The 180,401-nt window shown below is 67.9% G+C and carries 179 protein-coding genes, 1 other RNA gene and 1 riboswitch; of the genes, 97 read left to right on the top strand and 83 right to left on the bottom strand.

What is annotated here, in order from left to right; genetic code table 11:
- The first annotated feature begins 332 nt into the window (after positions 1-332).
- The 3 genes from ACQKLX_RS06860 to ACQKLX_RS06850 all read left to right on the top strand — a co-directional run bounded on the left by ACQKLX_RS06860 (position 333) and on the right by ACQKLX_RS06850 (position 4,450).
- Positions 333-1,301, top strand: a complete 969-nt coding sequence (locus ACQKLX_RS06860) for an ornithine cyclodeaminase family protein (RefSeq protein ID WP_427360670.1) — start codon at positions 333-335, stop codon at positions 1,299-1,301.
- 84 nt (positions 1,302-1,385) lie between these two features.
- A complete protein-coding gene (locus ACQKLX_RS06855; RefSeq protein WP_427360668.1) occupies positions 1,386-3,041 on the top strand; it encodes an acetolactate synthase large subunit in 1,656 nt (551 codons plus the stop codon).
- A gap of 26 nt (positions 3,042-3,067) precedes the next feature.
- Positions 3,068-4,450 (top strand): aldehyde dehydrogenase family protein, encoded by a 1,383-nt coding sequence (locus ACQKLX_RS06850; RefSeq protein ID WP_427360667.1) that lies wholly within the window; start codon positions 3,068-3,070, stop codon positions 4,448-4,450.
- A gap of 8 nt (positions 4,451-4,458) precedes the next feature.
- Here ACQKLX_RS06850 and ACQKLX_RS06845 read toward each other — a convergent pair whose 3' ends face one another.
- The 5 genes from ACQKLX_RS06845 to ACQKLX_RS06825 all read right to left on the bottom strand — a co-directional run bounded on the left by ACQKLX_RS06845 (position 4,459) and on the right by ACQKLX_RS06825 (position 8,335).
- Entirely contained in the window at positions 4,459-5,082 is a 624-nt protein-coding gene (locus ACQKLX_RS06845) for an SCO family protein (RefSeq protein WP_427360665.1), read from the bottom strand.
- Between the two features lie 32 nt (positions 5,083-5,114).
- Complete coding sequence (locus tag ACQKLX_RS06840; RefSeq protein ID WP_427360663.1) at positions 5,115-6,176, bottom strand: L,D-transpeptidase family protein; 1,062 nt, start codon at positions 6,174-6,176, stop codon at positions 5,115-5,117.
- A gap of 133 nt (positions 6,177-6,309) precedes the next feature.
- Complete coding sequence (locus tag ACQKLX_RS06835) at positions 6,310-7,224, bottom strand: cation diffusion facilitator family transporter (RefSeq protein WP_427360661.1); 915 nt, start codon at positions 7,222-7,224, stop codon at positions 6,310-6,312.
- Positions 7,224-7,730 (bottom strand): signal peptidase II, encoded by a 507-nt coding sequence (gene lspA / locus ACQKLX_RS06830; protein WP_427360659.1) that lies wholly within the window; start codon positions 7,728-7,730, stop codon positions 7,224-7,226. Before lspA ends, ACQKLX_RS06835 begins: the two co-directional genes overlap by 1 nt.
- Positions 7,727-8,335 (bottom strand): methyltransferase family protein, encoded by a 609-nt coding sequence (locus ACQKLX_RS06825; RefSeq protein ID WP_427360688.1) that lies wholly within the window; start codon positions 8,333-8,335, stop codon positions 7,727-7,729. Before ACQKLX_RS06825 ends, lspA begins: the two co-directional genes overlap by 4 nt.
- A gap of 202 nt (positions 8,336-8,537) precedes the next feature.
- Here ACQKLX_RS06825 and ACQKLX_RS06820 point away from each other — a divergent pair, with 202 nt between their 5' ends.
- The 16 genes from ACQKLX_RS06820 to ACQKLX_RS06745 all read left to right on the top strand — a co-directional run bounded on the left by ACQKLX_RS06820 (position 8,538) and on the right by ACQKLX_RS06745 (position 24,228).
- Positions 8,538-8,957 (top strand): MerR family transcriptional regulator, encoded by a 420-nt coding sequence (locus ACQKLX_RS06820; protein ID WP_427360686.1) that lies wholly within the window; start codon positions 8,538-8,540, stop codon positions 8,955-8,957.
- 88 nt (positions 8,958-9,045) lie between these two features.
- Positions 9,046-9,411, top strand: coding sequence for a hypothetical protein (locus tag ACQKLX_RS06815; protein ID WP_427360657.1), 366 nt, complete (start codon positions 9,046-9,048; stop codon positions 9,409-9,411).
- Between the two features lie 183 nt (positions 9,412-9,594).
- A complete protein-coding gene (locus ACQKLX_RS06810; protein WP_427360655.1) occupies positions 9,595-10,089 on the top strand; it encodes a copper chaperone PCu(A)C in 495 nt (164 codons plus the stop codon).
- 172 nt (positions 10,090-10,261) lie between these two features.
- Complete coding sequence (locus tag ACQKLX_RS06805; protein ID WP_427360684.1) at positions 10,262-11,176, top strand: dihydrodipicolinate synthase family protein; 915 nt, start codon at positions 10,262-10,264, stop codon at positions 11,174-11,176.
- Positions 11,176-12,345, top strand: coding sequence for a mandelate racemase/muconate lactonizing enzyme family protein (locus tag ACQKLX_RS06800; protein WP_427360653.1), 1,170 nt, complete (start codon positions 11,176-11,178; stop codon positions 12,343-12,345). Before ACQKLX_RS06805 ends, ACQKLX_RS06800 begins: the two co-directional genes overlap by 1 nt.
- A 27-nt stretch (positions 12,346-12,372) precedes the next feature.
- The gene (locus tag ACQKLX_RS06795) at positions 12,373-13,644 is read left to right on the top strand and encodes an ABC transporter substrate-binding protein (protein WP_427360651.1); all 1,272 of its coding nucleotides are present in this window, start codon (positions 12,373-12,375) and stop codon (positions 13,642-13,644) included.
- 189 nt (positions 13,645-13,833) lie between these two features.
- Entirely contained in the window at positions 13,834-14,739 is a 906-nt protein-coding gene (locus ACQKLX_RS06790; protein WP_427360649.1) for a carbohydrate ABC transporter permease, read from the top strand.
- Positions 14,740-14,749: 10 nt separating this feature from the next.
- The gene (locus ACQKLX_RS06785; protein WP_427360647.1) at positions 14,750-15,580 is read left to right on the top strand and encodes a carbohydrate ABC transporter permease; all 831 of its coding nucleotides are present in this window, start codon (positions 14,750-14,752) and stop codon (positions 15,578-15,580) included.
- 10 nt (positions 15,581-15,590) lie between these two features.
- A complete protein-coding gene (locus ACQKLX_RS06780) occupies positions 15,591-16,712 on the top strand; it encodes an ABC transporter ATP-binding protein (RefSeq protein WP_427360645.1) in 1,122 nt (373 codons plus the stop codon).
- Positions 16,709-17,692, top strand: coding sequence for an NAD-dependent epimerase/dehydratase family protein (locus ACQKLX_RS06775; RefSeq protein WP_427360644.1), 984 nt, complete (start codon positions 16,709-16,711; stop codon positions 17,690-17,692). The genes ACQKLX_RS06780 and ACQKLX_RS06775 overlap by 4 nt, the downstream gene beginning before the upstream one ends.
- Entirely contained in the window at positions 17,632-19,371 is a 1,740-nt protein-coding gene (locus tag ACQKLX_RS06770) for an SMP-30/gluconolactonase/LRE family protein (protein ID WP_427360642.1), read from the top strand. The genes ACQKLX_RS06775 and ACQKLX_RS06770 overlap by 61 nt, the downstream gene beginning before the upstream one ends.
- Positions 19,368-20,132 (top strand): SDR family NAD(P)-dependent oxidoreductase, encoded by a 765-nt coding sequence (locus ACQKLX_RS06765; protein ID WP_427360641.1) that lies wholly within the window; start codon positions 19,368-19,370, stop codon positions 20,130-20,132. The genes ACQKLX_RS06770 and ACQKLX_RS06765 overlap by 4 nt, the downstream gene beginning before the upstream one ends.
- Before the next feature lie 4 nt (positions 20,133-20,136).
- Positions 20,137-21,549, top strand: coding sequence for an FAD-binding oxidoreductase (locus ACQKLX_RS06760; protein WP_427360639.1), 1,413 nt, complete (start codon positions 20,137-20,139; stop codon positions 21,547-21,549).
- Between the two features lie 316 nt (positions 21,550-21,865).
- The gene (gene exbB / locus ACQKLX_RS06755) at positions 21,866-22,912 is read left to right on the top strand and encodes a tonB-system energizer ExbB (RefSeq protein ID WP_427360682.1); all 1,047 of its coding nucleotides are present in this window, start codon (positions 21,866-21,868) and stop codon (positions 22,910-22,912) included.
- Positions 22,913-22,915: 3 nt separating this feature from the next.
- Positions 22,916-23,368: a TonB system transport protein ExbD gene (gene exbD / locus ACQKLX_RS06750; protein WP_427360638.1), complete on the top strand. Its 453-nt coding sequence runs from the start codon at positions 22,916-22,918 to the stop codon at positions 23,366-23,368.
- Positions 23,365-24,228, top strand: a complete 864-nt coding sequence (locus ACQKLX_RS06745; RefSeq protein ID WP_427360636.1) for an energy transducer TonB — start codon at positions 23,365-23,367, stop codon at positions 24,226-24,228. Before exbD ends, ACQKLX_RS06745 begins: the two co-directional genes overlap by 4 nt.
- A gap of 3 nt (positions 24,229-24,231) precedes the next feature.
- Here ACQKLX_RS06745 and ACQKLX_RS06740 read toward each other — a convergent pair whose 3' ends face one another.
- From ACQKLX_RS06740 to ACQKLX_RS06675, 14 genes are all read right to left on the bottom strand, one after another.
- Entirely contained in the window at positions 24,232-25,530 is a 1,299-nt protein-coding gene (locus ACQKLX_RS06740) for an alpha/beta hydrolase (protein WP_427360634.1), read from the bottom strand.
- A gap of 85 nt (positions 25,531-25,615) precedes the next feature.
- Positions 25,616-26,383, bottom strand: coding sequence for an SDR family NAD(P)-dependent oxidoreductase (locus tag ACQKLX_RS06735; RefSeq protein ID WP_427360632.1), 768 nt, complete (start codon positions 26,381-26,383; stop codon positions 25,616-25,618).
- A gap of 109 nt (positions 26,384-26,492) precedes the next feature.
- Positions 26,493-27,341, bottom strand: coding sequence for a GNAT family N-acetyltransferase (locus tag ACQKLX_RS06730; RefSeq protein WP_427360630.1), 849 nt, complete (start codon positions 27,339-27,341; stop codon positions 26,493-26,495).
- A 10-nt stretch (positions 27,342-27,351) separates the two neighbouring features.
- A complete protein-coding gene (locus ACQKLX_RS06725) occupies positions 27,352-27,873 on the bottom strand; it encodes a hypothetical protein (protein WP_427360629.1) in 522 nt (173 codons plus the stop codon).
- 12 nt (positions 27,874-27,885) lie between these two features.
- The gene (locus ACQKLX_RS06720) at positions 27,886-28,815 is read right to left on the bottom strand and encodes a nucleoside hydrolase (protein ID WP_427360627.1); all 930 of its coding nucleotides are present in this window, start codon (positions 28,813-28,815) and stop codon (positions 27,886-27,888) included.
- 1 nt (position 28,816) lies between these two features.
- The gene (locus ACQKLX_RS06715) at positions 28,817-29,578 is read right to left on the bottom strand and encodes an ATP-binding cassette domain-containing protein (RefSeq protein WP_427360625.1); all 762 of its coding nucleotides are present in this window, start codon (positions 29,576-29,578) and stop codon (positions 28,817-28,819) included.
- 184 nt (positions 29,579-29,762) lie between these two features.
- Positions 29,763-30,704, bottom strand: a complete 942-nt coding sequence (locus ACQKLX_RS06710; protein WP_427360624.1) for a sugar ABC transporter substrate-binding protein — start codon at positions 30,702-30,704, stop codon at positions 29,763-29,765.
- Between the two features lie 33 nt (positions 30,705-30,737).
- Positions 30,738-31,679: an ABC transporter permease gene (locus tag ACQKLX_RS06705; protein ID WP_427360622.1), complete on the bottom strand. Its 942-nt coding sequence runs from the start codon at positions 31,677-31,679 to the stop codon at positions 30,738-30,740.
- Between the two features lie 2 nt (positions 31,680-31,681).
- Positions 31,682-32,461 carry an SDR family NAD(P)-dependent oxidoreductase gene (locus tag ACQKLX_RS06700; protein ID WP_427360620.1) on the bottom strand — a complete coding sequence of 260 codons (780 nt, stop codon included), beginning with the start codon at positions 32,459-32,461 and terminating at the stop codon, positions 31,682-31,684.
- Between the two features lie 121 nt (positions 32,462-32,582).
- Positions 32,583-34,127, bottom strand: a complete 1,545-nt coding sequence (locus ACQKLX_RS06695) for a xylulokinase (protein WP_427360618.1) — start codon at positions 34,125-34,127, stop codon at positions 32,583-32,585.
- Between the two features lie 31 nt (positions 34,128-34,158).
- Positions 34,159-35,460, bottom strand: a complete 1,302-nt coding sequence (locus tag ACQKLX_RS06690) for an NAD(P)/FAD-dependent oxidoreductase (protein ID WP_427360617.1) — start codon at positions 35,458-35,460, stop codon at positions 34,159-34,161.
- A gap of 11 nt (positions 35,461-35,471) precedes the next feature.
- Entirely contained in the window at positions 35,472-36,203 is a 732-nt protein-coding gene (locus ACQKLX_RS06685) for an amino acid ABC transporter ATP-binding protein (RefSeq protein ID WP_427360615.1), read from the bottom strand.
- Positions 36,200-36,862, bottom strand: a complete 663-nt coding sequence (locus ACQKLX_RS06680) for an amino acid ABC transporter permease (protein ID WP_427360613.1) — start codon at positions 36,860-36,862, stop codon at positions 36,200-36,202. The genes ACQKLX_RS06685 and ACQKLX_RS06680 overlap by 4 nt, the downstream gene beginning before the upstream one ends.
- A 92-nt stretch (positions 36,863-36,954) precedes the next feature.
- Positions 36,955-37,710, bottom strand: a complete 756-nt coding sequence (locus ACQKLX_RS06675) for a substrate-binding periplasmic protein (RefSeq protein ID WP_427360611.1) — start codon at positions 37,708-37,710, stop codon at positions 36,955-36,957.
- A gap of 136 nt (positions 37,711-37,846) precedes the next feature.
- Between ACQKLX_RS06675 and ACQKLX_RS06670 the strand changes: the two genes are divergently transcribed.
- From ACQKLX_RS06670 to cueR, 7 genes are all read left to right on the top strand, one after another.
- Positions 37,847-38,434 carry a helix-turn-helix domain-containing protein gene (locus tag ACQKLX_RS06670; protein ID WP_427360610.1) on the top strand — a complete coding sequence of 196 codons (588 nt, stop codon included), beginning with the start codon at positions 37,847-37,849 and terminating at the stop codon, positions 38,432-38,434.
- Between the two features lie 151 nt (positions 38,435-38,585).
- Positions 38,586-38,759, top strand: a complete 174-nt coding sequence (locus tag ACQKLX_RS06665) for a hypothetical protein (RefSeq protein ID WP_427360608.1) — start codon at positions 38,586-38,588, stop codon at positions 38,757-38,759.
- On the top strand, positions 38,756-39,619 hold the full coding sequence (locus ACQKLX_RS06660) for an alpha/beta fold hydrolase (protein WP_427360606.1): 864 nt from the start codon (positions 38,756-38,758) through the stop codon (positions 39,617-39,619). The genes ACQKLX_RS06665 and ACQKLX_RS06660 overlap by 4 nt, the downstream gene beginning before the upstream one ends.
- A gap of 84 nt (positions 39,620-39,703) precedes the next feature.
- A complete protein-coding gene (locus tag ACQKLX_RS06655) occupies positions 39,704-40,093 on the top strand; it encodes a c-type cytochrome (RefSeq protein WP_427360605.1) in 390 nt (129 codons plus the stop codon).
- A 241-nt stretch (positions 40,094-40,334) separates the two neighbouring features.
- Positions 40,335-40,799, top strand: coding sequence for an NUDIX hydrolase (locus ACQKLX_RS06650; protein WP_427360603.1), 465 nt, complete (start codon positions 40,335-40,337; stop codon positions 40,797-40,799).
- Between the two features lie 173 nt (positions 40,800-40,972).
- Entirely contained in the window at positions 40,973-43,513 is a 2,541-nt protein-coding gene (locus tag ACQKLX_RS06645; protein WP_427360601.1) for a heavy metal translocating P-type ATPase, read from the top strand.
- A complete protein-coding gene (cueR, locus tag ACQKLX_RS06640; RefSeq protein ID WP_427360600.1) occupies positions 43,510-43,902 on the top strand; it encodes a Cu(I)-responsive transcriptional regulator in 393 nt (130 codons plus the stop codon). The genes ACQKLX_RS06645 and cueR overlap by 4 nt, the downstream gene beginning before the upstream one ends.
- Before the next feature lie 90 nt (positions 43,903-43,992).
- On the opposite strand, the gene ACQKLX_RS06635 is transcribed toward cueR, so the two are convergent.
- Positions 43,993-44,274 carry a hypothetical protein gene (locus ACQKLX_RS06635; protein WP_427360598.1) on the bottom strand — a complete coding sequence of 94 codons (282 nt, stop codon included), beginning with the start codon at positions 44,272-44,274 and terminating at the stop codon, positions 43,993-43,995.
- A 211-nt stretch (positions 44,275-44,485) separates the two neighbouring features.
- Between ACQKLX_RS06635 and ACQKLX_RS06630 the strand changes: the two genes are divergently transcribed.
- The 4 genes from ACQKLX_RS06630 to ACQKLX_RS06615 all read left to right on the top strand — a co-directional run bounded on the left by ACQKLX_RS06630 (position 44,486) and on the right by ACQKLX_RS06615 (position 48,625).
- Complete coding sequence (locus ACQKLX_RS06630; RefSeq protein WP_427360596.1) at positions 44,486-45,934, top strand: cytochrome P450; 1,449 nt, start codon at positions 44,486-44,488, stop codon at positions 45,932-45,934.
- Positions 45,935-45,986: 52 nt separating this feature from the next.
- The gene (locus tag ACQKLX_RS06625; RefSeq protein ID WP_427360594.1) at positions 45,987-46,268 is read left to right on the top strand and encodes a hypothetical protein; all 282 of its coding nucleotides are present in this window, start codon (positions 45,987-45,989) and stop codon (positions 46,266-46,268) included.
- 4 nt (positions 46,269-46,272) lie between these two features.
- Positions 46,273-46,728 (top strand): glycine zipper domain-containing protein, encoded by a 456-nt coding sequence (locus ACQKLX_RS06620; RefSeq protein WP_326876218.1) that lies wholly within the window; start codon positions 46,273-46,275, stop codon positions 46,726-46,728.
- A gap of 67 nt (positions 46,729-46,795) precedes the next feature.
- Positions 46,796-48,625, top strand: coding sequence for a hypothetical protein (locus tag ACQKLX_RS06615; protein ID WP_427360592.1), 1,830 nt, complete (start codon positions 46,796-46,798; stop codon positions 48,623-48,625).
- 17 nt (positions 48,626-48,642) lie between these two features.
- Here the strand turns inward: ACQKLX_RS06615 and ACQKLX_RS06610 are convergent, their stop codons facing one another.
- On the bottom strand, positions 48,643-49,212 hold the full coding sequence (locus tag ACQKLX_RS06610) for a hypothetical protein (protein ID WP_427360590.1): 570 nt from the start codon (positions 49,210-49,212) through the stop codon (positions 48,643-48,645).
- A 203-nt stretch (positions 49,213-49,415) separates the two neighbouring features.
- Here ACQKLX_RS06610 and ACQKLX_RS06605 point away from each other — a divergent pair, with 203 nt between their 5' ends.
- From ACQKLX_RS06605 to ACQKLX_RS06580, 6 genes are all read left to right on the top strand, one after another.
- Entirely contained in the window at positions 49,416-51,779 is a 2,364-nt protein-coding gene (locus ACQKLX_RS06605) for a hypothetical protein (RefSeq protein ID WP_427360589.1), read from the top strand.
- Positions 51,776-55,315 carry a hypothetical protein gene (locus ACQKLX_RS06600; protein WP_427360588.1) on the top strand — a complete coding sequence of 1,180 codons (3,540 nt, stop codon included), beginning with the start codon at positions 51,776-51,778 and terminating at the stop codon, positions 55,313-55,315. The genes ACQKLX_RS06605 and ACQKLX_RS06600 overlap by 4 nt, the downstream gene beginning before the upstream one ends.
- A gap of 122 nt (positions 55,316-55,437) precedes the next feature.
- Complete coding sequence (locus tag ACQKLX_RS06595; protein ID WP_427360586.1) at positions 55,438-56,925, top strand: hypothetical protein; 1,488 nt, start codon at positions 55,438-55,440, stop codon at positions 56,923-56,925.
- Positions 56,922-59,579: a penicillin-binding transpeptidase domain-containing protein gene (locus ACQKLX_RS06590; RefSeq protein WP_427360584.1), complete on the top strand. Its 2,658-nt coding sequence runs from the start codon at positions 56,922-56,924 to the stop codon at positions 59,577-59,579. Before ACQKLX_RS06595 ends, ACQKLX_RS06590 begins: the two co-directional genes overlap by 4 nt.
- Positions 59,576-62,611, top strand: a complete 3,036-nt coding sequence (locus ACQKLX_RS06585) for a hypothetical protein (protein ID WP_427360582.1) — start codon at positions 59,576-59,578, stop codon at positions 62,609-62,611. Before ACQKLX_RS06590 ends, ACQKLX_RS06585 begins: the two co-directional genes overlap by 4 nt.
- A 164-nt stretch (positions 62,612-62,775) precedes the next feature.
- The gene (locus tag ACQKLX_RS06580) at positions 62,776-63,942 is read left to right on the top strand and encodes a helix-turn-helix transcriptional regulator (protein ID WP_427360580.1); all 1,167 of its coding nucleotides are present in this window, start codon (positions 62,776-62,778) and stop codon (positions 63,940-63,942) included.
- Positions 63,943-63,991: 49 nt separating this feature from the next.
- Here ACQKLX_RS06580 and ACQKLX_RS06575 read toward each other — a convergent pair whose 3' ends face one another.
- From ACQKLX_RS06575 to ACQKLX_RS06555, 5 genes are all read right to left on the bottom strand, one after another.
- A complete protein-coding gene (locus ACQKLX_RS06575) occupies positions 63,992-65,512 on the bottom strand; it encodes a hypothetical protein (protein ID WP_427360578.1) in 1,521 nt (506 codons plus the stop codon).
- A gap of 72 nt (positions 65,513-65,584) precedes the next feature.
- Complete coding sequence (locus ACQKLX_RS06570; RefSeq protein ID WP_057189182.1) at positions 65,585-66,142, bottom strand: hypothetical protein; 558 nt, start codon at positions 66,140-66,142, stop codon at positions 65,585-65,587.
- Complete coding sequence (locus ACQKLX_RS06565; protein ID WP_427360577.1) at positions 66,139-67,695, bottom strand: hypothetical protein; 1,557 nt, start codon at positions 67,693-67,695, stop codon at positions 66,139-66,141. The genes ACQKLX_RS06570 and ACQKLX_RS06565 overlap by 4 nt, the downstream gene beginning before the upstream one ends.
- Positions 67,696-67,881: 186 nt before the next feature.
- Positions 67,882-68,832, bottom strand: coding sequence for a hypothetical protein (locus ACQKLX_RS06560; RefSeq protein WP_427360575.1), 951 nt, complete (start codon positions 68,830-68,832; stop codon positions 67,882-67,884).
- Between the two features lie 47 nt (positions 68,833-68,879).
- Positions 68,880-69,515: an OmpA family protein gene (locus tag ACQKLX_RS06555; protein ID WP_427360573.1), complete on the bottom strand. Its 636-nt coding sequence runs from the start codon at positions 69,513-69,515 to the stop codon at positions 68,880-68,882.
- A 294-nt stretch (positions 69,516-69,809) separates the two neighbouring features.
- Between ACQKLX_RS06555 and ACQKLX_RS06550 the strand changes: the two genes are divergently transcribed.
- Positions 69,810-70,754 carry a hypothetical protein gene (locus ACQKLX_RS06550; protein WP_427360571.1) on the top strand — a complete coding sequence of 315 codons (945 nt, stop codon included), beginning with the start codon at positions 69,810-69,812 and terminating at the stop codon, positions 70,752-70,754.
- A gap of 12 nt (positions 70,755-70,766) precedes the next feature.
- On the opposite strand, the gene ACQKLX_RS06545 is transcribed toward ACQKLX_RS06550, so the two are convergent.
- On the bottom strand, positions 70,767-71,738 hold the full coding sequence (locus ACQKLX_RS06545; RefSeq protein WP_427360570.1) for a D-2-hydroxyacid dehydrogenase: 972 nt from the start codon (positions 71,736-71,738) through the stop codon (positions 70,767-70,769).
- 105 nt (positions 71,739-71,843) lie between these two features.
- Positions 71,844-72,848 (bottom strand): threonine-phosphate decarboxylase CobD, encoded by a 1,005-nt coding sequence (gene cobD / locus ACQKLX_RS06540; protein WP_427360568.1) that lies wholly within the window; start codon positions 72,846-72,848, stop codon positions 71,844-71,846.
- Here cobD and cbiB point away from each other — a divergent pair.
- Complete coding sequence (gene cbiB, locus ACQKLX_RS06535; protein WP_427360566.1) at positions 72,847-73,827, top strand: adenosylcobinamide-phosphate synthase CbiB; 981 nt, start codon at positions 72,847-72,849, stop codon at positions 73,825-73,827. The two genes, cobD and cbiB, sit on opposite strands and share 2 nt — an antisense overlap.
- Here cbiB and cobO read toward each other — a convergent pair.
- Both cobO and cobU read right to left on the bottom strand, forming a co-directional pair.
- Positions 73,824-74,435: a cob(I)yrinic acid a,c-diamide adenosyltransferase gene (gene cobO / locus ACQKLX_RS06530; protein WP_427360564.1), complete on the bottom strand. Its 612-nt coding sequence runs from the start codon at positions 74,433-74,435 to the stop codon at positions 73,824-73,826. The two genes, cbiB and cobO, sit on opposite strands and share 4 nt — an antisense overlap.
- Positions 74,435-74,947, bottom strand: coding sequence for a bifunctional adenosylcobinamide kinase/adenosylcobinamide-phosphate guanylyltransferase (cobU, locus tag ACQKLX_RS06525; protein ID WP_427360563.1), 513 nt, complete (start codon positions 74,945-74,947; stop codon positions 74,435-74,437). The genes cobO and cobU overlap by 1 nt, the downstream gene beginning before the upstream one ends.
- A gap of 58 nt (positions 74,948-75,005) precedes the next feature.
- Positions 75,006-75,186: riboswitch (cobalamin riboswitch) on the top strand.
- A 35-nt stretch (positions 75,187-75,221) separates the two neighbouring features.
- Between cobU and ACQKLX_RS06520 the strand changes: the two genes are divergently transcribed.
- Genes ACQKLX_RS06520 through cobJ form a run of 9 tightly spaced genes read left to right on the top strand, consistent with a single transcriptional unit; the run spans position 75,222 to position 84,587 of the window.
- Positions 75,222-75,395: a CbtB domain-containing protein gene (locus ACQKLX_RS06520; protein ID WP_082613285.1), complete on the top strand. Its 174-nt coding sequence runs from the start codon at positions 75,222-75,224 to the stop codon at positions 75,393-75,395.
- Positions 75,396-75,406: 11 nt separating this feature from the next.
- Complete coding sequence (locus ACQKLX_RS06515) at positions 75,407-76,162, top strand: CbtA family protein (RefSeq protein ID WP_427360560.1); 756 nt, start codon at positions 75,407-75,409, stop codon at positions 76,160-76,162.
- 47 nt (positions 76,163-76,209) lie between these two features.
- Positions 76,210-76,635: a DUF1636 family protein gene (locus tag ACQKLX_RS06510; RefSeq protein ID WP_427360558.1), complete on the top strand. Its 426-nt coding sequence runs from the start codon at positions 76,210-76,212 to the stop codon at positions 76,633-76,635.
- A complete protein-coding gene (cobW, locus tag ACQKLX_RS06505) occupies positions 76,632-77,681 on the top strand; it encodes a cobalamin biosynthesis protein CobW (protein ID WP_427360557.1) in 1,050 nt (349 codons plus the stop codon). Before ACQKLX_RS06510 ends, cobW begins: the two co-directional genes overlap by 4 nt.
- Before the next feature lie 4 nt (positions 77,682-77,685).
- Positions 77,686-81,123, top strand: a complete 3,438-nt coding sequence (gene cobN / locus ACQKLX_RS06500) for a cobaltochelatase subunit CobN (protein WP_427360555.1) — start codon at positions 77,686-77,688, stop codon at positions 81,121-81,123.
- A complete protein-coding gene (gene cobG, locus ACQKLX_RS06495; protein WP_427360553.1) occupies positions 81,120-82,403 on the top strand; it encodes a precorrin-3B synthase in 1,284 nt (427 codons plus the stop codon). The genes cobN and cobG overlap by 4 nt, the downstream gene beginning before the upstream one ends.
- A 14-nt stretch (positions 82,404-82,417) precedes the next feature.
- Positions 82,418-83,050 (top strand): precorrin-8X methylmutase, encoded by a 633-nt coding sequence (locus tag ACQKLX_RS06490; RefSeq protein WP_427360551.1) that lies wholly within the window; start codon positions 82,418-82,420, stop codon positions 83,048-83,050.
- Positions 83,047-83,799, top strand: a complete 753-nt coding sequence (locus ACQKLX_RS06485; protein WP_427360549.1) for a precorrin-2 C(20)-methyltransferase — start codon at positions 83,047-83,049, stop codon at positions 83,797-83,799. Before ACQKLX_RS06490 ends, ACQKLX_RS06485 begins: the two co-directional genes overlap by 4 nt.
- Positions 83,796-84,587: a precorrin-3B C(17)-methyltransferase gene (cobJ, locus tag ACQKLX_RS06480; protein ID WP_427360547.1), complete on the top strand. Its 792-nt coding sequence runs from the start codon at positions 83,796-83,798 to the stop codon at positions 84,585-84,587. Before ACQKLX_RS06485 ends, cobJ begins: the two co-directional genes overlap by 4 nt.
- On the opposite strand, the gene ACQKLX_RS06475 is transcribed toward cobJ, so the two are convergent.
- Positions 84,530-85,291, bottom strand: a complete 762-nt coding sequence (locus ACQKLX_RS06475; protein WP_427360545.1) for a cobalt-precorrin-6A reductase — start codon at positions 85,289-85,291, stop codon at positions 84,530-84,532. The genes cobJ and ACQKLX_RS06475 overlap by 58 nt on opposite strands.
- Here ACQKLX_RS06475 and cbiE point away from each other — a divergent pair.
- The 5 genes from cbiE to bluB are packed head-to-tail and all read left to right on the top strand — an operon-like array spanning position 85,290 to position 89,629.
- On the top strand, positions 85,290-86,540 hold the full coding sequence (cbiE, locus tag ACQKLX_RS06470; RefSeq protein WP_427360543.1) for a precorrin-6y C5,15-methyltransferase (decarboxylating) subunit CbiE: 1,251 nt from the start codon (positions 85,290-85,292) through the stop codon (positions 86,538-86,540). The two genes, ACQKLX_RS06475 and cbiE, sit on opposite strands and share 2 nt — an antisense overlap.
- Complete coding sequence (locus ACQKLX_RS06465) at positions 86,537-86,923, top strand: cobalamin biosynthesis protein (protein ID WP_427360542.1); 387 nt, start codon at positions 86,537-86,539, stop codon at positions 86,921-86,923. Before cbiE ends, ACQKLX_RS06465 begins: the two co-directional genes overlap by 4 nt.
- On the top strand, positions 86,920-87,687 hold the full coding sequence (cobM, locus tag ACQKLX_RS06460; protein ID WP_427360540.1) for a precorrin-4 C(11)-methyltransferase: 768 nt from the start codon (positions 86,920-86,922) through the stop codon (positions 87,685-87,687). The genes ACQKLX_RS06465 and cobM overlap by 4 nt, the downstream gene beginning before the upstream one ends.
- Entirely contained in the window at positions 87,684-89,009 is a 1,326-nt protein-coding gene (locus ACQKLX_RS06455) for a cobyrinate a,c-diamide synthase (RefSeq protein WP_427360538.1), read from the top strand. The genes cobM and ACQKLX_RS06455 overlap by 4 nt, the downstream gene beginning before the upstream one ends.
- Entirely contained in the window at positions 89,006-89,629 is a 624-nt protein-coding gene (bluB, locus tag ACQKLX_RS06450) for a 5,6-dimethylbenzimidazole synthase (RefSeq protein ID WP_427360537.1), read from the top strand. The genes ACQKLX_RS06455 and bluB overlap by 4 nt, the downstream gene beginning before the upstream one ends.
- 5 nt (positions 89,630-89,634) lie before the next feature.
- On the opposite strand, the gene ACQKLX_RS06445 is transcribed toward bluB, so the two are convergent.
- Entirely contained in the window at positions 89,635-90,831 is a 1,197-nt protein-coding gene (locus tag ACQKLX_RS06445; protein WP_427360535.1) for an MFS transporter, read from the bottom strand.
- Positions 90,832-90,978: 147 nt separating this feature from the next.
- Between ACQKLX_RS06445 and ACQKLX_RS06440 the strand changes: the two genes are divergently transcribed.
- Positions 90,979-91,899, top strand: a complete 921-nt coding sequence (locus ACQKLX_RS06440; RefSeq protein ID WP_427360533.1) for a LysR family transcriptional regulator — start codon at positions 90,979-90,981, stop codon at positions 91,897-91,899.
- On the opposite strand, the gene ACQKLX_RS06435 is transcribed toward ACQKLX_RS06440, so the two are convergent.
- Together ACQKLX_RS06435 and ACQKLX_RS06430 are read right to left on the bottom strand one after the other, a co-directional pair.
- Positions 91,883-92,536 (bottom strand): CoA transferase subunit B, encoded by a 654-nt coding sequence (locus ACQKLX_RS06435; RefSeq protein WP_427360531.1) that lies wholly within the window; start codon positions 92,534-92,536, stop codon positions 91,883-91,885. The genes ACQKLX_RS06440 and ACQKLX_RS06435 overlap by 17 nt on opposite strands.
- A gap of 15 nt (positions 92,537-92,551) precedes the next feature.
- Complete coding sequence (locus ACQKLX_RS06430) at positions 92,552-93,259, bottom strand: CoA transferase subunit A (protein WP_427360529.1); 708 nt, start codon at positions 93,257-93,259, stop codon at positions 92,552-92,554.
- Positions 93,260-93,457: 198 nt separating this feature from the next.
- Here ACQKLX_RS06430 and ACQKLX_RS06425 point away from each other — a divergent pair, with 198 nt between their 5' ends.
- From ACQKLX_RS06425 to ACQKLX_RS06405, 5 genes are all read left to right on the top strand, one after another.
- Complete coding sequence (locus ACQKLX_RS06425) at positions 93,458-94,726, top strand: phosphopantothenoylcysteine decarboxylase domain-containing protein (RefSeq protein WP_427360527.1); 1,269 nt, start codon at positions 93,458-93,460, stop codon at positions 94,724-94,726.
- A 5-nt stretch (positions 94,727-94,731) separates the two neighbouring features.
- Positions 94,732-95,217 (top strand): dUTP diphosphatase, encoded by a 486-nt coding sequence (gene dut, locus ACQKLX_RS06420; RefSeq protein ID WP_427360525.1) that lies wholly within the window; start codon positions 94,732-94,734, stop codon positions 95,215-95,217.
- Positions 95,214-95,666, top strand: coding sequence for an RrF2 family transcriptional regulator (locus ACQKLX_RS06415; protein WP_427360524.1), 453 nt, complete (start codon positions 95,214-95,216; stop codon positions 95,664-95,666). The genes dut and ACQKLX_RS06415 overlap by 4 nt, the downstream gene beginning before the upstream one ends.
- Before the next feature lie 90 nt (positions 95,667-95,756).
- Positions 95,757-96,731 (top strand): cysteine synthase A, encoded by a 975-nt coding sequence (gene cysK, locus ACQKLX_RS06410; protein WP_427360523.1) that lies wholly within the window; start codon positions 95,757-95,759, stop codon positions 96,729-96,731.
- Entirely contained in the window at positions 96,728-97,180 is a 453-nt protein-coding gene (locus ACQKLX_RS06405; protein WP_427360522.1) for a GNAT family N-acetyltransferase, read from the top strand. Before cysK ends, ACQKLX_RS06405 begins: the two co-directional genes overlap by 4 nt.
- Positions 97,181-97,185: 5 nt before the next feature.
- Here ACQKLX_RS06405 and ACQKLX_RS06400 read toward each other — a convergent pair whose 3' ends face one another.
- The 7 genes from ACQKLX_RS06400 to rpmH form a co-directional block, all read right to left on the bottom strand.
- Positions 97,186-98,043: a VOC family protein gene (locus ACQKLX_RS06400; RefSeq protein ID WP_427360521.1), complete on the bottom strand. Its 858-nt coding sequence runs from the start codon at positions 98,041-98,043 to the stop codon at positions 97,186-97,188.
- A gap of 157 nt (positions 98,044-98,200) precedes the next feature.
- The gene (locus ACQKLX_RS06395) at positions 98,201-98,476 is read right to left on the bottom strand and encodes a hypothetical protein (RefSeq protein WP_427360519.1); all 276 of its coding nucleotides are present in this window, start codon (positions 98,474-98,476) and stop codon (positions 98,201-98,203) included.
- Positions 98,477-98,511: 35 nt separating this feature from the next.
- Positions 98,512-99,177, bottom strand: a complete 666-nt coding sequence (gene yihA / locus ACQKLX_RS06390) for a ribosome biogenesis GTP-binding protein YihA/YsxC (protein WP_427360517.1) — start codon at positions 99,175-99,177, stop codon at positions 98,512-98,514.
- Between the two features lie 9 nt (positions 99,178-99,186).
- Positions 99,187-99,819: a CatB-related O-acetyltransferase gene (locus ACQKLX_RS06385; protein WP_427360515.1), complete on the bottom strand. Its 633-nt coding sequence runs from the start codon at positions 99,817-99,819 to the stop codon at positions 99,187-99,189.
- A gap of 138 nt (positions 99,820-99,957) precedes the next feature.
- The gene (gene yidC / locus ACQKLX_RS06380; protein WP_427360513.1) at positions 99,958-101,838 is read right to left on the bottom strand and encodes a membrane protein insertase YidC; all 1,881 of its coding nucleotides are present in this window, start codon (positions 101,836-101,838) and stop codon (positions 99,958-99,960) included.
- A 40-nt stretch (positions 101,839-101,878) separates the two neighbouring features.
- The gene (rnpA, locus tag ACQKLX_RS06375; protein WP_427360511.1) at positions 101,879-102,253 is read right to left on the bottom strand and encodes a ribonuclease P protein component; all 375 of its coding nucleotides are present in this window, start codon (positions 102,251-102,253) and stop codon (positions 101,879-101,881) included.
- Between the two features lie 56 nt (positions 102,254-102,309).
- Positions 102,310-102,444, bottom strand: coding sequence for a 50S ribosomal protein L34 (rpmH, locus tag ACQKLX_RS06370; RefSeq protein ID WP_038364779.1), 135 nt, complete (start codon positions 102,442-102,444; stop codon positions 102,310-102,312).
- A 235-nt stretch (positions 102,445-102,679) separates the two neighbouring features.
- Here rpmH and ffs point away from each other — a divergent pair.
- From ffs to recR, 4 genes are all read left to right on the top strand, one after another.
- An RNA gene (gene ffs / locus ACQKLX_RS06365) (signal recognition particle sRNA small type) lies at positions 102,680-102,776 on the top strand.
- 127 nt (positions 102,777-102,903) lie between these two features.
- Positions 102,904-104,757, top strand: a complete 1,854-nt coding sequence (locus ACQKLX_RS06360) for a DNA polymerase III subunit gamma/tau (protein WP_427360508.1) — start codon at positions 102,904-102,906, stop codon at positions 104,755-104,757.
- Between the two features lie 19 nt (positions 104,758-104,776).
- Complete coding sequence (locus ACQKLX_RS06355; RefSeq protein ID WP_427360506.1) at positions 104,777-105,097, top strand: YbaB/EbfC family nucleoid-associated protein; 321 nt, start codon at positions 104,777-104,779, stop codon at positions 105,095-105,097.
- 105 nt (positions 105,098-105,202) lie between these two features.
- Positions 105,203-105,808 (top strand): recombination mediator RecR, encoded by a 606-nt coding sequence (recR, locus tag ACQKLX_RS06350; RefSeq protein WP_427360505.1) that lies wholly within the window; start codon positions 105,203-105,205, stop codon positions 105,806-105,808.
- A gap of 9 nt (positions 105,809-105,817) precedes the next feature.
- Here recR and ACQKLX_RS06345 read toward each other — a convergent pair whose 3' ends face one another.
- Entirely contained in the window at positions 105,818-106,105 is a 288-nt protein-coding gene (locus ACQKLX_RS06345) for a hypothetical protein (RefSeq protein ID WP_427360503.1), read from the bottom strand.
- A gap of 135 nt (positions 106,106-106,240) precedes the next feature.
- Between ACQKLX_RS06345 and dapD the strand changes: the two genes are divergently transcribed.
- Positions 106,241-107,083, top strand: a complete 843-nt coding sequence (gene dapD / locus ACQKLX_RS06340; protein WP_427360501.1) for a 2,3,4,5-tetrahydropyridine-2,6-dicarboxylate N-succinyltransferase — start codon at positions 106,241-106,243, stop codon at positions 107,081-107,083.
- A 20-nt stretch (positions 107,084-107,103) separates the two neighbouring features.
- Complete coding sequence (locus ACQKLX_RS06335; RefSeq protein ID WP_427360499.1) at positions 107,104-107,697, top strand: hypothetical protein; 594 nt, start codon at positions 107,104-107,106, stop codon at positions 107,695-107,697.
- Between the two features lie 233 nt (positions 107,698-107,930).
- On the opposite strand, the gene ACQKLX_RS06330 is transcribed toward ACQKLX_RS06335, so the two are convergent.
- The gene (locus ACQKLX_RS06330; protein WP_427360497.1) at positions 107,931-108,485 is read right to left on the bottom strand and encodes a DUF1269 domain-containing protein; all 555 of its coding nucleotides are present in this window, start codon (positions 108,483-108,485) and stop codon (positions 107,931-107,933) included.
- A gap of 85 nt (positions 108,486-108,570) precedes the next feature.
- Positions 108,571-110,064 carry an MDR family MFS transporter gene (locus tag ACQKLX_RS06325; RefSeq protein ID WP_427360495.1) on the bottom strand — a complete coding sequence of 498 codons (1,494 nt, stop codon included), beginning with the start codon at positions 110,062-110,064 and terminating at the stop codon, positions 108,571-108,573.
- Positions 110,065-110,224: 160 nt separating this feature from the next.
- Between ACQKLX_RS06325 and ACQKLX_RS06320 the strand changes: the two genes are divergently transcribed.
- The gene (locus tag ACQKLX_RS06320; RefSeq protein WP_427360493.1) at positions 110,225-110,599 is read left to right on the top strand and encodes a hypothetical protein; all 375 of its coding nucleotides are present in this window, start codon (positions 110,225-110,227) and stop codon (positions 110,597-110,599) included.
- A complete protein-coding gene (locus tag ACQKLX_RS06315; protein WP_427360491.1) occupies positions 110,599-111,096 on the top strand; it encodes a hypothetical protein in 498 nt (165 codons plus the stop codon). Before ACQKLX_RS06320 ends, ACQKLX_RS06315 begins: the two co-directional genes overlap by 1 nt.
- 85 nt (positions 111,097-111,181) lie before the next feature.
- On the opposite strand, the gene ACQKLX_RS06310 is transcribed toward ACQKLX_RS06315, so the two are convergent.
- The 4 genes from ACQKLX_RS06310 to ACQKLX_RS06295 all read right to left on the bottom strand — a co-directional run bounded on the left by ACQKLX_RS06310 (position 111,182) and on the right by ACQKLX_RS06295 (position 114,937).
- Positions 111,182-111,670 (bottom strand): GlcG/HbpS family heme-binding protein, encoded by a 489-nt coding sequence (locus ACQKLX_RS06310; protein ID WP_427360489.1) that lies wholly within the window; start codon positions 111,668-111,670, stop codon positions 111,182-111,184.
- A gap of 98 nt (positions 111,671-111,768) precedes the next feature.
- Complete coding sequence (locus tag ACQKLX_RS06305; protein ID WP_427360488.1) at positions 111,769-112,377, bottom strand: response regulator transcription factor; 609 nt, start codon at positions 112,375-112,377, stop codon at positions 111,769-111,771.
- Positions 112,374-113,882, bottom strand: coding sequence for a sensor histidine kinase (locus ACQKLX_RS06300; RefSeq protein ID WP_427360486.1), 1,509 nt, complete (start codon positions 113,880-113,882; stop codon positions 112,374-112,376). Before ACQKLX_RS06300 ends, ACQKLX_RS06305 begins: the two co-directional genes overlap by 4 nt.
- A gap of 80 nt (positions 113,883-113,962) precedes the next feature.
- On the bottom strand, positions 113,963-114,937 hold the full coding sequence (locus tag ACQKLX_RS06295; protein ID WP_427360484.1) for a sensor histidine kinase: 975 nt from the start codon (positions 114,935-114,937) through the stop codon (positions 113,963-113,965).
- A gap of 200 nt (positions 114,938-115,137) precedes the next feature.
- Here ACQKLX_RS06295 and ACQKLX_RS06290 point away from each other — a divergent pair, with 200 nt between their 5' ends.
- The 8 genes from ACQKLX_RS06290 to ACQKLX_RS06255 all read left to right on the top strand — a co-directional run bounded on the left by ACQKLX_RS06290 (position 115,138) and on the right by ACQKLX_RS06255 (position 123,564).
- On the top strand, positions 115,138-115,941 hold the full coding sequence (locus tag ACQKLX_RS06290) for a DeoR/GlpR family DNA-binding transcription regulator (RefSeq protein ID WP_427360482.1): 804 nt from the start codon (positions 115,138-115,140) through the stop codon (positions 115,939-115,941).
- A 101-nt stretch (positions 115,942-116,042) separates the two neighbouring features.
- The gene (glpD, locus tag ACQKLX_RS06285) at positions 116,043-117,578 is read left to right on the top strand and encodes a glycerol-3-phosphate dehydrogenase (RefSeq protein WP_427360480.1); all 1,536 of its coding nucleotides are present in this window, start codon (positions 116,043-116,045) and stop codon (positions 117,576-117,578) included.
- Positions 117,575-118,660 carry an ABC transporter ATP-binding protein gene (locus ACQKLX_RS06280; protein ID WP_427360478.1) on the top strand — a complete coding sequence of 362 codons (1,086 nt, stop codon included), beginning with the start codon at positions 117,575-117,577 and terminating at the stop codon, positions 118,658-118,660. The genes glpD and ACQKLX_RS06280 overlap by 4 nt, the downstream gene beginning before the upstream one ends.
- 1 nt (position 118,661) lies before the next feature.
- A complete protein-coding gene (locus ACQKLX_RS06275) occupies positions 118,662-119,756 on the top strand; it encodes an ABC transporter ATP-binding protein (RefSeq protein ID WP_427360476.1) in 1,095 nt (364 codons plus the stop codon).
- The gene (locus ACQKLX_RS06270; RefSeq protein WP_427360474.1) at positions 119,753-120,652 is read left to right on the top strand and encodes a carbohydrate ABC transporter permease; all 900 of its coding nucleotides are present in this window, start codon (positions 119,753-119,755) and stop codon (positions 120,650-120,652) included. Before ACQKLX_RS06275 ends, ACQKLX_RS06270 begins: the two co-directional genes overlap by 4 nt.
- On the top strand, positions 120,652-121,449 hold the full coding sequence (locus tag ACQKLX_RS06265; RefSeq protein ID WP_427360473.1) for a carbohydrate ABC transporter permease: 798 nt from the start codon (positions 120,652-120,654) through the stop codon (positions 121,447-121,449). The genes ACQKLX_RS06270 and ACQKLX_RS06265 overlap by 1 nt, the downstream gene beginning before the upstream one ends.
- Positions 121,449-121,727 (top strand): DUF2160 domain-containing protein, encoded by a 279-nt coding sequence (locus tag ACQKLX_RS06260; protein WP_427360472.1) that lies wholly within the window; start codon positions 121,449-121,451, stop codon positions 121,725-121,727. Before ACQKLX_RS06265 ends, ACQKLX_RS06260 begins: the two co-directional genes overlap by 1 nt.
- Positions 121,728-121,806: 79 nt before the next feature.
- The gene (locus tag ACQKLX_RS06255; RefSeq protein ID WP_427360471.1) at positions 121,807-123,564 is read left to right on the top strand and encodes an ABC transporter substrate-binding protein; all 1,758 of its coding nucleotides are present in this window, start codon (positions 121,807-121,809) and stop codon (positions 123,562-123,564) included.
- A 92-nt stretch (positions 123,565-123,656) separates the two neighbouring features.
- Here the strand turns inward: ACQKLX_RS06255 and ACQKLX_RS06250 are convergent, their stop codons facing one another.
- Positions 123,657-124,061, bottom strand: coding sequence for a VOC family protein (locus ACQKLX_RS06250; protein ID WP_427360470.1), 405 nt, complete (start codon positions 124,059-124,061; stop codon positions 123,657-123,659).
- A gap of 69 nt (positions 124,062-124,130) precedes the next feature.
- Positions 124,131-124,595 (bottom strand): MarR family winged helix-turn-helix transcriptional regulator, encoded by a 465-nt coding sequence (locus ACQKLX_RS06245; protein ID WP_427360468.1) that lies wholly within the window; start codon positions 124,593-124,595, stop codon positions 124,131-124,133.
- A gap of 68 nt (positions 124,596-124,663) precedes the next feature.
- Between ACQKLX_RS06245 and ACQKLX_RS06240 the strand changes: the two genes are divergently transcribed.
- Positions 124,664-125,395 (top strand): DUF899 domain-containing protein, encoded by a 732-nt coding sequence (locus ACQKLX_RS06240; RefSeq protein WP_427360466.1) that lies wholly within the window; start codon positions 124,664-124,666, stop codon positions 125,393-125,395.
- A 138-nt stretch (positions 125,396-125,533) separates the two neighbouring features.
- Here the strand turns inward: ACQKLX_RS06240 and rfbB are convergent, their stop codons facing one another.
- The 7 genes from rfbB to ACQKLX_RS06205 form a co-directional block, all read right to left on the bottom strand.
- Complete coding sequence (gene rfbB, locus ACQKLX_RS06235) at positions 125,534-126,589, bottom strand: dTDP-glucose 4,6-dehydratase (protein ID WP_427360464.1); 1,056 nt, start codon at positions 126,587-126,589, stop codon at positions 125,534-125,536.
- Complete coding sequence (gene rfbC, locus ACQKLX_RS06230; protein ID WP_427360462.1) at positions 126,586-127,164, bottom strand: dTDP-4-dehydrorhamnose 3,5-epimerase; 579 nt, start codon at positions 127,162-127,164, stop codon at positions 126,586-126,588. The genes rfbB and rfbC overlap by 4 nt, the downstream gene beginning before the upstream one ends.
- Before the next feature lie 205 nt (positions 127,165-127,369).
- Positions 127,370-128,491: an anhydro-N-acetylmuramic acid kinase gene (locus ACQKLX_RS06225; RefSeq protein WP_427360460.1), complete on the bottom strand. Its 1,122-nt coding sequence runs from the start codon at positions 128,489-128,491 to the stop codon at positions 127,370-127,372.
- 67 nt (positions 128,492-128,558) lie between these two features.
- Entirely contained in the window at positions 128,559-128,780 is a 222-nt protein-coding gene (locus ACQKLX_RS06220) for a hypothetical protein (protein ID WP_427360458.1), read from the bottom strand.
- A gap of 96 nt (positions 128,781-128,876) precedes the next feature.
- Positions 128,877-130,460, bottom strand: coding sequence for an ABC transporter substrate-binding protein (locus ACQKLX_RS06215; RefSeq protein ID WP_427360456.1), 1,584 nt, complete (start codon positions 130,458-130,460; stop codon positions 128,877-128,879).
- A gap of 54 nt (positions 130,461-130,514) precedes the next feature.
- Entirely contained in the window at positions 130,515-132,098 is a 1,584-nt protein-coding gene (locus ACQKLX_RS06210; protein ID WP_427360454.1) for an ABC transporter substrate-binding protein, read from the bottom strand.
- Positions 132,095-133,621: a serine hydrolase domain-containing protein gene (locus ACQKLX_RS06205; RefSeq protein WP_427360452.1), complete on the bottom strand. Its 1,527-nt coding sequence runs from the start codon at positions 133,619-133,621 to the stop codon at positions 132,095-132,097. The genes ACQKLX_RS06210 and ACQKLX_RS06205 overlap by 4 nt, the downstream gene beginning before the upstream one ends.
- Positions 133,622-133,976: 355 nt before the next feature.
- Between ACQKLX_RS06205 and ACQKLX_RS06200 the strand changes: the two genes are divergently transcribed.
- Positions 133,977-134,171 (top strand): hypothetical protein, encoded by a 195-nt coding sequence (locus tag ACQKLX_RS06200; protein WP_427360450.1) that lies wholly within the window; start codon positions 133,977-133,979, stop codon positions 134,169-134,171.
- A 6-nt stretch (positions 134,172-134,177) separates the two neighbouring features.
- On the opposite strand, the gene ACQKLX_RS06195 is transcribed toward ACQKLX_RS06200, so the two are convergent.
- From ACQKLX_RS06195 to ACQKLX_RS06175, 5 genes are all read right to left on the bottom strand, one after another.
- Positions 134,178-135,464: a four-carbon acid sugar kinase family protein gene (locus ACQKLX_RS06195; protein WP_427360448.1), complete on the bottom strand. Its 1,287-nt coding sequence runs from the start codon at positions 135,462-135,464 to the stop codon at positions 134,178-134,180.
- Between the two features lie 2 nt (positions 135,465-135,466).
- Entirely contained in the window at positions 135,467-136,741 is a 1,275-nt protein-coding gene (locus ACQKLX_RS06190; protein WP_427360446.1) for a ribulose-bisphosphate carboxylase large subunit family protein, read from the bottom strand.
- A 127-nt stretch (positions 136,742-136,868) separates the two neighbouring features.
- The gene (locus tag ACQKLX_RS06185; RefSeq protein ID WP_427360444.1) at positions 136,869-137,408 is read right to left on the bottom strand and encodes a VOC family protein; all 540 of its coding nucleotides are present in this window, start codon (positions 137,406-137,408) and stop codon (positions 136,869-136,871) included.
- 22 nt (positions 137,409-137,430) lie between these two features.
- Positions 137,431-139,272 (bottom strand): TRAP transporter large permease, encoded by a 1,842-nt coding sequence (locus tag ACQKLX_RS06180; RefSeq protein ID WP_427360679.1) that lies wholly within the window; start codon positions 139,270-139,272, stop codon positions 137,431-137,433.
- 179 nt (positions 139,273-139,451) lie between these two features.
- Positions 139,452-140,468 (bottom strand): TRAP transporter substrate-binding protein, encoded by a 1,017-nt coding sequence (locus ACQKLX_RS06175; RefSeq protein WP_427360442.1) that lies wholly within the window; start codon positions 140,466-140,468, stop codon positions 139,452-139,454.
- A gap of 112 nt (positions 140,469-140,580) precedes the next feature.
- Here ACQKLX_RS06175 and ACQKLX_RS06170 point away from each other — a divergent pair, with 112 nt between their 5' ends.
- A complete protein-coding gene (locus ACQKLX_RS06170) occupies positions 140,581-141,645 on the top strand; it encodes a LacI family DNA-binding transcriptional regulator (RefSeq protein WP_427360440.1) in 1,065 nt (354 codons plus the stop codon).
- Between the two features lie 17 nt (positions 141,646-141,662).
- Here the strand turns inward: ACQKLX_RS06170 and ACQKLX_RS06165 are convergent, their stop codons facing one another.
- Together ACQKLX_RS06165 and ACQKLX_RS06160 are read right to left on the bottom strand one after the other, a co-directional pair.
- The gene (locus tag ACQKLX_RS06165; RefSeq protein WP_427360438.1) at positions 141,663-143,312 is read right to left on the bottom strand and encodes an acyl-CoA dehydrogenase family protein; all 1,650 of its coding nucleotides are present in this window, start codon (positions 143,310-143,312) and stop codon (positions 141,663-141,665) included.
- A complete protein-coding gene (locus ACQKLX_RS06160) occupies positions 143,309-144,841 on the bottom strand; it encodes a 4-hydroxyphenylacetate 3-hydroxylase family protein (protein ID WP_427360436.1) in 1,533 nt (510 codons plus the stop codon). The genes ACQKLX_RS06165 and ACQKLX_RS06160 overlap by 4 nt, the downstream gene beginning before the upstream one ends.
- 77 nt (positions 144,842-144,918) lie before the next feature.
- On the opposite strand from ACQKLX_RS06160, the gene ACQKLX_RS06155 reads away from it, so the two are divergent.
- From ACQKLX_RS06155 to ACQKLX_RS06135, 5 genes are all read left to right on the top strand, one after another.
- Complete coding sequence (locus tag ACQKLX_RS06155) at positions 144,919-145,551, top strand: TetR/AcrR family transcriptional regulator (RefSeq protein ID WP_427360434.1); 633 nt, start codon at positions 144,919-144,921, stop codon at positions 145,549-145,551.
- Between the two features lie 5 nt (positions 145,552-145,556).
- Positions 145,557-146,087: a hydrolase gene (locus ACQKLX_RS06150; protein ID WP_427360433.1), complete on the top strand. Its 531-nt coding sequence runs from the start codon at positions 145,557-145,559 to the stop codon at positions 146,085-146,087.
- A gap of 8 nt (positions 146,088-146,095) precedes the next feature.
- Positions 146,096-146,710: a 2-hydroxychromene-2-carboxylate isomerase gene (locus tag ACQKLX_RS06145; RefSeq protein ID WP_427360431.1), complete on the top strand. Its 615-nt coding sequence runs from the start codon at positions 146,096-146,098 to the stop codon at positions 146,708-146,710.
- A gap of 132 nt (positions 146,711-146,842) precedes the next feature.
- Positions 146,843-147,850, top strand: coding sequence for a Vgb family protein (locus tag ACQKLX_RS06140; RefSeq protein WP_427360429.1), 1,008 nt, complete (start codon positions 146,843-146,845; stop codon positions 147,848-147,850).
- A complete protein-coding gene (locus ACQKLX_RS06135; RefSeq protein ID WP_427360427.1) occupies positions 147,847-148,215 on the top strand; it encodes a c-type cytochrome in 369 nt (122 codons plus the stop codon). The genes ACQKLX_RS06140 and ACQKLX_RS06135 overlap by 4 nt, the downstream gene beginning before the upstream one ends.
- 9 nt (positions 148,216-148,224) lie before the next feature.
- Here the strand turns inward: ACQKLX_RS06135 and ACQKLX_RS06130 are convergent, their stop codons facing one another.
- The 6 genes from ACQKLX_RS06130 to ACQKLX_RS06105 form a co-directional block, all read right to left on the bottom strand.
- Positions 148,225-149,214 (bottom strand): branched-chain amino acid ABC transporter permease, encoded by a 990-nt coding sequence (locus ACQKLX_RS06130; protein WP_427360425.1) that lies wholly within the window; start codon positions 149,212-149,214, stop codon positions 148,225-148,227.
- Between the two features lie 20 nt (positions 149,215-149,234).
- Positions 149,235-150,122 carry a branched-chain amino acid ABC transporter permease gene (locus ACQKLX_RS06125; protein ID WP_427360423.1) on the bottom strand — a complete coding sequence of 296 codons (888 nt, stop codon included), beginning with the start codon at positions 150,120-150,122 and terminating at the stop codon, positions 149,235-149,237.
- Between the two features lie 84 nt (positions 150,123-150,206).
- Positions 150,207-151,409, bottom strand: a complete 1,203-nt coding sequence (locus ACQKLX_RS06120) for an ABC transporter substrate-binding protein (RefSeq protein WP_427360421.1) — start codon at positions 151,407-151,409, stop codon at positions 150,207-150,209.
- A gap of 57 nt (positions 151,410-151,466) precedes the next feature.
- On the bottom strand, positions 151,467-152,210 hold the full coding sequence (locus tag ACQKLX_RS06115; RefSeq protein WP_427360419.1) for an ABC transporter ATP-binding protein: 744 nt from the start codon (positions 152,208-152,210) through the stop codon (positions 151,467-151,469).
- Positions 152,200-152,964 (bottom strand): ABC transporter ATP-binding protein, encoded by a 765-nt coding sequence (locus ACQKLX_RS06110; RefSeq protein WP_427360417.1) that lies wholly within the window; start codon positions 152,962-152,964, stop codon positions 152,200-152,202. The genes ACQKLX_RS06115 and ACQKLX_RS06110 overlap by 11 nt, the downstream gene beginning before the upstream one ends.
- A gap of 160 nt (positions 152,965-153,124) precedes the next feature.
- Complete coding sequence (locus ACQKLX_RS06105; RefSeq protein WP_427360416.1) at positions 153,125-153,760, bottom strand: TetR/AcrR family transcriptional regulator; 636 nt, start codon at positions 153,758-153,760, stop codon at positions 153,125-153,127.
- Between the two features lie 196 nt (positions 153,761-153,956).
- Between ACQKLX_RS06105 and ACQKLX_RS06100 the strand changes: the two genes are divergently transcribed.
- From ACQKLX_RS06100 to ACQKLX_RS06090, 3 genes are read left to right on the top strand one after another with little or no spacing between them, the layout of a single operon-like run.
- Positions 153,957-154,418: a (2Fe-2S)-binding protein gene (locus ACQKLX_RS06100; RefSeq protein WP_427360414.1), complete on the top strand. Its 462-nt coding sequence runs from the start codon at positions 153,957-153,959 to the stop codon at positions 154,416-154,418.
- A gap of 2 nt (positions 154,419-154,420) precedes the next feature.
- Positions 154,421-156,598: a xanthine dehydrogenase family protein molybdopterin-binding subunit gene (locus ACQKLX_RS06095; RefSeq protein WP_427360412.1), complete on the top strand. Its 2,178-nt coding sequence runs from the start codon at positions 154,421-154,423 to the stop codon at positions 156,596-156,598.
- Positions 156,598-157,221 carry an Isoquinoline 1-oxidoreductase subunit gene (locus tag ACQKLX_RS06090; protein ID WP_427360410.1) on the top strand — a complete coding sequence of 208 codons (624 nt, stop codon included), beginning with the start codon at positions 156,598-156,600 and terminating at the stop codon, positions 157,219-157,221. Before ACQKLX_RS06095 ends, ACQKLX_RS06090 begins: the two co-directional genes overlap by 1 nt.
- A 262-nt stretch (positions 157,222-157,483) precedes the next feature.
- Here ACQKLX_RS06090 and ACQKLX_RS06085 read toward each other — a convergent pair whose 3' ends face one another.
- Positions 157,484-157,786 (bottom strand): hypothetical protein, encoded by a 303-nt coding sequence (locus ACQKLX_RS06085; protein ID WP_427360408.1) that lies wholly within the window; start codon positions 157,784-157,786, stop codon positions 157,484-157,486.
- 125 nt (positions 157,787-157,911) lie between these two features.
- Here ACQKLX_RS06085 and ACQKLX_RS06080 point away from each other — a divergent pair, with 125 nt between their 5' ends.
- The gene (locus ACQKLX_RS06080) at positions 157,912-158,334 is read left to right on the top strand and encodes a DUF2267 domain-containing protein (protein ID WP_427360406.1); all 423 of its coding nucleotides are present in this window, start codon (positions 157,912-157,914) and stop codon (positions 158,332-158,334) included.
- A 3-nt stretch (positions 158,335-158,337) separates the two neighbouring features.
- Here the strand turns inward: ACQKLX_RS06080 and ACQKLX_RS06075 are convergent, their stop codons facing one another.
- A complete protein-coding gene (locus tag ACQKLX_RS06075; protein ID WP_427360404.1) occupies positions 158,338-158,724 on the bottom strand; it encodes a SpoIIAA family protein in 387 nt (128 codons plus the stop codon).
- Between the two features lie 121 nt (positions 158,725-158,845).
- Between ACQKLX_RS06075 and ACQKLX_RS06070 the strand changes: the two genes are divergently transcribed.
- Positions 158,846-159,061: a hypothetical protein gene (locus ACQKLX_RS06070; RefSeq protein ID WP_427360402.1), complete on the top strand. Its 216-nt coding sequence runs from the start codon at positions 158,846-158,848 to the stop codon at positions 159,059-159,061.
- 3 nt (positions 159,062-159,064) lie between these two features.
- On the opposite strand, the gene ACQKLX_RS06065 is transcribed toward ACQKLX_RS06070, so the two are convergent.
- On the bottom strand, positions 159,065-159,781 hold the full coding sequence (locus ACQKLX_RS06065; RefSeq protein ID WP_427360401.1) for a hypothetical protein: 717 nt from the start codon (positions 159,779-159,781) through the stop codon (positions 159,065-159,067).
- Between the two features lie 467 nt (positions 159,782-160,248).
- Between ACQKLX_RS06065 and ACQKLX_RS06060 the strand changes: the two genes are divergently transcribed.
- From ACQKLX_RS06060 to ACQKLX_RS06040, 5 genes are read left to right on the top strand one after another with little or no spacing between them, the layout of a single operon-like run.
- A complete protein-coding gene (locus tag ACQKLX_RS06060; protein ID WP_427360399.1) occupies positions 160,249-160,488 on the top strand; it encodes a hypothetical protein in 240 nt (79 codons plus the stop codon).
- A gap of 12 nt (positions 160,489-160,500) precedes the next feature.
- On the top strand, positions 160,501-160,695 hold the full coding sequence (locus tag ACQKLX_RS06055; protein ID WP_427360397.1) for a hypothetical protein: 195 nt from the start codon (positions 160,501-160,503) through the stop codon (positions 160,693-160,695).
- Positions 160,696-160,702: 7 nt separating this feature from the next.
- Positions 160,703-161,812, top strand: coding sequence for a methionine ABC transporter ATP-binding protein (locus ACQKLX_RS06050; RefSeq protein ID WP_427360395.1), 1,110 nt, complete (start codon positions 160,703-160,705; stop codon positions 161,810-161,812).
- Positions 161,802-162,467, top strand: coding sequence for a methionine ABC transporter permease (locus ACQKLX_RS06045; RefSeq protein WP_427360393.1), 666 nt, complete (start codon positions 161,802-161,804; stop codon positions 162,465-162,467). The genes ACQKLX_RS06050 and ACQKLX_RS06045 overlap by 11 nt, the downstream gene beginning before the upstream one ends.
- A gap of 43 nt (positions 162,468-162,510) precedes the next feature.
- On the top strand, positions 162,511-163,308 hold the full coding sequence (locus ACQKLX_RS06040) for a MetQ/NlpA family ABC transporter substrate-binding protein (protein WP_427360391.1): 798 nt from the start codon (positions 162,511-162,513) through the stop codon (positions 163,306-163,308).
- 74 nt (positions 163,309-163,382) lie between these two features.
- Here the strand turns inward: ACQKLX_RS06040 and ACQKLX_RS06035 are convergent, their stop codons facing one another.
- The 10 genes from ACQKLX_RS06035 to ACQKLX_RS05990 form a co-directional block, all read right to left on the bottom strand.
- Positions 163,383-164,087: an ABC transporter ATP-binding protein gene (locus ACQKLX_RS06035; RefSeq protein WP_210208523.1), complete on the bottom strand. Its 705-nt coding sequence runs from the start codon at positions 164,085-164,087 to the stop codon at positions 163,383-163,385.
- Positions 164,084-164,845, bottom strand: a complete 762-nt coding sequence (locus ACQKLX_RS06030) for an ABC transporter ATP-binding protein (protein WP_427360389.1) — start codon at positions 164,843-164,845, stop codon at positions 164,084-164,086. The genes ACQKLX_RS06035 and ACQKLX_RS06030 overlap by 4 nt, the downstream gene beginning before the upstream one ends.
- The gene (locus tag ACQKLX_RS06025; protein WP_427360387.1) at positions 164,842-166,734 is read right to left on the bottom strand and encodes an ABC transporter permease; all 1,893 of its coding nucleotides are present in this window, start codon (positions 166,732-166,734) and stop codon (positions 164,842-164,844) included. The genes ACQKLX_RS06030 and ACQKLX_RS06025 overlap by 4 nt, the downstream gene beginning before the upstream one ends.
- A gap of 107 nt (positions 166,735-166,841) precedes the next feature.
- Entirely contained in the window at positions 166,842-168,050 is a 1,209-nt protein-coding gene (locus tag ACQKLX_RS06020) for an ABC transporter substrate-binding protein (RefSeq protein ID WP_427360386.1), read from the bottom strand.
- A 230-nt stretch (positions 168,051-168,280) separates the two neighbouring features.
- The gene (locus ACQKLX_RS06015) at positions 168,281-169,405 is read right to left on the bottom strand and encodes a TIGR03364 family FAD-dependent oxidoreductase (RefSeq protein ID WP_427360384.1); all 1,125 of its coding nucleotides are present in this window, start codon (positions 169,403-169,405) and stop codon (positions 168,281-168,283) included.
- Between the two features lie 82 nt (positions 169,406-169,487).
- The gene (locus ACQKLX_RS06010) at positions 169,488-170,243 is read right to left on the bottom strand and encodes an SDR family NAD(P)-dependent oxidoreductase (protein ID WP_427360382.1); all 756 of its coding nucleotides are present in this window, start codon (positions 170,241-170,243) and stop codon (positions 169,488-169,490) included.
- The gene (locus ACQKLX_RS06005) at positions 170,216-171,256 is read right to left on the bottom strand and encodes a ketopantoate reductase family protein (protein ID WP_427360380.1); all 1,041 of its coding nucleotides are present in this window, start codon (positions 171,254-171,256) and stop codon (positions 170,216-170,218) included. The genes ACQKLX_RS06010 and ACQKLX_RS06005 overlap by 28 nt, the downstream gene beginning before the upstream one ends.
- Positions 171,253-172,200: an isoaspartyl peptidase/L-asparaginase family protein gene (locus ACQKLX_RS06000; RefSeq protein WP_427360378.1), complete on the bottom strand. Its 948-nt coding sequence runs from the start codon at positions 172,198-172,200 to the stop codon at positions 171,253-171,255. Before ACQKLX_RS06000 ends, ACQKLX_RS06005 begins: the two co-directional genes overlap by 4 nt.
- A gap of 176 nt (positions 172,201-172,376) precedes the next feature.
- The gene (locus tag ACQKLX_RS05995; protein ID WP_427360376.1) at positions 172,377-173,981 is read right to left on the bottom strand and encodes an ABC transporter substrate-binding protein; all 1,605 of its coding nucleotides are present in this window, start codon (positions 173,979-173,981) and stop codon (positions 172,377-172,379) included.
- Positions 173,978-174,529, bottom strand: a complete 552-nt coding sequence (locus tag ACQKLX_RS05990; RefSeq protein ID WP_427360374.1) for a MarR family winged helix-turn-helix transcriptional regulator — start codon at positions 174,527-174,529, stop codon at positions 173,978-173,980. The genes ACQKLX_RS05995 and ACQKLX_RS05990 overlap by 4 nt, the downstream gene beginning before the upstream one ends.
- A 94-nt stretch (positions 174,530-174,623) precedes the next feature.
- Between ACQKLX_RS05990 and ACQKLX_RS05985 the strand changes: the two genes are divergently transcribed.
- Genes ACQKLX_RS05985 through ACQKLX_RS05965 form a run of 5 tightly spaced genes read left to right on the top strand, consistent with a single transcriptional unit; the run spans position 174,624 to position 179,823 of the window.
- Positions 174,624-175,325 (top strand): creatininase family protein, encoded by a 702-nt coding sequence (locus ACQKLX_RS05985; RefSeq protein WP_427360372.1) that lies wholly within the window; start codon positions 174,624-174,626, stop codon positions 175,323-175,325.
- Between the two features lie 22 nt (positions 175,326-175,347).
- Entirely contained in the window at positions 175,348-176,319 is a 972-nt protein-coding gene (locus tag ACQKLX_RS05980; protein WP_427360370.1) for an ABC transporter permease, read from the top strand.
- Positions 176,319-177,197, top strand: coding sequence for an ABC transporter permease (locus ACQKLX_RS05975; RefSeq protein ID WP_427360368.1), 879 nt, complete (start codon positions 176,319-176,321; stop codon positions 177,195-177,197). The genes ACQKLX_RS05980 and ACQKLX_RS05975 overlap by 1 nt, the downstream gene beginning before the upstream one ends.
- Positions 177,194-178,915 carry a dipeptide ABC transporter ATP-binding protein gene (locus ACQKLX_RS05970; RefSeq protein WP_427360366.1) on the top strand — a complete coding sequence of 574 codons (1,722 nt, stop codon included), beginning with the start codon at positions 177,194-177,196 and terminating at the stop codon, positions 178,913-178,915. Before ACQKLX_RS05975 ends, ACQKLX_RS05970 begins: the two co-directional genes overlap by 4 nt.
- Positions 178,916-178,929: 14 nt before the next feature.
- The gene (locus ACQKLX_RS05965) at positions 178,930-179,823 is read left to right on the top strand and encodes a polysaccharide deacetylase family protein (protein ID WP_427360364.1); all 894 of its coding nucleotides are present in this window, start codon (positions 178,930-178,932) and stop codon (positions 179,821-179,823) included.
- Positions 179,824-180,401 lie beyond the last annotated feature (578 nt).

Below are 180,401 nucleotides of genomic sequence, written 5' to 3'. Positions count from 1 at the left end.
AGAGCGGCCCCGCCAGCGGCGGCGCCGTCTCGATGGCCGCTTTATAGGGGGACCCCGCTTCACCTGTCAACACACCAGATGAAAGTTTTTCGACAAAAGTGGATTCCGGCCTAAAGATGACGAATTTTCAATAGCTTAGCATTTAATCGGCAAATCGAGCCGGGCAAATCGGCCGGCCTTCAGCCAAATCGCGGTTCCCGCCGCCCGCTCCACGGGGAGCCGCCCGGCACCATGAGCTCTCCTCGGCCTTGCTCACCGCTTCTCCTGTGCTCATACCCAACGCCTATTGGCTTCCCGGCCATGTCCCCTGCCGTCACGGAGCGGTTCGAGCGATGAGCAATTCCCTCCTCTATCTCTCGCACAAGGACGTCGCGGCCTGTGCCGTCTCTCCGCGCGAGGCGCGCGCGGCCGTGCTCGGCGCCTTTCGCGATCATGCCGCCGGCCGCAACCGTAGCCTGCCGAAGAGCGCGCTCTCGCTCGGCCCCGGCCACGCCTTCCAGGCGATGGCGGCAGCCTCACAGGCGCAGGCGATCGCCACGGTGAAATGGGTCGCCTCCGCGCCGACGCAGCCGGGCAGCACCGTGCCGAGCGTGAGCGCACTGATCTGCGTCAGCGATTACGAGACCGGCGCCCCGCTCGCGATCCTCGACGGCGACGAGATCACGCTGATCCGGACCGCAGCCATGTCGGCGGCTGCCGCCTCGCTGCTCGCACCAACGACCCCGAGCACGATCGGCTTCGTCGGCTGCGGCCTGCAGGCCCATGCCCATCTCGCCGCCTTCCATGATCTTTATCCCGGCTTGGCGAACGCCCTGATGCTGAGCCGCAGCCGCGGTTCGTCCGAGCACCTGGCGGAAGCGGCCGCCGCCCTGGGGCTTGCCACCGAGATCGTCGACGATGCCGATGCACTCCTCGCCCGCAGCGACCTCGTCATCTCCATGGTGCCGGCGGCGCCGGGTTTGCGCCCCTTCCTCGATCCTAGGCGAATGAAGCCCGCCGCCTTTGCCGCTGCGGTCGACACCGGCCGAAGCTGGCGGCCCGAGGCGCTGCCTGGCTTCGATATCCTGGCCACCGACAGCCTCGCCCAATCGCAGTCGCCCTATGATGTCGACGGGCAGCCCGTCACCAGCGTCCGCTTCGGCCATGATCTCGCCGCGCTCTCGCTGACGCCGCCTGGCGACACCGGGACCAAGCGCTCGCTCTTCTGCTTCCGCGGCTTCGCACTCGCCGATCTCGCGCTCGCGCATCTTGTCCTGGAGAAGGCCCGCGCCGCCGGCATCGGAATATCCCTGCCGCGCTAGCAACGCTGCCATGCGCCGGCTTTCCCTTCGCGCTTAGGGAGCCTACCTTTCCCGGTATCGCAGCGGTCCGGATAGGCGAAGACGATGACGAAGGGTTCCGATCTCCTAGTGGCCGCCCTCGAGAACGAGGGCGTCGATCGCATCTTCGGCGTTCCCGGCGAGGAAAACCTCGACGTCGTCGAGTCGCTCCGGACCTCGAAGATCGAGCTTGTCCTGACCCGGCACGAGCAGGCCGCCGCCTTCATGGCCGCGACGCATGGCCGGCTGACCGGGCGTCCCGGCGTCTGCATCGCGACATTGGGACCCGGCGCGCTCAATTTCTCGACCGGGGCGGCCTATGCCCATCTCGGCGCCATGCCGATGATCCTGATCACCGGCCAGAAGGCGATCATGAGCGCCAAGCAGGCGCGCTTCCAGATCGTCGATGTCGTCGCCTCGATGAAGCCGCTGACCAAGATGACCCGGCAGATCGTCAGCGCGGCCAGTATCCCGGCGGTGGTGCGCGACGCCTTCCGCGTCGCGATGGAGGAGCGTCCCGGGCCGGTCCATCTCGAATTGCCGGAGGACATCGCCGGCGAGGACGTCGCCGATGTGCCGCTGATCCCGGTGCATCCGCTGGATCGGCCGATCGCTGATCCCAAGGCGATCGCCCGCGCTGCCGAGATGATCCTCGCTGCCAAGCGGCCGCTGATCATGATCGGCGCCGCCGGCAACCGGCCGCGGCTGGTCGAACCGCTTTCCGATTTCGTACGGCGGGTGAAGCTGCCCTTCTTCAACACCCAGATGGGCAAGGGCGCCGTCACCGGCGGCTCCAACCTCTATGTCGGCACAGCGGCCCTGTCCGAGGGCGACTATGTCCATCAGGCGATCGAGCGAGCCGACCTGATCATCGCGATCGGCCATGACACCGTCGAGAAGCCGCCCTTCCTGATGAAGAGCGCCGGCGGGCCGAAGGTGATCCATGTCAGCTACCAGTCGGCGACGGTCGAGCAGGTCTACCATCCCGATGCCGAGGTCGTCGGCGACATCGGCGCCACCGTCACGGCACTGGCGGAACTGCTGGGCGGCCGGCTCGAGGCCGATCCGGTCATGCTGGAGCTGCGCCAGAAGATCCTCGCCCATCTCAACGACCGGGCCGAGGAAGACCGCTTCCCGATCACGCCGCAGCGCATCGTCCATGACATCCGCGCCGTGATGCCAGAGGACGGCATGGTCTGCCTCGACAACGGCATGTACAAGATCTGGTTCGCGCGCAATTACCGCACCCATGTCGCGAACACGCTGCTGCTCGACAATGCGCTGGCGACGATGGGCGCCGGCCTGCCCTCGGCGATGATGGCGGCGATGCTCCATCCCAAGCGCCGGGTCATGGCGGTCTGCGGCGATGGCGGCTTCATGATGAACAGCCAGGAGATGGAGACCGCCGTCCGCCTCGGCCTCAACCTCGTCGTCGTCGTCCTCAACGACAGCGCCTATGGCATGATCCGCTGGAAGCAGGCGGTCGACGGCTTCCAGGACTACGGCATGAGCTTCGGCAATCCCGATTTCGTCGCCTATGCCCGGGCCTATGGCGCCAAAGGTTCGCGCGTCGGCTCTGCCGCCGAGCTGGTGCCGACGCTGGAGGCGGCCTTCAAGGGCGGCGGCGTCCATCTCGTCGAGGTGCCGATCGACTATTCGGAGAACACCCGCGTGCTCGTCGAGGAGTTGCGCAACAAGACGCCGGATATCGAGCTGGCCTGACCCGAGACCAAGCGAAGGAGATCACCATGCTGCAGGTCGTGCAGGCCTATGATCGCGCGCCGATCGAGGAGATCACCACTGATGACGCCGCAGTCCTCGAAGCCAAGCTGCAGGCGGCCGACAAGGCCTTTCGCGATCGCGACAACTGGCTCAAGCCCTATGAGCGGATCGCGATCCTGCGCAGGCTCGCCGAATTGCTGTCGGCCAAGCGCGACCATTTCGCCCGCCAGATCGCGCGCGAAGGTGGCAAACCGCTGACCGACGCGATCATCGAGACGACGCGCGCCATCGACGGCATCCACAACGCGGCCGACGAACTCAGGAATTTCGGCGGACGCGAGATCCCGATGGGGCTGACCCCGGCGGCCGTGAACCGCTGGGCCTTCACCACCAAGGAGCCGATCGGCATCGTCGCGGCTATCTCGGCCTTCAATCACCCGCTCAACCTGATCGTCCATCAGGTCGCGCCGGCGATCGCCACCGGCTGCCCGGTCATCATCAAGCCGGCGAGCACGACGCCGTTGTGCTGCCGCGACTTCGTCGCGCTGGTGCACGAGGCCGGCCTGCCGGAGGCCTGGTGCCAGATGTTCCTGCCGGAGACCAACGAACTCGCCGAGAAGCTGGTGACTGACCGACGCGTCGCCTTCCTCAGCTTCATCGGCTCGGCCAAGGTTGGCTGGTACCTGCATTCCAAGCTGGCGCATGGCGCGCGCTCGGCCCTGGAGCATGGCGGGGCGGCGCCGGCGATCGTCGACCGCAGCGCCGATCTCGACAGGATCATCGAGCCGCTCGTGAAGGGCGGCTACTACCATGCCGGCCAGGTCTGCGTGTCGACGCAGCGCATCTTCGTGCACGAAGAGATCGCCGATGCCTTCACCGAGCGGCTGGTGGCGCGCGTCGCCAAATTGCGTACCGGTGACCCCGTGCTGAAGGAGACCGAGGTCGGTCCGCTGATCCTGCCCAAGGAGGCCGACCGGGTCGCAAGCTGGATCGACGAAGCCGTGAAGGGTGGGGCCAAGCTCGCACTCGGCGGCAAACGCCTGTCCGAGACGACGCTGGAGCCTGCCGTGCTGCTCGACCCAGCCGCCGACGCGAAGGTCTCGCAACTCGAAGTCTTCGGGCCATTGGTTTGCGTCTATCGCTACAGCAAACTTGACCAGGCCATCGCCCAGGCGAATTCGCTCCCGGTCGCCTTCCAGGGCAGCGTCTTCGCCCAGGACATCGATATCGCCCTGCAGGTCGCCAATCGGCTCGACGCCTCGGCGGTGATGGTCAACGACCCGACCGCCTTCCGCACCGACTGGATGCCCTTCGCCGGCCGCAAGGAATCCGGCTACGGCATCGGCGGCATCCCCTACACCATGCGCGACATGACGCAGGAGAAGATGATCATCCTGAACCGGCGCTGAGGCGGCGCTCAGCGCTTCAGGAGCAGCCTGACCTTGGCGAGTGCCGACTCCTGCTCCTCGTGATAGTCGATCAGGCTGCGGAAACGGCCTTCGGCATCCATCAGATAGACAGAGGCGGTGTGGTCCATGGTGTAGCCGTCCTGCGTCGAGATGCGCTTGGCATAGGCCTTGTAGGCCTTCAGCGCCGCATCGACCTCTTCCTGCGTGCCGGAAAGCCCGACGATGCGCGGATCGAAGGATTGCAGATAGAGCGAAAGCTGCGCCGGCGTGTCGCGCTCGGGATCGACGGTAACGAAAAGCACATTAAGCTTGTCAGCCTCGGCGCCGAGCTTGCCGAGCAGGGTGGTGAGCTCGAACAGCGTGGTCGGGCAGACCTCCGGGCAATGGGTGAAGCCGAAGAAGACCAGCGTCGGCTTGCCGAGATAGTTGGCCTGCGAGACCTTGCGTCCGGTATGGTCGGTCGATGTGAAGGGACCGCCGACATCGGCCAGCGGGGTCGACACGACAGCGCCGGAGCCCGGCCTTCCGGGTCCGTCGACACGCCACCAGCCAAGCGTGATTGCAGCGGCAGCGAAGGCGACGAGGACGACAGCGCCCCAGGCGCCGTAACGAATGATCTTAAGGATCGGCATGGCGCCCTGTCTGGCCGCCCGCTTGCCCGGCGTCAACGCGACAAGATCGACCCGGTCACCGTCGCCTGCTGCGGCTCATCGTCACCGCCAGCGCCGTAGGGATCGGCCAGTGCCGCCTGCGGCGCGCTGATCTCGACCTTGCCGGCGACCATGGTCTGCATCCGCTCCGGCCCGATATTGCGCAGGAGCTTGCGGAAGCTCTGGTGCATGCCGCCATCCATCAGCGCATAGCTCATCGCCGGCATGCTGCCAGAGAGCTCGGCGAGGCGCGCTTCGTCGCGGGCGCTGCGCGCCGAGACCAGCGAGGCGACCTCCGGATCGGTCTCATAGGCCGGGCACGGCGCGCCTGGCACGAAAGCCGAAGCATTACCCGCCGGGTTGAAGACATAGCGGCCGCCGCAGGTCGCTAGCTTCGGCGGCTGGCGCGTCGCCTCGAAATGATCCGAGCCTTCCTTGAGGTTGCGCCAGAAAGCGATGTTCGGATTGCTGCGATGGCGCGCCATGTTCTCCGGCGTCATCCGGAAGGGAAAGGCCTGGACCTGGAAGCTGCGCTGCCCGCCGGCGAAGGCTTCGCGCGCGAGCCCGTAAAGTTCGGTGACGCCGTCATCGGTCATGGCGTAGCAGCCGGCCGAGGTGCAGGCGCCATGGATCATCAGGGCCGAGCCGGTATAGCCCTGCGCCTTCTCCAGCGCGTTCGGATAGCCGAGATTATAGGACAGATAATACGCCGATTTCGGATTCATCAGCTCCGGCGTCACCGTGTAGAAGCCTTCCGGCGCCTGCCGGTCGCCCTCGCGCTTCTTCGGGCCGAGCTGCCCGGACCAGCGGCACATCGGATAGGTCTTGAGCAAGGCATAACGGCCGGAGCGGTCGCGCTTCCAGACCTCGAGCTCGCTCTCTTTCTTGTAGAGGCGCACGACGATCGGGTCAGCCTGGCTCATGCCCTTCGCCGACATCTGCGAGACCAGCGCGGCCGGCAATGGCTGGTTTCCGCGGCCGTCGCCATCCATCCCGACGCAGGAGGACAGGGCAAGGGCGGCAACGCCGAGCAGCGCAAAGCGCCGGAAACGCCGGAAGAGAGAGAAGTCTGACATGGCTAAAATTATCGGCGTCTGGCGCTAACGACTCGTGAACGGGCTTCGAGCCCGCGCGACCCTGCAACCAAGGCGGCGATGAACGATTCCATGGTGCGGCTTTCAGCTTCTGCCTGTGTCGAAATTGCGATGGCTAGAGGCGCTGCTCGTGACCATCGGCCTGGCGGATCGCCTCGTCCTCGATCTGGATGGTGGTGTGCTTCAAACCGAACTCCTCGGCGAGCAGCCGGTTGGCTGCGACGAGCGTCGCCCGGGCCTCAGCCATATCGGCAACCACGATATGAACGCTCATCGCGTCGAGACCCGAGGTCAGCGTCCAGACATGCAGGTCATGGACGGCGTTGACGCCGGGCAGCGCCAACAGCGACTTTTCCAGCAAGGCGATATCGACCTCCGGCGGCGTGCCTTCCATCAGGATGTGGACGGCCTGCTTCAGCAGGATCCAGGTCCGCGGCACGATGAACAGGCCGATGCCGGCGCCGACGATCGGATCGGCGAGCGTCCAGCCGGTCGCCATCACGATCACGGCCGCGATGATGACGCCGAGCGAGCCGAGCATGTCGCTCAGCACCTCGAAATAGGCGCCCTTGACGTTGAGGCTCTCGGAGGAGCCGCCGGCAAGCAGCTTCATGCTGATCAGGTTGACGATCAGCCCGACGACCGCGACGGCGAGCATTGGCCCGCCAAGGATGGGCGGCGGGTTCCGGAAGCGCTCATAGGCCTCGTAAAGGATGTAGATGGTGAGCAGCAGCAGGACGACGGCGTTGGCCAGCGCCGACAGGATCTCCATCCGGACATAGCCATAGGTCCGCTGCGGCGTCGCCGGCTTCTCGGCGAAGCGGATCGCGACCAGCGCCAGAGCAAGTCCGCCAGCATCGGTCAGCATGTGGGCCGCATCGGCCAGCAAGGCGAGGCTGCCGGTCCACAGCCCGCCGATCACCTCGGCGAGCATGAAGGCGAAGGTCAGGCCGAATGCCGCAGCGAGCCGCGATTTATGGCGGCCGGCTGCGGTGCCGGCGCTGCCGCCATGCGAATGTCCGGCTCCCATCAGGATGCTCCTCTCGTAGTCTGGTCCGGCGTCCGGTTCATCCCCGGCAACGCGGCCAGCAGCATCAGCGCCACGCCGAAGGTCAGCGCGATGTCGGCGCCGTTGAAGGTCGGCCAGTGCCAATCGCCCCAGTGTAGATCGAGGAAATCGGTGACAGCGCCCTGGCGCCAGCGGTCGAGCGCATTGCCGAAGGCCCCGCCTGCCATCAGCGCCAGGCCGATACGCTCCAGGCGATGCCCGGCAAACGTCGCCCAGGCCAGCAGGCCGAAGCCGGCTGCGAACTTGAACAGGCCGAGCAGGCCCGGCCAGGCTTCGAGCGTCTCGCGGAACAGACCGAAGCTGACGCCGGTGTTGAAGCCGAGGCGCAGGTTGAGGAAGGGCGTGAGCTCGATCAGCCGGGGCGGATTCAGCACGACCTCCAGCATCAGCCATTTGCTGACCTGATCGAGCCCGGCTGCTGCAAGCGCGACGGCCGCAGCGAGGACAAACCTGCGCGACCAGCTCATGCAACTTCTCCGGCAACGCCGAGCCAGCGCCGGACGCGGGCCTTGTAGGCGAGATAGGGCCCACCGAGCGAAGCGGCGAGCACCCGCTCCTCGATCGCGACCTGCAGCCTGATCGCAATCAGCAGCGCCAGCGTGAGCGCCGCCTGGACGAGGCTCGGCAGGACGATGAAGAGACCGATGAAGAGCAGGGCCTGGCCGACGAAGACAGGGTTGCGCGAGATCGCGAACGGGCCGCTGTCGACGATCGCGCCCTGCTCGCCCTCGGCCGCGCCGATGCGCCAGGAGGCGCCCATATAGCGCTGCGACAAAAGCGCGATGCAGGCGCCGATGACGACGAGCAGATGGCCGAGCACGTCGAACCAGGGCCCGTCCAGCGTCGCCGCCAGCGGATCGCCCGTCACCGGATTGCCGAAAGCGGCGAGCCAGAGCGGCCAGAACACGGCTCCCACGAAGGCGAGACGGAAGAGCAGCGCCGGCAGCGTCTGCTTCTCCTGGCCCTTGCCGAACAGCCAGACCCGGTGGCCGGCCTCCTTTGCCAGGATCGCCGACATGGCGAGGAAGCTGACGACGTAGACCACGACCATCAGATAGCTGGCGATCTCCATGCCGGACACCGCAATACTCCTCTCGGACAGAACCAGGCGGCGCGATGGCGCGGCCGTTGCCCTGCTGCCTCGGAGCCGGTCGCCATGGCTCGTCCCCGCTTGACAGCGTCGCGTCGCCACTTACCTACAACCTATAGTCACTATAGCTTCAAGAGGGAAAATCATGCAGCCGGCGACAACCCTCGCAAAGGCCCTCGAACGCGTGGTGCCGATCGGGACGCTGGCCGAGCGAACCGGCGTCAAGGTCGAGACGATCCGCTATTACGAGCAAGTCGGCCTGCTGCCGGAGCCGGAGCGCTCCGAGGGCAACCAGCGCCGCTATGGCCGCGCCCATGTCGAGCGGCTCGCCTTCATCAAGCATGCGCGCGATCTCGGCTTCGCGGTCGAGAACATCCGCACCTTGTTGCGGCTTTCGGACACACCCGGCATGGCCTGCGACGAAGCGCATGCGATCGCCGCCAGCCACCTCGAGGACGTCCGCAACAAGATCGCGCGGCTGCGCTCGCTCGAAGCGGAACTCGCCCGGATCGCAACGGTATGCTCGGGTGGCGTCGCGGCGTGCGACTGCGCCGTGATCGAGGCCCTGGCCGACCATAGCCATTGCGAGCACCACGATCACTGAGACGTTCCGGCAAATTGACCCTGCCGGCAGCCATGCTATCGAAGCTGCAGGAGGGCCGGTTTTGTCCGCAGGATATCGCAAAGCAGGGATGAGACGCTGGGTCGCGCTGGCCGCGGCCTATCTCGTCGTGCTGCAGGCGATCTTCGCGGGCCTTGCCTCCGGCGCCAATGCCGCGAGTTTCAGCCTCGACCGCTCGCTGGCGATGACGCTCTGCGCCGGCGGCGACATCCCGGCGGGCCAGGGCGACGCCGCTGCGACGCATGAGCTGATGAGCTGCTGCATGCTCGGCTGCGCCTTCACCGGTGCCGGCGCGCCAGCCGCCCCGAGCAACTCCCTGCCAGTCGTGCATCGCGCCGCCGATCTCATTGCCTTCCAGCGCAGGCTCGACCTGCCATCAGGCTTCGTAGCCGGCCGATCCCCGGCCAATCCGCGCGCGCCGCCCGCCAGCCTCTGAGCTGGATGTTTCCGCGCGCCTCTGCGCCGCGACCAGCATCACCCTGACGGCCGATAACGGCCTCCATCCCATTCGATCGCGGCGGCAGCCTGCCGGCCGCGCGCTCCCGAACCAAAGCCGCCAAGCGCAGCGCCGAACTGGCCAAGACCCGCCTTTCCCTTTGATCACGCAAGGAACCTCGACATGAGCACATTCCGCTTCGCTCTGACCGCTGCCGCGTTCGCCTTGGTCGGCACGGCAGCATCCGCCCATGACTTCACCGTCGGTCCGCTGAAGATCGGCCATCCCTGGACACGCGCGACGCCGGCCGGCGCCAAGGTCGCCGGCGGCTATCTCTCGATCCAGAATACCGGCTCGGCCGCGGACAAGTTCGTTGGCGGCTCCTCCGAGATCGCCGGGCGGGTCGAGGTTCACGAGATGGGCGTGAAGGACGGCGTCATGACCATGCGCCCGCTGGACGCCGGGCTCGAGATCAAGCCAGGCGAGAAGGTCGAGCTCAAGCCCGGCGGCTTTCACATCATGTTCCTCGACCTGAAGCGCCAGCTCAAGCAGGGCGAAAGGGTCAAGAGCACCCTCACTTTCGAGAAGGCCGGCACGGTCGAGGTCGAGTTCGTCGTCGATGCGGTCGGTGCGCGCTCCTCCGGCGAAGCCGGTGCTGGCCAGCACAGCACTCACTGAGACTGTCGACCCACTTCACTTGAAGCGGTGCAATCACAAGACAGCCGCCGGGCGAAAGCCCGGCGGCTTTTTCATGCGCGCTTGACGATTTCGAGCCCGAGAAGTACGGTCCATATTAGAAAACAAATGATCCATAATATGGATCAACTGGAGGAACGCAGTGCTGCAGGGCATGCTCCCGGTGTTGCCGACGCCGTTCACCGAGGCTGGCGCTGTCGATCCCGAGGCGATGGCGGGGATCGTCGACTTCGCTATCGCAGGCGGCGTCGATGGCGTGGTGTTCCCCGGCTTTGCCAGCGAGGTCGACGAGCTCACTGCGGGCGAACGGGCGACGCTGTTGAAGGTTGTCGTGCAACGTGTCGGCGGGCGCGTGCCGATCGTCGCCGGGGCGAGCGCTCCGACCGCCCTCGAAGCGATTTCCCATTGCCGTGAAGCCCTCGCCAACGGCATCCACCATGTGATGATTCAGGCGCCGAAGAGCGTCGGCACGACGACGGAAGCGGTCTCGACCTTCTATGGCGAGATTGCCGCGGCTGTGCCTGGCATCGAGATCGTGCTGCAGAATGCGCCAGCGCCGCGCGGCTCCGACCTCAAGCCCGAAGCGATCCTCCAAATCGTCCGCGACAACCCCGCGATCAGCTATGTCAAGGAAGAGACGCTGCCGTCCGGCCTCGCCATCTCGGCGATCGCGGCCGGCAAGCCGGCGCACCTGAAGGGCGTGATCGGCGGCGGCGGGGCGCGCTACCTGATCGACGAATATAATCGCGGCGCCTGCGGCGCCATGCCGGCGGTCGAGCTCGCCGATATCCATGTCGCCATGGACCGGGCCTATCGCAGCGGCGAGATCGAGCGCGCGCGCGAGCTCTATATGCGCACGCTGCCGCTGCTGGTGATTCAGTTCAATTTCCGCATGGCCTTCACCAAACATGTGCTGACGCGGCGCGGCGTGCTGACCAACCAGATCGTGCGCGCGAAGGTACCGCCGATGGACGCCCTCGACGTCGCCGAAATCGACGCCTGGCTCGACACCTGCGCCGAGCTGATGAGCGTCGAGCCGCGCGAACCCAAGCTCGGCGGAGGCGCGTGATGGCCGAGCGCGTCGCCCGCGTCGAGGTCTTCTCGATCACCATCCCGCGCGAGACGCCCTATCTCGGCGCGCTACGCGAGGGCGAGCGCATCAACGAGCACGGCTACATCGTCCGTAAGGGCAATCGCACGGTCTATCCGACCGTCGACCGCACCGTCATCGTCCGGATCGAGACGGCAAGCGGCGCGGTCGGCTGGGGCGAGACCTATGGCATCGTCGCGCCCGGCGCGGCGATGGCGATCATCGACGACCTGCTCGGCCCCTTCGTCGTCGGGCGCGATCCGCGCGACGTCAGCGTCATCCATGACGATCTCTACGATTTGATGCGGGTGCGCGGCTATACCGGCGGCTTCTATCTCGACGCCCTCGCCGCGATCGATATCGCGCTCTGGGACCTCTGCGGCAAGCTCTCCGACTTGCCGCTGGTCAAGCTGCTCGGCGGCCAGAAGCATGAGCGTTTGCCGGCTTACATCTCCGGCCTGCCGAAGCCGACGCGGGCGGAGCGCGCGAAGTTTGCCGCCGAATGGCAGGCGAAGGGCTTCGACAGCTTCAAGTTCGCCGCCCCCGTCGCCGATGACGGCAATGTCGCGGAGCTCCGGACGCTGCGCGAGCGGCTCGGGCCGCAAGCCCGCATCGCCTGCGACATGCACTGGGTCCATACCGGCGAAGAGGCCGTCGCGGCAATCCGGGCAATGGAGCCGCACGATCTCTGGTTCGCCGAGGCGCCGGTGAGGCCGGAGGATCTCGACGGCCTCGCCCATGTGGCCTCGAAGGTCTCGACACCGGTCGCCGCGGGCGAGGAATGGCGCACGGTCTACGATCTCGTGCCGCGCGCCGCCCGGCGCGCCTGCGCGATCGTGCAGCCGGAGATGGGCCATAAGGGTGTGACCGAGTTCATGCGCATCGGCCTCTATGCCCAAGCGCATCACCTCAGGGTCATCCCGCATGCCACGATCGGCATCGGCCTATTCCTGGCGGCGAGCCTGCATGCGTCCTCGGCGCTCGCGGCGGTGGAGTGCCACGAGTTCCAGCATTCGATCTTCGAGCCGAACCGGAGGCTGCTCCTCGGCGACATGGATTGCAGCGCCGGCTTCTACCGTTTGCCGAGCGGTCCCGGTCTCGGCGTCGAGCCATCGAAGGAAGCGCTCAAGCTGCTGAAGCGGCTGTAGCGACAACAATCAAGGGAGGAGGAGACCATGACGAGGACAAGGCTTGCACTCTCCGCGGCTGCGCTCGCGCTCGCCGCCGGCTTTCTCCCCGGCGCCGCCTGGGCGCAGGGCAAGGTGCTGAAGTTCGTCTCCTGGCAGAAGGACGAGCGCGGCGTCGGCGACTGGTGGGGCTCGGTGATCAAGGAGTTCGAGGCGACCCATCCCGGCGTCAAGATCGAATGGACCAAGGTCGAGCGCGGCGCCTATGCCGACACGATGACGACGCTGTTCGCCGGCGGCAAGCCGCCGGATATCGTCCACCTCGCCTCCTTCGAGTTCCAGAAATTCGCCGATAATGGCTGGCTGGAGCCGCTCGACAGCTACATCAAGGACGCGAAATTAGACCTCAAAGGATGGGCCGGGCAGGACACCTGCAGCTGGAACAAGCAGACCGTCTGCACGATGATGCTCTATTTCGGCTACATCTTCGCTTACAACGAAGAATTGCTGAAGAAGGAAGGTCTTGCCGTCCCGAAGACCTATGTCGAATTCCTCGCTGCGGCGCAGAAGCTGACCAAGGACCTCAATGGCGACGGCATCGTCGACCAGTTCGGCACCGGCCACGAGACCAAGGGCGGCGGCGGCCAATACATGAGCGAGATGATGAACTACACGCTCGATGCCGGCGGACGCTGGACCAATGACGCCGGCAAGGTGACGATCAACACGCCCGGGATGATCGAGGGCCTCGCGCGCTGGAAGACCATCGTCAAGACCAGCCTGACCCCGCGCGACTTGGCCGCAGGCGAGGTCCGCCAGATGTTCGCCGACGGCAAGATCGCGATGAAGACGGACGGGCCCTGGCTCTACCCGATCATCCAGAAGGGCAAGGCCAAGGACCAGATCAAGCTCGGCATGGTGCCGTTCAAGCCGCCGGTCGGTGGCTCCTCGAACGTACTCGGCATCGCTGCCGATGCGCCGAAGGAGAACAAGAAGCTGGTCTGGGACTTCATCGCGATCGCGACCTCGGACAAGTTCCAGTCGAGCTATGCGACGCTGGGCGCCTCGCCGCCGCCTAGCCCACGCGCCGACACCTCGGCCGCGACCAAGGACACGCCGCATTTCGACCTGCTGGTCCAGGCGACCAAGGCGGCCGCCGACGCCAAGGTCGACCGCATCCCGAAGGGGCTGGAGCTGCAGTTCAACGAGTTCGCCAAGATGGTCATGGAAGAGTCCCAGCGGATGATCATCCAGGACCTCGACCCGAAGGCGGTGGCGGCGACGATGCAGGCCAAGGCCGAGGCGCTGCAGAAGCAGTGAGGCACAGCGCGGGAACCCCTCTCCCGGATGGGAGAGGGGCAGGGGTGAGGGACCGCCGCTGATCATTAGGTCGAAGCGGCACCGTTGCGCCTTCTACGGATAGGGCAGGCCCTCATCCCTGCCCTTCTCCCACACGGGAGCAGGGTTCCCCGCGCCCCTGCTGACAAGAGAGACGGGAGACGGACCGCCATGCCCCGATCAGCCTTCCTCGATCTCGCCCGCCCGAGCCGGCGGCACTGGCTCGGCTACCTGCTGCTGGCGCCGGCGGTGCTGCTGATCGCGCTGATCATCGTCTATCCGCTGTTCGTCTCGGTCGATCTCTCCTTCCAGAACGTCAACATCGCCCGCCTAGATCAGCCGCGCCGGCCGTTCACCACCGCCAATTACGAGCGGCTCTTCGCCTCCGAGGATTTCTGGAACGCCTGCTGGGTGACGTTCAAACTCGTCACCATCGTCTCCTTCTTCTGCTTCCTGCTCGGCCTTAGCACCGCGCTGCTGGTCAACAACCGCTTCAAGGGCCAGGCGCTGGCGCGGCTGCTCGTCGCCCTGCCCTGGGCGATCCCGGAAGTGATCGCGGTCGTGATCTTCGCCTGGCTGTTCGATTCCTCCTTCGGGCTGATGAACTGGCTCTTCATCAAGCTCGGCCTGGTCGACCAGACGATCAACTGGTTCTCTTCGCCGGACGCAGCCTTCGCCGTGGTCTGCACGGTGATGGTCTGGAAGGGCTATCCCTTCGTCTCGATCATGATGCTGGCCGGGCTGCAGTCGATCCCCGAGGATTTCTACAACGCCGCCAAGGTCGACGGCGCCCGCGCCTGGCAGCGGCTGATCCACATCACCATCCCCTCGCTGATGCCGGTGATCGGCGTCACGCTCGTGCTGGTGATGCTCTGGGTCTTCCGCGACTTCTCGATCATCTACGTGCTGACCGGCGGCGGGCCGCTCAAGGCGACGCAGTCGCTCTCGATCATGACCTACGAGCAGGCCTTCGGCTTCTTCAAGATGGGCTACGCCTCGGCCATCGGCGTCATCACCCTGATCGTCTGCGTGATCGCGAGCCGGCTGATGATCGCCCGCGCGCCGGACAATATCTGAGGAGGCGGCGATGAGACGGAAAACGACACGTCACGCCCTGCTCTATGCCGGCGTCGCCCTGACCAGCGCCATCCTGGTCTTCCCGATCTACTGGCTCGTCGTCACCGCGCTCTCCGAGCCGAGCCTGCTCCGGCAATTGCCCCCGAGCTTCTGGCCGGCCGAGCCGCGCTGGGGCGTGTTCGGGCAGATCATGGCGGATAAGCCGATCCTGCTCTGGCTCGGCAATTCGGCGCTGGCGGCGATCGGGGCGGTGAGCCTGTCCATGGTCGTCTCGGTGCTCGCCGGTTACAGCCTGTCGCGCTTCCGGGTGCGTGGCGGCCAGTCGCTCGGGCTCTTCATCCTGACCGCCAAGATGCTGCCGGCGACGCTGCTCGTCATCCCGCTCTTCGGCATCTTCCGCAGCCTCGAGCTGATCGGCAGCCTGTGGTCGATCATCCTCGCCCACGCCACGCTGATCATCCCCTTCACCACCTGGATGCTGAAGGGCTATTTCGACACGATCCCGCGCGAGCTCGAGCAGGCGGCGATGGTCGACGGCTGCTCGCCGCTCGGCGCCATGGTCCGTGTGATCCTGCCGGTCTCGGCGCCGGGGCTCGCGGCGACGGCGCTCTACGGCTTCGTCCTGTCCTGGTCGGACTATGCCTATGCCCGCACCTTCCTGACCAACGCCCAGGGCAACTGGACCGCCAATCTCGGCATCACCACGATGAAGGGCGAGTACATCTCGAACTGGAGCGACATCTCCGCCGCCTCCATCCTCGTCGCCCTGCCGATCCTGCTCATCTACCTCTTCCTCGAACGCTATCTCGTCGGCGGCCTGACGGCCGGGGCCGAGAAGTAAGAGAACCCGCATGGCTGGAATCCGCATCGACAGCGTCACCAAATCCTATGGCGGGCTCACCGTCCTCAAGGCGTTCTCGCTCGACATCGCTGATGGCGAGTTCGTCGTCCTCGTCGGGCCATCCGGCTGCGGCAAGTCGACCATGCTGAAGATCCTCGCCGGGCTGGAAGAGGCCTCATCCGGCACGATCGCGATCGGCGAACGGGACGTCACCGACCTCGCGCCGGGCGACCGCGACATCGCCATGGTCTTTCAGAACTATGCGCTCTATCCGCATCTCACCGTGCGAAAGAACATGGGCTTCGGCCTGAAGATGCGCGGCACCGATGCCGGCGAGATCGACCGGCGGGTCAACGAGGCCGCCAAAATCCTCGGCATCGACCATCTGCTCGAGCGGCGGCCGCGCGCGCTCTCCGGCGGCCAGCGCCAGCGCGTCGCGCTCGGCCGGGCGATCGTGCGCGAGCCGCAGGCCTTCCTGATGGACGAGCCGCTCTCCAATCTCGACGCCAAGCTGCGCGTGCACACCCGCGCCGAGATCAGCGCCCTGCACAAAAGGCTGCGCGTCACCACGATCTACGTCACCCATGACCAGACCGAGGCGATGACGATGGCCGACCGGATCGTCATCATGAAGGACGGCGTGATCCAGCAGATCGCCTCGCCCGACGTGATGTTCCGCGAGCCGGCCAATCTCTTCGTCGCCGGCTTCATCGGCTCGCCCGGCATGAATTTTTTGAAGGCGAAGGCACTGGCCACCGGCGCAGGCGTGACCGCGAAGCTGTTCGGCCACGATGTGGCGATGCCTATCGCAAATGCCGCCGCGCTCGCCGGCAAGGAGATCGTCGTCGGCCTCCGGCCCGAGCATATCTCCGCTGGGCCGGGGCCGGTCTCTTTCGCGGTCAGCCCGCGGCTGATCGAGAGCCTCGGCAGCGAGCAATATGTCTATGTCGACCTCCCCGAGGAGCATCGCCGCGAGGCGAGTTCCGGCGGCGAGGATGAGTCACGACGAACCTCGCTGATCGCGCGCCTGATCAATCCGGAGCCGCGACCGCCCGAGGCGACGCTGACGCTCTCCTTCGACCCGGCGCGGCTCCACGTCTTCGATGCCTCCAGCGGCGAGGCGATCCGATGAGCACGCTCCTGGTCACCGGCAGCGCCGGGCGCGTCGGCTCGCGCGTCGCGCGGCAACTGCTCGACAAGGGCCATCGCGTCACCGGCTTCGACCTGCGCACCAGCGGGATCGATCATGCGGCCTATCGCGAGGTGCTCGGCGGATTCGACGACCGCGCTGCCGCAAGGGAGGCCGTGCAAGGCGCCGAGGCGATCCTGCATCTCGGCGCCTTCATGTCCTGGCTGCCGGCCGATCGCGACAGGCTGTTCACCGCCAATGTCGAAGGTACGCGCGTGCTGCTGGAAGAGGCCGCAGCGGTAAAACCGAAGCGCCTCGTCTTCGCCTCCTCCGGCGAGGTCTATCCCGAGAACGTGCCGGATTATCAGCCGATCGACGAGGACCACCCGCTGAAGCCGCGCTCGCCCTATGGCTTGAGCAAGCTGCTCGGCGAAGAACTAGTGCGCTTCTTCGAGCGGACCAGCGGCACCCCGGCGACCATCTTGCGCTTCTCGCACACGCAGGATGCCAGCGAACTGCTCGATCCCGGCAGCTTCTTCTCCGGCCCGCGCTTCTTTCTGCAGCCGAAGATCAGGCAGCAGGAGAGCTTCGGCAACGCCGCTGCCGTCGCGGCGCTGCGCGCCATCGACGACGGGCGCGAGGCCTTGGTGCTGTCGCGCAACGAGGCCGGCCGGCCCTTTCGCATGCACATCACAGACACCCGCGACATGGTCGCCGGCATCCTGCTGGCACTGTCGAACGAGCGCGCTGCCGGCCGCACCTATAATCTCGGAGCGACCGAGCCGGTCGACTTCGCCGCCGCGCTGCCGATGATGGCGCAGTTGACGGGACTGCCGTTGAAGACCATCGACCTGCCGGGCGCCGGCGTCTTCTATGAGACGTCGAACGCCAGGATCCGGACCGAACTGGGGTACGAGCCGCAATGGACCTTCGAGCGCATGATCGGCGAGGCGGCGCGGGCGCGGGCGAAGCGCGCGTCCTGACGCCGGACGAGCGCGACGTCCCGACCGGCGCAGCCGCCCTCGCCAAGGGCCTCTATCTGCTCGACGTGATCGGCGAGGCATCGGCGCCGCCGCGTTTCCGCGACCTGCAGGCCGCGACCGGCCTGCCCAAGGGCACGCTGGCGCGCATGCTCAACACGCTGCTGACCTTCCGCCTGATCCGGCACGAGGAGAGCGACAACACCTACAGGCTCGGCCACCGCCTGTTCGAGCTCGCCCATCGCGTCTGGGAATCCTTCGACCTGCGCGGGGCGGGAGCGCCGGCGCTCGACCGGCTCGCCGAGGAGACGCGCGAGACCGCTGCCCTCTGCGCCATCGACAATGGCGAGGTTCTCTATATCGACCAGCGCAGCCGCGGCGGCCCCTATGGCTTCCGCATCGAGATCGGCCGGCGCGCCCCGCTGCATTGCACCGCCGGCGGCAAGGCGCTGCTCGCCTTCGTCCAGCCACATGAGCAGCGCGCCCTGGTCGACCGGCTGAAGCTCGAGCGCTTCACGCAGACCACCATCACCGAAGAGGAGGCGCTCGCCGCCGACCTCGCTCTGACCCGGGCGCGTGGCTACGCGGTCTCGCAGGAGGAGCATGTCGCCGGCGTCGCCTCGGTCGCAGCGCCGATCTTCGACCATACCGGCCGGGCCGTGGCGGCGATCGGCGTGTTCGGCCCGTCCTCGCGGCTGACGCGCGAGCGGCTGCACACCACCGGCCGCGACCTGATGGCGGCTGCGAGGCAGATCTCCGGCAATGTCGGTGCGACGCAGATGAACATTTCTCCGGCGCCGCGCTCGGCCCGCCCCGTCGATCCGAGCGTGCAATGCGTCCTGCCCTGGGGGGCGCATCTCGCCGAAGGTCCCTATTGGTCGGCCGGAGAGCAGCGGCTCTACTGGGTCGACATCCTCGCGCCCTCGGTCAACCGCTTCGATCCGGCAACCGGCAACAATGAGGAGGTGACGCTGCCGCGACTGGTCAGCGCCGTGCTCGGCCGCCGCGGCGGCGGGCTGGTGGTGCTGACGCAGGAGGGGCTGGAAGCCTTCGACTTCGCCAGCGGCCGGCTGACGCCGCTCACCGATCCCGAGGCCGACATCCCCGACAATCGCTTCAACGACGGCAAATGCGACCGGCAGGGCCGGCTTTGGGCCGGGACGATGCGGCTCGACGCCAGCCGCGCTTCCGGCTCGCTCTACGCGATCGCGCCGGACCTCAGTTGGCAACGACAGGAAAGCGGGCTCACCGTCGCCAACGGACTCGACTGGAGCCCAGACGGACGGAGCTTCTACTTCGTCGACTCTGCCCATAGCCGCATCTATGCCTACGCGTTCGACGCGAAGACCGGCACGCTCGCCGATCACCGCGTCTTCGCCGAGGTCGCCGGCCGGCCGGACGGGCTCGCGGTCGATGCCGAGGGTTTCGTCTGGTGCGCGATCTGGGATGGCTGGTGCCTGCATCGCTATGCGCCGGACGGCCGGCTCGATCGCGAGGTCTGGCTGCCGGTGCCACGCCCGACCAGCCTCGCCTTCGGCGGGCCGGACCTGAAGACGCTGTTCATCACCACGGCGCGCATCCGCCTGCCTTCGCGGGTGCTGGCCGAGGCGCCGTTCTCCGGCGGGCTCTTCACCTTGCCTGTCGATGTGCCCGGCCTGCCCGCGGCGGAGTTCGGCGGGTGAGGGTCGAAGCCAGCTATCCCGATCTCGCCGGCAAGGCGGCGCTGGTCACAGGCGGAGCCGACGGCATCGGCCGCGCCATCGTCGAAGCCTTGGCACGGCAGGGCAGCAAGGTCGCTTTCCTCGATATCGACGCCGAGCGCGGCGAGCGCCTGGCCGCCGAGCTCACGGCAGCCGGCGGCACCGCCTCGTTCCATCGGGTCGACCTGCGCGACATCCCGGCGACGCAAGCAGCGATCGCGGCGGCGCGCGCCCTGCACGGCCCCTTCGCCATCGGCGTCAACAACGCCGGCCATGACGAGCGGCACGATTTTGAGGCGATGACGGAAGCCTATTGGGACGACCGCCTTGCGGTGAACCTGCGGCCAATGATGTTCGTCGCGCAGGCATTGACGCCGGACATGCGCGGCCTCGGCGGCGGCGCTCTGGTCAACCTGTCTTCGACTTCGTGGATGAAGGGCTCGCTGCACATGATCGCCTACACCACGGCGAAATCGGCGGTGATCGGCTTCACCCGCTCGCTGGCGCGGGCGCTCGGGCCCGACGGCATCAGGGTCAACTGCGTCACGCCGGGCTGGGTGATGACCGAGCGCCAGCGGACGCAATGGTGGACGCCGGAGAAGGACGCGGCCAACCAGGCGGCGCAGTCGCTGAAGGGCGAGATCCTGCCGGAGGACATCGCCCAGATGGTGCTCTTCCTCTGCTCCGACGTTTCGCGCATGTGCGCCGGCCAAAATTTCATCGTCGACGCCGGCACGGTCTGACGCGATGAGTTCGCTCGACGACCTGCGCGCCGTGCTCGACCCCGCCGCCATCGTCACCGATCCGCAGGCGCTGGCGCCGCATCTGACCGACTGGCGCGGCAAGCATCAGGGCGCGGCGCTCGCGCTGCTCAGGCCGCGCGCTGTCGAGGAAGTCTCGGCGATCCTGCGCTGGGCAACGGCGACGCGCACGCCGGTGGTGCCGCAAGGCGGCAACACGGGACTGTCGGGCGGAGCGACGCCGGATGCTTCGGGCGCGGCCGTCGTGCTCTCGCTGGCGCGCCTGAACAAGGTCCGGGCAGTCGACAGCGCAGGCGACACCCTGACCGCCGAGGCCGGCTGCATCCTAGCCGATGTCCAGCAGGCCGCCGCCGCGCATGACCGGCTCTTTCCGCTCAGCCTCGGCAGCGAGGGCTCGTGCCAGATCGGCGGGGTGGTCGCGACCAACGCCGGCGGCATCAATGTCATCCGCTACGGCACGGTGCGCGACCTCGTGCTCGGCCTCGAATACGTTCGCGCCGACGGCGCCGTGATCCATGGGTTGAAGCCGCTGCGCAAGGACAATGCCGGCTATGCGCTGAAGGAGCTGGTGATCGGCTCGGAAGGCACGCTCGCGATCGTGAGCGCGGCGACCTTCAGGCTATTTCCAAAGCCGCGCGCGAGCGCGACGGCACTGTGCGGCCTCGCCAGCCCGGCGGATGCCTTGCGGCTGCTCGGCCTGCTGAGGCAGAGCGCCGGCGAGCGCATCTCCAGCTTCGAACTGATGTGCGACGGCGAGATGGGCCTCACGCTCGACAGCGTTCCGGGCACGGCCCTTCCCCTGGAACGACGGCACGGCTGGTATGTCTTCATCGAGCTCGGCGATAGCGATCCGGCTGGCCGGGTCGGCGAGTTGCTCACCGATGCTCTCGCCGCCGCGCTGGAACGGGGTCTGCTTCAGGATGCGACCGTCGCGCAGAGCGAGGCGCAGGCCAAGGCGATCTGGCATCTGCGCTTCGCCGTTGCCGAGGCGAACCGCCGCGCCGGCCCGAGTGTCTCGCACGACACCAGCGTCGCCACCGCCGATGTGCCCGCCTTCATTGCTGCGATCGAGACGATGGCCGCCGAGCGCTTCCCGAAGGCGCGAGCCCTCTTCGTCGGCCATGTCGGCGACGGCAATATCCACGTCATCCTGTTGTTCCCGCGGGACACGCTGGCCGAGCAGCGACACGAGCTCGGCCACGCCGTCAACGCGGCGGTCTTCGCCATCGTCAGCGATTTCGGCGGCAGTATCACCGCCGAGCATGGCATCGGCCGCAACCTGACCGGCGCGTTGGCAAAGCAGGCGCAACCCGAGGCGCTGGAGCTGATGAGAGCGGTCAAGCAGGCTTTCGACCCGCTCGGCATTCTCAATCCCGGCGTTGTCCTCGCGCAAAGGTGAAGCAGGCGAGCGCTCGGCTAAGCAATCGGAATAGTTGAACTGTTTCGAACCCAGAGCATTGGGTTCCTTAGTTTAGAATACATGTAAACTATTGTATTTGCTAACCAATTCGCTCTGGTTTAACTGCTGGGGACGATCGCGAGATTGATGTCCTCGACTGGCGCTGGCTCGCGATCGCTTGGAGCCGCTTCGACGAACGTGGCTTCGTTTTGAAAAGCGCTCCCACCAAGGAGGGGCGCCGCAAGACCACGGACCCAATTCGATGCAGCGTTTGATCGGCACAGTCCTGCTCGCGACGGCCATTGTCGCCACGCCCATGGCGGGCTTCGTCGCCCTGGCCCAGACCGCCCCGGCCGAAACGGCCCCGGTGCAGCAGCAGCCGAGTCCTTCCGGTGCGCATGGCGGTGTACTGCCCACGCCGACGGCCCCGAATCCCGCACCGGCAGCGACCGCACCGGCTGGCCAAGCCGCACCTGTTGCTCCGAATACCGCTGCAACGCCGAGCCAAGCCGTCCCGGTTGCCACTCCCGGTGCTGCCGCTCCGCAGACTGCTGCGCCTGCAACCGCTCCTTCCGCGTCCCCCGCGCCTGTCGCAGGGCAGGCCACCCTGCCGCACGACCTGTCTCCCTGGGGCATGTTCATGGCGGCCGACATCGTCGTGAAGGCGGTGATGCTCGGCCTCGCCTTCGCCTCGCTGGTGACCTGGACGATCTGGCTCGCCAAGGCGCTCGAGCTCGCCGCCGCCAAGGCGCGAGCCGGCCGGGCGGTGCGGCGTCTCGAGGAAGCCATCAGCCTGGACGAGGCCGCACGTGCGATCGCCGGCCGCAAGGGCCAGGCGCGCGGCACCGTGGCCGAACTGGTCGGCGCCGCCCAGAGCGAGCGCCAGCGTTCCGACGATCTCGGTGAGGACGGCATCAAGGAGCGCGCTGCGATCGCGCTGTCGCGGATCGAGGCGCGGGCTGGCCGCAATATGGCGCGCGGCACCGGCCTGCTCGCCACCATCGGCTCAACCGCCCCCTTTGTCGGCCTGTTCGGCACGGTCTGGGGCATCATGAACTCGTTCATCGGCATCAGCCAGTCGAAGACGACCAACCTTGCCGTCGTCGCCCCTGGCATCGCCGAGGCGCTGCTGGCGACCGCGATCGGCCTCGTCGCCGCGATCCCGGCCGTGATCATCTACAACGTCTTTGCCCGGGCCATCTCGGGCTACCGCGCCACGCTCTCCGACGCCTCGGGCGAGGTGCTGCGCCATCTTTCGCGCGACCTCGAGCGAGCGCGCCGCCAGGCCGCGCAGCAGGTCAGAGCCAATCTGCACGCCGTTCCGGCCCAGCCGGCTGCGATGCCGCGCGTCCCGGCGGAGTGAGCCATGGCTGTCTCGCTCAAGGAACCGCAGGACGGCGATCTCGGCGAAGTCAGCGAGATCAACGTCACGCCGTTCATCGACGTGATTCTGGTGCTGCTGATCATCTTCATGGTCGCCGCGCCGCTCTCGACCGTCGACGTCGCCGTCGACCTGCCGGTCTCGAACGCCCAGCCTCAGCCGCGACCGGACAAGCCGGTCTTCCTGACCGTGAAGCAGGACCTGTCGCTGGCGCTCGGCAACGACACCGTGCCACGCGAGCAGTTGCAGGCGACGCTCGACCAGCAGACCAATCATGATCGCGAGCAGCGCGTCTTCCTGCGCGCCGATGGGGCCGTGGCCTATCGCGAGCTGATGGAAGTGATGAACAAGCTGCGCCAGGCCGGCTATCTCAAGATCGCGCTGGTCGGCCTCGAGGATACCGGCCAAAGCGCGGCACAGGGAGCAGGCAAGCCGTGATCGCGACTGCGCCCGATCGCCGCTGGCTCGCCGCGCTGCGCTGGGGCGCAGCGGCACTGACCGTCGCGTCCCTCCATGGCGGACTCGCCTGGATCGGCGTGCACTGGCGCCCGACCGAAGCCGCGGCCGGCGCGCCGGAGCCGGCAGTGATGATCGAGCTCGCCGCGCTCTCGGTCGCGCCCGAAGCGCCGCCGGAGGAGTTGCCGGTCGCGCAGGAGCGGGCCGCACCGGAACCGCCGCCGCCCGAGCCGGTCAAGGAGGAGCTGCCTCCGCCGGAGCCCGAGCCGGAACCGCTTCCCGAGCCGACGCCGGTCGAGCAGCCGGAGATCAAGCTGCCCGAGCTGCCGCAGATTCCGAAACTCGACGCCGTGCTGCTGCCACCCCCGCCCGAGCCGAAGCAGGTGGAGAAGAAGCCGGAACCGAAGCCGAAGGTCGTCGAGAAGAAGCCCAAGCCGAAGCCCAAGGTCGTCGAGCGCAAGCCGGTCGAGCAGCGGGCCAAGGAAGCCGTGGCGCCGAAGCCCTCCGAGCAGCGCGCCTCGGCCCCGACCAGCGCGGCGCAGGGCACGGCCAGCCAGCCGACGGTTTCGACCGCCTCCTGGCGCGGCTCGCTGATCGCCCATCTCAATCGCTACAAGCGCTTCCCGGGCGGCGCGAACCCTGGGACCGTCCAGGTCGCCTTCGCGATCGACCGCAGTGGCAATGTTCTGTCCTCGCGGGTGGTCGGCTCGTCCGGCGATTCGGCACTGGATGCCGAGGCCGCGGCAATGATCCGCCGCGCCAGCCCGGTTCCGGCCCCGCCAGCGGGTGTCGGCGGCGGCGGGGCGATCTCGCTCTCGGTGCCGATCCGCTTCAGCCGATAGGGCTCAGCGCGGGGCGCCGGGATTCTGGAAGGGCGTCGTCACGGTATCGCCGACCGCCGCGCCCGTATCGTGAATGTTGTTGCCGAGATGCTCGACCCGGTCGCCGAGATTGCGCCGGGCCTGCGGATCGATGACCGCGACCGGAGCCGAGACGACGATGCCAGCGGCTGTGCCGACCGCGGCCGCAGCGCTGCCGGTCACCTCGATCAGCCGGTCGCCGAGGCCGACGCGGGAATCGGTGATCGGCTGCCCATCGACGAGGCGCGTCCCGATCAGCTTCACCACCTCGGGGCTCTCGGCGAACTTGCCGTGGTTGAGCTTGTCCCCGGTGCGCAGCTTGGTCAGGTTCAGGACCGTGATCTTGTCCTTCTCGAACTCGGTCTTGTAGGGCTCGACATCGGGATCGACGGCGCCGAGGCGGTCCTTATTGCCCCAGACCCGGCGCGAGACCGCGAGCGCGCGGTCGTCCTGCGAGACGAAGAGGGTGAATTTCGGCCGCCGTCCCGTCATTTCGGCGATCTGCGTGCGGAAGACGTCGGCATCGACATCGGGCGAGGCGAGCATGACGTTGGCGATCTTCGGCGGGATGCCCCGATTGCGCACCGCCATCTGGGTCAATGACTCCAGCGCGACCCAGTTGCCCATCGAATGGGCGAGCAGCGAGACCTCGCCGACGGCAGGGTCACGCGCCAGTTCCTGCAGCAGGTTCTCGAGCGCATTGCGCGAATAGGTCGCGCTCTCGCGGTCGTAGCCATAGGCGAAGAGCGAGCCGCGCGACGGCCAGGTGAACAGCACCGGCACGACGTTCGCGTCGGAATCGTGGACGATCTGGGCGAAGCGATAGACCGCATCCTCGAAGCGGTTGTTGAAGCCGTGGACGAAGACCATGACGCGGCGCTTCGGCACACGCGCGACGCGCTCGTGCAAGCGCGCCAGGCCTGTCCTCGCGTCGAGCTTGTCGACCTTGAGCGTGACGAAATCGGTTTCGGGATTGCCAGGCAGCCGGCTCGGCCATTGCACCTCGCCGACCTTGCGGCGAGCGTCGGGCGGCAGCGAGATCGTCATCTCGACATAAGCCGGCTTGCCGCGCTCGCCGGAGAACAGCACGCCGGCATCCGGATCGGCCGCGCGCGTGGTCGCGACCAGCATGGTAACCTTGCTGGTACCCGGCACGGTCGAGGTGACGGGCATCAGCACGCCCTTCACGTCGCCGGCGCAGCCGGCGACGAAAACCGTCGCGACCGCGACTGCACAGAGCCGCCGGATGGCGGGCATCGGCAGATCTTTGCGGCTGATCGGCATCATCGGCTATCCAGCTCCGGCACGGCGCCCAGACCATGCTGGCGCGCCGCCGTCTCCGTCAAGGACGCCGAAGCCACACTCCCGGTCAGACCATGTACTGGCCGCCATTCACCTCTATGGTCTGGCCGGTGATGTAGCCGCTCATCGCCGGGCTGGCGAGGAAGAGGAAGACGCCGACATTGTCCTGCGGCGTGCCGACGCGCTCCATCGGAACCGTCCTGCGCATCGCCTCGATCTGCTCGGCCGTGGAATAGCGCTCGTGGAACGGCGTCATGATCACGCCGGGCGAGACGCCGTTGACGCGGATGCCGAAGGGCACGAACTCCTTGGCCATGCCGCGCGTCAAATTGAGCACGAAGGCTTTCGAGCTGGCATAGAGCGAGGAGCCGGGGCCGCCGCCATTGCGCGCCGCGATCGAGCTCAGATTGATCACGCTCGCCCGGTTGCCGGACTGCTTGAGATAGGGCAGCGCCGCCTTCGAGGCCATCACCACCGAACGGACATTGAGGTCGACGACGCTGTCGAAGAACTCGTCCTCGATCTCGGCGATCGGCGTGCGCTTCACCAGCGCGCCGGCATTGTTGACGAGCACGTCGAGCCCGCCGAGCTTGTCGGCCGCCTTGTTGACGAGATCGACTGCCTGCGCGCTGTCGGCGACGTCGGCCTGCAGCACATGCGCCTCGCCGCCGGCCGCCCTGATCTCGGCGGCGACGGCATTCGCTTCGGACTCGCTCGACTTGTAGTGCACCACGACGCGCATGCCGTTCGCTGCGTAGGCCTTGGCTACAGCGGCGCCGATGCCGGTGCTGGAGCCGGTAACCAGGGCGCGCAGCCCCTTGAGATCGTCGAGCATCATTCCTCCCTTGGGATGCAGGATTAAATCGTTTCAGGAACGATCTTGCGCAAGGCGGAGCAGAAGCGCCAGCGCCGGTTCGGCAACCCCGCCATTCGCCGGGGAAGGTTCAGCCCATTGCCTGGTTGACGAGGGCAAAGCGATGCACCGGGCCGGGAGCGACCGGTGCGGCGCCGCGTTCCATCACCACGCCGGAAGCGACGAGCGGCAGGCCGCGCTCGCTGAGCCAAGCGCCGAGGCCGGTGCGGGCCGGCACGTCGATGCGCACGAAGTCACCGCGGCGGGCGGCGAGCAGCGCCGCGATCAGATTGCAGGCAGCGGCATCGTCGAGCGCCGCGACCGGGCCGATCAGCCAACCGCGGCCATGCCGGCGCAGGAAGCCGAAGCCGGCGGGCGCGCCATTGCGCTCGATCAGGATGGCATGGCCGCGCGCCAGCAGGGCTTCGAGGACGGCTGCGCGCGGCAGCCCCGTCGCCTCGCCGTCGAGCTGCGCTAGCAGCGGTAAGTCAGAGGCGGCGACCGGTCGCATGACCTCGTTCGCCGCGAGGACCGGCGCTGCCAACTCCGGCCAATCGCCCTGGTGCTGTCTGACCTCGTCGATGGCGATAAAGCCAAGGCGGGCGTAGAGCGGCTCGCCCTGCGGCGTGGCGACAAGGCCGAGCGTTCGTCCTTCCGTCGCCGCGATCAACTGTTCGGTCAGCAACTTGCCGATGCCCTGCCCCTGCTGATCGGGCAAAACGATGATCGTGCCGAGTGTGGCATGGCTCTCGCCAAAGCCCCACCAGAGCCCGACGCCGACGAGCTCGTCTTCCATCGACAAGGTGAAGCCCTGCCCCAGCGACAGCGCGAACTCCCAATCCTCGCGGCGATGCGGCCAGCCGACCGCGGCTGAAAGCCTCTGGCAGGAATCGGCATCGGCGACGCTGGTTGGGCGAAGCGTCAGCTGGAGCGGCTGCATCGGCCGATCCTCAGCGGCAGAATTCGGCACAGCCAGACTGCCAGAACGGCGCCTGCCCATCGAGATCAGGCACAGAGGGACGCGGCTTGGCACCCGGCAGATCAGACGGCACCGGTACGACCAGCTCCCACCAGCGATGGGCGCATTGCGAGCGGAAGGCCATCTGGTCGCTGATCGAGGTGTTCTCGCGGGCAAGAACCGCATCGAGCGCGTCGCAGGCCTTGCGGAGCGCGGCGTCGTTCACGTCGCCGGGCTCGTTGGCGTAATCATGGAAGGCGGCGGTGAAGGCCTCCATCTCGCGAGCGATATGCGGCCAGTCCTGGCGCCCGAGATTCCAGGCGTCCATCCATTCGCGCACCACCGTCTCGACCGCCTCGGCTTTCGGCTTGCCGGCGACCTTGCGAGCTGTGGTCAGCATATGGCGCATCAGTTCGGCGCGGGCATGGAGCTGGCGGGCGGCGAGCGCGGCCGTCTGCATCGCCAGAATCGCGCGCTCGGCCTCGAGCTGCAGCTCTTCGACGAAATGGGCCATATCCTTCTCCACTCAAGGCAACGTCGCAAGCCGGTCGAACAGGCGCTGGAACAGCGCCTCCGCCTCGACGCTCGCGACGACATGGGCATTGGCCGGCCGCTTGAGCCGGCCGTTCCAGTCGATCGTGGTGCGGCCCCGCAAGGGGCCGTCCCCAGTCTCGACCTCGACACAACAGTCGCGCCCCGAAAAGAGTTCCGGCCAGAGCAGGAAGGCGATCACGCAGGGGTCGTGCATCGGATGGCCGGCAGTGCCGAGCCCGCCGGGGCGCGGGCGCGTCAGCATGCCATGCACCGCCCTGCCGGCCGCATTGCCGAAAGTGAGCAGGCGCGCGACCTGCTCGTGCGAGGCGATCGCCTGATGGGTGACGCCGAGGCCGAACATCACGATCGGCCGGCCGCAGCCCAAGACGATCGCGGCGGCGTGCGGGTCGACATGGACGTTGAACTCGGCCGCCGGGGTGATGTTGCCGAGCGCCAGCGCTCCACCCATCAGCACGATGCGCTTGACCTTGGGCAGCACATCCGGCGCGAGCCGGAACGCCAATGCGAGATTGGTCAGCGGCCCGAGCGGACAGAGCGTGACGCTGTCGTCCGGCGCCGCGCGCAAGGTTGCGATCAGCGCCTGGACCGCATGGATAGGCGAAGGCTCACCACGCGCCGGCGGCAGATCGGCACCGGCCAGCCCGTCCGGTCCGCAGACGAATTCGGCGGTCGAGAGCGGAAAGAGCAGCGGCCGGTCAGCCCCGGCATGGACGGGCACGTCCTCGCGCCCGCCGAGCTCACGAATGCGCAGCGCGTTGGCGGTGGTCAGCGCCAGCGGGACATTGCCGGCGACGGTGGTGATCGCCTTGAGGTCGAGCTCCGGGCTAGCGAAGGCGAGCAGCAGGGCGACCGCATCGTCCTGGCCGGGATCGGTGTCGATGACGATCGTCTCGCTAGTCATCTCAGGCGGCTCTCGCATTGCCGGCCATGATCATGTGGCTGAGATCGTCCGCGGTCAGATCGCCGAGCGGCTGGTCGACGTATTTCCGGCCGGCCCCCATGATCACGACGCGGTCGGCGAGCGCGACGACGTCGCGCATATTGTGGCTGATCAGCAGGACCGTACGGCCGTCGGCCTTGAGCTTGCGGATCAGGTCGAGGACCAGCGCTGTCTCCTTGACGCCGAGCGCCGCCGTCGGCTCGTCCATGATGATGATCTCAGCCTTCCAGCGCAGCGCGCGCGAGATCGCCACCGCCTGACGCTGGCCGCCGGAGAGCCGCTCGACCGGCCGGTCCATGTCCTCGACCGTGACCGAGAGCTGCTTCAGGAAGCCGCGCGCCTCCTGCGCCATCTTCTTCTTGTCGAGTACGCGCAGGAAAGGCAGCAACAGAGGGCGCGTCAGCTCCGAGCCCATGAAGACGTTCTGGGCGATCGAGAGCCGCGGCGCCAGAGCGAGATCCTGATAGATCGTCGCGACGCCATGGCTCAGCGCATCGTGCGGCGAGGCGAAGACGACGGTCTTCCCACGCATGCTCAAAGTCCCGGATGTCGCCTCCTCGGCGCCGGAGATCACCTTGATCAGGCTCGATTTGCCGGCGCCGTTGTCGCCGCAGATGGCGACGACCTCGCCGGCAAAGATGTCGAGATCGACCTCGCGCACCGCCACGACCGCGCCATAGGCCTTGCCGATGCCGCGCAGCGAGAGGAGGGGGGTGGCGGTCATCGGGAAGCTCTCCTTCCTTCTCCCCTCGGGGGAGAAGGTGGCAGCGCGAAGCGCTGACGGATGAGGGAAGTCAGGCGCGACCCGATTACCATCGTACCCAGTCGTACTGCCCTCATCCGTCTGCTTCGCAGACACCTTCTCCCCCGAGGGGAGAAGGAGCGCGCGCTTGGCTGGGGCGACAGTTTCACTTCAGGAACTGCTGGACGTTGTTCTTGTCGACCAGCACGGCGTCGGTGAAGAGGTAGGGCCCGGCGGCGACGGTCTCCTTCGGCTTCTTGTCGACGACGATCGTCTGGATCGCGTCGACCGCCTGCTTGCCCATCTCCTCGAACGGGATCGAGACGGTCGCCATAAAGGTCGAAGCGGGATCGGCGATGCGGGCATAGGTCTCCTTGCCGCCATCGACCGAAACCAGCGGGATCTGGCCCTTCTTCACGCCTTGAGCCTGCAAGAGATCGTCGATGATGTAGGCCTGCCCATCGAATGAGGCCCAGATGCCGTTGATCTTGCCCTGATTCTGCAGCAGCAGCGCCTGCATGCCGGCGCGGACATCGTCGCGCCAGCTCTGGGTGCGGGCCATCGAGAACTTGCCGAGTTCCTTCACCGCCTGGTTCTCGGAGAGCACGTTGTCGAGCAGCTTGCCGCGGATGCGCGAGGCGACGTTGAGGTCGAAGCGGGCGGTGACGATGTTGCCCTGGTAGCCGAGCTGGCCGAGCAGGTAGAGCGCGGCCTCGGCGCCGACCTTGTACTCGTTGGTCTGGATGTCGAAGAGCGCATGCGGGCTCGAACCCGACTGCACGGTGATGACAGGGATCTTGGCGTCCTTGGCCGCCTTGAACTGGGCGTCAGCCTCGACCGGCTTGCCCATGGCGATGATGATCGCGTCGACCTTCTTGGCGATCAGCGCGTCGAACTGCTCGGCATGCTTGGGCAGCGCGCCCTCCGAGTTCAGCAGCGTGACATTCCAGCCCTTGGCCTTGGCCGCCGCGGCGGCGGCATTGGCGACGCGGGCATGCGTCTCAGACGAGAACTGGAAGCCGATGACACCGAGCTCGAAGGCCTGGGCTCCCTGCGCCATCCCGACGACGGCGGCAGCCGCCAGCAGAACCTTCCTCAAACCGACCATGACGACCTCTCCCCTCGTTGTCGTTGTGAACTCTCAGACCTTGAACGCCGCCTTCTTCATCGCGCTGGCCGAGAAGGCGACCGAGCCGATGATGATGACACCGAGAACGATGTCTTGAACGTAATAGGGCGCGCCGAGCAGCACCAAGCCGTTGCCGAGCACCTTGAGCACCAAAGCTGCGAAGACCGTGCCCGGCACGTTCGGCTTGCCCGGCTCGAACATGGTCATCCCCAGCAGCACCGCCGCAATGGCGTAGAGGAGGTAGTCGCCCGCCATGTTCGGCGCGGCCGAGGACAGATTGGCGGCGAGTAGTACGGCGGTGATCGCGGCGAGGATGCCGGAGAGCAGCAGGCCGATGCGCTTCATCTTCCCCGTCGCGATACCGGAGAGCCTGGCAGCCTCGTCGGCCTCGCCGGTCGCGACCATGTGGGCGCCGGTGCGGGTCCATTTGACCAGCCCCCAGGCGAAGAGGGTGACGCCGGCGAGCCAGAGCACGAGATTGGGGATGCCGAAGGTGTAGCCGCGCGCCAGCCCGGTGAAGCCGGTCGGCCAGCGCCCGACAAAGGCGACACCCTGCGTGATCATGAAGGCGAAGCCCTTGGCGATCGCGGCGGTACCGAGCGTCATGATCAGCGAGGGTATGCGCAGCACGGTGACGCCGTAGCCGTTGAGGCCGCCGAGCAAAGCTCCGACCGAGAGCGCCGCCAGCACCGCGACCAGCGGCGGATACTGCAGCTGCACCAGCCAGCCGCAGACGACGGCGGCGAGGCTCGCCATCTCGGCGATCGAGAGGTCGAGCTCGGCGACGGTGAACGCGAGCGCGAAGCCGAGCGCCAGGATGGCGAGGAAGCTCGTATCCTTCAGCACGTTGACGATATTCATCGTCGTCGCGAAGTTCGGCGCGAAGGCGACGAAGAAGACGATCAGGGCAAAGCCGGCGAGCGCGGTGCCGTAGCGGCCGATGATCTCGCGCATCGTCAGGCATGTCCCTTGGCGATCGCCGAGATCGGCGAGAGGATTTCGATGCCGCCGGTGACCGGGATCAGCGCTCCCGTGACGAAGGCCGCAGCCGGCGAGAGCAGGAAGGCGATGACCCCCGCGACATCCTCGGGACGGCCGAGCCGCCCGAGTGGAGTGCGTTGCGAGGCGCCCTCGACCAATGCGTTGAACTGACTGGCAAAGCCGCCGCGCACCATCGGTGTGTCGATGATCCCCGGCGCGACCGCATTGACGCGGATGCCATGGCGGCCGAGCTGCTGGGCCATGCCATAGGTCAGCGTGGCCACCCCGCCCTTGGCCGAGCCATAGGCGAGATTGGCGCCGCCATTGCTATGGGCGATCGAGGAGATGTGGACGATGGCGCCGCCCTCGCCCTGCGTGATCATCTGTTTGGCAGCGGCCTTGGAGACGCGGAAGACGGCCGAGAGGTTGATGTCGACGAGCTTGTCCCACTCCTCGTCCTCCATCTCGACCATCGGCACCGGGCGAGAGGCGCCGGCGCCGGTGACGAGATTGTCGAGCCGGCCGAAGCGCTCGACAGCGAGCTGGACCAGCGCCGCGGCGAGATCGCGGTCACGGACATCGCCGGTCATCGCGGCGACCTCGGCGCCTTCAGCCTGCAATCGGTCGGCGAGCTCGGTCAGTGGACCGGCCTCCAGCCCGGAGAGGACGAGCCTGTGCGACGGTGCCAGCGTCATCGCGAGCGAGCCGCCGATGCCGCCGGAGGCGCCGGTGATCAGGGTAACGGGCTTCGGCATCAGCCGGCCTTGCCGGCGACCGGAACGAGACGAAACGCGACGACGCGGCAGGAACGCGGCATGGACCTCTCTCTGGAGATTGGCTCCACTTGGGTAAGGCGCAAGCGCCTCAGCCGCAACGTCAATCGGCGTGCAGGTTCGCAACCGCAGACGCATGACGCGCGAGGTCAGCGAGCGGTCCGCCTGCCTGCGCGGCCACGACGAGATCACGTGAGATCGGCACCAAGGCGTCCTCGGCCCGGCGGAACAGGGCGAACAGCGCATCATAGGCCGGCCTACGCGCCGGATCAGGCTCGAAGCGGCGCGCGACCGTGACGAGCGCCTGCTGGACTTCCGCCAGCGAAGCGTAACGGCCAAGGCCGGTGAAGGCGATGATCGCCGCACCGAGCAGGCCGGGTTCCCGGGAGGCTGCGACCACGACCGGCCGCCCGCAGAGATCGGCCTTGATCTGGCTCCAGACCGGATTGGCCGCTGCACCGCCGCCGAAGCGGATCTCGGCCGCAGGGCTGCCAAGCGCAGCTTCGGCCCGTTCCAGCACGATGCGATTGAGGCAGGCGACGCCCTCCAGCACCGCGAAGGCCAGGTCGGTCGGTCCATGCCGGCGGTTCAAGCCGACGAGCGCGCCACGCAAGAACGGATCCCAGTAAGGCACGCGCTCGCCCTGGAGATAGGGCAGAAAGAGCAGCGGTTGCGGCTGGCGCGACCCTGAGAGCAGCGCGTCGATCTCCTGTCCGACGGCTGCGCCATCGCGGCCGAGCAGCGCCAGCAGCCAGGAGACGGTATCGGCGCCGGTCTGGCTGGGGCCGCCGAGCTGGAACAGGCCGCGCCAGTCGACGGTGAGCAGGCCTTCCGCCCGTGCCGGCTCGCAGCCGACGACACCGAGCACCTCGGTGGTGCCGGAGATGTTGTAGGCGAAGCCATCGCGCATGGCGCCGAGGCCGACCACAGCCGCCCAGGTGTCGTTCGAGGCGCAGAAGACGGGCTTGCCGGCGAGACGACCAAGCGGCGCGGGCAGGCCGTGCTGGACCGGGCCGACCTCGTCCCAGGGCTCGAGCATCGGCGGCAGGATCGCAGCCGGGATGCCCGCAGCCGCCAGGAGATCGCTGCCTTCATGCGAGGCTGCCGCGGCCAGCAATCGCGCCATCGAGACGGGGTCGCTCGCCCGCCGGCCGGTCAGGCGGAAGCTCAGGTAGTCCTTCGGCTCGAGCAGGCAGGCGAGTTTGCCGAAGGTGTGCGGTTCCTGCTCGCGCAGCCAAGCGAGGCGGGCGAGTGGATGAAAGGCATTGACCGCGGCGCTTTCGGGATGGGCCGGATCGAGCCTCGCCCGCAGCCGCGCCGCAAGCGCGTCGGCGCGCGTATCCTTCCAGGTCATCGCCGGACGCAGCGAATTGCCATCCCGGTCGAGCAAAACTTGCGTGCGGGTGACACCGCAGATCGCGACGGCCTTGATCGCATCGAACAGCGCCGGCACCTCTGCTGCCAGCCCAGCACAGGCTTCGACCAGCAGATCCCACCAGGCATCCGGCTCGATCTCGGAGCGACCGGCAGAATCGTCCCGGCTCGCCGGCCCGGCAATGGCGTGCTGGGCGCGGATCGCGCCGGTGTCATCGACGAGGGCGGCGCGGAAGGAGGTGCCGCCGAGATCGCAGGCGAGGACGATGCTCATGTCCTCGCCCTGCGTCAGGAACGGACGCCGGTCAAGCCGCCCGGTCCTTCATGCCGCCATCGGTCAGGCGGTACCAGGCGATGATGGCGGAGACATAGAGCTCGTTCAGCGCATGCAGCGGCAAGGGCGCGATGGAGGTCACCGGGAAAGGCAGGCTCGCTCTGTCGCCGGTCGAGAGATACTGCGCCATCGCCCTGCCCATCGCGGTCTGCAGGCCAACGCCGCGGCCCATGCAGCCGATATCGACCAGCAGGCCGGGTTCCGGCTCGTGCAGATGCGGCAGGAAATCGCGGGTGAGCGCAACGCGGCCGCACCAGCGATAGTCGAAGCGCAGGCCCTTTGCCTGCGGATACATCTTGCCGACGACGCGCTCCAAATGAGCCCAGTCGGCGTCCCCCTGCGGCTCGCGGAAAGGGCCGCGTCCGCCCATCAGCAGGCGATTTGTGTGGTCCTTGCGGAAGTAGAGCAGAAGCTGACGGGTGTCGGAGGTGACCTGCCCTTCCGGCAGGATCGTGCCGGCGAGATTGTCGGAAAGCGGCTCGGTCGCGACGATGAAGGAATTCGGCCGGATCACCGTCTGGCGCAATTTCGGGATCAGGTCGCCGGTATAGCCATTGGTCGCGATCACCACGCGCGGCGTGGTGACGCTGGCGCCCTGCGCGGTGCGCACGACCCAGTTGCCGCCATCGCGGCGCAAGCCAGTGACTGCGCTCTGGCCATGGATCACAGCGCCCGCCTTCTGCGCGGCACGGGCGAGACCGCGGGCATAGGCGAGCGGCTGGACGCCGCCGCCACGCGGATCGAGCCAGCCGCCGAGATAGCGATCGGTGCCGAGCAGGCGGCCGACGTCATCGGCATCCAGGAAGCGCGCGGCGACGCCACGCATACCCCACTGCTCGGCCCGGCGCTTGACCGTCTCGACCATGGCCGGCGTATGCGCGCCCTGGATCCAGCCGGCGCGGCGATACGGCACGTCCATGCCGTGCTTCTCGATCAGCCCGAAGACGAGATCGGCGGTCGAGCCGACGAAGGAGACCAAGGCTGCGCCGGCCTCGGCCCCGTATTTGGAGACGATCTCGCTGGGATCGTATTTGATGCCGGAAATGACCTGCCCGCCATTGCGGCCCGAGGCGCCCCAGCCCGGCTCGCGTGCCTCCAGCACGACGACGGAGACGCCTGCCTCGGCGAGATGAAGTGCGGTCGAGAGGCCGGCATAGCCGGCGCCGACGATGCAGACATCTGCTTTCACATCGCCCGCGAGCGGCGGCGTCTGTGCAGCCGCCGGGGCGGTGGCGTGCCAGAGCGAAGGCTGCAGCGGGAAGGGTTCGGCCATCTCGGTATCCCTCAGATCGGCTTGAGCACGCGGCGCAGGAAGTCCTGCGTGCGTGGGTTACGCGGCGCGCTCAGGACCTCGCGGGCGGCGCCTTCCTCGACGATGACGCCGCCATCGAGGAAGAGGACGCGGTCGGCGACCTCGCGGGCGAAACCCATCTCATGGGTGACGACCAGCATGGTCATGCCCTCCTCGGCGAGGCTCTTCATCACGCCGAGCACCTCGCCGACCAGCTCGGGATCGAGCGCCGAGGTAGGCTCGTCGAACAGGATCGCCTTGGGCTGCATGGCGAGCGCGCGGGCGATGGCGACACGCTGCATCTGGCCGCCGGAGAGCTGAGCCGGATACGCTCCGAACTTGTCGGCGAGGCCGACGCGGGCGAGCAGCTCGCGCCCGCGCTCCAGTGCCTGGGCGGCCGGCTCGTTCTTCACGTGGATCGGCCCTTCGACGACGTTCTCTAGGGCCGTCCGGTGCGGGAAGAGATTGAAGCGCTGGAACACCATCGCCATGGCAGTACGGATGCCGACGATCGAGCGGTCGGCGCGATCGACCTTGGCGCCGTCGATCTGAATCGAGCCGCCATCATAGGATTCGAGCCCGTTGATGCAGCGCAGGATGGTCGACTTGCCGGAGCCGGACGGGCCGATCAGGCAGACGACCTCGCCGCGCTCGACGCTGCCGGTGATGCCCTTCAGCACCTGATGGGCGCCGAAGCTCTTGGTGACGCTGGAGAGCTCGATCATCGCCTGGCTCCCTTGCCGAAGCGGCGTTCCAGCCAGCCGACGAAGGCGATCAGCGGCAGGCTCATCGAGAGATAGAGCAGCGCGACCAGCGTGTAGACCGTCATGTTCTTGAAGGTCGAGGACGCCAGCAGCGAACCCTGCAGTGTCAGCTCCGCGACAGTAATGGTCGAGGCTTGCGAGGAATCCTTCAGCATCATGATCATGATGTTGCCGTAGGGCGGCAGGATCACCTTGATCGCCTGAGGCAGGATCACCCGGCGCATCATCAGGAACCAGCCCATGCCGATCGACTCGGCCGCCTCGACCTGGCCGTGGTCGATCGCCTCGATGCCGGCGCGGAAATTCTCGGCCTGATAGGCGGAATAGGCGATGCCGAGGCCCAGGATCGCCGCCTGCAGCGCGCTCAGCGCGAGGCCGAACTCCGGGAAAACGAAGTAGATGTAGAACAGCTGCACCAGGATCGGGATGCCGCGCAGCGTGTTGACCACCAGCTTGGCGATGAAAGCGAGCCAGGCCACGCCCGAAACGCGCATCAGCGCCCAGACGAGGCCGAGCACGGTTGAGAGCGCCAGCGAGCCGAGCGTCACGAGGATGGTGAACTTCAGTCCCTGCAGCAGCAGCGGCAGAAACTGGGCGGCATCGCGCAGAAAGGATTGCATCGCAGGTCAGCTTCGACGGGGTGATCGCGAAGGCGCCGCTGGCTTTGCCCGCCGACTGGCGGCGGTGCGAAGCCGGCGCGCCGCGGGAATGCCTATTCCAGGCCCCACTTCGCCAGGATCTTGTCGAGCGTTCCGTCGGCCTTGACCTTGGCGAGACCGGCATTGACCTTCTTCAGCAGCTCGCCGTCGCTCTTGCGCACGCCGATGCCGACCGAGCCGGTGATGATGGGCTTGTAGGACTTGACCAGCCGGACATTCGGGAACTGTCCCTGCTTCAAGGTGTAGGCCATGATCGGCGCGTCGGCGAAGGCGGCCTGGACGCGGCCGGCATTGACGTCGGCGAGGATGTCCGGCGAGGTCTTGTAGAGCTTCACCTCGGGGAACAGGCCGGTCTTCTGCAGCGCCTCGACATAGGCGGTGCCGATCTGGGCGCCGACCGTGTAGCCCTTCATGTCGGCGAGCTCGACATAATCCTTCTTGTCCGAGGCCGGGACCAGCAGGCCCTCGCCATAGGTGTAGATCGGGTCGGAGAAGTCGATCACCTCCTTGCGAGCCGGGGTGATGTACATAGCCGCCGAGATCAGATCGATCTTGTTCGAGGTGAGCGAGGCGACCAGCGTCGAGAACTGCATGCCCTCGACCTCGACCTTGAGGTCAGAAGCTGCGGCGATCGCCTTGACCAGATCGACCATCACGCCTTCGATCGTGTTGGTCTTGGTGTCGAGGAAGGTGAACGGCATGCCGGTCGGCGTCGAACCGACCTTGAGAACGGACTGGGCGGCGGTCGGCGAGACGGACGCGGCGACGGCGCCTCCGGCCAGCAGGGTCAGGAAGGTCCGGCGTTCCATGGCTATGTCCCCTCATTTGTCCGTGCGCCCGGTGAGGCGCCAGCTCGCATTTTCATGAACATGAAGATACGAGCATAGGACGATCTTGCCGGCAAGCGATTTTCATGCACATGAAAATAGCAAAGAAGGAATCGCGATGAGCCTGCCTGCCGCCGACCTGCCGCATCTGCATGTCGACCGCGAGATCGGGGCGCGGCTGCGCCAGCTCAGGCGGGCGCGCCGGCTGTCGCTGGAGGAACTTGCCAGTCGCACCGGGCTGTCGATCGGCTTTCTCAGCCAGATCGAGCGCGGCCTGTCTTCGCCGACGCTGCGCGTGCTCGCCGCCGTCGCCGACGCGCTCGGCACCGCGATCTCGGATCTTTTCCCCGCCGATGTGCGTCAGATCGATCCGACCGCTACGATCGTGCGCCAGGCCGATCGCGGCGAATTGCAGCTCTGGCGCTCCGGCATCCGCAAGCAATTGCTCACTCCGCAGGCAGAGGGCGCCAAGCTCAACCTCTTCATCGTCGAGATGGAGCCGGGCGCCAGCACCGGCGACGAGCATTACATCCATCATGGCGAGGAAGCCGGCCTGGTGCTCAGCGGCACCATGCTGCTCAATGTCGAGAACGAGAGCTGGGTCATGCGCGAGGGCGACAGCTTCCGCTTCCTCTCCTCGCGACCGCATCGCTTCGCCAATGGCGACGAGGGCGTCACCCGCGTGCTCTGGGTCAACTGCCTGTAGCTGGCATCGACCTGCGTCAGACGCATAACAAAGCCCTTTTCAGACAGCTCGATCTGCGTCTAAGCCAATGCCGCCATGAAGAAAGGCGGCTGGACAACGCCGTGCCTCCCGGCACGATCAGTCGCATTGGGGAAACGCAAGGGAGGTCGGCATGGCAGGGCAAGCCGCCAGCAGGATCATCCTGTTCGGCTCCGAATGCGGGCCGCAGCGACTCATCACTCCTGTGATCCAGATCAAGGCGCCGGCTGCAGGCGCGCTGAACGATCCCGCTTTCGGCTCCCGACAATCAGCCAGCCCCACCGCGCAAGAGGACAAGCAATCATGACACAAGCGCGACGGCACCCGCAGGATGCTCCCGACGGAACCGGCGCCAACCCGGTTGAAGTCAGTGGCGAGTTCCAGGTGAAGCTGCCCGACGGCGCCGTTTTGCGCGCATTCTCGCAGGGGCAGGGCCGGCCGCTGCTGCTGGTCAGTGGGCTCGCCGGCAGTGCCGCCTTCTGGGACGACAACGCCGCGACACTCGCCCGGTCCTTCCGGGTGCTGCGTTTCGATCAGCGTGGTATCGGAGCCAGCGACCGCGGCAACGCCCCCTGCACGATCGAGCAGTTGGCCAAGGACTGTCTCGCCGTGCTCGACGCAGCGGACATCGAGCGCGCCACGGTCCTCGGACACTCGACCGGCGGCTGCATCGGCCTGGCGCTCGCACGCCAGGTGCCGGCCCGGCTCGACGGGCTGATCCTCAGCGGCAGCTGGCTGAAGCAGAACCGCTACATGGCCGCTCTGTTCGAGACCCGCCTCGCGATTCTGGACCAGCATCCACGCGCCTACGCCGCGACCGCAGCGCTGATGGCCTATCCGCCGACCTGGCTCGAGGCGCATTGGAGCGTCTACGAGACCGCGGTCGCGGCCGCGCCGGACACGCCGGAGGCCAAGCAGGTGGTACGCGAGCGCATCGACGCGCTGCGCGCCTTCGACGCCTCGGCCTGGGCGGGAGAACTCGTCCCGCCAACCCTGATCCTCGGCGCGCGTGACGACATGATCGTCCCCGCCTTTCTGCAGGAAGAGCTCGCGGCCGCCATGCCCGGTGCGCGCAAGACGCTGCTCGATACAGGCGGGCACTTCTTCCCGATCTCCCGCCCCGACGCGTTCACCGCGAATGTGGCTGAATGGATCGGGGCCCTGTAGCGGCGGCCGCGACGAACTGCCCTGTATTCAAAGAAGCAGGCTGCGCTATCTCAGAAGGAGTCTAAGCTGAGGAGAGACGACCCGATGAGACTGATCGCCAGCGCCGCCCTGCTTGCCCTCGCCACGATGGCCACCTCCCCCGCTTCAGCGCAGGACGTCTCGGCGGGCGAGCGCTCCTGGAACAAGTGCCGGGCCTGCCACCAGATCGGCGAGGGCGCCAAGAACCTGGTCGGCCCGCAGCTCAACGGGCTGTTCGGCCGGCACACCGGCGCGGTCGAGGGCTACAGCTACTCGACCGCCAACAAGGGCGCCAACATCACCTGGGACGAGGCGGTCTTCGCCGAATACATCAAGGATCCCAAGGCCAAGATTCCCGGCACCAAGATGGTCTTCGCCGGCATCAAGAACGACAAGGAAATCGCGGACCTCACCGCCTTCCTCAAGCAGTTCGACAAGGACGGCAAGAAGCTCTGAGATCGGCGCCGGACGCACCGCCTCCGGGTTCCTGAAGCGGGCAGCCGGCTGAACGATGCCGGGGCCGCCCCGCAATTGTCCCGGCTCACCACCTCGACGACGGCGCAGAAAAAGCAGGGGCTCGCTCGGGATATCTCCACGCGGGCCGGGCCTTCCTGTGCGCTGCCGAAAAGCATTGCCGGCTACAAATTTAACTGGCGGCCAGCCCCCCGAATCACCATATGCTGCCGCCGGAGGGCGCATGGGGAAGTCGGCAAGGGCAGCAAAGGCGGACGCCGCCAAGCGAGCGGGCGAGCCAAAGGTTCAGATCGGTGCGATCCCGTATCGGCATCGGCCGGATGGTGCTGTCGAGATCATGCTGGTGACGACTCGCGAGACACAGCGCTGGATCGTGCCGAAAGGCTGGCCGATCCGCGGCCTGAAGGGCCATGAAGCCGCCGCGCGCGAAGCCATGGAAGAAGCGGGCCTGCTCGGTGAGATCGGCAAGAAGCCGGTCGGCCGCTACATCTACTGGAAGCGGCGCACGCGCGACTTCGTGCTGTGCAAGGTCAGGCTCTATCTGCTCGTGGTCAAGGACCAGCTCCCGAGCTGGCCCGAGCAGGATCAGCGCCGCAGTCAATGGTTCACCCAAGCTGACGCGGCCGATCTCGTCGATGAGCCGGCGCTCGGCGCGATCCTGCGCGGCCTCAAGCTCGACAAGGCCTGAACCAGGGCTCCCCCGACGAGCCGAGCATCGCGCCCAGCAGATCGACCAGACCCGATGGGCGGCACTCATCAGCGGCTGGCGGCAGCACCAAGACCATCGAAAAACAGGCGCTTGACCTTCCCATAATGGGAAGGTGTAGCCATCTTCCAACGAGAGAAGGAAGGTGGTGCGTCATGACGATGCATGCGAAGCATGAAGCACCTGCGAACGGGCCGAGCGTGATCGACATTCCGGTCGACGGGATGACCTGCGCGTCCTGCGTAGGACGGGTGGAGAAGGCGATTTCGGCTGTTCCGGGCGTCAGCAAGGCCGAGGTCAATCTCGCGACCGGCAAGGCGCGGGTGACACTGGCGGGGGCGCAGGCCAGCGCTGTGGCCGAAGCGATCCGCGGTGCCGGCTACGAACCGACCGCAACGGAGATATCGCTGGCGATCTCCGGCATGACCTGCGCGTCCTGCGTCGGCCGGGTCGAGAAGGCGCTGCGCGCCGTGCCAGGCGTGCTGAGCGCGGAGGTCAATCTCGCGACCGAGCGAGCCACGGTCCGGACCGCCGATGCCGGCATCACGCCGGCGCTGGTCGCAGCCGTCTCCGTCGCCGGCTACGAAGCCAGGACCATCGACGAAGGACGCAGCGAGGATGGCGATGCTGCCGCCCGCCGCCAGGCGGAACAGAGCGCGCTCGGCCGCGCGGTCGTCGTCGCTGCGCTGGCGACGCTGCCGCTGATGATCCTCGAAATGGGGCCGCATCTGAGCGAGGCATTCCATCATTGGCTCTACGCCCGCATCGACGCCTTCCTGCTGAAGCTCGTCGCTTTCGGCCTCACCACCATCGTGCTGTTCGGACCGGGCCTGCGCTTCTTCCTGAAGGGCTGGCCAGCGCTGCTGCGCGGCGCGCCCGACATGAACGCGCTGGTCATGCTCGGCGCCGGCGCAGCCTATGCCTATTCGGTGGTCGCGACCTTCGCGCCGGGCTGGCTGCCAGCCGGCACCGACTACACCTATTTCGAGACCGGAGCGGTGATCGTCACGCTGATCCTGCTCGGACGCTGGTTCGAAGCCCGTGCCAAGGGCCGGACCAGCGAGGCGATCAAGCGGCTGGTCCAGCTGCAGGCGCGCTCGGCCCGCGTTCTGCGCGACGGCGTCGAGAGCGAAATCGCGATCGAGCATGTCCGGGTCGGCGATCTCGTGCTGGTCCGGCCAGGCGAGAAGATCCCGGTCGACGGCGAGGTCGTCGACGGCGCGTCCTATGTCGACGAGGCGATGGTGACCGGCGAGCCGGCCCCGGCGCACAAGAGCGCGGGCTCGGCCGTGATCGGCGGCACGATCAACCGCAACGGCGCGCTGCGCTTCCGGGCGGAGAAGGTCGGCGCCGATACCCTGCTCGCCCAGATCCTGCGCATGGTCGAGCAGGCTCAAGGAGCGAAGTTGCCGATCCAGGCGCTGGTCGACCGCGTCACCAACTGGTTCGTGCCGGCGGTGATCGCCGTCGCGCTGCTGACCTTCGCAGCCTGGCTCGCCTTCGGCCCCTCGCCCGCGCTGACCTATGCGCTGGTCAACGCCGTCGCGGTGCTGATCGTCGCCTGCCCCTGCGCCATGGGCCTGGCGACCCCGACCTCGATCATGGTCGGCACCGGCCGCGCCGCCGAGCTCGGCATCCTGTTCCGCCAGGGTGCGGCGCTGCAGGGCCTGAGCGAGGTCGCAACCATCGCCTTCGACAAGACGGGGACACTGACCAAGGGCCGGCCCGAGATGACACGCTTCGTCGCCGCCGAAGGGTTCACGGAGGACGAGGCCCTGCGCCTCGCCGCTTCGGCGGAGAGCGCGTCCGAGCACCCCTCCGCCGAGGCGATCGTCGCCGAAGCCAAGCGACGCGGCCTCGCGCTCGTGCCAGCCATCGACTTCACGGCCGAGCCCGGCCTCGGCATTTCGGCTGAGGTCGAAGGGCGAGCAGTGCTGGTCGGCTCCGCCCGACTGATGGCCGAGCGCGGTATCGCAACCATCACCTTGGCCGAGCAGGCCGCGTCCCTGGCGCGCGACGGCGAGAGCCCGCTCTATGTCGCCGTCGATGGCAGGCTCGCAGGCTTGGTCGCCGTGGCAGACCAGATCAAGCCGGGCACGCCGGCAGCGATCTCGGCGCTCAAGGCACTCGGCCTGCGCATCGTCATGGTGACCGGCGACAACCGCGCCACCGCCGAGACGATCGCGGCTCGGCTCGGCATCGACGCGGTCGAGGCCGAGGTGCTGCCGACTGACAAGGCGGCGATCGTCGAGCGGCTACAAGGCGGCAGGGCCAAGGTCGCCTTCGTCGGCGACGGCATCAACGACGCGCCCGCGCTGGCCCAGGCCGATATCGGCGTCGCCATGGGCGCCGGCACCGACATCGCGATCGAGAGCGCCGACATTGTGCTGATCTCGGGAGACCTGCGCCATGTGCCGGAGGCGATCGGCCTGTCCAAGGCGACGATGACGAACATCCGCCAGAATCTCGGCTGGGCCTTCGGCTACAACGTGCTGCTGATCCCGGTTGCGGCCGGTCTGCTCTACCCGCTCTGGGGCGTCTTGATGTCGCCGGTCTTCGCCAGCTTCGCCATGGCCTTCTCCAGTGTCAGCGTTCTGGCCAACGCACTCCGGCTGCGCCGCTTCAAGGCGCGGCAGGACACCCCGGCAACAGCGCCGGGTGCAGCGCCCGCCCCGGCTTTCGGGAGGATGGGATGAATATCGGACAAGCCGCCGAAGCCTCCGGCGTCAGCGCCAAGATGATCCGCTATTACGAGCAGATCGGCCTGATCGAGCCCCCGGCACGCTCACATTCAGGCTACCGGGTCTATGCCGAGCCGAACGTCCACACGCTGCGTTTCGTGCGCCGCGCCCGCAGCCTCGGCTTCTCGGTCGAGGAGACGGGCTCGTTGCTGGCGCTCTGGCGTGATCGTTCACGAGCGAGCGCCGACGTGAAGGCGCTGGCACTGAAGCATGTCGCGGAACTTGAGGAGAAGGCCGCAGCGCTGCAGGCGATGGCGGCGACGCTGCGCCATCTCGCCAGCCATTGCCATGGCGATCAGCGGCCGGATTGCCCGATCCTCGACAAGATCGGCTCGTCGAACTGAGCATCCCCAGCATAGGGCGCCGCAAAGCAAAACGCCGGAGACCTTTTCGGGCCTCCGGCGTTCGCAGTTATCGGAAGAATGTTGCGCCGTTCAGCGGCGCATCGCTTCGGCGAGACGCGGCGAGAAGGTGCGGGTCGGCCGGCGGACCACCACGACGGAGCGGTTCGGCGTCATCACGGTGGTGCGGTGCGCCGCCTTGCGGATCAGCGGCACGACCTCGGCGACGGGCACGCCCATCAGCTGGGCGGCGAGCTCGGCCTGCTGCTCCGGCGAATCGCTCATGCACTGCGCCGCCGTCACCGCCTCTTCGAGGGTCGGCAGCTCGACGCGCGGGCGCAGGACGCGCGGGGGAGGATTCTTGTACTCGGGCATCTCAATGGCTCCTTGGAAGCCTAAAATAACACTTATTGTGCACTGCACAAGATTACATGGATTATTCTCTGCAATGCAACAATCGCAGGGCGAGTTGGCATGCGGCTTGCGCCTTTGGAATGCCTAAAACCGACAGGAGATTGTCGCCCTCAGAGCCCGTTCCGATCGGGCTGGTCCGAGCAACCGGCTCGGCTCCGCAAGGAGAGACCTTATGACCGCAGCGAACGCGACCCTTTCGGCGGCGCAAGCGCGCCGGCGTCGGCCGCCGGCCCCGGTGCCGGAAGAACAAGAGTTCGGCCGGCTCGAACTGCTGCTGCGCTTGCGCCGCAATCCGCTGACGATCTGGCGGACCCGCCATTTCCGCGAGCCGATCGTCGCGGGCGAAGGCCTGTTCGGCTACGGCGTCGTCGTCTCCGACCCGAATGTCGTCCACCATGTGCTGGTCGAGAACGCGGCGAACTACCGCAAGGACGACCTCCAACGCACCGTCCTGGCGCCCGGGCTCGGCGAGGGGCTACTGACCGCCGAAGGCGACGCCTGGAAACGGGCCCGGCGGACCCTGGCGCCACTGTTCACCCCGCGCTCGGTCACGGCGCTGGCGCAGCGCATGGCCGGGCCGGCCGAGCGAACCGCCGAGCGCATGGCGCGCCGGCGCAGCGGCCGCATCGTCGACATCAGCGCCGACATGACCCGCGTGACCTATGATATCCTGGCCGAGACGATGTTCTCGAACGCGATCGCCGGCGGCGCCGATGCCTTCGGCAAGGCGCTGACCCGCTATTTCGAGACGCAGGGGCGGATCGACCCGCTCGACGTGCTCGGCGCGCCCTCCTGGCTGCCGCGCATCGGCCGCTGGATGGCGCGGCCTGCGATCACCTTCTTCGAGGCGCAGGTCAAGGCGATCATCGCCGAGCGGCAGGCGCTGCATGCCGGCGCCGCCGGGCTGCCGGAGAAACCGGACCTGCTCGACGCCCTGCTCGCCGCGCGCGATCCGGAGACAGGCAGCGGGCTGAGCGACGCCGAGGTCGGCGCCAACATCGTCACCTTCATCGGCGCCGGCCACGAGACCACCGCCAACGCCCTGACCTGGTCGCTCTATCTCATCTCGCTCGCGCCCGACGTGCGCGACGCGCTCGAGGCCGAGATCGATGCCGCCGGCGACGACCTCGCCGGCGCCGCCCTGTCGGCCAAGCGCCTGGCGCTCACCCGTGCGGTGATCGAGGAGGCGATGCGGCTTTATCCGCCGGTGCCGTCTCTGTCGCGCACGGCCCTGGCGGACGATGCAGCGGGCGCATGCTTCATCCCCAGAGGAGCACTGGTGGTGATCTCGCCCTATCTCCTGCATCGGCACGAGACCCTCTGGGACGCGCCCGACCGCTTCCGACCAGAGCGCTTCCTGCCCGGCCCGCGCGAAGCGATCTCCCGCTATGCCTATCTACCCTTCGGCGCCGGCCCCAGAGTCTGCATCGGCCAGCAATTCGCCATGGTCGAGGCGGTGATCGTGCTGGCCACGCTGCTGCGGCGGCTGCGCTTCGAGCATGCCGGCGATGAGGCGCCGATGCCGGTCCAGCGCATCACGCTGCGCCCGGGGCGAGGCATGCCGATGCGCGTCACCGTGCGGCAGACCGAAGGACGGCCGCAGCCGACCGCGGCGAATTAACCACAGGCATCGGAAAAGCGTTAAAGATGAGCCCGATGTTTTTAAAGATATCGTGCCGGTGGTGTTCGGCGCGGCGGAACAGCCACAACGCGAAACGACGCGGAGCCCCGTCGTTCTTGGCTCTTCGACCCATGACTGGACCACGAACAATTTGGAACTTGGCAGAATCGTGACAAAGCGTGGCGGCTCTTGCCCAAAAAAGGCCAATATGGAACAGATGCCAGGCGTGGTGCTGCGTGGTCCTGCCCAGTTCTGCGAAACCGGCTCTGCCGGGGGCAAGGGCTACCAGATTGCTGGCACCATCAATTTTGGAAGCAACTTTTTACTGGGGTGACGTAATGCATGCCAAGACCTTGAAGGCCGGAACCATCCTCGTCGCGGGCGCCCTCGCGCTCGGCGGCTGCACCCAGTCGCAGGAACGCGTTGCGGCCGGTGGCGCGCTCGGTGCCGGCGCCGGCGCCCTGATCGGCGGCGCGGCCGGTGGCTGGCGCGGCGCAGCGATCGGCGCCCTGATCGGCGGCGTCGCCGGTCTCGTCATCGCCGACGCGATCGAAAAGGAGCGTGCCCGCGAGGCCGCCTATATCGCTGCGCGCTCGGGCGGCTCGAACACCCAGAGCTTCCGCAATTCGAGCGGCCAGGCCGTCGTCGTGCGCGCCCGCACCGTGCGCACCTACAACAACAGCCAGGGCCAGCGCATCCGCGTCGTCGAGCGTAGCGTAACCCGCGAGGGCAAGGCTGCCGGCACCGACCAGGTCGAAGTCAATCTGGCGACCAACGAAGCGTCCGGCATCTGAGCCGCGGCGAAGCGAGAACCGGTCCTCCCTCGTTCGCGAGGGGGGACCTCATGAGTACCGAACCGAGATGACTGCGAAAGCGCTGACCAGACGAATCCTCTGCCTGACGGTTGCCGGCCTTTTGGCGGTGCCGCCGGTGAAGGCTACGGCGCAGACGCAGATCATGCCCGGCTTTGATCCGTTCAATCCGTTCGGATCGGCCGCGCAACTGCTCTGGCAGCGCATTCAGCAGCAGTGCCCGCAGCTCAAGCTGCCGGTCACGATCGGCATCGCCTCACGCCCGGCGACGCGCAATGCGTTCACGACCGACCAGGGCAACAACATCATGCAGCAGATCCGCGCTGCATTCTCGAATATTCCGGGCGTGACGATGGCGCCCTGGCTCGACCTCGACCCGATCAAGGGCATCGTCGACACCGGCGTGCTGGACAACCCGCTGGCCGGCGACAACAAGGAACAGCTCAGCAAGATCCAGCTCGAGATCCGGGCTTCCGGCTACAAGGCCGGCGCCGCGACGCGCTTCAACCTCTCGGCGCATGGCTGGAACGGCTATGAGAGCTGCTCGCCGAGCCTTGACCCCTTCACCGTCTCGCAGGACTTCATCGGCGAGGAATACACCTCCACCGACGAGCTCTTCAACAAGGTCGCGGCCGGCGTCTGGGCCGCATCGGTCGACACCTCGAACCCGCTGACGCTGTCGATCAGGATGCTGAGCGGCCTGCCGGTCAGCCCGGGCTGGTACGAGTTCTTCTCGGACAAGATGCGCCGGGCCCTGAGCCGGCAGAATGCCGAGGAAAAGGAAACCAAGATCCGGGCCGAGCGCCATGTCACGCTCGTCATCGCGCATGATCCAGCGGGCGACGAGGAGAAGCGCTGGGACGGCATGGTCACGATCGACCCGCGCCCGCTCGGCTATCGCCTCTCGGTCAGCGTCAATCGCCGCAACACCACACCGGTCTCGGAGGACGGCGTCGTCACGCTCGACGAATTGCCGACGATGCAGCAATGGGCCGCCCTCGGCCCGACGAGCCAGACGCCGCGGCTCGACCAGACGCCGCTGCGGATCAACGCGCGCATCGAAGGCGGCCGGGCTCTGCAGCAATACCCCTTCCTGGTGGCGCAGGAATCCTATGTCGAGGTCGACATCCCGACCGGCAGCGTGCGCGGGCCGCACCCGGCAGTGCCCGTCGATGTGCTCGGGCGCAACAATGCGCCGATGAAGACGATCCACATCGCCAATCCGAGCCGGCCGAATCTGCGGCGCTACAAGCTCGGGCCGGGCGAGTATACGATCCGTGTCGCCAGCGCCGGCCCGGTCGCGCAGGACTTCCAGCTGCGGGCGCGCGCGGTCGAGACCAAGGACATGCTGATGCCCGAGGCCCCGGGCCGGCTGCTGCGCCGCTTCCAGGATTGGTACGCCAGCGTCTCCGAGGATCCGCGCACCGGCCAGCGCACCTGCTTCGCCTATACGGCGGCACAGGAAGCCGGGCCGCGCTACTGGCGCGAGCAGGCGCCGTTCATCCTGCTGCAGGCGAGCAGCGCCGGCAATGGCGAGCTCCAGCACCTGATCGAGGACAAGCGCTACTACAAGCCCAACACGCCTTTCGAGGCGGTGATCCGGGAAGGTGGCGGCGCCGTGCGCCGACTCAACGCGGTCCCGACGGCAGCCGGCAACTTCATCCGACCGACGAAGCAGGGCACGAACGGCCAGCCGATCCTCGATATGGACGCCGTCGCCGGCTACAACCGCGGCACGACGCTGGAGATCAGCGGCACGGCGCCGGACGGCCGCCCGGCCCATGTGATCTATTCGCTGCAAGGCTATCGCGCCGCCGTCAACGCGATGTCGCTGGAATGCGGCCGGCGTGACCTCGCCAACGCGCTGGTCTGGAAGTAATCGGCCGGCTTATGCCCTCAGGCAAGCGCCAGCGCCGCCCGCGCCGGTTCCGCATCCTCCGCCACCTCGAAGCGGATCAGGCCGCGACGGACATTGGCGGCCATGTCGAGCACGGCCGGGAGCGAGCGGGCGGAACGGTCGAGTACGCCGATCATGGCGGGCACGAGGCGCGGATCGTTCCAGACCTCCTCGGCGCGGCGGCCGAACGGCGCCAGGAAAGGCTCGACCCCGCTCCAGGCCAGGACGACCTCGCGCGGCCGCTGCGCCGCGGCGTCCAACCCAGACAGGATCCGCTCGATGATCGGCGCCCAAACGCCGTCGTCGTAGCGCCCGACCGGCAGGAGCATGATCAGCCGTTCGGCGCCCAGCAGCGCTCCTTGAGCCTGCGACGCCGACTGGGCCGGATCGCGGAACAGGCGCGGCAGGAGGCGCGGCGCGATGAAGCTCGCTTCGACCTCACGATCCTGCGCCTCGGCTTCCGACAGCGCCAGACGGCGGCGGGCGACATCCTCGCCGGAGGTCGCCTGGGCGAGCGCAGCGGGCAAGGCGGCGGGCAGCGCGGCGAAGCAAACCGTTTCTGCCGTCATCGCATCCCGCTCCGTCTCGGTTCCGATCCGACCGGCGCCGGCGGCCCGGTGCGGCAGGGTTCCGTAAGTGCAGCCAGCCGGCCGCAAGATCAGGCCCAAACCGTCAAGGTCGAGCCGAGCGCATGTCTTGCAAGACGGCGGGCCATCGCGCAAGGTCTGCCGACGTCGTCCCGCCCAGTTCGTCTTCCCCGGAGCCTGTTTCCGTGACTTCCTCCGTGGCGCCCGTCGCCATCATCTGGGACGGCTCGCGTCATGTCGCCGCGATCTGGCGAGATAGCGCACCGGCCCGTTTCCTCGCCGCCGAAGAGACGAGCGGCCGCATCAGCCTGATCGCAGCGGCCGATGCCGGAACAGCGCCGCTACTCGGGATGCTGCCGGCGGGCAGCCGGGCGCTCCACGCCGTGATCGTCGAGGCCGACGGCAGCCTTGCCACGACCCCGGTGCAGCTCGACGAAAGGTTGTCGCTGGCCGAGGCCGATCGCGGCGCCGTGGGTCTTACGCTGGTGCAGGCTTATCTCGATGGCGAAGGCGTGCTGGCCCAGCGCACCGGAGCGTCCGAAGCGGCTGCGACAGAGGAAGCCGACCTCCTGGCCTCCGGCCTCAATCGCGTCAGCGGCTCGGAGACGGAAGGCTACCGGCTCCTGGCCGGCCCATTCCTGCACCCGGACGACGAGCGCGCCGCGACGACCACGATGACGGCGCGGCGCAGCGACAGCGGCGGCCTGACGCTCACCTTCGCCGGCGATGGCGGCGCCGCGGCCACGGATGGGCTCCTGGTAGCGCATCTGCCGGCGGCGATGCGTGAGGCGCGGCAGGCGCTGGCACAGATCGATCAGGACCTGCGGCTCGCCATCGAGGCCGAGCTCGACACGCTGGCGGCCTCCCCGGCCGATCAGCGCGATGTCGACGCGACCGGGCTCGGGCGGGTCGCGGCGTTGCGCCGCGGCTTCCGCCTGCTGCGCCCCCGCGCCGAGGGCGACATGCTCTCCCTCCCCGACTGGGTCGAGGTGGACGATGTCATCGTCTTCGCCGAGCCGCGCCGCCAGCTCGTCTGGACCAGCGACGGCGAAGCAGCGAGCGGCAGCCCGATGACGCTGCGCTGGCAGGAGGGAGGCTTCGCCACGATCGCGCATGGCGCGCGCTATGCGGCCTCGGCCGCGACCGGGCTGACGCTCGGCCAGAGCGGCGGCAACGCCCTGGTCGTCGCAGCGACCGGTGGCACGACGCCCTTGCACGACGACCTCGCCCTCGCGGCGGAGCGGCTGGCCGAAGGGCTATGGCGGGCGACGAGCGCGGCGAGACCGGCGCGCCTTGGCGCCCTGCTCAGCGAGACGGCGCTACACATGGCACGAACACAGACTGGCGCCCTCGGCCGACTCGACGCGCGTAGCAAGAACTCCGCCGCTCCAGCCGGCCTGCTGGAAGCCCTGGCTGCGACGAGCGGAATCGACCCGGACCGGATCGAGGAGCTCGGCGAACGCACATTGTCCGAGCAGATCGCCATGCTCCTGCGCGCCCTGGTGCAGCCGCAGCTCACGGCGCGCGCCTGTACCGCACGGCTCGTCCTGCCCATGCCGGGATCGATACAGGACGAGGCCAGGCTGGAACGGCTGCTCGCCTGGTATGAAGATCCCAATCTGCCGCAGGCGCTCGCCCGCGAGGCAATGGCGCTGGCCGGGCACGACCGGCGGGCGATGCGGCTGCTGCACGATGTCGCCGCGAGCGCCCATCAGGACTGGATCGAGACCGGGCTCGCCGCCGAGGTCGAGCAGGCGCTGGCGGAGGCGGCGACGCAACGCGGGCAGCGACGCCTGTCGCCGCTCGATGCCTTGCTGCTCGAGCTGCGCCGGCAGCCGCAGCGGCAGCCGGCACCTGGCTTAGAGGCGATCGCGCGCATGCGCAGCGAGCTCGGCGAGACCGCGCAGCAGGCCGGCCAGCCGCCGGCGATCGCGGATGAGCTGTCGCGCCGGCTCGGGGAGCTCACACCCGGCGAGATCGTGCTGCTGCACGGCCATTTCGCCGTCCTGCGGCGCGAGGCCGACCAGGTGCTCGCGGCAGCCGCTCTGATCCGGAGCTGGGAAACCGCGCTCGGCCTGGAAGGGCTCGCGGCCCGCGCGCATCGATCAGGCGACCCCGTCCGCGGGGCGCAGCGGCTCGCGGCGGCCAGCCGCAGTTTCGCCGGCTCTCTCTCGCAGATCGAAAGCCTCGCCCCGGCCCTGACCGAACTCAAGAACGCGATCGAAGAACTGCTCGGCCCCGCCAATGAAGGGACCGCCCGCAACAAGGCCCTGCGCGAGACGCTCGACGGCTATGGCCGGCTCCTGCTGGCGCAACTGGTCCGGCACGAAGCCGACGCCGCCTTCGCCACCGTGCCCTTTGCCGGAAAGGCGCTGGCGGACCCGCACGATACAGGCTTCGGCGCGGCCTATCGCCGGCTCAGGGCCGGCAGCGGCGACATGCTGCCGCGCTATCTCGCCGCCGCCGCCGCGCTGACCGGTCTCGACCATCATTGGGGCGTTTCGCTTGCCGGCACCGACGGACATGCCGCTTCGAGGCAGGACGCATGACCACTCTGCCCTGCTACAATCTCGAGACCCGGCTCGGGAGCTTCGCCGCGACCATCGCGCTCGACCGCAGCGGCGAGCTGATCGACCTCCTCGCCTTCGAGGCACCGGAGGACATGGTCAGGGCGGTGACGGTCTCGCTGGTCTCGCATGCGCCTAGCCTTGCGAGCGGCGTCGACATCGGCTGGTTGCAAGGCAGCGCCCTCCTGGACAAGGCCGCGATCCGGGCCGGCGAGCGGCTGGTGCTGGGGCTGAAGCGCGAAGCGGTGATGCGCGCGGTCGCGAACCATCGTGCCCAGGCCGATGTCGACAGCGACGCCAGCATCGAGATCGCCTTCTCCACCATCGTCGAGACCGCGAGCGGCACCCGCGCCTCACCGCGGCGCCTGATCAAGATCGCGGCGCTCGCCGGTGCCTCGCAGCCGGAATGGCGGATCGAACCGGTCGAGATCGACCTCGATTCGCTGCAGGCCGGCAAGCAGCTCGCCGTCAGCCAGATCGCCATCGACATCCCCCGCGACATCGTGCTGGAAGGCCGGCGCGGACTGACCATCGAGGCGAGCTGCTTCGGCATCAAGGCACAGCATCTTTCGCTCAGCATCGCCGCGCCAATGGACCATTCGGTCTCGCTCCGCCGCTTCCCGGACGCCGGTACCTCGACCAGCCGGCACCTGATCTGGCTCGCCGACGCGCCGGCGCTGGCCGGCCAGGAAGTGCGGCTCGACGTGACGCTGACGCGCGACGCCGTACTCGACTTCGTCGACGAGACCAGCCAGGCCAATCCGAAGGCGCCGCTGCAGATCAGGCTGACCGCCAAGCTCGGCGGCTGGGTCGCCCAGGACGGCGCCGGCCATGATCCGGACGGGCCGGCCAAGCCCTGGTCGAGCGCCCTCGAAGCCCGCTCGGTGCCGATCCGCAGCCAGAACCGCGGCGAGGTCGCGCTCACCATTGCGGGGCAGCATTTTGCCTGCCCGCTCGGCGGTACCGCGCAATTCGAGATCGCCGGAGGGCTCAATGCCGAAGTCGATCCGGACGACGAGACCTCGATCGTGCGCTGCGACGGGCTGGTGATCGACCTGCGCCGCTGGCCGCTGACCCGGACCGCGCCGCTCACCGTCGAGGTCACCAGCCGGATGGGCGAAACCGAGATCGCCGAGCCGCCGACGCCCTTCCCGCTCGAGATCGTGCGGGAGGGCGATTTCGGCCGGCGCGGCCGCGCCGTCGTGGCGATGCAGAACCTGACGACGACCTTGTCGCGCGCCGTGCGCACCAGCGGCGCCAATGTGCTGCGCGGCGAGATTACGGTATCGCTGGCGATCAAGGCCGGCGACGAGGGGGGCCGGGCCTTCGCGCAGGCGAGCCTGCCATTGCGCTATAGCCGCCGCGTCCATCGCCTGCCGATCTGCATCGACCTCGGGGCCTCTGCGACCTCGATCTGGTCGGGCGCACCGCGTGCCGCCGGCCGCGCGACCGAGATCAAGCCTTTGGCGCTCGGCACCTGGCTTGCCGCCCATGTCGATCCGCGCCATGGCGAGGCCGCCCTCAAGGATGCCGGCGCCGCGCCGCTGATCCCAAGCCATGTCGGGCTCGATTCCGGCAATAATCTGCGGGCTGACCATGCGCCGCACAGCCTGCCGGATCTCGCTCTGACCGGCTCCGACCGCGCGAGCGTCGCGCGCCGGCTCAAGACTTTCGCCCGACGCTACGACGTCTCGGCTCCAGCACCGCCGCCGCAATTCGGCCTGCCCGAGAGCGGCCGGCGGGTCGACTCGCTCAAGCACGCGCTGACCTCGGGTGCAGTCTCCCTGACGCTGAACGAGCAGGTGCATCGCTACGATGCCGCCACCGATCGCGTCGTCGCCACCAATACGGTCGAGATCGCACCGCTGGTCGCCGACGTACTCGACGAGCTGGTCGATCTTTATGTGCTGCGCTTGGGCGAGGACCGCCTGCGCGTCGAGGACCATGCGCCGCCGCCGGTGGTGCCGCGCATCCTGGTCTCCTGCCCGAGCGGCATCGGCGACGAGATCGCCTCGCGCTACCGGGCCGCGCTCGAACTCTTCGCACAGCGGCTGGAGCGGCTCTTCCCCGGCGCGACCAGCTTCCCGGATGCGGCCGTCACCGTGCCCGAGGCGGTTGCAGCGGCGCGCTATGCCGCCAGCCTGCCGGAGGTCCGCGCCGCTGTGCCCGACCAAGGTGAGGCGCTGCTCGTCACGCTCGACATCGGCGGCGGCACCAGCGACGTCGCGCTCGCCTCCCTGCGCCGCGACGGCGACCGGCTGAACCATGCGACGCTCGCCACCTTCGGTCTGCCGGTCGGCGGCGACAAGATCGACGAGACGCTGACCGGTATCGCGGCGACGCTGATCGACAGGGCGATGGACGGCCAGGACGCGCATTGGCAGCCGGCCTTCGCCGAAGCCTCGCTCGCCCGCGCCATCCAGCGCGAGGATGCCGCTGCGCTGGCAGCGCGCAGCTGGCTGCGCAATGCCGTGAAACAGGCCAAGGCTGGTCTCGCCACCCGCCTCAGCGAGAAGGCGCAGGCTTCCGGCAGCGCTTATCGCTGGGATGCGGACGCCGCCGACGAGACCTTCGACCTCGTCCTTGCCGAGCTGAAACCGGACGGCGATCGGGCGGGCCTCTATGTCGCCCAGAACGAACCGGCACTGGCCGATGTCGCGCAGCGGCCGGGCCTGCAGCTTACGATCGACGGGCCGGGCAAGTCCGGAACGCGCCGGCTGGTGCTGAAGCTCGCGCGCAGCGCCGTGGAGAAGGGCGCGAGCGAAGCCTCGCAGCACCTTGCCGAGATCGGCGCCGTGCTTGGCGGCCTGCTGCCACGCCTCGCCCGCGCCGCCGGCCCGAACCCGGCGCGCCGGCCGACCGTGATCATGGTGCCGACCGGGCGCGCCGCGCTCTGGCCGCCGATCTTCGAGGCAATCGCGGCGGAAGCCGACGCCAGCCGCGCCGCCTTCCCGTTCGAGCGGCCATTCTCGCCGGCGGCGATGAAGAAGGCGGTGATCGCCGGAGCCGCCATCCTCGGTATCGAGGGCGACATGGCCGGCAGCGCCGTGCAGCACAAGAACCCGCTCGGCATCGCCGCCATGGCGGTGCAGATGCGCGATCTCGGCGCCACCGGCCTGCGCACCGAATTCGCAGCCGAGCGCATCCATTATCTCGGCTACGACATCGTTTCGGGGGCGCGCGTCCATGCCGAGCATGACGAGGCGGCGCCCAGCCTCGGCGGGCGTGCCAATCTCGGCCGCCGCTTCCAGTTCGTGCGCACGATCCCGGGCCTCGACCCGCAGGGCAAGGCCCTGGCCCGCCTGCGGCCGCTGCTCGACGGCCAGGATCCGATGGTGCTGCTCGAAGGCGATTCGATCGTCGAAGCACACCGCGAGGGGCTCGACGGCTTCGGCGTCTGCGAGATCATCAGCGAGGTGCTGTCGCCGGTGAGCCGCAAGGTCACGATCGTCGCCGCCAATGAGGGCTGGGAGGCCTGCTGGCGGATCGAGCACGACCGCGTCTCGCGGATCTATTGAAGGTCGCAGGATCGTCATGGCCCGCACGCGAAAACGGCTCTGGCGCTCACAAAAGCGGGCTCGTCCCGCCTCGTCGCGACCGTATCCCCTTCCCGATTTCATCGCCCGAGTGAGCTGACGCCATGGCCCTGCCCGATCTCATGGACCTGGTGATGCACGACCCGCGGCGGCTGACCTCACTGCGCGCCGTCGCCGGCGAGCCCGGCGAAGCCATGCCCGGGATCGAGAACCTTTGGCGCAAACCCGTGTTCAGTCTCACCGCGGGGGGACAGCCGACCAAGGACGGCAAGGCCTCGCTGGAGGATCTGATCGACCGCCACCGCAGCATCGCGCTCACCGATGGCGGCAGCGGCCCGCAGCCGATCGACGTGCCCTTCACCTCGCTGGTGGTGCTGACCGCCGAGGCGCTGCCCGGCGCACAGGAGCTCGGCCGCTTCCTCGCCGACCGGATCGAGCAACGCTTCCGCGACGTGATCGACCCCGATATCGGCGTCACCGTCCATGTCGAGCAGAGCCTGCATGCGACCGCGCCGGTCGCGGTCTATCTCGGCCATGGCGTCTACGCCCCGCCGGCCGACAGCCGTTTGCCGCATGGCGAGGTGGTGATCCGCCAGGATGCGCAGACCGCGATCGGCCAGCCGATCATCGGCGTCAACACGCCGGGCGGACTCTATTCCGGCCAGGCGCGCTTTGCCTTCTCGCGCAGCGAGATGCTGACGCCGGCGGTGCACCCCGATTTGCCCGGCGGCACGATCTTCTTCCTCGGCCGCTATCCGGTCGACGCCTCCGCCCGCGATGCCGGCGGCCTGCCATTGCTCACCGCCTTGCCGCAGACGCCCGAGGCACGGGCCCAGGCGATCCAGGTCGAGACGCTGGCGCTGCCCGGCGGCAATGTCGACGCGCGCTTCGAAATTCTCGGTGTGCGTCCGCAGGTCGGCCGGGTCTCGCTCGGGCTCGTCGACGTCACGCTCGACCGCCGGCCCTCCCGCCTACAGGCGCAACCGCCCAAGGGCCCGCACCTCGCCGTAGTCGGCCTCGCCATCCCCGAGAATTTCGGCGGACGGCGCATGGCGCGCTACTGGGTCGAGCGCAGCCATGGCGGGCGCTTGATGTCCTCGGCCATGCTGGCGCAGCGCGACAGCATCGTCGTGCAGGGCCGCGACGCCCGCCGCTATGACCGGCGGGAACTGCGCTATAGCCGGCTCGGCGGCGAGGTTCGCGCCGAAAGCATGAGCTTCGACGGGCGCCGGCGCTCGCTGCTGATGCTGGAGGATGGCGAGTTCGGCTATATCGGTCTGCCGCGCGAGCAAACCGCGATCGCCTTCGGCCCGGATCAGTCCTCGCGCGGCTACGGCACCTTCGACTGGCTCGGCGAGGCCGTGCGCGTCCAGTTCGGCTCCGGCGTGGTCGAGCGCCTCGATGACCTCTATGATCACAACCCGGTCGGCTTCATCGCAGCGGCGCCCGGCGGCGTCGCCGTGCAGTCGGCCGGCGACATCTGGCTTCTCGGCGGGCGCAGGCCGCAGGCGGCCGGAACCAGCATCATCCCGCCGAACGGCCCCTTCGTGCTCGGGCCGCTGGTGGTCGAGCTCCGCGAGGCGACGCCATGAGCCATCCGCTCTTCCGCGGCCTGAAGCGCAGCGTCACCGCCGTCGCGGTCGGCACCGTCACCATCGTCGGTTTTCTCTGGCTCTCGGGCGGGCTGATCGGCGAGCTCGCAGCCAGCCGCGCCTGGATCAAGCAGCCTGACTTCACCGAGACCAGCCGCTCGAACGAAGACCTGTTCCAGCAGGGCGTCGCGACCGGGCTGATCTGGCTCGATGCCGCCGGCCCGGTCATCCGCTCGCAACCCTGCGAAGCGCTCTACGACGCCTCGCTGACCGTGCCGACGCCGCAGGGCGCCAAGGAATTCTCGCGCACCTTGCTCGACCGGCTCTGCAACCTGCCGGCGGGCGCGCAGATCCGCTCGGAGATGCTGGCCTGGAACAATTCCTTCCTGATTGCCGGCGCCCGCGACGATCGTGCGCCCGACCGGCGCTGCGCCGACGGCACACCGCTGACGCTGCCGGTGGTGCCGGCCGGCTGCCGCCCGTCGAGCTGGACCGCACGCGTCGCCCAGACCACCGATCTCGCTGCGCCGCTCAACGTGATGCCGAACGCGGTGCCGCCGCCGCGCGACTTCGCCGATTTCGCCAAGCGCCGGGGCAACCAGCTCTCCGACTGGGCCCTGTTCGGCCCCTTGCGCGCGCCCGAGGACAAGCTCGTGCTCTCGACGCGGCTACCGGCCGGCAACAGGCGCGTCACCGTCGACATGATCCTCGAGCCGGCACGCGTCGTCGTCGGCAATGAGCGGGTCAATCTCGATCCCAGGCGAGACGAGCAGACCGTGCGTATCGCCGGCCTAGCGATCGCGGCCGAGCGCGTCTGCTCCGACAGCGACGAATTCGCCACCTGCGCCGAGGAGGCTCAGCAAGGCCTGCCGCATGGCTGGCGCTTCACCATCACCGGGGCACGCCGCCGCGATGTCGAGATCGGCTTCGAGGGCCAGCCTGTCCGGGCGGTGCCGCCGCGTGCCCGCGAGGTCCTCGGCGGTTCGGGAGTGCAGAGCGAGGACGGCAAGGTCAAGCTCTGGCGCTCCTCGCATATCGAGGCCGATTGCGAGCGGGCCAAGACCAAGCTGGTCTGCGAGCTCGGCTGGCGCGGCGCTGTCACGCAGCGGCGCACCGGCGCGGCCCGCGCGCTCTACTTCGCCGACGGCACGCCGGCGCTCGACAACAACGGCGTGCCGCTGCCGATCGTCGACGAGCTCGGCCTGACCGCGATGATCGGCTATGGCGCCGGCGATGTCGGTTCGCTCTCGGCCGCGCTCGGCCGAGCCCGCACCCGCGAGAACCTGACGCTGACCATCGAGCCGCGCCTGCAGAAACTGGTGCAGGAAGCCGTCTACGAGCATATGGGCGAGCGGCTCGGCCGCGGGAAACGTCCGCGCAAGCCCGGCCCGCTGCCGGTGAACCTCGCTCCCGAGCAGGAACCGCCGGACCAGGGCGACGGCCGCGCCGTCGTACTCCTGATGGATGCCGGCGACGAGCCGGGCGCGCTGCTCGGCCTGGCGAGCTGGCCCGATTTCGTACCGGGAATGCACAGCTGGGACATCCAGGCGCTCTCGACCGGGCGCGACAGTGATTCCCCGCTCGCCGGCCATGGCTGGCGCGCCGGCGACGTCCACACCATGCCGGGCTCGACCTTCAAGCTGGTCACCGGCCTCGCCACCATCCTGGGCATCCGCGAGCAGCCTCGCTTCGCCGACATGATCATGGGCCGCACGCCGCCGGCCCAGCAGGCGCAGATCTTCGGCATCGGCGGAGGTGGTGGTCTCAATGTCGACGGCGTGCCAATCACCAATTACGGCGGCGCCGGCTTCAATTACGGCATCCTGTCGGCGTCGCAGAGCGGCTGTCCGGATGCCGGCCGGGGGGCGCAGATCGGCTTCTGCGAGGCGCTGATCAAGTCGTCGAACCTGTGGTTCGCCGGCATGGCGCTGACCATGGACGGGCGCAAGGTCGGCGGCCGCCCGACGACGGTACCGGGCCGCACCGGCACGATCCTCGCCGAGATGACCGAGCATCTCTACCCGATCACCCAACCGGGCACGCTCGCCCAGCCTGGCGTCGACCTGACCCGCGGCATCGTGCCGGGCGCGCAAAGGCTGACCGGCGAGGCGCTCGACCTCGCGGTCGAGGACAAGCGCAATGCAAGGCGCATCGACCTCGCCACCAACTCCTACGGCCAGGGCGTACGCGCAACGCCGATCGCCATGGCCTCGATCTACGGCTCGCTCGGCGCCCGCAAGGTGATCCGTCCGCGCGTGCTGAAGCCTGTCTCCGACGTCGCCGAGACGCCGCAGCCGAACGAAGGCAAGCCGGTCATCCCCGGCATGGACCCGCGCCAGGCAGAGCCCTTCCTCGACGACGCGCAGCGTGGTCTCTACGGCGTGGTCAACTCACCGGGCGGCACCGCCGCGGGCGTGATGGCCTCGCTCCCACCGGATATCCGCAAGCGCATCTTCGGCAAGACCGGTACGGCCGACACCGTCGAGGGCATGAATTCGGCCTGGTTCGCCGGCTGGATGGACAATGTCGCAGGGCGCAAGCGCGTCGCCTTCACCTGCCTGGTCTCGCATACGCGGGAAACCGGCGGACGCGCCTGCGGACGCCTGATGGCCGGCCTGCTCGGCAAGGTCGCCGCGCTCGGAGACAAGAAGTGAGCGAGACCACCGCGCTGCGCCAGCTGATGGGGCGCTGGCTGACCTTGCGGCCCTTCCGCCTGCCACGCATCCGCATCGGCGGTGCCGGCGGGGCCGTGACCGGCCTCGTCCTGCTGGCGCTCTGCCTCGGTGTACTCGGCTTCTGGTGGCACAACACCACCCATCTGATCGAGAGCGCGCGGCCGGTGGTCAGCCTGGAGCGGCTCGATCTCGCTCTCGCCCGCGGCGAGACCGTGACGATCGGCCGCCGCGAACTGCTGCAGCCTCAGCGCTTCGACGCGGCCGAGGCGCGCCATGTCGCCTTCACCCGCCAGCAGGACGGGCGCGTCACCATCCGCAACGTCGCCAATACACGCCGGCTCTGGCTCGACTATCTCAACGGCGCCGGCAGCTTCTCGGCGCGCTGGCGCTTCCAGCAGGGCGATCGCATCGCCGCCGGGGCGCTGGCGATCGCCGTCGACGAGGCACGACCCGGGCGGCTGGCGCTAACCTTGACCGAGGCCGGCAAGCCGGGCGCCCGCAAGCTCACCATCGACTCGACCGGCCCGCTCTCGACGCTCAGGCTCGACGGCAACGCACTCGCCGTCTGCCAGCCGCGCAGCGGTGCCGACCGCATCCGCGAGATCGTCACCGGCCTGATCGCCACCGACGAGCGCGGCGAGGACCGCATCGTTTCGCTCGGCGGTCGGCTGACCTGCTCGGTGCGCGAGGAGGCTCATGTCGGCGCCAGCGCCCTGCCGTTCAAGGCGCTGACCATCGTCGCGCGCGGCGGCGGCTATTTCCTCGCCCCGGGCGATGCCGTCGATGCGCCGCGCCCGCCGGTCGTGTTCGCGCGTGGCAACCAGCGCATCACCGATTTCACCGACATCGCCTGGGAGCTCGATCCGGACGGCCCGGCACGGCTCAGCCACATGATCATCGGCCGCACCCGCTACGCCGTCGACATCGGCGTGGAATCGAATGGCCGCCTGCCTCTCCGATTGACACCGCTCAGCAAGACTCACCGTTTCGCCCCCGACGACGCCGAGGCCCTGCGTGCAACCGCGATGACCGACAGCGTCCGACCGGTGGTGACGCCGCCGCGCCAGCCGATGTCGGCCGCCGAGCTCGGCAACCCGCTGTCCTCGCTCAATGGCGTCGAGCGCATCGTGCGCCTGCTGCTGACTCTCGGCGTCGCCGTCTTCGGCGTGCTCGCGGCGATGCACCACGCCACCCTGTTCCGGCGCAGCGCCATTCTGGTCCGGCTCGTCGGTGCGCTCGGCTCGACCGCCTTCATCGGCGCCACGACCATGCTGGTGCTGGCGCCCGAACTGTCACGACTGGGCGGTGCCTCGATCTCCTATGAGGCGGCGCTGCACGCCACCATCCTCGCCTATGCGATCGCCTGCTTGGCGATCATGGTCGGGCCGCGCTTCACCACGCCGCTGCGCCTGACCTGGCTCGGCATCGTCATGCTCTGCTGCCTGGGCAGCCTGACCCTGCTGGCGCTCGGCATCGACGCGGAGAAGACCGACTTCACCATCCATGCCGAGAAGAACAAGCTCCTGTTCTTCGACCTGATCCCGGTCGCCGCGGTAGTGATCGCCTTCCAGCCCCAGCGCTCGATCGCCGCCCTGCCGCGCTCCTTCTTCATGGGCGTCGGCTTCAAGGACCAGTTGCTGCGCGCAGTTCCGGCGATCCTGATCCTCGCCGCCTTCGTTGCCTGGGGCGTGCTCGGCACAGAGACCGGCGTCGCTGGCTTCCAGCCGGTTGAGCTCGGCAAGATCGCGCTCGTGCTGGTGCTGGCGCACATCTTCCTCGGCTTCTCGCGGATCGACTTCTTCTACAACCAGCGCCACTACATCTCCTGGCTGACGGTCAGCCTCGCGACGGTGCTGGTCTTCATCCTGTTCCTGACCGCGGTGCCGTTCCTGAAGAGCGACTACTCGCCGGCGCTGATCATCATCATCACCACGGTCGTTCTCGCCTTCGCCTTCCTGCTGCCGAGCACGCTGAAGCGCCTGTTCGAGATCATGCGCGTCTTCCTGCGCCGCGCCGACGCGCCGCAGCGCAAGGTGCGCCGGCTCGGCTGGCCGCGCGGCGGCGTGCTGGCGCTGGTGCTGGTGGTCCTGCTCGGCATCAACGCGGCGCTGATCTACGTCTTCCCGGGCCTCGTCACCTATGCGATCTCGGGCCAGTGGAGCCTGCCCAAGGAGCGGCTCGCCGCCATCGACACACTGGAGAAGGCACGCGGCGGCCTGTTCCGCGTCCCGGCCGAACGGCTCTTGACCTGGTACGATCTCGACCACGCCACCAAGCGCACGCAGACGGCGGCACAGGACCGTAGCCCAGACGTGATCCACCGTGATCTCGGCTTCCAGCTACTGCAGTCCAAGGTCGCGCTCGCCGAGATGCCGTGCACGCTGGCGCGGCTCGATCTCGGCCTCGACAAGACGCCGGTCGAGGTCCGCCGTGCGCTCGACGAATTGCCGCCCTCGCCTGTTTCGCTCTGCGCCATGCTGCCGGGCGCCCGCGCCACGCCGATCGCCGAGCGCAAGGGCGAGGAGCAGGACGAGACCGTCAGCCGCTTCACCGTCAGCGACCTCGTCCGGCTGCCGGTGGTGCAGAACGACTTCATCGCCACCTTCCTGATGGTGCGCTTCGGCCTGCCGGCGGGGCTCGCACTGCTGGCGGCGCAGGTGATCACCGTCTTCGGCTTGCTCTCATTGGCGGTCAGCCTGATGCGCGAGCGTGCCATGGGTTCGGCGCAGGAAGGCGCCAACAAGGGCATGGCCATCATCCTCGTCGGCATCGCCACGATCTTCTCGCTGCACTGGAGCATTTCCTGGGGCAATGCGCTCGGTCTCCTGCCGGTGATGGGCCAGCCGATGACCTTCATCGCCGCGGCGACCTCGCATCACATGCTGATGGCGCTACCCTCGATCGCGATCGCGCTGATCGCCGGCCGCCTCGCGGCGATCCGCCAGCTCTCGCCGACCAGCGACCCGCCGCCCTGGGGCCTCTGGCGTGGGCTGACGCGGGCAGGGCTGTAAGGTTCTGCCAAAGACCGGCAGCTAACCCGAACGGGTGAGTTGCCTCCCACGGGATCGCGCCAAGCTTCCCTGGCTTCGCAAGCTGAGCCTCAGCCGGCCTGCGGAGCCAGTTGACCCAAGCCCGACATCTGCAATCGTAGATGGCGGGCTGGAGGCAGGCGACGATGGGGGTACGCGTTTCCGACAGCAGCGAACGGGTCATTGCCCGCCTCGGCGAATTGATCGACGCCGCGGCGATCGCGCCCGAGCATTGGCAGGAGGTCTGCCGCGGAATCCAGGGCATCCTCCCAGGCGGGCGCGTCCTGATGCAGGGCTACGACGCGTCCGCCCCTTATGCCACGCCGCTTGCCGGCGTCGGCTGGGAGGATATCGATTTCGACATCTATTTCGACCGCTACGCCGCGCTCAATCCGTGGATTCCGGCCTGGACTGATCTGCCGGTCCTGCGCAGCACGCTGGCGGACGAAGTCCTGCCGCGCCGCATCCTCGAGCGAACCGAATTCTACAATGACTGGATCAAACCGATGGGCGGTGCCGATTCCGCCAGCGGCATCAAGATCGTCCAGGACCGGTCACGGATGGCGACGCTCTGCGTCCATTATGACCAGCGGCGCGCGCAGAAGAGCCACGAAGCACTGGCGCCGCTCCTGCAGGCTCTGGCCCCGAAAATGCGACGCGCGCTCGACTGCAACCGCGCCGTGCTGCGCAATCATCGCTCGATGCTCGGGGACTCGCTGATGCGCAATCTCATCGATCCCGCATTGGTGCTGGATGGCGATTGCCGCGTCCTCGACCTCAACCTCGCCGCGCAGGACCTCAGCGACAGCGGCCGCTCCTTTCGTGTCACCGCCGGCGACAGGCTGGTGCTCGGCGATGCCGAGGCACAGGCGAAGCTCGGCCTTGCAGTGGCCGCCGTCTGCTCGCGACGGCCCGGTTCGATCGGGCGCCACGACGTCTCGTTCCGACGGGGGCCGGAGCGGTTTTCGGTTTCGGTGCTGCCGGTCACGCAGAATCTGCGTGAATACGCCTTCAGCGGATCAGCCAGCCTGTTCATCCCCGGCACGATCGCGCTCGTGATCATGCGGCGGGAGCTGGTCGACTCCGGCCTCGAGCTGGAGACGCTCAGGCGGCGGTTCGACCTGAGCGCGCAGGAAGCGCGCATCGCGCTCGCCCTGCGCGACGGCGGCACCGTCGCCGAGATCGCCCTGCGCCTGGGAATGGCCTACGAGACGGCGCGCGTGCACCTCAAATCGGCGTTCGCCAAGACCGACACTCACAGGCAGCGCGAATTGCTGGCGCTGGTGCTCGACACGACCGGCCCGCGCGGCTGAGATCAGATGCGACTTGCCGTGCCTGCCTTCGGCGGCGCGGCAAGTCGGTTCAGCGCCGCCTAATCTCGACCGAGAGAGCCTTAGGTTCCTCGAACTGGATCACCGGGAAGGCCGCGATGCCGCCGCGGATCGCGTTCGGGTTGAAGACCACCCGCGTCGCCGTCGACTTCGAGGCCACTACGGCCGGCCCGGTCCCGTTCTGGAACTTCGCCTTGGCCGGCGCGACCGGATCGAGGGCCAGCCCGCAGATATCCTGGCCGTCGATCGTGACGCTCGTCATCTCGCCGACGTCGACCGCGTTCTCGCTATAGCGCGGACGCAGCTCGTAGATCTGGGCCTCGCAGGTGCTGCCAGCTGGTGCGGACAAGGTCACCAACCGCGCCAGAGCGGAGCCCGTCATCGCCACGGAGCCGCTTTGGGTGCCGGGATTCGGCTGTCCCAGAGAGGGCGCGGTCTGCTGCCCCAGCGAGGGCGCCGTCGCGCTTTGCTGATTGCCGGCCTGCTGCGTCGCCCCGCTGGTCCCGGGCTGGGTCAGCGTCGGCGGGACCTGATAGGGGTCCTCGGTCGCAGTCCCGCGCGTCAGATACCAGCCGGCGCCCGCCGCACCGGCGACAAGCACCAGAGCCGCAGCGGCGATCACGGGCAGGCGCGAGGACGAGGAGGTCGAAGCCGGCTTGTCGCCGAGCACCGAGCGGCGCGGCTTGGGCGCCTGCGGGCTCTTCAGCACATCGGCGATCGAGGGTTCGTCCCCGGGCGGACGCGGCTGGACCAGGGTCTGCTCCGGCTGCGCCGCGGCCATATGGGCGGGCTGCGCCTGGGCGGGCTGCTCGGCGGTCTTGGGCTCGAACGGTTTCAGGGCCATCGAAGACGATCCCGGTGCGGCCGGCCGCTCCGGCGCGGACGCCGCGGCCTGCGGTTCGAAGGAGCCGCTGCGCAAGAAGAGATCGATCGGCGCAGCGATGTCCGCGAGCGAAGAGACCACCACGATATGATGCGGCTGGCCACCGAGAATCTTGCCGAGGATCGCGACGGCGCGCTCGGCCTCCTCACCATGCGGCACCAGCGCCAGCACCGGCGTCGCGCCGTGCTCGGCATCGGCGAAGAGATGGCGGCAGCGGTCGATCTTGGTGGTGAGGTGGTATTCCTGCTGGGTGACGCGGGCCTCGCCTGCCGTGTCGGCGACGGAGAGGTCGATCGCGCCGGTACCCCAGATCACGAGCTTGGCCTCGGACGCTTTGTGCGTCACCGCCTCGCCATGGGCGAGCGCGCAATGAGCCGCGAGCGTCGGCACCATCCAGCTCTTGCCCTGGTCGATCGAGCCGGACGCCGCAAGGCGGTAGCTGCCGCCATCGGGCAGGCCGAGGATCTGACGCAGGGGCTCGCCCGGGCGCAGCAGGTTGCTGTACTGCGTGCTCCAGGGCTCGCAGACCTCGGAGCTCTCGGTCGCCAGCACGACGCGCGAAACCGGTACGCGCGCCGACCAGGCAAGCTTCTTCAGGATGATCGGCTGGTCGGTCGTCGGCACGACGACGAAAACGCCGGAGCGCCTGACGTTCTGATCTCCCGCCATCATCTCTCCCGCAGGCCCTGCCGTCCCCTCAGCCAGGTATAGATGACGCCGCACGAGGCAGCGTCCCTGACCTTACAGCAGATAAACGCCCGCGAGCGGGTTGGCGAGCATCAATCGCAGCAGATCGCGTTCGGCATCCTGCCGCGGCAGGTCGATGACGATGTGCTTGTCGACCGGCGCCGGCAGCGGCAGGCGGACCACGCCCTCGATCGAGACGACCTCGATCATGGTCGGGGCGGGATCGGTCTCCGACAGGCACTGGATGACCAGGGCCGGCGGCGCATCATCCTCCTCGATCACGTCGAGCTCGAAGGAGCCGATGCGGCGATGGGTGGCGCTGCTGTCATAGGCGGCGGCGGCGAGCTCGCTGCGCGCCACGGCCTGGAAGGAGAGCAGGCGACGATAGAGCCGCGCGGCTTCCGGATCGGTACGGATGGCGCGCTCCGCGGCGAAGTTGACGGGCTCGCCACGGACGCGGCGGGCATGCGCCCAAAGGTCGGCGCGGCTGATGCTCGCGGCAGCTGCCTCTTCCGGCTCGGCGCTCGCGAGCGCCGCCAGAACCAGACGGGCCGTGGCGCGGCCGACGCGGGGGTCGTCTTCGAGCGGACCCTGGTTGAGGAACTCTGTCATGGCCGTTTCGATCGCCCTTGATAACGCTGCGAGAAGACGTCGGTGAACCGCGCCTCGTCGCTGGCGGCCTGGGCTACCAGGTCCGTCGTTTCGCCAAAGCGCTTCTGTTGCCTGTTGATCCGGTGCAGGGCTGCTGCGACCGTTCTCAGTGCTCCCCCATGCCTTGCGAAGATCAGCGTCAGTTTCGCATCGTCGATCCGGAAACTGGCGCGGTCATGGCGCCAGCGCCGCAGCAGCTTCTGTCCCTCGGCCGTGGCAGCCTCGCTCTGCAGGCCCTCGATTGCCTCGAGCGCGTTGCCGATCAGCAGTAATTCGTCGAGGCGCTTGCCCAGCGCGGCGAGCGCCGCACCGATGCCGGCATAGTCGAAAGCCTCCGGGCTCTGGTCGACCTGACCGCGATTGGAGCCGGCGATACGGCGGCTCGCCTCGACCAGACGGTTCTCCCAAGGCGCGACGGCGCGCGAGCGCACCAAGGTCAGCGGCTGCTCATGGGCGAGCGGCAGGATCGCGAGCGCCCGACCGATCGCTTCGCGCTCCTCCTTGTTGAGGAATTTCGGTTCGGCCGGCAGGCGCATCAGGGCAGCGTAGACGCGCTCGCGCACGACGCCGTCCTCGTCTTCCTCTTCCGGCTCCTCGTCCTCGTCAGGCTCCTCCTCTTCGAGTTCGCCGAGAATCGCCTGATGGTCGAGCCAGGCGATCAGCGCCTCCTCCGGATTTTCCGAGGGCTGACGCGCCATCAGCGTCTCCATCGAGGCCGGCGCCATGAAGTCGCGGCGGCCGACGCTGGAGCGTTCCTCACGCATGAGCGCGCTGAAGCGCTCGGCGAAGCGGGCGAAGCTCCAGGTCTCGCCATGCAACAGGGCGAAGCTCCAAAGCGAGATCAGATCGTCCGGATCGAACTCGCGCTGGCGCTCACGCCGGCCGGATGCATTGAGGAAAGCCTCGCGCTGGCGGATCAGGTCGGCGAAAGCGAGCAACGGCAGATGGCGCCGGCGCCAGGCCCGCATGAAGCGCGCCGGCTCCTGCACCGCGCGCTTCAGCCCGTCCTCGTCGAAGGCCGACAGGGCGAAGACGGCGTCGAGCGCAGTGCGCAAGGCCGCAAGACCGCCCTCGGAGCGTTCATCGGCCTCCGCCGCGAAGAGGAAATCTGCGAGGCCGAGCGCGCGCCTGATCCGGCTCCAGGAGAAGGAGCGGCTCTTCGCCTCGCCCTTGCCGCCATAGGACAGGACGATCTCGGCCGCCGAAGCCTCGATGGTCGCCCCGGCGAAGGTGGTGCGGACCGGGCCCTCCTGGCGCAGCGGCCGCAGCAGGATGCCGCTCTCGTCGAGCATGCAGCCGATGGCGGCGTCCCGGGCCGGCATGCGCGGGCCCATGGTCAGCGCACCGAGCGAGAACAGCACCTGCAGCATGTCCCAGAGCGGCAGGTCGGCATTCTCCGAGCCGCCACCCGTGATCGCAAGAACGAATTTCTCAGTGTCCCGCGCGGAGAACCGACGCGAAGACGCGATCGTGCTGATCTCCGCGACCCGTGCCGGGTCAATGCCCCAATCCATATCTCAAATATCCGCATCGAACGCCGGCCCGACGGTGGCGAACGGAAACCCTGCCCATTCCGTTCGCGCCAGGTCGGCGCATATTGCTGCCACAATTAACGTAACAAGCCGCCCGGTCTATGTCGACCGGGCGGCTTTTTCGTAGAAGCGAGCCGGGATTTATGGTTACCTGGCTGCTGGCTCGGATCAGCGGGTCGGCACCTTGGCGACGACGACCCGGTTGCCGGAGAAATTGACCTGACCGTTCAGACCGACCAGCTCCAGCATCAGGCGGAAGTTGCGGGTCAGGCGGGCCGAGTCGGCCGAGGTGGTGTAGAAGAAGTCGGCCGAAGTCGACGTCGTCTGCGTGGCGCGATGGGCGCGGTAGCAACCCCAGCGGACGAACTCGCCCTCGATCCGGTCGACCTCCGTGGCGGTGAAGTCACGCAGCTGGATCATGTAGTCGGTCGGCAGGCTGTTGCAGCCGTCGCCGCCAGCCGCGACCGGAGCCGCACCACCGCCAGCGCCACCGCCGAGCACGATGCCATCCTTGCCGACAGCCGCGGCGCCACCACCGGAGGGACGGGCGAAGCCCTCGAGCTTCTGGGCGATCGCCGCACCGAGATCACCGGCGAGGAGGCGCGAATGGGTGCCGACCGTCTCGAGCAGGCACTCGGCGCTGCAAGGGTTCGGCAGCGCCGGCAACTGGAAGCCGCCAACCTCGAAGGCCGCGATGAACTGGCCGGAGCGGACATTGAGCACGCGGCCGGCGATGCGGATCTCGGGGAAGCGGATATCAGCGGCCACCGCGCGGCGGGCCGAAGCGTAGATCTGGTAGACGACCATGGCGTCGACCGGAGTCGGGACGGCGCGGGCGATCTCGATCAGCTCGGCGTCGCGGCGGCGGACCCGGGCGGTCGGGGCGATGCCCAGCGACACGCTGGTTTCGTCATAGACCTGGAAGCCGCGGGTGTTGAGGTACTCCGAGAGCTGGAGCTGGACCCGGTTGAAGATGCGGTTGTTGCGCGGAACCGTATCCGGATCGGCGTCGTCCGACATCACCAGAAGGTTGATGCGGGAATTCGATTGGGCGTGGGCGACGGCTGCGAAGGACAGCAGCAGCGCGAAGCCGAGCATGAGACGCTTGAACAAAGCCATGACGGTGCCCCCTGAGGCAAAGGTTGTTTCGGGAAGACGGTAGAAGCTCAGCCGGTAATGGCGATGACCTCGACGCGGCGATTGACGGGCGAATAGGGGCTGCGCGGGTTGCGCAGCATGTCAGGGCCGAAGCCATGAGCGACGAGGCGGCCCGGCGAGATCTCGCCGTAGGAGACCAGCCAGTCACGCACCGCGGCGGCGCGATCCTGCGAGAGCTCGACATTGTAGTCGTAGCCGCCCTCGGCGCTGGTGTGGCCGGCGATCAGGAAGCGCTGATCGAGCAGGATCGGATCGCGCAGCGCCAGAGCGAGGCGGAGCAAAGTGGCCTCGGCGCCGCGGCGCAACGACGCCGAGTCGTTGTCGAAGAAGACGGTGACCTCGACCCGGCGGGTCAGGTCGATCACGACATCCGAGCCGTAGCCACGAGGATGAACCCGGCGCGGCACCGGCGCGACGCGGCGGACCACGACCCGGCCGCCGCCACTGCCGCCACCGCTCCTGCCGCCCGGCACGCGATCATGCGGCGCCAGTGAGCGCAGGATATTGGTCGCACCCTGATCTGTCTGCGCCAGTGCGGGAACGGCGCTGAGCAGCGGTAGCGTAAGCACAAATCCACCGAGTGCGCGGCGCGACATCATCTGGGGAAGCTCGGTGCTGTCCTTGCGCTCATCTGCGTTCTTCATAGCCAGACCCCCTGTTTATCCTCTCTTCGCATAGTCCAGTAGCCTCGACAATGCGACGGCCGGCTCGGGCGAGACGGGACGCGGCAATGGCGTTGCCCGAGCTTTGCCGCTGTTTGCCGGATTTTCGCGTCGCACCGCATTTTTTCCTGAACAGTGGATGAATGCGCGGCCTCATACGCGCGCGCGTTCGACATTCACGCGCCGCCCTTGCGCAGGCATTCGCGAAACCGGCTCAGGGTCTGCCAAGGGCCAGGCAACGTGCCCAGCGCACACCCGTTCATGAGGAGACCCGCCATGGGCTTCCAGTTCGACAAGACCGCCCGCCTGCGCATCGCCGTCGCGGCCCTCGCCGTCATCGTCTCGGCCGGCGCCGGCTTCGCCCAGACCGAGGGTGGTAACCCGGATGCACCGAAGGTCGCCGAGCGGCCGCAGTCGCTGAAGCTGGAATTCTCCTCGCGTACCGTCTCGCTCGGCGTCGCCCAGGCGGCCCGCGAGATCATGACGACGCGCCAGATCGCCTTCGCGCCCGGCAGCTGGGAGGTCACCTCCGAGGCGCGCCGCGCCATCACCCAACTGCGCGATGTCTTCCGCGGCAACGCCCCGAAGGGTGCGCCCTTCGCCATCCTGGTTTCCGGGGGCGACGAGGTGGTCAATTATCGCCGGGCCCGCGCGCTGCGCACCCAGCTGATCGAGATGCAGCTCGAGGATGCCGCCAAGGTGGCGATCGCCGCCCGCGCGACCGGCGAGGGCCAGGCCAATGACGACGGCAAGGCCCGCGTCGACCTCGTTCCGCTCGACCCGGCCCGCTGCGGCGGCTGCGGCGATGTCCCCTTCCGCACGCTCGTCCTCGACACCGGCGTGCAGAAGCTGGTGCGCGCCAGCGCCGAGGATGTCGTCGTCCCGGCCTCGCAGGTCGCCGGCAAGGACGGCAAGGAGACCGCTGACGTCGCCGCGGCGCCCGTGCCGCCGGTGCGCCAGCAGGCCACCGAGAAGGCGCCGCAGCGCGTCCAGGCACCACGCCAGGCTCAGAAGCTGGCGCTCGATCGCTCGGCCGAGCCGCGCTATGACGGCCGCACCGTCCTGGTCGAGCCCGACGACTACGGCCAGCAGCGTCGCCGCATCTCCCGCAGCGTCAACCGCAGCGGCTGCCAGATGCCGGACATCATCATCGACGACTACTATCCGGGTGGCCCGCTCGTCGGCTGCGACGGCAGCTACGGCCCGCGCCCACGCTGGTAAGCGCGAAGCAGCTCAGACGATCTGATTGAGCAGCGCGGCCTCGCCGCGCTCCAGCCGGCCGAGATTGTCGAGCAGGATATCGACGACATTGCTCTCATAGGCGCGGGTCTCGCCCGCGCTATGCGGCGTCAGCAGCACCTGCGGCATGCCCCAGAGCGGCGAGCTTGCCGGCAAGGGTTCCTCATAGACGCAGTCGATACCGGCGCCGGCGATGCGGCCGGCTTCGAGCGCGGCGATCAGTGCCGGCTCGTCGACGACGCGGCCGCGCGCGACATTGATCAGATAGGCCGAAGGTTTCATCGCCGCGAGCGCGGCGGCATCGATCAGCCCTTCCGTCTCCGGCGTCAGCGGGCAGGTCAGCGCGACGAAATCGGCCTGTGCGAGCGCGCCATGCAGTTCTGCCGGCGGCACGATCGTCTCAACATTCGGCTCCGAGTTCGGCCGACGGCGCACGCCGATGACGCGCATGCCGAAGGCGGAAGCAAGCGCCGCGAGCCTGAGGCCGATGCGGCCGAGGCCGACAATGACCAAAGTGCGGCCGCCCAGTTCGTCTTCACGGCGCGAGCGGTCGCCAATCATCGGCCGCCAATAGGCCTTCGCCTGGTTGTCGCGGGCGAGATGAAGCTGGCGCGCCAGCGCCAGGATCAGCGAGATCGCATGCTCGGCGACGGCACGCTCATTGCCGCCCTGAGCACTGGCGAGGCGCACGCCCGCCGCAGCCAGCCTCTGCTTGTCGAACTGGTCGGTGCCGGCGCTGATCGACTGGATGAAGCGCAGCTTGCCGAGCCCATCGAGCATGTCATTGCGCCAGAGGCCGGAGACGACCAGCACGTCGGCTTCCGGCGCACGAGCCCTGAAATCGTCGAGATTGCGGACCTCGAAGCTCGTCGCCGCTCCGTTGCGGGCGAGATACTCGTCGCGCATCTGGTAAGCCGGATGGGCGAAGCCGATGGTCAGGGCGGACTGCTTCGGCCAGGGCTGCATGCGTCTTCTCTCCGGGTCACTGGAATCACCTGACGATAGCGGCGGGGCGCCGCTTCGTCCCGTACTACCCCGCATGCGCCGGCTGCGAGGAGCGCGCAGCGCGGTTCAGTCCGACATGAGCGCCTGCGCCAGCCGCGGCCAAGCCGCCTCGTCCCCCGGCAGGCCGAAGCGCAGGCGCGAGGGATCGTGCTGGAAGCGGCGGACATAGATGCCGGCGCGGCCGAGCCGCTCGAACAGGGCCGGCGCCTGCGGCGTCTGGAGCAGCCGGTAGAGCACGGTACCGCCGACGACCCGGCCATGCGGGGTAAGAAGGGTATCGAGCCGCGTGCTGTCGGCAGCACGGGCTTCGCCGGCTTTCGACAGCCAATCGGCATCGTCGAGTGCGACGGCCCCGACATGCAGCGCTGGCCCGGCCACCGCCCAAGGACCGAGCATCGCCTGCAGAGCATCGATGCAACGCGCCTCACCGACCGCGAAGCCGAGCCTGAGGCCCGCCAGCCCATAGGCCTTGCCGAATGAACGCAGCACCACTGCCCCTTCCGGCAGGATCGGCAGCAGGCTCATCTTCGGCACGAAATCGGCGAAGGCCTCGTCGACCACCAGAAAACCGCCTCGCGCGGCGAGCGCGGCAGCCAACTCAACCAACGTTTCCTGCGGGACGACACGCCCGTCCGGATTGTTCGGATTGACCAGCACGACAACGTTCGCATCGCCGATCTCGGCGAGATCACCGATCTCGCGCACGGTAGCACCCGCCTTGCGCCAGGCCGGTGCGTGTTCGCCATAGGTCGGGCCGAGCACGGCGACCTTCGCGGCCGGTACCAGACGCGGCAGCAATTCGATCAGGATCTGCGTGCCCGGCGCGGCGACGAGGCCGCTTTGCGGACGAATGCGATAGGCCTTGCGGGCCGCCGCGAGCAGCGCCGCCTCGTCGGTCTTGCCCGGCAGGCGCTGCCATAGGCTTAACGGCAGCTCCGGAAGCGGATAGGGGATCGGGTTGATACCGGTCGAGAGATCGATCCAGGGTTTTGGCGCCTGCGGGAACAGCGCCTTGGCCGTGGCAAGATCGCCGCCATGCCAGATCGCTTCCTTCGTCTCCCCGGCCGCCATGTCGCTCTCCGCAAGCCTGCCGCTCCTCCTCGCCGCCCTCCTGATCGAGGCGGCGATCGGCTATCCGGCGCGCCTGTTCGCATGGATCGGCCATCCCGTCACCTGGATCGGCGCGCTGATCGGCTGGCTCGATCGCAGCCTCAACCGCGAGAGCATGAGCTTCGCGATGCGGCGAATGGCCGGCGTCGGTGCAGTCCTGGTCTTGCTCGGGGTGACGCTCGCAGCTTCGCTCGCCCTGGTCGCGCTCTGCCGCCTCGCCGGCCCGCTCGCTTTGCTGCCGCTGGCGCTGCTGGCTTCGAGCCTGCTGGCTCAGCGCAGCCTGCATGAGCATGTCGCCCGCGTCGCCGAGGGGTTGGAGCAAGGCGGGCTCGCTGGGGGACGCAAGGCGGTTTCGATGATCGTCGGCCGCGATCCGGAGAGCCTCGATGAAGCCGGTGTCGCGCGTGCCGCGATCGAGAGCCTCTCCGAGAACTTTTCCGACGGCATCGTCGCGCCGGCCTTCTGGCTCGGCGTCGGCGGCCTGCCGGGCGGGGCGCTCTACAAGGCGATCAACACCGCCGATTCGATGATCGGCCACAAATCGCCGCGCCATCTCGCCTTCGGCTGGGCGGCGGCGCGGCTCGACGATATCGTCAACCTGCCGGCTTCGCGGCTGACCGCGCTGCTGCTGACTATCGCCGCGGGGCTCGACCGCCAGGCCGATGCCGGCTCTGCCTGGCAAGCGGTCCGCCGCGATGCCGGGCGCCATCGCTCGCCCAATGCCGGCTGGCCGGAGGCGGCGATGGCCGGCGCGCTCGGGCTGCGCCTCGCCGGCCCGCGCGTCTATGGCGCAGTCAGGGTCGAGGATGGCTGGATGGGTGATGGCCGGGCCGAGGCGACGGCGGCGGATATCAGGCGAGCGCTTGCCCTCTATCGCCGCGCCTGCCTGCTGCTCTGGGGGTTGGCGGCGGTTGGAAGCGTCGCCGCGTTCGCCCTTTAGAACTCGATCCCTTCCTGCGCCTTAACCCCGGCGGCGAAGTGATGTTTCACCAGCGTCATTTCCGTCACCAAATCAGCGGCCTCGATCAGCTCGGGCTTGGCGTTGCGGCCGGTGACGACGATGTGGAGGTCGGGTCGGCGCGCCTGCAGCGCCGCGACGACCTCCGCGAGCGGCAGGTAGTCGTAGCGCAAGGCGATATTGAGCTCGTCCAGCACCAGCAAACGGATGCCCTCATCCGCCATCAATTCCCTGGCTTTATCGAAAGCTCGGGTCGCGGCGGCGATGTCGCGGGCCTTGTCCTGCGTCTCCCAGGTGAAACCCTCCCCCATGGAGTGCCAGGAAATCTGATCGCCGAAGGCTTCCAGCGCCTTGCGCTCGCCGGTCGACCAGGCGCCCTTGATGAACTGGACGACGCCGATGCGCCAGCCATGGCCGAGCGCCCGCAGGATCAGGCCGAAGGCGGCAGTCGACTTGCCCTTGCCGGGGCCGGTGTTGACGATCAGCAGGCCCTTCTCCAGCGTCTTGCCGGCGACCTCGGCGTCCTGCACCGCCTTGCGCTTTTCCATCTTCGCCTTGTGGCGGGCGGCATCCTCGGCCTCGGTCGTCATCACTTCACCTGCATCGGCAATCCGGCGACCATGAAGACCACGCGCCCGGCCTGTGCCGCAAGCCGCTGGTGGAGGCGACCAGCCTCGTCGCGGAAGCGCCGGGCAAGCGCATTGTCCGGTACGATGCCGAGACCGACCTCGTTCGAGACCAGCACGATAGGCGCGCTGGCCTCGCGGCAGGCGGCGACGAGTTCGCCGGTTGCGATCGCGATGTCGCGCTCGGCCAGCAGCAGATTGGTCAGCCAGAGCGTCAGGCAATCGACCAGGATGGGCTGTCCCGCCCGGGCATTGCGGATCGCCTCGGGCAGGGCAACGGGTGCATCGACCGTCTGCCAGTCGCGGGAGCGGCGGGCGCGATGCTCGGCGATCCGGGCGCGCATCTCATCGTCATAGGCCTGGGCGGTGGCGATATAGGTCCAGGGCGCCGGCAGCGCCTCGATCAGCGCCTCGGCATGACGGCTTTTGCCGGAACGGGCTCCGCCGAGGACCAGAGTGAGCGGGGGAAGGGTCATGCGTGCCGCCATGCGCTTTCGGTCATGGCACTGCATTGCACAGTGCCTGCCGGATGGCTAATGATCGTCGGTGACGGTGCCTCGACAACGAGGTGAAAAGGGAACGCGGTGAAAGGCCGCGGCTGCCCCCGCAACTGTAAGCGGCGCGTCCTGTGCCATCGGCCACTGGGTTTTCCCGGGAAGGCGGAGCAGGACACCAAGTCGTGAGCCAGGAGACCTGCCGTCTTTCGATGTCGTCCAGCAGGCTGCCGGTGGGGTGGCCAGGAGTGAACCAATGAACACCGCAACCGTCACCAGTCAGGCCAGCGTTTCGGAGCGGGCGAAAGCCGTCGCCGCCGCGCTGATCCTCGGCTTCGTGCTGATCTACACCGTCGGCTTCGCCGCCTCGTCCACTGTCCACAACGCGGCGCACGACACCCGTCACGGCCTCGCCTTCCCCTGCCACTGAAGGGGAAGCACATGATCACGCGTGTTCTCACGGTCAGCGTCCTGGCCGGGCTTCTGGCTGGGCTGCTGATCTCGGCGCTCCAGCACGTCACCACCACCCCGCTGATCCTCAAGGCCGAGACCTATGAGGCGGCGCTGCGCATGCAGGGCGCGCCGATGCAGGCCGCCTTCACCGGCGAAGCCCGCATCCACCTCGCTCACAACGACCCGAAAGCCGGGGCGGACCATACGGGCGAGCACGAATGGAAGCCGCAGGACGGCCTGCAGCGCACCGCCTTCACCAGCCTGGTGACGATCGGCACGGCGATCGGCTTCGCCGCGCTGTTGCTGGCCGGAATGATCGCCGCGAACGAACAGATCGACCAGCGCCGGACCCTCGCCTGGGCCATCTGCGGCTTCCTCGCCTTCGGGCTTGCCCCGGCGATGGGGCTGGCGCCGGAGCTGCCGGGAGCAGCCGCGGCCGAATTGCAGCAACGCCAGCTCTGGTGGCTGCTGACGGCTGTGGTCACCGCCGGCGCGCTCTTTGTGTTCCTGCGCGTCGAGGCCTCCTGGGCGCGGGCGCTCGCCGTGCTGGCGCTGCTGCTGCCGCACCTGATCGGCGCGCCGCATCCGGCCGCTCCGGAAAGCAAGGTGCCGGCCGAGATCGCCGCGCATTTCGCCGCGCTTTCGCTCGCCATCCAGGCCGCGCTCTGGCTCGTCACAGGCTTCGCCGTCGGCGTGCTCTGGCCGTGGCTCGCTCGCCGCAGCACCACCGCTGTCGCGGCCTGACGCCTCGCGCGGCCGGCAGCGGCGCGCCAATCCAAGGAGGCGTTTCGATGCTCGAAGGCGATCTCGCCCTCGCGACGCAAGTCCGGCAGGAGCCGGGCTGCACCATCCATGTCTGCACCACCTGCCGGCGCCCGCGCGAAGACCTGCCGGAGGGCTATGACCAGCCCGGCCTCGGCCTCGCAGCTGTGCTTTCCGAACGCCTCGCCGGCAGCGGCATCGCCGTCGTCCCGGTCGAATGCCTTTCCGTCTGCAAGCGGCCCTGCACGATCGCGCTCGCGGCCGAGGGCAAGTGGACCTATCTGATCGGCGATCTCGACGCCGGTCTTCATCTCGACGAGATCGTCAGCGGGGCGGAGAAATTCGCCGCCAGCGCCAACGGCATCGTTCCCTGGAAGGAAAGACCCGCTCCGTTCCGCAAGGGCGTGGTCGCGCGCGTGCCTCCGTTGCCGCGCCAGCAAGGATCAGATCAATGAACGCTCCGCAGAATCCTGCTCTCGGCAAGGTGCCGTGCACGATCATCACCGGCTTCCTCGGCGCCGGTAAGACTACCCTCGTCCGTCATCTGCTCGAGAACGCCGGCGGCAAGCGCCTCGCCGTGCTGGTCAACGAATTCGGCGATCTCGGCTTCGACGGCTCCTTCATCGCCGGCTGCGGCATCGAGGGCTGCACGCAGGAGGACATCGTCGAACTGCCGAACGGCTGCATCTGCTGCACCGTCGCCGACGATTTCGTGCCGGCGTTGGAGGCGCTGCTGAACCGGCCGAACCCGCCACAGCACATCCTGATCGAGACCTCGGGCCTCGCTCTGCCGAAGCCGCTGGTCAAGGCCTTCAATTGGCCGGCGATCCGCAGCCGCGTCACCGTCGACGGCGTCATCGCCGTGGTCGACGGGCCGGCGGTGGCCGAGGGCCAGTTCGCCGATGATCCGGAAGCACTGAAGGCGCAGGCGGCGCAGGACCAGGCGGTCGACCACGACAACCCGCTGGAAGAGGTGTTCGAGGACCAGATCCTCTGCGCCGACCTGATCCTGCTCAACAAGAGCGACCTCGTCGACGCGGCAGGCCGCGAGCGGGTCAAGGCCGAGATCGCCCAGCATTTGCCCAAGGCGATCAAGGTGGTCGAGACGGCTCATGGCAAGGTCGAGCCGGCGCTGATCATCGGGCTCGGCGCCGCTGCCGAGGCCGATCTCGCCGCCCGCCCCTCGCATCACGGCGAGGGCGAGGATCACGACCATGACGATTTCGACAGCGTCGCGCTGCCGCTGCCCCAGGCCGGCTCGCCGGAAGAGCTGGTCGCCCGCGTCGCCAAGGCGGCCGAGGCCGAGGGCGTGCTGCGCCTCAAGGGCTTCGCCGGCATCCCCGGCAAGCCGATGCGGCTGGTCGTCCAGGGCGTCGGCCGGCGCGTCGGCCATCATTACGACCGGGCCTGGGGCGCAGACGAAGCGCGCGACGGCCGCCTCGTGGTGATCGGGCTCAAGGGCTTCGACCGTTCCGCGGTAGAGGCTGCGCTCGCAGGCTGATGCGATGCATCTTCTCCCGACCAGCGAGGTGAGGCTCGACGACGGCGAAGACGCCGTCGACCTCGCTCTGCCGCCGGGAGACCTCGTCGTTCTCTCCTTCAGCGACAGCGACCTGTCGGCGCTGGCGGCGGCTGCGCCCGATAGCGGGCTCGATCTTCGCCTGGTGCCGATTCGGCGCTTCAAGCACCCGCTCTCGATCGACCTGCTGATCGAGAAGACGCTCGCCGGCTCGCGCTTCGTGCTGGTGCGCTGCCTCGGCGGGCTCGATTACCTCCGCTACGGCGTCGAGCAGATCGCCAGCGCTTGCCGGCAGCATGGCGTCGCACTGGCGGTGCTGCCGGGCGATGACCGTGAGGACGAGCGGCTCGCCGGCTACGACACAGTGCCGACTGAGTTCGCGGCAGATCTGCTCGGCTATTTCTATGCCGGCGGCGGCGCCGGGAACATGCGGCGATTGTTGGGGCGGGTCAGTGACTATCTCGCTGCGCGGCCCTCATCCGACCCGGCTTCGCCGGGCCACCTTCTCCCCCGAGGGGAGAAGGAGAAGCCAACGAAAGGCGCGGCAGCATTGACAGCCTCCTTCTCCCCTCGGGGGAGAAGGTCCCGGCAGGGGGATGAGGGCCCGCGCGACCTTGCCCCGATCCCACTCCCCACGCTCTTCGCTCTCGGCCCGAACGCGGCACCCCTGCCCTGGCGCGAAGCCCTAGCAATCCTGCCGGCGAACGCCCCCCTCGTCCCCATCCTCGTCTACCGCTCCGGCGTCGCCGCCGGCGACACGGCAATGGTCGAGGCCATCGCGGCAACCATCGCCGCGCGCGGCCTCGTCCCGCTCCCGCTCGCCCTGACCAGCCTCAAGGATGCCAGCGTCGCTGCCGAGCTCGCCGCCCTGATCGCCACCCGCAAGCCAGCGCTGATCGTCGCTACCACCGCCTTCTCTGCCCGCGACGGGGACGGTTTCGTGCTCGACGCCGCAGATTGCCCGATCCTGCAGGCTGTGCCGGTCGGCAGCGCGCGAGAGGCCTGGGACGCGTCGCCGCGCGGGCTCTCAGCCGCCGACCTCGCCATGCAGGCCGCCCTGCCGGAGTTCGACGGACGGCTCGGCGCCATTCCCGTCGCCTTCAAGGAGGAGACCACCGACCCGGCAACCGGCCTGACATTGCGGCGGCTCGCTCCAAATGCCGAGGGCATCGCAGCGCTCGCCGACCTCGCGGCAAACTGGGTCGCGCTCGGCCGCAAGCCGCGTAGCGAACGGCAGCTCGCTTTGGTGATGTCAGACTATCCGGCCCGGGGTGGCCGCGCCGGCTTCGCCGTCGGTCTCGACACGCCGGCGAGCGCGCTTGCGATCCGGGAACTGCTGGGTGGGGCGGGGTATGATGTCGGCCCAGCGGCATCCGACTCGGATGACGCGGACCTCATGCAGGCCCTCACCGAAGGCCCTGCCGATTTTTCTGTCCCGCTGGCCGGCTACCGCGCCTGGCTCGCCACCATCCCGGCCACGGCGCGCGAAGCTCTCTTCGTCAGCCACGGCCAGCCCGAAACTGACCGGGCCTGCGACGGCGAGGCTTTCCGTTTCCGGCTCGTGCGCTTCGGCAAGCTCGCCATCGCCCTGCAGCCGGTGCGCGACGCTTCGCCCGATCGCAAAGCCCGCTATCACGATCCCGATGCGCCGCCGGGCCATGCTTATCTCGCCTTCTATCTCGGCCTGCGCGAGGTCTTCGGCGCCGATGCGCTGATCCATCTCGGCACCCATGGCACGACCGAATGGCTGCCCGGCAAGGCCGTGGCGCTCTCGGCCGCGTGCTGGCCGCGGCTCGCGGTCGGCTCGCTGCCCGTGATCTACCCCTATGTCGTCGACGATCCCGGCGAGGCGGCGCCGGCCAAGCGCAGGCTCTCGGCTCTGACGCTCGGCCATCTGCCGCCGCCACTGGCGAGCCATGACGCCGGCGGCGAGGCCGCGCTGCTGCGCGACCTCGTCGAGGAATACTCACAGGCGCAGGTGCTCGATCCGCGCCGGGCCAAACTGGTCGCGCGCGAGATCCTCGACCGGGCCGAGCGCACCGGCCTCGCTGCGGCAAGCGGAGTCGCGCCGGATCAGGACATGGCGAGCGCGCTCGCGGCGCTCGACGCCCATCTCTGCGACCTCGCCGAGACCGCCTTCCGCGACGGCTTGCACATTTTTGGCTCCTCCGAGGCTGACCCGGCTTCCGCAGAGAACGAGCGCCGCAACCTGCTCAGGGCGATCGACGCCGGCTTCGTGCCGCCGGGTCCTGCCGGCGCGCCGCATCGCGGCCGACCCGACGTGCTGCCGAGCGGGCGCAACCTCTCGACGCTCGACCCGCGTGCCCTGCCGACCCGCTCGGCCGCCAGGCTCGGCGCCAAGGCGGCCGAAGCCGTCATCGCCAGGCATCTCCAGGACGAGGGCGATTATCCGCGCCGGATCGTCATGGACCTCTGGGCCTCGCCGACGCTGCGCTCGGGCGGCGAGGACATCGCCCATGCCCTGCATCTGATGGGCGTGGAACCGGTCTGGGACCATGGCTCGACCCGCGTCACGGGCTTCTCGATCATCCCGCAGGCCAAGCTCGCGGCGCCGCGGGCCGACGTCACCATCCGCATCTCCGGCGCCTTCCGCGACACCTTCCCGGCGCAGATCGCCTTGCTCGATGGCGCCGCGCGCGCCGTTGCCGCGCTCGACGAGCCGGACGACTGGAACGAGCCCGCCGCCGCCCGCCGCCGCGGCGAGGCGGGTGCACGCATCTTCGGCGCTGCGCCCGGCCGCTACGGCGCCGCCATGGCCGACCGGGCGCTCGACGGCGACTGGCAGGCGCGCGCCGAACTGGGCGAGGCCTATCTCGCCGCGACCAGCCATGCCTATGGCGGGCCGGATGGCACAGCGTCGCCTGATGAAAGCTTCACCACCCGGGTCAAGAAGGCCGAGGCCTTCGTCCATGTCAGCGACACTGCCGGCCGCGACATCCTGGAAGCGACCAGCGCCGCCGACGTGATCGGCGGCTTCGTCGCGGCAATGCAGGCACACGGCGGCAAGGCCGCGCTCTATAGCCTCGACACCTCCGATCCGCAGAAGCCAAAGGCGAGGACGCTGGCGGAGGATGTCTCACGCATTGTCCATGGCCGGCTCTGCCATCCCAAATGGATCGCGAGCCATCTCGCTCATGGCTGGCGCGGCGCGGCCGAACTGGCGGAGGCGGTCGATGCGCTCTTCGTCTATGCGGCTGCTACCGATGCAGTCTCGGACGGCCTGTTCGATGCGGTATTCCAGGCCTATTGCGGCGACCCCGCCATCTGGCAGGCACTGGAGCAGGCGAATGCGCCGGCCGCCGCTTCTATCCGCTCGCGGCTCGCCGAAGCGCAGGAACGCGGACTCTGGACGAGCCGGTCGAACTCGGCAGCGATGCTCTCGGGTCGGGAGGCAGCGGAATGAGCGCCCCGGCTCGCGAGACGATGCGGCGTGGCTGGTGCCCCGGTACCTTGCGGCCGATGCTGACCGGCGATGGCCTGCTGGTGCGCCTGCATCCACCGCGCAATGCGCTGACGCCGGACCACCTCGCTCATGTCGCAGAGCTCGCGAGCCGCCATGGCAACGGCCAGATCGAGATCTCCGGCCGTGGCAATCTGCAATTGCGCGGCATCCGCGAGGAGACACATCCGGCGCTGGTCGATGATCTGATCGAGGCGGGCCTCGTCGACGAAGCCGAGGGCGATGGGCCGAATAGGCTGGTGCTCACTTCGCCGCTTGCCGGACGGGCGGCGGATGATCTGCTCGACGCAGCCGCACTGGCAGAGACAGTCGAGCGCGCCGGCCGCAGCGTCACCGGCCTGCCAGCGAAGTTCTCGATCGTGGTGGATGGCGGCGGCGCGCTGGCGCTCGATGGTTTTGCCGCCGATGTGAGGCTGCATGCCATTACGGCCAAGACGATCGCCTTCGGCCTGCCGGGCGATCTCTGGTTCGGACCGGCTCGCCCGGACGAGGCGGCCGCACTCACGGCCCGGTTGCTCGACGGTTTCGCTGCAGAGAGCAGGCGGAGTTCGGGACAAATCCGCCGCATGCGCGACCTCGGTCGAGACCAGTTGACCGCACTGGCTACATCCTGTGGGCTCCGCGACATGATAGCGCCAGCCGCTCGCTCAAAACCGAGCGGAATAGGCGTTGTCGCCGAAAGCGGGAACACCGTCGCCGTGCTCGCTGGATTGCCCCTCGGCCGGACGGATGCCGAGGGCTTGCGCCGCCTCAGCGAACTCGCCCGCGAAGCCGACGTCCGCGAGATCAGAGTGTCGCCCTGGCGTGGCTTCGCCTTCTGCGGCTTCTCGGCTGACGCAGCGAGCACCTTGCAGGAGGCGTTACGCAGCGAAGGCCTGATCGTCGAAGCGAACGATCAGCGCCTTTCAGTTTCGGCCTGTACCGGTTCGCCCGCCTGCGCCCGCGGCGAAGCCTCCGCACTGGCCGACGCCACCGTTCTTTCCGACGCGATCGCACCGCTGCTGACTGACGGCCTCAGCCTCCACGTCTCCGGCTGCGCCAAGTCCTGCGCCCATCCCGGCAGCGCCGACCTCACTCTGGTCGGCCGCGACGGGCGCTATGACGTCATCGTCGCCGGCAGTACCGACGATGCCGCCATCGCCCATCTTTCGCTGGGGGAACTTGTGCGCCGGCTCGAACCGGGTCAGGACATCCGCGCGCGACTGGAAGCGTCGCAGCATTAGAAGCAGGTTGGAAGTTGAACACGCGTCACGCCTATATCCGCGACGGAGCCGCGATCTATGAGCGCTCCTTCGCCATCATCCGGGCCGAATCCGACCTCACGCGCTTTTCCGGCACGGCGGAGCGCGTCGTCGTCCGCATGATCCATGCCTGCGGCATGACTGATCTACCGAAGGACGTGGCGATGTCGCCGGATTTCGCCGCAGCCGCCGAAGCCGCGCTGGCACGGGGCGCACCGATCCTCTGCGACGCCCGCATGGTCGCCGACGGAGTCACCCGCGCGCGCCTGCCGGCCAGGAACGAGGTGATCTGCACACTGCCCGACCCCTCCGTGCCGAAATTGGCCGAGGAAATGGGCACGACGCGCTCGGCCGCGGCGATGGAGCTGTGGCGCCCACATCTCGCCGGTTCTGTGGTCGTGATCGGCAATGCGCCGACCTCGCTGTTCCGCCTGCTCGACATGCTCGACGAGGGCGCACCAAAGCCGGCGGCGGTGATCGGCATTCCCGTCGGCTTCGTCGGCGCAGCGGAGTCGAAGGAGGCGCTGGCGCAGGACGGGCGCGTGCCCTTCCTCGTCGTGCACGGACGGCGCGGCGGCTCGGCCATGGCGGCCGCGGCCGTCAACGCGCTGGCGCAGGTGAAGGAATGAGCGGCGTGAGCGATCAGGCGCCCCGCACCCTGCTCTACGGCGTCGGCCTCGGCCCCGGCGATCCCGACTACATGACGGTGCGCGCCCGCGACATCATCCTCAAGGCGGACCGGCTCGTCCATTTCTGCAAGCGCGGCCGGCGCGGCAATGCCCGCATCACCGCCGACGCCATCATCGCGCCGGATCCGGCCCGCGAGATCGAGCTCGCCTTCCCCGTGACGATCGAGGTTCCGGTCGAGGACGAGGGCTATACCGGGCCGATCGCCGCCTTCTACGACGAAGCAGCCGAGCAGCTCGCCGGCGAGATGGCTGATGGCCGCAGCGTCGCCGTGCTCTGCGACGGCGACCCGTTCTTCTACGGCTCCTTCATGCATTTGTGGCGCCGCCTCGCCCATCGCTTCCCGACCGAGGTGGTGCCGGGCGTCACCGGCATGGCCGGCGCCTGGGCCCGCGCCGACGCGCCGATCAGCTGGGGCGACGACGTGATGACGGTGGTGCCGGGCACGCTCGCCGAGGGCGAACTGACGCGCCGCCTCGCCGACACCGATGCCGCCGTGATCATGAAGCTCGGCCGCAACCTGCCCAAGGTGCGCCGGGCCTTGCAGGCGGCGGGACTGATCAACCGCGCCATCTATGTCGAGCGCGCCACCATGGCCGGGCAGGTGGTGACCCGCCTCGCCGAGAAACCCGACGACGAGGCGCCCTATTTCTCGATGATCCTCGTCCCCGGCGAAGGGCGACGGCTGTGACCGGCTCGCTCGCCATCATCGGTCTCGGACCCGGCGAGGCGCGCTATCTCACGCCCTCCGCATCGACGGCGCTCGAAGCTGCCAGCGATCTCGTCGGTTACGGCCCCTATCTCGATCGCGTCCCGGCACGTACGGGCCAGACCAAGCATGCTTCCGACAACCGCGTCGAGGTCGAGCGCGCCCGGCATGCGCTGATGCTGGCGGCGGAGGGCAAGGCCGTCGCGGTCGTCTCCGGCGGCGATCCCGGCGTCTTCGCCATGGCTGCCGCCGTCTTCGAGGCGCTGGAAGCGGGCGAGCCGGACTGGCGCACACTCCAGATCACGGTCGAGCCCGGCATCACGGCGATGCTGGCGGCAGCGGCCAAGGCCGGCGCGCCGCTCGGCGGCGATTTCTGCGCGATCTCGCTCTCGGACAATCTCAAGCCCTGGGAGGTCGTCACAGCGCGGCTCGCTGCGGCCCTGTCGGCCGATTTCGTGATCTGCCTCTACAACCCGATCTCGAAGGCGCGGCCCTGGCAGCTTGGCAAGGCGCTGGAGCTGGCGGCGACGATCCGTGCAGCGGAGACGCCGGTGATCTTCGCCCGCGCCGTCGGGCGCCCCGATGAGAATTTGCGCATCCTGCCCCTCGCCGAGGCCATTGCCGCAGCCGGGACCGCCGACATGGCGACCCTAGTGATGATCGGCGCCAGCGCGACGCGGTTGATCGCCCGCGAGGGCGAAAATCCGATCGTCTATACGCCGCGCTCGGTGACAAAGAGCCCCTGCGTCACCAGCCAGGGCAGGACCTGATCGATATGCTCGACGGTCTCGACATCGGGCTTGGGCGGCCGCTCCACCATCACCACCGGCAGCCCGAGCCGGCGCGCCGCGACGAGCTTGCCGAGCGTCATCGGCCCGCCGGCATTCTTGCTGACGAGGACCTCGACGCCCTCCTCCCGCATCAGCTTCTCTTCCGCCGCGGCTTCGAACGGACCGCGCTGCTGCAGCACCTTGGCGTGAGGCAGCGGCAAGTCACCGACGGGCTCGATCACCCGGATCAGGTAATGATGGTGCGGGGCGGCGAAGACATGCGGCAATTCGAGCCGGCCGATGGTCAGGAAGACCCGGCGCGGCTCATCACCGAGCGCCTCGACGGCGGCGTCGATGTCGGGCACGCATTTCCAGCGATCCCCGTTCTGCGGTTTCCAGCTTTCGCGCCTGATCGCCAGCAGCGGCACGCCTTCCGCCTTGCACGCCGCCTCGGCATGATACGGCATGATCGCGGCGAAGGGGTGGGTCGCGTCGATGACGGCGACGACGCCCTCCTCAACGAGATATTGCCTGAGGCCGGCAATGCCGCCGAAACCGCCGATGCGGGTCGGCAAGGACAAGGGACGCGGGTCGGACGTATGGCCTGCGAGCGAGATCACGGCGCGAATCTCGGGTGCCTGTTCGGCCAGGAGCTGGTCGAGCGCAGCCGCTTCGCTGGTGCCGCCGAGGATGAGGACCGTCATGGAACAGTTTTCGCCTGAAACCGCCACGCTGTCGAGCGCACCGCCCGGACCCTGGCTGTCGCTGGTCGGGCTCGGCGAGGATGGCCGCGCCGGTCTCTGCGCAGAAGCGCTGGCCGCGCTGGAGGGCGCCGAAATCGTCTTCGGCGGCGAGCGCCATCTCAAATTGATCGGCGATGTGCCCGGCGAGGCGCGGCCCTGGCCGCAGCCCTTCCGCAACGCGCTGCCGGCAATCCTGGCCGAAAAAGGCCGCAATGTCTGCGTCCTCGCGACCAGTGACCCGTTCCATTACGGCATCGGCGCCGGGCTGACCAAGGCGGTGCCGGCAGCGGAGATGCGCGTCATTCCGCAGCTCTCCTCCTTCTCGATGGCCTGCACGCGCATGCGCTGGCCGCAGGAGGAATGCGGGCTGGTCTCGCTGCATGGCCGTGCCCTTCAGAGGATCATCCCTTTTCTCCAGCCGGGCGCGCGGGTTCTGGCGCTGTCCTGGGACGATTCGACGCCGCTTGCCGTGGCCCAGCTGATGAGCGCCCGCGGCTTCGGCGAAAGCACGATCACCGTGCTGGAAACGATCGGCGGCCCGAACGAACGCATCCGCGAGGCCCGCGCCGACAGCTTCGCGCTCGACGGCATCGTGCCGCTCAACCTGCTGGCGATCGAGGTCGTCGCCAGCCGCGACGCCCGCATCCTGCCGCTGGTGACCGGGCTTTCCGACGACTGGTTCGAGCATGACGGCCAGCTCACCAAGGCCGATATCCGGGCGATCACGCTCTCGGCGCTGGCGCCGCGTGCCGGCGAACTGCTCTGGGATATCGGCGCCGGTTCGGGCTCGATCGGCATCGAGTGGAGCCTGCGCCACCGCCATAACCGCGCGATCGCCTTCGAAGAGCGACCGGAGCGCGCCGCCCGCATCGCCCGCAACCGCCTCGCGCTCGGCGCACCGCCGCTCGAGGTGGTCGAGGGCAAGGCGCCCGAGAGCTTCGCCGGCAAGGCCGCGCCGGACGCCGTCTTCATCGGCGGCGGGCTGACCGATCCCGGCGTTTTCGAAGCCGCCTTCGCAGCGCTGAAGCCACGCGGCCGCCTGGTGGCGAACGCGGTGACGATCGAGGGCGAGGCCAGGCTGGCCGCGCTGTTCTCGGCCCATGGCGGGAATCTCCGCCGCATCGGCGTCTCGCATCTCGACCCGATTGGGACGATGCATGGCTGGCGTGCCCAGATGGCGGTGACGCAATGGCGGGTGGTGAAACCGTGAGCGGCATCACCGCCGGCATCGGCCTGCGCCCAGGGACGTCGGAAGCCGATATCGAAGCCTGCCTGGCGCAGACGCTCGCCGCAGCCAACCTGCCGCCGGGCGTGATCGAGCGCCTCGCGACCTTGGCCTCGCGCCAGGGCGAACCGGGACTGACCGCGTTGGCTCAGGCCCATCACCTGACCCTCGTCGCTATCCCCGATGAGGCGCTCGCCGGCTTCGAGGCCGCCTGCGCCACGCGCTCGACCCGGATCTCGGGGCTCTACGGCGTCGGCTCGGTAGCCGAGGCAGCCGCGCTCGCCGCGGCCGGGCCGGGCGCCACCCTGATCCAGCCGCGCATCGCCACCGCTCGCGTCACCTGCGCTCTCGCCCGGAGCGCCGCGTGACCGTCCATTTCATCGGCGCCGGACCAGGCGCAGTCGATCTCATCACCTTGCGCGGGCGCGAACTGATCGGCGCCTGCCCGGTCTGCCTCTATGCGGGCTCGCTGATCCCCAAGGCGATGCTCGGCTGGTGCCCGCCCGACGCGCGCATCGTCGACACCGCCCCGCTCGATCTCGACGCCATTGTCGCCGAAATTCAGGCGGCCCATGCCGCGGGCAAGGACGTCGCCCGGCTGCACTCCGGCGACATCTCGATCTGGAGCGCGACAGGTGAGCAGATGCGCCGGCTCGACCAGCTCGGCATCCCCTATGAGATCACGCCCGGCGTGCCGGCCTTCGCCGCCGCCGCCGCCGCGCTCAAACGGGAACTGACCCTGCCCGGCGTCGCGCAATCGCTGGTGCTGACGCGCACCTCCGGCCGCGCCTCGGCCATGCCTGAGAGAGAAAAGCTGGCGACCTTCGCGGCCTCGGGCGCGACGCTCGCCGTCCATCTCTCGATCCATGTGATCGAGCAGGTCGTCGCAGAGCTGACGCCCTTCTACGGCTCTGGCTGTCCGGTCGCGATCGTCTTCCGCGCCTCCTGGCCGGAGGAGCGCATCCTGCGCGGGCGGCTGTCAGATATCGCCGACAAGGTCCGGGCGGCCGAGCTGGAGCGGACCGCGCTGATCCTGGTCGGTCCGGCGCTGGCGGCAGAAGACTTTTCCGAAAGCGCGCTCTATTCGACCGGCTATGATCGCCGCTTCCGGCCGCGCGGAGGCCAGGGATGACCGCGCAAGGCCTGCTCATCGCCGCGCCGCGCTCCGGCTCGGGCAAGACCACGATCACGCTCGGCCTGCAGCGGGCGCTCACCCGGCGAGGCTTCAAGGTCCGCGGACTGAAATGCGGGCCTGATTATATCGACCCAGCCTTCCACGCCGCCGCGACCGGGGCGCCCAGCGCCAATCTCGACAGCTATGCGATGCCGGACGCCCTGCTCGGCCAGATCGCCAGTGAAGCGGCTGGTTCTTCGGACGTCGTCATCGCCGAAGGCTCGATGGGGCTGTTCGACGGCGTGCCGGGCCCAGACGGCCATACCGGCACCGGCGCCGACATCGCAGCGCTACTCGGCTGGCCGGTGGTGCTCGTCATCGACGTCTCCGGACAGGCGCAATCGGCCGGCGCGGTTGCGCTTGGCTGCATGCTCTATGATAAGCGTATCCGCATTGCCGGGGTGATCCTCAACAAGGTCGCGAGCGAGCGCCATCGGCGGCTTGCCGCTGCCGGCATGGAGCGGATCGGCCTGCCGGTGCTCGGCGCACTGCCGCGCGAGGCGAGCCTGATCCTGCCCGAGCGCCATCTCGGGCTCGTCCAGGCCGGCGAGACCGAGGACCTGCATCAGCGTCTCGACGCGCTCGCCGAAGCCGTCGCAGCGGCAGTCGATCTCGATGCGATTATCGCGGCAGCCGAGGCGACGACTTTACCGGTCGCCGGACGAGCGGCAGCGCCATTGCCCGCGCCTGGCAAGCGTCTCGCCATCGCCCGCGACGCCGCCTTCAGCTTCGTCTACCCGCATGTCGAAGCGGGCTGGCGGGCGCTGGGGACCGAGCTCGTGCCGTTCTCGCCGCTCGCCGACGAGCCACCACCTGAAAGCTGCGATGCCTGCTGGCTGCCGGGCGGCTATCCCGAGCTGCATGCCAGCCGGCTCGCCGGCGCGTCGCGTTTTCTCGGCGGTTTGCGCGACTTCGCCCGGACCCGTCCGGTCCATGGCGAGTGCGGCGGCTACATGGTTTTGGGCAAGAGCCTGACCGATGCCGACGGGGTCAACCATGCCATGGCGGGGCTGCTCTCAGTCGAGACCAGCTTCGCCAGGCGCAAGATGAATCTGGGCTATCGCAATGCGATACTTGCGGCTGACGGGCCGCTCGGACCTGCGGGCGGGTTCCTGAGCGGACACGAATTCCATTACGCGACCGTGATCTCGCAAGGCGAGGACCCGGCCTTCGCGGTGGTCACCGATCCACACGGTTCGGCGCCCGCGCCCGCCGGCAGCCGCCGCGGCCTCATCTCCGGCTCCTTCTTTCACGCGATCGCGGTGAGGGAGGGGGCGTGAGTACCCCGCCCGTCTTCGATGACGGCTTCCGAGACAAGCTCGGCGAGCTCTTCGCCTGGCGCCGTGACGTCCGGCGCTTCCGCCGCGAGCCCGTGCCGGACGTGCTGCTGACGACGCTGCTCGATCAGATGCAGCTCGCGCCCTCGGTCGGTCATTCGCAGCCCTGGCGCTGGGTACGAGTCGATGGGCCCGACCAGCGTCTCGCGGTACAGGCGAGCTTTTCGCGCTGCAATGCCGATGCGCTCGCGGATTACGAGGGCGAGCGCGCCGCGCTCTATGCGCGCCTCAAACTCGAAGGCCTGTGCGAGGCGCCGGTGCAGTTCGCGGTGTTCTGCGACCACGCCACGGCGCAGGGCCATGGCCTCGGCCGGCGGACCATGCCGGAGATGCTGGACTATTCGGTCGTCGCGGCGATCACGCAGTTCTGGCTCGCCGCCCGGGCTCATGGGCTCGGCCTCGGCTGGGTCTCGATCCTCGACCCGGCCGAGATCGCTGGGATCACGGGTGTGCCGCCGGAGTGGAAACTGATCGGCTATCTCTGCCTCGGCTATCCCGAGGAGGAGCACGAGGTACCGGAGCTCGTCCGCGCCGGCTGGGAGAGCGATCCACGGCGGAACTGACGCAGCTAGGCCGCCCGCCCGCGTATTCCTCGCAGGCCGAGCGCGGTCAGGATGGCCAGTGCAGCCGCGCCGCCGACCAGAGCCGCTGCCGAGGGCCAGCCCAGCGCCTCGATGACGCCGCCGATGGCGACCGGACCGACGACCTGGCCGAGATTGCTGCCCTGCATCATCAGCCCGACCACGACAGGCGTCAGCCCCGCCGCCGGCGCGAGCACCGGCGCGGAGGCGAGCAGCGTCGCCGGGATGACCCCGCCGACCATCGAGAACAGGACGCAGAGCAGGAAGGTCGCCGTATCCGGCAGCAGGCCGAGAAAGATGCCGGCGGCGGAGAGCCCCATCACCAGGCTCGCTGCGATGATCAGGCTGCTGCGCGACGCGCCGCGCGCGAGCAGCATGCCGGCCGCGAGGTTGCCGATGATGTTGACTGCGCTGGCGAGCGCGCCGAGCAGGCCGGCCGTCGCGAGCGAGACCTGCATGCGCTGCATCAACAGCACCGGCAGGAAATTGAACAGGGCGAAGAACATCAACGCGTAGAGGGCGAAGGCGAGCGCCATCAGCAGAGGTCCGCGCGCGCCCAGCACCGTGCCGGCGTCCCTGGCCAGCCCGGCGAAGGACCGCGGTGTACCGGCATCGATCCTCGGCAAGGTCAACATGGTCAGCATGATCACCACGACCGCGAGCGCGCCGGTGACCTGCCAGATCATCCGCCAATCGGTGAACCAGAGCCCGGCGAGCATAGCGAGCGCGATGCCGATCGGCATGAAGCAGCTCCACAGCGCCATGGCGATGTCGCGTCGGGCGGGGCTGGCGACGCGCTGCAGCATGGCCGGCCCGGCGATGGTGATCAGCAGGAAGCCGAGGCCCTCGACGACGCGCGAGGCGAGCAGCATCGGGAAGCGCGGCGCCGCCGCGCCCAGAAAGGCGCCGACCGCCACCGCCAGCAGGCCAAGGAGCAGAACGCGCCGTGCGCCGAGGCCGATGGCGAGCGTGCCGACGGGAATGCCGCCGACCATGCCGAGCACCGCGAAGATCGAGGCGAGCCAGCCGAGCGTGGCGAGGTCCAGCCCGAACTCGGCCTGGACCAGCGGCATCGCGATCGCCGCCTTGCCGACCTGCAACGCAGCGACGATGCCGCTGGCGACGACCACGGAAACGGCTACCCAGTCGGTCCGTGCCACAGGCGCTGCGACGGCGGCCGTCACGAGCGCGATCTCGCGACGATGATCTCAGCGGGGTGATCGGCCATGCTCGGTTCCTTGGATGGCGCTGCGATGTCGCCCGGAGATGTCGTTTCCGATCGATCTCGAAAAGTGAGATAATTGGCATCAAGTCGATCAAGGAAATCGATCATGCTCGATGCGCTCACCCTCGACCAGATGCGGACCTTCCTCACCGTCGCCGAAGCCGGCAGCTTCCGCGCTGCGGCGACGCGGCTGTCGCGGGCACAGTCTGCCATCAGCCATGCGATCGCCAATCTCGAAGCACAGCTCGGCCTCCAGCTGTTCGACCGCTCCGGCCATCGCCCGGCCCTGACGGCGGAAGGCAAGGCCCTGCTCGCCGATATCAGGGAGGTGCTGCTGCGCGTCGGCGCGCTGAAGGCACGCGCCCATGGCCTCAGCCGGGGCGTCGAGATCGAGCTGTCGCTGACGATCGACGTGCTCTTCCCGGTTCCGCTGATCGGGGCCGCCCTGTCAGAACTGCGCGAGCGCTACCCGTCGGTCTCGATCCGGCTCGCCATCGAGCCGCTCGGTGGGCCGATCGCGGCGCTGCTCGAGCGGCGCAGCGCGCTCGCCATTACGGTCGGCGAGAATTTCCGCGATCCGCGCATCGCGATCGAGGCGCTGACCTCGATCGAGGTGATCGCGGCCGTCGCGGCAACGCATCCGCTCGCACAGGCCGGCGACGGACGCCTGCTGACCCGGTCCGAGCTCGCCCAGCATCTCCAGATCGTCCAGATCGACCCGACGCCGATCTCGGGTGCGCAGGATTTCAACGTGCTTTCGCCGCAGACCTGCCGTGTCACCGGGCAGGACACCAAGCATGCGATGATCCTGGCCGGGCTCGGCTGGGGCCGGCTGCCGCACTGGCTGATCGCACGCGATCTCGCCGAAGGCAGGCTGGTCAGGGTCGCGACCAGGGCGCTCGGCCGCAACGCGCAATTGCCGGCAGAAGCCTATCTCGCCCACCGCCTCGACGAGGCGATGGGCCCGGCCGCGCGCGCCTTCGCGGAGGCGCTGGCGCGGCTTTGCGAGATCAGAGCGCGACCTTGAAGTCCGCCTCGGTCTTGGCCTTGATCTCGTCGAGCGAAACGCCCTCGGCGAGCTCGATCAGGGTCATGCCGCCGCCATTCTCGTCGATCTTGAAGACGCCGAGATCGGTGATCACCATGTCGACGACGCCGGCGCCGGTCAGCGGCAGGTCGCAGGCCTTGAGCAGTTTTGGCGATTCCGAGCCGTCCTTGTTCTTGGCGACGTGCTCCATCACCACCACGACCTTCTTGACGCCGGCGACGAGGTCCATGGCGCCGCCCATGCCCTTCACCATCTTGCCGGGGATCATCCAGTTGGCGAGGTCGCCATTCTGCGCAACCTGCATGGCGCCGAGGATGGAAAGATCGATATGGCCGCCGCGGATCATGCCGAAGGAATCCGAGGAGGAGAAATAGCTCGTCGTCGGCAATTCGGTGATGGTCTGCTTGCCGGCATTGATCAGGTCGGGATCCTCCTCGCCCTCATAGGGGAAGGGGCCCATGCCGAGCATGCCGTTCTCCGACTGGAGCTGAACGCTCATGCCGTCGGGAATGTAGTTCGAGACGAGGGTGGGTATGCCGATGCCGAGATTGACGTAGAAGCCGTCCTTCAGCTCCTTGGCGGCGCGAGCGGCGATCTGTTCACGGGTCCAGGCCATGTGCGTGATCTCCTCTCAAGCCGTTTCGCGCTTGCGCACGGTGCGCTGCTCGATGCGCTTCACCGGATTGGCGACGTGCACGATGCGCTTCACGAAGATGCCGGGTGTGTGCATGTGGTCGGGATCGATCTCGCCGGCCGGGACGAGATGCTCGACCTGGGCGATCGTCATGCGCGAGGCGCTAGCCATCATCGGATTGAAGTTGCGCGCCGTCTTCCGGTAGACGAGGTTGCCCTCGGTATCGCCCTTCCAGGCATGGACGATCGAGATGTCGGCGAAGAGGCCGCGCTCCATGATGTAGCGCTCGCCGTCGAATTCGCGCTCTTCCTTGCCCTCGGCGATCAGCGTGCCGACGCCGGTCTTGGTGAAGAAGGCGGGGATGCCGGCGCCGCCGGCGCGGATGCGCTCGGCCAGCGTGCCCTGCGGGTTGAATTCGAGCTCGAGCTGGCCGGAGAGATACTGCTCGGCGAAGAGCTTGTTCTCGCCGACGTAAGAACTGATCATCTTCTTGATCTGCTTGGTCTCGAGCAGGATGCCGAGGCCGGCCCCGTCGACGCCGGCATTGTTGGAGATGAAGGTCAGGTTCCTGGCGCCGGAATCGCGGATCGCCTCGATCAGCGTATCGGGAATGCCGCAAAGGCCGAAACCGCCGGCCATGATGGTCATGCCATCCTTGACGACGCCGGCGAGCGCCGCCTTGGCGTCAGGAAAAACCTTTTTCATCGGAATGCCTTCGTCGCTGGATGATCGTAAGAGAGGCCTTAAAAACAACTAGCCGAGCGCATGGTGCGGTTGCAACATGCGAAGCTGACGCGCCCGTCGTGTGACGATGCGCAGCCGAGGGCCGCCAACGGCGAGACATGACAGCCCGGCCCGGCCGATGCTACCAAACGGCGCGCCCTGCCTTCCGGAGCCACGCCCTTGCCCGCTTCCCGCTCCATCCTGCTGATCATCGGCGGCGGCATCGCCGCCTATAAGTGCCTGGAGCTGATCCGGCGCCTGAAGGATCACGGCATCGCCTGCCGCTGCATCCTGACCAGGGCCGGCGAGCAGTTCGTCACGCCGCTGGCGGTGTCCTCGCTGGCGGGCGAAAAATGCTTCACCGACCTGTTCTCGCTGACCGACGAGGCCGATATCGGGCATATCGCCCTGTCGCGCTCGACCGACCTCATCGTCGTCGCGCCCGCCACGGCCGACCTGATCGCCAAGATGGCGAACGGCCATGCCGACGACCTCGCCTCTACAGCGCTGCTGGCGACGGATAAGCGCATCCTGATCGCGCCGGCGATGAACCCGCGGATGTGGGAGCACCCGGCGACCCGGCGCAACATGGCGACGCTGCAGAAGGACGGCGTCCTCGTCGTCGGCCCCAATTCCGGCGCCATGGCCGAGCGCGGCGAGAGCGGCCCGGGGCGCATGGCCGAACCGCACGAGCTCCTGGCTGCGATCGAACTCGCCCTCGCCGGCGATAGCAGGCAGACACCGGCGATCGGCTTCCTCGGCCGGCTGCCCGGCGGCGGGCCCTCCGGGCCGAAGCCGCTCGCCGGCAAGCGGGTGCTCGTCACCTCCGGCCCGACGCATGAGCCGATCGACCCTGTCCGCTACATCGCCAATCGCTCCTCGGGCAAGCAGGGCCACGCCATCGCGGCGGCGGCTGCCGCAGCGGGAGCACAGGTGACGCTGATCTCGGGTCCGGTGACCATTGCCGACCCCGCCGGCGTCAACACCATCCATGTCGAGAGCGCCCGCGACATGCTGGCGGCGACTGAAAGCGCGCTGCCGGCCGATATCGCGATCTTCGCCGCTGCCGTCGCCGACTGGCGCACCGCCGATGCCGCCGGCCAGAAGATGAAGAAGGACGGCAGCAAGCCGCCCGGCCTCGCCCTGGTCGAGAACCCCGACATCCTCGCCACCATCGCGGCGCGCGAGATCGACCGGCCGGGCCTGGTCGTCGGTTTCGCGGCTGAGACGCAGAACGTCGTCGACTATGCCCGCGCCAAGCTGGCGAAGAAGGGCTGCGACCTGATCGTCGCCAACGATGTCGGCGGAACCGGCGTGATGGGCGGCGACGCCAACACCGTCCATCTCGTCAGCACCGACAGCGTCGAGACCTGGCCGATCCTGCCCAAGGTGGAGGTGGCGACGCGCCTCGTGGCGCATTTCGCCGATCTGCTGGCGCAAAAGGGCTGAACTGGATGGCAACGCTCCGCATCAGGCGCCTGCCGCACGCCCATGACCTGCCGCTGCCGGCCTATGAGACTGCCAGCGCCGCCGGGCTCGACCTGCGTGCCGCCTTGCCCGACGGGCCGATGCGGCTGGAGCCGGGTGCGCGCCTGCTCGTGCCGACCGGACTTGTGCTCGAATTGCCCGTCGGGACGGAAGGCCAGGTCAGGCCGCGCTCTGGGCTCGCCCTGCGCCACGGCGTCACCCTGCTCAACACGCCAGGCACGATCGACGCGGACTATCGCGGCGAGGTCAAGGTCATCCTCATCAATCATGGCCAAGAGGACTTCACCATCGCGCATGGCGATCGCATCGCCCAGCTCGTCGTCGCGGCGGTGCTGCAGGCCGAGATCGCCGAGGTCGAGGAACTCAGCGAGACCCTGCGCGGTGTCGGCGGCTTCGGCTCGACCGGGGTGAGCGGTCCTGCCTCGCGGCAGACCGCCGGAGGCAAGGCATGATCCAGCTTTCGCGCCGCAGCCTGCTCGCGGTCACCGCCGTCGTCGACATCGCCCTGCATGCTCGTCCGGCCCCCGTCGCCGCGAAGGCTCTGGCGGCCCGGCACGAGTTACCGCCGCGCCATCTTGAAACCGTCTTGCAGGCACTGGTCAGGGTCGGCATCCTCAAGGGCGTGCGCGGCCCGCGCGGCGGCTACGAGCTCGCCCGGGAGCGCCGCCGCATCACCGCCGGCGAGATCGTGCGCGCCGCCATGCAGGCCAATGCCGACGAAACCCTACCGCCACTGCCACAATCGGCCCTGGTGGATGCGGTGATCGACCCGATGATGCAGCAGGCGATGGAGGCCTGGCTCGGCAAGCTCGACGCGGTCAGCGTGGCCGATCTCTGCCGTGAGGCAGAGGAGCGCGCCGCGACTGGGAAACCGACGATCGACACAGATTTTACAATTTAGGATGTTGAATATCTTATTCATCGACAGATTCTGTGATTTAATGCTAGCGTAAGATCAGGTTCACGAGCCCAGACCAGCAAGGAGGCCACCATGGCCGATGCAGCGCAAAAGCCCGCCCATGTCCCCGGCCGCGGCCGCGTCTACAACTCGATCACCGACACGATCGGCGATACCCCGCTGGTGCGCCTGAACCGCCTGCCGGCCGAGCGCGGCGTCAAGGCGACGATCCTGGCCAAGCTCGAATTCTTCAACCCGATCTCCAGCGTCAAGGACCGCATCGGCGTCGCCATGATCGACGCGCTCGAAGCCTCGGGCGCGCTCAAGCCCGGCGGCACGCTGATCGAGCCGACCTCCGGCAATACCGGCATCGCCCTCGCCTTCGCCGCCGCCGCGCGCGGCTACCGCCTGATCCTGGTGATGCCCGAGACGATGTCGCTGGAACGCCGCAAGATGCTGGTCTTCCTCGGCGCCGAGCTGGTGCTGACGCCCGGGCCCGGCGGCATGCGCGGCGCCATCGCCAGGGCCGAGGAACTCAGGAACGAGATTCCTGGCTCGATCATCCCGCAGCAGTTCGAGAACCCGGCCAATCCGGCGATCCACCGCGCGACCACGGCCGAGGAGATCTGGAACGACACCAATGGCGGCGTCGACATCGTCATCTCCGGCGTCGGCACCGGCGGTACGATCACCGGCGTCGGCCAAGTGCTGAAGGCCAAGAAGCCGTCGGTGAAGATGGTCGCAGTCGAGCCGGAGGATTCGCCGGTCCTGTCGGGCGGCCAGGCCGGCCCGCACAAGATCCAGGGCATCGGCGCCGGCTTCGTGCCGGGAATCCTCGATCGCGGCGTGATCGACGAAGTCGTCACCGTCGGCAACCAGACCGCCTTCGAGACCTCGCGCGCTTTGGCCAAGGCCGAGGGCATCCCAGCCGGGATCTCCTCCGGCGCCGCCGTCGCCGCGGCGCTGGAAGTCGGCGCCCGGCCGGAAAACGCCGGCAAGACGATCGTGGTGATCATCCCCTCCTTCGCCGAGCGCTATATCTCCAGCGCGCTTTTCGAAGGTTTGTGATCCCGACAAACCTGCAAATCGTCCGGCTGAGCGAAGACCTGCCGGACGATCTGCCCAAGCTGCAGGACGAAGCGGCGGCCGAGGGCTATCGCTTCGTCGAAGGCATCCTGGAAGAATGGGAGGCCGGCCGCTACGCCGGCGCAGACGGGCGCAATACGCTGCTCGCCGTCTATCGCGAGGGCGTGCTGGCGGCGATCGGCGCGGTGACGCCCGATCCTTACGACCCGGCGCCCGATCTGCTGCGCATCCGCCATGTCTATGTCCGGCCCAACAACCGGCGCGAGGGCGTCGGCCGCGTCCTTGCCAGCGCTTTGATCCAGCAGGGCCTGGCGCTGGCGCCGCGGCTCTCGCTCAACGCCGCCGATGCCGGCGCCTCCGCTTTCTGGGAGGCGATGGGCTTTCGCCCGGATCGCGGCGGCACGCGCCGCAGCCATCTTCTGGAGCGCTGAGGCACTCAGCCCCTGAGCGTGATCCGGTTGCCCCAGGGATCGACGGTCGAGGCCGTATCGCCACCGCTCGCCGCCATGCGCCGGCTCAGCGCCGCATGGGCCTCCGCGTCACGTGCCACCAGCTCGAAGCTCGCCAGGCCCGCCTCATTGTCCCGGCGCGGCCCGGCGCCGCGGCTATGCCAGGTATTGGTCGCGATGTGGTGGTGATAGCCGCCGGTCGCCATGAAGCTCGCGCCGGGATAGTGCACCATCATCTCGAAGCCGAGCGCATCGCGATAGAAGCCTTCGGCCTGCCCGACATCGCCGACGCGCAGATGGACATGGCCCATCACCGTGCTCTCCGGCATGCCGGAATAGGCGCGCCCGTCGGCGTCGCGTAGCAGGGCGTCGAGGTCGAGGCGCTCGGTCGCCATGGCGATGCGGCCGCCATCGAGGCGCGGCCATTCGGGGCGGCTGCGGTCGCGATAGATCTCGATGCCATTGCCCTCGGGATCAGAGAGATAGAGCGCCTCGCTGACGAGATGGTTCGAGGCGCCCTCCAGCCCGATGCGCGTCTCGGCGGCATGCCGCAGCCAGTTGCCGAGATCGCGGCGCGAGGGCAGCAGGATCGCCATATGGAACAGGCCGGCGGCCGAGGAGGGATGCTGCGCACCGGCTTCCAGCTTGACCAGCGGCTCACCGGCTACGCCGAGCACGGCATGGCCGCCAGCCTGGTCGATGACGGAGAGCCCGATCGCGTCGCGATAGAACGCCGTCAGCCCGGCGAGGTCGCGCACGCGCAAAGAGACCGCACCGATATGGACGGGGGCGTCGAGCGCCTCGTTGTGAGCGGATTGGCTCAGGGCCTCGGTGGTTGCGGACATGGGACTGCTCCGGATTTGCGGGCGGCAGCGCCGCCTTCCGCCAAGATGGGGCTTTCGGCCGCGCTTGTCGCCCCTGGGCAGGGCAACCCCGAGATTGCACCGGCGCAATAAACGAACGTTCGGCGGCGGTGTGAAACGGATTCGGAGACCGAATGGATCAGCGCCGCTGCCTGAGCGCCCCGACGAATTCGGCGACCGGGTGGATGATCGGGGTCTTGTCCGCCAGGGCATCGAGTGCCCCGGCGATGTCCGCGCACTCTGCTGGCGTGAGCGCGCGCAAATTCGACGACACCGTGTTGTACGAGGCCGTTCCGCGGCTTGCGATCGAGCGGTTGATCACGAAGGTCTCGACCGTTCCGTCCAGGCGCTCGACGAAAAGGGCGAGCGAGCCGCCATCGGCGGCAGCGGCACTATCTGTCACCGCCCTGAACATATCGCCCTCCGATCTCAGCGAGCGCGGTCGATGCCTTACGCCCGCTCCGCCAGCGCCCGTGCGATCGCCGCCCGGAATTCCGGGATGCCGAGCCCCTTCTCGCTGGAGGTCAACAGTACCTCGGGGAAAGCGGCCGGGCTGCGCCTGATCTTCTCGGCCGTCGCCGCGATCACCGCTTCCTGCTCGGACTTCTTGAGCGCATCGCCCTTGGTCAGGATCACCTGATAGGACACCGCCGCCTTGTCGAGCGTCTTCAGCACGTCGTCGTCGACATCCTTCAAGCCGTGGCGGGCATCGATCAGCACGTAGACGCGCATCAGATTGGCGCGGCCGCGCAGATACTCATGGATCAGCCTGGTCCAGGCCGCTACCTTCTCCTTGCCGACCGCGGCATAGCCATAGCCGGGCATGTCGACGATGGTCAGGCGCTCGTCATGGCCGACCTGGCGGAAGAAATTGAGCTGCTGGGTCCGGCCTGGGGTGTGCGAGGTGCGGGCCAGGGCGTTGCGACGCGTCAGCGCGTTGATCAGGCTCGACTTGCCGACATTGGAGCGGCCGGCGAAGGCGATCTCCTGGCCGACCATGGGCGGCAGATCGTCGATCCGGGTCGAGGCCCAGACGAAATCCCACGGCCCCTCGAAGAGTTTCCGGGCGGATTCGAGTTCGTCGTCGCTGAAGGGCGTGGTCTGATCTGAGGTCATGGCCCCTGCCTACACGGCGGCGCGCAGCGCGTCGATGTCCGCGCCGGCAATCAGGGGCAGGTTGCGCGCGATCTTCTCCGGCTCCCAGTCCCACCAGCGGATCTCGAGCAGCGCCGCAACCACCTCGGGCGGGAAGCGCAGCTTCACGACGCGCCCGGGATTGCCGACGACAACGGCATAGGGCGGCACATCGCGGGAGACCTGGGCGCGCGTCCCGATGATCGCGCCGTCGCCGATGCTGACGCCGGGCATGATCACCGCCTCGCGGCCGATCCAGACATCGTTGCCAACAACGGTGTCGCCGCGCAGGCCAAGCCCGTCGCGGGTGAAATCGGGTACGTTCTCGAAGCCGAACATGCCGAACGGATAGGTCGAGAAGCCGCCCATCGGGTGGTTGGCGCCGTTCATGATGAACTGCGCCGCCTGGGCGATCGCGACGAACTTGCCGATGATCAGCCGGTCGCCGATGAAGTCGAAATGATAGCGCACGCAGCGGGCGAGGAAGTGTTCGGGCCCGCGCGAGTCGTCGTAATAACTGTAGTCGCCGACCTCGACGAGCGGATGGTCGACGACGGCCTTGAGGAAGGCCGTGCCCTTCCAGCCGGCGATCGGATGGAGGGTATTGGGGTCGGGAAGCGGCATGGGGCGGCACTAAGCACGTTGCCGGCGCCCCGGACAAGCCGCGAGACGGTGCAAACCCTCCAGCCAAAACAAAACGCCGGAGCCCAAGGGGCATCCGGCGTTCAGTCTCGTCGTTGCCGGAGCTCTCGCCCCGGGGCCTCACTTCTTGTTGCTGTTCGCAGGCTTCGGCGGCGTGACGGCGCCGTTCGCCGGCTTCTTGCCGAACATGCCCTTGAGATTGTCCCACAGCTCGATCTTCACGCCATGCTTGCGCATGATGTAGCCCTGCTGGGCAACCGAGAGCAGGTTGTTCCAGCTCCAGTAGATCACCAGGCCGGCCGGGAACGAGCCGAGCAGGAAGGTGAAGAACACCGGCATCCAGGTGAACATCATCTTCTGGACCGGATCCGGCGGCTCCGGGTTCATTTTCATCTGCACGAACATCGTGATGCCCATCAGGATCGGCCAGATGCCGAGATGCAGCATCGCCGGCGGCGTGAAAGGCAGGAGGCCGAACAGATTGAAGAGATTGGTCGGATCGGGCGCGGCCAGGTCCTTGATCCAGCCATAGAACGGCGCGTGCCGCATCTCGATGGTGATGAACAGGATCTTGTAGAGCGCGAAGAAGACCGGGATCTGCACCAGCACCGGCCAGCAGCCGGCGAGCGGATTGATCTTCTGGGTCTTGTACAGCTCCATCAGCGCCTGCTGCTGCTTCATCTTGTCGTCAGCATAGCGCTCGCGGATCGCCATCATCTCCGGCTGCACCGCCTTCATCTTCGCCATCGAGGCGTAGGACTTGTTGGCGAGCGGGAAGAACAGCAGCTTCAGCAGGACGGTCACGACCAGGATGGCGATGCCGAAATTGCCGACATGCTTGTAGACCCAGTCCATCACGTAGAACATCGGCTTCGTGATGAAATAGAACCAGCCCCAGTCGATCATCAGCTCGAAGCGCTTGATGCCGAGGTTCTTCTCATAGCCGTCGATCGCAGCGACTTCCTTGGCGCCGGCGAACAGGCGTGAGGAAGCGCTGGCCGAGGCGCCCGGCGCGACATTGACGGCTTCGCCAAGGAAGTCGGCCTGGTAGGTGCGCACCGAACCGGTCTGCACCGAGGAGTAGCGGCCCTCGTACTTCTTGCCCTGGTCGGGGATGGCGGCGGCGGCCCAGTACTTGTCGGTGATGCCGACGAAGCCGCCGAGCACGTCCTTCCAGGCCTTGCCATGCGTCGCCGAGCCGAGCGCCGGCTCCTTGTCGATGGCGTCGTAGGTGTATTCCTGCAGACCCTGCTCGCCGAGCGAGCCGATCATGCCCTCGTGCAGCACGTAGTAGCCGAGCGTCGCCGGCTTGCCGACGCGCACGACCTGGCCATAGGGGTAGAGCGAGACGGCGTTCGCGCTCTTGTTCTCGACCTCATCGCGAATCGAGAACATGGCGTTGTCGTCGACGGCGATGGTACGCTTGAACAGCAGGCCCTGGCCGTTGTCCCAGCTCAGCACTACCGGCTTGGCCGAGGTCAGGACGTCGCTGTCGGCCGTCCAGACCGTGTTGGCGTTCGGCAGCGGAACATTGGCGCCGGGCCCGGCGACCCAGCCGAAATCGGAGTAGTAAGCATTCGGGCCGCCGGCCGGTGAGAGCAGCACGATGATCGGGCTCTTCGGGTCGACCGTCTCGTGATAGGCCTTGAGCGAGACGTCGTCGATGCGCGCGCCGGTCAGCGAGAGCGAGCCGGCGATCTTGCCTGTGTCGATCTTGAGACGGGGACCGGCGGCCAACGCCGCCTCGCGGGTCGCGGCAGGCGCGGCCGTGACCGGCGCTTGGCCAGGCTGCGCCGGAGCGGTGCCCGGGGCCGGAGCGGTACCAGGAGCAGCCGGCGCGCCGGAAGGCTGCGGCGCCTGCTGGGACTGCGTCTGCTGATTCTGCTGGGCGATCTGCTTCTGCTTCTCGGCCTGCGGCAGGCCGTAGAAATATTGCCAGCCGAGCAACACGACGACCGAGAGCGTGATCGCCAGCAGCAGATTGCGGTTGTCTTCTTTCATCATCCGTCTCGGAGGCAGTCTCGCGGGCCCTGACGGGCCGCTAGGAGGCTTTGCGGGGGGCGGAGCGGCGCTTGCCGCCACCGGCTGGGCGGGCGCGGTCGAACGCGACCGAAAGGTCGGCGACCATCGCGGTGAAATCGGCCTGGACAGTCTCCGGCCGGGCGATGACCACCAGATCGCAGGGCTTTCCGGCCTGCTCGGCCAGAGCGAGCGCGGCGGCGGCGCGCAGACGGCGGCGGATGCGGTTGCGCACCACGGCGTTGCCGGTCTTGCGCGAGGCGGTCAGACCAAGGCGCAGGCCCTCCTGGGCCGGCTTGTCCAGCACCTGCACGGTGAAGGCAGACGAACGAAAACGGCGGCCGTGCTCGGCCGCCGCGAGAAAGTCCTTGCGTTGCGTCAGACGGGCGAGGCGCATGGCGGTTGGCCAGTCTTCCGGAACGGGCGCGCTGAGGCCGCGCGCCTTTGGGCTCATCAGGCCGACAGGCGCTTGCGGCCGTGGGCGCGACGAGCGGCGATGACCTTGCGGCCGCCCTTGGTCGCCATGCGGGCACGGTAGCCGTGGCGGCGCTTACGCACCAGCTTGCTCGGTTGATAGGTTCTCTTCACGGTCCGTCTCCGGGGCCTTGTTCGGCAGGGCAAGCGCAGCTTTCGCGGGAAAGCCGATGCCAGCCAAGCCTGTCGTGCAAAAAGGGTCCGCGCCGCCCGGTAAGGCAGCGCAGGTCGCGGGCTTATGGCGGATGGGGGACCCCGAGTCAATGGCGAAACGCCTGCGCCGCGCCGTCGCAGCGACGCATTTTGCCGCGGACTTGCGCTTGGCGCCCAAAGCGACGATATAGCCGGCGGGAGGTTGGCGGGGGACGTCTCACTCGCCAACCCGGTCAGGTCCGGAAGGAAGCAGCCGTAACGAGACCGAACGGGTCTTCGTCCAACCTCCTACTTCAGCGCAAGCATTGGCTGCGCTCGAAATGCACGCGCGCAGCGCCTTCCTCACATTCCTGACGCGTTCGCGCTCTCCTATGACAGAGCGGCGTTGACCGGCGCGCCGCGATTGGCGAAAGCAGGGGCATGACCGACGAGACCGTCCCCGCCGACGAGCCGGGCTTCCCCGGCATGGCTCCGGCACCCGCCCCGGCCGCAGCGCCCGCGGGCTATCGCGTACTGGCGCGCAAGTACCGGCCGGCGCATTTCGGCGACCTGATCGGCCAGGACGCGATGGTCCGGACGCTGACCAACGCCTTCGCGGCAGGGCGCATTCCGCAGGCCTGGATGCTGACCGGCGTGCGCGGCGTCGGCAAGACCACGACGGCGCGCATTCTGGCGCGAGCGCTGAACTATCAGAACGCCGATGGCAGCGGCGCCCCGACCACCGACCTCTCGCAGTTCGGGGTGCATTGCCAGGCGATCGTCGAGGGCCGCCATATCGACGTGATGGAGATCGACGCCGCCTCGAACAACGGCGTCGACAATGTCCGCCAGATCAACGACGCGGTGCGCTACGCACCGGTCTCGGCGCGCTACAAGGTCTACATCATCGACGAGGTCCACATGCTCTCGGGAGGCGCCTTCAACGCCTTCCTGAAAACGCTGGAGGAGCCGCCGCCGCACGCCAAGTTCATCTTCGCCACCACCGAGATCCGCAAGGTCCCGGTGACGGTGCTGTCGCGCTGCCAGCGCTTCGACCTGCGCCGCGTCGATGCCGCCCTGCTCGTAGGCCATCTCGACAAGATTTGCCGGGCAGAGGGTATCGAAGCCGAGGAGGAGGCGCTCGCCGCCGTGGCCCGCGCCGCCGAGGGCTCGGTGCGCGATTCGCTCTCGATCCTCGACCAGGCGATCGCCCATGCCGGCGGCAGGATCACCCTGGAGGAGGTTCGCAGCATGCTCGGCCTCTCCGACCGGGCGCGCGTCATCGACCTGTTCGAACTCACGATGAAGGGCGACATCGCCGGCGCGCTGGGCGAGCTCAGGGCGCAATACGATGCCGGCGCCGATCCGGCGGTGGTGCTTTCCGACCTCGCCGAATTCAGCCATCTCGTGACCCGCCTGAAGCTGGTGCCCGATGCCGCCAAGGACAACAGCCTGTCCCAGGCCGAGCGGGTGCGCGGCGCCGATTTCGCCCAGCGCCTGTCGATCCGCGTGCTGGCGCGGGCCTGGCAGATGCTGCTCAAGGCCGTCGGCGAGGTCCGCCAGGCCGACCGGCCGGTGATGGCGGCCGAGATGGCACTGGTGCGCCTCGCCCATGCCGCCGACCTGCCGACGCCCGACGAGGCGCTGCGCATGCTGCGCGACGGCAGCGGCTCCGCCGGCGGCAACGGCTCTGCCGCCCCACGCCCGCCCTCGGGCGGCGGCGCGACCGCGCTCGCGGCCCGCCCGGTGCTCGCCAGCGCCAATCCGATGCCCGCCGCCGCGCCGGCTACCCAGCCGCGCGCCAGCGCCCTGCCGCAGCCGCAGAGCTTCGAGGAGGTCGTCGCGCTCGCCTCGCGCCATCGCGACATCACCATGAAGCTGGCGCTGGAGCGCGACGTCCGGCTGGTGCGCTTCGAGCAGGGCCGGATCGAGTTCTCGCTTGCCGAGCATGGCAATCGCCTGCTCGCCAACGACATGTCGAAGCGGCTGAAGGAATGGACCGGCCAGACCTGGCTGGTCGCCGTCGTCAACGCCGAGGGTTCCGCGACCCTGCGCGAGCAGGCGGTGGCGGCGCGCGACAAGCGCGAGAACGATGCCGCCAACCATCCGGCCGTGCGCGCCGTGATGGAGCGTTTCCCGGGCGCCCGCATCGTCGATGTCCGCGATCCGCGTGCGGCGGAGGTCGAAGCGCCTGCTGCTGCCGCGAGTGGCGATGAGGACCTGCCCGAATTCGAGCCGCTCTTCGACGATAGCGAGCCCGATTTCGACGGCGTCGAATTCTGGACCGACAACTGAACACGAAGGGAGCGCCGCCATGCGCGACATTATGGGCCTGATGAAACAGGCGCAGGACATGCAGAAGAAGATGGCCGAGATGCAGGCCCAGCTCGAGACGCTCGAATTCGAGGGCTCGGCCGGCGGCGGCCTGGTCAAGGTGGTTATGACCGCAAAGAACGTGCTGAAGTCGGTGAAGATCGATCCGAGCCTGATGGTTCAGGGCGAGGAAGAGATCCTCGAGGACCTCGTCATCTCCGCCAGCAACGACGCCCGCAACAAGGCCGAGCGCTCGGTGCAGGAGCGGATGGCCGAGGTCACCCGTGGCCTGCCGATCCCGCCCGGCATGAAGCTGTTCTGAGCCGGGCCAGCGTCGTGCTCGGATTTGATCCGAGCTCCTCTCGCGGAAGAGCCCTCTTGTCCTGAGATGGTCGGCTCGAGGCCGGCCATGACGCCCTAGAGCCCCATGTCGAAAACCATCGCCGGCCCCGAGATCGAGCGCCTGATCCAGCTTCTGGCCAAGCTGCCGGGCCTAGGGCCGCGCTCGGCCAGGCGCGCCGCGCTCCACCTCGTCAAGAAGCGCGAGCAATTGCTCGGCCCGCTGGCCGAGGCGATGGCGGTGGCGCGCGAGCGCATCGTCGTCTGCTCGACCTGCGGCAATGTCGACACCAGCGACCCATGCGGGCTCTGCCGCGATCCGCGCCGCGACGAGAGCCTGATCGTCGTCGTCGCCGACATCGCCGATCTCTGGGCGCTGGAACGCTCCGGCGCGGTCGGCGGCCGCTATCACGTGCTCGGCGGCGTGCTCTCGGCGCTCGACGGCATCCGGCCCGAGAACCTCTCGCTCGACGCGCTGGTGGCGCGCGCCTCGGAGCCGGCGGTGAAGGAAGTGATCCTCGCGCTCAACGCTACAGTCGAGGGCCAGACCACCGCGCATTTCATCACCGACCTGCTGGCGCATCTGCCGGTCAAGGTGACCAAGCTCGCCCATGGCGTGCCTGTTGGCGGCGAGCTCGATTATCTCGACGACGGCACGCTGGCGGCAGCGATCCGCCAGCGCACAGGCTTCTGACGGGCGGCCTCAATCGTCCCAGGGCGAGACGTTCTTGCAGCGATAGCCGACAAAGCATTGCGGCGTGTCGCGGGCTGGCACCCAAGCTGGAAAGGTCGTCTCGTCGAACTGACAGAAGCTGCGATCGCGCACGAAGCGGTCATAGGTATAGCCGCCGGTGCCGAGCACGATCGCGCCATTGGCAAGGACGCTCTGGCGGTTGGCGGCGCAGCTGCGCTCCGGGGATTGAGGGCGCCCTTGCGCCAGCGCCGTGCCGGCGAAGCCCAAAGCAAGAATTGCAATCAGGACCCGAGTCATCGTTCGCCTCCACAGCGTTAAGCCTGTTCGCATTGTAACATGCTTGCGCGGCTCGCGTTCCCGCTTTGCCTTGACGACGCCGCACGGTTCCGCCATCGCTCCGCCCGACATCGCAAGACCCGCTGGAGCCCGTCCATGTCCCTGACCGATCTCGCCGCCACCATCGACGCCGCCTGGGAGAACCGGGCCGAGATCGGCATCAGCACCAAGGGCGCCGTGCGCGAAGCCGTCGAGCAGGCGATCGAACTGCTCGATTCCGGCCAGGCCCGCGTCGCCGAGAAGGTCGGCGGCGAGTGGGTGACGAATCAGTGGCTGAAGAAGGCGGTGCTGCTCTCCTTCCGCCTCGCCGACAACGAGATCATGGCGCACGGCCCGGGCGAAGGCGTGTTCTGGGACAAGGTGCCCTCGAAGTTCGCCGGCTGGGGCGAGAACCGCTTCCGTGCCGCCGGCTTCCGCGTCGTGCCGCCGGCCGCCGCCCGGAAGGGCTCCTATCTCGCCCCGAACGTCATCCTGATGCCGTCCTTCGTCAACATCGGCGCCTATGTCGATTCTGGCACCATGGTCGACACCTGGGCGACCGTCGGTTCCTGCGCCCAGATCGGCAAGAACGTCCATCTCTCCGGAGGCGTCGGCATCGGCGGCGTGCTCGAGCCGCTGCAGGCCAACCCGACCATCATCGAGGACAACTGCTTCATCGGCGCCCGCTCCGAGGTGGTCGAGGGCGTCGTCGTCGGCGAGGGCTCGGTGCTCGCCATGGGCGTGTTCATCTCGGCCACGACCAAGATCGTCGACCGCGCCACCGGCCAGGTCCATGTCGGCAAGGTCCCGCCCTATTCGGTCGTCGTCGCCGGCTCGCTGCCGGGCAAGCCGCTGAACGACGGCACGCCCGGCCCGTCGCTCTACTGCGCCGTGATCGTCAAGACGGTCGACGCCCAGACGCGCGCCAAGACCGGCATCAACGAATTGCTGCGCGACTGACAACTACGGAGGCGGAGCCCATGAAGACGCTTCTGAGCGCCGCTGCCCTCTCGATCTTCACCCTCTGCGCCCAGCAAGCGCGCGCCGAGCCGGTCAACCTGACACTCAAGCTCGTCGACGAGGCCGGCAAGCCGCTTGCCGGCCATGCGGTCAGGGTCGCGGTCGGCTCGGAGGCCGATGTCAGCGCGCCGGGCGCCGGCCAGCGCCTGGCGAGCGACGTTGCGGGCGTGGTGCGCATGCAGGCCGACGCCACGGTCGATCGCCGCAGCGTCTCCTCAACCAGCGTCTTCACCCGTCACCCGGCCGAGCATCTCGTCGTCGGCGTCGAACTCGATCTGATCGGCCGGCGCGCGCTCTACCGCGTCCGGCTCGACCAGACCAAGGCCGGCACGGTCGGCCAGATGAACGCGTTCCTGGCAGGGGCCGGCGGCCGCTTCGACCTGCCGCTGGCCTTCCACGCCGACACGCATAGCTGGAGCCTGCCCGACGACCCCGCCGGCCTGCGCCTCACCGGCATCGGCGCGGAGCTCAAGGCCCACAACATGGAAGGCTCGGCCGAGACCGGCCGCACCATCACGCTCACCATCGCCAAGCAGAGCTTCACGCGGCGCTAGATCATCGCGCGTCCGAACGGACGCGGTCACGATGATCTATCACATTGTTATCGCATCCAATTCTTCCGAAAAGTGGACTCCACTTTTCGGCCCGATGCTATGGAGGAAAGCCCTTCAGCCGCAGCTTAGGCAGATATGCAGATGGCCGCGGCAGCAGGCCGGCTTGGCGCAGCCGCCAATGCCGGCCGTCACCGGCACCAGAACGAGCGCCATGGCCAGGATGATACGTAGCCTCACACGCCGGGAATCGGATTCGGTGTCGGCGCGGTCGAACCGGGCGCCAACTCCTGGCGCTGCGCCGCCGGCGAGGCGGCGAGCGCATCGCGCAGCTTCTGCTCCTGCGAATGGTCGAGCGAGGTCTTGAGTACGACGCCGCCGGTGCCCTTGATCGCTTCCAGCACCTTGTCGGCCGTCATCTTCTGGATCAACACGAAGAGCGCGGCATTGCCCGGCTGCAGATTGGCGGCGAGTTCCTTCATGAAGCCGTCATTGACGCCGTAATCGGTCAATGCCCCACCGAGCGCGCCGGAGGCCGCGCCGATCGCCGCGCCGAAGACCGGCATCAGGAAGATCGCACCGATGAGCAGACCCCAGAACCCGCCCGAGGCGGCGCCGAGCGCGGTGGTGTTGAGCAGCTGGTTGAGCTTGATCTTGCCGCCCTCGTGCATCACCGCGATCGCAGCATCGCTGATCTGGATCAGATATTCCTTCTGCAGGCCGAAGAGCTTCTGCCGCATTTCCTCGGCCCTGGCTTCGGTCGGATAGACGATGACGACGAGATCGGACATGGCGCACTCCTCTGACGTGACGACACAAGCTGCCGCCGCTCTGTGACGGGCTTGCGGCAAACGCGCGATGAACCAGCGCGTTCCGTTACTCGCCCGCCACCTCTTTCGCGGCCGCGAGGGCCGAGCCGCGCAGCGGCAGCTCCTGCATGCGTAGCAGGAAGATGAGCGCCAGAGCGAATCCCGCGAAACTTGCGGCGAAGACATAGCGGAACAGGCCGACCATGGCCGCCCGATCGACCGCGCCCGCCTTGAGCGTCTCGGCCGAAAGCCCGGCGCCGCTGGCGCCGAGGCCGCCGAGCACGATCGCGCCGAAGATGGCGACGATCAGCGCCCCGCCGATTTGGCGGAAGAAATTGGCCGTGCCGGTGGCTGTGCCGAGCTGGTGCATAGGGACGGCATTCTGGATCGAGACCGTTGCGACCGGCAGCAAAGTGCCGAAACCGACGCTGATGAAGGCCAGCACCAGACCGAAGCCCCATAGCGGCAGCTGGTCGCCATAGGCGATCAGCGCGGCCGTGCCGGCGAGCGCGACGGTGAGCCCGGCCACCGGCACGCGCTTGTAATGCGTCAGCTTGCCCAGCGCCCGGCCGGACGAGGTCGCGCCGAGGACCGTGCCGCAGGTCAGCGGGATCAGGCCGAGGCCGGAATTGGCGGCCGACAGGCCTGCGACCGTCTCGAAATAGAGCGGCAGGTAGATGGTGAGGCCGATGAACGTGCCCATGCCGAAGCCGGCCGCGATCGTACCGTTGCGGACGACCGGATTGGCCAGGACCGTCAACGGGATCAGCGGCTCCTCCGCGCTGCGCAGGCGCCAGGCGAAGCAGAGCCAGAGCAGGGCCGAACCGGCGACGAGGCCGAGGATCGGCGGCGAGGCCCACGGATAATGCGTGCCGCCCCAGGACAGCGCCAGCAGCAGGGTCATCGTCGCGCTGGTCATCAGCAGCGCGCCGAGCACGTCGAGCTTGTGCGGCCGTTCATGCCGCGGCAGGCGCTGCAGGGCCTTGTCGGTCATCCAGTAAGCGCCGAGCCCGAGCGGCAGGTTGATCCAGAAGATCACCGACCAGTGCAGCGCCTCGGAGATCAGGCCGCCGAGCACCGGGCCGAGCAAGGACGAGGTGAAGAAGACGCTGGCGAAATAGACCTGATACCTGCCGCGCTCCCGCGGCGGGACCATGTCGCCGACAATGGTCTGCGCCATGGCGATCAGCCCGCCGCCGCCGAGCCCCTGCACGAAACGTGCGGCGACCAATAGCCAGAGCGAAGGCGCAAGCGCGCAGGCGAGCGAGCCGACCACGAAGATCGCGATACCGCCGAGCATGGTGACGCGCCGGCCGTGGATGTCGGCGAACTTGCCGTAGAGCGGCGTCACCGCGGTCGAGGCCAGCAGATAGGCCGTCACCACCCAGGGCAGATGGGCGACATCGCCGAGCTCCCGGCCAATCGTCGGCATCGCGGTCGCGACGATGGTCTGATCGAGCGCCGCCAGGAACATGGCGAGCATGGTCCCGGTCAGGATCGATCGGATATCGGCATGGGAAAGCGCCGCCTGCGCTGGCGGCGTCTCGACCCGCTTGTCCATCGGCACCTGTCCGTCCTGTGTGCAGGGAATGCGCAACGATATGACCAGGGCTCGCCATGCGCCAGAGTTGGGGACGCAAGGCCGCCGCGAAGTGGGCGCAGCCCGGCATTGGCCGCGCCGTGAACTGCGGCTAGCATGCCCCTCCCCGCTGCGAGGGCCCATGCGCGCGCATTTGCTTCTGCCCCTGCTGATGATGCCGATCACGGCCGAGGCGCTCGAGCTGACCGGCCGCTACGGCTATGCCGGCGAATGGGCGGTGTCGGCGACACTGGCCGAGGCGGAAGCCACCGGTTCCCGGCGCAAGCGTGATTTCGCGGGGCCGGTGACCCTGAAGCATCTCGCTTTGTGCGGGCCTGGCGAGGTCGCTGAGAAATCCGGCCTCCTCAACCTGCGCCGCGACGGGCAACGCTATGCCGCGATGCTGACGATCGGCGAGGAGAGCTGCGCCGTGACCGGCGCCTTGTCCGAGGACGGCGTCGCCTTCGCCGATTGCGGCAAGGCCGGGAAGATACCGCTCAGGCTCTGGCTCAAATGATGAAGCTGCGCTGTCTGGCTGCCCTGGCAGCTGCTCTCGCCTGCGGCCCAGTCCTGGCCGATACCCGGCCTTCGCTGTGCCAAGCCGGCGAAGCCGCTGTGTTCTCCTGCGCCATCGGCGGCAAGACCGCCTCGCTCTGCGCCTCCGGTGACATCGGCCCGGGCCAGGGTAGCCTGAGCTATCGCTTCGGCCGCAAGGGCGCGATCGAACTGACGCATCCGGAAAAGCCAGCGCCACCAGACCAAGCCTTCAGCACAGCGGTCGTCGGCGATGCCGGATTCGCCGGCGACATCGTCCGCTTCAACCGTGGCGAAACCCGCTACACGCTCTATTCGATCATCGTGAAGGGACAGGGCGAACGCGACGGCATCCGCGTCTCCAAGGCCGGCCGCCAGCTTGCCGACCTCAGATGCAACGATTTTGCGCTCGGCAGCGACGCCTGGAAGCTGCTCTATCGCGCCAAGCTACCGAAAGCGGAACCGGCCTCGCTCGACTAGTCTCGCCCTTCAGTCTCCGGCACCTGAAACGATCAGGGCCGCTGCCTCACGGCAACGGCCCTGACGCCCCCTCACTGAAGACCGGTCACTTCAGCTTGGCGGCAATCGCCTGCAGGCCGGCATTGGCGCATTCCTCGTCGAGATGGCCGCCCGGGGCGCCGCCGACGCCGACCGCAGCGATCACCTCGTCGCCAACCTTCACCGGCACGCCGCCGCCGAGCAGCAGGAAGCCCTGGATATGGACGAGGTTGCGGGCGCCGGCATTGTTGGCGGCAGCTTCCGCCATGGCGCCGGTATTGTTCTTGGCCGAAACCGAGGTGAACGCCTTGGCGCGGCTGGCGTCGATGGTGTGCGGGCCGGCGCGGTCGGCGCGGATGGTGGCGAGCACGACGCCGCCGCGGTCGACGACGGTCGCGGCAACGTTGAAGTTCTTGGCGGCGCAGGCGGCGACGGTGGCCTGGGCGAGCTCGACGGCGAGCGCGGTCGGCAGAGCACGGACCTGGGCAACCTGGGCCTGGGCGAGCGTCGGCAGGGCGATGGCGGCGGACATGATGGCGAGACGGGCAAACGACATGGCAATCCCTCTGGTGATCACCGTTATGGTGTGAGGGGATGATGCCGAAGCCGGCCTCGCCGTTGCATCCGGGCGATCCGCGCGAACCTTACGTAGTTCTACCGATCCGCGCCTACGAGATGCAGCCGGACCATCTCGGCGACGGAGGTCGTCTCCAACTTCTCGGCGATATGGGCGCGGTGGGTGTCGACGGTGCGCGGCGAGATTGCGAGCACGCGGGCGATCTCCTTGGTCGAGCGTCCCTCGGCGATCAAAGCGAGGATCTCGGCCTCGCGCTGGGAGAGCCGGTCGAGCCGCTCCCGGAGCGAAGCCGTGCCACTTTCGGCCGCGAGCATGCCCTCGAGCGTCGCCAGCGCCGCCTGGACAGTGTCGATCAGCACCTGCTCGTCGACCGGCTTGGTCAGGAAATCGGCGGCGCCATTGCGGAAGGCGGCGCGGCAGGCCTCGACATCGCCATGGCCGGTGATGACCACGACCGGCCAGCGGCAACGGGCGGCGGCGAGCCGTTCCTGCAGCTTCAGCCCGGTCAGGCGCGGCATGCGGATATCGGTGACGATGCAGCCCGGCCGCAGACCGGGCAGCGCCTCCAGGAAGGAAACAGCATCGGCATGGGGCTGGACCTCGAGCCCGACGGTGCGCAGCAGGAAGCTCAGCGCCTCGCGCACCTCCCAGTCGTCATCAATCAGATGGACGAGCTGCCGGCTCATTCGGCGGCCTCCCGCTGAGATTGGTCGGCTATGCGCGGCAGGCGGACGCTGAAGACCGCGCCGCCGCCCGGTGCGTTCTCGGCGGCGAGCGTTCCGTCGAAGCGCTCGACCAGCCTTACGCAGAGCGCGAGGCCGAGACCGAGCCCGGCCGGCTTGGTGGTGAAGAACGGTTCGAACAGGCGCACCTGCGCTTCCGGCGACAGGCCGGGACCGCTGTCGCGAACCGCGAGCACGGCATCGCCGCCTTGCGTGCCGACCTCGATGATCACGCTGCGCTCGGCATCGCGACCCTCGACCGCCTCCAGCCCGTTGCGTGCGAGATTGAAGACGACCTGTTCGAGCTGGACCCGGTCCGCCCGGACCAGCGGCCGGCTGCCGTCGCCGACCACCCGCAATGTCGTGCCGGCACTCTGAGCGGTCGCCGCCAGGAGATGGACGACCTCGCCGGCGAGCTCAGTCAGGTCGACCGTCTCGATGGCGGGTTCGGATTTGCTGATCCAGGCGCGCAAACGCCCGAGAATATCGCCGGCGCGGCGAGCATTGCGCGCGATCGCCTCGAAGGCGCCGGCCAGCACCGCCTGATCGGCATCGGGCTGGGCCAGCAGGCGGCGCCCGGCCTGGGCCTGGCCGAGGATCGCGGTCAGGGGTTGCGTCAGCTCATGTGCGATGCCGGAGGCGAGCTCGCCCATGGCGTTGACCCGCCCGGCATGGGCCAGGCGCGCATCCTGCTCGGCCAGCACGGCCTTGCGCGCCGCCTCCTGCGCGGCACTGCGGGCTGCGAGCAGACGGTCGACCAGCAGCGCGGCGAGCGCGATGACCAGGCCCGCCAGCGCGAGGAAGCCTAGTGGCGGCAATGGCCAGTTCGGCGCGCTCGTCGTCAGCGTCAGGCGCAAGGGCTGGGTGCGGCTGGCAATATCGGCGCTGAAGGCGCCCGCCGGCTCGTTGACGGCACGGCCTTGCTCGATGAGTTGCAGTTGGACCTGTGCCCCCTCCGGCAGCGGCATATCGCTGGCGGAGAGCCTGTTCATGTCGATGACGAGCGCCAGCGCATAATGACCGACGCCGTCTGTGAGTGCCCGCTTGACCAGAAGCAACTTGTCGCCGTCGAGCGCACGGGTGCGCAGATTGGAGCCAACGGCCTGCCTTGCCTCCTCCGCGACGATAGCGGGATCGGCGGCGTCGAGCAGCGAACGCGGCGGGCTGAGCCCGAGGTCGACGACATCGATGCCGACGATGCGCGGATAGAAGCGGACGATGCTGGCCGCGACCTGCTCGACCGTCGCGACCGGGGCCGGCTCGGCGGCCTGGACCAGCGCCGACAGGCTGGTCAGATGGGCATCGTGCTGATCGACCCGCTGCGAGATCAGCCGGTGCAGGGTCCGCCCGGCCTCCTCCAGCGCCGCGGCATCGTTGCTGCGCCGGTTCAGCGAATAGGCGGCGCAGGCGAGCCCGAACGCGACGAGCCCCGCTACGAGGATGGCGGCGCGGCGCGACCTCCTCTGCATCAGCGTGTCGACCTCCTGCCGGAACCTGCCGGCAAGACTAACCGGTTTCGCGCCGCCATACAGTGGCCCGCGGCCGGCCGCTAGCCTTCCGCGAGGGCCGCGGTCGGTGCCTCGAGCGAGAGCATGATTCCGCCGGACGCGAAATCGAGCTTCGCCGTGCCGCCGAGATAGCTGCCGAGCACCTTCTCGATCATCTGCGAACCGAAGCCGCGCCGTTGCGGCGCCGTCACCGGCGGCCCGCCGCTTTCCTGCCAGCGGAAGTGGAATTCGCCGCCCTCATTGCGCCAGGAGACGTCGACATGGCCACCCTGCTGCGAGAGCGCGCCGTATTTCACCGCATTGGTCCCGAGCTCATGCAGAGCCAGCGCCATCGCCAGCGCGCATTTCGAGGACAGCGTCACCGAGGGGCCGTCGACGGTGAGGCGCTCCGCGGAGCGGTGCGGCGAGAGCACGACCTCGACCAGTTGCCTGAGATCGGCGCCGTGGCGGCTCGCCATCATCAGCACGTCCTGTGCTGCCGCCAGCGCCTGCAAGCGGTCGGAGAGGCGCCGCTTGATCATGTCCAGCGGCTCGTCCGAGCCGCGCAGCGACTGGTTGACGATGCCGGAGACCATGGCGAGCAGGTTCTTGATGCGATGGTTCAATTCGCCCGCGAGCAGGCGATAGCGTTCCTCGCCGGCATGCAATTGCGTGATGTCGCGCGAGACCGAGAGGATCGCTTCCGGCTTGCCGTCCGGCGCGAGGATCGGCGAGACCTGCACATCCCAGTAGCGCGAATTGCCGGCGGCGGTGTCGGCCTGGCCCTGGAAGCGATAACTGCGACCGGCTCGCGCCGCCAAGAGCGCGGTCTCGACCTCGGCCTTCCCCGCCCCCTCCCAGAACTGCGTCCAGGGGCAACCGCGGATCGCCTCGAAATCCTCGACCTCCATGACGCGCCGACCGCCTTCGCTCATGAATTCGAGCGCGCCGTCGAGGCCGATCACCTTGATGCAGTCATCCGACGCGGCCAGCACGGCGCGCAGGAAACGGACATCCTTGTCGAGCTGTGTCGGCACAGGCGGGCCTTCGAGTCAGGAGTGAAGACGATACAGTTCGACCGCTAGCGCAGTCCCTGTCAAACCCGCATGTCTTTTGACAGGTCTTGCCGTCATGGCCGTACGACATGGCGCACAACGGTCTTTAGCCGCCGAACAGACAGAGGTTGACGCTGCTGGCCGGCGCGGTCAGCTTGGCGCCACGTCGCGAGGAGCCGGACATGGAGAGCATCACGCCACGCCAGCGCGAGATCGTGGCGCTGGCCAGGGCGCAGGGACGCGTCAATGTCGAGGAACTGGCGACGCGCTATGAAGTCAGCGCTCAGACCATCCGGAAGGACCTGAACCAGCTCTGCGACCAGCGCATCATGTCACGGGTGCATGGCGGAGCTGTGGTGGCGTCCGGGGTAGAGAACCTCGCCTACGAAGCGCGCCGCTTCATCGCCCGCGACGAGAAGGCGGCGATCGGCCGGGCCGCGGCAGAGCTGATCCCGAACGACGCCTCGCTCTTCATCAATATCGGCACGACCACCGAGGAGGTGGCGCGCGCGCTCACCGACCATCACGGCCTGCTCGTCATCACCAACAACCTGCATGTCGCGACGCTGCTCTACCCGCATGAGAACATCGAGGTGATCGTCGCCGGCGGGCCGGTGCGGCGCTCCGATGGCGGCGTGATCGGCGCCGCCGCCGTCGACCTGATCCGCCAATTCAAGGTCGACTACGCCGTAATCGGCACCTCCGCCATCGACGAGGAGGGCGCGCTGCTCGATTTCGACTATCGCGAGGTCCGTGTCTCCCAGGCGATCATCGAGAACGCCCGGCAATGCCTGCTCGTCGCCGACAGCACCAAGTTCGAGCGCTCGGCCCCGGTGCGTATCGGCCATCTGCGCGATGTCGACGTCTTCGTCACCGACCGCCTCGATCCACCGCCCTTGCGCGAACTCTGCCGCAGCGAGGGCATCAAGCTGGTCGAAACCGAAACGCTCGCGGCGCATGCTGTATACCGGGAAAGTGAAAGCTAGAATTTTCACTTTGACTTTCGTTTTGCCGTTGCGCGCAAAAAAATCACGCTCTACCGTGCATTGAAGCGGCGACCGAAAGGGCCGCCTGCGGGAGGAAGCGTGTGACGGCTCCGGTGTTCGACATCGCCATCATCGGCGGCGGCGTGAACGGCTGCGGTATCGCGCGCGATGCCGCCGGGCGCGGAGCTTCGGTGGTCTTGTTCGAGCAGTCGGATCTCGCCAGCGCGACGTCCTCGGCCTCGACCAAGCTGATCCATGGCGGCCTGCGCTATCTCGAGCACTATGAATTCCGGCTGGTGCGCGAGGCGCTGACCGAGCGCGAGGTGATGTGGCGCGCCGCGCCGCACATCATCCGCCCCCTGCGCTTCGTGCTGCCGCATCATGCGGGCCTGCGGCCCTGGTGGATGCTGCGGCTCGGCCTCTTCCTCTACGACCATCTCGGCGGCCGCAAGCTGCTGCCGGCGACGCGCTCGCTCGATCTCCGACGCGACGCTGCCGGCGAGCCTCTGCAGCCGCGCTTCGACCGCGCCTTCGAATACTCCGATTGTTGGGTCGAGGATGCCCGCCTCGTCGTGCTCAATGCCCGCGACGCGGCTGAGCACGGCGCCAGGATCCTGCCGCGGACCAAGGTGATCGGCGCGCACCGCCAGGGCGATCTCTGGGTGGTCACGACCGAGGGGCCTGACGGCGTGCGGGCCGAGACCAGCGCCCGCGTACTCGTCAACGCAGCCGGTCCTTGGGTCGCCGACGTGCTGAACGGCATCGTCGCCAGCAACCGCCCGGCCTCGGTGCGGCTGGTCCAGGGCAGCCATATCGTCGTGCCGCGCCTGTTCGAGCACGCCCGCTGCTACATCTTCCAGAATGCCGACGGCCGCATCATCTTCGCCATCCCCTATGAGGGCGACCTCACCCTGATCGGCACCACCGACAAGGACTATGACGGCGACCCCGCCAAGGTCGCGGCCAGCGAGGACGAGATCGCCTATCTCTGCGCCGCGGCGAGCGAGTATTTCCGCAAGCCGATCAAGCGCGAGGACGTGGTCTGGACCTATTCCGGCGTGCGGCCGCTCTATGACGACGGCGCCAGCAAGGCGCAGGAAGCGACGCGCGACTATGTGCTGACGCTGGACGAGCCGGCAGGCTCGGCGCCGCTGCTCTCGGTCTTCGGCGGCAAGATCACCACCGCGCGTCGGCTCGCGGAAGCGGCGGTCGAGAAGCTGTCCGCAGCGGTTCCGGCCCTGCGCAAGCCATCCTGGACGGCCACCGCGCATCTGCCCGGCGGCGATTTCCCGGTCGAGGGCTTCGAGGGGCTGGTCGAACGGATCTGCGCTACCCGCCCCTGGCTCGACCGCAAGCTCGCGCGCCGGCTCGCCCGCGCCTACGGAACCCGCGCCGAGACCTTGCTCGAAGGCGCCAAGGCGATGGCCGATCTCGGCCGCGTCTTCGGCGCCGACCTGACCGAGCGCGAGGTCGCCTGGCTGATGAACCAGGAATGGGCTGTGAGCGCCGAGGACGTGCTGTTCCGGCGCAGCAAACTCGGCCTGCGCTTCTCACCCGAGCAGCGCCGGGCGCTCGACGACTTCATGGCGGCGAAAGCATCGCCACCCGCTTCCGCCAAGATGGAGGCGCGCGGATGAGCCTGACGCTGGACAGTATCGGCCTGACGCGCGGCGCGCAGACCCTGCTCAGCGACATCTCGCTGACGCTGGAGAAAGGCTCGCTCAATGTCCTGCTCGGCGCGACGCTTGCCGGCAAGACTTCGCTGATGCGGCTCATGGCGGGGCTCGATGCGCCGAGCAGCGGCAAGGTGCTGATCGAGGGCCGCGACGTCACCGGACTGCCGGTGCAGAAGCGCAATGTCGCGATGGTCTACCAGCAGTTCATCAACTACCCCGCGCTCTCGGTCTACGAGAACATTGCCTCGCCCTTGCGGGTCGCCGGCCTGCCCGCGAACGAGATCGAGACGCGCGTGAAGAGCGCCGCAGCTCTCTTGCGGCTCGAGCCCTATCTCCAGCGCAAGCCGCTCGAGCTCTCCGGCGGCCAGCAGCAGCGCACCGCGATCGCCCGCGCCCTGGTGAAGCGCGCCGAGCTCGTGCTGCTCGACGAGCCGCTCGCCAATCTCGACTACAAGCTCCGCGAGGAATTGCGCGAGGAACTGCCGCGCATCTTCGCCGAATCCGGCGCGATCTTCGTCTACGCCACCACCGAGCCAAGCGAGGCGCTGCTGCTCGGCGGCAATACCGCGACGCTCTTCCAGGGCAGGGTGACGCAGTTCGGCCCGACCGCACAGGTCTATCGCCAGCCGCATGATCTTGTGACCGCGCAGGTCTTCTCCGACCCGCCGCTCAACACGCTCTCCGGCACCAGGCAGGGCGGCGAGGTCAGGCTCTCGACCGGCCAGAGCATCCCTGCTGGTGGCGCCTTTGCAGGCGTGCCCGACGGCGCCTACACGATCGGCTTCCGCGCCCACCATCTCGCGCTCGATGCGCTGCCGGCGCCGGCGATCGAACTGCAAGCCAACGTCTCGGTCTCCGAGATCACCGGCTCGGAATCCTATGTCCATCTCGATGTCGGCGAGCACCGCCTGGTCGCGCTGGTGCCGGGCGTGCGGCGTCTGGAACCGGGCGCGGCCGTGACCACCTGGCTCGATCCCACCCGCATCTTCCTGTTCGACGCCGCCGGCAGGCTGGCGGCGGCAGCTCCGGCAAAGGCGGCGTGACATGGCCAGGATCACGCTCGACAAGCTGGCCCATTCCTACAAGCCCGACCCGCAGGGCCCGCAGGACTATGCCCTGCGCGAGGTCGACCATGTCTGGCGCCAGGGCGGCGCCTATGCCCTGCTCGGCCCCTCCGGCTGCGGCAAGACCACGCTGCTCAACATCATCTCCGGCCTCGTCGTGCCGACGCGCGGGCGCATCCTGTTCGACGACAAGGACGTGACGCAATTGCCGACCGAGGCGCGCAACATCGCCCAGGTCTTCCAGTTCCCGGTCGTCTACGACACGATGACGGTGCGCGAGAACCTCGCCTTCCCGCTGAAGAACCGGGGCGTCGCGCGGCCCGAGATCGACGCCCGCGTCACCGAGATCGCCGGCCTGCTCGACCTCACCTCGGCGCTCGACCGCAAGGCGAGCCGGCTCGGCGCCGACGCCAAGCAGAAGATCTCGCTCGGGCGCGGGTTGGTCCGACCCGACGTCGCCGCGATCCTGTTCGACGAGCCGCTCACCGTCATCGACCCGCATCTGAAATGGCAATTGCGCTCGATGCTGAAGGAGCTGCACCGCAAGCTCGACCTCACCATGATCTACGTCACCCACGACCAGACGGAGGCGCTGACCTTCGCCGATACGGTGGTGGTGATGCATGATGGCGGCGTCGTGCAGACCGGCACGCCGGAAGAGCTGTTCCAGCACCCGGCCCACACCTTCGTCGGCCATTTCATCGGCTCGCCCGGCATGAACGTACTGCCCTGCAAGGTCGAGGGCGCGCAGGCGAGCCTCGCCGGGCAGGAGATCGCGCTGGCGAGGCACTATCCTTCGCTCACCGGCAAGGTCGAGCTCGGCATCCGGCCGGAATATGCGGTGCTTGCCCCACGCGGCGCCGGGCTGCCGGTCAGGATCAGCAGGATCGACGATATCGGCCGGGCCCGCATCGCCCGCGTCGAGCTCGACGGCCTCAAGCTCGCCGCGAGCGTGCCGGAAGGCGCGAGCTTCGACGGCGATCAGGCGGCTCTCGCGCTGCAGGCCGGCCAGATCCACATCTACAGCGACGGCCATCTGGTGAAGGGCGAAGCACTGCCGGGAGGCCAGCCATGAAGCCGGTCAACCAAAAGGCCTGGCTGCTGGTCCTGCCGGTGCTGCTGATCGTCGCCTTCTCGGCGGTGATCCCGCTGATGACGGTGGTGAACTATTCGGTCCAGGATTCCTTCGGCAACAACCAGTTCTTCTGGAACGGCGTCGGCTGGTTCGCCGAACTGCTCGATCCCAAGAGCGATCTCGGCTCGCGCTTCTACGACTCGCTCTGGCGCAACCTCGCCTTCTCCGCGATCATTTTGGCCATCGAGATTCCCCTCGGCATCCTGGTCGCGCTGTCGATGCCGCGCCAGGGCTGGACTGTCTCCGCCACCCTCGTCCTGATGGCGTTGCCGCTGCTGATCCCGTGGAACGTGGTCGGCACGATCTGGCAGATCTTCGCGCGCGGCGACATCGGCCTGTTCGGCGCGGCGGTGAACGGCCTCGGCATCGACTACAACTATGTCGCCAACCCGGTCGCGGCCTGGGTCACCATCATCGTGATGGATGTCTGGCACTGGACCTCGCTGGTGGCGCTGCTCTGCTATGCCGGCCTGAAATCGATCCCGGACGCCTATTATCAGGCGGCGCGTATCGATGGCGCCTCGCGCTGGGCCGTGTTCCGCACCATCCAGCTGCCGAAGATGAACCGCGTGCTTCTGATCGCCGTGCTGCTGCGCTTCATGGACTCGTTCATGATCTACACCGAGCCCTTCGTCGTCACCGGTGGCGGCCCCGGCAATTCGACGACCTTCCTCTCGATCGAACTGGTGAAGCTCGCGCTGGGCCAGTTCGACCTCGGCAAGGCCGCGGCGCTCTCGATCGTCTACAACCTGATCATCCTCGCGGTCTGCTGGGTGTTCTACACGGTGATGACCACGGCCGATGCGCGGGCCGACTCGGAAGCGGGGAGGGGCTGATGCGCGGCGGCCGGCTGATCCTTGCCCTCTACCTCATCGCGCTGATGTTGCCGATCTACTGGCTCGTCAACATGAGCTTCAAGACCAACACCGAGATCACCAGCCAGCTGACGCTCTGGCCGCATCGCTTCACGATCGACAATTACGTCAAGATCTTCACCGACCCGAGCTGGTATTCCGGCTACATCAACTCGCTGCAATACGTCGCGCTGAACACGCTGCTCTCGCTCGCCTTCGCGCTGCCGGCGGCCTACGCCTTCTCGCGCTACCGCTTCCTCGGCGACAAGCACCTGTTCTTCTGGCTGCTGTCGAACCGGATGGCGCCGCCGGCGGTGTTCGCCCTGCCCTTCTTCAATCTCTATTCGGCGATCGGCCTGTTCGATACGCCGCTCGCGGTCGCCCTCGCCCACTGCCTGTTCAACGTGCCGCTGGCGGTCTGGATTCTCGAAGGCTTCATGTCCGGCGTGCCGCGCGAAATCGACGAGACCGCGGCGATCGACGGCTATTCCTTCCCGCGCTTCTTTACGAAGATATTCATGCCGTTGATCGCGTCGGGCATCGGCGTCGCCGCCTTCTTCTGCTTCATGTTCTCCTGGGTCGAGCTCCTGCTGGCGCGCACGCTGACCAGCGTCAGCGCCAAGCCGATCGCGGCGACCATGACCCGCACCGTCTCGGCCGCCGGCATGGACTGGGGCGTGCTCGCGGCAGCCGGCGTGCTGACCCTGATCCCCGGCGCGCTCGTGATCTGGTTCGTGCGCAACTACATCGCCAAGGGCTTCGCCCTGGGGAGGGTGTGATGGAACTCGCCTGGATGGCCTGGACCTGGCAGACCGGCGTCTTCTTCGCCGGGATCGCCAGCCTGCTCCTGATCCTGACCCTGCTCGCGATCTTCCGGCCCGAGACCGAGCGGGTCGGCGTGCTCGGCATCGCCACCACCCGCGGTGACCGGCTGTTCATCTCGCTGCTCGGCAGCGCCTTCATTCACCTCGCCTGGCTCGGCCTCGTCGGCCAGCCGCTGTGGTGGGCTTCCGGCCTCGCGCTCCTCTACGCCGCAGCGGTGTTCCGCTTCGTCTGAGAGGGGCTCGAGCCCAACAACAAGAAACGACCGGCCCCAATAAAGGGGCGGCAACCCTAGGGAACATCGGAGGACAACGATGACGACGCTCAAGACGAATCTCTCCTGCCTCGCCGGCGCCAGCCTGTTCGCGCTGACGCTCGCCGCCGGGCCGGCCCTCGCCGGCCCCGAGGAGGCACGCAAATGGATCGACAGCGAGTTCCAGCCCTCGACGCTCTCCAAGGAGGAGCAGCAGAAGGAGATGGAGTGGTTCATCAATGCGGCGAAGCCCTTCGCCGGCATGGAGATCAACATCGTCTCGGAGACGATCACCACGCATGAATACGAGGCCAAGACCTTGGCCAAGGCCTTCAGCGAGATCACCGGCATCAAGCTGACGCACGACCTGATCCAGGAAGGCGACGTGGTCGAGAAGATCCAGACGCAGATGCAGTCCGGCAAGAACATCTACGATGGCTGGATCAACGACTCCGATCTGATCGGCACGCATTTCCGCTACAAGCAGGCGACCAACCTGACCGACTGGATGGCCGGCCCGGGCAAGGACGTCACCAATCCGCAGCTCGACATCGACGACTTCATCGGCAAGTCCTTCGGCACCGGGCCGGACGGCAAGCTCTACCAGCTCCCCGTCCAGCAGTTCGCGAACCTGTACTGGTTCCGCTACGACTGGTTCCAGCGCGCCGACCTCAAGGAGAAGTTCAAGGCCAAATACGGCTACGAACTCGGCGTGCCCGTGAACTGGTCGGCCTATGAGGACATCGCCGAGTTCTTCACCAACGACGTCAAGGAAATCGACGGCACCAAGGTCTTCGGCCATATGGACTATGGCAAGAAGGATCCCTCGCTCGGCTGGCGCTTCACCGACGCCTGGCTCTCCATGGCCGGCAATGGCGACAAGGGCATCCCGAACGGCCTGCCGGTCGACGAATGGGGCATCCGGATGGAGGGCTGCCGCCCGGTCGGCTCCGCGGTCGAGCGCGGCGGCGACACCAACGGCCCGGCGGCGGTCTACTCGATCACCAAATATGTCGACTGGCTGAAGAAATACGCCCCGCCGCAGGCTCAGGGCATGACCTTCGGCGAGTCCGGCCCGGTGCCGGCGCAGGGAAGCATCGCCCAGCAGATCTTCTGGTACACCGCCTTCACCGCCGACATGGTCAAGCCCGGCCTGCCGGTGATGAGCGCCGACGGCAAGCCGAAATGGCGGATGGCTCCCTCGCCCAAGGGCGCCTACTGGAAGGACGGCATGAAGCTCGGCTACCAGGACGCCGGCTCGGCGACGCTGCTGAACTCGACCCCGGTCGAGCGCCGCAAGGCGGCCTGGCTCTATCTGCAGTTCATCGTCTCCAAGACGGTCAGCCTGAAGAAGAGCCATGTCGGCCTGACCTTCATCCGCGAGAGCGACATCTGGGACAAGAGCTTCACCGAGCGCGCTCCGCAGCTCGGCGGGCTGATCGAGTTCTACCGCTCGCCGGCGCGCGTGCAGTGGACCCCGACCGGCAACAACGTCCCGGACTATCCGCGCCTCGCCCAGCTCTGGTGGCAGAACATCGGCGACGCCTCCTCCGGCGCCAAGACGCCGCAGGCGGCGATGGATGCGCTCGCGGCGGCGCAGGACTCGGTGATGGAGCGCCTGGAGCGCTCCGGCGTGCAGGGTGATTGCGGACCGAAGCTCAATCCGCGCACCACGGCGGAAGAGTGGTTCGCCAAGGCCGAGAAGGCCGGCACGCTGGCGCCGCAGCGCAAGCTCGCCAATGAGAAGCCGAAGGGCGAAACGATCGATTACGACACGCTGATCAAGAGCTGGCCAGCGTCTCCCCCCAAGCGCAGCTGAGCCCCCTCCTCCCGGCTCGGAAGCGCGAAAGGGGCGCGGCAGCAATGCCGCGCCCCCGAATTTTATCGACATCACGGTCGATCAGTCGGCGGTTATGCCTGCACCGCGCCCGGATCCATCCACATCACGCCCCAGGCGTGGCCGTCGAGATCCAGGAAGCTGTGATCGTACATGAAGCCGTAATCGGTCGGCTCGTCAGTAGTCGTGCCGCCGGCGGCGAGCGCAGCCGTGACGATCGCGTCGACCGCCTCGCGGCTCTCGCGCGAGAGCGTGAGCAAGACCTGCAGTGCTTGGCTGGTGTCGGCGATCGGCTTCGGCGAGAAGCTTTTGAACTTCTCATGGGTCAGCAGCATCACGAAGATGGTGTCGCTGATCACCATGCAGGCTGCCGTGTCATCGGTGAATTGCGGGTTGAAGGAGAAGCCGAGCGCTCCGAAGAAGGCCATCGACTTCCTGAGGTCCTGCACCGGCAGATTGACGAAGATCATCTGGGGCATGTTGTGCTCCTTGGGTCGGCACCGTCTTTGTGGATGCGATGGCCAATGGGCCGGGGCGATGTGGCGCGGCTATGACACGGCCTGGAGCGCTTGCCTCAGTTGAACCGGTTCGATGTCGGTGAGGCGGGCATCGACCTCGTCATGCGTGCGCTGCCAGATCGGCATGGCCTTCGCCAGCAGGGCAATTCCCTCCGGCGTAATTGCCAGGAGCCGGCTGCGGCGGTCCTTCTCGCCGGAGGTCACGGTGACGAGGCCGCGGCGCTCCAGCGGCTTCAACGCCGCGGTCAACGTCGTCCGGTCCATGCCGAGGAGGTTGGCGACCGGGCCGATCGGCGGCGGTTCCGGCCGGTTCAGCGACATCAGGAGGGAGAATTGCTGATTGGTCAGGTCGACCGGGCGCAAGGCCTCGTCGAACAATCGCGCCAGCGCCCGCGCCGCGCGCTGGACATGCAGGCACAGGCAATGGTCGCGCACATGCAGCGTCGTGGCGAAGGGAAGGAGGGATTCGAGCGGTGCTTCCAGTGATTTTGACATCGTTCAGATATGTTGATATCAACGCATTCAATTTAGGCTGAGGGGCTGGATGCTGCAAGGAGGCGATGATGGAGCATCAGGTGGTTTCCCGTTCCGAATGGCTGGATGCGCGAAAAGCCCTGCTCGCCCGCGAGAAGGAGTTCACCCGGCTGCGCGACGAGATCAATGCCGAGCGGCTGGCTCTGCCCTGGGTCAAGGTCGATGAGGCATACGTCTTCGACACGCCTACCGGGAAGAAGACGCTGGCCGAGCTGTTCGACGGCCGCAGCCAGCTGGTGGTCTATCATTTCATGTTCGGTCCGGATTGGGAGGCGGGCTGCCCCGGCTGCTCCTTCATGGCCGACCATTTCGACGGCACGCTGGCGCATCTCAATAACCACGACGTCACGCTGGTCATGGTCTCTCGTGCGCCGCTCGACAAGATCAAGGCCTACAAGGCGCGCATGGGCTGGACCGTGCCCTGGGTGTCGTCCTTCGGCAGTGAGTTCAACTTCGATTATCAGGCCTCCTTCACAAAGGAGGAGCTCGCCCAGGGCGCGGTGCTCTACAACTTCGCCCGCACGCCGTCGGAGCAGGCCCATGACGAATTGCCCGGGCTGAGCTCCTTCATCCGCGACGAGAACGGCGAGGTCTTCCACACCTATTCGGGCTATGCCCGCGGCGGTGAGGAGATGCTGGCGACGCTGATGATCCTCGACCGCGCCCCGAAGGGCCGCAACGAGGATTCGACGCTGAGCTTCGTCAAGCGTCATGACGAGTACGAGGACCAGCCGAAAACTCACGCCTGCTGCGCCGCCTGAGGCCGCAGCGAGCCAGACCACGCGCATAGGGTCGGTGGGATGCCCGCTTCCGCAAGGGACCGGGCTTGGGGCGCGTGTTTGTTTCGATGATCGACGCGGGCCGGCCGCTTTGCTGAGGCCGACCCCTTACCAGACAGCTCAACCGGCCCCGAGCCGCTCGCCGCGGTAGATGCCGGAGCGGATCCGGCTCCACCAGTCGCGGTTTTCCAGGTACCAGGCGACCGTCTTGCGCAGCCCGCTCTCGAAGCTCTCCTGCGGCCGCCAGCCAAGCTCGCGCTCGATCTTGGAGGCATCGATCGCATAGCGCTGGTCATGGCCCGGCCGATCAGCGACGAAGCGGATCAGCCTTTCGCGCGGGCCGATCGTGGCATCGGGCGCGAGCTCGTCCATCAGCGCGCAGATCGCCTTCACCACCTGAAGATTGCTGCGCTCGGCCGAGCCGCCGACATTGTAGCTCTCGCCGATCCGTCCGCTTTCGGCGATCAAGGCGAGCGCGCGGGCATGGTCCTCGACATGCAGCCAGTCGCGGACATTGGCGCCGGAGCCGTAGACCGGCAGGTCCTTGCCTTCGAGCGCGTTGAGGATCATCAGCGGGATCAGCTTCTCGGGGAAGTGATAGGGCCCGTAATTGTTCGAACAGTTCGAGAGCACAACCGGCAGGCCGTAGGTATGGTGCCAGGCCCGCGCCAAATGGTCGGAGGCCGCCTTGGAGGCCGAATAGGGCGAGTTCGGCTGGTAGGGCGAGGTCTCGCTGAACAGCCCGTCCTCGCCGAGCGAGCCGAAGACCTCGTCGGTCGAGATCTGGTGGAAGCGGAAGCCGGCCTGCCCGGCCGGCAGCAGCGTGCGCCAATGCCGCAGCGCCTCCTGCAGCAGCACGAAGGAGCCGACGATATTGGTTTCGATGAAGGCCGCCGGCCCGTCGATCGAGCGATCGACATGGCTCTCGGCGGCGAGGTGCATGACGATGTCGGGGCGGAACTCGGCGAAAGCCTGCCGCATCGCGGCTTGGTCGCCGATATCGGCCTGGACGAAGGCGAGGCGCGGATCGTTCGAGACGGGTTCGAGATTGTCGCGGTTGCCGGCATAGGTCAGCTTATCGACGACCAGCACCTGATGCGGCGTCTGCCGGATCAGATGGCGCACCACGGCCGAGCCGATGAAACCGGCGCCGCCGGTGACGAGATAGCGCTTCATGGCTGAGCCTTGTAGCGGAACGGGCTGGCGAAACCGGCAAAGCCGGGCAGGTTCGTATCCTTGCCCGAGAGCTGTGCCTCCGACCCGGCGACCGGCCAGTCGATCGCGAGCTCGGGGTCGTTCCAGGCGATGCCGCCTTCCGTTTCCGGGGCGTAGGGGCCATCGACCTTGTAGGTGACCTCGGTGCCGGGTTCGAGCGTGCAGAAGCCATGGGCGAAACCGCGCGGCACGAAGAGCTGTTCGCTCCCATCGGCGGTGAGCGTCGTCGCGCACCATCTGCCGTAGCTCGGCGACCCCGCGCGAATATCGACGGCAACATCGAGAATCGCGCCCTTCAGCACACGGACCAGCTTGGCCTGCGCCGCCGGCGGCGCCTGGAAATGCAGGCCCCGCACCACACCCCGCGCCGCGGAAAGCGACTGGTTGTCCTGGACGAAAGCTGCGTCGATGCCGGCCGCCGCGAAAGCCTCCTGGCTCCAGGTCTCCATGAAGTAGCCGCGCGCATCGCCGAATTTCTTCGGCCTGATCAGCACGACGGCCGGGATGGCGAGGGGCTCGAAGGCGAAGTTGCTCATGCTTCTCCAATCAGCTGTGCGGTAGTTCTCTGCCGCTCAGCCTCCTTGGTCGTCCCGGGCGACCGCAGGGAGACCCGGGACCCATTCCGGAACCTCTTTCGGAAAGGGTCCAGCATGGATCCCGGATCGGCGCGGCTTCGCCGCTTGTCCGGGACGACCCGCAATGGGTCGGTCGCAGGTTTCAAACTATCGCAGCGCCACCCTGTCAACGCCCGGGTGCGATCCGTCCGCCCGTCATCGGCTCCGCGACGCCGGTTGTCAGCGGGAACGAGATCGGCAGGCCGGCCTTACGGCGCATGGCCAGGAAGGCGAAGCATTCCGCCTCGATCGCATCGCCGCGCCAGCGGACGGCCTCGGCCGGGACAGCCTCGGTGCCGGTGCGGGCATTGAGCGCCGCCATGATCGCGGGATTGCGCCGTCCGCCGCCGCAGACGATCAGCCTTTCCGGCCGGACCGGGAGCAGGTCGAGCCCACGCCCGACCGCACCGGCGGTGAAGGCGGTCAGCGTCGCTGCCCCGTCTTCGAAGGAGAGCCCCTCGGCCATGGCGGCAGTGAAGTCATAGCGATCGAGCGATTTCGGATAGGGCGCAAAGAGATAAGGGTGCTCGAGCAGGCGCTCGAGCCGGGCTTCGTCGACCGTGCCGGCAAGCGAGAAGGCGCCGTCGCGATCCATCTCGCCCCTGCCGTGCTGCTTGATCCAGTCGTTGAGCGGTGCATTGCCCGGCCCGGTGTCGAAGGCGAGCACGGTTTCGGCGTCGGCAAAGGCGCTGAGATTGCCGACGCCGCCGAGATTGAGCACCGCCGTCTCCTGACCGGCTCCGAGGCTTCGCATCAGCGCAGCATGATAGCTCGCGACGAGCGGCGCGCCCTGGCCGCCGGCGCGGACATCGGCGGTGCGGAAATCATAGACGACGTCGATGCCAAGCTGCTTCGCCATCAGCGCGCCGTCGCCGAGCTGGCGGGTATCGCCCTTGCGTTCCCTGGTCGGGGCGCGGTGCAGTACGGTCTGGCCATGGAAGCCGATGGCCGCGACCTCGCCGGCGGCGATGCCCTCGGCGGCAAGGAACTCGGCGACGGCTTCGCCCTGCGCCAGCGTCAGGGCACGCTCGGCCTCAGCGAAGACCGCAGGCTCCGGCCCTTCGAAACGCCAAACCATCGCCGCCTGCACGGCCTCCGCCAGCAGATCGCGCACGACCTGGCGATAGGGCGAAAGCCGCCACGGCCCGAACTCGGCGACAGCCGCACCGTCAGTCCGGATCGCGGCGATGTCGATATTGCCGTCGAGGACCGTTCCGGTCATCAGGCCGATCGCCCAGGCTGGCTGCATGCGCGGGTTCTCCATCGCGCCCTTTGGCGAAGCTGTCAGACGCTACATGCCGCTGGAGCGATTGCGGTCAACCGGCCCGCAGCGCCGCGTCAAACGCATCCTGCAGCATCTGCCGGCATTGCCTGGCCTGCTCGCGGCTAGGCTCGTGCAGGATGTGCGGGGTGATGTCGGCGAGGTCGCGCAGGGCGAAATCGATCGCCGACATCAGATCGAGCGCATCGCCGTCATGCTCGACGACCGGCGGCTTCAACCGGAACTGCAAGACCTGACCCATCGAGACCTGACCCATTACGCTCTCACGAGACTAGAAGGCGAATCGTTTCCTTGAGTCTCGTCCGCAACCGGTCAGGAACCGGTTAACGCCCGATATTTGCTCTGGCCGGCCTCACTTCTTCTCGACGTTCCAGAACAGCATCACCGGAGCAGCCAACACGCCCGAGACAGTGGCGCGCCTGGCATAGGGCTGGTCGAACTGGCCGAGCACGCGATAGGGCTGCATCTCGGCCAGGCGCTTGTGCAGAGCCTCGACCGCCGCCTTGCGGGCGGCATCGTCGGGTGCGTCGACCACGGCGCCGCGCAGCTTCTCGGCCTCGGCATCGCAGGGCCAGCCGGCCCAGGCCTTCTCGCAGGCCATGTTGGTGCCGATATTGGTCATCGGCGACTGCATGGTCGCGCCCGAGGCATAGGTCACGAACAGGTTCCAGCCGCCCTGCTCCGGCGGGCTCTTGTTCTGCTGGCGGGTGGTGACGGTGCCCCAGTCGGAGAACTGGACGTCGACGTTGACGCCGGCCTTCTTCAGTTGGGCGGCGGCGACCTCGGCCATGCGGCCGATCGCAGCGATGTCGTTGCTGGTGGTCAGGACCAGCTTCTCGCCCTTGTAGCCGGCCTCCGCCAGCAATTGCTTCGCCTTCTCCAGATCGGGCTTGGCGTAAGCTTCGGTGCCGGCCTGCGTGCCGTTGGGCGCACCGCAGATGAAATAGGCAGCGCAGCGCTTCCACCATTCCTCATCACCGAAACCGCCAGCCAAAAACTCGGCCTGATCGGTGGCATAGGCCAAAGCGAGCCGTGCCTTCGGGTTGTTGAACGGCGGATGCAGGCTGTTCGGCCGCAGCATCACCTGGTTGGCGAGGTTGGAATAGCGCTCGACCTTGACGTCCTTCGCCGCGGCGACCACCGGGATCAGGTCCTGGCTCGGCTGTTCCCAGATGTCGATCTCACCGGTCTGCAGGGCGGCCGCCGCAGTCGCGGCATCCGGCATGATCAGCCATTCGACGCGGTCGACCTTGACGACGCGCCCGCCGGCAAGCCCGTCGGCCGGCTCGGAGCGCGGCACGTAATCCGGGTTCCTGTCGTAGACGACCTTGGCGCCGCTGCGCCATTCGGCCCGGTTGAACTTGAACGGGCCGGAGCCGATCGTCTCGGTCACCGGCTTCATCGGGTCGGTCGTGGCGTCAGCCTCGCGCATGATCACCGGGATCTGACCGACCGCCGAGCCGAGCGCGAACGGAACCAGCGCCATCGGCTTCTTCAGCTTGAGCACGAAGGTCTTGTCGTCCTTGGCTTCCATGCCCTCGGTGTATTCGCCGAGCTTGCCGCCGATGGTGTCGCGCTTCATCCAGCGCGTCAGCGAGGCGATCACGTCGCGTGTCGTCACCGACTGGCCATCATGGAACTTGAGGCCCCGTCGCAGCGTGAAGGTCCAGGACAGGCCGTCGGGCGCCGTCGAGAAGCTCTCCACCATCTGCGGCTTCGGCTGGAGATTGGCGTCCCAGGCGAACAGGGTCTCATAGATCATCAGCCCGTGCATGCGGGTGATCACGATCGAAGCGGCGACCGGGTCGAGCGTCTTGAGGTCGGCATGCGGCGCAACGCGCAGGACGTTCTTCGGCGCCGGCTGCGCCTGCACGCCGGCACCGAGCAGCAGTGCAGTCATGCCGACAAGCGTCGCGACAAGGCGGGAACGGATCATGGCTGGCCTCCCTCGATATGATTGAACGCAGGATGCGAGGCGCCGGAAGCGCCCTCACTGTTTCTCGATGTTCCAGAACAGCATGACAGGCGCCGCCAACACGCCCGCGACATTGGCACGCCGCGCATAGGGCTGCACGAACTGGCCGAGCACGCGATAGGGCTGAACCTCGGCAAGGTGCCGGTGCAGGGTCTCGACCGCGGCCTTGCGGGCGGCATCGTCGGGTGCGTCGACCACCGCGCCGCGCAACTTCTCGGTCTGCGCATCGCAGGCCCAGCCCGCCCAGGCCTTCTCGCAGGCCATGTTGGTGCCGACATTGGTCAATGGCGACTGCATGGTCGCGCCGGGAATGGTGGTAACGAACAGGTTCCAGCCGGCACGGCCGGGCGCACTGCGGTTCTGCTGGCGCGTCGCCACCGTGCCCCAATCGGAGAATTGCAGATCGATGTTGAAGCCGGCCTTGCGCAGGCTGTCGGCCGCGACCTCGGCCATGCGGCCGATCGAGGGAATGTCCATGCTCGACATCAGCGCCAAAGGCTCGCCCTTGTAGCCGCTCTCCGCCAGCAGCTGCTTGGCCTTGGCGAGGTCGGGCTTGGCGTAGCCCTCGGCGCCGGCCTGCGTGCCGTTCGGACCGCCGCAGATGAAATAGGAATTGCAGCGTTGCCACCATTCCTCGTCGCCGAAGCCGCCGGCCAGGAACTCGGCCTGGTCGGTGGCATAGGCCAAAGCGAGCCGCGCCTTGGGATTGTCGAAGGGCGGGTAGAGATGGTTGGGCCGCAGCAGCGCCTGGTCCGGCAGGCTGGCATAGCGCTCGACCTTGACCTCCTTCGTCGCCGAGATCATCGGCACGAGGTCCTGGCTCGGCTGTTCCCAGATGTCGATCTCGCCGGTCTGCAGCGCCGCAGCTGCGGTCGCCGGATCGGGCATGATCAGCCACTCGACGCGGTCGACCTTGACGATCCTCCCGCCGGCGAGACCATCGGCCGGTTCGGAGCGCGGCACGTAGTCCGGATTCCTGTCGTAGACGACCTTGGCGCCGCTGCGCCATTCCTCGCGATTGAACCTGAAGGGGCCGGAGCCGATCGCCTCGGTGATCGGCTTCAGCGGATCGCTCGCCGCATCGCTCTCGCGCATGATCGCAGGGATGTTGCCGACGGCCGAGCCGAGCGCAAACGGCACCAGCGCCATCGGCTTCTTGAGCTTGAGCTGGAAGGTCCGGTCATCGACCCCCGTCATGGCTTCCGTGTACTCGCCGAGCTTGCCGCCGATCGTGTCGCGCGCCATCCAGCGCTTCAGCGAGGCGATGACGTCGCGCGTCGTCACCGGCTGGCCGTCATGGAACTTGAGATCCGGACGCAGCGTGAACGTCCAGCTGAGCTTGTCGTCCGAGGTCGAGAAGCTCTCGACCATCTGCGGCTTGGGCTGAAGGTTCGAGTCCCAGGCGAACAGGGTCTCGTAGATCATCAGCCCGTGCATGCGGGTGATCAGCACCGAAGCCGCGACCGGATCGAGCGTCTTTAAATCGGCATGCGGCGCGACGCGGAGCACGTTTTTCGGGCTAGGCTGTGCCTGCGCGCCGGTAGCGAGTGTCAGAGCGGCTGCGCCGACAAGTGCGGCAGCGAGACGGGATCGGATCATGACCGGCTTTCTTGGTCGATGCGGCTGAAGTGCAGGATGCGCGAGCGGTGGCCGGCGAGCCGCAGACTCCCGTCCGGCTGCAGCCACAAGCAAGGCCGGTGCCGCCAGGGGCCGTGCCCGAGATCGGCCAATGCCCGCCCGCCGGGCAGCGGCATCAGCCTTGTCTCCCGGCCGATCGTCCCGGCCCAGGGCCAGGATGTCGCGCCATCGGCGTGGATCGCGATCTCGATGCCGAGCCGTTCATCGCGCCAGCGCCCGACGAGGCGTTCGTCGAGTCTCGTCTCGGCTGGCACCGGCAGCAGCCGATGCGCCAAGCCGCCGATCTTGCCTGCGAGTGCGCCATCGGCCTCGGTCCTCAATCTGATGTCGAGATAGGCAGGCAGACTGCGCAGCCCGCCCTCCCCATCCGAGACGAGCTTCTCATAGCCGCCCATGAAGCTGATCGCGCCGCCCGTGAACTCAGCCCAGAACGGCCCCTCCTCGGCCGCGTAGAGCCCGGCCGGCAGGTTCTCCGGCTCGCCCGGCAGGCTCTCGCCGGTCAGTGCCGCCAGCACGCGCAAAGCGGGCCAGAGCGCATCCTCCTCGCGATTGGTCAGCAAGACCACACCGACGCCCTGCTCCGGAGCCAGCAGCATGTGGTTGCGATAGCCCGTCAGCGAGCCGCCATGGCCGATGATCGGGGTATCGCCGAGCTTGGTCATGACCAGGCCGAGCCGGTAGAGGCTCTCGCTGCCATCGCTGAACTGTCGTGGCGCGGCGAGCCGGTCGAGCAGACCGGCATAGGGTTCGCGCCCGGCCATCAGGCCCGCCGCCCAGCGCGCAAGCCCGGCCGCGCTGCCGGCCGTGCCGCCGGAAGCCGAGAAGTTGAAGCCGTAGAAGCCGCGCCGCCAGCCTTGCCCGTCATGCCAGTAGCCGGTCGCCAGTCCAGGGACGACCTCGCTCTCGTCGGAGACGAAGCGGATCGGCACTGCAGCCGGCGTCATCAGGTCTTCGATCAGCTGCGCTGCGCTTTTGCCGGTCCGGCGCTCGAGGATGACCTGCGCCAGTCGCCAGCCGGTGTTGGAATAGGCCATCTCGGTGCCGGGCTCAGCGTTGAGGCCAGGCAGGCGACAGGCGGCGGTGAAGACCTCAGCGGCAGAGAGGCTCGCTGTGAAGGGCGTGCCCTGCTGCCAGAGAGCCTCCATCATGTCGGGCAGCGCCCCGGTCATGTCGAGCGCCCGGCAGAGCGGGACCGCGCCCAGAGCCTCCGGCAGCTCCGGGATGAAACTGCCGAGCGTTTCGTCCAGAGGCACGCCTTCGCGCAGCAGCACGGCAGCACAGATGTGCTTGCTGATCGAGGCCAGCCGGTTCTGCGTGTCGGGTGTAAAGGGCAGGCGGTGCTCGATCACGGCGAAGCCGCCGCTGGCGCTCTCGCGTACGCCGTGGCTGTCGAACAGCACGATGGCGCCCCCCGGCCCGCCTTGCCGTGTCCAGGGTTCAGCAATCGCCTGGGCCTCTGCCCGCCCCTTCGTCCAGTCGACCATGCGCTTTTCTCTCCGGCGACCCGTCCCGAATGGAACTGTCGCGGATAAGTGGCCGGCTAGGCAATCCTTCCGGCCATGCGTTGGCGTTCGGCCCCCTCGTCATGAAAGTGGCACAATCACTGGTCGATCCTGCCGTCGCGCGCCCGCGCGGCGGCGAGCTGGACCGTGGCCCGGCCTTGCTGGAGACTGCGGATTTGATGAAGGCATATTGAGGAGGCGAATTGATATGAAACGCGGGTTTTTCATTGCCGGAGCCATCGGTCTCGCGGGAATCGCGGCAGGTTGTTCGCAGCCGCAGCGCTTCGGCGCTCCGCCTCCCGGCTTGGCGCCCAGCCCCGCACCCGGCGCGACCGCGATGACGAAGCGAATCAGCAGCGACGGCGCCGGTGGCTTGCAATTGCCGGACGGGACGCGCGTCCAGACCGACCAGAGCGGCGGCTTCAGCCTGCCCAATGGCGCCTATGTCCGGCGCGACCGCTCCGGCGCCCTCAACTTGCCGAACGGCTCGCGCTGCGTGCCGGACAATCAGGGCGGCTACGTCTGCCCCTGAGGCGGCTCAGCCCGTCTCGGCGACACGGTTGAAGAAGTCGGGCGTGCCCATCTGGCCGCCCTTCAGCACGATATCGAGGCCGTCGAGCCTCGCATCGTCGCTATGGGCGCGGCAGAGCGGCGCGCCCGGCGTGCAGGGCGAGCGATAGGACAGGCCCCAGAGGTCGAGCGCGCGAATCGCGGATGTCGAGGTGTCGCCGCCGGCGACTACCAGCCGCGCGACCTTCACCTCGTTCATGATCGCGCGCAGCAACGCACCGGTCGCGGCCGCGACTTTGCCGGTCTCGGCGGGGGTGCCGGCCGGCTTGTCAGTGATCAGCATGACGTTGCGTTGCGCAAGGCGAGCGAGCGCCTCGGTGCCCAATGCTTCGAGGTAAGCGGGTTCGCTGGTCAGTCGCCCCGGATCGATCGCGATCCTGTCATAGCCCTCAGCGAGGTCGACCTGGGCGCGGGTCACGGGTGAGAGGCTACCGACGAGAGCCAGCAGATTGCCGCCGGAAGCGGAGCGCGCGAGCTTCGGCATCTTGGGCTGCGCAGCCCGTGGAAAGCCGGCGAAAGCCTGCGCCACCGAGCTCGCACCGATCGCGAGCATTGGCCCGGGGCTCATGCGCTCGCGCAGCAGGGCGCCGACTGCCGCAAGATCGGAGGCGCTCGAGACGTCGAAGAGCACGGCTTCAGGCTCTCCAGCCAGCGCGGCGTCGAGGGCCAGCCCAGCCCCCTCGCCTTCATGGCTGCGATAGTCGACGAGGGCGACGCGCTCCAGTCCTTGCGCAGCCAGATGCCTCCGCAGATCGGCTTCGCCCATTGGCGTCACCGGGTGGACGCTCATGGTCGGATGGCGGTCGATGCGGTGGACCGTGCCGCCCGCTCCCGCCGCGGCGAAGAGATTGCCGAACAGGCAGTAGCGGCCGAGATTGGGCTGGCCGCCGATCACCGGCAGCAGCGGATTGGGGAAATGCGGCCGCAAGGCGCGCGCCGCCGCGCCGAGGCTGCCGATTTCGGGCGCACTGTCGAAGGTCGAGCAGCATTTGTAGTGCAGCAGGCCGATGCCGAGCGCGGCGAAGAAGCGTCCGGCCTCGTCCAGCTCCCGCGCCATGGCCTCCGGCGCCATCGCGCGTGTCGCGCCGGCGATGCCGACCGCGTCGAGCGGACCGGCGCTGGCGAGTTGCGCCGGCGTCGGGAACCGCAGGAAAAGCAGAGCGCGCTGGCCAGCTTCCGCCAATGTGGCGAGCGTGTCGGTGGCGCCGGTGAAGTCGTCGCCATACCAGCCGTAGCGGGGGGCTTCGTTCGCCATGCTCAGCCGCTGCCCTTGCCGAAGAAGGCGAGTGCCTGTGCGAGCTCGTCATGCTCCTTCGCAGCCTCGCTCAGCGGCACGCCGGCTGCGACTGCCTGCCAGGCCTGGCGGATGCTGGCGACGCCCGCCGCCGGTCCGCCGGGGTGGGCGAGGATGCCGCCGCCGGCCATGAACAGCAGATCGTCATGGCCGATCGCATCCCAGGTCGGTTGCGCCGTGCCGGCCCATTGCCCGGAGGAGAAGGCCGGCAGCACGCGATCGTCGATGCCATCCGTCAGCGGCGTCACGCAGTCCTTGGCCGAGGTCACGACCTCGTCGTCTTCCTGCGCGAATTTGCCCTGCAGGCCATGCACATGCATGTGGTCGACGCCGGCGAGCCGCCACAGGGTCTGATAGGCCTGGAAGCCGATGCCGAGCAGCGGATGACGCGAGAGCGCGCCAAAGCCGTTGCGATGGCCGTGCAGCGCAAGACTGGTCGAGCGCCGCAAAGTCTCGACCGCCGAAAAGCCGCACCAGTTCAGGCTGACCATGACGCAGGAGCCGCCCTCGCGCTCGACCAGCTCGGCATGGCGGCGCATCTGGTCGGTCTCGGCGCTGATGTTGAAGGCGACCATCACCGCCTTGCCGGTGCGATCCTGATGACGGCGCACCGCCGCCATCACCGCCGGGACGCGCTGGGCCAGCGGCGCATGCACCGGATCGGCGCAGATCTCGTCGTCCTTGATGAAGTCGAGCCCGGCGGCGCAGAGTCGGCCGACCAGCTCGGCGGTCTCATAGGGGCGCAGGCCGACATTGGGCTTGATGATCGAGCCGATCATCGGGCCACGCATGACGCCGGTCGCCCGGCGGGTGCCGGCGATACCGCGCGCCGGCAGCGGGAAGAGGCGGCGATAGGCGGCCGGCAAGGCCATGCTCTCGAGCCGGAGCCCCGTGACCTCGCCGAGATCGAACAGGTTGCCGGCGACGATCGAGGCTAGCGTCGGCAGGTTGGCGCCGACATTGTCGACCGGGAACGAGAGCGTGATCCGGGCGCGCCGCCACGGTCCGTCGACGCCCTTCCGCGCCAGCCAGGCATTGGGCAGGCTCGGCTCGGCGGCGCTGTTCAGCTCCTCGACCGCGATGACGGTTGCGCGGGTGCGGTCGCGCAGCTCGTCGGTCTCGCCGGCGACGCGGGTGAAGGTACCGCTCGACTGCTCGCCGGCCATCACCTCCGCGACCTTGCGGGGATCGAGCGGCGTCTCGATCAGATAGGTGGCTTCGAACCGTTCAGCAGCCATCGTCATTTTCCAAAGCCCCGCCCGTCATTGCGAGCGTAGCGAAACAATCCAGGAGGTCTCGCGCAATCCTTCTGGATTGCTTCATCGGCTTCGCCTCCTCGCAATGACGAGAGGTCGCCATGGTCGCTCAGAGCTTGCTGAGGTCCGGAAACGGCCGGACCGGGTCCTTGCCGTCCCAAGTCTCGGCCGCTTCGCGGATCAACCGGAACATCTCGCCCTTGGGGCCGGCGACCTCGGAGAGCTCGATCACCGTGCCGGGATGGTAATGCGTATCGAAATAGATGAAGCGGCCGCGCTCGCCGACCTCGCCGGACATCACGGGCTTGAAGCCCTCGGCGAGAAGCCGCTCCAGATCGGCATCATAGTCCGAGGTCCAGTAGGCGACATGCTGCAGGCCGCTATAGCCGGCATCGGTGAAATCCTTGTACATGGACGGCACCGCATTGCGGCACTGGATCAATTCGATCTGCAGCGGCCCGGAATTGGCGAGCGCAACCGAGTTGTGCGGCTCGTAGGCCTCGCCCTTGTAGCGGTAGTTCCTGATCGGGACTTTCGGATTGTAGAAGAACGGCCCGACGCCGAGCACCCGGCTCCAATAGTCCATCGCCGCCTCGATATCGGGGACGACATAGCCGGCCTGACGGATCTGGCCAAAATGACGGCTCATGGGTGCTTTCCTGCGAAGATGCCTAGAGGAAGCCGATGGAGAACCACGGCACGGCGGCGACGATGACGAGGCCGACCAAAAGGGCCGCGACATAGGCCCAGATGTATTTCAGCCCCTCGTCGGGATTGATCTTCGAGATCGCGCAGGCGCCGTAATAGCCGACGCCGAAAGGCGGGGCGAAAAGGCCGATGCCCATCGCGAAGATCACGACCATCGAATAGTGCACCTCGTGCACGCCGATCTGCTTGGCGATCGGGAAGAGCAGCGGCCCGAACAGCACGATCGCCGGGATGCCCTCGAGCACGCTGCCGAGGATGACGAAAGCGACGATCGAGATGGCGAGGAAGCCCCAGGTACCGCCGGGCACCGCCGCCATGACCTTGGCGAGGTCCTGCGAGAAGCCCGACTGCGTCAGCCCCCAGGCCATGGCCGTGGCGCAGCCGATGATGAAGATGATCGCGCCGGTGAGCGAGGCCGTATCGACCAGCATGCGCTTGAGCCGGCGCCAGTCGAACTGCCGATAGATCAGGATGCCGGCCAGCACCGCATAGGCGATGCCGATGGTCGAGACCTCGGTCGCGGTGGCGACTCCCTCGACGACGGCGGCGCGGATGACGAAGGGCAGCGCAATGGCCGGCGCCGCGATCAGGCAGAGCTTGCCGATTTCGCGCTTCGAATATTTGGTGACGTGGCTGAGATCCTCGCCCCGGTTGCGCCACCAGACGACGAAGCAAAGCGCGATGCCGAGCACGACCGCCGGCAGCATGCCGCCGGTGAACAGAGCCGCGATCGAGACGCCGGTGACCGAGCCGATGGTGATCAGCACGATCGAGGGCGGGATCGTCTCGGTCTGGGCTCCCGTCGCCGAGAGCAGCGCGACGAGGTCGCCGGGCTTGGCGCCGCGCTTTTGCATCTCCGGGAACAGCACCGGGGCGATCGCCGCCATGTCGGCGATCTTCGAGCCGGAAATGCCGGAGACCAGATACATCGCGCCGACCAGCACATAGGACAGCCCGCCGCGGACATGGCCGAGCAGCGAGGCCAGGAACTGGATCATGGCGCGCGCCATGCCGGTCATCTCGATCAGAGCGCCCAGGAAGATGAACAGCGGCACCGCGAGCAGGATGAGATGGCTCATGCCCTCGTCGAGGCGGCCGACCATCACGACCATCGGCGTCGAGGTCGTCAGCGAGAGATAGCCGAAGGTGGCGAGCGCGAAGGAGAAGGCGATCGGCACGCCAGCGAAGACGTTCGCCGCGACGATCCCGACGAAGAAGATCACCAGATTGAGCTTGCCGAGCGGCTTCAGAACCGGTCCGAGCAGCCAGAACAGGACGACGAGGGCGACCGTGATTCCGACCGCGAGCGCGACGGTCTTCCAGGCACCGAAGCGCAGCAGCCGGCAGAAGGCGGCGAACAGCATCAGCACGATGCCGATCGGCAACGCCGCGGCGCGCCAGGAGTTGGCGATCTCCAGCGCGGGCGTGACGATGAAGCGTTCGTCCTCGGCGTATTCGAGCGCGTCCGGCAGGATCATCACCAGGAAGGCGATCGCCGCGGTGATGGCGAGCGCCTCCAGCAGGATCCGCGCCTGCGGGCCGACGCGGGTGACGAGCCCGGTCATGCGCATGTGCTCGCCGCGGCGCAGCGCCACGACCGCACCGAGCATGGAGAGCCAGAGGAACAGGATCGAGGCGAGCTCGTCCGACCAGACCAATGGCGCGTGGAAGGCGTAGCGAGCCGTGACGCCCGCCCCGAGGATGACGATCTCGGCGAGGACGAGCACGGCCGCGACCAGCTCCACAACCGTGCCAACGGCGCGGTCGAGCCTGTCGGCGAGGCGACCGAGGCCGGTCGCCGGCATGGCCGGCGACGGCAGGGTGGCGGCGTGAGCATCCATGGCGTGTCCTCGAAATCCGGTCCCGGCAAGCTGGAGCCGGATCCGATCAGATTGGTTCAATCTGATCGGTGAATCCGTCTCCAATCTAACCTGAGAGACCGTTTTGCCGATCGGCTTGCAGGGCAAGCTGATCGGAACGGGCTCTAGGCGAGCTTGCCGACCGCTCCCTCGAGCAGGCTCCAGGCCTCGGCGCCGAAGCGCTCCTGCCATTCCTTGTAGAACCCGCCATCGCGGAGCTTGGCCCGGAAGCTGTCGGGGTTGGTCTTGTTGAAGGCAAGCCCCTTGGATTGCAGATCGGCCTGCACGGTTTCGTTGAGGCTCTTGATGTCGCCGCGCTGGGCGACGCCGGCATCGTTGATGGCCGACGCCACGATCTTCTGGATATCAGCAGGCAGGCCGCGCCAGGCGCGGCCATTGGCGATGAACCAGAAACCGTCCCAGATATGGTTCGAGACCGCGCAGCTCTTCTGCACCTCATAGAGCTTGGCGACCTGGATGATCGGCAGCGGGTTCTCCTGCGCGTCGACCACCTTGGTCTGCAGCGCCGAGTAGACCTCGGAGAACTGCAGGCTGGCGGGCGCCGCGCCGAGCGCCTTGAACATCGAGATCGACAACGGCGAGACCGGGACGCGGATCTTGAGCGAAGCCATGTCGGCGGCCTGCTCGATCGCTTTGCCGGAGGTGGTCATCTGGCGGAAGCCGTTGTCCCACATCTTCTCGAAGGCGTAGAGATTGACCTTCTCGATGGCGGCGCGGACATGCGCGCCGACCGGCCCGTCCATCGCCTTCCAGACCTGATCGTAATCGGCGAAGGCGAAGCCGACCGCGTTGATCGCTGCGACCGGCACCAGGGTCGCGATCACCAGCGCCGACGGGGTGAAGAAGGTGATGCCGCCATTGCGGACCTGGCTCAGCATGTCGGTGTCGCCGCCGAGCTGGTTGTTCGGGAAGATCTTGATCTCCACCCGCCCGTTCGTTTCCTTGGCGACGCGCTCGGCCGCCTGCTGGGCGCGGATGTTGAGCGGGTGGCTGAGCGGCAGGTTGTTGCCGTATTTCAGCTCGATCTCGGCGGCCCGCGCGATCATCGGCATGCCGATCAGCGATGCGGCGGGGGCGGCGGCGAGGCCCTTGATGAGCGTGCGGCGGCTCGGTCCGGTCATGATGTCCTCCCTGGACGGCTGATGCGATTTGATCGCTCTTGAGTGCTTGACGCTCAGCATAGAAATCGCCTCTGATGGTCTTCAAGCTCATTTTCTGATGGCTTTTGATGTAATGAATGCACCGATACCCAAGCTTGCTGACGAGACCCCGCGCCGCCGCCAGATGGCGCGGGTCGAGGATGTCGCGCGCCTTGCCGGCGTCTCGACGGCGACGGTTGACCGCGTGCTGAACCAGCGGCCGGGCGTGCGGCCCGCCACGGTGCAGCGCGTGCTGAAGGCGGCTGGCGAGCTCGGCTATGTCATGGAGGGCGCACTGCCGGCGAGCGCGCTCAGGCCCCTGCGGCTCGGCTTCCTGCTGCCGGCCGGGAACAATCGCTTCCTCGGCATGCTCGGCCGGCTGATCGCGGGATCGCAGGACCAGCTGGCGTCGTTCAACATGCGCGCCAGGGTCGAGCATATCGAGAGCTTCAAGCCGGAGCTGCTCGCCCATGAGCTCCGGCGGATCGGCCGCGAGGTCGACGGCGTCGCCTTCATGGCGCTGGAGCATCCGACCGTGCGCGAGGCGGTCGATTTGCTCGCCGAGCGCGGCGTGCCGAGCGTCACGCTGATCTCCGATATCGCCAACACCGCCCGCGCCGCCTATGTCGGGCTCGACAACCGCGCCGCCGGCCGCACCGCCGGCCAGCTCATCGCGCGCTTCATCGGGCCGCGACTGGCGAAGGTCGCGATGATCGCCGGCAGCCTGAGCTACCGCGCCCATGAGGAGCGCGAGATGGGCTTCCTGCATCTGTTCGAGGAGCTCTATCCGGACATCGAGGTCGTCGGCCTGCGCGAGGGTCATGACGACGAGGCCAAGAACTATCGCCAGACCAAGACCCTGCTCGGCCAGCATCCGGACCTCGCCGGCATCTACAATATCGGCGGCGGGCCGGAAGGCATCGCCCGGGCGCTGAAGGAGGCCGGGCGGCAGGATATCGTCTTCGTCGGCCATGGTTTGACGCCTGAGACGCGCGGCCTGCTCGTCGACGGCACCATGGACGCGGTGATCACGCAGCAGCCGCTGGCGACGCTGATGAGCTGCGTTGCGATCTTCGCAAACCTGCGCGCCGGGCGGCCGGCGGCGGAAGGCACGGCGCGGCCCGGCATCGAGATCGTGCTGCGCGAGAACCTGCCCTGACGAGGCGGGGCTGAGGTTCAGCCCTGCGCCACCATTGCCCGCCTGACGATCCCCGCCAGCTCCGGCGCGGGATCGAGCGTGCCGAAGACATAGCCCCAGTCGGCATCGAGCCGCGAGCGGCAGAAGGTCTCGAACACCGTTTCGTCGGCGTGCTTCCTCAGCTCCGAGGCCTGCAGCGCATAGGCCATCAGATTGGCGAGCCGGCGACCATGGCCGTCATCGTTGCGCGGTTTGGCGGCCTCGTCGCCGAGCCGGTCGAGCCAGCGGTCGAGGGCACGGTTGGCGCCGCGCGCCGCGCCGACCTCGGTCATGAAGGCCTCCTTGGTCCGGGGCTCGCGATTGAAGGCGCGCAGCACGTCCATGCACATCATGTTCGAGGTGCCCTCCCAGATCGCGTTGAGCGGCGCCTCGCGATAGAGCCGCGCCATCGGGTTCTCCTCGATGAAGCCGTTGCCGCCATGGCATTCCAGCGCTTCGACGACGAAGGCGGCGGCGCGCTTGCAGTTCCAGAACTTGGCCAGCGGGGTGGTGACGCGGGCGAGATGGCGCTCCTGCTCGGTTGTTTCCATCGCATCGGTCGCGGCAGCGACCCTGAAGGCCATCAGCGTCGAGGCCTCGGAGTCGATCGCGAGATCGGCGAGGATATTGGTCATCATCGGCTGCTCGGCGAGCGAGGAGCCGAAGCCGCGGCGCGACTGGGTGTGGTTGAGCGCCAGCGTCAGCGCCTGGCGCATCAGCCCGGCCGAACCGACGGCGAAGTCGAGCCGGGTGAGATGGGCGTGGCTGAGAATCTCCTTGATGCCCGCCCCCTCCTCGCCGACCAGCCAGCCGAGGCACTCGCGGAACTCGACTTCGGAGGAGGCGTTGGAGCGGTTGCCGGCCTTGTCCTTGAGGCGCTGGATCTGCAGGCTGTTGCGGCTGCCATCGGGCAGGAAGCCCGGGCAGAACAGGCAGGAGACGCCGCTCTGCGTCTGCGCCAGGGTGAAGAACCCGTCCGATTGCGGCACCGAGAAGAACCATTTGTGGCCGGTGATCAGATAGACCCGGCCCTCCGGCGTATCCTCAAGGTACTGTGCCGTCGTCTGGGTCTGGCGCAAGTCCGAGCCGCCCTGCTTCTCGGTCATCGCATAGCCGATGCTGGCGCCCGCCTTCTGCGCCACCGGCAGCGGGCGCTTGTCGTAACGGCCCGAGGTGATCTTCTGCCGCCAGAGCGCAAACTCCGGCTGGGCGAGGCCGGGGAACGCGGCATAAGTCATGCCAGTCGGACACCCGACGCCGTGTTCGACCTGGTTCCAGAGATAGGACAGCACCGCGCGGGCGAGATGGCCGTTCGGCTCCTTCGTCGTCCAGGCGAGCGAGGGTACCTCGTGGGCGAAGGCGAGGCTCATCAGTTCGTGCCAGGCCGGGTGGAACTCGATCCAGTCGATGCGATTGCCGTAGCGGTCATGACTCCGCAGTTCCGGCCCATGGCGGTTGGCGAGGCGGGCGAGCTCCTGCACCTCGGCATCGCCGGCCTGGGCGCCGAGCGCCGTCGCCTTGTCAGCGACCCAGGGCGCGCCGCGCGCGACGATGCCCTGCAGCACCGCATCGCCGGAAAAAGCGTTCCAGCCGGTGGCGGGCCGGGCCTGATTGAGGACCTGATGGGTGGCGTAAGCGTGCACGGTCATTCCGCCGCCTCCTGTGTCGTCACGCGTTCGGGTACCTCGCAGCCGGTCACGCAGCAGCGGCCGGGCTGCTTCGAGACGCGCGAGCCATCAGCGAGCACGCCGCGATCGAGCAGGCTCTCGACCAGCGCGACCTTTTCCATCACCGGATAGTTGCGCCAGATCTCGCGCTTCATCGCCTCGGGCGAGCCGCCGCCGTGCAGGGAGATCACCGAATACCAGCCGGCCTCCTTGGACACCGTGAGGTCCTCGATGAAGCGGGCGACCTCGGCGCGCTGCTCATAGGGGATGTCCGGCCGCCCGGTCAGCACGGCCGAGAGCGAGGCGGCGGTCTCAGGGTTATGATCCTCGTCCGGACCGGGCAGGGCGACGACGAGGCCGCCGGAGACGTAATGAGCGATGCGGTGCATGTCGTAGATCTTGGTAGCGAGCAGCAGCTTGCCGATATTGGCGAAAACTGCGTCGGGCATCGCCACGCCCGAGGCGTCCTTGCTGCAATAGACGGAGGCGGCGACACCGCAGGCGAAGAAGCTCTCGGTGATGGTGATCAGCTCGACGAGCTGCTCGCGGACATGCGAATGCCTGTCGGCATCGAGCCCGTTGGCCTCTACCATCAACGCACCCGCGCCGATCAGGAGATCGCCGAAGCCAGCCCGCGCCGCGATGCAGCTATGGCGGTGATGGGTGGCATAGCTGGTGGTGAGATAGCCCGCTTCCTCGGTCTCGCCGGCCATGAAGACCCGCTCCCAGGGCACGAAGACGTCGTCGAACATCACGGCGCCGGTCGACTGGCCGTATTTCGCCGAGAATTTCGCGGCGGGATCGCCCGGCCGTCCCGCCGGGCGGGCGACGATGGTGATCCCCTCAGCGTCGCAGGGCACGGAGCAGCAGACGGCGAAATCCTCATCGCCCTCACCGTGGGTGCGGCAGGGCATCACCAGGAATTCGTGGACATAGGGCGCGCCGGTGACGATCGCCTTGGTGCCGCGGATGACGATACCGTCCGCCCGGCGCTCCTTGATGTGGACGTAGGAATCGCGATTGGCCTGCAGGCCCGGCCGCAGCGAGCGGTCGCCCTTGGCGTCGGTCATGGCGACGCCGCAGGTCAGGTCCTCGTCCTGGATGCGGTGCAGATAGGCGAGGAAGCGCTGGGTGTAGTCGGTGCTGTGATTGGCGTCGGCCCGCACCGTCGCCTGCAGGATACCGTTGAAGGCGTCATGGCTGAGATAGCGCTGGGCGCAGCCGGAAATCTTGCAGACCAGGCGCACCGCCTCGAGCTTGGCGAGCAGGTCGCTCGATGAGGCATCGATATGGAGCATGCGGTTGACGGTGCGGCCGGAGGAGCCCTGCACCGCCGTCATGATCGGCCGATAGGCCTCGTCATGGGCGAGATCATAGGTCACGCCGATGCCGTTTATGCCCGGCAGCAGGAGCTTCTCGTCAGCGACGCTCTCGACCCGCTGTCCACCGACGAAGACGCGCGGTTGGTAGGCGCGCAGGGATTCGCGATAGCCGGCTGCATCCATCAGCATGATAGCCTCCTCCCGGTTGTTGCCGTTAAAATTGAACGGCGTTAGATTTTCGTCAAGAGGATTGGAGGCATTCCAAGGTGAGCGAGGGGACAGCGGGCCGGAAGCGCGGCCGCTATGCCGCGACAGACGCAAAGCGCGAGGGCATCGTCGCCGCCGCGCGCGCCGTGTTCGAGCGCGAGGGGCTGGACGGCGCCTCGCTCCGAGCGATCGCGGCTGAGGCCGGCTACACGCCGGCGGCGCTCTATTTCCATTTCGACTCGAAGGAAGCGCTCTATGCCGAGGTGCTCGGCCGCTCGATCGCCGGACTGCAAGAAGCGGTCGATAAGGCGGTCACCGCTGCGGGAACGCCGCCGGAGCGCTTCTCGGCAGCTGCCCTCGCCTTCTTCGACTTCTACGCCGCAAACCCGCGCGACCTCGATCTCGGCTTCTACCTGTTCCGCGGCGGGATGCGCCCGCACGGACTTGGCCGGGAGCGCGACAAGGCGCTGAACGAGGCGCTGGAAGCGACCCTGGCGCCGATCCGCGAGGCGGCCCTGGCGCTCGGCGCCGATGCCGCGCAAGCCGACTTGATCATGACCGACGCCTTCGCCCATGCTTCCGGCGTGCTGCTCCTGGCGCATACGCGGCGCATCCGCATGTTCGGCACGCCGCCGCGCGCGCTGATGGAGCGCCATGTCGAAACCGAGCTCGACCGGCTCCTGCGGAGATGACGCCGATGCCTCTCATGAACATCAACCGGTCCCGTCTCGTGATCATCGACTTCCAGGCGCGGTTGATGCCGGCGATCCATGACGGGCCGCGCCTCGTCGCCAATGTGGCAAAACTGGTGGCGGCGGCGAAGCTGCTGGAGGTGCCGATCGTGATGACCGAGCAGAACCCGGCCGGGCTCGGTGCGACCGTTCCGGAGCTGGCTGACGCTGCACCCGCCATCGCCAAGATGAGCTTCGATTCCTGCGGTGCGCCAGATTTCATCGACGCCATCGCCGGGGATGACGACCTCATCCTCTGCGGCTGCGAGGCGCATGTCTGCGTCGGCCAGACCGCGCTCTCGCTGCTGGAGAACAAGCGTCGCGTCCTGGTGGTGCAGGATGCTGTCGGCTCGCGGGCGCCGGAGAGCAAGGAGGTGGCGTTGCGCCGACTGGAGCGGAACGGCGCCGAGATCGTCACCACCGAGATGGTGGTGTTCGAATGGCTACGCACGGCCGAGCACCCGCAGTTCCGCGCCGCCGCCAAGCTGATCAAGTGAGCCCACCCATGCCGCGGCCCGCTTTCTGGTATTTCGACATCATCTCGCCCTTCGCGCATCTGGCGCTGACGCGGCTGGGTGCGATCCGGGAGCGCCGGCCGGTCGTGCTGAAGCCGATCGTCTTCGGCGGGGTGCTCAAGGCCTGGGGCCAGCTCGGGCCGGCCGAGATCGCGCCAAAGCGCGTCCATACCTACAGGCTGGCGACGCATCTGGCGCAGGGCATGGGCGTGCCCTTCCGCTTCCCGCCGGCCCATCCCTTCAATCCGCTCGCCATGCTGCGCCTGCTGACCGCGCTCGACGGCAATGAGGCGGCGGTGACCACCGCCTTTCGCCTCGTCTGGGGCGAGGGGCGCGACGCCAACGATCCCCGGGTCCTGCAGCAGGTCGCCGCTGCCGCCGGCCGCCCCGATGCCGCGGCGCTGATCGGCGAACAGGTAGTCAAGGACCAGCTGCGCCAGGCGACCGAGGAGGCGGTCGCTGCCGGCGTCTTCGGCGTGCCGAGCCTGATGATCGACGGGGAGGTGTTCTGGGGCGCCGACGCGATGGCGATGGCGCAGGACTATCTCGCCGATCCCGCAGCGTTCCGCAGCGGGGAGATGGGAGCGCGTCTCCAGCTTGCCTAAGGGAATCCAGCGGCAGCGCTAGACGGGAGGCGGGGGAACCGCCCGGCCACAGCCACAGTTTCACGATGTTGTCGGTTTACGCCTCTCACCCGGAGGCGGATGATCCATCGCCGACGACGAAAGGAGACGCCGATGCTGCGCCGTTCGTTCCTGAAATTCGGTCTTGCCGGTCTCGCCGCGCCGAATCTGATCCTGCGCAGCGCGCAGGCGACCGGCCAGACCCAGCCCGGTAGCCCGTTCATCGTCACCTATTTCGAGGTGCCGGACGTCAAGGGCTCGCGCGACGTCACCGACGCCGGCGATGGCACGATCTGGGTCTGCGGCCAGCGCAACGGCGTGCTCGGGCGCTTCGATCCACGTACCGGCCAGACCAAGGTGATCCCGCTCGGCGATGGCGCAGCCCCGCATGGCGTGGTGCGCGGCCCGGATGGCGCGGCCTGGGTCACCGAGGGCGGCCAGAACGCCATCGCCCGCATCGATGACAAGACGCACAAGGTCGATCTGTTCAAGCTGCCGGAAGGACGCGAGCGCGCCAATCTCAACACGCCGGTCTTCGACAAGGCCGGCACGCTCTGGTTCAGCGGTCAGAACGGCATCATCGGCCGGCTCGATCCCAAATCGGGCAAGATGGATATCTTCGACGCGCCGCGCGGCGCCGGCCCCTATGGCATGACGCGCACCCCCGCCGGCGAGATCTGGTTCGCCTCGCTCGCCGGCAACTATATCGCCAGGATCAACACCCAGAGCGGCGCCTTCAACGTGATCGACCCGCCGACCGAGGGCCAGGGCGCGCGCCGGGTCTGGTCGGATTCGAAGAACCGGATCTGGGTCAGCGAGTGGAACTCCGGCCAGGTCTCGTCCTTCGACACCGAGAGCGGCAGCTGGAAGGGCTGGAAGCTGCCCGGCAACAAGCCACGGACCTATTCGGTCTATGTCGACGATGCCGACAAGGTCTGGCTCACCGACTTCGCTCTCAACAGCATCGTCCGCTTCGACCCCCTGACCGAGGCGTTCGACAGCTTCCCGAGCGACAAGCCCGGCGCCAATGTCCGCCAGATGGACGGGCGGAGCGGCGAAGCCTGGGGCGGCGAGAGCGGCACCAACCGGCTGGTGCGCATCCAGACGGTCAAGCCGGCGTGAGGAGAGCCGTCGCGGCGGCACTCGTCGCGCTCGGGCTGGCAACGACGGCCGTGGCCAGGGCGCAGGAGGGAGCGGTCGTGTTCAAGGCCTGCCAGGCCTGCCACAGCCTGGACCCGGCCAAGACCGGCATGGCCGGGCCGCATCTTGCCAATCTCGGCGGACGCCCGCTCGGCTCTGCCGAGGGCTTCGATTACTCGCCAGCGTTCAGGGCCGCGAAAGCGCAAAGGCTCGCATGGGATCGCGAGCGGCTGCTCAGCTATCTCGCCGATCCCGATGCGGTCGTGCAAGGCGGCTGGATGAGCCCGCCCACCGGCCTCAGCGCGGCGGACCGGGCTGCCGTGGCGGACTACCTGCTCAACCGCTAGCGTCTGCCCTCAGAGCGGCTTCTTGATCCATTTGGCTATGACGCCGACGATGCCTTCGCGGAACAGCAGCACGCAGGCGACGAAGATCACGCCCTGGACGACGAGCACCCAGGAACCGAGGCCGGCGAGATAGTTCTGCATGGCGACGATGACCGCGGCCCCGACGATCGGGCCGAAGACGGTGCCGAGGCCGCCGACCAGCGTCATCAGCACGACCTCGCCCGACATCGTCCAGTAGACGTCGGTGAGCGAGGCCAGCTGGAAGACGATCGCCTTGGTGGCGCCGGCGAGGCCCGCGAGCCCGGCCGAGAGCACGAAGACGGCGAGCTTGTACTGGCTGGCGCGGTAGCCGAGCGAGATGGCGCGCGGCTCGTTGTCCCTGATCGCCTTGCAGACTTGGCCGAAGGGCGAGTGGATGATGCGGTAGATCAGCAGCAGCCCGCCCATGAAGATGGCTGCGACCAGCCAATAGAGGGCGCGGTCATCGGCGAGGCTGATGAGACCGAAGAGCTTGCCGCGCGGCACCGCCTGGATGCCGTCCTCGCCACCGGTGAAGCGCGGCGTCTGCAGCGAGAAGAAGAAGGCCATCTGCGCCAGCGCCAAGGTGATCATGGCGAAGTAGATGCCCTGGCGGCGGATGGCGAGCGCGCCGAAGACCAGCCCGAGTAGGGCGGCGACGGCCGTACCGAGCAGGATCGCCAGCTCCGGCGTCAGGCCCCAGTTCTTCGCTGTATAGGCGCTGACATAGCTCGCCATGCCGAAATAGGCGGCGTGGCCGAAGGAGAGCAGACCGCCGTACCCGAGCAGAAGATTGAAGGCGAGCGCGAATAGCGCGAAGCACAGCACCTTCATCACGAAGACGGGGTAGGCGACGAAGGGCGCGACCGCGAGCAGCACCGCGATCGCGATGAAGAGGTTGCGGTGCAGGCGCGCGGCGCTGTCGTCTGTCTCGGCGACGGCGGCGGCGGTCGGGGTATCGCCGGAAGCAAGGTCGGTCATGTCTTTGGGTCCTTGCGTCCTCAGGCGGTGCGGCCGAACAGGCCGGCGGGCTTCACCAGCAGCACCAGCACCATGATGATGAAGATCACGGTCGATGAGGCCTCAGGGTAGAACACCTTGGTCAGGCCCTCGATCAGGCCGAGCGAGAAGCCGGTGACGATCGCGCCCATGATCGAGCCCATGCCGCCGATGACGACGACGGCGAAGACGACGATGATCAGATCGGCGCCCATGTTCGGGTTGACCGCGTAGATCGGCGCGGCGAGCACGCCGGCGAAGGCGGCGAGCGCGACGCCGAAGCCGTAGGTCAGCGTCACCAGGAGCGGCACGTTGATGCCGAAGGCCTGGGTCAGGGTCGGGTTCTCCGTCGCGGCGCGCAAGTAGGCGCCGAGCTTGGTCTTCTCGATCATGAACCAGGTCAGGAGACAAACAATGAGCGAGGCGACGACGACCCAGCCGCGATAGGTCGGCAGGAACATGAAGCCGAGATTCGTGCCACCGGTGAGCTGTGGCGGGATGCCGTAAGGCAGGCCGGAGGAGCCGTAATAATTGCGGAACAGGCCTTGGATGATCAGCGCCAGGCCGAAGGTCAGCAGCAGCCCGTAGAGGTGGTCGACATGGGCGATGCGCTTGAGCAGAAAGCGCTCGATCACGACGCCGGTGGCGCCGACCACGACCGGTGCGAGCAGCAGCGCCGCCCAGTAATTGATGCCGAGATAGTTCAGGCACATCCAGGCGACGAAGGCGCCCATCATGTACTGCGCGCCATGGGTGAAGTTGATGATGTTGAGCAGGCCGAAGATCACCGCCAGCCCCAGCGACAGGATCGCGTAGAACGAGCCGTTGATCAGGCCGAGAAGGACCTGGCCGAACAGCGCCTGCGGCGGCACGCCTAGAAGTTCGAACATCGGATCGACCGTTCCGTGAAAACTGGTCCGGGGCCGGTTGCGGCCCCGGAAAGAGATGTCGTGCGGACTACCTTCAGCCCGTCGTCACTTGACGAGCGAGCAGCCGGTCTCGGCGAGCGGCTGGAAGGCTTCCTCGCCCGACAGCACGGCGATCTGCTTGTAGTAGTCCCACGGGCCCTTCGACTCGGACGGCTTCTTGACCTCGTAGAGATACATCGAGTGCATCTTGCGGCCGTTGACGCGGATCGAGCCCTTGCCGAACAGCGGATCGTCGGTCGGCATCTCCTTCATCTTGGCCATGACGACGGCGGCGTCCTTGCTCTTGGTCGCCTCGACCGCCTTCAGATAGTGCAGCAGGCCGGAATAGACGCCCGCCTGCACCATGGTCGGCTTCTTGCCGCCGTTCAGCTTGGCGAAGCGCTCGGAGAAGGCGCGAGTGCCGTCATCACGATCCCAATAGAAGGATTCGGTCAGCACCAGGCCCTGCGCCGCCTGCAGCCCGAGCGCATGCACGTCGCTGGCGAAGGTCAGGAGGCCGGCGAGCTTCTGGCCGCCCTGGGTGATGCCGAACTCGCTCGCCTGCTTGACCGAGTTGGTCAGGTCGCCGCCGGCATTGGCGAGGCCGATGACCTTGGCCTTGGAAGCCTGGGCCTGCAGCAGGAAGGAGGAGAAGTCCGTGCCCGGGAAAGGCGTGCGCACCGCACCCAGCACCTTGCCGCCGGCCTTGGTGACGACGGCGGCGGTATCGCGCTCGAGTGCATGGCCGAAGGCGTAGTCGGCGGTGAGGAAGAACCAGCTGTCGCCGCCCGCCTTCACCATGGCGCCGCCCGTGCCCTGGGCGAGCGCATAGGTGTCATAGGTCCAGTGGACAGTGTTCGGGCTGCAGGCCTTGCCGGTCAGGTCCGAGGTGCCGGCGCCGGAATTGATGAGGATCTTGTTCTTGTCCTTGGTGATCTGGCTGACGGCCAGCGCCACCGAGGAGGTCGGCACGTCGAGGATCAGGTCGACGCCATCCTGATCGTACCATTGCCGGGTGATGGTCGAGCCGACATCGGGCTTGTTCTGATGGTCGGCCGAGACGATCTCGACCTTGATGCCCTTCTCCGCCGCCTTGAAATCCTCGACCGCCAGCCGCGCGGCGATCACCGAACCCTCGCCGGAGAGGTCGGCATAGATACCGGAACGATCGTTGAGCACGCCCGCCTTGACCGAGATCTGCTGCGCCAGCGCCGGCGCGGCCATCAGCGCGCCGAGCGCCGTAGCCGCAAGCAATGTCTTGAGCTTCATGGTTGGTCTCCCTGGGGATCTCTAAGAATTCGAACGGTTCTTGTTGGACGCCCTGCGTCAGACTCCGAGATAGGTGTGGAGCTTGTCGATATTGGCGTCGAGTTCTGCATTTTGGATCATGTCGACGACCTTGCCCTGCTCCACCACGTAGTGGCGGTCGGCGACGGTCTGGGCGAAGCGGAAGTTCTGCTCGACCAGAACGATGGTGAAGCCCTTCTGCTTCAGCATGCGGATGGTGGCGCCGATCTGGTCGATGATGACAGGCGCGAGCCCTTCCGTCGGCTCGTCGAGCAGGAGCAGGTTGGCGCCGGTGCGCAGGATGCGCCCGATCGCCAGCATCTGCTGCTCGCCGCCCGAGAGCTTGGTGCCCTGGCTCTTCAGCCGCTCCTTCAGGTTCGGGAAGAGCGTGAAGATCTGCTCGACCGGGAGCCCACCCGGCTTCACCTGCGGCGGCAGCATCAGGTTCTCCTCGACCGAGAGGGTCGAGTAGATGCCGCGCTCCTCCGGGACATAGCCGATGCCGAGCCGGGCGATGGCGCGCGAGGGCAGCGCAATCGTCTCCTGGCCGGAAAAGGTGATCGAGCCCTTGCGCTTGCCGATCACGCCCATGATCGACTTCAGCGTCGTGGTCTTGCCGGCGCCGTTGCGGCCGAGCAGCGTCACCACTTCGCCTTCGCCGACATCGAGATCGATGCCATGAAGGACATGGCTCTCGCCATACCAGGCTTCCAGCCCGCGCACCGCCAGCAGCGGCTTGCCGCCGGCCACCGCCGGGCGTTCCAGCACGGCTTCAGTGACCATGGCCGACTCCCGATCCGATATAAGCTTCGACCACGCGCGGATCCTTCGAGACGGTGGCATAGTCTCCCTCGGCCAGAACCTGGCCGCGGGCGAGCACCGTGATGCGATCGCAGAGCGAGGCGACCACCGAGAGATTGTGCTCGACCATCAGGATGGTGCGGTTGGCGGAAACCTTGCGGATCAGCGCCTCGATGCGCTCGATGTCCTCGCGACCCATGCCGGCCATCGGCTCGTCGAGCAGCAGCATCTCGGGGTCGAGCGCCAGCGTGGTCGCGATCTCCAGGGCGCGCTTGCGGCCATAGGAGAGTTCACCGGCCGGCAGCTCGGCGAAGGCCGAGAGGCCGACCGCGTCGACCAGGCGCAACGCCTCCGCGTCGAGCGAGGACAGCGCCCGCTCGGACCGCCAGAAGTCGAAATTGTCGCCGCGCTTGCGTTGCAGCGCGACGCGGACATTGGTCTTGACCGAGAGCTGCGGGAACACCGCCGAGATCTGGAAGGACCGTACCAGGCCGAGCCTGGCGATCTCCGCCGGCCTCTCGCCCGTGATGTCTCGGCCGTTATAGACGATCTGCCCCCGCGTCGGTGGCAGGAACTTGGTCAAAAGATTGAAGCAGGTCGTCTTGCCCGCCCCGTTCGGCCCGATCAAAGCGTGGATCGACCCACGCCGAACCTTTAGATCAACACCATTCACCGCCGTGAAGCCGGCAAATTCTTTCGTGAGGCCTGAGGTCGAGAGAATAGTATCCTCAGACATCCCTAGCTAACCTTACCCATTGTTCGTTTCCCGGGCGGCATGCTGCACCGCGCATAACGCCCATGTCAACGGCGCGGGTGTGCGCAAAACCCCATACCAACCCGCGAACCGCCCGCCGCTAGACGAAAGGCCTATGCCTAAAGACCAATAAGCCGCTGGATCAGCCCCGCCGCGTCACATCCGGCGCGACAGCGGCCGCGAAGACCGCCGCGATCTCGCGCAGCCGCACGAGATAATCCTCGCAGGACGGCTGGTCGCCATATTTCGCACCCGCAGCAGCGCGCATCATCGTCGTGATCAGGCTGTTCAGGGACAGGCCGCTACGCGCAATGGCGATCTCGCCCCGCGCCGCCGCATCCTCGAACAGGTCGCCGGCGAAGCGAACGAAGAGCATTTCGAAGGCGGCGAGTTCGTCTCCGGCGATCGCGACCATCACCGCCTTGAGCTCGCCCAGGTGCTCGCCGGCGCTGAAGGCGCTGTAGGCGGCGCCATGATGCGCCTCCATCAGCGCGGCCAGTCTCTCCGAGAACGGGCCCCGCGTCGCCAGCGCCTCGCGGCAACGTGTCTCGACACGCCCGCCGAGGCTCGCGAGCATGGCCCGGAAGACGTCGTCCTTGCCCTTGAAATGGAGGTAGAGCGTGGCGCGGGCGACCCCGGCCTCACGCGCGATGTCGTCCATCGAGGTGCGCTTGTAGCCATAGCGGGCAAAGAGGCGCAGGGCCGCCTCCGCGATCTGCTCGATGCGGCCCTTGCCGTCCTCTGCGGACGTTGCGGAACTTTCGCTGCGGTCGCTCATTTGCAGTCTTGACAGAATCCAAACTGTCGGCGACTATTCTAATTAGACGCAAATCGTCTAACTCGTCTAGTCGCGCGACCCAAGACGACGGATCACCGCCCGCCTTCTGATATGTCAGAACGGGCCTTCGAGCGAGCCTCGATCCGGCAGCCCTGGTGCCGCGCTGTGTCATGCCCAGCGAGCCAGAGAGGCAGCCATGGCCCATACCATCACAATCAACGGAACGCGCCACAGCGTCGATGTCGACGACGACACCCCGCTGCTCTGGGTGCTGCGCGACAATCTCGGCCTGACCGGCACCAAATTCGGCTGCGGCGTCGCGCAATGCGGCGCCTGCACCGTCTATATGGACGGCCAGCCGCTGCGCTCCTGCTCCATGCCGGTCTCGGCCATCGGGGATGCGAAAATCACCACGATCGAGGCACTCTCCGGCAAGGAGGCCGACGCCGTCCAGGCCGCCTGGGTCAAGCACGACGTGCCGCAATGTGGCTATTGCCAGTCCGGCCAGGTGATGAGCGCGATCGCCCTGCTCAAGGAGATCCGCAAGCCGACCGACCGCGACATCGACCTCGCCATGAACGGCAATCTCTGCCGCTGCGCCACCTATGTCCGCATCCGCGCCGCGATCCACGACGCCGCGCGCACGCTGGAGGGCTGACCATGACCGCGCACGACATCTCCCTTTCGCGCCGCAACCTCCTGAAGGGCGCCGGCGCGCTCGTCATCGGCATGAGCCTGCCGCAGGCCGGCCGGGCGCAATCGGGTGCGGCGCAGGCCTTCCGGCCAGGCGGAAACGCGACCTTTGCGCCGAACGCGTTCATCCGGATCGCGCAGGACGACACCGTCACGGTGCTGGTCAAGCATATCGAGTTCGGCCAGGGGCCCTTCACCGGGCTCGCCACGCTCGCAGCCGAGGAGCTCGACGCCGACTGGAGCCAGATGCGGGCCGAGCATGCCCCCGCCGACGTCAAGCTTTACGCCAACCTCGCCTTCGGCGTGCAGGGCACCGGCGGCTCGACGGCGATCGCCAATTCCTACGAGCAGATGCGCAAGGCCGGCGCCACCGCCCGAGCCATGCTGGTGCAGGCCGCTGCCGAGGCCTGGAAGGTTCCGGCGGCCGAGATCAGCGTCGAGAAGGGCGTGCTCAAGCATGCCTCCGGCAAGCAGGGCCGCTTCGGCGAGTTCGCCGCGGCCGCCTCCAAGCTCGAGGCTCCGGCCGAGGTCAAGCTCAAGGACGCTGCGCAGTTCCGGCTGATCGGCAAGGAAGGTGCGGTCAAGCGCCTCGACAGCCCGGGCAAATCCACCGGCAAGACGCAGTTCACCATCGACATCCGCACGCCGGAGATGCTGACGGTCGTCGTCGCCCGGCCGCCACGCTTCGGCGGCAAGGTCGCTTCCTTCGACGCAACCGAGGCGAAGAAGATCAAGGGCGTCGTCGACGTCCTTCAGATCGGCTCGGGTGTCGCCGTCTACGGCACCGGCATGTGGCCGGCGCTGAAGGGGCGTGAAGCCCTGAAGGTGACCTGGGACGAGAGCGGCGCCGAGAAGCGCGGCAGCCGCGAGCTGATCGCCGAATATCGCAAGCTCGCCCGCACGGAAGGCACGCTCGCCGGCAAGCATGGCGACGCCGAGGCGGTGCTCGCCAAGGCCGATAAGGTGGTCGAGGCGGAATATGTCTTCCCCTATCTGGCGCATGCGCCGATGGAGCCGCTCGACGGCTATCTCGAATGGAATGCGCAGGGCGCGCTGGCCCGCTTCGGCAGCCAGTTCCAGACCACCGAGCACCAGACGATCGCGACGATCCTCGAGCTGCCGCCGGAGAAGGTGCAGCTTGAGACGATGCTGGCCGGCGGCAGCTTCGGCCGGCGCGCGCAGGTTAGCCAGCATCTTGCGGCGGAACTCGCCATGGTCGGCAAGGCGATCGGCCCGAACCGGCCGGTCAAGCTGGTCTGGACCCGCGAGGACGATCTTTCCGGCGGCTATTACCGGCCGCTCTTCCTGCATCGCATGCGCGGTGCGGTGAATGATGGAAAGATCACCGCCTGGAGCAACGCGATCGTCGGCCAGTCCTTCTTCTTGGGCACGCCGTTCGAGGCAATGACGGTGAAGGACGGCATCGACGCCACCATGGTCGAGGGCGCGAACGAGCTCCCCTATGAGGTCGCCGATTTCCGCTGCGAGGTCCACACGACCAAGGTCGGCGTGCCGACCCTGTGGTGGCGTTCGGTCGGCCACACCCATACCGGCTATGCGGTCGAATGCTTCATCGACCAGCTGCTGCAGGCGGCGGGCCAGGACCCGGTCGCCGGGCGGCTCGCCCTGATGGGCAAGGAGCCGCGTCTGGCAAACGTGCTCAAGGCCGTCGCGGACCTCGCCAAATGGAACGGTCCCGGCCCCGCTAACGGTCGCGCCCGCGGCGTCGGCGTGGTCGAGAGCTTCGGCTCCTATGTGGCGCAGATCGCCGAGGTCTCGCTCGGCGAGGGTGGCGAGCCCAAGGTTCACAAGGTCTGGTGCGCGATCGACTGCGGCGTGGCCGTCAATCCCGACATTATCCGCGCCCAGATCGAGGGCGGCATCGGCTTCGGCCTGGGGCATGCCCTCTACGGCGAATTGACGCTCGACCAGGGCAAGCCGGTCCAGACCAATTTCGACAGCTATCGCTCGCTGCGCATCCACGAGATGCCGGAGGTCGAGGTCAGGATCGTGCCATCCGCCGAGAAGCCGACCGGCGTCGGCGAGCCGGGCGTGCCGCCGATCGGGCCGGCGGTCGCCAATGCGCTGGCGCGGCTGGGACGCGAGCGGCCGCTCTCGCTGCCCATGGTCGGGGGGACGGTGTGATGCGCGCCCTCGCCCTTGCCATCGGGGCTGCCGCGGGCACCTTGCTGCTCGGCAGCGCCTTGACGCTGGCGCAGACAGCACCAGCGTCACAGCCGGCTGCGACGTTGCGCCCGGCGGCGAGCTTCGCCAACATCGCCAATCAGCGCGACCGCTCGGTCGCGCTGTTCACCGAGATCGGCAAGGTGCTGCAGCATCCGCGCTGCATGAACTGCCACCCGGCGACGGAACGGCCGCGCCAGAGCGATGCCAGGCGGCTGCACCAGCCCATGGTGGTGCGCGGCAAGGACGGGCATGGCGCGCCCGGCCTCGCCTGCACCACCTGCCATGGCAAGCAGAACTTCGACCCGGCCGGAATCCCCGGCGACGGCCACTGGGCGCTGGCCCCGGCCTCGATGGCCTGGGAGGGCAAGACGCTCGGCCAGATCTGCGAGCAGCTCAAGGACCAGAACCGCAATGGCAGCCGCGACCTCGCGGCGATCGTCAAGCATGTCACATCGGACACGCTGGTGCTCTGGGGCTGGAACCCCGGCAAGGGCCGCCAGCCGGCACCGGGGACGAATGCGCAGTTCGGCGAGTTGATGCAGGCCTGGGCCGATAGCGGAGCTGCGTGCCCGGCGGGGTAGCGAACGCCGAGGGAAGCCATCCGAAAGGCTGTATCCGGCCTGCGGCACCGCGCCTCGACGGGAAGATCGGCCGAAAGCCCATCCAACCAAGGTCGGTTTCGTCGCGCAGCCGGAAAGCTTCAGGATCATCGCAAATACCCCGAATCAAAGGGGGAACGCAGCCCAGCCGCTTTGCGATGGTTCCCCAACGGAGACGCTGTAGAAATTCCCGCGCCCTTCGCCTTGGGGGGACAGGGAGGCGAAGGGCGCGGGGTACGGCCGCTCAGAAGCGGTCGTAGCGGTCGTGATGGCGGCGGCCATGAGCCGGGGCCCAAGGCGGCGGGCCGCCATGCCTGCGGCCATAACCATAGCCATAGCCGCGGTCATAGCCGCGATCGCGATAGCCGTAGCGCTGCTGGCGCTCCAGATTGCGCTGGATCTCCCACATCCGGTGCTCGCGGTTGTGGCGGACATAGGTGGCCTCGACCTTGTCGAGCGCGGCGGCGGCGCTGAAACTCTCGCTTGCGGCCGCCGGGGTCACGGCAGCGCCGAGCGCGATCGTAGCGGCGATGAGAAGGTGTCGCATGGGCATCTCCTTTCGGTTGCCGCGATAAGAGCGGACCTGTCTGGAACTCCGCCTGAACGGAATTGTTCGCTGCCGTTCATCTTCGCGGTGTTCCGGCGGTGTCGCCGAGTGGCTAGGATGCCGCCATGACCGTGCCGCCCGACTTCGTCCACGCCTCGCGCGACCTCGAACGCTTCCTGCTCGATGCCCGCGACCAGCTTAGCCATGCGACCACGCACCAGACCTGGCAGTCGGTGTTCGCTGTCATCGTCACCTTCCGGGCGCGCCTGACCGTGCCGCAGGTGATCGCCTTCGCCCAGGCGCTGCCACCGCTGCTCGGCGCGATGGTCCTGCTCGACTGGGATCCGAGCGTGGAGCCGAAACCCTTTGCGTCGCGGGCCGAGCTGGCGCGGGAGGCGATGGCTTTTCGCGGCGATCACAGCATCCTGCCGGAGAGCGGCATCGCCGATGTCGCCGCCGCGCTCTGGCGAAACGTCGACCGGCGCGGCTTCGAGCGCCTGCTGGAAACGCTGCCGACGGAGGCTCGGGATTTCTGGGCTGTGCCCTAAGCGTCAGGCGTTCGGCCCGCCTTCGATCTCGCTTGCCCATGCCAGCGCCGCGTCGAACTCCGCCGGCTTGAAGCTCCTGACCTCGACGAAAGGCACGAGCGGGCTCGTGATCGCGACCAGCGTCTCGATCCAGCCCTTGTCGGTGACCACGGCCTCGCGCGGGAAGCGATGCCATTGCAGGATCTTGCCGAAGCCGTAGCGCGCATCCTTGAGGCCGGCGCGGAAGGTCATGTCCTCGAAGCCGGTGAGGTCGGCGAGGATGCCGAGCTTCTCGTGGCGTTCGAGCTTGGCCTCGATCTCGGCGATCAGCCTGTCGAAATCGGGCTCGTCGAGCGTGCCGGTGATGCGGAAGGCCGCGACATGGTCGGCGGCGGGAAGGATGTCGAGCATGGCGGGCTCCTGGCGTCTGCTGGGAACAACGCAGGCGTGCGCGCGAAGTTCGCAGGCGAACCATCTTCGAAGCGAAGCGTTGGCAACAGGAGGGGGCTCAACGCACGCAAAGGAGACGATGATGGCCAATGCTGGCGGTAAGCTCGGTCCGAGCATCAAGGGCAAGGGCGACGGCACCGGCGCGACGAGCACACGGCCGACTTCCCTGCAGGATCACAAGGTGTTCTCGAACCGCGACAAGACGCAGCTCAACCGCGGCCGCGGCCTCGACGGCAAATGGATCGAGAACGAGCAGGTCTACGAGACACAGGGCAACCAGCGCTCGCAGGGCGAATAAGCCCTATTTCAACGCGATGATCAGCATCAGGAAGACGAGGATGATCAGGACCTGCTTCAGGCTCCAGTTGATCCGCCGGAGCTGTTCGGCGACCGGATCTTCCGGCTCTTCGACATCCTGATCCGGCTGCCCGACCGCAAGGAAGGCCGGGTCGTCGGCGATATCGGCTGGTCGCCAGCTGATGCTCTGCACCCGTCCATGCGCCTGTGCCGGGCGGCCATCGGCCTCCGGAGCGAGATGGAACACCGGCGGCTCGTCGTCCGGGCTGCCCTCGCGCAACCAGAGATTGGTGGTCGCGGCGAAGGAGAGGCTGCCGGCGCGGCCCTCGGCAAGGTCCTGCCGCAGGCCGGCGAACAGCGGTTGCGGCAGGAAGAGGTCGGCGGCGAGGCGATCGTCGAGATCGCCCTGTGCCCCGGCGGCAAAGCTGAGCCGCAGCAATGGCGCGCTCTCGCCGGGAAAGGAACGGATGGTCAACGACAGGTCCTGCGCCGGCTCGAGCTGGCCGATCCGGGCGAGGTGCGCGCCATCCGGCCGGGCATGGCCCTCGATCCTGGTGGCATCGTGCAGCACGCCGTCGCGCCAATCGTGTCCGACAACTGCAACCAACCCGTCGGCCGTGAAGGCGAGCGGCTTGGCGGCATCCTGGACGAAGGCACCGGCGACGCCCGGCACTGTCATCCGCCCATCCACGATGCTGGCGCTGTCCGTCCTGTCGTTCATCCCATCCCCGCGGTGAGTCGATGCGGACGATAGCAGGTCGGCCGGGCGAAGCCAGAATGGCAAACTGTTCTACGCCGGGGGAGGAATGGGCTGCGCCGGAAAAGAAAATTTCCTTCTCCGGGCCATCCGCAAAAACCCCTTCCCGATCCGATCGTACCTTTAAAAGAACGTTTGGATTGACATGCAGAACAGCATTTCCTAGATTGCTGGTGTCGTCGGGTCACCGATGGCCGCGGAGATTTGAGCGAGCAGCTTGCGCCGCGTCACCAAACGCTAAAGCGCCACGACGTGGTCGTGGGCTCCCCAGCTTGAGGAGATGAACATGACCGGCTCCGTTCTCCGCCCTGTCGAATTCATTCGTTCGATGATGTGCTGTTGTCGCCGCTGATCCAGCGCTGACGCCGTTTCCCCGGCATCAATCCCGACATCACCGCAATACAGGGCGCCGCAATGCGGCGAAGATCGTCATGTCGTTCCAGTCCCAGATCGTTTCCAATCCGCCGGCCCGCCAGGCCTATGTCATCGAGATCGGCGAGACGCAGGCCGGTCTCGTCGCCCGTGGCGCCGATGAGCGCTTCTACACCTTCATCTCTGCGTCTGCGGCGTTCGACCGGCTCGAAGGCCAGCGCTTCGCCACGCCAGTCGCCGCCGAGTTGGCGGCACGCCAGCTCGTCCGCTCGCGTCCCGGCCTGCGGCTGGCGGCCTAAAGGAGCGCGCCGGTGACGCTGTTCGAGCAGTTGCGCGCGGCGCTCGCCGCCTGGTTCGAGCGGGCCGTGCCCGCCGAACTCGGCGAGCCGCGCTGGCAGGAGCGTTCTTTTGCCGATCTTGGCGCCGAAGAGCGCCGCCGCTCGATCCGCGAGGTGACGCTCGAGCAATTGGGCATTGCGCACTGGTCGTGCCACACGCATTTCTGAGGTCATGATGAACGCCCCCGTGAAGCCAGACGCCTTTCGCGTCGAGGCCCTGCTTCCAACGCCACCGCTTGACGCGATCATTCGCTTCGAAGCCGTCGGCAAGACCTTCGCCAGCCGCGACGGCCAAGAGCCGGTGATGGCACTCGCCGGCATCGACCTCGTCGTGCCGCGTGGCAGCATCGTCGGCGTGATCGGCCGCTCCGGCGCCGGCAAGTCGACCCTGATCCGCCTGGTCAACGGGCTGGAGCGCGCCACCTCCGGCCGCATCCTGATCGAGGGCGAGGACGTCACCAACCTGACCGAGGCCGGCTGGCGCGAGCGTCGCCGCGCCACCGGCATGGTCTTCCAGCACTTCAACCTGCTGTCCTCGCGCACGGTGTTCGACAATGTCGCCCTGCCGCTGGAGATCGCCGGTGTGCCCAGGGCGAAGATCGAGGCGCAGGTCAGCCGCCTGCTCGATCTGGTCGGCCTCTCCGACAAGCGCGAGCGTTTTCCGGCCGAGCTCTCAGGCGGCCAGAAGCAGCGCGTCGGCATCGCCCGGGCGCTCGCCACCGAGCCGAAGGTGCTGCTCTGCGACGAGGCGACCTCGGCGCTCGATCCCGAGACGACACGCGCGATCCTGGCCCTGCTCAAGCAGGTCAACCGCGAGCTCGGCATCACCATCCTGCTGATCACCCACGAGATCCCGGTGATCAAGGAAATCTGCGACCGCGTCGCGGTGATCGAGGGGGGCCATATCGTCGAGGAGGGCGAGACCTTCGAGGTGATGACAAGGCCGCGCCATCCGACCACGGCGAGTTTCGTCGAGGCGGTGACCGGCGTCGAGGTACCCGACTATCTCTCTGGCCGCATCCATAAAAAGGCACTCGCCGGCGACAGCGCCGTGCTGCGCATCGCCTTCACCGGCGAGAACGCGACGACGCCGGTGATCAGCCGCCTCAGCGCCGTCATCGGCGTCGACGTCAACATCCTCGCCGGCCGCATCGACGCGATCGGCGACAAGCCCTTCGGCAGCCTGCTGGTCTCGGTGCCGGCGAGCGAGCCCGAACTTGCCGCCGTCTTCGGCGCGCTGAAATCCCTCGGTCTCAAGGCGGAGCTGGTCGGCCATGTCTCCTGAACTCATCCGTCTGATCATCGAGGCGACCGGCGACACGCTGCTGATGGTCGCGATCGCCGCCGGCCTCGGCACCGCGCTCGGCCTGCCGCTCGGCGTCTTCCTCGCCACCAGCAGGAAGGGCGAGCTCTTCGCCGCGCCCGCGGTCAATGCGGTGCTCGGCGCGCTGGTCAATGCGACGCGCTCGACACCCTTCATCATCCTGGTCGTCGCGATCATCCCCTTCACTCGGCTGATCGCCGGCACCTCGATCGGCACCTTTGCCGCGACCGTGCCGCTGACCGTGGCGGCGACGCCGTTCATCGCCCGCCTGATCGAAGGCGCCATCCGCGAGGTCGATCAGGGCTTGGTCGAGGCGGCCCGCTCGATGGGCGCGACCCCGCTGCAGATCGTGCGGAAGGTGCTGGTGCCCGAGGCGTTGCCGGCGATCGTGCTCGGCCTGACGCTGGCGCTGGTCAGCCTGCTCGGCTTCTCGGCCATGGTCGGCGCGGTCGGCGGCGGCGGGCTCGGCGATCTCGGCATCCGCTATGGCTATCAGCGTTTCATGCCGGATGTGATGGCGATCGTCGTCGCCGTGCTGATCGTCCTCGTCCAGACCGTGCAGAGCGTCGGCGACCGCCTCTCGCGCCGCCTCAACAAGCGCCTGCGTCACGCCTGACCCCCTTCCGCTTCCAGCCCGTTCAGTTCACCAAGGAGCTACCATGTCCACCCTTCTCAGCCGTCGCCTCGCGCTCGGTCTTGCCGCTTCGTTCGTCCTCGCCGCCCCGGCGCTCGCCCAGCAGAACCAGGTCGTCCGCATCGGCGCCTCGCCCGGCCCGCATGCCGAGATCCTCGAGAAGGTGAAGCCGATCGCAGCCAAGAACGGCCTCGACCTCAAGATCATCGAGTTCTCCGACTATGTCGTGCCGAACCAGGCGCTGGCGGCCGGCGAGCTCGAGGCGAATTCCTTCCAGAACCAGCCCTATCTCGACAACCAGGTGAAGGATCGCGGCTTCAAGCTGGTCAGCGTCGGTCTGACCGTGAACTTCCCGCTCGGCATCTACTCCTCGAAGTACAAGAGCTGGGCCGAGGTGCCGGACGGCGCCACCGTCGCGATCCAGAACGACCCGACCAATGGCGGCCGCTCGCTGCTGCTGCTGCAGGACAAGGGCGCGATCAAGCTCAAGGACGGCGTCGGCTTCAAGCCGAGCGTCGCTGACATCGTCAGCAACCCGAAGAAGCTGAAGATCATCGAGATCGAGGCCGCCCAGACGCCGCGCTCGCTCGCCGACGTCGCCGCTGCCGCAATCAACACCAACTACGCCGTCGACGCCAAGATCGAGCCGACCTCTGCGATCCTGCGCGAGGATCCCAAGGGCCCCTATGTCAACCTGATCGCCGTGCGCGAGGCCGACAAGGACAAGCCCTGGGTCAAGGCGCTGCTCGCCTCCTATCACACCCCCGAGATCAAGGCCTTCGTCGCCGAGCGCTTCAAGGGCTCAGTCCTCGCCGGCTGGTAAGGCTCCTCCCCCCGGGCCGTGGTCACGGCCGGGCACCTGCCCCGGAAGCGCAAGCTTCCGGGGTTTTTCGTTTGTCAGACCGACAGATACTGCGCCCTGACCGCCTCATCCGCCTTGAGCTCGTCCATCGTACCGGTGAAGCGGATCAGGCCCTTCTCGATGATGGTGGCGCGGTCGGCGACCGAGCCGGCGAAGTGCAGGTTCTGCTCGGAGATCAGCACCGAGAGCCCTTCGCCCTTCAGCGCCAGGATGGTCTTGGCCATCTCCTCGACGATCACCGGCGCGAGGCCTTCGGAGGGCTCGTCGAGCAGGACGAGCTTGGGATTGCCCATCAATGTGCGGGCGATGGTCAGCATCTGCTGCTCGCCGCCGGACATCGCCCCGCCCGGCCGGTCGCGCATGCGGCCGAGATTGGGGAATAGCTGGAACAGCCGCTCCGGAGTCCAGTGCGGCGCGCCCTCGCGCTTCGGCCGCTGCGCGACGGAGAGGTTCTCCATCACGCTGAGCTCGGAGAAGACGCGGCGCTCCTCCGGGACATAGCCGATGCCGAGGCGGGCGATCTCGAAGGGCTCGCGCCCGACGATGGTGTGCCCCTCGAAAGTGACGCGGCCGGCCTGCGGCGGCACCAGCCCCATCACCGCCTTCATCGTCGTCGACTTGCCGGCGCCGTTGCGGCCCATCAGGGCCAGCACCTCGCCGCGCCCCATCGAGAATCCGACGCCGTGCAGGATATGGGCGCGGCCGTAATAGGCATTGAGCCCTTCGATCTCGAGCATCAGTGGCCTCCCGAGGTCGCGCCGGAGCCAAGATAGACCGCGCGCACGGCCGGATCGTTGCGGACTTCCTCGGCCCGGCCCTTGGCGATCAGCTTGCCGCGGTCGAGCACCAGGATCGCGTCGGAATGGGCGAAGACCACGTCCATGTCGTGCTCGGTGAACAGCACGGCGATGCCGCGCTCCCGGGCGATCTCGGCGGTCAGCGCCATCAGCGCGATGCGCTCGCGCGGGGCCATGCCGGCGGTCGGTTCGTCCATCAGCAGGAGCTTGGGCTTGTTGGCGATCGCGACCGCGAGCTCGACCCGTTTCAGGTCGCCATAGGCGAGGACGCCGCAAGCGCGCTCGGCCTGGTCGAGCATGCCGACCTGCTTCAGCAAGGCGTCGGCCTCGGCGACATGGCGGTCCTTGGCCCGCCCGAACAGCGTCCAGGTCTCGCCGGCATGCGAGATCAGCGCCATCTGCACGTTCTCGCGCACGCTCATCGAGGCGAAGGTCGCGGTGATCTGGAAGGTGCGCCCGACCCCGAGCCGCCAGACCTCGCGCGGCTTCAGCCCGGTGATCGTCCTGCCGTCGAAGATGACCTCGCCGCGGTCGGACGGGAGCTGGCCGTTCAGCATGTTGAAGCAGGTCGTCTTGCCGGCGCCGTTGGGGCCGATCAGCGCCAAGAGCTTGCCGGCCTCGACCTCGAAGCTGACATCGTCGACGGCGCGCACGCCGCCGAAGGACTTGCCGAGATTGCGGACTTCGAGGACCGGGCTCATCGGGCGGGCTCCGGCGTAGCGGTGACGGGCGGAGCGGGCTCGGCCTCGCGGCGCCGTTCCGACAAAGCGAGCGCCGTCCCGACGAGTCCGCGCGGGAACAGGATGACGAGCAGGACGATCGAGGCGCCCATGACGAAGCGCCAGTACATCGTCGCCTTCATCAATTGCTCCTGCAGGCCCATGAAGGCGAAGGCGCCGACGATCGGGCCCGACACGGTCTGGACGCCACCGAGCAGCACCATCAGCAGGCCGTCGACCGAGCGCGGGATCGCCATATAGGTCGGGAAGACCGAGCCCTTGAAGAAGGCGAAGAGGGCGCCGGCGATGCCGGCCGCAAACGCGGCGATGATGAAGGCGATCCACTGGATGCGCATCACCGGCAGGCCGATCGCCTCGGCCCGCAGCGGGCTGTCGCGCCCGGCCCGCAAGGCATAGCCGAAGGGCGCGAAGACGACGATGCGCAGGACAAGGATCGCGGCGACGCAGACCGCCAGCGCGAGATAATAGTAGACCAGCTTCGGAGCCGCCCAGGCCGCCGGCCAGACACCGAGGATGCCGTTGTCGCCGCCGGTGAGATCGACCCATTGGAAGGCGGTCGCCCAGGCGATCTGGGCGAAGGCGAGCGTCAGCATGGCCAGGTAGACGCCGGAGAGCCGGACGCAGAACCAGCCGAAGACGAAGCCGGCGATACCGGCGAGGAAGGGCGCGAAGGCCAGCGCCGGCAGCATCGGCATGCCCAACCATTTCACAGCGAGCGCCGCGCCATAGGCGCCGAGGCCGAAATAGGCGGCGTGGCCGAAGGAGGCCATGCCGCCCGGGCCCATCATGAAGTGCAAGGACGCTGCAAACAGCGCAAAGATCGAGAGCTCGGTCAGCGTCAGCAGCCAGTGGTCGGCGACGACAAAGGGCGCGACCAGCAGCACGGCGAGCGCGGCGAGGCCGATCAGCTTGACGTTGTGGCTGGCGGGCAGGAGCAGCGGCTCGACCGGGCCATGGGCATGGGCGCTGCCGACCGGGCGCTTGCCCATCAGGCCGTAGGGCTTGATCACGAGGACGACGGCCATCACCAGGAAGACCAGCACCAGCGTGATCTTCGGGAAGATCAGGATGCCGAAGGCGTGGATGATGCCGATCAGCACGGCCGCGAGATAGGCGCCGGTGACGCTGCCGAGCCCGCCGACGACCACGACGACGAAGGCTTCCGAGATCATCGAGAGGTCCATGTGCAGGTTCACCGCCTCGCGCGGGAGCTGCAGCGCGCCGCCGAGCGCGGCAAGGCCGGCGCCGAAAGCGAAGACCGAGGTGAAGAGCAGGCGCTGGTTGACGCCGAGCGCGCCGACCATCTCGCGGTCCTGCGTCGCGGCGCGCACCAAAGTGCCCCAGCGCGTCTTCTGGAACAGGAACCAGAGCAGGCCGAGCATGATCGGCCCGACCACGATCAGGAAGAGCTCATAGCTCGGGAAGCGGCTGCCCATCAGCACGACGAAGCTCTTGAAGCCGGGCGCGCGCGGGCCGAGCTTGTCTTCCGGCCCCCAGATGCCGAGCGCGATGTCCTGCACCATCAGCACCAAGCCGAAGGTGGCGAGCAGCTGAAACAGCTCCGGCGCCTGGTAGATCCGGCGCAGGATCACGATCTCGACGAGGGCGCCGAGCACCGCGACGATCAGCGCTGCCAGCAGCACGCCACCCCAGAAGCCGAGCGCATCGGCTGGGCCGAAGCGGGACACCAGCGTGAAGGCGAGATAGGCGCCGAGCATATAGAAGGAGCCATGCGCGAAGTTCACGATCCGCGTCACGCCGAAGATGATCGACAGCCCGCAGGCGACGAGGAAGAGCGACGAGGCCGAGGCCAGGCCGTTGAGCGTCTGCGCGAAGATCAGGTCGATCATGCGAGGTCCCGTCGAAACAACCGAAAAAGGGGCGCAATCCTCCCGCGGCCGCAGCAGAGGTGCCGCGGCTGGGTCAGCCATAGTGTAGATCAGGTCGGAGCTGGCGCTTAGCCCGCCGGGCGAAGCGCCTTCACCTCTGCATCCGAAGGCAGGTATTTGGCGCCGTCGGCATAGCGCCAGTCGACCATGACGCCCTTGCCGTCCTTGACCGCGGTCTTGCCGACATAGGCGCCGAGCGTCGCCTGGTGGTCGGAGGCGCGGAACTCGACCGGGCCGAAGGCCGAGGTGAACTTCAGCCCCTTCATGGCATCGATGAGCTTCTCGTTGTCGGTCGTGCCCGCCTTGGCGATGCCGGCGGCGATGGCGTTCATGGTGTCGAAGCCGACGACCGAGCCGAGGCGCGGATAATCGTTGTACTTCGCCTTGTAGGCATCGCGGAACTTGACGTGATCCGGCGTCTGGATGTCGGCATGCGGATAGCCGGTGACGATCCAGCCGACCGGCGTCTCGGCTCCGAGCGGGTCGAGATATTCAGGCTCGCCGGTGAGCATCGAGACCACCGTCCGGCCTTCGAACAGTCCGCGGGTGTTGCCCTGGCGCACGAAGTTCGAAAGGTCGGCGGCAAAGGTGACGTTGAAGATCGCATCGGGCTTGGCCGCCTCGATCGCCTGCACGGTCGCGCCGGCGTCGATGCGGCCGAGCGCAGGGAACTGCTCGGCGACGAACTCGACATCGGGCTTGGCCTTCTTCAAGAGCTCCTTGAACCACTTCACTGCCGACTGGCCGTACTCGTAGTTCGGCGCCACCGTCGCCCATTTCTTGGCCGGGAGCTTGGCCGCTTCCTCGACCAGCATCGCCGCCTGCATGTAGGTCGAGGGCCGCAGGCGGAAGGTGTAGCGATTGCCCTTGGCCCAGACGATCGCGTCCGAGAGCGGCTCGGAGGCGACGTAGAGCCGCTTGTTCTGCAGGGCGTAGTCGGCGATGGCGAGGCCGACATTGGAGAGAAAGCCGCCCGAGAGCAGGTCGACCTTCTCGGCGTTGATCAGCTCGCCGGCGAGGCGCACCGAATCCTCCGGCTTGCCGGCATCGTCGCGGAACAGGGTCTCGATCTTGCGGCCGAGCACGCCGCCGCCGGCGTTGACCTGCTCCAGCGCCAGTTCCCAGCCCTGGCGATAGGGCTTCAGGAAGGCCGGCTGCGAGGTGTAGCTGTTGATCTCGCCGATCTTGATCGGCGCGCTCTGGGCGCGCAGCAGCGACGGCGTGGTCAGCGCGACGGCGCCGAGCGCAGCTCCGCTGACGAATTGGCGACGGTCCATTCGGTGGCTCTCCCGTTGATCGCTCGTCTTACGCATCCACAGCCCCTCGCTGCGCGATTTCCTACCCTAGGCCAGCGCAGCGCACTGCAACAAGCCGAGGCGGAAATTCGTTTGTATGCGTATGAAATTTCGACTGCGTTTCGCAGTTTGTCAATCGTCCAAAAACAGGCAGCTGCATTGGACGGGCGAACCCGCTGGCTCGTCGGCATCTCAGACGCCGCGGCGAACGCTCAGCCGAACATCTCCGCGATGGTCTCCTCGCCGATGGCGAAGGCTGTCGATGCGCCTGTTCCCGAGGTGACGATGACCAGGCTGGTCCGATCGGCGATGCGCTCGCGCAGCATCGGCCGGTCTGGCTGGCTGGCATAGGTGCCGAGCCAGCGCGCCTCGACCGGCGGACGGGCGCCGAACACCGCCTGGTATTCGTCGAGCATCAGCTCGTCGACGCCGGTATCGCCGAACGGGTCGGGCGTTGCCGCATAGTGATGGGAATCGCCGACGACGCGCGTGCCGTCGGCCGAGGCGACGACGATCAGGTGGATGCCGTTGGCGAGCTGCTCCGGCTGCTCGCGCTCGATCCGGGCGCGCAGGGCTGCGGCTTCCGGCAATTCGGCATAGCCGAGATAACGCACGACCGAGAGGTCGGACATCACGGCGCAGGGCAGGTCCGGACCGGCAGCGGCGGTCCGCACCCGCAGCATCTGCAGCTTGCAGCGGGTCAGCTGTGGATAGGCGGCCTTGAGCTCGTCGGCATAGAGGCCGGTGAAATCGTCGCCCGGGCAGATGATCGCGGCGTCCGCCTGCAGGCGCCCCGCCGACGTCTCGATCGCCGGCAGTGCCACGCCATGCACGGTCGTTCCGCGCAGGATGGTGACGCCCCAATCGCGTTCGAGATGGGCGGCGAGCAGCGGGATCGCCTCGCGCGATTCGACACGCAGCTCGTAGGGGCTCCACAGCACCGCCTGCTGACCGACGAGGAAGGGAAAGCGCGCGCCGAGCGCCGGGCCGGCAACCAGCTCGCAATCCTCCCCCATCTCAGTCGCGAGGAAGGCTTCGAGCGTCGCCACCGTCTCCGGCCGGCGGGCGGTGACGCAGACCCCGGCATGGGCGACGGCGATTCCGGCCTTCGGCGCGATCTCGGCCCAGATGTCGCGCGAGCGTCGCGCCCGCTGCCAGGTCTGGCCGGCCTGCTGACCGGTCACCGAGACGAAGCCGAAATTGCGGATCGAGGCGCCGTTCGCCTGCGCGTCGCGATCGATGATCACGACCTTCAGCCCGCGCTTTGCCGCCGCAAGCGCATGGGCTAGGCCGACGATACCGGCACCGACGATGGCGAGATCGAAATTGCGCTCCACTGCAGCTCCTCCGGGCGCTGCGATTCAAACGCCGCAGTCGACAGCCCGCTTATTGCACCGGCGGGCTTGCGTCGAGATGCGCTCAGGAGCGCCCGCCATCGACCGAGAGTATCTGCCCGGTCACCCAGCCCGCATGCTCGGAGAGGAAGAACAGGCTGGCATGGGCGATGTCCTCGGCCGTACCGAGCCGGCGGGTGTGAATGCCCTCGATCAATCGCTTCTGGCCGTCCGGTCCGTAGGACTCCCATTGCCGCTCGGTCGCCGGATTGGAGCGGACGAAACCGGGCGCGACCGAATTCACGGTAATGCCGTCAGGGCCGAACTCCCAGGCGAGCTGCTTGGTGAGGCCGACCAGCGCGTGCTTGGCGCTGGCATAGGCCTGTATGCCGGTGAGACTCGGCCGCAGCCCCGCCCCGGAGGAGATGTTGACGATGCGGCCGTACCCGGCCTGCTTCATCGCCGGAGCCGCTGCCTGCGACAGGAAGAAGGCGGCGTCGACATTGGCGGCGAAGACGGCGCGCCAGTCGCCCTCGGAGATCTGCTCGATCGGCCGGCCGACCTGACCGCGTACGCCGCCGGCAGCATTGACCAGCAGGTCGAGCCGACCTTCTGTCGCGAGGATCGCGTCGACCAGCTCCTTGGCGGCCTCCGGACTGCCGAGATCGGCGACATGTGCCTTCGCGCCGAGAGCATCCGCGCTGGCGGCGACGCCCTCGGCGTCGAGATCGGCGAGATGAACTTTCGCGCCGGCTTCAGCCAGCGCGGCGGCGATGGCGCGGCCGATACCCTGGGCGGCCCCGGTGACGAGGGCTACGCGGTCGTCGAAGCGGATTTGCATTGGTCGATCAATACCTTCAGCGTCTCGAACGACATCGGACGGCGGCCCTCCTCGATGTCCTGGATCAGGGCGACCAGCAGTTCGAGCGCAGGCGTTGCGACACCGACCTCGCGGCCGAGCCGCGAGATGATGCCGATCTGCGGCTGGCCTTCGGTCTTGCGCTTGCGCACGGCGAGATCGCGCCAGATGCCGGAATGGGTCTTGGCGGTCTTCGAGGTATAGTCGGCGAGCCAGGCGATCGTCTCGACCTGCGGACCCTCCGGCGCACCCGGCGCGAACACAGCGGGGTCGAAATCGCCGAATCCGAGCGAGGTGACGCCGCGCGCCGCCGCGACCGCGCCGACTTCCCGTCCGAGCGCCAGCCAGACCGGCAGCCGCTCCGGATCGGCGAAGTTCGCCGACATCGAGTCATTGGTCAGGGCTGTCCCGAACAGCATCGCGCCATAGGCGAGCTTGCCCCAGAGATAGCCGTAGATGTTGTCGGTCAGGATCGCGTCCGGCTCGAAGATCGCAAGCAGCCGGTGCATCTCGCGCACCCGGTCGGTCATCGCGCCGTCGAGCTCGCCGACGACCACGGCGCCGCGATTGCCGTAAAGGATCTCGCCCGGTCCGTGCCAGTCGGCGCCGAAATTGACGAAGCAGCCCACGGTCCGATTCTCGCCGACCGCCTTGGCGATGGTGATCTCGTTCAGCCCGTTCTGGGCCGAGAGCACGAAGCCGTCAGCGGCAAGATGCGGCTTCAGGGCGGAGAGTGCTGACTCAGTGGCGCCTGCCTTCACCGCCAGCACGATGCGCGAATAGCGGCCGGTCAGCTCCTGCGGCGTCACCGCCGGTACCACCTGCCGGAATTCCTCGACCGGCCCGGTGATCGCCAGCCCCGTCGTCCGGCAGGCCTCGACATGCTCGGGCACGATGTCGACCAGCAGCACCGGCACGCCGGCCCTTGCCCAGTAGGCGCCGAGCGTGCCGCCGATCGCGCCGGCGCCCCAGATCAGGATGGGTTCGCCACTCATGCCTGCCCCATCACCTCGACATCGGCATGGGTCGCGACATGGACGAGCCCGTCCGGCGTCACCCATCCCCGATACATGCCCTCGGAATTATAGGGCGCGATGATCGCGCCATCGGCGCCGACGGCGACGAGCCCGGCGCCGATCCTGTGCGTGGTCAGTTCGGCAATGGCGCGGTCGGCCGCGTCCTTCAGGGAAAGGCCGGCATAGCCGATCAGCGATGCTATCTCGTGGCCGATGCAGTAGCGGATGAAGAATTCGCCCTTGCCGGTGCCCGAGACGGCGCAGCGTCCGTCGCGAGCATAGGTGCCGGCGCCGATGATCGGGGAATCGCCGACGCGCCCGGCCGGCTTGTTGGTGTAGCCGCCCGTGGAAGTGGCGGCGGCGAGATGGCCGTTGGTGTCGAGCGCGACCGCACCGACGGTGCCGTGCTTTTCGGCCTCACTCGCCTCGTCGGCCGTGCCGACGAGCTCGCGGATCTTCATCGAGGCCAGGTTCTTGCGCCGCCGCTCGGTCGAGAAATACTCGTTCTCGACGATATCGAGCCCTTCGGCTTGGGCGAAGGCGTCGGCGGCCGGGCCGGCCAGCAGCAGCGGATCGCCGCGATGCATCAGCGCCTTGGCGGCGCTGATGGGATTGCGGATGCGCTTGACCGCGCAGAGCGCCCCAGCGGCCAGCGTCGAGCCGTCCATGATCGAGGCGTCGAGCTCATGCTCGCCATCGGCATTGAAGGCGGCGCCGTGGCCGGCGTTGAAATGGACGGAATCCTCCATCACCAGCACGGCGGCCTCGACGGCGTCGACCGCGCTGCCGCCCTTGGCGAGGACCGTCCAGCCGGCCCGCAACGACTTGGCGAGATGGGCCTTGGCCTCGGCCCATTCGGCGTCGCTCATCTCGGCCTTGGGCAAGGTGCCGCAGCCGCCATGGATGGCGAGGGCGATGGTCATGCTGGGTTATCCTCGACATGAATCCTTCTCCCCTCGGGGGAGCAGGTGTCTGCGAAGCAGACGGATGAGGGCGGTACGACTGGGTGAGAGCCGGACAGGTTGCGCTTGTCCTTCCCTCATCCGTCAGCGCTTCGCGCTGCCACCTTCTCCCCCGGAGGGGAGAAGGAAGAACAGGCTCACTTCGCCGGCTTGATGTCCATCGCGAGGGTGTCTTCATCGACGCGCGGGCGGATCGTCACCTTGGCCTTCTGCATCGCCCAGGCCGAGCCGACCGCCACGATCGGCAGGCGCGGCCGGTCCTTGGCGACGATGGCGTTGGCCTGCGAGAGCAGGTCGTTGCGCTTGGCCTCATTCATCTCGACGGCGGCGTCCTCGATCAGCTTGTCGAGCTCGGCGTTCTTGTAGCCCAGCACATTGAAGGCGCCGAGCTTCTTGGCCGGGTCGTTCGAATGCACCACCGAGGACAGCGTGTAGTTCGCCTCGCCCGTCAGCGTGCCCCAGCCCGACATCGACATCGAGAACTCGCCGCGCAGGCGCGCCGGGAAGAACACGGCGCCGGGCTGGGCATTGGCGTTCACCTCGATGCCGATACGCGCCAGCATCTGGGCGATCGAGGTGCCGACCTGGCGATCGCCCGGCAGGCGGTCATTGGTGAAGGAGAACGAGACCTTGAAGCCGTTCGGATAGCCGGCCTCCTCCATCAGCTTCTTCGCCTTGGCGAGATCCGGCTTCAGCGGCGGCAGGCTCTTGTTGTAGCCTGCGATATCGGGCGTCACCAGCTGGTTGACCGGAGCGCCGAGCCCTTCCATCGCGATCTCGGCCAGCGCCGGCCGGTCGATGGCGAGGTCGATCGCTTCGCGTACCTTGGCATCCTGCAGCGGATTCTTGGGCAGGGCCGAGCCGTCCTTGGCGCTGACCTGCGGGGACTTGTCCCGCATGTCGAGCTCCATGTTGAAGACATAGACCGTGTCGATCGTGGCAACCGAGAGCTTGGCGTCGCGCTTCAGCGTCGGCACGTCGGAAGCAGGCGCGCGCACGATGATGTCGACCTGGCCGGCCTTGAGCTGGGCGACGCGGGCGGCATCGTTCGGCAGTTCCTTGCGCAGCACGCGCTGCCACGGCTCCTTCTCGCCCCAGTAGCCGTCGAAGCGCTCGAGCACGAGCTGGTCCTTCGGAGTCCAGGAGACGAATTTGTAGGGGCCGGTACCGATCGCCGCCTTGCCGGTGTTGAAGGCGTCGTTGGCATTGTCCTTGGTCAGCCCGGCCGCCGCCTTGTGCGAGACGATGAACAGGCGGATGAAATCATTCGGCAGGTTCGGCGCCGGCCCGTCGGTGACGATGTGGACGGTGAGCGGATCGACGATCTTCACCTCCTTGACGCGCCGGACATAGATCGTCGTCGGGTTCGGGCCGGCGACGACCGGGATGCGCTCGATCGAGAACTTGACGTCCTCGGCAGTGAAGTCGGAACCGTCATGGAACTTGACGTTCGGACGCAGCTTGAACTCCCAGACGGAGGGCTCGATCGCCTTCCAGCTCGTGGCCAGGCGCGGCTCGATCTGCAGCTTGTCGCCCGACCAGGTCAGCGTGTCGAAGACATGCTTCAACGCCTCGGCATGGGTGCCGGTCGCGGTGAAATGCGGGTCGATCGATTCAGGCCCGGCGCGCACGCCGATGGTCAGCGTCTGCGCCGTCGCGGCGCCGGAAAGCGGCAACCCGATCAGGGCCGCGAGAGCGGCGGTCCGCCAGAGCGGGGACCGATGCGACAAAGGCTTGGTCATGTTGAGGTCCCTTCGGGTTCGAGATCGGCAGGCCAGGTCGGGGAGGCGATCACCATCTTGTCCATCAGCTCGCAGAGCTGCTTCTGCTCGGCTTCGGTCAGCACCGAGAGCATTGCGGTCTGCTGGCTGACCATCATCGGCATGGTCTCCTCGAAGATGGCGCGCCCGGCAGGCGTCAGCGCCAGCACGTAGCTGCGCAGATCGTCCGGATCGGTCTCGCGCTTGAGCAGGCGCCGCTGCAGCAATTTCTGGATCGCGCGTGAAAGCGTGTTCTTCGGCAGGCCGGAGGAGGAGACGATGTTCTTGGCGGCGACGCCGCCCTTGAGTCCGACCGCGTAAAGCGCGACGAATTCCGGCCGCACCAGCCCATAGCGCGTCTCGATCCAGCGATAGACCGGGTCATTGAAGCGGAAGGCAATGAAATTGAGCCGGAACGACAGCCAGCAGGGATTGTCCCAGAGCTTGGTGACGGTCAGCGGATCGAGCTCGCGTAGCGCCGACTCGCGATCGCTGTCGAGCTTGGACAAGGAAGTCGGGGCGCGTGCCATCTCGGACATCCAATTTAGTTCCATATGGAACTTGACGGTCCCGTATGCCGCTGTCAAGGATGACGCGGTTTCGCCGAAACGCAAGGATCAGGCCGTGCTCGTCGCCCGGATGAACTGGATGCAGATCGAGGACCAGGCGAAGCGCGACGATCGCTGCGCGCTGCCGCTCGGCTGCGTCGAGCAACACGCTTATTTGAGCCTCGCCACCGACGCGATCCTGTCAGAGCGTGTCGCGGCGGAAGCCGCCGAGCCGCTCGGCATTCCGGTCTTCCCGGTGCAGGCCTATGGCATGACGCCGGGCTTCACCGCCTATCCCGGCACGATCTCGCTGCGGATGAGCACCTATATCGCGCTGCTCGAGGACCTGCTCGAAGGCGTCTACCGCTCCGGGTTTCGTCGCATCGTGCTGGTCAACGGCCATGGCGGCAATGCGCCGGTGATGACGGCGGTGACCGAATGGATGGGCCGGCGGCCCGATGCCAGCGTCAAGATGCACAATTGGTGGGCGGGGCCGCGCTTCCAGGCGGCAGTGAAGGCGGTCGACCCGGCCGCCTCGCACGCCTCCTGGATGGAGAACTTCCCCTGGACCCGCCTCGAAGGCGTGACCTTGCCGGACGCAGTGAAACCGCCCTTCGACGCCGCGCTCTACCAGGCCGCCAATCCGCAACGGAAGCGCGAGATCCTCGGTGACGGCAATTTCCACGGCCGCTACCAGCGCCCGGACGAGGAGATGCTGGCGCTCTGGGCGGTTGGGGTCGAGGAGACGCGCGCAGTGATGGTCGAGAGCTGGCCGTGAGATCAGCAATGGGGCGGCACGGATGCTGACCCATATCATCGAGCGCGTCCTGCAGGCGCTCGCCGTCATGCTCGTCATGTCGGCGCTGGTCTTCGTCGGCGTCTACGCCATCGGCAACCCGATCGACGTGCTGATCGGCCCCGATGTCAGCCAGGACATCCGGCTCGATACCATTGCCCGCTACGGGCTCGATAAGCCGCTCTGGGAACAGTATTTCACCTTCCTTGGCCGCGTCCTGCACGGCGATTTTGGCCGCTCCTTCGTCTTCGGCATGCCGGTGCTGGAACTCATCCTGTCGCGCCTGCCGGCGACGCTGGAGCTGACGCTGGCGGCCGTGTTCGGCGCGGCGTTGATCGGCATCCCCGCCGGCATCTATGCCGGCTATCGGCCGGACAACCCGCTCTCCAAGCTGATCATGGCGCTCTCGATCCTCGGCTTCTCGGTGCCGACCTTCTGGATCGGTCTCGTCCTGATCATGACCTTTGCGGTCGAGCTGCAATGGTTGCCGGCCGGCGGGCGCGGCGAGACCGCCTCGCTCTTCGGCGTCGAATGGAGCTTCCTGACGCTGAACGGCCTCTCGCATCTGCTGCTGCCGGCGCTGAACCTCGCCTTCTTCAAGCTCGCTCTGATGACGCGCCTGGCCCGGGCCGGCACGCGCGAGGTCATGCTGACCGACACGGTGAAGTTCGCCCGCGCCGCCGGCATTTCGGAGGGCGTCATCCTGCGCCGACATGTGCTGCGCCTGATCTCGATCCCGCTCGTCACCGTCTTCGGTCTCGAATTCGCCTCGACGCTTGCCTTCGCGGTGGTGACCGAGACGATCTTCTCCTGGCCGGGCATCGGCAAGCTGATCATCGACTCCATCCAGTCGCTCGACCGGCCGGTGATGGTCGCCTATCTGATGCTGGTCGCCTTCGTCTTCATCATGATCAACTTTCTGGTCGACCTGACCTATTTCGCGCTCGATCCGCGCTTGCGGAAGGGACGGGCGTGATGCGGACGGAGTCGCCGATCGCCCGCTTCTGGAGCGAGTTCAGGGAAAGCCGCCTCGCCGTCGCGGCGCTCGTCGTCGTCGTGCTGATGATCGGCGTCGCCCTGCTCGCGCCACTGATCGCGCCGCAGAACCCCTACGACCTCGCCAATCTCGTTCTCTCCGACGCCCGCCGCCCGCCGGGCTATGTCGGCTCGGGCGGCTACACCCACTGGCTCGGGACCGATGCGCAGGGGCGCGACCTGCTCTCGGCCATCCTCTATGGCCTGCGGATCTCCCTGCAGATGGGGCTGGTCGCCGGCGCGATCGCCTTCAGCATCGGCGTGACGCTCGGCATCGCCGCCGCCTATCTCGGCGGAAGGCGCGAGGCCTTCATCATGCGTGTCATCGACCTGCAGCTCGCCTTCCCGGCGATCCTGCTGGCATTGGTGATCTCGGCGCTGCTCGGCCAGGGCAAGGCGCAGCTCATCACCGCGCTGGTCGCAGCGCAATACGCCTATTTCGCCCGCACCGCCCATGGCGCGGCCTCGGCCGAGCGCGGCAAGGACTATGTCGAGGCGGCGCTCTCGACGCCGCTGCCGGCGCGGCAGGTGATTTGGCGTCATATCCTGCCGAACTGCCTGCCGCCGCTGATCGTGGTCGTGACGGTGCAGGTCGCCAGCGCTATCGCGCTGGAGGCGACCCTCTCCTTCCTCGGCGTCGGCCTGCCGGTGACCGAGCCATCGCTGGGCTCGCTGATCGCCAACGGCTTCCAGTACATGCTGTCCGGCCGCTACTGGATCTCGATCTATCCGGGCCTCGCGCTGATCCTGCTGATCGTCGCGATCAACCTCGTCGGCGACCAGATTCGCGACCAGGTCAATCCGAGGCTGAAGCGATGAGCACGGGCGCGGCCGCAGCGCCGCTGCTCGAAGTCCGCGACCTCACCACACAGTTCCTGACCCGCGCCGGCGTGGTGAAGGCGGTCGATGGCGTCTCCTTCTCGCTGCGCCGTGGCGAGGTCATGGGTCTCGTCGGCGAATCCGGCTCAGGAAAAAGCGTCACCGGCTTCTCGATCATCGGCCTGATCGACCCGCCCGGCCGCGTCGCCGGTGGCTCGGTCAAGCTCGAAGGCCATGAACTCGTCGGATTGTCGCCGGACGAATTGCGAAAGCTGCGCGGCCGCGTCGTCTCGATGGTCTTCCAGGACCCGCTGATGACGCTGAACCCGGTCCTGACGATCGGGGAGCAGATCCGGCTGGCGCTGGAGGCGCATGAGAAGGTCTCCGCCGCCGAGGCACGCCGACGCGCCATCGCAGGCCTCGCCCAGGTCCGCATCCCGCGCCCCGAGGCGACGGTCGACTTCTACCCACACCAGCTTTCCGGCGGCATGCGCCAGCGCGTTGCCATCGCGATCGCCCTGCTGCATCGGCCGAAGCTGATCATCTGCGACGAGCCGACGACGGCGCTCGACGTCTCGATCCAAGCCGAGATTCTGGCTGAGATGAAGGAGCTCGTCGCCGAGCTCGGCACCGCGCTGATCTGGATCAGCCATGACCTCGCCACTGTCGCCTCGATCGCCCAGCACGTCGCGGTGATGCGGCTCGGCAAGATCGTCGAGGCCGGCCCGACGCTGGAGGTGCTGACGCGCCCGCAGCACGCCTATACCCGTGCGCTGCTCGATGCGCTGCCTTCGCGGGCCAAGCCTGGCGAGTTGCTACTGCGCGGCGGCGGCGTGCCCGATGCCGCCCCGCCCGCCCGCAAGCCGGCGGCAGCCGCTGCCGCGCCGGTGCCCGGCGCTCCCTATTTCGTTGCCGATCGCGTCAGCAAGCGCTTCGAGGCGCGGCCCGGCGCGCTGCGCAGTCTCGGCCAGAAGTTCGGCCTCATACAACCTCCGCCCGCCGTGATGGCGGTCGACGAGGTCAGCCTGATCGTGCCGCGCGGCGAGGCGCTCGGGCTCGTCGGCGAATCCGGCTCGGGCAAGTCGACGCTCGGGCGCATGGTCGCCGGCATCTACGCCCCCTCCTCCGGCACCGTCCGTTTCGAGGGCCGGCCGGTGATGAGCGCGGGGGCCGAACCGAAGAAGCTGACGACCCGGGTCCAGACGATCTTCCAGGACCCGTTCGCCTCGCTCAATCCGCGCATGCGGATCGGTGACGGCATCGCTGAGGGCCCGCTCGCACATGGGCTGGTCAGCAAGGCCGACAGCGCGGCTTATGTCCGCGACTGGCTCGCCGCGGTCGGGCTCGACCCGGCCTTCGCGGACCGCTATCCGCACCAGTTCTCCGGCGGTCAGCGCCAGCGCGTCGCGATTGCCCGGGCGCTCGCCATGCAGCCCGATCTCGTCGTCTGCGACGAGCCTGTCGCCTCGCTCGACGTCTCGATCCAGGCGCAGATCATCAACCTCCTGATGCGTCTGAGGGCCGAACTCGGCCTGACCCTGATCTTCATCTCGCACGACCTCTCGGTGGTCAGGCATCTCTGCGACCGGGTCGCGGTGATGTATCGCGGCCGCATTGTCGAGGAGGGGCCGGCGGGCGAGGTCTACGACAACCCGCAGCACGACTACACCAAGCGGCTGCTCGCGGCCGTGCCGGTGCTGCCCGAAGCGGCGGCCTGAATAGGAGAGACGCCATGACCGAACTCAAGCCTTGGCAATGGCCGGAGGAGACCTGGCGCGGCAAGGTCGAGCAGGTCCGCGCCGGCCGCAACCTCAAGCCGAAGAGCTGGCCGGGCGGGGCGCGCTGCGCCGTGGCGCTCTCCTTCGATGTCGATCACGAGACCAACGAGCTGCGCGACGGCGGCAAGTCGGTCGGCCGCCTGTCCTGGGGTCAGTATGGCAATCGCGCCGGCATGCCGCGCATCCTCTCCATGCTGGCGCGCGAGGAGATCAAGGCAAGCTTCTTCGTGCCGGCGGTGACCGCGCTGCTCTATCCCGACGAGCAGCGCCGCGTCGTTGCCGAAGGCCATGAGATCAGTCTGCATGGCTGGATCCATGAGGTCAACACGGCTGTCCCTCCCGACGCGGAGCGCGAATTGCATCTGCGTTCGGCCGACACGCTGGAGAAGATCACCGGCGTCCGGCCGGTCGGCATGCGCACCCCGTCCTGGGATTTTTCCGAGGTGACGCTCGCGGTCGAGCGCGAGCTCGGGCTGATCTACGATTCCTCACTTTTCGCCGACGACGATCCCTATGAACTGATCGAGAAGGGCGAGCCGACGGGGATGGTCGAATTGCCGGTCGAGTGGATCCGCGACGACGCCGTCTATTTCAACATGAACCGCTTCCAGGCACTGCGGCCCTATACGGCGCCCGAGGCGGTTTTCGACATCTTCAAGCGCGAATTCGATGGCGCCCATGCCGAAGGCGGGCTGTTCCTGCTGACCATGCATCCGCATGTCATCACCTATCGCTCGCGTTTCTGGATCCTCGAGGAGCTGGTGCGCCACGCCAAGGCGAAGGGTGATGTCTGGTTCGCGACGCATGCCGAGATCGCGACCTATGTGAAGGAGCAGGCGGGGCTCTGAGACCGCTCCGGAATCGGGCTCATCGCGGAACCGTGCCCGATTTCGGCCGTTTTCGGTTCATTCGGAATTCAGGGCGCGGGGGCGTTCATGTCCGGAAGAACAACTGGAAACGGATGTCATGATGCGCACCAAGAACCTGCTCCTGCTCGGCACTCTCATCCCCGCCATGACGCTGTCGCAGGGCAGTTTCGCCGCTCCATCGCTCCAGCTTGCCCAGGCCCAGCCGGGTGATGACGGCCAGCAGGACCCGCGCCGCCCGCGGCCTCCTGGCGGCCAGGAGCGTCCCGCTCCCGGCGCTCGCCCCGCGCCGGGCCATCCGCCGGCGGCCCGCCCTGCCGCGCCCGAACGCCCGGCCGGAGCAGCCCCGAATGCGCCGCGCCCTCCGGCCCCGCCGCAGGCCGCACCTCCCGCCAATCGGGCCCAGCCCGAACAGCCGCGCCGTCCGGCGCCGCCTCCGGTTCCCGCACCGGGCCAGGTCGCACCGCCCGCACCGCAGGGCGTGCCGCGCCCGCCTTCGGCTGCGCCGAGCACGCCACCGCGCCCGGCTCCCGGCCAGATTGCGCCGCAGCCTTCGCCCG

Source organism: Allobosea sp. NPDC003192 (assembly GCF_050275675.1).
Lineage (GTDB): Bacteria > Pseudomonadota > Alphaproteobacteria > Rhizobiales > Beijerinckiaceae > Allobosea.
The sequence above is the reverse complement of the archived record's forward strand: the minus strand, read 5'-3'. Positions and strand labels throughout refer to the sequence as shown.

What these genes read in the sequence shown, in the direction of transcription:
- ACQKLX_RS06860 (WP_427360670.1), top strand. Translation starts at nt 333, where the DNA reads ATGAGCAATTCCCTCCTCTATCTCTCGCACAAGGACGTCGCGGCCTGT.
- ACQKLX_RS06855 (WP_427360668.1), top strand. Translation starts at nt 1,386, where the DNA reads ATGACGAAGGGTTCCGATCTCCTAGTGGCCGCCCTCGAGAACGAGGGC.
- ACQKLX_RS06850 (WP_427360667.1), top strand. Translation starts at nt 3,068, where the DNA reads ATGCTGCAGGTCGTGCAGGCCTATGATCGCGCGCCGATCGAGGAGATC.
- ACQKLX_RS06845 (WP_427360665.1), bottom strand. Translation starts at nt 5,082, where the DNA reads ATGCCGATCCTTAAGATCATTCGTTACGGCGCCTGGGGCGCTGTCGTC.
- ACQKLX_RS06840 (WP_427360663.1), bottom strand. Translation starts at nt 6,176, where the DNA reads ATGTCAGACTTCTCTCTCTTCCGGCGTTTCCGGCGCTTTGCGCTGCTC.
- ACQKLX_RS06835 (WP_427360661.1), bottom strand. Translation starts at nt 7,224, where the DNA reads ATGGGAGCCGGACATTCGCATGGCGGCAGCGCCGGCACCGCAGCCGGC.
- lspA (WP_427360659.1), bottom strand. Translation starts at nt 7,730, where the DNA reads ATGAGCTGGTCGCGCAGGTTTGTCCTCGCTGCGGCCGTCGCGCTTGCA.
- ACQKLX_RS06825 (WP_427360688.1), bottom strand. Translation starts at nt 8,335, where the DNA reads ATGGAGATCGCCAGCTATCTGATGGTCGTGGTCTACGTCGTCAGCTTC.
- ACQKLX_RS06815 (WP_427360657.1), top strand. Translation starts at nt 9,046, where the DNA reads ATGAGACGCTGGGTCGCGCTGGCCGCGGCCTATCTCGTCGTGCTGCAG.
- ACQKLX_RS06810 (WP_427360655.1), top strand. Translation starts at nt 9,595, where the DNA reads ATGAGCACATTCCGCTTCGCTCTGACCGCTGCCGCGTTCGCCTTGGTC.
- ACQKLX_RS06805 (WP_427360684.1), top strand. Translation starts at nt 10,262, where the DNA reads ATGCTCCCGGTGTTGCCGACGCCGTTCACCGAGGCTGGCGCTGTCGAT.
- ACQKLX_RS06800 (WP_427360653.1), top strand. Translation starts at nt 11,176, where the DNA reads ATGGCCGAGCGCGTCGCCCGCGTCGAGGTCTTCTCGATCACCATCCCG.
- ACQKLX_RS06795 (WP_427360651.1), top strand. Translation starts at nt 12,373, where the DNA reads ATGACGAGGACAAGGCTTGCACTCTCCGCGGCTGCGCTCGCGCTCGCC.
- ACQKLX_RS06790 (WP_427360649.1), top strand. Translation starts at nt 13,834, where the DNA reads ATGCCCCGATCAGCCTTCCTCGATCTCGCCCGCCCGAGCCGGCGGCAC.
- ACQKLX_RS06785 (WP_427360647.1), top strand. Translation starts at nt 14,750, where the DNA reads ATGAGACGGAAAACGACACGTCACGCCCTGCTCTATGCCGGCGTCGCC.
- ACQKLX_RS06780 (WP_427360645.1), top strand. Translation starts at nt 15,591, where the DNA reads ATGGCTGGAATCCGCATCGACAGCGTCACCAAATCCTATGGCGGGCTC.
- ACQKLX_RS06775 (WP_427360644.1), top strand. Translation starts at nt 16,709, where the DNA reads ATGAGCACGCTCCTGGTCACCGGCAGCGCCGGGCGCGTCGGCTCGCGC.
- ACQKLX_RS06770 (WP_427360642.1), top strand. Translation starts at nt 17,632, where the DNA reads ATGGACCTTCGAGCGCATGATCGGCGAGGCGGCGCGGGCGCGGGCGAA.
- ACQKLX_RS06760 (WP_427360639.1), top strand. Translation starts at nt 20,137, where the DNA reads ATGAGTTCGCTCGACGACCTGCGCGCCGTGCTCGACCCCGCCGCCATC.
- exbB (WP_427360682.1), top strand. Translation starts at nt 21,866, where the DNA reads ATGGCGGGCTTCGTCGCCCTGGCCCAGACCGCCCCGGCCGAAACGGCC.
- exbD (WP_427360638.1), top strand. Translation starts at nt 22,916, where the DNA reads ATGGCTGTCTCGCTCAAGGAACCGCAGGACGGCGATCTCGGCGAAGTC.
- ACQKLX_RS06740 (WP_427360634.1), bottom strand. Translation starts at nt 25,530, where the DNA reads ATGCCGATCAGCCGCAAAGATCTGCCGATGCCCGCCATCCGGCGGCTC.
- ACQKLX_RS06735 (WP_427360632.1), bottom strand. Translation starts at nt 26,383, where the DNA reads ATGCTCGACGATCTCAAGGGGCTGCGCGCCCTGGTTACCGGCTCCAGC.
- ACQKLX_RS06730 (WP_427360630.1), bottom strand. Translation starts at nt 27,341, where the DNA reads ATGCAGCCGCTCCAGCTGACGCTTCGCCCAACCAGCGTCGCCGATGCC.
- ACQKLX_RS06725 (WP_427360629.1), bottom strand. Translation starts at nt 27,873, where the DNA reads ATGGCCCATTTCGTCGAAGAGCTGCAGCTCGAGGCCGAGCGCGCGATT.
- ACQKLX_RS06720 (WP_427360627.1), bottom strand. Translation starts at nt 28,815, where the DNA reads ATGACTAGCGAGACGATCGTCATCGACACCGATCCCGGCCAGGACGAT.
- ACQKLX_RS06715 (WP_427360625.1), bottom strand. Translation starts at nt 29,578, where the DNA reads ATGACCGCCACCCCCCTCCTCTCGCTGCGCGGCATCGGCAAGGCCTAT.
- ACQKLX_RS06710 (WP_427360624.1), bottom strand. Translation starts at nt 30,704, where the DNA reads ATGGTCGGTTTGAGGAAGGTTCTGCTGGCGGCTGCCGCCGTCGTCGGG.
- ACQKLX_RS06705 (WP_427360622.1), bottom strand. Translation starts at nt 31,679, where the DNA reads ATGCGCGAGATCATCGGCCGCTACGGCACCGCGCTCGCCGGCTTTGCC.
- ACQKLX_RS06700 (WP_427360620.1), bottom strand. Translation starts at nt 32,461, where the DNA reads ATGCCGAAGCCCGTTACCCTGATCACCGGCGCCTCCGGCGGCATCGGC.
- ACQKLX_RS06695 (WP_427360618.1), bottom strand. Translation starts at nt 34,127, where the DNA reads ATGAGCATCGTCCTCGCCTGCGATCTCGGCGGCACCTCCTTCCGCGCC.
- ACQKLX_RS06690 (WP_427360617.1), bottom strand. Translation starts at nt 35,460, where the DNA reads ATGGCCGAACCCTTCCCGCTGCAGCCTTCGCTCTGGCACGCCACCGCC.
- ACQKLX_RS06685 (WP_427360615.1), bottom strand. Translation starts at nt 36,203, where the DNA reads ATGATCGAGCTCTCCAGCGTCACCAAGAGCTTCGGCGCCCATCAGGTG.
- ACQKLX_RS06680 (WP_427360613.1), bottom strand. Translation starts at nt 36,862, where the DNA reads ATGCAATCCTTTCTGCGCGATGCCGCCCAGTTTCTGCCGCTGCTGCTG.
- ACQKLX_RS06675 (WP_427360611.1), bottom strand. Translation starts at nt 37,710, where the DNA reads ATGGAACGCCGGACCTTCCTGACCCTGCTGGCCGGAGGCGCCGTCGCC.
- ACQKLX_RS06670 (WP_427360610.1), top strand. Translation starts at nt 37,847, where the DNA reads ATGAGCCTGCCTGCCGCCGACCTGCCGCATCTGCATGTCGACCGCGAG.
- ACQKLX_RS06665 (WP_427360608.1), top strand. Translation starts at nt 38,586, where the DNA reads ATGGCAGGGCAAGCCGCCAGCAGGATCATCCTGTTCGGCTCCGAATGC.
- ACQKLX_RS06660 (WP_427360606.1), top strand. Translation starts at nt 38,756, where the DNA reads ATGACACAAGCGCGACGGCACCCGCAGGATGCTCCCGACGGAACCGGC.
- ACQKLX_RS06655 (WP_427360605.1), top strand. Translation starts at nt 39,704, where the DNA reads ATGAGACTGATCGCCAGCGCCGCCCTGCTTGCCCTCGCCACGATGGCC.
- ACQKLX_RS06650 (WP_427360603.1), top strand. Translation starts at nt 40,335, where the DNA reads ATGGGGAAGTCGGCAAGGGCAGCAAAGGCGGACGCCGCCAAGCGAGCG.
- ACQKLX_RS06645 (WP_427360601.1), top strand. Translation starts at nt 40,973, where the DNA reads ATGACGATGCATGCGAAGCATGAAGCACCTGCGAACGGGCCGAGCGTG.
- cueR (WP_427360600.1), top strand. Translation starts at nt 43,510, where the DNA reads ATGAATATCGGACAAGCCGCCGAAGCCTCCGGCGTCAGCGCCAAGATG.
- ACQKLX_RS06635 (WP_427360598.1), bottom strand. Translation starts at nt 44,274, where the DNA reads ATGCCCGAGTACAAGAATCCTCCCCCGCGCGTCCTGCGCCCGCGCGTC.
- ACQKLX_RS06630 (WP_427360596.1), top strand. Translation starts at nt 44,486, where the DNA reads ATGACCGCAGCGAACGCGACCCTTTCGGCGGCGCAAGCGCGCCGGCGT.
- ACQKLX_RS06620 (WP_326876218.1), top strand. Translation starts at nt 46,273, where the DNA reads ATGCATGCCAAGACCTTGAAGGCCGGAACCATCCTCGTCGCGGGCGCC.
- ACQKLX_RS06615 (WP_427360592.1), top strand. Translation starts at nt 46,796, where the DNA reads ATGACTGCGAAAGCGCTGACCAGACGAATCCTCTGCCTGACGGTTGCC.
- ACQKLX_RS06610 (WP_427360590.1), bottom strand. Translation starts at nt 49,212, where the DNA reads ATGACGGCAGAAACGGTTTGCTTCGCCGCGCTGCCCGCCGCCTTGCCC.
- ACQKLX_RS06600 (WP_427360588.1), top strand. Translation starts at nt 51,776, where the DNA reads ATGACCACTCTGCCCTGCTACAATCTCGAGACCCGGCTCGGGAGCTTC.
- ACQKLX_RS06595 (WP_427360586.1), top strand. Translation starts at nt 55,438, where the DNA reads ATGGCCCTGCCCGATCTCATGGACCTGGTGATGCACGACCCGCGGCGG.
- ACQKLX_RS06590 (WP_427360584.1), top strand. Translation starts at nt 56,922, where the DNA reads ATGAGCCATCCGCTCTTCCGCGGCCTGAAGCGCAGCGTCACCGCCGTC.
- ACQKLX_RS06580 (WP_427360580.1), top strand. Translation starts at nt 62,776, where the DNA reads ATGGGGGTACGCGTTTCCGACAGCAGCGAACGGGTCATTGCCCGCCTC.
- ACQKLX_RS06575 (WP_427360578.1), bottom strand. Translation starts at nt 65,512, where the DNA reads ATGGCGGGAGATCAGAACGTCAGGCGCTCCGGCGTTTTCGTCGTCGTG.
- ACQKLX_RS06570 (WP_057189182.1), bottom strand. Translation starts at nt 66,142, where the DNA reads ATGACAGAGTTCCTCAACCAGGGTCCGCTCGAAGACGACCCCCGCGTC.
- ACQKLX_RS06565 (WP_427360577.1), bottom strand. Translation starts at nt 67,695, where the DNA reads ATGGATTGGGGCATTGACCCGGCACGGGTCGCGGAGATCAGCACGATC.
- ACQKLX_RS06560 (WP_427360575.1), bottom strand. Translation starts at nt 68,832, where the DNA reads ATGGCTTTGTTCAAGCGTCTCATGCTCGGCTTCGCGCTGCTGCTGTCC.
- ACQKLX_RS06555 (WP_427360573.1), bottom strand. Translation starts at nt 69,515, where the DNA reads ATGAAGAACGCAGATGAGCGCAAGGACAGCACCGAGCTTCCCCAGATG.
- ACQKLX_RS06550 (WP_427360571.1), top strand. Translation starts at nt 69,810, where the DNA reads ATGGGCTTCCAGTTCGACAAGACCGCCCGCCTGCGCATCGCCGTCGCG.
- ACQKLX_RS06545 (WP_427360570.1), bottom strand. Translation starts at nt 71,738, where the DNA reads ATGCAGCCCTGGCCGAAGCAGTCCGCCCTGACCATCGGCTTCGCCCAT.
- cbiB (WP_427360566.1), top strand. Translation starts at nt 72,847, where the DNA reads ATGTCGCTCTCCGCAAGCCTGCCGCTCCTCCTCGCCGCCCTCCTGATC.
- cobD (WP_427360568.1), bottom strand. Translation starts at nt 72,848, where the DNA reads ATGGCGGCCGGGGAGACGAAGGAAGCGATCTGGCATGGCGGCGATCTT.
- cobO (WP_427360564.1), bottom strand. Translation starts at nt 74,435, where the DNA reads ATGACGACCGAGGCCGAGGATGCCGCCCGCCACAAGGCGAAGATGGAA.
- cobU (WP_427360563.1), bottom strand. Translation starts at nt 74,947, where the DNA reads ATGACCCTTCCCCCGCTCACTCTGGTCCTCGGCGGAGCCCGTTCCGGC.
- ACQKLX_RS06520 (WP_082613285.1), top strand. Translation starts at nt 75,222, where the DNA reads ATGAACACCGCAACCGTCACCAGTCAGGCCAGCGTTTCGGAGCGGGCG.
- ACQKLX_RS06515 (WP_427360560.1), top strand. Translation starts at nt 75,407, where the DNA reads ATGATCACGCGTGTTCTCACGGTCAGCGTCCTGGCCGGGCTTCTGGCT.
- ACQKLX_RS06510 (WP_427360558.1), top strand. Translation starts at nt 76,210, where the DNA reads ATGCTCGAAGGCGATCTCGCCCTCGCGACGCAAGTCCGGCAGGAGCCG.
- cobW (WP_427360557.1), top strand. Translation starts at nt 76,632, where the DNA reads ATGAACGCTCCGCAGAATCCTGCTCTCGGCAAGGTGCCGTGCACGATC.
- cobN (WP_427360555.1), top strand. Translation starts at nt 77,686, where the DNA reads ATGCATCTTCTCCCGACCAGCGAGGTGAGGCTCGACGACGGCGAAGAC.
- cobG (WP_427360553.1), top strand. Translation starts at nt 81,120, where the DNA reads ATGAGCGCCCCGGCTCGCGAGACGATGCGGCGTGGCTGGTGCCCCGGT.
- ACQKLX_RS06485 (WP_427360549.1), top strand. Translation starts at nt 83,047, where the DNA reads ATGAGCGGCGTGAGCGATCAGGCGCCCCGCACCCTGCTCTACGGCGTC.
- cbiE (WP_427360543.1), top strand. Translation starts at nt 85,290, where the DNA reads ATGGAACAGTTTTCGCCTGAAACCGCCACGCTGTCGAGCGCACCGCCC.
- ACQKLX_RS06475 (WP_427360545.1), bottom strand. Translation starts at nt 85,291, where the DNA reads ATGACGGTCCTCATCCTCGGCGGCACCAGCGAAGCGGCTGCGCTCGAC.
- ACQKLX_RS06455 (WP_427360538.1), top strand. Translation starts at nt 87,684, where the DNA reads ATGACCGCGCAAGGCCTGCTCATCGCCGCGCCGCGCTCCGGCTCGGGC.
- ACQKLX_RS06440 (WP_427360533.1), top strand. Translation starts at nt 90,979, where the DNA reads ATGCTCGATGCGCTCACCCTCGACCAGATGCGGACCTTCCTCACCGTC.
- ACQKLX_RS06435 (WP_427360531.1), bottom strand. Translation starts at nt 92,536, where the DNA reads ATGGCCTGGACCCGTGAACAGATCGCCGCTCGCGCCGCCAAGGAGCTG.
- ACQKLX_RS06430 (WP_427360529.1), bottom strand. Translation starts at nt 93,259, where the DNA reads ATGAAAAAGGTTTTTCCTGACGCCAAGGCGGCGCTCGCCGGCGTCGTC.
- dut (WP_427360525.1), top strand. Translation starts at nt 94,732, where the DNA reads ATGGCAACGCTCCGCATCAGGCGCCTGCCGCACGCCCATGACCTGCCG.
- ACQKLX_RS06415 (WP_427360524.1), top strand. Translation starts at nt 95,214, where the DNA reads ATGATCCAGCTTTCGCGCCGCAGCCTGCTCGCGGTCACCGCCGTCGTC.
- cysK (WP_427360523.1), top strand. Translation starts at nt 95,757, where the DNA reads ATGGCCGATGCAGCGCAAAAGCCCGCCCATGTCCCCGGCCGCGGCCGC.
- ACQKLX_RS06400 (WP_427360521.1), bottom strand. Translation starts at nt 98,043, where the DNA reads ATGTCCGCAACCACCGAGGCCCTGAGCCAATCCGCTCACAACGAGGCG.
- ACQKLX_RS06395 (WP_427360519.1), bottom strand. Translation starts at nt 98,476, where the DNA reads ATGTTCAGGGCGGTGACAGATAGTGCCGCTGCCGCCGATGGCGGCTCG.
- yihA (WP_427360517.1), bottom strand. Translation starts at nt 99,177, where the DNA reads ATGACCTCAGATCAGACCACGCCCTTCAGCGACGACGAACTCGAATCC.
- ACQKLX_RS06385 (WP_427360515.1), bottom strand. Translation starts at nt 99,819, where the DNA reads ATGCCGCTTCCCGACCCCAATACCCTCCATCCGATCGCCGGCTGGAAG.
- yidC (WP_427360513.1), bottom strand. Translation starts at nt 101,838, where the DNA reads ATGAAAGAAGACAACCGCAATCTGCTGCTGGCGATCACGCTCTCGGTC.
- rnpA (WP_427360511.1), bottom strand. Translation starts at nt 102,253, where the DNA reads ATGCGCCTCGCCCGTCTGACGCAACGCAAGGACTTTCTCGCGGCGGCC.
- ACQKLX_RS06360 (WP_427360508.1), top strand. Translation starts at nt 102,904, where the DNA reads ATGACCGACGAGACCGTCCCCGCCGACGAGCCGGGCTTCCCCGGCATG.
- ACQKLX_RS06355 (WP_427360506.1), top strand. Translation starts at nt 104,777, where the DNA reads ATGCGCGACATTATGGGCCTGATGAAACAGGCGCAGGACATGCAGAAG.
- recR (WP_427360505.1), top strand. Translation starts at nt 105,203, where the DNA reads ATGTCGAAAACCATCGCCGGCCCCGAGATCGAGCGCCTGATCCAGCTT.
- ACQKLX_RS06345 (WP_427360503.1), bottom strand. Translation starts at nt 106,105, where the DNA reads ATGACTCGGGTCCTGATTGCAATTCTTGCTTTGGGCTTCGCCGGCACG.
- dapD (WP_427360501.1), top strand. Translation starts at nt 106,241, where the DNA reads ATGTCCCTGACCGATCTCGCCGCCACCATCGACGCCGCCTGGGAGAAC.
- ACQKLX_RS06335 (WP_427360499.1), top strand. Translation starts at nt 107,104, where the DNA reads ATGAAGACGCTTCTGAGCGCCGCTGCCCTCTCGATCTTCACCCTCTGC.
- ACQKLX_RS06330 (WP_427360497.1), bottom strand. Translation starts at nt 108,485, where the DNA reads ATGTCCGATCTCGTCGTCATCGTCTATCCGACCGAAGCCAGGGCCGAG.
- ACQKLX_RS06325 (WP_427360495.1), bottom strand. Translation starts at nt 110,064, where the DNA reads ATGGACAAGCGGGTCGAGACGCCGCCAGCGCAGGCGGCGCTTTCCCAT.
- ACQKLX_RS06320 (WP_427360493.1), top strand. Translation starts at nt 110,225, where the DNA reads ATGCGCGCGCATTTGCTTCTGCCCCTGCTGATGATGCCGATCACGGCC.
- ACQKLX_RS06315 (WP_427360491.1), top strand. Translation starts at nt 110,599, where the DNA reads ATGAAGCTGCGCTGTCTGGCTGCCCTGGCAGCTGCTCTCGCCTGCGGC.
- ACQKLX_RS06310 (WP_427360489.1), bottom strand. Translation starts at nt 111,670, where the DNA reads ATGTCGTTTGCCCGTCTCGCCATCATGTCCGCCGCCATCGCCCTGCCG.
- ACQKLX_RS06305 (WP_427360488.1), bottom strand. Translation starts at nt 112,377, where the DNA reads ATGAGCCGGCAGCTCGTCCATCTGATTGATGACGACTGGGAGGTGCGC.
- ACQKLX_RS06300 (WP_427360486.1), bottom strand. Translation starts at nt 113,882, where the DNA reads ATGCAGAGGAGGTCGCGCCGCGCCGCCATCCTCGTAGCGGGGCTCGTC.
- ACQKLX_RS06290 (WP_427360482.1), top strand. Translation starts at nt 115,138, where the DNA reads ATGGAGAGCATCACGCCACGCCAGCGCGAGATCGTGGCGCTGGCCAGG.
- ACQKLX_RS06280 (WP_427360478.1), top strand. Translation starts at nt 117,575, where the DNA reads ATGAGCCTGACGCTGGACAGTATCGGCCTGACGCGCGGCGCGCAGACC.
- ACQKLX_RS06275 (WP_427360476.1), top strand. Translation starts at nt 118,662, where the DNA reads ATGGCCAGGATCACGCTCGACAAGCTGGCCCATTCCTACAAGCCCGAC.
- ACQKLX_RS06270 (WP_427360474.1), top strand. Translation starts at nt 119,753, where the DNA reads ATGAAGCCGGTCAACCAAAAGGCCTGGCTGCTGGTCCTGCCGGTGCTG.
- ACQKLX_RS06265 (WP_427360473.1), top strand. Translation starts at nt 120,652, where the DNA reads ATGCGCGGCGGCCGGCTGATCCTTGCCCTCTACCTCATCGCGCTGATG.
- ACQKLX_RS06260 (WP_427360472.1), top strand. Translation starts at nt 121,449, where the DNA reads ATGGAACTCGCCTGGATGGCCTGGACCTGGCAGACCGGCGTCTTCTTC.
- ACQKLX_RS06255 (WP_427360471.1), top strand. Translation starts at nt 121,807, where the DNA reads ATGACGACGCTCAAGACGAATCTCTCCTGCCTCGCCGGCGCCAGCCTG.
- ACQKLX_RS06250 (WP_427360470.1), bottom strand. Translation starts at nt 124,061, where the DNA reads ATGCCCCAGATGATCTTCGTCAATCTGCCGGTGCAGGACCTCAGGAAG.
- ACQKLX_RS06245 (WP_427360468.1), bottom strand. Translation starts at nt 124,595, where the DNA reads ATGTCAAAATCACTGGAAGCACCGCTCGAATCCCTCCTTCCCTTCGCC.
- ACQKLX_RS06240 (WP_427360466.1), top strand. Translation starts at nt 124,664, where the DNA reads ATGGAGCATCAGGTGGTTTCCCGTTCCGAATGGCTGGATGCGCGAAAA.
- rfbB (WP_427360464.1), bottom strand. Translation starts at nt 126,589, where the DNA reads ATGAAGCGCTATCTCGTCACCGGCGGCGCCGGTTTCATCGGCTCGGCC.
- rfbC (WP_427360462.1), bottom strand. Translation starts at nt 127,164, where the DNA reads ATGAGCAACTTCGCCTTCGAGCCCCTCGCCATCCCGGCCGTCGTGCTG.
- ACQKLX_RS06225 (WP_427360460.1), bottom strand. Translation starts at nt 128,491, where the DNA reads ATGCAGCCAGCCTGGGCGATCGGCCTGATGACCGGAACGGTCCTCGAC.
- ACQKLX_RS06220 (WP_427360458.1), bottom strand. Translation starts at nt 128,780, where the DNA reads ATGGGTCAGGTCTCGATGGGTCAGGTCTTGCAGTTCCGGTTGAAGCCG.
- ACQKLX_RS06215 (WP_427360456.1), bottom strand. Translation starts at nt 130,460, where the DNA reads ATGATCCGTTCCCGCCTTGTCGCGACGCTTGTCGGCATGACTGCACTG.
- ACQKLX_RS06210 (WP_427360454.1), bottom strand. Translation starts at nt 132,098, where the DNA reads ATGATCCGATCCCGTCTCGCTGCCGCACTTGTCGGCGCAGCCGCTCTG.
- ACQKLX_RS06205 (WP_427360452.1), bottom strand. Translation starts at nt 133,621, where the DNA reads ATGGTCGACTGGACGAAGGGGCGGGCAGAGGCCCAGGCGATTGCTGAA.
- ACQKLX_RS06200 (WP_427360450.1), top strand. Translation starts at nt 133,977, where the DNA reads ATGACGAAGCGAATCAGCAGCGACGGCGCCGGTGGCTTGCAATTGCCG.
- ACQKLX_RS06195 (WP_427360448.1), bottom strand. Translation starts at nt 135,464, where the DNA reads ATGGCGAACGAAGCCCCCCGCTACGGCTGGTATGGCGACGACTTCACC.
- ACQKLX_RS06190 (WP_427360446.1), bottom strand. Translation starts at nt 136,741, where the DNA reads ATGGCTGCTGAACGGTTCGAAGCCACCTATCTGATCGAGACGCCGCTC.
- ACQKLX_RS06185 (WP_427360444.1), bottom strand. Translation starts at nt 137,408, where the DNA reads ATGAGCCGTCATTTTGGCCAGATCCGTCAGGCCGGCTATGTCGTCCCC.
- ACQKLX_RS06180 (WP_427360679.1), bottom strand. Translation starts at nt 139,272, where the DNA reads ATGCCGGCGACCGGCCTCGGTCGCCTCGCCGACAGGCTCGACCGCGCC.
- ACQKLX_RS06175 (WP_427360442.1), bottom strand. Translation starts at nt 140,468, where the DNA reads ATGACCGGACCGAGCCGCCGCACGCTCATCAAGGGCCTCGCCGCCGCC.
- ACQKLX_RS06170 (WP_427360440.1), top strand. Translation starts at nt 140,581, where the DNA reads ATGAATGCACCGATACCCAAGCTTGCTGACGAGACCCCGCGCCGCCGC.
- ACQKLX_RS06165 (WP_427360438.1), bottom strand. Translation starts at nt 143,312, where the DNA reads ATGACCGTGCACGCTTACGCCACCCATCAGGTCCTCAATCAGGCCCGG.
- ACQKLX_RS06160 (WP_427360436.1), bottom strand. Translation starts at nt 144,841, where the DNA reads ATGCTGATGGATGCAGCCGGCTATCGCGAATCCCTGCGCGCCTACCAA.
- ACQKLX_RS06150 (WP_427360433.1), top strand. Translation starts at nt 145,557, where the DNA reads ATGCCTCTCATGAACATCAACCGGTCCCGTCTCGTGATCATCGACTTC.
- ACQKLX_RS06145 (WP_427360431.1), top strand. Translation starts at nt 146,096, where the DNA reads ATGCCGCGGCCCGCTTTCTGGTATTTCGACATCATCTCGCCCTTCGCG.
- ACQKLX_RS06140 (WP_427360429.1), top strand. Translation starts at nt 146,843, where the DNA reads ATGCTGCGCCGTTCGTTCCTGAAATTCGGTCTTGCCGGTCTCGCCGCG.
- ACQKLX_RS06130 (WP_427360425.1), bottom strand. Translation starts at nt 149,214, where the DNA reads ATGACCGACCTTGCTTCCGGCGATACCCCGACCGCCGCCGCCGTCGCC.
- ACQKLX_RS06125 (WP_427360423.1), bottom strand. Translation starts at nt 150,122, where the DNA reads ATGTTCGAACTTCTAGGCGTGCCGCCGCAGGCGCTGTTCGGCCAGGTC.
- ACQKLX_RS06120 (WP_427360421.1), bottom strand. Translation starts at nt 151,409, where the DNA reads ATGAAGCTCAAGACATTGCTTGCGGCTACGGCGCTCGGCGCGCTGATG.
- ACQKLX_RS06115 (WP_427360419.1), bottom strand. Translation starts at nt 152,210, where the DNA reads ATGGTCACTGAAGCCGTGCTGGAACGCCCGGCGGTGGCCGGCGGCAAG.
- ACQKLX_RS06110 (WP_427360417.1), bottom strand. Translation starts at nt 152,964, where the DNA reads ATGTCTGAGGATACTATTCTCTCGACCTCAGGCCTCACGAAAGAATTT.
- ACQKLX_RS06105 (WP_427360416.1), bottom strand. Translation starts at nt 153,760, where the DNA reads ATGAGCGACCGCAGCGAAAGTTCCGCAACGTCCGCAGAGGACGGCAAG.
- ACQKLX_RS06100 (WP_427360414.1), top strand. Translation starts at nt 153,957, where the DNA reads ATGGCCCATACCATCACAATCAACGGAACGCGCCACAGCGTCGATGTC.
- ACQKLX_RS06095 (WP_427360412.1), top strand. Translation starts at nt 154,421, where the DNA reads ATGACCGCGCACGACATCTCCCTTTCGCGCCGCAACCTCCTGAAGGGC.
- ACQKLX_RS06090 (WP_427360410.1), top strand. Translation starts at nt 156,598, where the DNA reads ATGCGCGCCCTCGCCCTTGCCATCGGGGCTGCCGCGGGCACCTTGCTG.
- ACQKLX_RS06085 (WP_427360408.1), bottom strand. Translation starts at nt 157,786, where the DNA reads ATGCGACACCTTCTCATCGCCGCTACGATCGCGCTCGGCGCTGCCGTG.
- ACQKLX_RS06080 (WP_427360406.1), top strand. Translation starts at nt 157,912, where the DNA reads ATGACCGTGCCGCCCGACTTCGTCCACGCCTCGCGCGACCTCGAACGC.
- ACQKLX_RS06075 (WP_427360404.1), bottom strand. Translation starts at nt 158,724, where the DNA reads ATGCTCGACATCCTTCCCGCCGCCGACCATGTCGCGGCCTTCCGCATC.
- ACQKLX_RS06070 (WP_427360402.1), top strand. Translation starts at nt 158,846, where the DNA reads ATGGCCAATGCTGGCGGTAAGCTCGGTCCGAGCATCAAGGGCAAGGGC.
- ACQKLX_RS06065 (WP_427360401.1), bottom strand. Translation starts at nt 159,781, where the DNA reads ATGAACGACAGGACGGACAGCGCCAGCATCGTGGATGGGCGGATGACA.
- ACQKLX_RS06060 (WP_427360399.1), top strand. Translation starts at nt 160,249, where the DNA reads ATGTCGTTCCAGTCCCAGATCGTTTCCAATCCGCCGGCCCGCCAGGCC.
- ACQKLX_RS06050 (WP_427360395.1), top strand. Translation starts at nt 160,703, where the DNA reads ATGAACGCCCCCGTGAAGCCAGACGCCTTTCGCGTCGAGGCCCTGCTT.
- ACQKLX_RS06045 (WP_427360393.1), top strand. Translation starts at nt 161,802, where the DNA reads ATGTCTCCTGAACTCATCCGTCTGATCATCGAGGCGACCGGCGACACG.
- ACQKLX_RS06040 (WP_427360391.1), top strand. Translation starts at nt 162,511, where the DNA reads ATGTCCACCCTTCTCAGCCGTCGCCTCGCGCTCGGTCTTGCCGCTTCG.
- ACQKLX_RS06030 (WP_427360389.1), bottom strand. Translation starts at nt 164,845, where the DNA reads ATGAGCCCGGTCCTCGAAGTCCGCAATCTCGGCAAGTCCTTCGGCGGC.
- ACQKLX_RS06025 (WP_427360387.1), bottom strand. Translation starts at nt 166,734, where the DNA reads ATGATCGACCTGATCTTCGCGCAGACGCTCAACGGCCTGGCCTCGGCC.
- ACQKLX_RS06020 (WP_427360386.1), bottom strand. Translation starts at nt 168,050, where the DNA reads ATGGACCGTCGCCAATTCGTCAGCGGAGCTGCGCTCGGCGCCGTCGCG.
- ACQKLX_RS06010 (WP_427360382.1), bottom strand. Translation starts at nt 170,243, where the DNA reads ATGCAAATCCGCTTCGACGACCGCGTAGCCCTCGTCACCGGGGCCGCC.
- ACQKLX_RS06005 (WP_427360380.1), bottom strand. Translation starts at nt 171,256, where the DNA reads ATGAGTGGCGAACCCATCCTGATCTGGGGCGCCGGCGCGATCGGCGGC.
- ACQKLX_RS06000 (WP_427360378.1), bottom strand. Translation starts at nt 172,200, where the DNA reads ATGACCATCGCCCTCGCCATCCATGGCGGCTGCGGCACCTTGCCCAAG.
- ACQKLX_RS05995 (WP_427360376.1), bottom strand. Translation starts at nt 173,981, where the DNA reads ATGACCAAGCCTTTGTCGCATCGGTCCCCGCTCTGGCGGACCGCCGCT.
- ACQKLX_RS05990 (WP_427360374.1), bottom strand. Translation starts at nt 174,529, where the DNA reads ATGGCACGCGCCCCGACTTCCTTGTCCAAGCTCGACAGCGATCGCGAG.
- ACQKLX_RS05980 (WP_427360370.1), top strand. Translation starts at nt 175,348, where the DNA reads ATGCTGACCCATATCATCGAGCGCGTCCTGCAGGCGCTCGCCGTCATG.
- ACQKLX_RS05975 (WP_427360368.1), top strand. Translation starts at nt 176,319, where the DNA reads ATGCGGACGGAGTCGCCGATCGCCCGCTTCTGGAGCGAGTTCAGGGAA.
- ACQKLX_RS05970 (WP_427360366.1), top strand. Translation starts at nt 177,194, where the DNA reads ATGAGCACGGGCGCGGCCGCAGCGCCGCTGCTCGAAGTCCGCGACCTC.
- ACQKLX_RS05965 (WP_427360364.1), top strand. Translation starts at nt 178,930, where the DNA reads ATGACCGAACTCAAGCCTTGGCAATGGCCGGAGGAGACCTGGCGCGGC.